Source organism: Paenibacillus sp. FSL H7-0918 (assembly GCF_038007025.1).
GTDB classification, from domain to species: domain Bacteria; phylum Bacillota; class Bacilli; order Paenibacillales; family Paenibacillaceae; genus Paenibacillus_AQ; species Paenibacillus_AQ odorifer.
Map to the genome: position 1 here is coordinate 2,878,656 of NZ_JBBOWJ010000001.1, position 230,686 is coordinate 3,109,341.

Below are 230,686 nucleotides of genomic sequence, written 5' to 3' on the forward strand. Positions count from 1 at the left end.
TGATTAGTCTTCGCCAAGTTATTCCGGTTCTCCTCAACGCCATTAGCAGTCATTTTGCTATGATCCCACGAATGACTCCCAACCGACATCTTATGCTCATTAGCATACCTAACGGCTTCCGCATTATGAGCTACCTTATTCCCAATGAATAAAAAGGTGGCAGCCACCTTATGTTCTACTAGAATATCTACGATCTCTTTCGTATACTTTGACGGTCCATCATCAAATGACAAGGCAACATAACCCTTCGGCAAACTATACAAAAATTCATTCTCGGGTAATTCATACTTTTCGTACGGTAATGTCTGTTCTTGAGGAGGGACTGAAGGTTCTGGTGTAGGCTCAGCTTGCTGGTTATGAACCGATATCGTCTGCGCTAGGGTAACGAACGGTACCGAAAGTAATGGCTCAGAGTCGGCCCCTAATACGGGTTCCTCCAGCGCTTCAGCACTATCTACGAGTTGTCCATCCATTCTCAGAGGTAACACAAATATCAAACAAGCGAACATGAGACACAGCAGTGCAACCAGTCCAATACGTTTGGTCTTCTTTCTGCTTATCCTATGCCCTGGTTCTGTAGAGGGAAGCATGGTCTGAACTACCCTCTCCTCTTCTACTTGAGGATAGTCCTGCTGCTTTAATTGAAGAAGTTGGGTTACATAATTTTCAGAACAGGCAAAATACAATGTTTCGCTGTAAGCTCTGTTCATTATAATCAGCGTGCTGTAGTAACTATTCCGAAACGGATCCCACTTCGGATACAGCGACAATCTCATTCTCCCTCCGGAAAAGGGACCTAGCGCCTTCAATTGTTCGTATGTAAATTCATCTATGGTGAGCTTGCTTCTTGCGTACCCAACATTACGGGTTAGACCTACCTCAATCTGATAACCGGCCTGTTCATGCTCAAGCGACAGTAACTCAATCATTAGAATGGTGTCCGGTTCCTTAGATGCCATGAATCCTATGTATCTCCGTTTCCATCGTTTCGATCCGTCAGACTACTGCCACTCCCAAAAGGAACCGTCATCCGATTGGTGAAATCGCTGATCATACCCGAGAGATACGCCTTTTCTTGGCGAATCGTATCGTACTTTTGTTTTAGATGTGCATTCTCAATCTCAACCCGTCCGATTTTCTCTTCCAGATCATTCATCTTTTTGAGTTTCTCTGCATGGGCTTCGTTATGTTTTTGAATCAAATTTACATATTTTTGCTGCTCCAGCTCAATGGTACTCTTCAATTCCTCAATCTCAGCTGTGAGCGTAGTTTGAAGCTCCCGGTAATCCTCCAGCACTTGATCGACCTTCAAATTTCTCTCAATCAACTTATGCTCAAGCTCGCGGACATTCTTTTCTCTTTCCTCAATAACCTTATTGAGGTTCTTCATATCCCGGTTTAAGCGCTCCACATGACTGCTGGAATGGGTTAACCGATCCTGAAGTTCATTAATATTGGTCTCCGCATGTTGTCTGGCCTGAATAATCTGCTCCACGGAGAAGATCAAATCGAGTGATTTTTTATCAAGCTGAGCTTTGCCTGTAGTAACCAATCCAGCTAAAGTCTCGTCTGAGGTCTTTTCTTCTATTTCTTCGACCTGTTCATCTAATAATTGTACCTTTTGAACCATATCCGACTTGGATTGCTTATCCACTGAATCTTTCTTTTTAAAAAAGGGGGAAATCATCGATTTTATCACCTCAATTATAAAAAAATGTCAAAAAATGTCGAGTGCCCACGAGTCTATTATAGTTTACTTATCTTGTATGTAAGTGAGCCTTTATATCTAACTTTCTGAAATGCACCTAAAGACCTATTCTCTTCTGCAAAATAAAAAAAGCACCCCTTCGGGTGCTTTGATTTCAATTGAATTTATCGGGAAATTGTTTGATCAATCCCTCGGTTAAGATATCTGCGAACATGATCATATGTTCCAGCCCTTTATCAAATGCGGCAATTTCGGCATCCCAATCCTTTTTAACTCTAGCTGTCACGTCATCAGTAATCAATTCCAGATGTTCATGAAGCATTTCCTTTAATTGTTCATAAGAATATTTGGGGTTCTGGCTACTAAGAAACTTGGCAATGTCATCAGCGTTGGCATACCACTCTTTATTGTATTTTTCCACATCGGCCTGATTTCCAGCCTTTACAGCACCTAGAACTTTTCCGGCAATAAGAATATGCTCCCGCAATAATTGAGCCAGCTTATCTCCAACTGCCTCACCGTAATACGGTTTAAAGACATCCCCTATGTCCTGTTGATTCTGTAACAGCCTTGCCAGTACCTTATCCTTGTCCTCAGAATCTGCAAAGGCGCTAACAATGTAGTTCTTTGTCCATACCACATGATCGATCCATAACTTCCTAAGATTATCCTTAAGCTCAATTACGGAGGGGGTTAAGCATTGCTTGTGGGAGCTCTTTTTCTCTTTAGCTGCTGCAGCATCGGCAATTGTAGGTGTAACACTTACAACCAGAAACATACACAATAAGGTTAGCTTCAACATCAAATACTTATTTTTCAATATGACCTATCTCCTTGTGAACAGTGATGGATTTGAATATCTTGTATATTGTGCACCTTTACTTCTATTTCATTCGCAACTATTCTCAGAACACAAAAAAGCACCATCACGTGGACGGTGCCTGGGTCTTACTTTTATCTAAACATCACTTTATCTACGTTGTATTTAGATTTCAGTTCATTAATGATATAGGTTTCGTAGATCTCTCTATGAACTGGACTTTCGATCAAACACACATCAATTCTGGTGACCTCGTCCCGATGTTGCTTGATGTCAGATACGGTGTCTTCAAAATGTTTTTTAATTCTTGGTCTTAGCTTTCTCGCTTTACCTACAAACAACAACTCATCCTGATCATTGTAGAACATAAAGATACCGCCGTAATCTCTCGGAATCAGGTGAAAGTCCGTAAATCCGTAAATATTGCTTAACTGCGGGTTAATTTGTTTAGTAATACTAACATCCGCTTTTGGAATCGTTATGTTGATCATTAGCTCACGTCCTCTTTCTATATAGGAGTAAATAGTATCATAAATCGCTAAGTAAGACCATTCAATCTGGCGCAGTCAAATAAATACAATAAAAGCAAGTTCAATTGATCTAATGGAAATATCACTAAAAATTATGGCATTATTCAAAACCTTCCTGCCCAAGGGTTGCGGTCTTAGACAGTAGAGGATTATAAATAAAATAGAGGCGTTTGCATCATGATATATAGATATTTGTCATCTAGGAGGATTTGATTCATGGCAGTAACAGACCGGCAAAAAATAGTAGATAGCGTCCCGCAAAAGGGTTTCTTCGGACATCCTAAGGGACTTTTCACCCTTTTCTTCACAGAATTTTGGGAGCGTTTCTCTTATTATGGCATGCGAGCTATCCTTGTCTACTACATGTATTATGAAGTGAGCCAAGGCGGTCTCGGATTACCTGAAGATATGGCACTTTCTATTATGTCTATCTATGGATCGCTTGTATATATGTCAGGGATCATTGGAGGCTGGCTTGCGGATCGGCTCCTCGGGACTTCGAGGGCTGTTTTCTACGGCGGTGTTTTAATCATGTTCGGGCATATACTACTGGCTATTCCAGGCAATACCACATTGTTTTTTGCTTCGATGGTTTTAATCGTACTAGGAACGGGTCTACTGAAACCCAATGTTTCAAGTATTGTCGGCGAAATTTATAGCGAGCAGGATAACCGCCGTGACGCTGCCTTCAGCATTTTTTATATGGGCATTAACCTGGGAGGATTTCTCTCCCCACTAATTGTTGGCGCAGTAGGCATGAATAATTTCCATCTAGGTTTCTCGATTGCCGCAGTCGGAATGTTTATTGGACTAGTCGTTTATATTATGACTCGCACAAAAAATCTGGGTTTGGCCGGTACGATTGTACACAACCCTATTCCTGCAGATCAGAAGAAAAAAATCTTTACTTGGATTGGTGTAGGATTAGTTGTACTTGCGATTTTGATTACGATCGGCATTCTTACCGGAGTGCTTACCTTTGAAACATTAATAAAAATAGTAGGGGTGTTAGGCTTACTTATTCCAACGATGTACTTCATTATGATGTACCGCAGTCCCAAAACAACAGCCGTTGAACGGTCAAGAATTCTCGCATACATTCCTTTATTTATCGCATCGATTATGTTCTGGGCGATTCAAGAGCAGACTTCCACAGTTCTAGCTAGTTTTGCTGATAAACGGACCCAATTGGATTTTGCAGGCTTACACATTTCTCCTGCTTGGTTCCAATCGCTTAACCCGCTGTTTATTATCACTCTTGCACCTATATTTGCCTGGTTGTGGTTAAAGCTCGGTAACCGTCAACCCTCGATTCCGCAAAAGTTCTCGCTTGGTTTATTGTTTGCCGGTTTATCCTTCTTGGTGATTCTAGTACCTGCTTATTTCGGTGGAGCTAATTCACTTGTGAATCCATTATGGCTGGTACTCAGCTATTTTATCATCGTAATCGGGGAGTTATGCTTGTCCCCTGTGGGCTTATCAGCAACGACCAAACTGGCACCGGCGGCTTTTACCGCTCAAATGATGAGTATGTGGTTCTTATCGAATGCCGCTGCTCAAGCAATTAATGCTCAAATTGTGAAGTTCTATACCCCGGATACCGAAATGATGTACTTTGGAGTAATTGGTGGAGTGGCCCTTATCCTTGCGCTTATCCTCTTCCTATTCTCTTCCAAAATTCAGAATTTCATGAAAGGGATACATTAAAGACACCCAAAGGCTGCCCGAGATCTTCTCGGCAGCCTTTTTTTAGTTTCCTATAGTTATCCAACCTCTACACCAGAAACATGGCGACAATCGTCGTGACTACCAGCCCAATCAATACAGGCTTAACATTCCGTCTTGCCAGCTCAAAAGGGCTTACTCCGCAAATAGCAGCCGCCGGAATCAATGCCCACGGAATCAGCGTGCCTCCACCCACCCAAATGGCAGCTACCTGACCCAGCGCAGTTAAAGTCGCCGCATCGGAATGTGTGGCCACCGCAAACAATTTCCCAATAGACCCGGCAAGTGAAATGCCCGAGAACCCTGAACCATCTAGGCCTGTAATGGCTCCGGTTATAGTTGCGGTCACAGCACCCACTGCACCGTTCAGAGGAACGTTATGAGCTAGAGCGACCCCTAGATCATTTACAATCCCCTGAGATGCGGCGGGCAGCACTTTGCCGAATAATTCAGCAAACGCCGAATCCCCCAGATAGAAAAAAGCGGCAATCGGTATCACAGGACCAAATACTTTGAAGCCAAACGTAAGTCCATCAATCAGATAAGTAGTTACTTGCTCCAATCCTTTATTACGATGTGCCAACAAGGTTACTACAACCAGAATGAACACCGCAGTACCACCAACTAAGGCAGTTGCGTCTCCACCCTGCAAATCGAGCAGAAACATGCCTGCTACATCGGCTAAAAACAGGATGGGAATGGCGATGGCCAGCCATTGTTTCAATGCTGGATGAATCACCGCTGGATCTTCTGCCGTATCATTCTCTGCAGATAACGCACTCACGGCACTTTTCCCGGCAATAAGACCGTCTCGCCAAGTTCCCTTCTTCTGATCTCTGCGCATCATCCAATACGCCGTTATCGTAGTCACCACGCCCATAACAATTACAAGCGGAACACTCGCCTCCATGACACTGGTCACCGGAAGTCCGGCCGCATCTGCTGTTAGTTTAGGTGCACCTTGAATAATGTAATCACCTGAGAGCGCAATCCCGTGGCCAAATAAATTCATTGCCATCGCCGCTCCAAGAGCCGGCAGTCCCACTCGAATGGCAACCGGCAGCAGCACAACCCCGATCAAGGCCACTGCGGGTGAAGGCCAGAAGAACCATGAGGTGACCATCATAATCAGACCGATCCCCCAAAAGGCTATGAACGGTGTGCGCAAAAAGCGGGTAAGTGGAGCAACCATGATTTCGTTAATCCCCGTGCGTGTTAATACCCGGCTCATGGCTACTATGATCGAAATAATCATGATCGTACCCATTAGCTCCTTGGTTGCATATACAAAAGAGTTGAATACACCTGTGACCGAACCACTGACAGTTTCTGTGGCTAACCACCCAAGTACAAAGATGCCCGCAATACAGATCATCGTTGTGTCCCGTCTCTTGATCAGAAGTGCCATTATAAATACGATAAATGCCAGATATACATAATGGAGCGCTGTTAACTGGATGCCCATCTCTGCACCACACCCTTCTCCTACTATCCGAGTGCTATATGGTATGCAGGGGTGTAGGCTAATGTTCAGTAGAAATGGGCCTAAAACAGCAAAAGAAGCCGTCCCGCGCGTAGAGAAAATCTACGTATGGGACGGCTTCTTAATGTTTCTTAATTAGAGATTATTATTTAGCTACAACTCCGCCATCAACCGGCAGCTCAACACCTGTAATGTAAGAAGCTTCATCAGAAGCCAAGAACAATACAGCTTCAGCTACTTCAGAAGCACGTCCAACACGTGGCAGCGCAGTCTGAGACATAAAGAAGCTATGCATTTTTTCGTTATTTACAAATTCAGCACTCATTGGGGTTTCGATAAATCCTGGGTGAACAGAGTTCACACGAATGTTATCTTTACCAAAGTCTACAGCTGCTGCTTTACTAAGCATACGAACTGCACCTTTTGAAGCTGTATAAGCACCAGCACCGCTGCTGCCAGTCAAACCTGCGATGGATGAAATATTAACGATGGAACCACCTTTATTGTTCTTCATTTGAGGAACAACATGCTTCATGCCAAGGAATACGCTGCTCACGTTGATGTTCATTACCTTGTTCCATTGATCAACAGTGGATTCGAGCAATTGAACCGGGAATGAGATCCCTGCATTGTTTACCAAAATGTCGATTTTCCCGAACTTGCTAATCACATCTTCTACAACCTTGATCCAGTCTTCTTCGGAAGCCACATTATGTGCATAAGCTGCTGCTTGACCACCATTTGCTTCAATTTCCTTCACAACTGCTTGTACGGCAGCCTCGTTAATATCAGTGGCTACAACTGTAGCACCTTCTTTGGACAATAAAAGGGCTTCTTCACGGCCCATGCCGCTGCCTGCACCTGTAATAATTGCTACTTTATTAGTTAGACGATTCATAATTAGGTCTCCTCTATAATCATATTGTGATATAATATTTGAGTGATGATAGTCACACTATCACTGTGATATACATCATATCATTTTTACAAAAGAACTACAACCACTCCTTGCTTAATCCAATAAACGGTGGATATAATACTAATAATTGAAAATCCCAATCAAAAAATGGAAGGGTCTAGCCCTCATGAATCCTAAAACACGATACGAAAAAGAAAGATCCGATGGTAAGCAGCAACGATTAATTACGATCCTCGAATCCGCAGAACGAGTATTATCACAAAAAGGAATCGAAAAGTCGACGATGCAAGATGTCGCAAGCGAAGCCAATATCGGGATTGCGACGTTATTTCGCTATTTTCCCAGAAAAGAAAAACTCGTAGTGGCTGTAGCCACCCGAATGCTGGAGCCTATGCTCGATCATTTTAAATACGTAGCTGACTTGCCCCTTACTTGTCTTGAACAAATCGAGAAATTATTTGATTTCTTTATTCAGGATCAAAATCATCTAAGTATTATTTTTATGGTCAATTTCGAAAGCTACGCCTCACACTCAAATGAACCTGTTGAGGATGTTCTGAGCTTCAATGCACTCAACCGCAAAATTTGGCATGAATACTCCAGGATCATTCAAAATGGGGTAGAAGACGGCTCTATTCGTGCGGGTCTCCCCGTAAAAGAGACCTTAATTACGCTCATGAATAGCTTTGCCCTCTTTTCCAGAAAACTAACGATGAAAAAAAACATTCTCCTGCTGGAATCGGATCTAGACTCCGACGATCAGCTTGAGCTGCTTAAACAAATTTTTCTGGATCATTTAAAAGCCTAAAAAGCGCCAGTTTCCTTAGGAGGGGAACTTGGCGCTTTTTCTATAGTCAAAACAAAAAGAGACATTTCCAAGGAAATTACCTCTATCCAGATTCAAGTTGCGACCTATATACTGCCTTCGTTAGCTAGTGAAATGGGCAGGTTGCGACGGGTGATTGTTGATAAAGAAAACGAGGGCTGAAATCATATTCTTTTAACGTACGATCATGCCAAATCGGTGTAGACGAGGGTGACATAGGCGGAATCAACCAGGACCAGCGCCCTGAGACTTGGCGCCCCTGCTCGTTCTCCTGTTGCTGGAATCGAACAAATTGATCTGCTGCTGTATGGTGATCCACGATGCTGACACCTGCTTGCTTGAAGGAATGCAGCACTGCGCGATTCAGCTCAAGAAGCGCCCGATCCTTCCAAAGCGTTGTGTTGCTGGAGCGATCCAGTCCCATCACATCAGCTATAGCTGGCAAAGTGTTGTATCGTCCGGTATCCCCCAAGTTACGCGAGCCGATTTCAGTCTCCATGTACCAACCGTTAAAAGGAGCAGCCGTGTACAGAATACCGCCAATTTCCAACTGCATGTCCGCGATAATGGGTACAGAATACCAACGAAGCTGAAGCTCAGCAAAACGTTCAATTTCAGGATGTGTTAACGGTACCTCCTGAATGAAGTGATCAGGAATAGGGAAAACGTAGGGATGCCCGTTGCCAATACTGATCACTAACGGCAACACATCATAATCGCCACCCGTTCCTTGCCAACCTAGTTGCTGGCACATTTTTGTGAATTCATCCGATGCCGGATCGCCTGCACGTCCGTGTTCTTCATCGCCAGGATAACCGGCATAACGAATCAATTGGTGGTTCCAGATCCGAATCCGCTGATTCGGATCTTCTCCGCTGCGGAAAACCGTGATGAGTGAACGAATACGTCCTCCGTTGTTCGCCTTTTCCAGATGTCGCAGCAACGCTTCAGCAACTTGTTCCTCAGTCTCTGCTTGGCGTTCATCGATTAGCTCAATGGATTGCCAAAAAAGACGCCCAATGCAGCGGCTATTATGGCGCCAGGCCATTCTTGCACCATGCGCTAATTCTTCCGTTGTATGTGTGTAACTGCCTGATTGGTTAATTTCCTCATGTACGGCTAGGATGCGATGATCCGTCTCGGCTTCAGACTTATCTAGTTCAGCGTAACATTGTCGAATGAAAGCTTCCGCCTGCCGGGTTAATTCTTCGATGTGCTTGCCATTCATATCCCTTATCCCCCATCTAAACCCTTGCTTAAACTCCAATCCAGTATAACATCCCTCTTCCTATGCCACATCTTTCAGGGAAAAGCGCATAAGAACAACCCGTGAAGCTTGGAGCTTCACAGGTTGTGGCAGGAACATTTAGCGCTCTGAACGTTTCCCTTGCTTATTCAATGAGGCAAGTCTGCTCTTATCCTCGGTCAACAGTTCTTCAGCCAACTCCACACCTTGAGGACCTAGCCAGTCCTGAGCTTGCTGAATCGCCTGCTCAGTATGTGCCAGGCGGTTCTCAGCCTGTGCCAAAGTCTGTTCTGTTGGATGACTAAGTGCCTGAGAGACAGAGAAATGAAGCTTGCCCAAAGAATTTTTGGCTTGAGTTACATTGTCATTCGCTTGCAGACTGGAATCGGGTTGTTTCATAAATGAAATACGCTCCCTTCTGAAATGCGCCTGTTCTCTTCTAGCATGGTTTGGGTGAAGTCATCTTATGCATTCACTATCTACTGGATAATGGATTGCATAAAGGACGTCATTTCATTACTCGCTTTATTCAGGCGCTCAATGACACCGCTGAATTCAGTGACCAATTCTGCTTGTGAGTGTGAAGAAGCAGAGATCGCTTCAATTTCTTGCTCCATTTGCTTAATGGACTTTTGAACATCACTCAGTGATTTTTCAATATTATGGGTTGCTTCTTTAGTGTTAACGGACAGTTTGCGTACTTCCGTAGCAACCACCCCAAAACCTGCCCCTTGCTCTCCTACACGCGCGGCTTCGATTGCCGCATTCAGCCCAAGCAGGTTCGTCTGCTCAGAAATCTCACGAATGAAGCCGGCAACCTTATTCACTTCTTGTGATTCTGTTACGGCTCTACGCGTATTATCTAATATTTGCTGCGAAGTAGCTGATAACTCCTGAGATTGGGCAGCTACGCTCTGCACCATCTCCATTAGATGACTGCTTATCTCATTAATCTCATCTGTGAATCCTTCAAGCTTATTCTCGTTCTCTAGTGTATAGGCAATGGCAAAAACCCCGATTACATCATCATCCGTTCCGTAGATAGGTACACATGTTGAGATTACAGGAGCTCCATAAATTTCTGCTGGGATTCGGTTAGAGCTTGCTATACCTTTCAGTCCATTTGAAAGCGACAGATCTTCAGGCGGGATAGGGTTACCCTTAACCAATCCGAGATCAATAACTTTACTTGGTGCGTAATAATGGAAGATCTCCCTGTCCGTGATTCCAATCATAATATCCTGCGAGTGAATCTTTTTGAAATAAGGTGCTGCGAGGACTAAGGCATCGATAATACTCATCTCTTCATCTCCCATATAAAAAAAATGTATATGTAGTTTTATCGTCACAATGGGTTATTAAATGAATATTGTCATAGTAGAGTAACAATCCCCACGTATGATTTGTTTATGAATACTATTAGCAGACGACAATTTCTACAGAAAAGCGCTCAAGTAACTCTAGGCCTTCTTGGAACAGCTGGTGCATCCGGTATCTATTCACATTGGATCGAACCCTACTGGCTGGAAATCAAATACGTAGATATTACACTCCCTAGACTTTCTCCAGCCTTCGATAAATTTCGTATCGTTCATTTTAGTGATTTACATCAGGGGGTATATTCCAAGCCGCAAGCTTTAACGGAGCTAGCGCAGCAAATTCAACATGTAAAGCCAGATCTGATCTGCTTCACCGGCGATTTATTAGATCATTCAGCCGATTATATTGCAGAAGCCGTAGCCTTGTGCTCTCAGTTGCGGGCTCCTTTTGGACAATTTGCAGTATTAGGCAATCATGATGCTTTTGGGACCAGAAAGGTTGTAACGAAAGGGCTAACACAATCGGGCTTCCACGTGCTCCATAATGAACATATCGTCCTAACCCAAGGTACGGACAAGCTCTATATTGCCGGAATAGATGATCCTTGGGTCGGAAAAGCAGACATCGCCCAAGCGCTGCTTCATATCCCGGAAGAGGCTTGCACAATTCTCCTGGCCCATGAACCTGATTTCGCCGATGACTTTTGTAAGCTGCCTATAGATCTGCAATTGTCTGGCCATAGCCACGGAGGCCAAGTGCGGTTTCCATTTGTCGGAGCTTTATATACCCCGCCTCACGGAAGTAAATATTCAAGTGGGTTATATCAACTGCCCAACAGCCAACTTCAGGTCTATACCACTCGCGGGATAGGAGTAACTCGTATGCCTGTTCGTTTTAATTGTCGTCCCGAGCTCACCGTAATTACTTTACATTCTTAATGCTAGTGTCTTAATCGTACAAAATGGTTAAAAAGTATATACCTTTTGCATATCTATGCAACAACACTGTAACCGTCTTTGTAATCAAATCTATTTGGGACCTAGGTATAATTGTAGGAGTGATAGAGGAAAAAATATCATATTGCAACTACATAAGCCCATCCTTGGGAAGGAGAGATTAAGTTATGAATAAAAGTATGAAATGGACCTCAGCCATCTTGGCTGCTGGAGTATTGCTTGGAGGGTCGGGACTAGTAGGAGGAACTTCAGTTCAAGCCGCAACTACCGGAGGAAATACGGTAAAACAAGCCGCACAGCAACCCTCTGTAGTGCTTAAATATAAAGGCCAGACCTTATCGCAGCAAGCGAAAATAGTAAACGGCAACACCATGATCCCTTTAACTGTACTACGGGATGCTTTTGGCCTCTCCATTAACTATAATGCAAGCACCAAAACTTATAGTGTAGGCAGCGATTCCATGAAGCTGGACATGGAGGTCTCAGATTACGGTGTTATTACAACCCTGAATGGCTATTACATTTATAGCATGACCGGCAGTCATGATGTGAAGGTCATCAACGACCGGATTTATGTTCCGTTCAAACTGTTGTCTGACTATTTAGGAGTGCAAGGCGTTTATAATCCTTCATTGAAATCACTTGATCTAAGTAAAAAAGTAATGAATGACATCAAAATTACCTCTGAAACCTTAGATAAGAGCAATAAAAATGCTAGTATCAAAGTGCAATATCCCAAAATCAGTGGCTTAACGGATGAAGTACAAACTAAGATTAATGCAATCTTCAAAAAACAAGCTGAACAATTCGTCGCAGAGAGTGAAGAACAGGCTAGCCGTAGAGATGGTACTATAGAGAATAAATATGACTTCTCTCAAACTTTTGTCGTCTCCTTTAACCGTGAAGGGGTTCTGAGCATCGTGACTGATCAATATGGCTATACTGGTGGAGCTCATGGTGGAGCCCTTCGTGAAGGATTTACCTTCTCGCTGAAAGACGGCAAACCAATTGAACTTAAGGACCTGCTGAAGGCAGAGCCAAACTACAAACAAAAATTAGATAAAATGTTGAAGGAAAGCACCAAGGAGCTAGCTTTTCCAGATACACCTGGCGGACTAACAGAAAAACCAAACTTCTACGTTTCCGAGAGTGGCCTTGCAATCTTCTACCAACAGTATGAAATTGCCCCTTATGCGGCTGGAATTCCTACGTACACCTTTAATTTCAGTTCAATATTACCAAAGGGAACTAACCCATTCGCTGCCTTCAAATAAACTTCTATTGTAAAAAAGAGCGTCACAGTCATTAGGACTGGGACGCTCTTTTGGTTTTACAGCTTAGGCTTCCAAACTTCCCGCCGGGCCGAAGAATTCATAATGAATTCTGTCTTCAGCCACCTTCCATTCCTTAAGAGCCTTATATATCGCCTTCATAAAAGGAGTCGGTCCGCAGAAATAGAATTCAGAGTTTACGTCTGTTACTTCTTGCAACCAAGCTAGATCAATATAACCTGTTTTATGGAACGTATCTCCTTCACTTGGAGTTTCATAACATACATAGGATCGTAGGGTAGGATGGGACTGCTCCAAATCCGCCACCATTTCTTTCATAGCATGCAAGCTTCCATTGATGGCTGCATGAATGTACGTTACCTCTCGTTCTGGCTGCGTAGCAATTAATGTCTCCAGCATACTTACCATAGGGGTTAGTCCAACCCCGCCACTGATAAGAACCACTGGACGATCACTATCTTTATTTAGTACGAAATCACCTGCTGGCGAGCTTACTTCCAATATAGCTCCCACTTGTACGACATCATGAAGGAAAGTAGATACGACTCCAGCCGGTTTATCCGGCCCTTCACCTTCCCGTTTAACTGTGATGCGGTAATACGACTGTCCCGGCGCACTGGACAAACTATAGTGGCGAACATGGGTGTATTCCTCTCCCTCAGGCTGAACACGAACCGTGATGTATTGACCCGGCAAGTAAGAAGCTATAGCCCCTCCATCCTCAGGAGAAAGGTAGAAGGAAGTAATAAGTTCACTTTCTTTAACCTTCTTAGTAACCACAAAGTTTCTAAATCCACTCCAACCCCCGGGAATTTCGGCAGCTTCACGATACTTCTCTGCTTCGACACCAATAAAGGCATCTGCGATCACGCCATACGCCTTTGCCCAAGCATCAATAATTTCCGGCGTCGCCGCATCGCCAAGTACTTGCCCAATAGCAGCTAACAAAGTCTCACCTACGATGGGATAATGTTCAGGTAATACGCCCAATGCCCGATGTTTCTCCGCAATCTGTTTTACCACAGGCAAAATATTTCCCAGCTGATCAATATTCATTGCCGCCGCGAGTACGGCGTTAGCAAGTGCAGTCTGCTGTTTACCTTCCCGTTGGTTGGCATGATTAAATATATTTAGTAACTCCGGATGATTTTCAAATAACATGCCATAGAAAGTAGTTGTGATGGTCTTCCCATGAACCTGCAATACGGGCACCGTTGATTTTATGATTTCAATGGTTTGTTGATCTAACATCTAAATACCCTCTTTCCTGCAATAAATTAATTCCTCTATAAAAAGCATATAGAAGCTGCACATGCCGGAGTGTGCGTTCAATCACACGGGAAATTGAAAAAATGTGAACGATTCAACAATCGCAATGATATCCATCACAATAATGCACCCGAAATCAAAAAAAACTATCCAAGCAGCCATAATAGCTTCCGGGATAGCTTTTTATCTTATTATTTTGACAGCTCCACAAAACCTTCTCCGAATACATCTCTTACATCGTGGATGGTAATAAACGCCTCTTTATCAATGGATTTGACGATTTTCTTAAGCATAGTCACTTCCTGCTTGCTAATCACAATATACAGCAGCTCTTTAGGTGTCTTGGTATAGTACCCACGGCCATATATTACTGTGACGCCTCTATCCATAATTCCATTAACCTGTTCAGCAATTTTGTCCTGCTCTTGGGATACAATCGTAACAGCCTTCTTAGGGTTCACTCCCTCAATAATAAAGTCCATTATCTTAGTGGCTACATAGAGCATCACGATCGTAAACATCAGACTTTGTACTCCAATGATGAAATACGAAGCGAACACCACAATTAAATCGACGAGCAGTAGCGCGTAACTAACATTCCAGTCCAAATATTTATGTAGAATTCTGGCGATGATGGTTGACCCTGCAGTCGTTCCACCCACTCGTATAATTAGCCCGATACCCACACCTGAGAAGATACCCCCGAATATTGCATTAATTATCAACTCATCGCTGCCAATATTCCAATTTTTCGTAAGAATCAGGAATAACGAATTGAAAAACACCGCAATAATCGTGTATACCGTCGTAGTTTTGTCTAGAAATTTGTACCCCACAATTAATAATAAAGCGTTAAGAATCAAACTAACAATACCGGGTGACCACTGATACAAATAGTAAGTAATCATAGTCAGTCCCGTGACCCCGCCTTCACCGAACTCGTTCGGAATCACAAACAAATTAACGGCCAAGGAGAATAACAAAGCTCCTACAATGATGGAAACAATATCCGAAATACGCTTTTTCATACCATGCCCCTTCTACCCTAGATCTATATCCACAAATACTAACACCGCTTTGATATAGATGCAATCCATCCGAAAGAAGTCAACAGTCTATAGATACAGTAACCAGCCACCCCGCCGCCAGTGTTCAAAATAAGATCATCCACATCAAAGGTGCCGATATACAATACTAATTGTGTGAATTCAAAACAGAAGCTCAGCGCCAGCGAGAGGAAGAAAACTCTTCGAAACAGCCTTACTTTTTGCGATAACAGCATGGGCACCAAGATCCCAAACGGAATAAAGGCCAACAAATTCCCTACTAAATTAATCGATGAAAAAGGATCTGAAAGCGACAGATCGTCCATCCCCCGGGAGATCTCCTTAAAAGGGATATAGTTGCCTCGCCGATTAAAAATCCGGTCTGGATGTTCAAACATACGTCCCGCTTGCTCCCAAAGCGATAATAAGTTCACCGGTGCACCTTTAAATAAAATAATTCGGATTAAAAAATACATATAGACGATAAATATCGCTGCCAGCAAAAGGTTTATAGCAGACTTTTTTTTCGGCTCTTTAGTCATTAATATGTAGTAACAATTATGCCATCCATGTTATCGCCTGACGTCATATATTGCCCTTCCTGTGGAATTTTGATCGTAGTGTATTTGGATACCGGAAAATAACTTACTGTATAAGCTTTGCCGTCTACTGTTGTTGAAATCTCTTTGTTCTCTTTCAAGAAATCCAAATATTGTTCTAGCACAAGCCCCTTCTCATGAATAATGGCGCTGTGCGGCAACCCTACATAACGGAAATGCCAGGGTTCATATTTTATCCCCGTAATCTCGGTTTTGTCTTTCGGATAGCGAAGAATAAAGCCGTATTTCCAGGCATTTTTTTGCAGCCATTTCCCTTCAGGCGCTTTACTCATTTCTGATTGGGACGACCCGATATCCAGAGATAATCCTAAATTATGTTCACTATATTGCGCCGGTAAAGCATAGTCCGAACCTTTTTCCTGATATAATTTCTCTTGCTCTTCAAAGTCCCTGTACCCGCTGCTAATTAAAAAATGATTCACACCCTCTTTTTCGGCAGCTTTGACCATCTTATTGAATTTATGCGCTACACTTTCAGACAAACGAATCGAGGTATCCAGCAGCCCATAACCCTGCACCAGATCCGCCTGCTCATATAAGGTCACGATATCAGATTTCACACTATCCTCATGTACCGGGTATTGTTTGTTCACCAGCAACAAATCCCCTTGATACACTTGATCTTGTGTTACTACCTCTAAACTATTGTTATTTCTAATAGATTCTTTGCGAATCTTATCATCGTATCCTAAATTACCCGTATTCGGTAAATAACGAGCCGCTGCATACCCAAGCAACAACACAACCAACGCCAAAAAGCCCCACTTCTTCATCAGCAATGTCCTCCCATTTCCTTGATAGGAATAGAATAACGAAGACACTTTAAAGAAAAAGCAGGACAAATATAAAGTTTTTCTTAAAATAAATAAATCTCACGGGCTTTACCCATTAAAAGTATATCCAACGCCCCAGATCGTCTTAATGAATTTATTCTTATTGATGTCTTCACCGAGCTTTTTGCGCAAGGTACGGATATGCACCATGACCGTGTTCCCACTCTCATAATAAGCATCGCCCCATACCTGTTGAAAAATGTTTTCCGCACTAAACACCTGCTTAGGATGGCTGACCAATAAGTGCAAAATATCAAACTCTTTTGGAGTTAGCTCAATAACCTCACCATAAAGAGTAACCGTATGCTCATCCGGTGAAATCATCAATCCCCGAACCTCTAGCACCGATTTAGGTATGGCAGCGGGCTGACTGAATTGTATGGAGCGCCGCAACTGGGAATTGACCCGGGCGACCAGCTCCATTGGGTTAAACGGTTTGGTCATATAATCATCTGCGCCCATAACCAGTCCGGTGATTTTATCAAGATCGGAAGTTTTAGCACTCAGAAAAATAATCGGCAGATGATGATGCTCCCGAATATGGCGGGTGACCTCGTAACCATCCAGCCCCGGCATCATGATATCCAGAATCGCCAAATCTATCGTTTGCGACTCAATGGCTTGTACCGCTGCCCTTCCATCGGACACTTTGAGGATATGATACCCCTCTTTTTGCAAATGCAAGGCCACCAAGTCGGCAATTTCCGCCTCATCATCCGCAATTAAAATGGTGATGCGCTTCATCTATTTTTCACTCCTATAGGTTGTGCTGTACACTCTTCATCCATTATACCCTAAACTCAAAAACCACTCCTAGAAAGAAGTGGTTTCCGATTAAATCTATGATTTATATAGTCTATTTCCTTTTATTATAGCTGTCTAACAATAGCTCTAATGAAACCCCATTTACTGTGACGCCTGAAAGATTGCAGTCTCTTATATCTACATTCGAAAGATCACAATCTACAAAGGATGTCCCGTTCAGCTGGCATCGCTCAAACTTATTGCCTTTACCGTACAAATGAATATCGTGGAAATAAGCCTCCCCTAGTTCACTATTACTAACCTCTATTTCCCACAGCCCCACTTCATTAAACTTAACAGAATGCATATTGATGTCATTAAAGGTAGTACTGCTCATATTAATATTATCGAATCCGGTCCCCTCCATATTTACATTGGAGAAGTTTGTTTTATGCATATCAATATCATCAAATTCACTCTGGCCCATAGCCACACGACGAAAATTCGTTTCAGTCATTCTTTCATCCTGAAAGACTCTCTTCTTAAATTCGTCCTGTAATTTGTTTTCACTAAGATTATTATTCACTGTACTCAACATCTCCCTTTTTAAGATCGCTCTTGATCTGCGGAGTCTACTCTCAACAGCTTCGCTGGATAAATCAAGGAAATCGGCGATTTCCCTGACCTTGTAACTGTCGATATAGTAGAGAATTGTGACTATACGGTTAGCTTCTGATAGGGTGTTTAAGGCTTTCCACACATCTTGCTGGAGTTCTTTTCTGAGCAGCTGATCTTCGGTAGATTCTGGCTGCGGAACCTCCATTTTTTGCATGAATTCGTAAGCAGTTTTCTTTTTATTTGACCTAAACCAATCCATGCATTCCCGTGCAGTAACCGCATATAACCAACTGGCGAGTTTCTCAGGCTCCTTTAAGTTAGGTAATTTGCGATAGGTTTTAACAAAAACCTCTTGGGCAATGTCTTGTGCGGTATGAAAATCACCCAATTTACCATAAGCAACCCCGTATACTGCATTGGAATATTTGCCGATAAGTACACTGAATGCATCCATGTCACCTTTACACACCTTATCTACCAGTTCTGCGTCTGTACAAGTCACTATTTTCCTCCTTAACATCAAGCTCATAACATAGACGGAAAAGAGACTCAAAAACCGTCTTTATGCCTGCAAATAATTTTTAATGGAGAGGGGATTTCAACTTTTCTTCACCGTGATAATTATAGCCTAATTATTACCTAGCTAAAACAATCTGCGAGCCGTCACCAAACGTTTCTTCCACTTGTCACTTAAGGCTTCATAATGAACGCCAAGCTCCTTGGAGTACGTATGTAGGATCTGATTATTTCCCGCGTAAATCGCCACATGCCCAATATCGAGTCCTCGTGCACTGAAGAATAACAGGTCCCCTTTGCGCAGCTCGTTAATTCCAACCTCTTTGCCCTCTTTGGCCTGATTGTAAGAGACACGTGGCAGGTCAATTGCCAACACATCCTTAAATACATGTCCTACAAAAGAAGAACAGTCAAAGGTAGATGTCTGGTCAGTAGCAGCACCAAATTCATAAGGTGTTCCCAGATATTTTTCTCCGTAAGCAAGCAGCTCGCTTCCCTGCCGCTCTACAAGAGCCGTACTAGTATAATTGCTATATTTGGGTTTAGCAGATATATAGCCACTCTTGTTATCTTGTGTTCGCACTTCTAACCATAAAGCATCTACTTCTCTAAACACATGTACCTTATCTCCTGCTGACAACATTTGCTGCACTGTTGATTGGGCTGACGAGTCTGGCAAACTTCGCAGGTTAACCCCATATAGAATTGTCGTATCGTAATCCACTGCCGAGTAGATACGAACGGCACGAGTAGTGGTATCCCACTTCACAGTGCTGCCCAAAGCTTCGCTGACAAAACGCAGTGGCATCATCGTATAACCGCCGGCAATCTGGCCGGGAACCGTTACACTTAAGGACTGGCCATTTTTATTCGCTGCCTGATCACCAATACGATAGGTCAGCACCAGGTCTCCCTTGGTTGCCTTAACGGTCTTGGTATCATTATTCCAAGTAATCTTTGCCCCCTGAGCTTCAAATAACTTGCGCATAGGGACTAGTACTGTATCGTTTACTAACAAGGGCTGAGCCCCCAATTGTAGCTGTTGATCATCCAGATAGACGGCTGTAACCGGAGTCTGAGGCGTTGTCGCCGCATAGGCCGGAGCAGTATAGAGCATAGATGTAAGTAGTAAAAGTAACATAGCTTTCTTTTGAAATTTCATGATGTCATCACCTCGTTGATTGATATGTACACCTATTGTTACTAAAAAAAGGGTGATTAGTTTTGTTACAAATTTTGGGGTAAGCATCTACCTACGGCATAAGCACCTAAAAAAAAGAGGACTACGATCACCTTTCGGTATCATAGTCCTCTTTTTAAATATGCCTCATGGAGCCGGCTAGACAGGTTCCTCAACTTCAAAAATGGAATCAATAATGATCGGAAGATTATCCCTTACAGAAACAGCACCCAATACAGAACGAGCATGAACACCCTTGTCTCCGAACACCTCAAGCATTAAATCTGAACAACCATTAAGCACTTTATGATGTTCTTCAAAAAGGGGATCTGCATTAACGAAGCCTTGAATTTTGACTACTCTTTTCACTTTGTCCAAAGAACCTAAAGCTGTCTTCAGGACGGCAAGGATTTCTATACCCGTTAAACGTGCAAAATGGTAGCCTTCCTCGGTAGTGTAATCTTGTCCCAGCTTCCCTTTGGGATGGCCCGCTGGTCCTTTTCCCGACACAAAACATAAACCATTAACAATTACGTAGTTAGCGTATTTTGCCGCCGGTTCACTAGCCTCAGGCAGAACAACTCCTAATGCTTCGAGTCTGCTCGCTATAGTGTGCTCTGTCATATCCATCTCCCCCTCCATTATCAACAGCTTCAATAATTAAGTAAGATCATAGTTACTACTTAGCTTCAACCTCTGCTTCCCATCTCGATATCTCAGAGCGAACAATGGGTGCTACTTGGGTACCCAATAGCTCAATGGCTCTCATTACATCCTTATGAGGCATTGTGCCAAGCGGCACATGCAGCATAAAACGTGTGATGCCTACTTGCTTGCGCAGGTGAATGATTTTCTCAGCAACGGTCTCTGGGTCACCTACATACAAGGCACCTTCAAATCTACGCGCCGCATCATAGCTTGCACGGGTGTATTGACCCCATCCGCGTTCCCGGCCAATAACATTCATACTAGCTTGTGTAGAAGGGAAGAACATATCGGCAGCCTGCTGATTGTCCTCTGCAATGAAGCCGTGCGAGTGCGAAGCAACGGGCAGCTTCGATACATCATGTCCCGCTTGCGCTGCAGCCTTCTTATAGAGCTTCACGAGCGGAGCAAACTGTAGCGGACTGCCGCCAATGATAGCCAGCACAAGCGGTAACCCTAGTAGACCTGCACGAATTACGGATTCTGTATTTCCTCCGCTGCCAATCCATACTGGCAATGGATTCTGCACGGGACGCGGATAAATCCCCAGATTATTAATGGCAGGACGGTGCACGCCGCTCCAGGTTATTTTTTCGGATTCCCGTATTTTGAGCAGCAAGTCCAGCTTCTCATCGAACAGCTCATCATAATGATTCAAATCATACCCAAACAGCGGGAACGATTCAATAAAAGAACCCCGGCCTGCCATGATCTCTGCGCGTCCATTCGAGATTCCATCCAGGGTAGCGAAATCCTGAAACACACGTACGGGGTCATCAGAGGAAAGTACTGTAACCGCACTGGTTAGCCGAATCCGTGTCGTCTGTGAGGCCGCCGCAGCCAGTAAAACTGCTGGAGAAGACGCCGCATAATCTTTGCGATGATGTTCGCCCACGCCAAATATATCTAAACCCACCTGATCTGCAAGCACAATCTCCTCTACAACCTCGCGCAATCGCTGCGCATGACTTATCACTTCACCCGTCTGAACATCCGGTGTTGTTTCTACGAACGTGCTTATTCCTATTTCCACTTACAAATCCCCCTTAACTATAATTTCCTCTTTAAATTGTTTGTTTGATTATAACACAAGTTAAGGTTAAAAAAGCTAGTCATTCTGTCCAACCCCAGTTTCCCGGGAAACTCATCCTTAAAATTTGCAAAACCACGCTTACAAATAGAGGATTTTGAAGGAATATGTTGAAAGACTCTTAAACAAATAGCGGTTGTCGTAGAACAAATAATCATATGGCAAACGAATAAAATTCAAGGTAACATGAAAGAACTGTTAACCGGGTGGGAGAAGGTGTCACTGAAATGAATATCATGACATGGATTGATTTGTTATTATTTTTTGTTTTGTTCGCTTTGTTCATCTACATATTTGCGTCTGTAACTATCACTAACCTACATAAAGCATACTTAGTTTTTCATTTTACTATGATGTTATGGCCCTTCTGCCAATTCGCTATCAAAACGACCGACGATCCCAAGTTTCAATTGTTTTATGTAAAGCTCGCTTTTATCGACTCGGTTCTGTTAACGATTGGCTGGCTTCTGTTCACGGTACTACTCACCGGGAATTCACATCTTCTTCGAAAAAAGAACACATTGATCCTATACATTCTCGCAGCTTTGATCTTAGTAGGGGTGATCGCCAATCCAAACGGAAGTTTTGTTCTCCCTATGAATGGCGGATATATCGAAAGATATTATGGTCCGATTTTTTGGCTGCTTATTATCTTCTTAACCACCAGCGTAATGATTTCTCTGTATATCATCTATTCAGCGCTAGTCTCAAACACTACACAGCGGATCAAAAAACAAGTTGCTCATGTGCTCAAAGGGGTGCTGGTGCTAACGGTATTTATTTTATTGGATGTTTTTCTTAATGTGGTATTGCTTAAATCTGATCCAGTTATTCCAGGGCTGACCTCTCTGGGGATCTTAATCTCGGCAATCTTTTTCGTAATTGCTATCCATCGGGATAAAATATTTGATCTCGTAACCATCGCCCATCAGGATATCATTGACACCATTACAGAAGGAATTCTTGTACTGGATGATAGTGAGACTGTAGTAGAAATCAATCGCTCGCTTTTTCCAAAAATCCATCTGCAAATCGGTGCTCACTTTGACGTGTCGACCATCGCACCCATAGAGCAAACTTCCGGAGCTTTCGATTTATTCCTTCATACATACTTGAACCAGCCCATGGAGAGGACTGAGGTTGAACTATTCTACACCTCACTCGATGCATACATTAACATTACTGCGGCGCCGATTGTGGTAGGTGGAATCAGGGTTGGACGCATTCTCACTTTTCAGGACAGAAGCGAGCTGCATCGCCTCATAGCCGAGACCAATCACCAGAACGAGACCCTGCAAGAGCGTAATGCTGCATTAACTGAAATCCAGGATGAATTATCGCAGACTAACCAAAAACTTAAGCAGATGGCCATAACGGACAGCCTAACCGGTTGTTATAATCGTCATTACTTAACGTTGCACTTAGAGCATGAGATCATAGAAAATATGAAACTCAAGCAGCCTTTTGCTATCATCCTTCTGGATATCGACTTTTTCAAAACAGTGAATGATAATTACGGCCATTTAATCGGTGATGTCGTCATTTGCAGCACGGTAGAGGTAATTAAAAAAACGTTGAGGGAGACGGATGTTCTGGCGCGTTATGGCGGAGAAGAATTTATCATTTACTTACCAAATACAGATCAAACACAAGCAAACCACTTAGCAAAACATATCAAATCTATAATAGAAGCTAATAAAGTACATGTAGAGGATGTTGCTCATTCCCTCTCGATTACTGTTAGTATGGGACTGCTGTCCATTAGTAATTTTGCAGCACAATATACAGAAAGCCTGACCAATCAACTAAATGATTTATTCGAATCAGTGGACAAAGCCTTATATCAAGCCAAAAATGCCGGACGAAATCAGATTGTTGAGATTAATAGATAACGTTTAAAATAAAGAATCAGCCTACTTCTGTTGAAGTTAAGCTGATTTTTATTTTTTAGATCTTTTTAACAAACTCGGACTTTAATTTCATAGCTCCAAAACCATCGATTTTGCAATCAATATCATGATCTCCGTCCACTAAACGGATGTTTTTCACCTTTGTTCCTATCTTCAGAACGGATGAGCTTCCTTTTACTTTAAGGTCTTTAATAATAGTTATAGCATCTCCATCATTTAAAATATTTCCGTTGGCATCTCTGACAACCTTGTTCTCTTCACTGCTTTCAGCCTCTGTGTCGAGGCTCCACTCATGCGCACATTCCGGGCAGACGAGCAAACTACCATCTTCATAAGTGTATTCTGAATTACATTTCGGGCAATTTGGCAAAGTTGACATCAAAGTGTCCTCCATTCGTTAATGTAAATCTAGTTGTGGTTCCAGTGCATAGCCTCAAAAGTATATTTCATATTTGGTAAGGTTTCCACTAGATATCAGCAGTAAGTTTGTCTAGATTTCGACAGCGGACAGTAATTCTCAAATATTGTCTTGTATATTTTTTCCTAATTCAATAAGATGGAAATGTCGAATTTTTATGTAAATACATAGGAGAGTGAGTAATGATAAGTCGCAGAAGTGTTGCATTCGCCATTATTTTGTCATTAATTACATGTGGGCTCTATACAATCTATTGGTTTATTGTTCTAACCAATGAGGTAGGCGAACTGAGTGGAGACTATACATTTACAGGAGGAAAACATTTCCTTCTAACGTTGGTTACGTGCGGGATCTGGAGCTTCATTTGGGCCTATCAGGTAGGTAAACATATTGCTGAAGCTCAAAGACAGCGCGGCCAATACCCGTCAGATAATTCAGTGCTTTATGTGATCCTGACACTCTTTGGCCTGGGTATTGTCACGTATGCCTTGGTACAATCCGATGTTAATAAACTGGTATAAGTTTACGATTTATAAAAGGACACACCCTAAACTATTTTGGGGTGTGTCCTTAAGTCTCGTCGGCGTAGTATATCTCAAAGCATGGATACCCTTAACCAATATTAGTATCCCTTGTCCATTTCATGAATGGACTGGATTGTATTGTCCCGGATGTGGAGTCACAAGAGTTATTCTTTCCTTGCTGAAGTTCGACGTTATTCAAGCGTTTAGATTTAACCCGTTGCTGTTTATTTTAGCACCTCTGTATATGTTGTATTGGATTACTAATAAGAAGCAAATCCGGCCTCTTAGCCAGGCAATTATGGCTATAATGTTGATTCTGACCGTTACATTTGGAATACTGAGGAATCTCCCGCTGTTTGAATATTTGGCCCCGACAGTAATTCGTTAACAGCAACAATTATTACAAAATAGCCTGCAGTCGCACAATTGCTTGGGCCCGATCAACCACTTCTAATTTGCTGTAAAGATTGCTAATATAATTGCGCGCCGTACCTTCCGCAATATGTAATGTATCGGCGATTTCACGGTTGTTCAGTCCCCGGATAATGAGCTGTGCCAGCTCCTCTTCCCGTTCTGTCAGACTGATACGATCCAGACCCGATCTTTGCCAGTGTTCATAGTCCTCTGTTAACCTGTTCATCCTCGATGCCAGTTTGGCTGCTACCGGAGCTGGCAGAATAAATTGCCCGGATAACGTATCATGAATCGAAGCGATCATTTTATCTGCATCCATGTCCTTCAGCATATAACCGCTTGCTCCGTAGGCCATTCCCTCTACAATATAATCAGTCTCTATAAAAGTAGTCAGAATCAGAATGAAGATGTTCGGCCGAATCTGCTTTATTCGTTTCAAGGCGCTAAGGCCATCCATAACTGGCATTTGAATATCGAGCAGCACCAGATCAGGCTGGAGTGCCTCAACCATCTCGCAAGCTTCTTCTCCATTCTTGGCAGCACCAACCACTTCCATATCATCTTCCAGATCCAAAATGGTGCGAAGTCCTTCCCGCGTCAACAATTGATCATCGGCAATTACAATTTTTATTTTACTCATGTTCTATCCACAACCCTTCGCATGGGCAGATCAATCTCCAGTAAACAGCCTTCATCCATTTCTGAATCGATGGATAAGCTGCCTCCCAGCTGCTCAACCCGTTCCTTCATCGTCCTAAGTCCAAATCCCATCACGATTGGACTCATCCCTAGCCCACAATCCTTGAGTCTAAACTGCAAGTTCGCTCCAACAGACTCCAGACTAAAATGGAACTCCACACTCTTCCCATGTCTGATCCCATTAGTTAAGCCCTCCTGCAAAGCATGATAGATTGCCTTTTTATAGGCTGTTGACATGGCTTCCGGCAGATCATAAATAACTGCATGAACAACAACGCCTGCATTGCGTTCTGTATCTCGAATCAACTGCTTCAGCATCACGGTTAGATCAGAATACCTGTCCTCTTTCAGCATATGGACAGAGCCGCGGATTTCATTCAAGCTATGCCGCACAAGATCCTGGGCCTCAGCCAGACGCTGAAAGCCGCTGTCTATCTCCTTCTTCTGAAGCAGCCGCTTGCCAGCTTCAATCTGCAGAATCGTCGATGTCAGGGTATGCCCGACAATATCATGAATCTCTTGGGCAATACGATTGCGTTCCTCAAAAACAGTAGCTTCGGCCAAAGCCGCAGATGTTTCACGCATCGAACGCTCCAGGCTACGAGTTCTTTCTACCACCTGATCCTCCAGATTTTTTTTGAGATATTGGATGCCCGAATACAGCTTGGCATTAGCGATTGAGATTGCGCATTGTGAACCAAGCAGCTTGAGCACATCGAGTCTGCTTGGAGTAAATACACCCGGCGATAGATTATTCTCCAAATAGAGCAGGCAAACCAATTTATTCTGATTCATGATGGGGAGACATAGAACCGATTTCAGTCTATTATTCCTAACGTAAGTATTACGTGTAAATATTCCTTCACTGAGTGCATCATGTAATACAACCTGTTCTTGTGTTCTTGCCGCGTAAGCTATAATCGCTGCCGGGACCAACCCCGATTCTTCCACAAGTGGAACAGATTCGATATGCTGGGCTTCTGAGGTCCCATAAGCTTCCACCATCCATTTGCCGTCATGATCAAAAATAACAGCCCCATATTCTGCCCCAGCATTGTGGAGCATGATTCGCATCAGCGTGGCCAATAATCGGCTCATCTCCATTTCGCCGGATAATGCTTGGGCAGACATTACCACAGAAAGGGAATCCACACGATCGAGCCCGGGCTCTCGTTTAATATGCAGCAAATGGCGATGCTGCTGCTCCAGGTCAGCCGCTTTAGCCTTTGCGCCCCATTGCAGATAAGCCTCATAGGCCTCAGTCATATAGATTCTTGCCAGATGCATTTTGCCATGACGAAGCCCGTATTTACCATAACATTCCGCTGCCATCGCTAAATCGTGAATATGACCGTGGATCCGAGCGTTCTCAATGGATTGCTCATACAATGCTTCAGCTTGGCGGGGATCTCGCGATAGACGAGTTAACTCAGCCTTCATTAACAGATATTTATGCTGATAATTCCCCGGACAACGCCTGGCAAGCTTTTTCATTTTCTTCAAGCATTTACGCATTTTTGCCCGATATGTACGTTGCTCTTCAGCGTTATATTCCTCATACAACTGAGCGCAGACTAAACATTCATACATGATCTGCATGGGACTGTCTAGGCCATCTTCGCGTGATTTTATAATGGCCGCTGATTTGGCCAATGCCTCACTGGCTTCTCGGTATTCCCCAAATACATAGCCCGTCAAATATTGATAGATCCAGACCATTTCTTGTATAAAATCAAAGGTGTCCCCATGAACCGACTGTGCAAAAGCAGGCTCGCTAATCTCCGCGATGGGAAAAGGATCATCTATAGAGCGATAACCTGTCAAGCGAACAAGAATGGCCGCTGCTACAATAGCCTGCTTACAATGAAGACTGTTGTTATGGCGCAGCAAATCACCGGAATGAGTAATTAATCGCTCATAGATATCGCCGAGAGGATGACCAAATTGCAAAAGGGAGGCACAGTTGATCAACACATTCTGGTTGCCCTTCCATAAGTCACCTGATTCCAGTCCTACTTTACCAGCTTTCTCGGTAAACGTATGGAGCATAGCAGGATCATAATGCCGCCAGCTATCGTAGCACATGGCGAACGCGGCTAAGGTTGTCATGTGCTGTTTCGGATAGGGTTCGGATAAGCTGAACGCCAGCATGGCCCATTTGAATGTCTCTTCATCATTACGGAAGTAATAGTATTGAAACATTGCATAACCTATAAATCCAATGGAAGCCTCCGGAGTCATCCCATAATCAAGCGTTAATTCAATCATGGTGAAGGAAGAAGCGAGCCACCCTTCTCGATTGACGTAGAAGCAAGCATTGCTTGAATGATCTAAAGTAGACATTGCGATTCTACGTGCTTCATCAGTCATTGGAGGTAAAAGAGTAAGCGATTCGAGTGAGACCTTCTTGAGTCTATGCCGCAATCGTAACCATTGAAGCGTCAATTGAGCATAACCAGGATCAAATTGATGCTTCACTTTCAGTAACGATAAGGTATGCTGGCCTAAGGAGATCACCTCTTCATGGTTATCATTACTTGCTTCCAACTGCACCTTCATTACGTAGACGTAAGCCTTATCCATATTTGTCGTAGCTTTATCAATCAACAGATGGAATAATTCATTAGCCGTATCAAAATGGGAACATAAATATTCGAGCTCCGCCCTCTCACGGAATACCCGGAAGGTCAGCCCATAATGCGCCTCCCAGCTCTGCTCCTCTAATAATGACGTTGCCTGAAGCATATATTGCAAGGCTGTCTCATGTGCGGTTGTTTGCTTCGCTTTTATCCCTGCCTGTAAGTTCAGCTCTACTAGTTGAAGCCTCTCTTCAGGGCGGTCTAACCATGTAAGTGCCTGATTCAAATGATGGACAGCTTCGAATAGAGTCGTTCCTTCACTAAGCGGGCCTCGGCCTAGCAATAACAGACCAATCCTCCAATGCAGCTCGGAACGCTCCTCTTCGGAAATAAAAGTATATGCTGCCTGATGAATGCGGTTGTGCTGGAACTTATAATGCGGATATTCCTCCCCGTTAACGGGCTGCAACAAGCGCCCATGTACAGCAACCGCCAACGCATCGTTCAATGTCTCTATCGGTGTCTCCGTAATATCAGCAAGTGTACGTAAATCAAATAGGCTGCCTATAAATGCGGCTCTGCTAAGTGCATATACCGTCTGTTCAGGAAATTGCTGCAATTTACTTGAAAGGTATGAAGCTACGTTATCGGGTACATTCAATTCAGTAATACGCTGGAGATCCCATTTCCAGCTTCGAATATTCTCATCAAATTCCACTCGCTGATCATCTATCAAATCTTGAAGGAATTGCTTAATAAATAACGGGTTTCCATCTGTCTTATGAAGCAGCACGCGCGCCAGCTCGTCCAAGTCAGCTGCCTCGTAACGCATAACATCAAGTAGCAGTTGTTTTAAATCGGTGAGTTCAAGCGCTTGTAAAGAAATTCTGCTCATCGCTACGTTGCGGTCAATCAGATGTTTTTCCAGCCTACTGAGCGGGTGCAGCCTTGTAATCTCCCGATTGCGATAGGAAAGCACGATTAGCAGATGAGTCGTTGCTGTACCCTCTATAAGCGAAGTGAGATATTGCAGCGACGTATCATCAGCCCATTGCAAATTATCCAATACCAAGATCAAAGGATGATCCTCATGAGGAAAGAGTTGAATAAATCGGCTCATGATTAATTGAAAGCGATGCTGAGCTTCCAGCGGTGGCAGTGGAGGCACGGAGGGTTGAAGGCCAATCAAGAGTTCAAGCTTAGGAACAAAATCGATCAGCAATTGACCGTAATTGTCCACTGCTTGTAGAATACGCAGCCTCCAAACCTCCACCTGCAGCTTTGTTTCCATCAGCAGCTGACTAACCAACTCTTCTATGACTTGATGCCAGATGCCATAAGGGAGTGAGGTATGTCGGGATTCGAATTTGCCTCTGGCGAAGAAACCATCCAAAGAGACTGTATTGCTAAGGGTCTCCTTCAGAAAGGTTGTTTTGCCGATACCACTCTCCCCGCTAATCCAAACCGTCTCTACGGCACCTTGTGATGCTCGTTGCAGTGCTTCTCTTAAGCTTTGTTGCTCAAGATGTCTTCCATAGAAGCGTCCTGATACCATCCAGCGCTCTGGGATATCCCAGCTTCCTAGTGGAAAAGGCTCAATATGCCCGGATTCTTCTAGACGGGATAGACATTCCTCAAGATCCGATTTAATGCCAAACGCGCTGGCATACCTCGCTTCAGGCATTTTCTCCATGCATTTACCAACAATATCAGAGACCGATAGAGGGATAGTGGGGAACCTGCGGTGCAGAGGCTCAGGTGTATCTGCAAGATGACGATATACAATATCAACAACATCATGCAGCTCAAAGGGGCGGCTGCCCGAGAGACATTCATACAGGATGATCCCCAGCGAATAAAAGTCAGAACGGTAATCCGGTTTGACTCCGGTTCGTCCCGTTTGTTCTGGAGCGATATAAGGAAGCAGAACATCGGGCCGGCCGCCTAACGGTGACAAAGGACTCGTGGTGTTTTCGGTAGAACACATTCTTATATCAATAAATTTCACTTCAAAAGTAATGGGATTGACGATTAGATGAGCGGGGGTTAGTTCATTTAGTGTTATTTTTTCACGATGAATTTGCATAAGACAATCAGCAATAGCTGTAGCGATTCGAATTAGCGCTGGAAGACCCAGTGAATTAACAGGCATACGCAGGATCTGCCCAAGGGTACTCCCCTCTATATCTTTTAAGAGAAGGACTGGTCGGTCCGCCATAATTTCCAAACTGTACGGCTCTATTGCACCACGACCGCAAAGTCGCTTAAGCATGTCATACTCATGACGAAAAGCATCGACCATGGCAGCTCCCGGATATTCTCCTATTGTTGTCTTAGCGATAACTCTTAGGCCGTCCTCTTGACGTAGGAGTCTGTATAACCTGATATCTGCGGTATTATCTATCAGATCTAAGGTTTGGTATCCTGGCAATTCAAACATCAACAGCACTCCCTAATTACAATTAGACAGAATACTCAATCTCACAAAGTAGTTAAAGCCATTATAACATCTGATCTTGCCGTTCTACTCATAAGACATTTCATATTTCGTTAATCCTATCGCGTTCGCGCACAATGCCGCCTGTGTCCGGTCAGTAACCTGCAGCTTCGCTAAAATCTGACTGACATGCTTCTTCACCGTAAATTCACTGATAAAAAGACGTGTGGCAATCACTCTATTGCAAGCACCTTGTCCAAGCTGAATCAGGACTTCCTTCTCTTTTGGTGTCAATTCATCTGTTGGACTGCTGGCGCTCATTCGCATCTTTTCTTCCATTAGACCAGGATCATAGTATTTTCTCCCTTTGTACACCAACTGGATAGCAAACAGTAATTCCTCCGGCAGTGCCTCTTTCAGAACATATCCGTCTACCAGTACTTCTTCAGCCCTCAAAAAATCCTCTCTGCTCGCAGAGGAAGTCAACAGTATGAATTTACTAACAATGCCGCGGGTACGTGCTATCTTAATGACATCCAGTCCTGATTCATCAGCAAGTTTAAGATCAATGAGGACAATGTCTGGCTTTGTCTCTTCAATCACATCAAGTGCTTCCGGACCATTCGTAGCTTCACCGGCAAATTGCATATCCGATTGCATTGCAATGACAGATGCCAGCCCTCTTCTAACTAAAGGATGATCATCTACAATGATGATTTTCACAGAAACAGCTCCCTCTAAACCGCATACATTATTTACTTCTTTGTATAAAAAGCTTCAATTGGAGTATTTATTTAAATTTGGCGCATTTCTGATTAAGTATAGTTAAAAGACTACACCGCTTATAGTGAGCGTTGTCATTTCTTTTGTCATATGACAAAATGGATATTTTTACATAAAACGCCTTCATTTAAAAACTGGCGAACCATGGTTATAGAGACCACAATCCGCCTGCTTTCTTGGGAATTTAATTATTATCAATAAAAGAAATGATTTGCACGAGATTACCTGCGACTTGGTAAGTTAACCCCAGCATGTAAGTTCCTTTCTCCTCGTTCGATAGGTCAATAGTGAACGCATCCGGATTAGCAGCCCATTCCTTCATATCAAACACAATTTCTTTAGATGTTCTAGTGTTTCTTACCCCAGCCGAATTAGGGATCACTTTGCTGCCATCGAGCCCTTTCACCAGATTGGCCACTTCAACCACAGGTCCCTTAAATTCTCCTACCTCTACCATTTGTGGGTCGGCCAATAAGCTCGTTAGTTTAGTTAATCCTTGTAATGGGGAGAAATCTGTAATTTCATTTCCAGTAATATCAAGTGTCTCTAGGTTCTTCGCGTACTGCAAACCTTCCAAGGATCTGGCTCTTCTGGTTTCGCTAGTTAACGTTGTAAGGTTATACATATCACCTAATGTTAATTCTCCAGTTACGCCCAATGTAGTCTTGATCGAAGCACTTAAATACGGATCCGCCACAGTAATCACTTGCGTAAGATCTATTTGGACCAAACCTTCGGTTGCTTGTTGCAACGCTGCTACAGCTTCGTCTACTTCACTTTGCGTAACAGAAGAGTTAGCCAACACTGTCTCTGCTATCGAGAGGCTGGACATAAATGCCGCGATGCTCTCAGGTGTGAAGCCTTCTAGAGAAATTGCTTTAGCCGCTGCAATCGCCTGTGCGAGATCTCTAGTGAATAAGTGATCTCCATTCGCAAAATGTAGTTTGGCTCCACCCCATGTAGCATGGTCAGATCCGTTGCCATTTCCCCCGTCTGTGACGACTAATTTCAGTTCTTTTGCTTCATTAATATCCAATTCGATGAATTTCTGCGGATCTCTCGAACCCATGACCCCACTATCAAATTTCTTCTCTCCATCGACAAACACCTCAAAGCTCACCGAACCAACAGAACCGTACTTTTGTCTATCTACACCTACATAGGAAGTGAAATAGTCCGCGTTTTTGTCGCTTAGATTGTATACAATCGTCGAGTTAGAGTGCGCTCCAATTCCTCTTTCATAGGACACTACCTGATTGTTCTCATCTGTTAATCTCAGCGTATTTGCACTAATAGATTTATCCTTCAAAGGTGCAGTATAGCTGTTCTGAGTAGAATTCCAGTCGTAATCCGTCAGGTACGTAAAGTCCGTCATGTCTACTACGGCTATAGTTCTAATCTTCGTGGTCTTATTTCCATCACTATCTGTTACTGTGTAAGTGATTGGATACTTTCCGGCCCGGTTGAATTTAACTTGCTCTTGGCCTGTGACCTTCACTTGAGCCGTCAAGTCACCGTCTTCCGAATCCATTGCCGAATAGCTTTCACTGATATCAATCGCTTGGCCCACTTTGGTTGAGACAGATTTAGGTATGGTAAGCTCTGGTGTATTGTTCAAGATCATAAACTTCGCATCAGCAAAATCACCGTGATCTGAAGCATTTCCGTTACCTGCATTATCTAACACCAGCTTCAATTCACTTACATCCTTAACAGGTATCCGCGCAAGCTTGGCTTCTGTACCAAATTTCATCAGTCCGCTGTTATAAACCTCTGCCCCATCGGCAAAGATTTTGAAAATTACACTGGAGTTGCTTTGCTCAGGGATATTTCTATCAACCCCTACATACGTTTCAAAATATTCATAGTTTGCACCTGCCAGATTATACACGATTTCAGAGCTGGCATGGGTTCCTAAGCCCTTAGCGAACTCTTTGACCTCGCCATTTACCAGCAGCTTAATCGGATTGTTAGAGCTAGCCTTATCTTTTCGAACCACATTATAATCCGTTTTTGCCGATTGCCAATCTATATCACTCAGGTATTTACTAGCGCTGTATACAACAATCTTTCTGGCCTGCACAGCGGAGTTCCCATTTGAGTCTGTAACTGAAAACTCGACGTTGTAAGTCCCTGTTTTGCTTGATGTGAATCCATTTGAATGCACTTCAACGGCTCCAATTAAGTTACCATCTTCCGTATCAAAAGCTGTTACATCGCTCAACACATCAAATACGCTGTTCAGCTTAACGAAGGTTGTCTCTTCCGGTACTGTAATGGTAGGTTTGCTTGAATTATTCGAGAACTTCGCATCCGCCCATACCGTATGGTCTGAAGCATTGCCATCCTTAGCATCTGTTGTAACCAGCTTCACCTCTCTTGCGCCAGTCACAGGGATTTTCACAAATTGATGTTCTGTTCCTGCCCGGAAAACATCACTCTCAAATTTCTGTTCTCCATCCACATACACTGCAAAAGTAGCCGAGGAAGGTTTCCCTTTCATGGCTTGATCAATCCCAATGTAGCTTTCAAAGAAGTCGTAACCCTTACCTTCAATATCGTAAACTACCTCAGAGTTGGCATGAACACCAATCCCTTTCGCGTACGTCGCAGCCAACCCTTGGCGAACAAGGGTTATGATTCCTCCGGAAACGGCTTTATCTTTCTTTAATTCACCCCAGCCTACAACGACTGACTTGGCATTGAGATCGGAAATATAGGCGTAGTCGCTCGTTACCGTAACCTGTGTGGTTTTCGTTTCCGTAACCCCTTCGCTTTTCACTTCATATACAATTTCGTAGTTGCCTTTTTGCGTTACATCAACGTTATTGGCTTTCAGAGAGACATCTGCAGTAATATCGTTTCCTAGATAGTTAGCCGCTTTTACATAGCTCATCGGATCAAAGGTTTGATTAAGCTTTAAAGTGAGCTGATCTTCAACAGACAAGGCTGGCTTAAAGGCTTTAACCTGTACGGGCTTCAGTGGGTTCAGCTTTTTATCATAACCGACGATCTTGTACGTATAGTTGATACTCACATCTACATTCTGATCCACAAATTGCTCAGTTCCTGTAAAACCAACTAACACATCATTTCTATACACTTCATATCCTAAAAAGTCTTGCTTAAGCTCTTTATCTATACTGAAACTTAACGTGTTCGTTCTAGCCGTGGTGTTAGGTGTGATATTAACCTTAATGGCCAGATTTTTATCCGCTATTCCAGTTCCCTCATAATTAATCACCGAGTTATTTAAATACCATAACTTTTGCGGTGCCGGATACTTGGCTACTTTCGCTTTTGTCTCAGGATTCACAGTGAAGCCATGTCTGGCAAAATAGCTGCTTAAATCTAATCCCAGTACTTCGGAGGAGAACTCCACCAAATACTGCTGCTTGGAATTGTCACCGTTGGTAAGGGTGACCTTCCGCTCCCGATATAGCTTGGTTAGCTCTGTCCAGTATCCCGGATGTGCCAGCTCCAGCTGCCAATAGGCTCCGAGTTGTGCAAATAAGCCCTGCTGATTCATAACCACTTTATTTTCTTCGAGGACATATTTATAGATATCTGATTCATACGGTATACGATTATCTATCGAATTCGCTGCGACAGACATAAACATAGACACCATATTATTAGTTACTTCGCCATATTCCCGTTCACCCATAGCCAAGCGATGCCCAATTTCGTGATTCAGTCCCCAGCCCGGATAGGCTTTATTAAAATCACCTAACATGGTTCCTACTGTTCCAAGTTGGATCCCTGTATGATCTCCCGCTGCATACATCGCACCATAAGGCTGCATCAAGCGAATATTCTCACGAATTAGCTTGGCATCATGAATCTCGCTACTGCCATCCAAGCCATAGAAGGCAAAAATGCTCTTCATCCAGGTGTCATACCCAGTTACGGTGTCCAGCGGGTTATTTCCTTGCGTAATATATTTGTTGTACGCCTCCGTCGCCGTTCCTGTGAATATAACATGATCGCTGGCCATTTCTACCACATCTATGAGTTTACGATCTTGAACATTTGGATGAGCCGCTTTATCTTCGTCCAGTCTTTGTTTGTATGTGATTAAGAAGGTTTTGAATTGTTCTGGATCCGTGGTCTTGGTCATAAAAGGAATCTTTTCTAAACCTTCGAAGCGGATCAATGGCGCTTTCCCTTGTTCCTCAGCTGTATAGGGATTTACGATATAAACGGTGCCGCCCTTAGTCACTTCATGTGCATAATAACTATTCGTAGCAAATTCAGGAACGGTTATAATGTTCTTACCTGGACGCAATTGCACACCTCTAGCCCAAACATTCCAAGCGGCCTCTTGTTGAGAAAAGACTAAAGAAGGTAGCTTATCGTTAGAAGCTGCGTCCACATAAACGTTGATCGTATCTCCAGGCATTGCAACGAGACCTGTAGGCTGGTTGTTCGTACCAAAACCAATTCTCAGGTTTTCCTGCGCATGCTTTTTCATATCTCCACGTTGTTCCGCCTCAATGATGGTGCCTTCGATTTGAACCTCGCCATTAACCAGCTTCTTAGCTAGTTCCAATGAATCTTTCAGGATTGGATAGAGGGGATGTACTTTTGCCGCTTCTTCTAATTCGTTGATTGCTTCGACGCTATTATAAGCAGGCACAACCGCACTCATCGTTCCATCTGTGAAAATACCATTTACAGCTTCGCTTACTTTATCTTCTGTATAAAATCTAAATTCAGCCGCAAAAGGTCTGTTGATATTAGCTTTTGTGAACTTAAATTTTAATCTTTTAAACTTCGTCGGTTCGAATTTAAATTCCAGAAAGTCATTGGTACTAATCGCGGTTCCGCTAGATACAAGTTGGAAGGTCTCTCCTTTACTCGTCTCTGATGCATAGATTTCAAAAGCCTCTGGGAATCCTTTGCGGTTATCTCTAGCCAAAAAAGCCACTCTGTCCAGCACTTCCGCTTGCGCTAGTTCAAACACGACTTCATTCGTGAAGCTTGCATCATTGTTTTTGTTCGTTTCCCAATGCGTAGTGGGCTGGTCATCCAGCATATATTCAGGCTTCGTACCTGGGTAGCTTCCACCGTTCACCGTTACTTTTGATACGTTTGCATTCGGCATTCTATAAGCTTGGCTATAGGCATTTTCATAGGCTGTTCCATACCCTTTTAGCTTCGAAACCTTGGCTGCCGTTGCCTCTACCTGATGGTTCTCCAAAAGGATCTTTGCATTCTCTATCTCTTCTTTAAACTGCGCATACAGTGGATGTGCCTGCACTTCATTCTCTAAAGCTGTTAATTTCTCTGCCGTATTAAAGGCAGTACTAACTTGGCTCAAGGTATCATCTGTAAATAAATTTTTCATTTTAGCAGAGACACTATCCTCTTTATAAAAAGAAAACTCAGCCGCACTCGCCCAATCTTGGTTCGCTTTTTTGAAGACAAATTTAAGTCTCTTAAAAGCCGTAGGTGCGAACTGAATCTCCACTACATCACCGGTTGAGCCTGTATATTCTCCAGAAGACACGAGCGTAAAATCAACCCCATCGGTAGTGGAACCATAGATCTCAAATTCTTGAGCAAAACCTTTACCTTTCGCACCGGATTGCCTAGCCGCGTATACCATTCTATTTAATTCAGTGGACTCATTGAAAACAAACACAACCTCATTCGTAAACGTTGAACTATTCGGTTTGCCAGTCTCCCAATGCGTGCTCATATCCCCATCCATAGCCTTAGCTATAGGCGAGCCTGAGTAGTTGCCACCGTTATTTGTGATGGATTTAATATTTGCTGGATTCATTCTAAAAACCTCATTATAGGCATTTAGAGCATCCTTGCCGTACAGCTCAAACGGAATAACCGAAGCGTTGCTTAATAAGTTAACCTTACTTTGCGCCACTGTTTTTGTTACATTTACCTTGCTTGCCTCACTTGCTAAAGCATAACCTGCCTCACTCGAAAAACTGGCCAACATGGCCGCCGATGTAGCGATCGCAATCATTTTCTTCATCTCTTCTTACCCCCAGATGTCATATGAATCTCTCCAGTGCCCAAAAATGGGCACAAAAAAAACTACCCCAAAAGAGTAGCTTGATTGCGTATAAAGTCGCCTAAAAATTAAGACTTAATTTTTATTAAACCTTAACAAGCATAAACGCCTTCAGCGTCCTATAAGGACGGCAAGCGTTTAAGCGAGAAATATAAGATATTAAGTATAGGTGTATAACTTATACTTTCTTATATTTTAACAAAAAGCGTTACACACTCTTTGGCAGCTGGCTGACAATAGTTATGATAACCTTAGTCCCTTTAGCTTTGCGTCCCTACATTTCCATAGGTTTGCCTATGAAGTTTCGAATACATTCAAAGAGTAACATAAGCCTAGATCGGATCGCATGATTAATTGGTATGAAATGAATATAGGTAATTGCAATTAGTTTTTCTTATGTGATAGATATTATTTATCGACCATCCCGGAAGAGAAGGGCATCCTTTAGGACTGTAGGTCTACTTAACTCCCCGATCCAAACAAACGCCGGAACCAATTCCACACATCGCCCGTGATGGGAATTAATCCGAAACCATGTTCGCCAACTGCGATTACACCATATGCCCATTGTCCGATAGCTATGGCACCCCCAGCGATCCTGCCTATCGCTATCGCACCAAACGCCGTATCCCCTATGGCGATGGCCCCCAACGCTTTTTCCGCGATTGCGATCGCTCCTACAGCCACGCCTGCAATCGCAATCGCTCCCACTGCGAAGCCAAGCCAGCTAAGTGCTATTGCTCCGATCGCTAACCACATTCCCAGTGATATTGCTCCTAAGGATAATACGCCCACGCTTATCGCACCTATGGAAATCAAGCCAACAGCTACATCTCCAATAGCGATTAATCCAACGGCTGTCTTCACACGGGGTTTACCTCCACGGCCATACGCTTGACCTGAGTATCGCCCTAGATTACTGCGAATACTGATGACCGGAAATGAGGGAGAAGGCCATTGATAATCAATCTCTCGTCCATCAAAGCCCCTAGAATCCGCCCAGCGCGTTACAAATTGATGCCATTTCATATCCATCCCGTCCCCCTTTTCAAATTACCTAAATTATACAACCCCGGGGGTTGGCTGTACTCAGACTCTGACCTGAAATTCATCTCATCCTCTGGACGGATATATACTCATTAGGATTACTGTTTGGGAATAGGATCAGGCTTTCCAAATAAATAGCCCTGAAACAACTGATAACCACTCTGCTTAAGCCATTCAAAGTCCTCTCTAAACTCCACACCTTCTGCTAAAGGAACGGATTGGATTTCTAAAGCTTTTTCTAAAAATTGCTTTGCTATTTTCTGTTTGTTCAGATCGCTGGACACACCCTGAACATATTTCATATCCAGCTTCATGTAATGGGGTTTAAGCTCCAATAACATCTCGATCGTGCTGAAGCCCTCACCAACATCATCTAAAGCGTATTCAAATCCCCGGTCCTTGTAATATGTCAAAATAGCTTTCAAATGAGCGAGATCATCCACTTTCTCCGTCTCAACAACTTCAAAGACAAAAAGAGAAGGATCGACGCCTAATTGATTGGCCAGTTCAACGGTTGATCTTAAGCAGAACTCTGGAGCGTAGATCGACGTTGGGATAAAATTAATAAACGTTTTTTTATTTAAGGGTGCAGCATATTTTACAGCCGTCATTCTACATAACCGGTCTAAAGCATATAAACGCCCACGATTCCGTGCCGCCGCAAAAATCTCATTAGGATAGATAAGAGATCCGTCTTCTTTTTTAAATCTGGATAGGAGCTCGTATGCAAAAATTTCTTCCCTTACGTTCACAATCGGTTGGAAGTAGCAAGTAACAAGACCCTTAGTGATAACCTCATCAATCCACTCCATATCAAGTACAGTGGGTAATTCGGATAGAGGTCTCCATGTTTGGTCATCTATACGGAATTCAACCTGCTCCGACTCCATATGGTCATTACAGAAATCTAGAAAATCCCGTACCCCAGCCTCCTTAATTGTAATCACATTTTCTTCCACCTTATGTATCGTATTACTTCTACTCAAGTGATGAATAACCTCAGGTAAAACCCTAAGATTAAGCTCACCATGAGCCTTGATTTCAAAATTCAGATCTCTTACTACACAATGATTACAAGCCACATTCATAACCCCTTTAATAATCGATTCTCTGAAAAAGATCCCGGAACGGCTCTTCTCAATCGAAATCCGTATACTCCAGTAAATACGCCGGGTCTAACACGGTGATCTGCTGATGTTGAATCTCAATAATCTTTTGCTCTTGCAGATCTTTAAGCACAAGGGTAGCCGTCTCCCTTAACGTTCCGATCATATCCGCGAACTGCTGATGGGTCAATCGAAGATCAATCCTCTGTTTGCCTTGCTCCTCTACTCCAAATCTTTGGTATAGTCTTCTCAGCGTAAAGATCGCACGCGCTTTCGCATCATGAAATTTCATTTCATGTAATAACCGATTCGATAAAAATAAACGCTCCATTTGCAGCAGCATCAATTGCTCCTTAATCAACGGGTAATCGGCAAGCATCTGCTTAAAAGGCTCATGTTTAATCTCAAATAATACAGTATCATTCATAGCCACCGCAGACAGCACTCTTATATTGGAGGGATGGATCACTTCCAGATCGCCAAAGAAATCGCCTTTTCCAAAAAGATCTACGGTATGCTCTTTCCCTTTCGTGGTAGCATACACCCTTATAATCCCCGAATAGATAATGTAGGCATGATCCCCCGGATCTGATTCTGCAAACACCAGGGTTCCCTTAGAATATGCCTTATAAGTGAATAATCCTGAGACCGCCTCGATTTTCTCCGAGGGTAAACCCTGAAAAAAGCGAGTGCCAGTCCAAAAAGAAGCTTCCATCTCATTATTCCTTTCTAACACATTCCATAGTTTTGTATGCCAACATACTGATAATAAATCATCATCCTGTTATATTCTATCGTAACGTTGTCACATAGGCTTGATGCCAATACGATTTACAAAGGAGATCCATTCATGAAATATAATTTTGACGGAAAAGGACTTATTGAAACGCCAGATGTCGTGTTTGAGAGCAATCCGCTACTAGAACTGAGCATGTACAACAATCATATTAAAGAGATTCCCGATCAGCTCTTCCTTCATGACGAATTAGAGGTACTAAATTATGCGGGCAATGAAATCGAACGCTTATCCGAGAACATCGGTCGCTTAGTTCACCTAAGAATGCTGGATTTAGGCCATAATCGGCTGAAGGTGTTGCCGGAGAGCATTGGCGGATTGCAGGGGTTGGATTCTTTTCTATACCTAAGCAATAATCAGTTCGAACAGCTGCCGGAGCAGCTCTGTAATCTCCAGAAGCTCAAGTATCTGAACGTAACAGATAATCATCTCAAGCAATTGCCTACCCGTATAGGCGAAATGAGCAGTCTGATTGAATTGCGGCTTTATTATAATCAGCTGGAACGTTTACCTGATTCGATCACACAAATAAAAGGCCTAAGAGAGATCCATCTCTATGGTAATCAACTGGTCATGTTACCAGATCATTTGGGTGCTATAGAAGAACTTCGGATAATCGATTTAAGTGATAATCGAATCACTAAGCTGCCTTCATCTATCGGTAATTTAAGCAAGTTAAGAAGACTGAACCTTAGAAAAAATAAACTGAATAAACTCCCTGAGGAAATAGGTCAATTAAACAGCCTCGTTGAGCTTGATTTAAGAGATAATAATCTGCAAAAAATCCCGGATTCGATTCTACAACTTGGACGATTAGAGAAACTGGATTTAAGATGGAATCACAGCTTGAAGGGAACAGACATTTTAGAGCAATTAGAGCAAAGAGGATGTATCGTTTATAAATAACAAAAAAAGCCTCCAATTAAAGAAGCTTTTCACTCAAATCCATAATATGCGTAACGCGATTTCTCCCCTGTTCTTTAGAAACGTAAAGCGCTTGATCAGCTTTTTCCAGAAGAGTGATGTCTGTATCAGTTGCTTCAAAGGTAGCTATGCCAATGCTTACCGTAATGCTGCCAATCTCCCAAGTGGAGCTGGCTATGAATTGTCGTAGACTCTCAGCTATAGCCGTGGCATCCGATGAATCTGTATTAGGCAGCAGAAGGATAAACTCCTCACCACCATACCTAGCTACGATATCTTCTTTACGTGATTGGGACTTCAGGATACTCGCTAATTTCTCCAGGACATAATCACCCATCTGATGACCGTAGGTGTCATTCACATTTTTAAAGTGATCAATATCTAGAATACATAATGAAAAAGGCGCCTGATCACGGTGATACGCTGCAATCTGCTCTTCCAGCTTTTCTTGCAGGAACCTTCTATTCTTTAATCCAGTAAGCTTGTCTGTAGTAGATAGCTCTACTAAAACGGCATTCATCTCCAGCAACTCAGCTTGCTTTTGCTCGATTTCCAGGTGAATTTGTTTGAGCTTTGCCAGCGCCTGATCTTTTTCCCAATACGCCTCTTCTATTTGCTTCTTCGCAGATCGTAACTCTAGCTCATAATCAATACGTTTGCCCATCTGTACGAGAATACAATCAATGACCTCTACACCTTCACATTCAAGGCGTCTACCATTTAACAAGTAAGGCACGGCTTGCCCCTTGCTGTCCTTCAAATTGATAAATAGCTCTTCTACATGTCCATTCAGATTGATAAAAGGATAGAAGTATGAATGAAAAATAAGCTTGTTGGCCGTAGACATGATAGATTCAAAATGTTTATTTACCAAATCAACCTGCTGATATCCCATCCCATCCAAAAAGGTTTGATTCACATCGAGGATCATTCCTTCATGGGTAATGGAAACATATCCGCATGGCGCATATTTTAACCGGTCATCCATTGTCTAAATATCCTTTCAACACCATAATCTTCTCCATCTCACCCAAGGTACTCATTAATCAAAGTAATGGTCTCCTGGGGATGGCTAATATGTGGATAATGGCCCTTGGCCTCCATTAACCGGAGCGTACTATTATTCATATGTCTATGTAAATATTCTCCTACTTCTATAGGAACGATACTATCATCCGAGCATTGCAATATGAGTGTAGGCACTGTCGCTTTAGGCAGATCTTCTCGATGATCCGAAAAAAATGTAACTTCCGCAAATTCTCTAGCGATAATAGGGTCGGCCGAAATAAAGCTTCGTTCCAGCTGTTTAGTCAACATCGGGTCAGGGTTATTCATCGCAAGTGGAGCCATAAAGCTAGCCCAGCCCGCGAAATTCATCTCCATCATATCCAGAAGCTCAGTAATATCACTTTTTTCAAAGCCCCCGAAATAAGCATCTCCCTCATTTAAATAACGTGGGGAAGGTCCGATCATAATCATTTTATCAAAATAATCCGGCCGCTCGATTGAAGCAAGCAAACCGATCATAGAGCTAATAGAATGACCTATAAAAATAAGATCCTTGAGTTCAAATGTTTCGATAACATCTAGTACATCCTGTACATAACCATGGAGAGTATGATATTTATCCGATGTATATGCGCTTAAATCTGAATGGCCTGAGCCTACATAATCAAATAGAACGATTCGATACTTTTTCTCAAATGATGGCGTGATAAACTGCCACATGCTTTGATCACACCCAAATCCATGCGCAAAAAGGATAGTTTTTTCTCCTGCTCCAATGACTTTTACATGATTCCGCACCATAACATCGTTCATTTCATATAACTCCTCTATAGTTAGCATTCTCTCTATTTTGCAGGGTTCCCCTGGAAATATCAAGCGTAGAAAAAACTCCGCTAGATTAATCTCTAGCGGAGTTTTATGTAGCCTCCCGTTTGGGTCATCATTTGGCAAAATGGTAGCGTGCTGGGGCACCCCTGCGTTCAATCCGATAACATTTTGCCCCAAAAAATTGGTTAGCGGACCCAGAAGACCTTAAATGCGCCATTATTCCACATTTGAATTGCTATCGGACTCCACTGCAGCTATTGGCGCGAAAACACAAAATATGGGCCGATTTATATGAAATAGCGTCTCTGGAGTCCGAATTCCTTCTCAAAAGGCTGAAAATTTGCGAATAACGTCATCTGGGTCCGTAAGACTCCTTGGATAAACTGTTGAGGCAGAGGTAGACAACCAACATTTAGAATGCAGAAGTCCAACCCGCATCAGCAGCGATGATAGCTCCGTTTACAAAACTGGAATCATCCGAAGCCAGGAATAACGCAACTTGTGCGATTTCTTCAGGTGTACCTACACGAGGGATCACAGCCTGTGTTAATTGCGTACGGCTCACGCCGAATTCATTTATATTTTTCATTGAAGCACTGATGTTTGTGGCAGTAGCTCCTGGTGCGATAGCATTACAACGAATCCCTTTGTTGGCATACATAAAAGCTGTGTTTTTCGTCAAGCCTACTACAGCATGTTTAGAGGCAGTATAAGTTGCTCCCGCATGGGCACCACTTACCCCACCTGTAGAAGCGGTATTAACGATAACCCCTTTTCCTTTTTCCAGAAAAATAGGCAGTGCTTTACGAGTGGACCGCATTACACTTTTGGTATTGATATCAAAGATAAGATCCCATCGTTCATCTGTAATATCACCAACTGGCTCAAAGCCATCCATAATCCCTGCGTTATTCACTAAAATATCTAGCGTGCCATATTCTTTTACAGCGGTATCAATCATGCTATCAATATCTCCAACCAGGGCAACATTTACTTTCAGTGCCTTAGCTACTCCACCGTTACTATTGATCCCTGCGGCTACTTGTTCAGCACCTTCTAGGTTCAGATCGGCTACAATCACTTTTGCCCCTTCTTTAGCGTACAACTCTGCGATAGATTTCCCCATACCCGATGCCGCCCCAGTAACCACTGCAACTCTGTCTCGAAGTTTCATGTTGGAAGTCTCCTTTACGTTTATCTATAATGTAAATATCAATATATAAAATCTCTTTAACGCTTAAAATTTATACTACTCAAGTTTAATCCTCTAAAATTTAACTATCAATATACAAATGAGACATTAAATGTTCATAAATATATATAACGTGGGATTCTGTTCAAATAGGATTAGAAAATAGACAGTTAGGTGGTCTTCTGTTGCTTAAAAATAATCGGAGAACTAGCAAATCGCGTAAAGAGCTTAAAAACGCATTGATATTACTCATGGAAAAAAAGAATTTCCGCACCATTACGATAACCGATATCGTTACCCTTGCCGATTTAAACCGCGGAACCTTCTATAAACATTATCAAACCAAAGAAGAACTTCTAAATGAGCTAATTGATGATGTGTTGGAGGATTTAATTAAGGCTTATAAAGAACCCTATCTTCATACCGATAAATTTATAGTTAGTGAGCTGACCACCTCGAGCATCAAGATTTTTGAACATGTGGTCTCTTACTCTAATTTTTATACCATCATTATAAATTCCAATGTTCTGCCAGGGTTCCAAAATAGGATTTGCGACCTCTTAAAGGAGCTCACCAAGCGGGACTTAGTCGCAGTTAATAACACTAATACCAATGTAAATATAGAATTGTTTTCCAGTTATACCGCCTATGCTCTATTTGGATTAATCATAGAGTGGGTAAAAGGCGGATTTAAATATACAGCTAACCATATGGCAGAGCAGCTGATTGAAATTCTGTCTTTTAATTCACATAATGTGATCATCAACACTTCAAATCAACCGATTAAACAGAATTCCATCCCTGTTAACGGCGACTAATTTATCTCAAACTAAAAAAAGCCACTCCAAAATGCTGGAGTGGCTTTTGAATGCAATTTATAGCCTAAGGTCTTCTGTTTCCACCACCACCGCCACCTGGACCTTGATTAGTGTTTGCGGTTGTTACTCCGGATTCATTTAGCCAAGTTACGCTGCTTGTAATTTCGAACGCTACTACTTTTGTTCCTCCTGTATATTCACCATCCGTATACAGTCCGTTCGCTTCACTACCAGTCGAGGTACCTCCCGAGTAGAGGGTGTAAGAACCGCCGTCCTTCAGATCCGTTGAACTAATCACCACCGTTTGATAGCTCTTCGAAGGAGCAAAGGTCAGGATCGAGTTACCTTCGCTGTCCTCTAGATGAACCAATGTTCCAGCCTCCTGGGTCTGAGGGAAAGTCATGCTGACTGCATGTTGGCTAGAGGTGTCAGACGGTGCTTGTGCCATGCCCGAACTTCCCGCAGCCACCAAAGTTCCTCCACTCTGTTCAAAGCTACCGTCGAAATCAAGTGCACCGTTACCGCTATTGGTAGGTCCATTAACAATAACCGTGCCACCCGACATTGTGATGGAGCCGTTCGAATCCAGCCCGTCACCTGAAGCATCGACCGTTAGTGTTCCTCCACTTATCGTTAGCATATTGCTAGCAGAATCGCTGAATTGATCCTGCTCCTGAGGCCCGCCGCCTACAGTCGCCTCATCGTTACCTCCTGCTACATTCACTCCATCATCAGAAGCAACCACATGAGCTTCGCCACCGGAAATCTCGATGTTTGCTCCTTCAATCCCTTCGTAGCTCTTCGTAATATCAATTTTACCACCAGATATCGCCACCAAAGCATCCGCATGGATTCCATCGTCGCCAGTTTTGATGTTGAATTCTCCATCAGCTATAGCAATGTTACTGTTGCTGTGCACTGCATCATCAGCAGAATCGATGGTAAAGGTTCCGTTGTTTACGCTAATATCTCCTCCAGCCTTCAAACCTTTAGTACTTGGTATTTCCGATTCTGTAGTTGTTGCCGTTGTTGTCGTTGTTGATGCTTCCGTTGTTGGTATCTCCGGTTTTGTTTCTGGCATCGTCTCTGGTTTGGTTTCAGATGTTGAGGTTCCTGTTGTTCCTGTTGTTCCTGTTGCTTGATCCCCTGTTCCCTGACCTCGGCCACCTCTCATGCCCATACCTTGCCCTTGATCACCTGTTTTCACTTCACCCTTCTCGTTGCCCCCACCCGTAACTAAGGTGTATGTTCCGCCATCTATTACAAGTGAAGTCTCAGCTTGAATTCCATCATTACCAGCCGTAATATCAAATGTTCCTGCTGCTATTGCTATGAAGCCTTTGTCCGTCTCAGTATCGTTGGTTGATTTCATTCCATCGCCTTCTGCCGTTATGCTGATATTTCCGTCTTGTACAGCGACAAGATCTTTACCTACAATCCCGTCATCGGCAGCCTTAATTTCAATAGTGCCACCCATAATTTTCAGATCGTCCTTGCTCGTAATTCCGTCATTATAGTTAGCGGAAACAGACAGCTTCCCGGTCCCATTAATCGTTAAATCCGCTTTACTGAAGATAGCCGCACTCGGTTCATCTGTAGTTTCATCGGCATACACGTAAGTTGCTCCATCAGATACGGAGTTCTCCGTCCCGTCTTCCAAGGTAATGATCACTTTCCCCGCTTCTTTAATATCAATTGCTGCACTATCGCTGTTCGTGATGTTCACACCGTTCAGTACCAAGTGCACAGTACCTTCATCCTGATTATTAACTACAATCTGTCCATCACTCAGCTTACCAGACAGCACATAAGTTCCTGCTGCAGTAATTGTCACTGAGCCATCCTTAGACTCAGCCCCGGTGCCGTCAACAAGCGCACTTGTTCCAGCCAAAGCAATTTCCGTCGATTGGTCAGCTGTCCAAGTTGTATTAGAATCCTCTTCATCGAACGTCACCAGATCGGATAGTTTGGCGCTTGCCAGTTGCACTCCCGTGACAGCCCCGTTCTGAGTTATCGTTGTTGCCGAGGCTGCTGTTTTACCCGCCGCTTCAGACTGTGTTGTTGTGGCATTGGTGCTGCAAGCCGACATAAGTAATGCACACAATAGCAAGATTCCTACTTTACTTCCGGTTATATATTTATCCATTTTTCATCCATCCTTTCGTTATCTTAATAGTCATTAGCAGTTGGAGTCATGGTCAGAGACAGGTCTAAATTACCGTTCCGGGTACGAATCGCATCCAAAAATTCCTTCTGGTTTACAGCCTCACCCAGCGTTACAGCGTAGACCAGTTCATATAAACTGCCAAGCTCAGTCGTTCTAATCTTTTTAAGCTCATACCCAACGTTATATTTATTGAATACTTCAGCGAAGGCTTCCTCATATCCCAGACTCTCCGGGATGGTTACCTTTAATGTTTTTTGCGACGTTGTTCTTACACCAAAGTTAGTCCGGTTAAGGATAAACATAAGGGCGCATAGGATAAGGGTGAAAAAAACTGCATATCCAAAGGAACCCACTCCACAGGCAAGTCCAGAAGCCATGGTGAACAGAACAAATGTGATATCCTTCGGATCGCCCGGCGCACTTCTAAACCGAATGATGGAGAACGCCCCGGCAAGACTGAAAGCTCTGGCAACATTACTTCCGATAAGCAAAATGATGATGGCCACAATTACGGGCAGCAGTACCATTGTTAGTGTGAAGCTTTGCGAATAGCCGCTTGCATTGGTCTTCATATAGGTGTAGCTAATGATCCCGCCAAGAGCAATAGCTATAAAAATAGTTAGCAGTGCGTTGGTAAACGTTAACTCTGTACTAGTTGCTACGGTAAATAATGAATCAAGCATAGAGGGCACTCTCCCGTTCTGTTTTACTGTTCTTCAGCATTTTTTTATATTCGTTGCCGTACTTGGAGAAGCTTGTACGGTACATTTGATGCTCTGAGAGCATTTTGGCCAGCCAGACCGGAATCGTGTTCTCAGCCTTTACTTCCATAAGCCACTGCCCCGGCTCCAGCAAGGGTTCGCCATGAACACCGTGCTCCATCTTCAGATCGTACCGGCGGCTGCGAATATTTGTATCGAATGTAATTCTTAGATCGCGATTGTTTTTACAGAACAACGCTTTTCGGTCATAAGACAGATACACCTTGGGCTGCAAATCATAGCGTGTCAGAAAATATTTGATCTCTTCAATCACCTGTTTATTCATGTAATCCTTGAATTCCGGTTCCATGCCGGTGGCGACAAAATCATAAGCCTCGTTTAATTTGAGCGACGTTCTTCTTTTATTAACAAGACCAAATACCTTCTTCTTGATTTCCAGATACACCTTCGTATCTTGATTTGGAACACCGTAAGCTCTTAAACGAAGCTTCTCTTTGTACTTGGGCTTCGCAAGACTGTTACGAATCAGGGTGTTGTGCTCCGTGTCATAATATAAGTTGGTTATGGAGTAAAACTCATGTTGCTTGTTGAAATCGTCTAGTTCCATGTATTCAAGCAATTGGTTATAAAATTTATAGTAGGCTTCGTTGTCCAACAAATATTTGTTCTCATAACGGTTGAATACCTCAATCGCCATATGTGATCAATCCTTTCTGTTTATCGTTGTCTCGTGTGCTTATGAATGTATCTTAGATCCCAAACCTTTAATGAATCTTAAATGGTTTTACAAATTATTGATTATCTTTTACATTCCCTTAACACAGGTGTAAGTCGTAACTGCGGTGAATGTTGTTCTTCCGGCCGCTGTTGTCTGCAGATTTCTTGATTTCAAACTGCTGTTCGCAGTCACTTCTATCTCAACCTTCATTAAGGTTCAATAAAGGTAATCCTGATATAATGACCTCAATAACAAATACTGGTTCTATGTAGGGGATGGCAAAACCATGAGAATATTAATAGTAGAAGACGAGCTTCATCTCGCTGAAGCCTTAACTCAAATATTAAAAAAACATAATTATTCGGTGGATGCAGTCCATGACGGCAGGTCGGGTCTGGATTACGCACTAAGTGGAATCTATGATTTGCTGCTGCTCGACATCATGCTGCCTGAGATGGATGGGGTCAGCGTCCTCAAGACGCTGCGGAAAAAGGGGATACCCACTCCCGTTATCCTGCTTACCGCAAAGGGTGAAATTACAGATATGGTCACTGGGCTGGACTATGGGGCTGACGATTATATCGCCAAACCTTTTTCCTCGGAGATCTTATTGGCAAGAATAAGGGCTGTACTAAGACGTAAAGGCGAGGTGATACCGGATGATGCTTTAAAGTTCGGGGATATTGAACTGAATACATCCAATCTGAAACTTACCGTGGGTGGCAAAGAGATCAAGCTCAATCTAAAGGAATGCGAGCTATTGGAGCTTCTGATCTTGAGGAAACAAGCTGTAACCTCCAAAGAACAAATTATTGAGAAGCTGTGGGGCTTTGATTCAGATGCTGAGCACAATAATGTAGAGGTGTATATTTCTTTTTTGAGAAAAAAACTGACCTTCTTAAATTCGACCGTACGCATTAGTACGATCAGAAACGTAGGGTATGTATTAGAGGTGACGACCTGATGTTCACGAAGCTCAGAAATCGGTTTCTTATTGTTAACTTAGTCACCATCTCGGTGATCATGCTTGTGGCCTTCATCTCCATATATGTAATTACGTACCGGGATGTCCAAAACGATATTCAGATGGATCTTCACAGAATCATGGAAAACTACAAGTCTCCCGGTGGTGACACAGGACGATTAGGCAATACCAAAGGGGGAGCCACGTTACCACGTGTGGATAATAAACGTACGGATAACGGAACACCTCCTCCAGAACGCTCAATCTCATTTATGCTGAAAATAGATACAGCGTCCAACCTTACGGGGAAAGATTCCAAATTTACTATGGACGATGAATTTTATAATACGGCTCTGCAAGAAGCACTAAGCGCCGGTAAAGATACCGGAAGGTTCACCTTGGATAGCAGCAAATGGATCTTCAACATCCAGCATACGAATGATGGGGCGATGCTTGTATTTCTGGACATCACTGCAGAGCAAAAAATCCTCACCAATCTAATCTATACCTTCTCTGTAGTTGGCTCAGTGATGCTGATTATCTTGTACTTCGCTAGCCGCTTTTTTGCTAATCGTTCAATTGCGCCGGTAAAGGAGGCTTTTGAGAAACAGAAACAATTTATTGCGGATGCTTCCCATGAGTTAAAGACGCCGTTGACTATTATTAACACCAATGCGGATGTTCTCCTGTCCAACAGTGATGACACCATTCACAATCAGTCCAAGTGGCTGCACTATATCAAGTCGGAAACAGAAAGAATGACCAGCCTGACCAATGATCTGTTGTACCTGACCGAGATGGACGATTCCAGATCGAGAATGATTTATTCGAAATTCAATCTGAGCGACGTGGTTGAAAATATCATTTTAACGATGGAAGCTGTAATCTTTGAGAAGCATATCTCCCTTGAATATGACATCGAGCCTGATCTGACAGTGCTAGGCAATAGTGAACAGATCAAACAAGTGATTATGATCCTCTTGGACAATGCTGTAAAATATTCGAACCCTAAAGGTTCAGTCACCTTATCCCTTAAAAAACAACATAATGACATGGTGTTAGCGGTCACCAATACGGGGGAGGGCATTGCGCCGGAGCACTTAGCGAGCATCTTTGACCGATTCTACCGTACAAATGCTTCCCGGGCGCGTAAACAAGGGGGATATGGCCTAGGGCTGGCGATTGCCAAATCGATTATTGAACAGCATAAGGGAAAAATTTATGCCAAAAGTTTTGTCGGCGAGTCCACCACGTTTTACGTACATCTTTCATAACTACAAGTAAAAAAGACTCAAACCCTGTTATCTCTAAGGTTTGAGTCTTTTTATTTACTTTACACTTCGCCCCAATAAATTTCGGTCTTATAATCAAAAAACACTTGCCCACCCTGGTTATTTCGTTCAAAAATATTCCGCAGCTCGGCCATCATATTCTCATAGCTTGGATCTCCGGGGACCGGAGTGTAGGAAGACGATCGAAGCCGACCGCTTAAGCCCTCCAAATCAAATACCTGCTGATTGCTAAAATGCGCTACTTGCATCTGTCCTTTCTTGAAAAAGGAACTAAGAATCTCAGGGGTAATGTTCTTATGATTAACTTGAGTGTAGTTCGTCCCGAAGGTCTGCAGCAGCTGCTCATATTCCTCCAGAAATGGGGTACCGTAAGTAAGCCGGGAGTTCCATATCAGAACCACTTTTCCACCCGGTTTTAGAATCCGCTTGAATTCCAATTGCGTTGCGTCCCTATCAAACCAATGAAACGCTTGGGCGCATACGATAAAGTCCATGGACTGATCGGATAATTCTGTATGTTCAGCAGACCCCGGCGATACAGAGAAATGGTTATCCTTTGCGAAATTCTCTTCCGCAGCTCTACGCATTTCCGGATTGGGTTCAACGGCAGTCACACGACTCCCGCGCTCCAGAAGTAATGCTGAGAAGATTCCTGTTCCTGCACCAATATCAGCAATATCACAATTGGGTTGGAGCCCAATAGTATTGTACAAATAATCAATGGCTTCTCCAGGATAGCTCGGCCGATATTTTACATACGAATCCACCCGATTAGAAAATATTTCTTTGCTATTCATCCTTCGTCTCCTCCTAGGCGCTCAGGTTCATAATCACTTAATTTACCTTGGTAAACCAAACGCAGCCGATCACTTTGGCGAAAATCATCCGGAGTAACGAGTGCGGGCAGCTTATCCCATAACTTAATGCCCGACCGCTCTAGAATTTCCGCTACAAATTGCGAACAAAAATAAGAGTTGCTGAATTCGACAGGCTCCTTCAGGGCAATGCCAATTACGCCGAGAATATTATAGAGATACTTTTGACGGCTTCGGATAAAGACTTGCAAGACCCGCTCCATTTTCTCCACTTCGCGGGCTGTAACTTGAAGTTCATATAGGACACATGTTGTATTTGGATATTTGCTGAACGTACCTGTCTTAATATCCTCCTTCACAAACCCTCCATTCAGGGGGTTGCTCGGATGCTTTCTGCCAAAGCTATACAGCTCGGAAAGCTCCCGATTAAAGGAGATCGAGGCATGATTATAGGGTGCTTTTGTATAGCCTTGAATGAGCTTCGTAAAAAGCGTCCCGGTATTCGTCAGTAATATAAAGACCGATGGATCTGCTGCCATTTACAATTTTCCCCTTATCAAGTTTGAGCGTTTCCTTCATAATAACATATGAACCCATTAATGGAATCTACTCTAGGACAAGTTGGTGATCAGTTATCGACCGCTCTTTATTAACTATAATTCTTATCTTTGCGGCCTTATCGGCCATTCACTTGATGTATGTAGTTATAGGGAAGCTACAGCCAAATAAGGATTATACGGGCATTGGCTTTCGTATCAAGACGTGGTGGGGAATGCTTTTTATCTTTTGCCTAGCTACCCTATTTAATCCCGTCGTCTCTCTGCTGTCTCTCATGGTGCTCTGCTTCTTTGCACTGAAAGAGTATTTCTCTATGATGAAATCACGAAAATCGGACCGCAGGCTATTTCTGTGGGCTTACTTATCCATCCCGTTGCAGTTCTACTGGATTTATATCGAGTGGTACGGAATGTTTATTGTCTTCATCCCGGTTTATGTATTCTTGCTCCTACCGCTGCCCAGAATGATTAATAAAGGCACGGTTGGTTTTATGCGTAGTGTCAGCTCCACCCAATGGGGGCTTATGCTGATGGTATTCGGACTTAGTCACTTGGCCTACTTTCAATTTGCTACACCGGAGTATGGGGCGGGGCTTGTGCTTTTTCTAGTAGTGCTAACGCAGCTCAATGATGTGGTCCACTATCTCGCATCACTTTATGTAGGAAAGCGGAAAATAGTTCCCACCGCCAATCCGTATTTAACTTGGGAGGGTTTCGCTTTCGCATTTGTCATCACGACAGGAGTTTCCTATCTAATCTATCCCTACCTGACGCCGCTCAACCCAATCTTCGGGTTACTGTCAGGCATGTTGATCAGCTTGAGCGGCTTCTTTGGCAGTTTAACGGTTTCCGTGTTAAAGCGGGATCTGCTAATCGGCGATGGCGATAAATTCGTGGCATTGAAGCAAAGCCATTTAAGCCGGATCGATAGCTTAACCTACACTTCACCGGTCTTTTTTCATGTCATTCGTTATTTTTTCGACTTCATGTAGATATCTGATGGGGAGGTTGAATCAGCCCTTCCATGAATGATTATGCAGTATCTTCACCATTTGTTCTTGCTGGCTGGCGAACTGCTTATATCGATGTCCGTTGGCGCCCGAGGGGTGGGGAAATCCCCATAAGCAGCGTTGTTTATCAAGCTCACCTGCGGACACAAGGAGTTGAAGTATACTTTCCACTGTTTTTCCTAAGGGAATAATTAAGGCCCGGCTCAGGATGTTCAGCTCCTCACGCAAGGAAGATAATGCCTGCGCCCTGAGGAATGAATTTGAAAGTAGCTTGGGCTGGGCCCCACTATAATTTTTCTTATCCACGAACACGGGAAAACGCAATAAAGAGCTGGTGTGCAGGATCGTCTGCTGCTGAAATAGTTCTTCACAAGAGGTTAGGTTCAAGTGTTGATGCAGTTTAAGTGTATCTAACATATGAATTAACGTGTTCCGCATGGAGCCTGCGAATCTGGCCGCTTCCTTCGCTGTCCTACATACCTCTTCATCTGACAAACCAGCTTCCAGACTTATGATCGCTTCTTGTATCGCTATGCCCATTTGTGTGAACCCGGGCGTTAACCCTATAATGATCACCTTAGCAGAAGGATTAATGTACTCATTATGGGGGGCATAATACATTTCCACCTTGCCATTACGCTCCATTAGAAGCTTATCCACCTGCAGATCCTGTTTAGTTAGCACTGTACCCTTCGGGAGTGAGAGGATCGCCGATTTATACTGTTGCAGATAGGTAGAGAGGAGCATATCATCTGCCTCACAGGTCTCTATTTGTTATCGAACCACTCACCAGTCGGCCTTCGTACCAGACCGCTTGGCGCTGCGCTCTTCGGGCAACTGCTTCAGCCGAACAGCTGGCATGCAGCAGCACAAAGCTAGCAGTGTCGCCAACCTTTGGCCATACCTGCTCGCCTTTTGGATCAAGGGGTGTTAATCCTCCTGTTATAAATCTGAGGGATTGAGATAATGCCAATTCATCATTGCAGCCGTACAACTCCGCGTAACGCCCTGCCTTCTCCAGTTGATCTCCATTTCCAAAAGGGGACCAGTGATCGGTAAGGCTATCTGTTGCCAGCTTCACTTTTACCCCTTGGCTGTGCAGCATCGGAAGTGGCATCATCATTCTTCCAATAGGCACTGTGGATGCAATAGTCATACCCAGTGATGCCATCCGTTTAGCTACCTCTTCTGCCTCTTGCTGCTGAGCTCCTGCGAACCAGAACGCATGACTGACCGTGACCTTTCCTTGCAAGCCAGCTTCTTCCGTCAGATCAGCTAACCGCGTCAGTGTTTTCTTTCCCGCTTCTTTTCCATCATGTAAATGAATATCAATGCCGGCATTACTCATCACTGCTAATTCCACCATCGTCTGAAGTGACTTCTCGATATCTCCATCCACCGTATAAGGATCTACTCCGCCTACAAAGGTTGCTCCCTCTGCCAGAGATTGTTTTACCAGCTGCACAGAATCCGAGCGCAGCAGGCCATGTTGCGGAAACGCCACAATTTCAGATGAAATTTTACCCGCGAATGCATTTAATGCTTGTACAGTCGCTTCTAATCGTTGCAAGCCGCTGACAGGCTCAATATTGCAATGGCTGCGCACATGTGTGGCACCAAACCCCTGAATAAGCGTCAGGATGCTCTCTGCTTGTTGTCTCGCCATGGGCAGCAGCTTAGGCAATAATACCTTCTCTTCCTCAATCCGTTCGAAAACACTGGACGCAGGCTTTACCGCTCTCCAAGGTCCATCGAAATATGTTTTATCTAAATGGATATGTGCTTCTTCGAAAGAAGGCAGCATCAACAACTCTTTACAGTCATATTTCGGGAGCTGGCTCTGAAGCTCGATGTCTGCTCCAACAACTTCTGAAATCTTATCCCCGTCAATACGGAGATGACAAACCTTCGTATTCGTACCCGCTACTTGCCCATCCTCAATAACATAACCTTGTTCTAATCTTATATTGGTTAACCAGTAAGAAGCATTCAACATGCTACCCCATCCTTTTCTCAACAATTTATATAGGTACGGACCGCTTTACTCTAAATGTTACCATAGCCCTTGCCATATAAAAAATGATTGAGAAATTTCAATAGCTACAGATCAATCTGACCCCGATGTTTGACTCTGGATCTAGCTTCTCTACTATAACTAACTTCCTTGTTCAGCAGTTCATCTATCCGCAGACACTTCAGACCCTTTTTATCCATTTCTTTTAAGACTTCTTCTAATCCAGTGATCATATTCAAGGGCGCTTCTTCATCTGCCCACGGTGTATCTCCGCTGTCGTGTAGAACAATGATTGAGCCTGGTTTTATTTTTTTTATTAAGGCATCCTTTAATTGCTCTGCACTCAGTGACGCTTTCCAATCTCCGACCATGACAGACCACAATACGATTCGATAAGATTCTCTCAGCAAAAAGAAATCCCCTAGATTAAGAAGCCCCCAAGGTGGGCGGTAAAAGATAGGCCGCTCTCCTGTAATTCGCTCAACAATGTCTGCGGTGCGATCTACTTGCTTCCGTCTATTGGTCCAGGGGAACTGGATCCAGTTGGGTGTATGAGTATAATTATGAATGCCGATTTGGTGCCCTTCTCTGTGCATACGCTCGATCAGTTCCGGATATTGCTGCGCCTTTTTGCCCAATACGAAGAAGGTCGCTTTTATGCCATGCTCTTTTAATAGATCTAGAAGTTCAGGTGTATAACAAGGATCCGGACCGTCATCGAACGTAAACGCAATTTCTTTCTCTGCACCTACCTCCGAGTGAACCCCCCATCCCAATATTCGGGTAAGCGCAAAAGGAACGATCATATAAAGAACAATCACATCCACTGCTAAAATTATGAAGGCCCACATTAGGAAGCCGCCTCTGTCTTACGCGGGGCAAACCGCGCTTTCAAGGACTGCTTGCTAAGCACAAGCATCATGGGAGATAACTTCTCTGTGCTGTCCTCTACACGATGTTTCCCTTCCGGATGCAGCATGCGAAGTAAAAAACGAAGGTATATCCCGAACCAGTGCCGCTGCCATTTGGACTTGATGGGGCGCTGCTCAAAACCTATTCCATGAATAATCCCCCGGTGAAGCAGTGTAATCCCGGTTAGCGCGTTTACTTTGCTTAGTTCCGGATTGCTGTCTAGATCACGACTGATCTCCTTCATAGCCTCGCGAAGCATGCGTGCCGTACGAATTCCGGCCCGATCTGCGCCAAGCGTACGTGTCAGCTGCACAATCTGGCGATTGTCCAAATGAAGCTCACCCACCCAATCTCCCGGAAGTATCCGTTGCCCATCTTGGCAGACCAAACTTTCTCCGTGATATTTCAACACTACCAACTTACATATCCCATATCTACACACGGACTGACTACGAAATTTGGTGATGACAGCAAATATGTTCTCCCACATCATCCAAAGGGATTGTGAGAATAATTTTATAAATGGAACTGAGGTTACCATCATTTTTCCTTCTTCCTGTTTAAGTTTATCTTCTAGCAAAATCCTTCACTAAACGCCGCGTATACCTGCCGATCATCTTTACCAGACTGTTTCCGAGATAAGCACCTATCCATAGAGACACTGCACCTAACAACATGAAGAAAAGTGAGATGTTGAATGTTTTATTTTCAATCCCAAATAGCGATATAGAGGACACATCTAATAAATACAGGACAGGTGACAACAAGAGAATAATAGGGGTCAAGTAAAAAAGAGTGGCACAAATGAGACTGACCATGCCGATTCCAAACTGCAACATCAACCCTAAAATCGCTCTCCAGTTATGTTCATCCAGAAACTCTGCCTTAACCCTTTCCCACAAGCTGCCTTCTTCTTGAGATCGGGTTGGGAGCGTGCGAACCGAGATATCCGTATAGACTTTAGTTCGAATTCGCTCATGCTGTAAAAAAGTCTCGGTAGAACGCAAAACATAATAAAGGATCGGGATCCCCACTAAGGTGAAGGACATCGAAACTCCAAAGGTAATGCCCACCAAATAAAAACAAAAGTAAAATAGCCCTGTGGCAAAAGTAATTAATAAGAAACAAAAATTTCTCACATGTTTCCGGATTATTTGATTCATGTTTTTCTCTCCCTCTCTGCAATAAAAAATTGTTCATAACTAAGTAACTCCTATGCTAGTGCTTTTGGTGTAAAATCGACCAGTGCCATAATGTCATATGACAAAAAAAACACCCTACTGCCTACTCCCACAAGGGAAAGCAAACAATAAGGTGCTTATCAATTTCAAATACTTCGGTCAGGATTAATCCGAAATGCTAAAAGCCTTCTCGACTGCCTCCTCACGGTTTCGTACCCCGAGCTTGGCATAGATGGTGGACGCGTAATTTCTCACCGTTCCATCGGACAGATATAGTTTAGCGGCAATAGATTTATAACGCATTCCCTTCGAGAGGCATTCTAAAATCTCCAGCTCACGCGGGGTCAGTCCATATTCATTACTCTTCTCTGTCGGTGGTGCCTCTGAAGCTGGATGCATCTCATAGTGATCAATTAATACATTCGTAATATCGGGTGTAATCATCTTTACGCCCCGATGTACAAGACGTATTCCTTCGAACAGCTCCTGCGGCTCGGTAGACTTTAACAAGTAGCCATCTGCCCCGTTTTGCAGTGCTTCGACTGCCATATCTGCTTCTTGAAAAGTAGTCAGGATCAACACTCGTACCCCTGGCCACTTTTGTTTAATAAGCTTGGTCGCTTCCGCACCGTCCATGCCCGGCATATTTAAGTCCATCAGCACCACGTGAGGTTGTTCCTGCTCGCAGAAGCTTATCGCTTGTTCACCATTCTCAGCTAACCCATTGATCACAAAATCCGGCTCCTGCTCTAGAATAATTCGCAGACTATCCCGGATATAGGGTTGATCATCTACCAGCAATAAACGAATCGTTTCCTCCTGTATCTCTTCAAGCCTTGGTAAACTGCAGGTCACTAAGGTCCCTTCCCCTGGCTTAGAGTAGAAATACACTTGTCCTTGCAAGTTGGAGGCACGCTCCTTCATCGCATTCACACCAAATCCTGCTTTTAAATCTTCAGTGCCTAATCCATTATCCTGCACATCCAGCCGAATCAGCTTCTCTTCATAATGTAAGCTGATGACAATTTCACTGGCTTGACCATGACGTACAGCGTTGGTTATCGACTCCTGCAAACATCTGTATAATGTCATTTGGGCCTGCTTAGATACTGTATACGGCTCTCCGAATGTTCTTAAGCGAATCTTAACCTTGGAGAAGGTCTGGAAATCATCCACTAATTTCTGCAGGGACTGCATTAGCGTCAATGAATCCTCCGAAGAGCCCACATGGTGCAAATATCGCCGAACATCATCCAAGCCATTGCGGGTTAACTTTAACAAGGCATCTATTTTGTGCTCCCCTTCAGAAGTATTCACCTCCGAACGTAAAGTCTCTAGCCCCATAATAATTGAAGTATAAGAATGCCCCACCGTATCATGCAGATCTTTGGATAAACGATCTCGTTCTTCCAGAAGTGTCATACGTTCAACTTGCGAGATGTACTGCTCTAAAACAGCATTTTGCTCCTGAATAATTCTGCCCTGCTTGTGATTCACCACCAGTAAATGAAAAGCGAACCCAAGCGTATACACCAAACCCATGTTAACAATCATCGATACAGCATCCATTTGTTGTGACAATCTAGATAACATAATTGGAATCAAAATGACCGTGATCGGAGCTGTCCAACGATAGGACTTCTGTGCACTATTGCTGGCGATCATAAAAGCGATAGGCAGAAAAGTTACGTACGATTCAGGAAACAAAGCAGCCAAATATAAACAAAGCCCACCCGAAAAAAGGATCTCCGCTATCAGATAATACTTGTAATGCAGCTGCAAACAAAACCAAGGCACAGAAAAAGAGACCACGCCCCAAACAAACGCGATCCAGAAAGGAATCGTAAAATCCTCCGAAAGATAACACATGGTGACCAAAAAAGAAGTAGAAAAACAAATCCGAAACAGGAGGACGAGCCAATCGTACCAGAACCACTGTTTGACCAGATTAAACAAGGCATTTCCCCCTATATACTCTGCTGACTTAATCTTTATTATAGTGTAACCCCTTAAGGGCTCACTAGTTACAAAAAGTCATGAGTTGAGATGACATTTTTACTAATGGTGTAATTAGTGTAATTAATCATTCAATGCCCTCTGAATAAGCAGCTTTTTAAATCAAAACACAGACTGTATGATAGTACATATTATTTGTCCATAAAATTGTAGTAAACCAATTGAACCAATAGGACAGCCAATTCTATAAAGTATGAACACTATCGGAGGAATAATAAACTATGTTAGCCGCACTACTTCATGGCATTGCACTGGCCTTTGGATTAATTCTTCCACTTGGCGCACAAAATGTCTTTGTATTTAACCAAGGGGCCTCGCAGCCACATTTTAAAAAAGCCATTCCCGTTATTGTTACAGCCGCTTTATGCGATACCCTGCTTATTCTATTAGCCGTATTAGGTGTTTCAGTCCTTGTGTTTGCCATCCCCGTTCTGCAGACCGCTTTATTTGCTGTAGGACTTTTATTTCTTTTGTATATGGGATGGTCTATCTGGAAAAGTACACCTACATCGTCAGCGCAAGACGCAACGCCTCTATCCTCCAAAAAACAAATCCTGTTCGCGCTGTCCGTTTCTTTATTAAATCCACATGCGATTTTGGATACTATTGGCGTCATCGGCACTAGCTCACTTAGTTACACAGGCGTAGACAAAGTTGTATTTGCTGGCGCGACTATCCTAGTGTCATGGATTTGGTTCTTTGGGCTGGCTGTAGCCGGAAAAACCGTAGGACAAATCGACTCCAGCGGCAAAATCATGCGGATTATTAATAAGATCTCCGCGATCATTATTTGGATTGTTGCTGCTTATATTGCCTTCAAGCTTTTTTAAGTGGAGGAAAAAGAATGCTGTACACCAATTTGCCGTATAATTATGTCCAATTCACACCATAATGTACTAGAATTTTGACTTACGGCGCAGAATGAGGTACATTACAATTTGGACGAACAATTAACAAACCAAAATACTATAATGTTCGCATTTAGAGGTGTAAATTATGAAAGAAGTATTCGATTATGAAGATATTCAATTAATTCCTGCAAAATGTATCGTAAACAGCCGTTCGGAGTGTGATACATCAGTCACCCTCGGTGGGCATAAATTTAGATTGCCGGTGGTACCTGCCAACATGCAAACCATCATTGATGAGAAGATCGCTATCTCCTTGGCGCAAAATGGCTATTTCTACATTATGCATCGTTTTGAACCGGAGAAACGTACGTCTTTCATCAAAGACATGCACTCCCGTGAATTAATCGCATCCATCAGCGTCGGAGTTAAAGAAGAAGAGTATGATTTCGTCGAACAATTATCCAAAGAACAGCTGGTTCCGGAATTCATTACAATTGATATTGCACACGGCCACTCCGAAGCAGTTATTCGGATGATCAAACATATTAAACAATACCTGCCTGCCAGTTTTGTTATTGCAGGAAATGTAGGAACACCTGAAGGCGTTAGAGAATTAGAAAACGCTGGAGCTGATGCTACTAAAGTTGGGATTGGACCAGGGAAAGTATGTATCACTAAGATCAAAACTGGATTCGGTACAGGCGGCTGGCAGTTAGCTGCACTACGCTTGTGTGCCAAAGCTGCAAGCAAACCAATTATTGCCGATGGAGGTATTCGCACACACGGTGATATTGCTAAATCCGTACGATTTGGCGCTTCAATGGTCATGATTGGTTCACTATTTGCCGGTCATGAGGAATCTCCGGGTGAAACCATTGAAATCGCTGGGAAGCTCTATAAAGAATACTTTGGCTCCGCTTCAGAATACCAAAAAGGTGAAAAGAAGAACGTCGAAGGTAAAAAAATTGCGGTTGAGCATAAAGGGGCTTTAGCAGAAACCCTAAGAGAAATGGAGCAGGATCTTCAATCCTCCATCTCTTATGCAGGAGGCAATAAGTTAGAGGCTATCCGTAATGTGGATTACGTTATCGTTAAGAACTCTATTTTTAATGGAGATAAAGTCTATTAATTGAACAAACAGGTGAGCAGGATGACTTAGGTCATTCTTGCTCATCTTTTTTTATGAGAACGAGTTCTGCCGGTCTACTTTGGGGTAATGGTAAGAATAAACTCCTACTAGATCACAATAGAGAGGATTATCCTTATGCGGCAAGCTATGATTATTATTAACCCCTCCTCCGGCAAAGAAGAAGCCAGCCAATATGTCAGATATGCAACAAGAGTTCTAAGTGATAAAGACTACTCCGTTACGATCAAGGAGACGGCAAAAGAACTAGACGCCACTCGTTATTCCATCGCTGCTTGTGAGGAAGGTTATGATCTGGTGATCTCCATCGGCGGGGATGGCACGCTTCACGAGACCATTAATGGTCTTATCGATCAGGAACACCACCCAAAGTTAGGTGTGGTTCCTTTAGGAACGGCTAATGATTTCGCCCGTGCATTACAAATTCCACTGAATCCCGAAATAGCCATTCAAACCCTTGCCTCCTCAAATTTAAAAACAGTAGATATCGGTCGCTTAAATGACCGCCTGTTCGGCAACGTGGTTGCTGTAGGTTCAATTGCCGGAGCATTATCCTCTGTATCCTCCGAAGATAAAACCAAACTCGGCTCATTGGCATACTTGAAAGAAGGTCTTAAACAACTTACAAGCCCTACAGCCCACCCCCTTGTCATTGACCATGATGAACAAATATGGCAAGGAGACTCCTTACTCTTTCTCGCCGTATTAACCAACTCAGTCGGCGGGTTCGAGAATCTAATACCGGATGCTGCGGTTGACGACGGTCTGCTTCATTGTTTTATTATTTTGGACCTCAGTATATTCAATACCATTACAGCCAGTATATCTTTACTGCTGGGTACCCTTAAGGATCATAAAGACGTTGTCTATTTCACAGCCCACAATGTAAGTGTAAGCTCTCCAGAAACCGTAAGAACCAATGTAGATGGCGAAGAAGGTCCAACTTTGCCTATTACGCTAAGTGTTCTCCCTCGTCATATCCAAGTCATTGTGCCAGAAGTGGACTAACAAACAAAAAGCAGTCCGGAACTCAAAAAGTTCCAGACTGCCCTTAATTTATGGATGCCCCGATCCATATCTTCCTACTAATCCAATGACTAAGAAGTTATTTCTATTCCACTACAATAAATTTTTTGCCTAATAACCACATTCCGCCGCTAATCCCTAAGAAATAAATAGGCATCGTCAGTAATGAACCATTATGAAGAGCGCTCATTCCCCACGTCGCCAAGCTAACAAGCAAATAATAGCCCAAGCTGAATATCGCACCTGCTGTTCCTACAACATCCTGAAATTGAACAAGAGCAAGACTTAGACAATTAGGTAAAGCAATCCCTGCACCCATTAATAGGACAAACAGCGTTATTAGAATACATACGATCACTATCATATCCGGCAGCGAGTCAAGACTGCTTGCGATTGTTAATAGCAAGGCTCCGCTCGCCATTACTAGACAGCCGATATGGATTATTTTTTCTGGGGCATAGAGGGTTAATAATCTTTTGGAGATCATTGCGCCTACAATCGACGCCAAAGCCACAATAATGCCGAGAAAACCATAGACTCCTGGTGAAATCTGAAAGTGTTCAATAAATATAAAAGGAGCTTCAGCATAATAGCTGAACAAGATTCCGTTAATGCCTCCAATTAGTAATCCAAACACCAATACACGTGGCAATGCGAGCATTTTTTTGACTATAGGCAGAATAGCCACCTTTTTTCTCATGGAAACATCAGTGGTTTCTGGCAGCTTCCAAAAAGCATACATAAATAACAACACACTCATCATTACTAATGTAAAGAAAACCGCTCGAAAACCAAAAGCTTGATCCACCCATCCGCCAATTAACGGACCTACTGCGGGAGTAAAAGCAATGACCGCCGAGATTTGGGCAAACATAACATGCCGTTTATTCCCGGAGACACTCTCACGAAGAATGGTTTGGGTAATAATCGAACCTGTTGCTGCTCCAAACGCTTGTATAAACCGGCTGACTAACAGCAGATGAATGGATTCTGAGTAAAAACACATCAAGCTTCCCATACCGTATACAAGAAGTCCAGCCAGCATGGAAGATCTCCGCCCGATGAAGTCAGACAACCAACCCCAGCTAAAAACTCCTAAAGCAAATCCAATAAAATATATACTTAACGTTAACTGTACAGAACTATTGGTGGCCCCAAGTGCTACTGCGATATCCGGTAAAGATGGAGTGTAAATCGTCTCACTAATTTGCGGAAAAGCCACAAGAACAATCATTAAAAGTAACGATGGTGCTGCATATTTTTTCATCTTATTTTCGCCCTCCTACAAGCTTATATCCTCGAACAACTACAAGAATATGAGCCTAGCTAGGGAAATGGGGGCATCATTATGGCAAGACGACTATAGATCATCATGTTAGAAAATCACCTTTCATTGTTATGCTTTCATTTTTTTATAGGAGGGCTTACCCGAAAGATATCGGGCAAAGATTTGAGTTTCAATTATTCAACCAAAACATCATTATACACGGTAATAGAAAAGCTCTCAAACGAATCGCTTCGCCTGAGAGCTTATTTAGGTTAGGAATTTTGTTCTGATAATCCATGTATAGTTACGCCAACAGCGCTGGATTTCTTTTTGTCCTGAGAAGCATGTAGCTTTACCATCACAAATCTTGCAAACGGCTGTATCAATATACTTTCAGCGAACAGTGCAATTAGGAAATTTCTTGGCCAATTGGCTAAGAAGTGATTAAACGTTTGAGAACTCAACCCGTTTCCGATAATGTCTCCAATAAACGTCATACAAAATGACATTCCTAGTACGGTGAATAAGATACGGAATAGGATTTTGGCGTTGAAGCTATCTGTAGGTTGTGTGAATATAGCTGTCAGCTTTTCGGCAATACGGCCAATAACAACAGGCTCAATAATCATGACAATTACCCAAATGATCGGAAACACCTTAAGAATCGTTAAGGCAACCTCACCATTAAATTCTCCAACCCCTAAAATGATATTTATTGAGGACATAAACAGTACCGTCAGTGTAGAAATGATTGCACCATATAATGCCCCCTCCTTAGCGTTTCTTGGTAATCTTGCTTCTTGATTCATGATGTTCTTCCTTTCAATATTGTCGGTAATAGTTTGGCGATAGTTTTTAAGGGAGTTGTAGATTTTTGCGTTAGGCACAACATCATCGCGCCTTCGATCGAAGCCGTCATCCACAATGCCATCTCGGAGGCTGATTCCTGCGAATAACCTTCAGTTACAAGCTTATCGCAGTAAATTCGTTCCATGTTCTCATAGAGCAAGCTACATGCCTGGCGAACAGGTTCACTCACCGTAGCCATTTCACTGACAATACTGCTAAAGGTATATCCGGTAATCGTGCCCTCGGTTTCTAAGTTGTGAATCAACTTGTCGATCATGGATTGTATAGCTTCTAACGTCGATGGATGCTTTTTAAAAATATCCTCAATATCTATCGTAATTGCTTCATTTAAGCCCTTTAAACAAGCAATTAATAGTTCTTCTTTTCCATTTGGAAAATGATGATAAAGCGCTCCTTTGGTCACATTACAGGCTTTTAAAATTTCATTCACGCCTACATTTTTATATCCTTTTTGCTGAAAAAGAAGTGTCGCCGTCTCAATCATTAGCGATTTTGTATCCACAGTAACGTACTCCCCCTAACATACCAACCGGTCTGTTTGTTATTATAGCAATATAAAAATGATTAATGTAAGTCTTTTTTTGCTTTTTTTCAAAAAATATTTCATTATTTTCATTTATAACTGAAAACAGGATATGATCTAGTAAGTCTAGAAGTTAATGTGGAGTTCAAAACATAATTGTCGTTATGAATACAAAAGAATAGGGTGTATATATGAAAAAAAACGCCTTAGTAATTATGCTGATAAGCTTGATTACTTTAATCTTTATCGCAGCTTGTAATGGTAATCAGAAAAAAGATGACTTTTTGACGCCATACCTTACTCAAGAAAATAAATCTTTTTCAATCCTAATTTTATCGGAGAACGATCGTTTTTTTGAGCAAACTAAAGAGCTTGAGGATATTTACAAGGAAAATATGACTTGTATCAGCAAAGCAGGTGTTATCAAAAAAGATTCGAAAGAGGGCGACCGCTTAAAAGAGGATTTGAAGATCAACACTTACCCTTCATATATCCTATTGGACAATAAAAAAGTGCTGCTTATAAGCGAAAATATTGAGCAGTTTAAAACAGAGTCAAAACAAATCATAGAAGAAATTCTCAACAAATAATGCATAGATATTTAAGTGCCTACAGCAAAAAGGGCTCAGTTTCCTGAGCCCGCAAATACTTACCCTACTATGTTTTTATGTCTGAAGAATTGTCCCAACACTCCACGTTTTCCAGACCCTCTATGCTATCTTTATAAAAGACAGGGTCCTTCCCTGCCCGCTTCTGGCGCTTATAATCCTGCAAGGCGGCAAAGGCCACTTTAGATAACAAAAGGATAGCGATCAAATTCACGATGACCATGAAGCCCATAAATAAATCAGCCAAGTCCCATACCAATTGAACCTTAGCTACGGAGCCAAAAATAATCATCGCCAAGACGCTGTATCTATAGAATAGTAATACTTTTTTATTGGAGTTCAAGAATTCTATATTGGTCTCACCATAATAATAATTTCCGATTAACGTACTGAAAGCAAACAACAAAATCATGATCGCTAGGGATCCAGAAGCCCACGAACCAATATGTTCGCTTAATGCCGCTTGTGTCAGCTTAATTCCATCCAGCCCTGGCTGTTTATACGCATCGGATAACAAGATAATAAAAGCAGTACTCGAACAAATAAGTAACGTGTCTGTAAGTACACCCAGCGCTTGCATCAGCCCTTGTTTCACCGGATGACTAGTTGTTGCAGTTGCCGCAGCATTCGGAGCACTACCCATTCCCGCTTCATTGGAGAATAGTCCCCGTTTCACCCCTTGCAGAATGACTGCCCCAAAAGATCCCCCTGCGATTTGTTCAAATCCAAAAGCACTTTTCACAATAAGCGCCAGAATCGCCGGTATTTCCGTAATATTAATTAACATAATAATAACAGCAGCCCCAATATAGACCCCTGCCATTACCACTACAATATATTCGGACATTCTAGCAATACGTTTAACCCCACCAAAGATAACAGCCGCAAAAGCAGCAGCAACTACAAGCCCAAGAATCACCCGATTAGTGCCAAATGAATTCTCAAAGGCCACTGTAATCGTATTGGATTGAACTGCATTAAATACAAGACCAAAGGATAACGTGATCAAAACCGCAAATACCGCGCCCATCCAACGTTTTTTCAGGCCTTGCTCCATATAATAGGCGGGACCCCCACGAAATCCAGTCTTGTCCTTCACTTTATACACCTGTGCCAGAGTACTTTCAATAAATCCAGACGCTGATCCAATAATAGCTATGACCCACATCCAAAAAACAGCCCCTGGTCCACCTATTGCGATAGCAATTGCGATCCCTGTAATATTCCCTGTCCCAACCCTTGCTGCCATACTGATACAGAAAGCCTGAAACGACGAAATGGAATCTTTTGACCTTTCATTGGACTCTTTAAGGACCCTAAACATTTCTTTAAACATGCCAAACTGAACAAACTTCGATCGAATGGTGAAATAAATTCCACAAACAATAAGCAGAACCACCAAAATTTTCGACCAAAGAAAGTCATTTGTTGTACTAATCATACTGTCTAACATTTGTTGCATGTAAATCCGCCTCTCCATTGTGTCGATACCCAGTTGCTGAACCTTAAGTTACATAGTATTTTCAAATATAACAGCCCTTATTTCAAAAGCCAACAAAAAAAATTAGCCAGCAACACCCATACCTTACACCGGTGTGAGAGCTATTTCCCCATCTTCATCTGAGCTCACAAGCTCCTTTAGATTAATCTAGGTATTATAAAAAAATGAAAAAGCATCCGGTGGAAGAAATGTATGACAACAATGTATGCGCGTATTTATATCGTGGAGAACATTTGGTTTGATTTGATTTCAGGACGAACGAGGAACGAAGCTATAACATCAGCAGCACAACTAGTGCCCTTATTAGCCGCAAAAGATATTGAAGAAATGGCTGTCCTCTATCATGAGCTAGCCAGCAAAAATAAAATCGTTCTGGCTAGTCAAATAGATAAGGATCCCACCGTTGTTTTGGACCATCCAACTATGGGATCGCTTGAGACATCCATTCCCCGGGTTATCTCGAATAATCATAGGCAGATATTTTCGAGGTATTAATTAGCCACAGCTTTAAAATATTGGTAAACCTGATTTAACTTCTTATCATGTTTCCCTTTCGGACTCTCCATATTCCCAAACTCGAAAAACTTCACTTTCTTGATGCCACAAAATTGAAATAATGCTTTTCTCATCAGCACTTTATGGGAATTATTCAGCCAATATAAAGGATAAAGGGTCGGCCCCTTCATGCTGGAAATGCAAACCACAGACTTTCCTTTCAGCAGCCCTTCGGGGATGAGGCCACCCTTTTCTCTGTAAGCGAAATTAGAAGCAAACATTTGGTCAATATAACCGAGCAACATCGCGGGAGGACGTCCCCACCAGATTGGATACACAAACACAATTTTATCGGCCTGACGAATCTGCTCCCGATACTTCTCGAGCTTGGGATCGATATGCATGTCTCTTCTACGTTTATTCTCATTAAAGACCAGCACAGGATCAAATTGCTCTTCGTAAAGATCAAGGACCTCTATCTTCGTGATCTTTTGATTCTCATTACTTCCCTGAATGACTTTATTGAAAAAAGCATAACTTAAACTTTTATGATTCGGATGTGTATAGATGACTAAAACGTTCATTGCTCCACCTCTTTAATTATCATTTGATAACAAAATGGTATCACAACCGTTATTTAGTTGTCAAATGATAATTGTATTATGATAATTATTTTGTTAAGGTTTACAATAAGAGGTGATCCTTATGGACAAACAAGCGTTTTTTCAGAAAATTGTTACCTTTACGACAGCAGTCCATGAAGTAACATTTGACTTTACCAAAGATGTTAGACCGGAAGGCATTACGCCCGTTCAATATAGTATTCTGGAATATATTGCGGTTAGCCAGCCTGTTACCCTCAGCCAAATCAGCGATTGTAAGAATATCTCTATGCCGAATACCAGCCGTGAGCTGAAGAAATTAACAGAAAAAAACCTGTGTGAGAAGCTTGATGTCGCCGAGGACCGGCGTAAGCAAATGATTCGGCTGTCTGATGCTGGACAAGCGATGATGAACGAAGCTTTTGAACGGATCGGTGAACGTTTTCTGAACCGGATTAAAGAGGTTCCCCCAGAGGAATTAGCCGAGATTAACCATGCCCTCGATATCCTGCAATCTAAGGTGTTTAACACCCAGCAATGATCCGAGAAAAAGACAGCAGAGCAGCGGTTCCCCATTAATGGGAGCACCGCTGCTCTGTGTTTTGGGTCGATGATTAGCTGACTCAAGACCGATTATTGGCTAGTTAAAGCCTAACGAAATCGAATCAGCCTCACCTTCAGCTAAATCACCGAATCGTATTCGTCCACTGAGGCTTTCGGACCCAGATGACGTTATTGGCATGTTTTTAGCCTTTTGTGCGTAGTTTCGGACTCCAGCGACGCTATTCCTATGAATCGAGTTCATATTGGGTGTTTTTTATGCCAATAGCTGCTATGCGGTCCGTTGGCATTCCAAATATGCGAAAAAGCTACATTTAAGGTCAGCTGAGTCCGAAAGACGCTTCCCTAATAATCACCTAATAGAAATAGGCACTCCTCTTAAGGAATGCCTTGATTTGATTATAAGTATTCTTAGCCAGCGAAATAGACTATTTCACCAGTCCGCTGATAAAGGTCTCAAAATTGTCAGCCAAACGTGTGATTTTGTATTTGTTATCCCGATCTACATGAATAACCTCAGGTTCGCCATCATTCCCGAACTCGCGGTAATCCAGCATCACCACTTCATTCTCAGAAGGACAATCACAGATCACCACACCAACTTCAGGATAACGTCCATTTTCAATCACAGTCCGGCTTCCTGAAGCTCCACACAGCGACTTATTCTTATCTCGTCCAATTCCGAGGATACCAGAAATCGTAATAAATTCTCCTGTTCCCGGAATCGGATAACGATTGTTATGAGGAATTCCCCCATTATGTAACTTCATCATATCCACATAGGAAGCAGGCAGCTTAAAGACCAGCTCTTCTTGTACTGAAGTAATCAATGCATCTGAAGGCGGGTCAGAAATATATTCTGAGAACGCATACTCGCTGTCATCCCAGAAATTAGTGGTATCCAACGCTATTACAGGCTTCTTAGCAGGTTTGTTTACAGGCTTTTTCGCAGCTTTTTTAGCCAATTTACGTTTGATCCAGCCCAGAAACTCCAATGTGTCTTCATCATCAGGTTCCAGCTGATCGGCAATCGTAAACGCTTTTAAAGCTTCGTCATATCTTTTCAGATAATAATAAGAAACCCCGATACGGTAATGCCAGAGCGGGTCACCTTCACCCTCATCTTCAATGCTCAAATACTGCTCTAAAGCCTCTTCATATTGCCCGAGATTATTAAGCGCCCTGCCCAAATGACTAGTTAGAACATAATCTCTTTCCTCTTCAGGAATTTCCGTGATTGCATCCACGATTTCTTGAAATTCATCTTCCTCATGCCATTCATCCAATTTTGCCAATAACTCATCACTCATCATTAATACCTCCTATTAACGATCACTCAAAATACCTATTAGAAATTATACCATTTCTAACCTATGCCCAGCCAATAACGCATGTCCTAGCCCTATCAATCAAAAAGCAACTTCCCTTTTTGCTGTGAAAAACAGACCGCAGCGTTTATCTGCGGTCTGTTTTTCGTATACAGAAAACCATTTTAATTATGGTAACTATAATTGCTGCTTTCTATCCTGCCTTTACGACTGCATCCCGTTTTCGATCCTCTGCAGGAACTCTTCAACGGCACTATAGCCAAGCTGTTTAAGGTACCAATTGTTCGCAGCCGCCTCGATCAGGCCAGCCACGTCGCGGCCAGGCTGAAGCTGAATTTCAATATGCGGAATTTGCACGCCAAGATATTCTGTGAACTGGGGTTCGATTTCGAGCTCATTATTCAAGGAATTCTCCCGCCATGGTGACAACTCGATGTCGAGTACAATTCGTGTCTCTTCCTGAAAAGCTCTACGCCCGTACTGCCGTACAACATTGATCAGACCAATACTGCGCAGCGCTAGGAATTCACGGGTCGTTTCATTATGCGTGCCGAGAAGCGTCGCCGGTCCCAGCTTCTTAAGCACAACTACATCATCGGCCACAAACCGATGGCCTCTTCTAATGAGCGTGTGAGCGGTTTCGCTTTTTCCGATCCCGGACTTGCCTCTTAATAGGACACCTATGCCAGACACGTTCACACACACTCCATGAATTGAAAGTTCTGGCGCCAGCGCCTTCACCAGATAAGTATCAATCTTTGCGATGAACTCTGACGTCGTCTCTTCCGTCCGAAGTAGTGGTATACCTTCTTGGTCGCAGAATAAAGTCAAATAGGGAATCTCCTGCTGACCCGTCGTCACAATAAAACATGGGGGATGATACTTAACGATATTGCCAATATGTAACTTGCGTTGCTCAACGCTTAGCTTTAGCAGATAATTGATTTCTTTACGGCCCAATACTTGTACTCGCTTCATGGGGAAAAAGTCGAAGTAACCCACGAACTCCAGGCCAGGTCTATGTGTCTTAGAGCGAGTGATCTCGCGGTCCATGCAGCTAGCACCCGCAAGCACTTCCAGCTTAAACGTTTCCGTAAGGCTTTGAACGGTAATCGATTTCAATGTTGTTCTCCTCCTGTGGCTACGTATTTTGAATACGTAATACGGTTACCGGGATATATTCAACGACGAATAGAATGATTCCTGCAAAAGAAATAGACAGATCATGAGATATTAACAACTATGTTCCTTCAAGAAAATTAATGAGGTATATCTCCGGTTGTGTGAGAAAATCTGCAAAACTACATAAATCCGCGTACGTCTGATGTTCCACGTCGTAACAGCCTATCAGGCCTTTTTTCTTCGGATTCCACATAAGCAGCAGATCAGAGTAATTATCTATATCGGCTGACAGACGGAGCAGCTTTTGCCGGCCGATTTTTATTTCAATGGTATCAGTTAATGTGAAAAAGTCGATATATCTAATTTCATATTCATTTTGTGTTAGCTCAAGACGCAGTTTTGTTCCAGTAAGAAAGCTAACCAATTCATCAGACAATTTATATTTTCTCAGCTCAAACTTCTTATTCTCGATATCATGAAATTCAGCCGGCTCTAACGATTTCAAAAAGTCAGCCAAAGCTGTATTCTTATTGCTCACAGCAATGGTGTAAGGGCGATCGCCATCTTTTTCCGCCAAGGTAACGTCTGCGCCACGTTCAATCAAATATTGTACCATCGCTTGATTACCCATTCTTGTGGCAACCGTTAACGGAGTGGCTTGATAAGGATAGACCATATCGGAATTGTTGTAATTAATGTCCACCCCATGATCCAATAAATAAGCAACGGTCTTAAGGTCGTGATCTGACACCGCTTTGCGTAATACAGCCCCACCATGCTGCTTAATATCTAATCCTAGCTCATGTATGAGCGGGATATTGTTTTTGTTGCCATAGTAGGCCTGCGAATATGCACCTGACTTGACCTGATTAAGCTTGTCCAGTTTGGCCCCTTGTGCTGCAATATAGCGGACGATATCTTCTTTACAATAGCGAACCGCGAGCAAAAAAGCCGGATTATTCTTCACATTCAGATTTACCCCGTGCTGTACCAGCAGCTTTATGACATCCATTCTCTCTGATATAAGCGCCAAATCTAACGGGGTTAACGTGGTATATTTGCTAAGGACGATGCCCTCTTCAATATCCCAGCCTGCTCTAATGGCAGCCTCTAATTCCGGAATATTTCCTTTGTAAATATGCATGGCCATTTGCGGCAGTTCCTCGAACTTCCCTATATCCTTCAGACGGATCATCTATTATCCACTCCTACTTCAAGTATTATGAAGAGTATAGAGAACCGTATAGTAAAAAACAATCCAAACTAAGGATGTTGTTCTAACAAATAGTCCTCATAATGTTCAGATCGGTGAGATTATTGCTGCTATTTCAAAAAATAAAAAGAAGCTCCGTAAATTCACGAAGCTCCTGTTTACAATTTATGATGGTAAGTAAAGTTGAAGCAGCCTGCTGTTGCCAGCGAGAAAGCTGGCTATATTCCTCTTTACCCTTGGATGTCCCGTCTCGCCTCTTGCTCGGCAAGAATCTCGTTATCTTCCGCGTTATCCCGCGTCACTTTCTGAACGCCAATAGCGCTATAAGAAATCAAGAGAATAACAGCTATGTAATACCCCTTTACATTTAATTCAAATGGAGCATTGTAAAGGCCAATAAAAAACATCGCATACCCGATAATCAAACCCACAAAAGCCATAATTGTGAAGGCCCCTGTGTTTCTCATCCTGTGTTTAGGGTTATCCAAACGAAATTCTTTATCCTCTGTATTGTCCCTAACCACCTTTTGCACAACGATACAGGAAATCGTAATTAACACCATACAAAGCAAATAATACCCTTTTACGTTTAGCTCCCAAGTGTCGTTGTACACTCCCAAACAGAATAGAAAAAGTCCTGCCCCCAATGCAAAATACGATGCCCCCGTAAAAGCAGCCGTGTTGCGTTTGCGATATCTCTGATTCATCTGATAATTCCTCTCCCACTACAGACTTGAATGATGATATATCCTTCTCCACTATACCGTGGAACATCGGTAAAATTCTACCATGAATCAGGTTGTTTTAGGGAATTCCAGGAATTTTTTTACTATACAAATATAAAATAACGCAAACACCGAAAGGACGGTCTCAGTCCCATACAATATAGGACGAAAACCGCCTCCCGCGATCTCTGCAACATAAATTAGAAAAATGCTACTGCCTTTCCTGATCCACCAATTGCTGCTGTGCGAGACGAATCATTTCGCGGACCATCGATCCACCAATTTTACCGCCGATCTGGCCCACCGATTCTGTGCTCAAATGACCATTTTGACCGCGCTCCAAAGGGACACCCAGTTCTTTTGCAACTTCGTATTTCACATCATCAGGCCGCTCCGGATCTACATCATACCCCTCGCGCCGCATCACTTCCGCTTTAAAAATTTGCATTCCGCGGCTGGCTCCCGGCACTGCATATTTCCTGTTCCTTCTAGACATCCTTATCCCCTCCCAAACCTGTTTTAAATAACATGCCCGGAAAGCGGAACCTCAACCCTTATTGACTTGCCCCGATTATTTCCAAGCAGGGCGCCGTTGCAACGCGGCATTCGTAGCACGCAAGGTTAAAGCCCAAAATAAAAAAGCCACAGCACTAACAGAAGCTCCAAGCCAACATACCCCGTTCCAGCCATAGTGAGAATAGATTTGAGTGGAGGCAATCGATCCGGTAGCACTTCCAATGGAGTAAAAAACCATATACCCTGCGGTGAGCCGACTACGTGCCTCCATGCGCAAGGTAAGTATTATACTTTGATTGGTGACATGCACCGCCTGCACTGCCAAATCAAGCAGAACAATACCAATGACCAATGCCAACAGCGACTGCTCCGTAAAACTGATAAACCACCATGAAATCAACAATAGAAGTAAAGCTATGCCTGTCGTTCTCTGTCCATGACCCTGATCCGCTAGCTTTCCCGCCCGTGCAGCAGCTAATGCTCCCACAATTCCCGCCAGACCAAATGCCCCAATTGCAGTATGTGAAAGTGATAACGGCGGAGCACTAAGAGGCAAGACCACAGAAGTCCACAGAATACTGAAAGCAGTAAAAATCAGCAAAGCCAGAATAGCGCGGATACGCAATACTCTCTCTTGTACAAACAACATAAACACTGAGCTAAGCAGCTGAGCGTATGACAGTGTTTTTACCTCACGTTTCACATTTGGCAACACCCTAAATAATGTACACACCATACAAAGCATTAAAGCAGCAGAAAAAAGGTATACGGAACGCCAACCTGCAAGATCTGTAAGTATTCCTGAAATGGATCGCGCAAGAAGTATTCCAATCACAATTCCACTTGTGACCATGCCTACGACTCGCCCGCGTTCGGCAGGGGCAGCCATTGTCGCCGCGAACGCAACAAGCGTCTGCGTTACAACAGCGAGTAGTCCCACTGAAGCCATACCTACGAATAGTACCGTGCTGGAAGAGGCAGTACCCACGATAATCAAAGCCACCACAGATAATAACATCTGGCCGATAATCAGGCGGCGCTGATTCAGTAAATCTCCTAGTGGCACGAGCAGTAACAGCCCTACTGCATAAAAAATCTGCGTGATAGTAATAAGAATACCAATGGTTGAATAATCAATACCAAATTCTTTCGACAAATGATCAAGCAACGGTTGAGCAAAGTAGATGTTTGCAACCGACATCCCGCAGACAACGGCAAACAAAAGTGTCATATACCGAGGCATCGAGGAAGCATGAATAGAATCAGATGGCGTATGCGTCTCTTGTGACGAAAGCTTTTCTTTAGTCCCCTGCATTTTGGACACACCCTTTCTCTGTTAAATTTAAATCGCAAACACATTTCATACTGATCAGTATGTTATTATGCTCAGTAAATTTATCTTACAATATGGCGTGTGTCAACATAAATATTTGATGCTACCGACTTTGATTTGACAATATAGACGACTAGTTCTAGTATTATAAAATACTGTTCGGTAATAAATTATTGAAATCAAATATAACGAGGGGTGTTAATAATGGCTCGAACCCGCGAATTTGACGAGGAAAAAGTATTAGAATCAGCTATGGAGCTATTTTGGGAGAAGGGATATGAGGCTACCTCATTAAGCGATTTAACTTCCAGAATGGGCATTCAACGCCCCAGTATATACTCAGCTTTTGGAGACAAAAAAGAATTGTTCGAAGCTGCGCTACGTAAATACACGATGTCCCATGCTTCCCGTGTCCGAGCCCAACTTCAAAGCAATCCATCCGTAAAAAAAGTCTTTCGTAGTTTTTTTGAAGATGTGGTGGCGGAGGAGTATGCAGGCAGTGTGAACCGAGGATGTTTTTGCATCAATACAATGGTTGAGCTAGCACCTCATGATGAGAAATTCGAGATTCTTACAAGAGAACACCAAATGTATCTATCGGTTATATTTCAAGAAACTATTGAACGCGGTATACAATCAGGTGAGCTTAAGGGTGGTGTAAATGCGAAGGCCTTGGCACAGGCACTAATCGTATCGCTAATAGGGCTTACTGTACTCTTGAAATCCCGCCCGGAGCGATCCTTTGTTGATAACGCAATAACAGTGATACTTACTTCGCTTGATTAAATTCAGAGTCTTGATTTAAGTCAATGCCCGCCATAGTACTCCTAATTACAATGAAATAAAAGTCCTTTAGGAGGCTATCTTATGGCTATCTCAGAAAAAGACCTATCGAACCAGCGTAAGTCCGCTTTTAACAGCTGGAATATCACTGATCATCATGACCCTCGCTTCATTTTTTTCATATGGCTTTGTCCATGGGACTCTTGTTGTGCAAGGCGATGCCCGTGCCACATTTATTAACATTGTATCTTCCAACAATCTTTTCAAAGGGGAAATCTTGGGCTGGATCATCATTATGATTACTGACATTCTGGTCGCCTGGGCGTTTTATGTGTTTCTAGAACCCATCAACCAAAATCTTTCATTACTTGGCGCATGGCTCCGTCTAACCTATTCCGCTATATTGGCAATCTCTATATTAACTTTGATATTTGTGCTGCTGCTCACGGGAAACACAAATGGCTTTTCCTCATTAACAATCGAACAAACTCAAGCATTTATGATGTTATTTCTGGATGCATTTCAATTCATTTGGTCTATGGGGCTGGTCGTTTTTGGCGGGCATTTGTTAATAGTGGGCTATGTGGCTTTAAAATCCGATGTCATTCCTAAAGTAATCAGCATCTTGCTGCTGCTTGCTTCAATAGGCTATATTATCATTCATCTAAGCAAAATGTTTCTCCCACAATATGAGGCAGTCATTACAACACTTAATTTTATTTTTACTATTCCTATGATTGTAGGAGAACTAGGCTTTGGGATATGGCTACTGCTTAGAGGTGGAAAAATCCCCAAAAGTGTATAACGATTTTGCTATTCATCACCGGAATGAACCCGCTTCTTAATTCTACTTAATGACTCTGGCGTAATCCCCAAATAACTGGCTAATTGATGTTGGGGGACACGGGTAAGTAAATGAGGTCTTTTTTGTAACAAGGCTTTGTAACGTTCTTCAGGATTGGAAGCAATAAAGGAAGTCAACTCATCCTGAACCTCACCCAAGTTTTCCTCTACCATTTTGCGTATCATGGTTTCCAGCTGAGCGTGTTTATGGAGCATATCCTGTTCCGCAATAAGATCACCAACCACCAATATGCTGCCTTCTAGGCAGGTTAAGGTGTACGCTGAGGGTCTACTCTCCTGATGCCGATTAAAAATCGAAACCGCTTGCTCTTCCGTATAAAAATTAGATGTGACTTCTTTGCCCGATTCATCTATCGAGGACTGCCTCACACATCCCTTTAACACAAAAAAACATTTTGAGGGAACGTCTCCTTGTCTAAGGAGTACCGTTCCCTTCTTGTATTCCTCAATAGGAATACCTTCAACAATATCCTGCTGTTCCACTTCGTTAAGAGATGTAAATTTACTCATAAACTTATACAATATGCTTTTCATTTATCTCTCCAATCTCATTGCACAACCTCATATAAAGATACCTCTAACGGCTGAATAAAGTGTGACCACTCACCTGTTGTGTACAGCAGAAGCCGATGCATCGCACGCGTACAGGCTGTATAAAAAAGCTTGCGTTCGCTTTCCCGATCATACGTCTGAGTAGAAGCATCATAAATCAGTACGGCGTCGAATTCAACCCCTTTTGCGAGATAAGCGGGAATTACTAAAATGCCCTTCTCAAAAGTGAGCGTCTCCTTCGTAATAAGCCGCAGAGCTTCGCATCCTTGTGACTTTAATTCTTCATAGGCCGCACGGCTTTCAGCTGCAGTCTTGGTAATCACGGCAATAGAGTCAAGCCCTTCAGCCATCAACGCCGCGAGATCTTCTTTAATTCTTATTGCCCGCTCTACGTCGCTACTTGCCTTCACTAGGAACGGCTTCTTACCCTCTCTTTCAAAAGGTACGATCTCCTCATTAGGCAGCAACGCCTTCGTAAACTCCACAATCTGACGAGTTGAACGATAACTTCGAATTAGACGGATCAGGCTCGTTTCATCTTCACCATAAAGCCGGATCAAAGGTGAATCCACCTCGTGCAAATTCGTTGCTTGAGGGAAAATTGCTTGGCCGAAATCGCCGAGCACAGTCATGCGCGCGCGGGGAAACAGCTGTTTGAGAAACGCGTATTGGAACGGCGAATAATCCTGGCCTTCATCGATAAACAGATGCCGAACTTCTGTGTTCATACGAGTACCCTCGACAAGTTCTTTTAAATACAGGAATGGAGTGGCATCCTCGCAAAAGAGTTCATCGCGGCTCAGTTTTTCCTTTGTTTGCTTACAAATTTCCTGCCACTGAGCAGGTACCTCAGTCTCGTTCGTCATATGCCGATAACTGGCGTCGGCACTAAACAACTGATCGTATAACCCAATCGTATCTATGAACTTGAACCGTTTGACATCGCGTCTCAGCGGTGTAAAGTGCTCCTTCACAATCATGCGGCGCAGCAGTTCTTCTTCCTGCAGACCAAAGTCAAAAACATTCTCTTCCCCTTGGTCCTGATTAGGAAAATCCCCATAGTTCTCAAGATACTGAGTCGTAAAATCAAAGACGGCTTCCTCCCGCCGATACTTCTTAAGTATCTCACTGTAGGCTTCGGCATACTGATCGGTATCGAGGTAATCGAGTTCATCTTGAACCCAGAATGCCTCCTGTTCCTGACGCTCCAGCGAAGCCAACTGACGCAGTAGCCATTCACGCAATAAAACGATGCGGTTAGCCAAACGGATGGAGCTATCATAGCTGTAAAATTGCGATTTCATCTGCTCCGCAGTAATCAACTCGCGGTCCCGAAAACGGATACTATGAAACAACATCCCTTCCTGCCCTAACCACAACGCATAGTTTTGCAAAGCATGCAGAAAAGCTTCTGAAGCTTTATACTGCATTCCAGTTAGCCGTGCTTCATACTCTGGAGAAGCTTTGGACGTCAGTACATATTCAATCTGCTCGAACGGGTCCTCTAGACGAAGCGTAGATCCAAGCCAATAATCAATATACTCCTGAAAGGTTGTTTGCTGCATATTCTCCTCGCCAAGCTCGGGAAGCACCGTAGATACATAACTGTTAAACATCGGATTAGGCGAAAAAAGAACAATCTGATCCGCTTTGAGCCTATCGCGGTGTTTATATAGCAAATAGGCTACCCGTTGCAGCGCTGCGGATGTTTTTCCGCTGCCCGCCGCCCCCTGCACAATGAGCATACGGCTACTATCGTTGCGGATAATAGCGTTCTGTTCCTTCTGAATAGTCGCCACGATGCTCTTCATTTGTGAATCCGCACCCTTACCAAGCACCTGCTGAAGTAATTCATCACCGATCGTTAAGCTCGTATCGAACACGTTCTGAAGCTGACCCTGACGGATCTGGTATTGCCGCTTCAGCATCATCGTTCCTGAGATTTGTCCTCCCGGTGTATCGTAAGTGGCGGGGCCTGGCGAATGGTCATAATACATACTTGCAATAGGTGTCCGCCAGTCATATACCAGAAAGTTTACACCTTCTGCATCGATGAAAGACGCCACCCCGATATAGATTTGCTCACTGGAGTTCAACCCATCTTCTTGAAAGTCCATTCGTCCAAAATAGGGTGACGGCAGCAGCCGTTTCATGTTTTTATAACGCAGCAGCCGTTGGCGGTGGCTACGTTCCCGTTCAGACAACAACGCTTCTTGCTGTTTTATACTGTAAAAGGTCTCCTCGAAATCCTCATGTGTGCTCGTATTGACCGTAACTTCCTCCCAAAACTGCTTGCGGATGTCCGTCACCTGTTCACGTAATCCTGTCACTTCCGGTTCCAGCTCGCCAATCTTTGATTGCAATTCTTCCGTGACCGAATCTAGCCGTTTCTGTTCTCCCTGCCAATCTTTTTCGTTTAACATTTTTACTAACACGCTCCTTTTCAAGGTTGTTATCAAGAAGCAAAAATACAAATTTGACAAACTGCCAATCCGCGTGGTATTATTAATGTATAAATAAGATGTAATAAATCTGTCTGAAATACGCAGATTAACAGTGGTCTTCTCATAATATCACGTTATTTCATTGCGCGCAAATTATATATTAAGAAGAACCGGCAGCTCATGCCGGTTCTTCTTTTTTATTCCTTTTCACAAAGAGTAGCCGTTCTCCCTAAGTATCCATTTCCCTAGCAAAAGGGTTGCTGCCTTTTGTTTCTGGTCTGCCTAACGGACCGAGGTGACTTTATTTACTGATTTTCAGCCTTTAAAGCAGACTTTCGGACTCCAGTGCAGCTATTCTTTATCCTGAACTTCATTCTAGGCGTGTTTTAGGCTAATAGCGACTATGAGGTCCGTTAGTATTCCAAAAGTGCGATAATGCTGCTATTAGGGTCAACTGTGTCCGATAGCGGCTTCACCCGCGGATGAGCCCAATTAAACAGGGAGACCTAACAGCCATTTGATGACTGTTAGGTCTCCCTTATTCTGTAGCTTATTTGTTTGCCAAGAAAGCATCGATTTGAGTTTGCAGTTCGGTTTGGATTTTATCAATGCCCGCGGATTTCAGTTGCTTGTTCAGATCTTCAAGACCTTTGTCGATATCTTTGATTACGCCGTATTCGAGCGGAATCGCATAACGGAGCATTACGTTACCAACATTGGCAATTTCCGTTTTCACTTTGCTGTTATCAAATACAAAGGTTTCCAGCGCGTAGTGATAGACATTTGCTTCCCAGCCTTTAGCCAGATCGTTTGCTTCTTGCGGGAATGCTTCATTGTCACGGTTAAGTGGCGAGTTGAAGTTCCAGTTAGAGAAGCCAGTATAGTTCGGATTCTTTTCAAGGGCTTTATATTTGTCATCGCCAACCGCTTCGTAATGTACACCGCTAAGGCCGTACATCATCAGGTCGTGCAGTTCTTTATCATTTTGCATCAGATCGAGGAACATCAAGGAACGTTCCACATTTCTGGAAGTAGCGTGGATCGAAGTACCGTTTTGGGTGGAAATCGCCACTGATTTCTTCTTGCCTTGGTTGATGTCAGCCAATGCTACTTCATAAGGGGAATTCTCTTGGCGCATCAAAGCCATAAGTGCTCCAAGTGTTCCGTTGTTGTGCGTAATCGATGCTGTTTTGCCTGCTTTAAAATCGGCCTGATGATCATTTTTACTGTTTAGAACGTTTTTCGACCATGCATTGTTATCAGCGAGATCTTTGTAATATACGAGTAGATCTTTAAACTCTTGCGTTTCATATACGTTAAATACTTGCCCTTTTTCATCCGTCAATTTGAAAGCAAACGGAAGGTCGAGATCAAACATATTCCATTCGTTTTGTTGCTTCAGCAATACACGGTCCAAATTATGATATTTCCAGTCTCCTGTTTCCGGGGTGAACGGTGTAATTCCTTTTTCGTTTTGTGCTATGGTTTTCAAGTAAGTAGCATACGCTTCTGGGCTGTTGATCTCCGGAAGATTGTATTTCTTACGCAAATCCTCGCGGTACAAAATCAGTTTTTCAACGGATTCCCCTCTGTTTTGCGGAACCATATACAGTTTGCCGTTTACCTTAGCTTGATCCCAGCTCACATCAGACATAGCTGCTAAAGTCTGCGGCATATATTTGGTAAGCAGCTCATCGGTCAATTCCAGAAATCCGCCTTTCAGCGCCTGGTCATTGTAACCAGCCCAGTTTGCCGAATAGATGAGGTCAAAATCCTCATTAGCTGCCAGCTTCAGCGGATATTTTTGTGCCCAGTCCGACCAATCCAGAAACTCGCCCTCTACAGTAGCATTGATTTTTTCTTTCAGCTTTTTATTAATCTCAGCAAAAACGCTATCATAGTCTATCGGTTTAGGGCCAACAAAAATCATTTTCAGCTTCACTTCTTTAGAGGTATCAAGGGTGTCTGAGGTAGTTGCAGGTTCTGAGGTGTTCGTAGTGTCGCTTCCTCCCTCTGACGCATTATTTGTAGCCTGTGCAGACGTATTAGCATTGTTATTGCCACCACCACATGCACTTAGAATCATTACGAAGGTTAAAACGAGCGCTAGCATCATCAATCTATTTCTCTTCAGCATCTCAAGCCTTCCCCCTTGTGTTTAATTATATTGATAAACCGAGTTTCCCCGGGTTCATCCTTTCACAGCACCAATCGTCAAACCTTGGACAAAATACCTCTGCACGAATGGATAAGCCAGCAAAATCGGGCCAGTGGCCACAACTGTCATCGCCATTTTCAAGCTCTCGGTTGGGATCGATGTCGTTACGACTGCCCCTGCACCCATCATCGCTTTGCGCATGCCATCCATATTGCCTAGCATTTTATACAAATAATATTGGAGCGGCATCAAGTTTTCATTCGATACAAACAGCAATGCATTGTACCAGTCATTCCAGTAGGCCAGCGCTAGAAACAATCCAATGGTAGCTAACGCCGGCTTGGACAGCGGCAGGATTAGACGAGCATAGATCTTAAAGTCGCCTGCGCCGTCAATTTTTGCTGATTCTACAATTGCTTCTGGAATGCTGCCCATAAAAGACTTCATAACAATGATATAAAAGACATTGAGCATCATCGGAACCACTAAGGCCATCAGCGTATCCTTCATATGAAGGTAGTTGACCATAAGCAGATACCACGGAACCAAACCGCCGCTAAACAAAGTCGTAAAGAAAAAGAAGAATGAAAATTTATTGCGCCACTTAAAATCTTTTCGGGATAGCGCATAAGCAGTCATCGAAGTCAGAAACAAGCCAAGCACCGTGCCGAGTATAGTAACTCCTATTGTCACTATATAGGCTTGAATCATCTGTTCGGGATACTTAAACAAAATGCTGTAGGCCTCAGTTGAGAAGGCAGTCGGTATAAATTGATAACCATCCGTTAGGATTTTGGATTCTTCCGTAAAGGATGAAGATACGACAAGTATAAAAGGAAAAATACATAAAACTGAGAGAAAAATCAGGGATACATAACCAATACCTGAAAATATTTTACGATCAAGTTGCTTCATATCGTTACCTCCATTATGAAAGACTTAACTCCTGATACGATTAGAACAGAGCGCGGTCTTTGTCGTATTTACGGACAGCATAGTTCACTGACATGATCGTCGCGAAGCCAAGAACGGACTGGAAAACACCAGCTGCAGCTGACATGCCGATATCATTCGAAGTAATCAGTGACCTAAATACGAAAGTGTCGATAACGTCTGTCGAGGAGAACAACAAGCCGTTGTTGCCGATCATGTTATAGAACATCCCGAAATCACCACGGAAAATGTTCCCGACTGCCAGCAGCACCAGAATAATAATCGTTGGATACAAATTCGGAATGGTTACTTTCATAATTCGCTGAAAAATATTAGCCCCATCGATTTCGGCTGCTTCATACATTTCTGTATCTATCCCCGTAATCGCGGCCAAGTACATCACCGTTCCGTATCCGAGACTTTTCCAGGCAGAAACTATAACCAGAATATACGGCCAATAGGAAGGTGTATTATAAATATCGACAGGCTGGAGTCCGATACCTCTGAGCAAAGCATTCACGGTGCCAATATCATAATTGAGCAGGTTATAAGCAATCGCTCCGACAACGACCCATGAGATAAAGTAAGGCAGGAACAACGCCGATTGTGTGATTTTGCGGAACCATTTACCACCGACCTCAAACAACATAATCGCTGCAAAAATTTGCAAACTGTTATTGACGACGATAAACGCAATGTTATATAGTGCTGTATTTCGTGTTACCCGCCAAGCATCACCTGATTCAAAGAAAAAGCGGAAGTTGTCGAGCCCGTTCCAGGCACTTCCAAAAATACCGCCCGCATAATCGTAATGCTTGAAGGCAATAATAATGCCCGCCATCGGGACATAGGCAAACAGAAGGAAAAAAGCAACCGCCGGAGCCAGCATCAGCAAGAGAACCCTATAATTCTTTAAATCGCTCCAAAATGTATGCCCTTTCATCTTTGCACCCCTCTCTTCTCTATATCTCTTATTATAAAAGGGCGAAGGCGCCTAGATAATTCAGCGAAACAACTAAACATAATACTAATTCAACGATTCGACAAAAAAAGGTTAGCCGGCAGACCAAAAACACCCGGCAGCGATTCTCCAATAACCGAAAAATCATCGCCGGGTTTTCATTTTCACCGCTTTTTTGTTAGATTTTATTTTTCTTCCGGTACTCTCCGGGCGACATGCCCATGCATTGCTTGAACTGTCTGTTGAAATAAATAATATTTTTATATCCGGCTTGTTCCGCAATCTCATACACTTTCTTAGTCGGATCTTCGAGCAGCTCACATACCCGTTTCATCCGTAATTCACTTAAAAAATCGCTGAATAAACTGTTGGTTTCAACCTTGAATAAATGACCGAGATAGTTAGGCGTAAAATCGAAATGGGCGGCCACTTCGTTCAGCGTTATTTTTTGATCTAATCTTTCTTTCACATATTCCGTGATTTCATCAATTAACTTCCGCTTTTGTCTTTGCCGTTTCAAATAAAGCAGCTCCGACAACTCAAAAAATCTTCTTCTCAGCCAAGAGAGAATATCATGCACCGTTTCAAACTGAAACAGCACAAAGGGATGATGTGAATCCCAATTCAAAATCTCGTATAGATGCTCGTTCATTTGCTGCAGATCGGCATGAAGCTTGGAGGTAATTCGAATAATGATATCGTAGATGTCATTTTTCTGGGAGAGCGGACTGTCCCCGGCAAACAGCTGCAGCAAACAATCATCAATGGTGGTAAGGTCGTAATCAAGCATCGCTTTAAGCATCCGGTCCACAATAACCTCTAAATCTGAGGCGATTTTTTCCTTCGGGCTCCATTCCGAGGCATCTTGGATGATTCTATTTTTCCCAACAATCCATTTAATACTTAAAGCAGCCTGAGCCTGCCGATAGGAATCATGCAGCTTACCCAGTTCTGTTGTGTACATCCCTCTTCCAATCGTAATTGAACAGGAAAACTCCTGATAGAATGACCGAATGAGCTCTTCCATCAAAGTGGTAAAATATTGTTCCTGAACCGCAGCAAGGATCACAAAATGATAGTCATAGGTTGTGATGACCATGCCTAAATTTTGATCTTGCGCGAACTTCCGGATAAACTGATTAGCTGTGCTGCTCCATAAACTCCGCTCTTCTTCCGTCCAAGTTTGGATTTTCCGTGCCATATCGTCGATCTCGACGATGGCAACCGCCGACGCGCCTTGTAAGTAAGACGTAAGAACGTTGTGAATATGCGTCTCTACCTGCCCCGGGGCAGTCTCATTAAACCAGCGCAGCAGCAGCTCCTGATTCACAAGCGTCAGTGTTTCCGATAAGGAAATATGCTGCTTCCTCTCCTTCTCAATCTTGGCGCAGAGTTCAGTCAGCGTCTTATTTAACTCGTCATCATCGACGGGTTTAAGCAAATAACCGGAGGCATTTAATTGAATGGCCTCTTTGGCATAGTTGAAATCCTGATGTCCGCTAATAAAAAGCAGATGGACCTCAGGGTTAATCTCCTTCGCTTTCCGGGCAAATTCCACGCCCGACATAATCGGCATGCGGATATCGGAGAGAATGATGTCAATGCGGTGCTGCTCCATCATTTTTAAAGCGGAAAAACCGCTAGTTGCCGTTCTCACGCTATGCAAAGGCAAATGATCACTGCCCGCCACCCGCCGTCTAAGCCATTCCAAATCGATCACTTCATCATCCACCAGCAGAACGTTGATCTCCATCGCCATACTATTTACTCCCCCATAACTTCCCGGATTTCCGCATTATCCACCGGTAAGATAATTTGAACGGTCGTTCCTGCCCCAAAGTAACTGCCGATATGAATGCCGAAATCATGGCCGTATCTCAGCTTGATTCGTTCCTCCACGTTTCTCAGTCCATAGCTGCTCGAATGGAATGAGCTTGAACGCATATTTCGCAGTGTCTCCGCCCGCATACCAATTCCGTTATCGATGACCTTGAGCTCGATGCGTTCACCCAGCCGTTTTCCGGTAATCCGGATCGCAATCGTCTCCCCAAACCAAGCATGCTTGAATATATTTTCTACAAATGGCTGCAAAATCAGCTTGATGATAGGAACCTGTAAAATATCAGGATCAATATCATAATAAACCTCAAACGCATCGGCATACTTTACCCTCTGAATTTCAAGGTACATCCTTACCTGCTCCAGCTCTTTTTCAAGAGAGATATAGACATGTCCTTCATTCAAGGTGAGGCGATAGAATTTAGAAAGACCTTGTACCATCTGTGTAACCTTCTCAACTTCGCCCAAATTGGCTAAGCTGCCAATGGTCGACAATGTATTGTATAAAAAATGCGGACTGATCTGAGCTTGAAGCACATCCAGTTCTGCTTGCTTTTTCTGAATCCCTTGCTCATAGACGTTCTGGATCAGGTCCTGGATACTAGTCGCCATCTGATTAAAACTATTAGCAATGTAGACAAATTCATCATTCCCGGCAAACCCAATTCTTTTATAAAAATTCCCTTCCTGAAAGGACCGGACCAAATATACGATCCGTTTAATTTTTTTGCCTGATATGCGGGCAACGAGGAAGCCGATCACCGCCATGACTAAAAAGCTGATCAAACAAACCGTGGTGATCACCTTCTGCATTCGGCTAGCATCTTTATTCAAGTAGGCATGCGGCACCCGTACCTCGATAGCATAGTCAGACAACGGAATATCTTCACTAATGATCAGATAAGCATCTTGCTTCGCATGTTCATCGACAATACCTTGTTCATAAAGCGTTAATCCACTAACCCGATCCACTAGACGAAGGTCTATACCCTGTTCAATCGGAAAGGTATCGAAATTGCCAAAAAGCTCGTCAATTCTCGCCGTGACGCGAATATAACCAATAATCGATGGGCCTCCCTTAGAAGAAACCAGCTTGCGGAAATACGAAATATTGCTTAGTTCACTGTCGCTGTCCGCCTGAAGCCACAAGCTGTCTTTGTTATTGGCAACAATCGACTTGAACCATTCCTTATCTTCAATAACCTGATCAGAAAGAATATAATAATCGCTTCTACCGATAGGTACAGACATATCATCACCGGGGATTTCAAGCATCGTCTCATTCGCGGTATAGAGCACAAGTCTCAGATTGTTCCCATACAATTGCAGAGGGGCTTTCATATAAGGAACGATATCATCCCTCATTTTGAGCATGTTTTCCAATGCATCTCCCCTAAACTGCAGAGCATTCTGAAAATTCGTATTGAGAAACAGCGAGTTAGTCATTCGTTTGATTTCATCTGTCTGATATTCGATATTGTTCCTCGTCTGCTTCAAAGCTGTCCGGACATTCGTTTCCGCCATTTCCGTTCTGGACTCTACGAGCATCGTATAAGCTATATAACCCACCAATACATCTGTCAGCAATACTAGAATGAGGTACGGTATCATCATCTTATAGGTGAACGGAATATACTTTTTACTGAATAAAAACCTCTCCATACCCATGCTCCCTTGTATCCGAGTTAATGCTAACGTTGTTTTCATCCATTCTACAATGGAATGAAAGCGGTTACTAGGTATTGTGTTTGGAAAATGGGCTTTAGAGCAACACCCTGTTTTCCAATATATTTTTCAGACTGATATGAGATTTTGAAGGTCCAAACTTTATAAGGTTGTCTTGGAATTCAGCTAACTCCTCAATCGACGCGGTTTGCACCTTTATGAGGTAATTATATTCTCCGCTAATCCGATATAAATCGGTAACTTCCATAGCATATTTGCAAAAATCCGTAATCTCTTGGCAATGTTCTGTTTTTAATAGAATAAACGTAGTTGTGCCCCGATCCAGATCTCGTAGATTAAAAGCTGTATGATACCCAGAAATGATATTCCTTTCCTCCAGCTTGATCATTCGTTCTTTAACAGAGGGTTGTGACATCGAAACCTCTTTACTGATTTGTGAAATGGACATTCGGGCATTGTACTGAAGTAATTGCATAATCTTTTTATCAATGTCATCCACAAGTTGTTCCATAGCAAGCGCCTCCTAAACTCATTTTATAAAATAAACTTATTCCACTAAAATACCTTAAATTTAATAACCATATTACTACAAAACACTTATCTTATATATATATCTCATATTTTAATACAACTATAATAAGTATATATTAAAGTTGGGAGCGATTATAAATGAGTGTAAAAGGCCTTGCACATGTAGCGATTCAAGCTAAAGACTATAAAGCAACTATTTCTTTCTATATTGACGTTTTAGGATTCAAGCTAGGTCATCATTGGAGTCTGCCATCCTTTCAGATCAAAGAAGCCTCCATGCTGATTTCACCTGACCGCAGAACCTGTATTGAGATTTTTGATAATGATGCAGTCATCGCCGCTCAAGGAAAAAAAGCCTTGTCTGATGAAAATATAGCACACGGAGCGTTATTACATCTTGCCTTCTATGTGGATAATGTAGAGGAGATGTATCAAAAAGCCCTTGCACATGGGGCAAAGGCTTTTATAGCACCGGATTCTCTGTCTCTGGGCGAACCGCCTCTTCTAATAAAAAACGCGATCATTCACAGTCCCAATGGAGAAGTTATCGAATTTCTTGAAGAGGTTGATTTTGAAATGTCCAGCAAAGTTCATGTAGAATAAACGCTAGGGAGGGTTATGAATTATAAAACATACCATTCTCAGTAAAAGGTCGCTTTTCCTCTTAATTTTTTTGATATTTCTTATAGGAGTCTACTTTTTATTCTTTGGACTTCCGTGGAAGTCTCTGGCTTTAAAAAAGCAATTTGAAGTCTATTTAGAAGATAAATATCAAATCGATTTCCAGCTGGGTAAGATGGACTTTGATTTTATACATCGCACTTATCTTTCTTATGCCCATCCAGCAAATGATCCCAGTCTGATTTTTTATGTAGGTCAAGATATTGAAAGCAAGGAAATTCAGGATCTTTATCCATATGAAGTTAATAAACGAAATGCTGGGAGAAAGTAAGAGAATTGAATCCTGCTTCTAGCAGATGAAGAAGGAATGATAGTATTGATCGTGATTCAAGTCATCGCTTGGCTCATCGCCTTCGCAGCCTTGTTATCCATGGTGTCGATTGTGCTGGTGAGCTGGAGGAACGGGATATCGCCGATGCCTACGTCAAAATCTGTACGCTCGGCTGTTGCCGTTGAGGTGAATCGGATTCCGGGATATAGCAGCATTGTGGAGGCGGGATCGGGTTGGGGAACACTTGGCATGGATGTTATTCGCCAATGTCCAGGCAAAAGGCTGACAGGCATTGAAAATTCCAGTATTCCCTTGTGGACATCCCAGCTGCTTGCTAGGTTCGGCACACGTATGCTGCGAGCAGACGAAGGCCAGAATCTGCTCCACGGAAGGCTTCGTTATGTACGTGGGGATATCTATAGCAGCTCTTACGAGCATGCGGATATTGTTCTTTGTTACTTATTTCCCGGAGCGATGAAACGGCTGGGGGACAAGTTCAAGCGTGAGCTACTGCCGGGCGCAGTGGTCATTAGCATTTGTTTTGCCCTTCCAGGCATGCAGCCTGTCCGTACCATAACATGCACGGACACACTGCGTACCAAGGTATATGTATACACTTTTTAATTCAGGATTACCCCACTACTTCTCTTCTGATAAGGTGGTAATTCCTGAATTTATTTCAGTTTATCCACTTGAAGTCCCCCCCTTTCTATTAACCTCTCCATCTTTGCCAAAAACAATGAATTGCATGGATTTTATACTACTACCGAGGTAAGTGATTTGTGTAGGAGAATGAATTTTATCCTAAATATAACTTTTTGGATGTCTTCTCCATCTAATTATACAGAGGGCCCTCAAGGAGGAAAAATCATTTGCTGGAAAACGAACTGGATATCAAAAAAGCGCAGAAAGGCGACCACGAGGCGTTTACCCGTCTTTTCAGGCAACTGGAATCCCAGTTGTACAGATTAGCCAAAACCATTCTGCTAAAAGATGAAGATTGCGCGGATGCTCTTCAGGAAACAACACTGAAGGTGTATAAAGGGTTGGCCAACCTTAAACAGCCTAAGTTTTTTAAAACCTGGGTTATACGCATCCTGATTAATGAATGCAATCAGTTACTTCGTATGCGAGAACGAACTATAGCTGTGGCGGAAATTCCCGAGGAACCGGTCGTTTCCTATGTGCATTTTGAAGATTCAGGCAACGTAGACCTGCAAAGCTTCATTAATCAGTTGGACGAATCCCTGCGGCTTGCTATCGTGCTTTTTTATTATGACGATTTATCCATTAAGCAGATTGCAGATGTGCTCGACATCTCCGAGGGAGCGGTCAGGGCACGACTTCATCGCGCACGGAGATTGTTGTCCAAACAGATACATCCTGTGCGGGAGGAGGGTCTTGCTAATGAATAATAACAATTTAGAAAAGCAGATCAGGGAGCTAGGGAAAGCTAATATACAGGAGCTTCCTCCTTTACTACGATCACGGCAGGATTCGCTTTATGCATCGCTGGCCACCATTGTCCAGGATCCTGTGGAAAAGGAAAAGCGGATATATCCAAAAATCACAGCTGCTGTGACTGCGGCGATATTGTTAAGTGTTATGCTAACGGCTATCTATCCGCCTACATTGGCCAATGCGCTCAAGCAGCTTCCCTTGATAGGCGGTATTTTTGAACGGGCAGATGATATAGGGTTACAAGCGGCCCAGCGTCTGGGACTGACTTCCCGTCTAAACAGTAGTGATACGCATGAAGGGATTACCTTGTCTGCCGAAGAGGCTGTATTTGATGGCAGCCGGTTGGCATTCTCGGTGAAGCGTGAGGGAGAAGAACTGGAAGGTAAGCTAGCTGGAGTAACGATTGGAGCGGATGGGAAGCCTTTTTTAGCGAAAGGTGCAATAACCTCTGCAGAAGTATTGATCGACGGCGCTTCCCTGGAGCAATTTTCAGATGGTCTCTGGAAAGCTATGCCGTTTCTAAGCTGGATAGAAGGTGCGGAAAGCAACACAGCTATTTTTAGACTAGTGGATTCCTCGAATTCCGGAATCTCCAACAAACCTTTTCCTGATCGATTTGTATTGACCGTAACTCTTGGCTTAAACGGTATGGATGAACCGTTTGTTCTCCAAATTCCTGCGCGGAAGGCTACGATTAATAAAATTTCCACACCTGATATACGCGCACAAGTTGGAGGATGGAGTTTGATCCTGAAAAAGCTGGAATATAGTCCATTAACGACACGCCTGTCGCTCATGCTGGAACAGGATACAGACGAAGATCATGCAGCATTGAGTTTAGTGGGCTTTGAAGTAAAGGATCAACAAGGACAGGTGCTGAAAGATATTTCACAGAAAGTCCTCTCGACTTCCAATAGGTCACTTAATGTCGATTTGCTTACTGAGCCATTTGAGAAACACCCTAATATGCTCACAATCCGTGGCTATCTTTATGAGTTTGAGAACCCACAAAGTAAGAATGGAGCATTTAAAACAGACAGTTCTGGAAACCCAGTGAAGCATTATATTGATGGTCTAGAGATAAACGTGCTAGTTAAATAAAAATTAAGGAGCTTGATAATATCATGAAAAAAATGACTAAGAAGATGTCTGTAATTTTAAGTGCTGCTGTATGCCTAGGAGCGTTGGGAATGCCAGCTTTAACTCAAGCATCCAGTGCCCAACCCGCTGTTGAAGCTTCCCTGAATACAACAAAAGTGGCCGATTCACACGATCAGCTTACTTTAAAGGGCAGTGCGCAGTTTGATGGTAACTATATTAAGATCGACCTGAGCCGTGAGGGATCGCTATTTTCAGGAATGCTCGCAGGAGTAACTTTAAATGATAAAGGTGAGCCCTATCTTGCAGAAGGTACTATTGTGGGAATAGACGCTAAGCTCACTCAACCAGGAGGCATTGATTTAAAAACACCACGCTGGATCAGTGACGGTGATGCCAACAAGGCGGTTGTTGTATTGCAGACCGGATGGTTAACTGAGCAACAAAAGGCAAACCTGGCTTCCTCTGAATTGAGTATCCATGTGAAGCTTAACGGAATCGATGAACCGTATGTACTTAAATTTTCTCTCAAGCAAGCAGGATTAGTGCGTAACATTCAGCTGCCTGCTATAAAGAAAGACAACCAATTTGAAATCAAAACCACCCGTGTTGCTGCAGGAGAGACTTCTGTGCGTATCGCTTTAGCGGTTAAAGGGGTTGCCACCCAAGCACAGGCTTTAGGATATGACATTTATGATAATCTGGGAAATGAATTAGAATTTATTGCAAGGGATTCTGTTGCAGCAACTCAAAATACGGTTTCTGAAGATTTATTGTTCGAAGCACCTAGCTCAGCGGCAGAATATCTGATTATCAGACCGTATCAAGCCGTATTTGAAAAAGGCAACACCGGGGCTTATAAAGTAGATGCCAAAGGCAATGTAGTTAAAAATTACAACAAGCAATTGGAGATCAAAATCCCTCTAAAATAATCGTTAGCGTAGCAAACATAAACATATTTATCTAGGAAAAGGGGATTACCTCTCCGGCCGAAGGCTTGAGGTAATCCCCTTCTTTCAACGGAAAGAATGTCCCGTTTTACTGGTCATTTATAGCTAAAAAGCGGATAGTAGCTGTTGTCCCCTTACCTACAGAACTACTATAATAAATTTCGCCGCCGTACTTTTCTACGATATTAAAGCAAATCATTAATCCTAGACCTGTTCCATTACTTTTTAATGAATAAAAAGGAGTCCCTAGCGACTTAACCTCAGCTTCCGACATCCCGCTTCCTTCATCAATGATTGTTATCTCAATAAAATTATTGTTCCTATTCGCCATAATAGAGACAGATTTACCAACATCCGAAGCCTCTAAAGCATTTTTTATTATATTAATAAGCAGCTGCTTAAATTCAATTTTATTAATAGAGATCATGCAGTCTTCTTCTACATAGGTAACAATTTGATTATCAGATAACATTGCGTAGGAATGGAGCAATCCTGTGACACTTTCAATAACATCCTTCACATCTACTTTTTCTAGTTTTTGTTCTCCATTTGGCTTTGAAAGGGTTAGAAATTGCGAGATAATCTGTTCTACTGTGTTCAATTCATCAATCATTAATTTAAATTTTCTTTTCATAGGATCATCAAATGAAGGATCCTCATCAAAAAACTGCAAAAAACCTCTAACCACTGTCACTGGATTTCTAATTTCATGCGCAACGGCAGCTGTTAATTGTCCAACCATCTTTAAACGCTCAGATTGCTGTAATTGTTCATAATAAAGCTGCTGTTTTTTCATCCGTTTAAATGATATTTGAAAAATGAAAAATAATAACACTTGAACCGCTATTATATTAATGAAATTCCCTAGAATATCATAATGTAAATATGTATATAGATCCCCTCTATCAATCAAGAGGATATAGCCAAATGTAATTACCATCAGTATTCCATTTATAATGAAGGAAAAATAAAACAATTTTAAATCAAAAAATAGAATAGAGAGTGCAGGAATAAGACAAATGAGGATATAGGTAGTCCAAGTTTGAGGATATAAAAAGAATAGCGTATAAAAATACGCAAATCCAAATAGAATGATAATCTTTCTAAAAGTATGTGTCTCATGCTTAGGGTAAATCCATAAACAAACCGTTAGAAACGCCACACATAAAAAATGAATGATATAACCAAAATCAATTCCATCTAACTCTAGAGTAGATAGTATTAATCCAGACATCATAAGAACGATGATCATTAACATTAATATGTAATAGGTTTTTCGATTCACCCGACTGTAGAACTCTCTCATGAATTCACCACTTTTAAATTGATTGTCGAAATAAGAATTATATCAGCTGAAATAGTAATAAACAATAACTGAAAAAACCAGTAAACTCAATACCCCATTTAATTTCTGAAACTAGTAATTATTGCTATAATTAATGTATTCACTTTAGTTCTGATATCTAAAGCATTAGGATGGTGTACCCTATGGTATTTGCATTTTTATTTATATTCGCTATGTACGCGGCAACTAACTATTACATTGCGAGAAAGATTTTTAAATGGTTACAACATATATTTTCACATATAAACGGGATCATATATGGAGTCATCTACAGCTTATGTGCGTTATCAATCATTATTAATTTACTATTGTCTTCTTCAGCTATGACGACCAATTCAAATATTGTTAATTTTATTGGTCAATTCGGGGACTATTGGATGGGTATCTACTTCTATTTGTTCTTGCTTTTGATCCTTTCAGATGTAATCTTACTAATTAGTAAATGGATCAAGGTCCTCCCTTCTCCTATACCAGCACGTGTTATTTTTCATACAAGGTCCATAGTATTAATTCTAGTCATAGGATTGGTGTCCTATGGGATTTATAATGCAAATCATTTAAAAGAAGTCACCTATCCGCTCCAAATACATAAAAACACTTCATTAGATCAGTTAAATATCGTCCTGATCAGCGACTTACATTTAGGCTACGTAAATGATGTAAAGTTTATTGAAGACGTTGTTGATCGTATTAATGGACTACAGCCGGATATAGTGTTGATGACAGGAGATATATTTAATGGTAACTACTATGCGCTCTCTAACCCTTCCAAAGGAATAGAGTTATTAAGTACTATTCAGTCAACCTATGGAGTTTATGCTTGTTTAGGTAACCATGATGCAGGACGCTCATACGATGAGATCGTGAACTTTATAGATAAGAGTAATATCAAACTTCTAAATGATGAGCATGTCGTTATTGATAATCAATTCGTTGTTGTTGGCAGAAGGGATTCATCACCGATTGGTAATCAAGGGAACCCTCGAGCAATTACTTCAGAAGTGATGAGTGACATTGATACAAATATGCCCGTTATCGTAATGGATCATCAACCAACCAATAGGATTGAATACGCAGATGACGTTGATTTGATACTTAGCGGACATACGCATCAAGGACAAGTATTCCCTGCAAATCTGATCACCAATGCTATGTTTACAGTAGATTATGGCCACTATCAGAAGAATCCTAACAGCCCTCACGTCATCGTTACATCTGGTGCAGGGACTTGGGGACCGCCATTACGAATTGGCACGAATAGTGAGATAGCACAAATCAAAGTTGATTTTAAATAGACGATAATTTTAGACTGATTAAAAAACATGGAAGAATATCCCGATAGCATACACAAGTTCGAAAAAGAGCATCGACCACATTAATGAGAAAATCCACCACCGTATGCGGTGGTGGATTTCTATGTCTGCCTATCCAACTGTAATATCAGCAAGCACCCTCATCGACTAATCATGCCGGATCTCCGTGTTAGTCCGAATACCTTCGAGACGTGCTCTTGGATCAGGCGTTATTCTTTCCCTCTTTCTTCTATTTATCGAATACAAAACAAATAATAATATAAACCATAAAGGCGTCAACAATAAGGCCGGACGAGTTTCATCAGCAAATAGCATAATTATGAGTATGATTGCAAACAAAGCTAGAACAACATAATTCACAAAGGGTGTAAACGGTGCTTTGAATTTTGATTTGGCCTGCAATTCCGGCTTCGTCTTTTTATATCGCAAATGGCAAATTAGAACGACGCCCCAAACCCAGATGAAACAAATGGCACTAATTGTTGTCACGATGCCAAAAGCCGTCTCCGGAATCAGCTTACTCAACAAAGCGCCTACAGATAAGACAAGCGTGGATATGAATAAAGCATTACTTGGTACATGATTTTTATTAAGCTTTGCAAAGTTGGCTGGAGCCTGGTCATTTCTGCTTAGATTGTATAGAATCCGGCTTGTTGAGAACATCCCGCTATTACAAGCGGACGCAGCTGAAGTTAATACAACGAAGTTAATAACCCCCGCGGCAATCGGAATCCCCACTAAACTAAATGTTTTAACAAAAGGACTTTCTGCCGGGTTTAGTTCTGTCCAAGCGTTGATGCATAATAAGGCAATAATAGCACCCACGTAGAAAAATAGAATTCGTAAAGGTATTTTATTAATCGCCGATGGGATAGTTTTTTCTGGATTGGAGGTCTCTGCTGCCGATACGCCTACCAATTCCACACCCACAAAAGCAAACACAACCATTTGAAATGAAAGCAGGAACCCTGAAATCCCGTTTGGAAATACTCCCCCATGTGCCCAAATATTACTGAGCGCAACCGTTCCGGTAGTTGTTTTGAATCCAATCACCAGTAAGACTACCCCGATAGCAATCAATGCGAGAATAGTGATTACCTTAATTAAAGCAAACCAAAATTCCAATTCGCCAAAGCTTTTTACCGTTAATAAATTGAGCCCTAATAAAATAATCAAACAAATGACTGCGGGTATCCATTGCGGGATATCAAACCAATATTGTACATAGACCCCAACAGCTATAATATCGGCCATAGCCGTCATGATCCAACAAAACCAATAGGTCCATCCAGTTACAAACGCCGCCCGCGGTCCAAGATAGTCTTCGGCAATGTCTGTAAAAGATTGATAACCTGCTTTAGACAACAGAAGTTCTCCTAATGCCCTCATCACAAAAAAAATAGCGATACCCACGATTAAATAAGCAAAAATGATGGATGGTCCTGCCAGTTGTATAGCTTTACCTGATCCTAAAAATAATCCGGTACCGATGGTTCCACCAATCGCAATGAGCTGAACATGCCGATTCTCTAAATCTCTCTTTAATTCTTGTGCTGCCATTTCAAACTCCCCCTTATGTGAAAAAATGTACAAGTAAAAATGATAACAAAAAAGAGATTGGATACGCTCCAATCTCTTAGGTCTAAGAATAATAAATAAAATACATTCCTTTACTCTGACGATGATCAGAATAACAAATGAATTATCTAGTACTCTTCTGTCCTTTTGCCTGAGATTGTGAACCCTTCGGCGCCGGGGGAATCCCCCACGGTCTCTCCAGAAGCTGCTCCTGCTATAGTGTGATCCATAGCAATCATAGCTTGCGAATTATTTAATTGTTATGCCGCTAACTTCATTTTTAATATTTTTCAATACTAATCATTGTCAAATATTTTGTCAATAACATTAATTACCGCTGGATTTAAACACATAATACGGATTTTTAATAAAAATGCGAGAAATTAATAGCCTAAACGAGGGTAAAATGCTCGTTTTTAAAAGCTTCTCCTCTAATTGCGATTTACTTTAAGACCCAAAAGATTACTATTTGGAGTACGTATTTCATTTAGCTTTTGAAAGCGTTTTATTAGAGGAGTACAGGCAGCTTGTTATGCATGGCAACTAAGTGAGGGGGAATTTATTTGAGACAAAAAACAAGCAATAGGTTTATGAGCGCACTCAAAAAAGACGGGCTTCTTTATATGATGGCACTGCCCGGCATATTAGCGCTGTTGGCCTTTTCCTACTTGCCAATGGCAGGGTCGATTTTAGTGTTTAAGGAATATCGCTTTGACGGAGGTATTTTTAACAGCCCATGGGCAGATCCCATCTTTAAAAACTTTCAATTTTTCTTTAACAATTTTGATACTGCAATGCGGGCGACATTTAATACGATAATGTTCAATATTTTATTTTTTGTATTTGGCACCATCTTCGCGGTAGCGATTGCTATTATGCTCAATGAAATTTCTAGTCGCCGATTCGTCAAAGTTAATCAAAGCATTATGTTTTTTCCGTTTTTTATGTCTTGGATGGTTATTGGCTCCATTCTAAATGCAATTTTGAATAATGAAACAGGCTTTCTAAATCAGATTATTAAAAGCATCACCGGTTCAACTTATGATTTTTATGCTACGCCGTGGATTTGGATTCCGATTCTGGTCATTGTGGTGATTTGGCAAAGTACAGGTTATAACTCCATTATTTATTTTGGTGTGTTGACTGGCTTTGATTCCTCCATGTATGAAGCCGCCGAGGTAGATGGCGCCAGTAAACTTCAGCAAATTTTTAAAATTACAATTCCTATGCTTAAACCGACCATCATTATTTTGTTTCTATTATCGGTCGGCAATATGCTGCGCGGTAACCTAAATATGATTATCGGCTTGACGAATATGAACCCGATTTTGTTACCCTTCACGGATCTGATCGATGTATTTGTTTATCGCAGCGGCGTAAGAAATGGTGAGATGGCGTTTGCGTCGGCGATTTCGTTATATCAATCTGTTTTTGGCTTCTTCCTTGTTATTATCGCTAACAAGATTACAAGCTGGTACGACAAAGATTCCACATTATTTTAAGGGGGTGTCTATTTGAAACGATCAAATGCTGATAAGTTAACTAATATAGCCTTTTATGTCTGCTCAGCAATATTTGCACTATTCTGCTTGTTCCCGATTGTTTTAGCGATTTCCGGTTCACTGTCTGATGAAATGGCGATCACTATGCAAGGTTTTTCGATTATTCCACGTCATTTCTCATTGGATACTTACCGTTATGTATTTTCCAATCTTGATTTTATGATCTTAAAAGCCTACAAGATAACATTGTTTACGACAATATTTGGCACACTACTATCGGTGTCGATAACAGCATGCTTTGCCTACGTCATTTCCGTAAAAGATTTTAAGCACCGTAATAAACTGGCGTTCTTCGCTTACTTTACTCTGCTGTTTAACAGCGGTATGTTGCCGTGGTATTTAGTGACCACACAATTTTTCGGCCTGAAGGATTCGTTGGCAGCATTGATTTTGCCTTATTCAATAAATGTATTCAATATGTATCTGCTACGTAATTTCTTCAAGTCCATCCCACATGAATTGCTGGAAAGTGCACAAATTGACGGCGCTGGTCATGGGCGGATTTTTATGCAAATGATGCTGCCGTTAGCCAAACCGGGGCTTGTTACGATCTCATTATTTTATGCACTGCAATATTGGAATGACTTCTATTTACCATTAATGCTCAATAATAATCCCGAGCTATATACGATGCAATACATCTTGTACAAAATGATGGCCAATATTCAATACCTTGCAGCCAATCCAAGTGGCACCATGGCAGGCCATGTTATTCTGCCCTCGCAAACGATTAAGATGGCAATTACCTGTATTGCGATTGGTCCGATTATCTTGCTGTATCCCTTTGTACAAAAGTACTTTGTTAAGGGCGTTACTGTTGGCGCTGTAAAAGGATAATAAGAAAAAACAATAGTAGTTAGGCCTATTTGAATTTTAGTAGGCTAAATATAAATTTGGGAGAGTGTTCTTATGGGCAAATCGAGAAAAGGGTTCACCTTACTGCTTGCATCTTTACTGCTGGCGGGACTTTTAAGCGGATGCGGCGGCAAGTCGCAAGGGGACGAAGCTGGTAGCAACAATAGCAATAATGGCAGTGGCGATCAGCCGACCAAAGCAACGTTAGTGCTTTACGGGGAGCAGTCAAAACGTATGGCTGATTTTGCGAAAAATGAGTTTCATGACAAGGTTCTGCAAGCGATTAACGTCGATGTAAGTATTCAATATTTACCGTGGACCGAGTATGCAACTGGTAAAACCGAGCTAATGCTATCATCCGGCGAAAAATTCGCCACATATACCGATACTGCATTTATGGCAAAATCCGTTGCCAAGGGCTATTATGCTGATTTGACTGAAGCTGCTGAAAAATATGCTGGCGATTTAAAAAAGAATACGGGCGGCGATGAAGCGTTTGACATCTGGAAGGTCAACGGAAAGCAATATGCATTACCTTTCGGCAATAAACCAAATGCTGGAGAAAATTATGTGATTATTGCACGAGAGGATCTGCTGCAAGAAGTCGGTATGACCGATTTGAAAACCGTTGAGGATGTTGAGCAATTTTACAAATTGGCAAAGCAAAAATATCCTGATATGATTGGCTCAGGACGCGGCTGGAGCTTGAATATCTTCAATGGCTCGATTAATTCAAACATTAATATTTATCAGCCGTATAGCTTTATTATGACCGATGGCAACAAGCCGGAAGATCCGACTGTCTACAGCTTTTATGAATCGGATGAATACAAACAAATGGCGGATATCGCCCGCAGATGGAATAAAGAAGGTCTTATCCCAAGCTACGCCTTGTCAAATCCTGCACAAGCAGATTCATCGTTTTTTGCAGGCAAAGCCTTATTCGGCATGGGTGCAAGCTATCGCGTATTTGAGTATATGGATGCCATACGCAAAGCTAACCCTAATGCGGTGTTCAAAAACTACTATTTAGGTGATCCTGCGAAAAAACCACTAATGTCACGCGGCACATATTCTACAGCGTTTGCAGTTGGGGCTAATGTAAAGGGTGCTGAACTTGAGGGTTACGTGAAGTTAATTAACTTACTGCAAAGCAGTCAAGAATGGACAGACTTTATTCTGTATGGCGTTGAAGGCAAAGATTATAACCTAACTGCTGATGGACAGATTGAGTTTATTAATCAAGATACATTGTTCGACACTTGGTTGCCTGATAACATTCATTTTACAAGATTTAGAGATTATATTACTGAAGAACAAATCAGTACGTATCAAAATTGGAACGAAGGCTCGATACTACAAAAAGATATTGGCTTCTCCTTCAACATGGAGCCCGTAAAAACGGAATACGCTCAAATGCAAGCCGTAGAACAAGAATATATACAACCCATATCACAAGGTTTTAAAGACTATGACTCCAATATTGACACTGCCTTGAAAAAGCTGCGTGATGCCGGTTTAGAAAAATTTATTGCTGAATATCAAAAACAATTTAGTGAGTTCATTTCCAGCAAAAAAGCAACTAATTAAGCTTATATGACTATCGGAATAGCCTGATTCATCAACTCACAATTAGGCTATTCCTTCATAATTTCATATAAGGAGGGAATGAAGCTATTGAAGCTGTTGAATCCAGGCAAACAATTTGTAAGTAAATATGCCAATAGATGGCGCAAAAGCTTTAAGTTCAAAGTCTATATGAACTTTTTATCCATTTCTATTATTACTGTAATTATTATCAATGTTGCGGCCTTCCAATATTTTAATGTTTATATGAAAAATCAAATTAATGACATGTTGCGAAATAAGCTGGAAAATATCAGTACCGTATACAACAGCAAACTAGATCAATACCGTCGCCTGACAGAGCTTATTAATAAAATGCCCAAATCTATTTCTTACATTTATGACTATGAAAACACCAGCGTATTGGACGCGATAGAGATAAGCAATAACTTACACCCGATTTTGAATGCGAACGAATCCGTCAACTCCATTTTCTTTTTTAATCAGGATGACATTATTTATGAACTGGATGACTACTATCTTAATCGAAATGAAAAACAAAATATTTTAAAGCAAGTACTGCAATCTAAGACGGATCGTTATCCTATTCCGATTACATTAGCAGATGGCAGCCAGCGACTCGTATTTTTTCAAACCTCGCGCACAGCCTTATACGGCACTAGTCAAAGTGGTATTATCATAGTATCCAATACGGAAACATTACGTAAGAGCATTCTTTCCAGCTATGAAGATCAGTCTGACAGTATATTAATCGTAGATAATCAAACAAGCCAAATTATAACTGAACAAAACAATAATTATCCCATAGCACCAACTACACTAAATGAAATAGCGCATGCCACAGATGGCTATAACAGCTATTCATCGAAAAATAAGGGTAAAGATGAAGATATAGTAATTTCCTATGTAAATAATGGGCATGAAGGATACAGTATCGTTTCCGTCATGGATTATCAAAGCAGTATTGAACAATTACTTAAGGCTAGAAATGCGATTATTATCTTTTCCATCTTCATTATTTTCATTGCGCTATTATTAAGTTATGTGTTCACTAATAAAGTTTACAAGCCAGTTAATCATATGCTGCTCAATATTTATACAGCCTTCAGAAACTCGGAGCAGGATGATGAAGAGGAGCAAGAACATGGAAATCATTATGATGAGATACAAACAGCATCACTGACAATATCGAAAGCGCTTTCTAAAATGAGTGCCTTGGAATCACGGCACAGCAGCAATGAATTTATAGATTTTCTTCAAAAGCGTAACTATAGTCAACAAAATGCAGACCCGCAACTGCCGCGAGAACTGAAAAGCCTGCAAGAAAAGCTAGGAGATCAAGGACATTATCGCGTTATCAGTGTAGAAGTTACTGCACCTTCTGCTCTAGATCTCGATTATAATCTCTTACTTCTTTTGCAAAATGTCGGGCAACAAATATGGAGCCAGGAAATAGATTATAAAGCCTATCCGATAAGCAGCAATCAGTTCATTCTAATTGTCAGCGAAGGACGGTCGGGTATTTTACTAAACGATCTGCAAGTTGTGGCGCAATACGCTGAACAAATGATTCATAAGCTTGCCGAGAACTATAAAGTTCATATCACTATAGGCATTTCACAAATAGCATATAACTTGCAGCAATTACCGGATTCCTATGAACAAGTCCAACATTTGATAAGAAATAAATTGTTTTGCTACAAGCAGTCGTACTTTATCTTTGACACCTTTACACCAAGTAGTCTATCCAAAGGGCAAGCGAATGAGTTGACACAGAAGATTTTGGAGCTAATTAAAAGCAACCAATTGCAAACGATCCCTCTTGAAAATATAGAAGCTTTACTTGAGCTTGTGAAAAATATTGAATATGAAGCAGGTTTAAGTTATTTAGCCAATTTGCTTGCTGATGCTGCTATGCTAGCGCATAACTCCATAGTAGAAAATAAGGAATACCGTAGCATCTATCTGGATGTCTATGTGAAGCTGCAAAGCTGCAATAATATTGATGAGCTTAGTACCCTGCTAAAAACAATGCTCGACAGTGCTTGTTTAGAGTTAAAAACTTCCCGTTCATTAACGGTGCAAAACAACATTATGAAGGCGATCGAGTATATCCATGAGCATCTTAACGATAATACGCTATCCATTGATGCCCTTGCTGAAAAATACAATATGAGCTCATCGTACTTTAGCAAACTGTTCAACAGCTTTACGCAGAAGACCTTTCCAGATTATATAAATCAATTAAGACTGCAAAGAGCCGCAGCTCTACTGGTGGAGAAGAAAGATTTCAATATTAACGACATTGCCAGCGAAGTTGGCTTTAATAGTAGTTCTTATTTTGCTGCTGCCTTTAAGAAGAAATATGGGCTGTCACCGTCGCAATACAGGATCAATTATCTTGATGTTACTGCAGAATCAGCTGGAGAATGACACATAGAACATGGCGGCGAACCATCTCCAAAAAAACCTAAAAAGGCACCCGAAGGGGCGCCTTTTAGGTTTGGAATACACGTTGTATTAGTGGCTTGTCAGCCAAGCCGCCAACTCTTCTGTCTGACTCAGAATAGCTATTGGGTCCCAGTAGCCGGAGCGATCGCTTGTCCAAAGAAATACGTGATCATTTTTGACTGCTGGCAGTGCGCCCCAGATCGGGTCGGCTTTAAGTTCATCCAGCTTTTTCGAGTCGGAGGTAAGAATAATATAGTCACCGGCATACTTTGGTAAGACCTCAGCAGAGAATGAAGCCCAGCCCGGATCGGCCATTTCGGCGGCGATATCCGCAGGAGGCTTAAATCCTAATCCATTATAGATTGGTTGTCCACCTTTGCCGAAGTCTGTTCCGACGGCCATCAAGCTGTTTTCAGACCATTCAATAATGGAAAATGTGCTATCTGCAGGCACAACCTTCAATACGCTCTCCTTGGCATTGGCCATACGGCTGTCATAGTCTGCAAGCCAGGTTTTGGCCTTATCTTCTTCACTAAGCAGCTCACCGAAATAAGCCACTTCCTCATGTACCGTTTTTAAGGAAGCGTATGGAATAACGACCGTAGGTGCGATTTTTGACATCTGCTCATTTAGCTCAGGATAGAAATCATCCATAATAATCAAATCGGGATTAAGCGACAGAATTTTCTCTACATTTCCATTTCCGTCCCCTATATTCTCAACGTCTTTCAAATACTCCTGAAAATATGGATTTTTAATATGATGTTCGGAGGTTCCGATAGGTGTAATGCCAAGCGCAATTAAGCTGCCGAGATATTCACCTGCAACAATTCTTTTGGGATGAAGGGGGATCTCCACCTCACCGTTAACCGTTTTAACGATTTTGGTCTTCGGCTGCTGTGAGGCAGCATTCTCCGTAGCACCGTTTGTACCACATGCGCTCAGTACCAAAATGAAGCTTAACAGCAATACCGATGCCAGCGTAGGCCTTGAATGTTTAAACATGAATGAATCTCCCTCTTGATCAAAATGATACTGATAATCGTTATCAATATAATCAGTATAGTCAAATGATTCAAGGGCAACAATGGAGGATTCTATGTTTGTGGCAGGACTATCTTCTAGTTTGTTCTTTCTGGAATGCAATTCTCTATAGCTAATCGGGGAAACACCCTTATACTTTTTGAACAGCCTGCCCAAATAACTAGGGTCTTGATAACCGACGCCCACTGCAATTTCCTTCAGCGTAGCATCTGTTTCCAGCAGAAGTGCCACCGCTTTTTCGATGCGCACCTTAATTAAGTAATCAATCGGGCTAAGTCCAGTACGGATTTTGAAGTAGGAAGATAAATGGGTTACGCTATAGTTCAGGCTTTCCGATAATGATTCCAGCGTAATGTTATCCGTATAATGTTCATGGATAATGTCGGCAATCCGGGCGGCCAGATCACGCTTAGTCGTATTAACCCCTTGCACCGACATTTGATGAAATAGCTCATACACAAACTGATGGAGTAAAGTGCGAACATGCAACCGCGCAAGCGGCTGCGGCTTCTCCCACTCCTTAAACATCTCGCTCACTATGCGATACAGCGCTACCGAATTGTCAGGCGTCATGCTGTACGAATGATCAAAGGATTTAGCGCCCTCGTATAGCGTAGCAATCTCTAAGGGTAGTGAGGGATGCATACTCACTTTATAATAAATGCTATAGTAATCCAGCCCCTCGCTGCCTGCGTCAATGTTGAGCACAGTTCCTTTGCCTACATGAAGCACTGTAAAGCGCTGTAAACGGTGAACTTGGCTTCCCAGGTTAACTGTAGCATTACCGTGAATCGACATAAGAAACAGCCTTGAGGGGACGTAATAGGAAGGTATAGATTCGCCAGGTCTAAGGGTCATCCGACGAATATCAACTACTTTGCAATTCGCGTGATTCCATACAGCAATAAGGTCATTGATGTCCATGATTGACTAACACCTTACATGTTTTCGTTTGAAGCCGAGCTGCGATTTATCAACTGCCTTTTGAATATTAATTGAAGCATTCAAAATCTTGCTTTTTGCACTACCGGTATGGACTTCCACCGGGCCAACTTCCTTTGCAATCTCAACCGCTTTATCATGAAGCGGCAGATAGGATACGCCCACAGTGTAGATGAAATTGTTCATTGCGTATTTCGTTCGCTCAGGAGCATCATGAATCGTATTTTTAGCAAGCTCCAACATAGCGGCCAATTTTTCTGCGGAAAATTCACTGTCCGGGCGATTTCCGAGCAGCCAGCAGTAACAGTTCCAGCCCGCCGACATTTTCAGCTCTATCTCACTGGCAATCCATTTATCAGAAACCTCTTGCGCAATATCCGTCTCCGCCAACGTTACTGCCACCACAAAGTCCGATAGCATATAGAAATAAGCGCCATCAATCCACCGCTCAAAATCCGACTCGGTCATTGCTTCAGGCTCCGCGATCACCCCGGCAAAATACATAGCGTCGTAATTTCCCGTAGCATAAAGCTGCTCGGCCAATGGTTGATTATGTTTTATTTTTCTGAAGATAGGCTTCATCTGGCCTGTGGCCACACCAAAAAGCGGTTCGTGCGCGCCATTGGATAGATATATTTTCTTGGTGCGTTCCTTGCCGAGAGCTTCAAGCTCTTGCATGACCGTTTCTAAATCCATTGTTCGCACTTCCTTTTTAGATTATTGGCTAGGGACTCAAACTTTACTTGAATATATCATAAAAGCCCTTATAAATACCTTCTTTTATACATCAAGGTAATTTGCCCCGCTATGTATTCAGCGCTATATTGGTTGCCATCCTTAATCCACCACATAATAATCCCCAGTAGTGAGGCTGCAATAATATCAACGGAGACTACCTCCTTAGTAAGGTCAATGTTCCTCGCGTTTCTTCGTTTTTCGACAGTACTTTTTAACAGGTTGGTCAAGTGTTTTTTGAAGCCTTTATGCTCAATCAATACAGCAAAAACTTTCCGGTATTCAAAAAAATAATTTAAAAAGGTGACCAGCTGCTCCTGTTCGTTGTTGCTCTTCATTTGTAATAGCGGTTCAACCTTCATGGACAGGTCATCGAAGATTTCATGTACGATCTGGCGCAATAAATCGTTAATATCCTCATAATGCAAATAAAACGTTGCGCGATTTAGTTCCGCGCGGTTGGCGATTTTTTGGACGGTCAATTGGGAAATCTCCACATTGTCGGCCAATAATGAAAAAACGGCGTTCTTAAGCATCTTTTTTGAGCGAATAGCTCGTGGGTCAACTCTTTTATGTTCAGTCATTTCATCCCTCTATTATCGTTTAAATGGCCTTTCATCAACTAATTTGCCTATTCTGTCGATTAGTCGACATTTTCAATAAAATTGCAAATAGGAATACTATTTAAATCCTGATATGATTTATTTTATTGACACTATGTCGAAAAAGCAATGAAGAGAGGACTGCAACATGCAAGAAGACATTAAGAAAATAAATAAAGGGATCTTACTAACCATCTTAATCTTTGGTTGTTTCTTATCCACACTCAATCAGACGCTTTTAAATGTCGCCTTAAGTAGTCTGATGGATGTATTTGATGTCACGGCAACAACCGTACAATGGATTTCAACAGGATTTATGTTGATCAACGGGATTTTGATTCCGATTACGGCCTATTTAATGAAACGTTTTACAACACGGCAATTATTTATAAGTGCCATGTCATTTTTATTAATCGGTTCTATAATTTGTGCAGCAGCGCCGAGCTTTAGTCTACTCTTAATCGGACGAATGATCCAAGCTGCCGGTGCTGGCATTATAATGCCGCTCATGATGAGTGTTGTGCTGGCGATCTTCCCCGTTGAAAAACGTGGCAGCGCTATGGGACTGCTTGGACTGGCGATGATATTCGCTCCTGCTATTGGGCCAACGCTGGCGGGATTTGTTGTCGAATACCACTCTTGGCGCTGGTTATTTATCGGGCTTATTCCACTTGTCCTCATTGTTATAGCGTTGGCACTCAAGTATTTAGTGAATGTATCTGAGACGTCTAAGTCGAAGCTTGATGTCATAAGTGTGCTTTTATCAACCGTCGGATTTGGCTTAATTTTATACGGCTTCAGTAGTGCAGGCAGTAAAGGCTGGGATGATGTAATCGTGATCCTGACCTTAGGGATTGGGGTCGTGGTAACAGCCGTATTCTGTCTTCGACAAATCAAATCGGATGATCCGCTGCTAAACCTGTCGGTCTTCAAAAATAAAGTGTTTACGATGACGTCTCTTATTAACGTATTAATCACGATGATGATGTACGCAGATATGATCTTATTGCCTATTTATCTGCAGAATGGCCGCGGGTTTACAGCATTTGATGCAGGACTACTATTGTTGCCGGGCGCACTCGTAAATGCGTTCATGTCACCCGTCACCGGTAAATTATACGACCGTTTCGGTGCGAAACCGCTGTTCATCATTGGTCTATTGTTTATTATTCCATCTATGTGGGCGGTAACAGATTTATCTGAATCAACTACGTATACGTATCTAATGATTCGTACCATTGGCCTGCGAATTGGATTAAGCTTCATTACTATGCCACTCAATACAGCCGGACTAAATGCGTTGCCCAAACAACTTGGCACTCATGGTACAGCTGTGAACAATACCGTTCGCCAAATTGCCGGGGCCATTGGTACTGCTGTCGTAATTACAATTTATACAGTGCAGGCAACAAGTCATGCAACTACAGTGATGCTGAACAATCCCTCCACTACTCCTGACATTCTTAAATCCCTTACATCAATTCTTGGGGCAAGTGACGCCTACTACTTCATGATGATTTTATCCATTGCCGCATTTGTTATAACCTTATTTATGCCCACGAAAAACAAGCTCATGATTGAAAAGAAAGCAAACCTAGTTAGCAAGGAAGAACCTCAGTTGTAACTAGTAATTGCAGAGTAAATGAAGAAAAGCCATTCCTTAGCGGAGTGGCTTTTGTTATGAATGGCTTGCTTTGGATCATTGGAGCACGTATTCCTACGAGCATCAATATTTTCTTATCCATATCAGTATCCCCCTCTCCGTATCAAATGTGTAGACTCTATTATAAAAACGGAAAAATATTTAAACTTTACACATAAGTTAATATATGGTATTTTAATAGTGTTTTTAAAAGGAATATTAATCCATAATAAGGAGCTGATTCCATTCATGAAATTATCTTTAAAAAAGAGATTGATGCTTGTTGGAACCTTTGTTTCAGTCTTTCTTTTTTCTTTTGTTTCCCAAGCATATGCGACTAATTTAATTGGCTACCCTACAGCTACACAAGCTAAGAATAATTGGTGCTGGGCTGCGACTAGCGTTACCATACTTCAATATTACGGAATCTCTGTAAGCCAATGTTCTTTTTATGATCATGTGAAGGGAACCTCCGGCTGTACAACAGACGAGAGTGAATCTTATGGAACTGTTCAAGAAGGCATTCATGATTATGGTGTCTCCAGTTGGAATCATACAGGAGCACTATCTTACAGCGATGTAAAAAACCAGATTGATAATGTTGGCAGTCCTATATATGTAAGCTGGAAATGGAATAGTGCTACCGGTGGCGGGCACGCAGTAGTTATCTATGGGTACGACACATATAGTGGAAATGATTGGATTCAACACATGAACCCGAGTGGGGGCACAAAAACCTCCATGTTATACACCAACGTTAAAGGTGGCTCCAGCTACGATAGAACCTGGAGATGGGGACTTCATGGCTTCAACAAATATATTTAAGGAGGGCTTCCCATTAAGAAAACGCTGCTGTTAACTGTAACTTCATTCGTTTTATTTCTGACTTTTTTCTCACCTGTATGGGCTCAGACCGTAACTGAAGATGTTGTTTCTTTTGCAAATACAGAAGGATTAACATTGATTAAAGAAGGGCTATCTAAAGATCCTGAAGGGTATGGTTACAACAATGAAGCAGAGATTAGTGAAATTACCGTAGGTCAAGGAATGCAGATTCATTTTATTGATGGCGCTAAGCTTAGGGCAGCTTCCGATAGTCTGATTGAAACGGTCACACCCCAAGACAACTGGGAGTTTCTTATTTTATCGGGCGGAATACCCAAATCTAAAATGATCATTCAAAAGGATTCAAACGGGTCCTATCAAGTTACTGAGTTTGGAGGAAATCCTAATACTTTGGCCTATGCTATTCATTCACTAGAAGCTGAGGGTGAAGTGAGTGAGCCTACACTTATCCGTGAGCGGGACGAATATATAGCTGCCTTCAAGAAAGACAATCAGGAACTAATCATCGCCCCACAACAAGCCTCATCAGCAGAAACAAAAGGACTAAGCAATATTTCGGAGCCTCAAGCACCCGGGCATTTAATTGATGTGTTACAAACGATGCAGAACGATTCTTCCGATGACGAGCAGGATGGGTCGGGAACCATTGCTTCCGCATATTATGCGGACGATAATAATCATCTAACAAGGTCTATCACCATTAGCGCCATTATTGCTCTAGTAGCGGTATTTGTGTTCTGGGCCTATCTCAGAAGACGTAAACAACCTAAATAAATGTAAAAATAAGTAGGCCGCCCTCCTTCATTGGATTGCGGCCTACTTTGATAGATAGTACCTCTAAAAAGCCTCCCTCTCCCCATATGATTAGGACATAAAGGCTGCCAAAGACCTCGTTAGCATAACACCATTTGTAATGGTATCTTGCGGCTAAACATCTCGTCCAGTACCCATGCCCCTTTTATACATTTTTTCTGCTTCAATAGGACTTTCTTTTGCTGTGATATGATACGGAATTACCCGATAAACTTGAACCGGACCACCAAATACAGCCGATCTATACTTTTCCACATGCTGCTTGGACAAGGGGCGATTATAATAACCCGGTACGTATTTATTGATCAATTCCTGAAGTACGTGTGTGGCTTCATCCAAATCTGAAATCGGTTCTGCTTGTCCAAAAATCATTACGCTCATATAAGCTGTATCCGTTTTGGCTGGTACCGGATCTGTAATAGTTCCGTATTCCTCACATACCGTAAAACATACCTCCGGATTATCACGCATGACCTGATTACGTCTTCCATCTCCAGCCCCATGAATATACAGTTTCCCTTCAGTCCATACATAATTAAGTGGCACAACATAAGGGAGGTTCCCATCAACCAACCCCAGATAACCTAATCTCGTTTGGTGAAGGAACCTTTCAATCTTCTCTTGATCTAGGCATTCCCTGGTCTTGTAACGAACCGAATTCATATCGAATCTCTCCTTTTATTTAAATTGCGGATACCAGCGTTGTTACGGTAGTATATCAATGAATGGATTGCATTAAAATATCCATAATTCGCTGTTTAGAGCAATCCATAATCAGCTTTTTATGATTGGAGTTTCTATTTGGAGGTATGTACGATGATGAAAGTAATTCGTAATGATAAGAGACCGATCTGGCAGCAATTGCTTGATCAAGCGATCCATAATATTACTAGCGGAGTCTGGGCACCAGGAGAACTACTGATTCCTACCCGCGAACTTGCGCACATCGTAGGTGTCTCCCGCTCAACTATACAGATCGTCTATGAGGAATTGTTAAGTCGGGGTTATACAGTTACCTCCCGCCGGGGAGGGACGCGAGTTAGTACATGGAAGCAAGTCGCTATATCAACGAAGGAAATAGAAACAGAGGGCCCCACACCTCCTTCACTCTCCTTGCTAGACTCAGCTGTTGATCAATTACATGACTGGTTCAGAGGTAAAGAGCCGCTAGAAGTGGATATTGATTTCAGTCCCCATGAACCCTATTTGGACGAACAATTCCAAAAAAACTGGCGGCAATCGCTGCTCCAGGCATCCGCTGAAATGGATTTATCAAGCTGGGCTTACGGTAACTGCTACGGGTACACACCATTACGTGAGCAAATACAGCGTTATTTATCACTTGAACGGGGCATACATGTCCAAACCAATCAGATTCTGTTGACCTCAGGAGCTCAGCATAGTATTGACTTAATCGCACAGTCACTTTTAGCTGATGAGGACACTGTCTCAGTAGAAGATCCAGGTTTCCCAGCTGCTTGGATGGCAATGAAATACCGCCGTATGAATGTGGTACCCGTTCCTGTTGATGAGTATGGTCTAGTGGTTGAGCATATTCACCCGCAATCCAAACTGGTCTTTGCCACCCCTTCCCACCAGTGCGCAGTAGGGGTCGTTATGTCGGAGCCCCGCCGGCAACAACTGCTGCATAAGGCCGTTCAAGAACGATTTTGGATCATTGAAGACGATTATGATAGTGAATTTCGATATCGCGGGGAGCCGCTGCCAACGCTGTTTAGTCAGGCATCTAATAATACTTTGTATCTCATGAGTTTCTCTAAAATGATTGCACCAGGCATTCGTATTTCGGCTATTGTTGGATCAGTCGAGGCAATTGCTCAGCTAGCGAAGGTGCAGGAGCTGACTTACCGTCATCTTCCGATTATGGATCAGCTAACACTAACCCACTTCATTAAAAATGGTCATTTTATGCGCCATATGCGAAGAGTCAGAAATGTGTACCGGCGAAGACACGAGGTCATGGCAAAAGCTATTATGGCTAGCGGTTTAGGGGAGCGCTTCACGCTCAGTGGAGTAGAAACTGGATTACATATGTTATTAGAAGCTGAGGAAACATTCGACGAAGAAGCTGTGACAAAGTTAGCCCTACAACATGGAATACGTGTGTACCCTCTTGGACCCTATTGTTTGGATAGCAAAAGAAAAGGATGGGTATTAGGGTTCGCAAAAGTAAATGAGGCAGCGATTGAGCAGGGCATTTATCGTCTTGCGGAGCTGATCCTATAAAATCATCTCCGCAGCACTCACAAAATTTGTTGAACAGTCCATAGACTATTTTAGATCTATGAAACCCTTGCTTCCGCGTATTATCCGGACGATAATAATCACCTAACAAGGTCTATTACCATTAGCGCCATTATTGCTCTAGCAGCGGTATTTATGATCTGGGCCTATCTCAGAAGACGTAAGCAACCTAAGTAAATGTAAAAAGAAATAGGCCGCTCTTTTCATGGAGTGCGGCCTATTTTTCTCTCATCTACGGCTCCCGAGAAATATTCAAACACTGCACTCTAATACTATTAAAAACTTACCAAGAAACTACTAAAAGGCATGTTGATTACTACTTCCGGAGACTATTTTTTATATGAAGAAATCAATCCTGGATTGGCTCAAACAGGCAATGTAGTATTTGAAATCCCAGAAGATATGACTGGCTTTCTTTTGAATGTCCAAACTGGGTTCTGGGGAACCGAACAAGGACAGATTGAATTGAAATAATACTATATGGATCGTAAACCACCCAACTGGATATTTAAAAATCAATGCAAAAGGCACTACCTTGAGGCAGTACCTTTTGCATTGTTAAGTGAAGAGATATTCAATTTAGGGGGGGAATACTCCACATCGACCCAATCAGGTCGTACATTACATAGCTTTTTCAGCCAGATCGCTAACTAAATTTCTCATCCACTTACGGGAGTAAATCCGGGCGTAGCCGAAACCAAAGCGGACAACCTCCTCCAGCGAGATTACGAGATACACAAGGTAGACAGGTTGCTTCCAAATGTATGACAGCAACAGCCCGGATGGGACACCTATCAGCCACGTTGCGGTAGACTCCATGCCGAATACGAACTTGCTGTCTCCTCCGCTGTTTAGAATACCGCCGGCTATAATCATATTGGATACTTTGACCCAAAGAAATCCAGCAAACACGATAACGATATACATGCTCATTTGCTTAGCGTCCTCGGAGATATTGAACGCAGAGACATACAGCTTCGAGCCTGCCGCAATGATAACCCCGACAATCAGAGAGATAATGATGCCTAGGCGAATGAACCTTTTCGCATGATCGAGTGCGATATCAGATTCATTCGCACCCAAACGGTTGCCAACCATTACCCCTGCTGCACTAGCCAGACCCGATAATAAACCAATGCAAAGACCCTGAAGTGGGAAGGTAATGGTCATTGCAGTCATTTCCATCGTCCCCATACGGCTATAAATGACCGCATATGCCGTTTCACCCAATACCCAAATCAATTCAGTCAGTAGCAGCGGATAGGTCGTTCCAAAAAACTTGCGAATGAGCGGTTTAGGAACGCTGAATAAGTTCTTTAACCCGACAGCTCCCGGTAAACGATACCGGTACACGGCACCAATGATCAACAAGCATTCGAAGACCCTAGAGATAAGAGTAGCAATGGCAGCGCCCTTCAGACCAAGCGCAGGAGCACCGAAATGACCGTAAATAAGTACGTAATTCAGTATAATATTCAAGCCAACTGCAATTAGACTTACATACATCGGCCATTTGGCATGGCCAGTACTGCGTAAAATCGCGGAATACATCATCGTGAGCATGACAGGCACAAAACCGATCGACATTATCTGGAGAAAGATATAACCCTCATCTATTACATTCACGTCTGTAGTGAATAGGCTCAGAAAGAGCGGCGAGTCGATAAAGACAGCCGCAGAGAACAGGAACGAGAACGCAAAGCCGATGATCAGTCCGAGACCCAGTACTTGAGAGACGCTTTTGGAATCTTTATTTCCCCAAAACTGGGCTGCATATATGGATACACCCGTCGATAAACCGGCCAAGACAACCGCGATGATCCCGTATATTTTGGTCGACATCCCCACCGAGGCAATTGCCACATCTCCCAGCTGCCCAACCATCAATTGATCCGTCAAATTAAGCAACGCCATCAGCAAGCTTTGAAGCGTAACGGGCACAGCGATTTTATACACACTTTTGTAGAAATCTTCTTTCTCTGCCATGTATCGTTCACAACCCCCATATTCTCGATTTTTCCAGAACTCATTGCCATTCGCAGTCTATGACTTAGTGTGAGGTTAGATCACCTTTTTGTAGCGCATGAGCGTGTAGTTATCTTTTGGTTGAATTTCTACAACCTTGAACTTTTTCGCAAAGTTCAATTGCTGATAACCGTCTCCATCCACTAAAGTAATGTTTGTGGAGCCGCCTATGATGATTGGAAGCTGCATTAGAATAATCTCATCGACGATATCCTGATTGAAAATATGCCAGTTTAAGAATCCGCCGCCTTCGACCAGCAGACTGGTAATCCCATAGTTCTCCTCCAACTGACGTTCAAGCTCCACAAAATCTACTTTATCCTCGCCGCAGATAAGGCACTCCTTCCCTCTTTGCCGGATCTGTTTGATTTTTTCTTCATCCCGTCCTTTCTCGGTCGTGACAATAATCGTCTTCCCTTGGTCCGAGAGTACATTGCAATCTAGCGGAATATCCAAGGTAGTTGTCGGAATGATACGAATTGGATTTTTATTTTCCTCATACCGATTAGTAAGGAAGGGATTGTCCGTCAAAATTGTATTTTTGCCGACCATAATTCCCTGCACCTTCCCCCGGAACAGATGAATAAATTCCATATCCTCACTGGAAAACAAAGAAAAAAGCTCTTTACTCGAATTACCAGCGCCCATAGTGAGCTTTCCATCAATAGAAATTTGGCTGAATATCGTTGTTTTCATTTGGCTCTCCCCATCTCTAATTAGCTTTTAAATGCGCCCCAAGAGGCTTGAATAGTCTGTTCTATTTTGTTCAATGCTTGTTCAGGATTGCTCAAGGGCAGCTCGATAAGACCCGCATTTAACGCCTCCCATACATGGATCATGAAGGGATAAGTCGGCATCGGCCGTGAGTGATCTAGAAGCGATAAAATCATCTTTTTGTTAGGCGCAGCAGAGGCAGCTAGACGGTTCAGTACCTCTTCCTGAGCCGGAATCCGCTGTACACCCAGCGTCCACATCGTTTGGCATTCGTCACTCAGCATAAAGCGCGTGAATGATAAAATATCTTCCCGCTCCTCGGACGTTAATGAATGATTAGGGTAGATCAGGCCAATAGAAGAAGACATGGATAACGATTGCCGCCCTTCGATGCTCGGAAGCTGGCAAACCGCAAGCCTATTGTTCATATGCTTATCTAGATGGTTATAAATCCACTCGCCACAAATAATGGCGCCGATCTTACCGTCAATGAACTGCTCAAGCAGTCCTGTCGAGCCGTCGAGACTAACGAGCACGCCTTGATCCATCTTGTCGCTAATAAACTGAAGTGCCTGCTTCATTTCAGAGGTGACGATATTCGGCTTTCCATTCTGTACAGGCCAGCCGCCGAAAGCTGTAAGGAACGGAATAAACCAATAGCCTTGCTGTAAGTCTGCTCCAATCGGTACGATACCTTGGGCGGATAACCTTTCTGCTGCCTCTTCGAACACGTCCCATGTCGTCGGCGCACTAGGGTAAATCGACGGGTTGTAATACACAACCAGATGATTGCCCCGCAATACCGGGATACCATACTGAACACCATTCATTTGCATCGTTGAAAGAGCACCCTCAGTCAGCGTATCGCCAAATAGCCCGCCCGGCACTTCGGAGTAAAGACCGTTCTCAACATAGGAGGACATGTCGGCAGGAACCATCGCCAGATGTGGACCTTGCTGGGTGTCCTTAATTTGGTTCAGGCGCGCAGTCAGCTCCGTAATATTCATGACTTGTGGCGTAATTTGTACCCCAAAGCGCTCAGTATACAGCTTACAAATTCCCTCCAGCACCTCAATCGAGGTATCTCCCGGACCATCAAACTCATGCCATACCACGACTTCCTTATTGTTCTTTTCCATTGCAGCCTCTCTCCCTTACCTAAATTGTCTATGACTGTTTACGAGCACTAAAGCCTGATTAGGCGCAAGCAGCAAGCAATCGAACGCCTGACCTACGCTGCTACCCGTTAAGGAACTATCCAGTGTTACCATCATTGGGCATCGGCCAGGTACGGCAACCTTCAAATCAACTTGGCAGAAAGCAGCAGCACTCAAGTTAAAGCAGCACAGCAGCGTTTCATCTCCATGCATATACCCATACAGAACAATACCTTCCGGGGATTGAGCCACGAAAAAGTTTTCCGGCTTCACTAGGTGGCGCCAATCTCTCTTGAGTTCACTTAGCTCCGCCAACAGCGGCAGCATCGGTGTAGGATTGGTCCAATTAATTTGCATGACGTTAAAAAAAGCTCGGGAAATCTCCTCTCCGTTCGTGTTATCTCCAAGACCACAGTTGAGCGGCTGCTCCTCATTCATTTCATACCCCGTCGTCACGTATGGAATTGCGTTCGGAAGAAATTGATTAAATACCGCGATCATCCGAGCAACCTCTACACCGCCACGGCTGGTGATCCGAGGAGTATCTGCTGTTTCTGCACAGGCAAACACATGTATATTCAACTCAGGCAGCTCTTCTAAGAATGAAACGAGATTCTCTTTAGTAATTTGTGTCATGACGTTCCACCCACTGCCAAGCATAATGTTATAGCCGGTGTTTGCCGCCTTCTTGTGGTTGCGATTGAACAAATCTTCGCTGATTAAGATCGCATTTGGATTCATCTCTTTAATCGTGTCAAAAATACGAGTCAACAACGGAATAGGAAGCACGTGTCCGATGTCGATGCGGAAGCCGTCAATCCCATATTTTTCGAGATTAACCCGTACTGCCTCCTCCAGAACATCCCACAGCTCCAGATTCGGCTCCTCTCCCGGGTAGTCATTGCATTTAATCGTATCAAAAAGGACATATGGCGCCTGATCCGGACTTATAAGATGTCTCACTTGCGGAGAGAAATCCTTGTAGAGGCGTAAGAACGTAATGTCTGTCCAAATCGGCTGCACATCATTTATCCAATCCGAATGCGCTGGAGCAGTCGTTATCCCCATCTCTTGCTCCACCAAAGTTAATAGCTCATCTCCAGTTTTAGCAGCTTTCTCCTTTAAGTGCTGCCAAAGAATTGGATGGAGTTCATTGGGCGGTGGCGTGAACTTCCGCAGAAATACTGCTGTCTCCTGGCTGCGGTAGACCGTCTCCAATTTGTCCGGCGTACACTCCTCAAAAAATCCAAGCTGGGGAATCGCGGGCGGCGCAAAGCCTTCTAATTCGTCCATTTTGATCCAATACACCCATTCAGGATGCTCGGTAATGAACACACTGTTTTTCGCCGTCACACGGGGAATGAAATCAACAACAGTCTTAATATCAAGTAAATGACAAGCCTCTACCAAAGCGCTGAGCTCATCGTGGATCGTAAACTCCTCCATATCATCCAATAGGCTATCGTGCAGGTTCTCGTCCAAATGGAATAACGATTGCACTGCGTAAGGGGACCCAATATCCCCCTTCAGATTCAACTTGCTGTACTGGTTAACTGGAAGCATGTACAGAATATTGATGCCCATTTTCTTTAGCAGAGGCAGAAGAATAAAGAATCTTAAAAAAGTACCCGATTCAATTTTTCCGTCATGGTTATAATCCCAAGCCGTAGAATAGCGAATAAGCGAAGAATAGATCGCGCTATCGTCCAGATTTATGCGTTCCTTAAGCAGATATCTCCACGAAAGCCTGTCCACATAATTCAAATGATCAGTCAAAAAATCATACGGGTGTACACAAATTTCACCCTCTTTTTCTAAGAGAACATTTTCATATTGGCACTCATTCCACACTGCGGGTATCCAAATTGGCTCTACCTCTTTGGCCTTTTGTGTAGACAAGTAATCTTGAATTAATCTGAATTTGCTATCATTGCTCATCAACAGTGCCACCTCTCATTGATTGTAGTCTTACGTTTAGGGAACAAAAACCGTCTTTACGGTTTCACTCCCAACCACCTTCAAAGAGTTCAATTCATAGCCGATTAACTCATCTATCGCTGCTTCATGCTGACTGAGCTTAACTTTTCTAGTTACTAGTTTCTCCATTTCAGGAGTTTCAGCGGCAAACCGCAAAGCTTCCTCGAACATGTAGCGGTATTCACCTGCTGCTATAATTTTTATTGCATGCTGCACGAATTTGGTAGGGGAAAAGGTGTAGCGATACTTCGCATTAATACCAAAAGGAACGATGCGGCCTCCACGTTCAATCCACTTTTCCGCCATTTCGAGTTGAGTGCCCACCGTATCGATAATCACATCAAACTTATGTCCCGCACAGATTTTGTCTACGGTAGCTTGATTTAATTGGGCAGGGGTTAGAGCAAAATCTGAGATCTCTTTGGCAAAAGCTAGCCGAAAGGGATTAACTTCAGTCGCTACCGTGAGCGCAGATTTCGACTTGCTCACAATTTGGCTTAACAGTCCCATTGGACCCGATCCAAGAATGAGTACCTTGTCGTCTGCTGTGACATTAGCTTCTTTGAAATTGTGCAGTACACAGGCAAGCGGCTCAATCAAAACCCCCGTCTCCCAGCTCATATGATCGGGAAGACGGTGTGCAAACGTTTGTGCAGTTGAGTAAAAAAAAGTGAATGTCCCATTTCGATTCAAACCCGCAATAGGCATCCCATTTCCATCGATGCCCGTACAGAGGTGCGGCTGTTTCTTCAAGCAAAAATAGCATTCATCACAGCTTTGATTCGGATCGATAACTACGCGGTCGCCTACCTTAACACGGTCAACGTTGCTGCCGATTTGGATTACAGTCCCTACTGCCTCATGACCACGAATGACGCCTGGAACCCCCTCCTCTTTCCCAGTTATGACTGCTAAATCTGTTCCACATACACCTGTCATCTCAATCCGGATCTTGACTTCATCCGGTGCTGCAATCTGCGGCTCTTCCCATTCGCAGAGCTCCAGCTTATGATTAGATGTCCACACCAACGCTTCCATACTCATTCCCCTTTCACTTTTTTGTTATCCATATTCGCCCAGAATATATCATAACTACCATGTAAAAGTAAGGTGAATGTTGTCGAAAAATGTTAATAATTACATTTTTTAATAAACACTCACGAGTAAGCGCTTTAATTTTCTTTCGCTTATTATGCGGAGTGCACTGTCTCAAACGGCAAGTTTAAGGGCCATCCCTTGTGGGATGACCCTTGAATACTATCGTGATCAATCGAGCTCCGCACGGGAATAAATCCCGCATCAACGTCTCCTATTTTGCAGCTTCCGCTTCCAGCCGTGCAATGACCTCTGAGCGGGCTTGATCTGTGAAGCTAAGCACCCCGTTTTCCTGAACGATCAGTCCTTCCCGTATTCGGCCATCCAGCCAATCGCTGATCCAGCCGGGAGCATACCCGCCTTGGCCGAACTCGCCGCCAAAAGCAATCATTTCTTCATATACATCCAGATATTGTTGACGGCTCGTATTTGGATAAGAGCTTGTGTATAGCCAGAACTGCACATCATACATCAGAGTAGAAAGCTCATCCGCATGAAAGGAGAAGTGTCCCTTCTCTTCAACGATTCGGGTACATACTTTACGGATCTTCTGCTCAAGCTGATCTACTTCAGACACATGGCTGCACAGCTTCGCAAGCAATGGTGAGAATTGGCCTACGGCTACTTTGCGCAAATCCTCCTCTTTATCTTCTTCAGAGGTGTCGTATTCTTCATCACTCACCAGGCCGCGTATAAACGTCTCGAAGTCTGGGGCCAGAAATGTAATCTCATAATTATCTTCCTGATCCACATGAATCACCTCGGGTTCACCGTCCTTCCCGCAATTCCGGTAATCCAGCATCACGACATCATGACCTGCCGAAGGGCAATCGCAAATTACCACGCCAATGTCAGGGTATCCCCACTCCTCAATCATAAACGGACTGCCGAGATCGCCGCAGAGTGAATAGCTTTTCTCACGTCCGATGCCCATAATGCCCGTAATCGCAATATGATCCTCAGCCCATGAGGTCGCATCCTCCGTAGGAAAACAGGTATTATAAGGCACTCCCCCATTGTGCTGCTTCATCAGACTGATATAAGAGGCAGGAAGCTTGTAACCCAGTTCTTCTTCTACAGAAGCAATCAGCTCATCCGTAGGCGGGGCCGAAACATATTCTTTTAGCGCATAATCACTATCTTTCCAAAATTCGGAGAGGTCCATCCCTTCAAAAGGAGTTGCAGTCGTCCCCGAATCATTATATTGCTCTCTGATTGCCTGTCTGGCTGCGGCGTGTTGTTCTTTGCGTAGCTTACGCTGGCTGAATTTCAGAAACATGGCCGTATTCTCATCATCCGGATCGAGGTCATGGGCAATACCCAGCACTCTCACCGCTTCCTCATATCGATTCAAATAATAGTAGGAATATCCCACACGAAAATGCCACAGATAATCATTCTGCCCTTGTTCCGCAATCTTCGCGAAGTGTTCAAGGGCTTCTTCATAACGTTCCAAATTGTTATACGCTCTTGCCAGACTGCTGACCATCTCGTAATCTCTGTCCGCTGGAGGAATCTCCATCAGAGTGTCTACAATCTTCTGGTGTTCATCATCTTCATGCCACTGTGTCAGCTGTGCGATTAGTTCTTTGTCCATGGTCTACCTCCCCAAGCTTATAATCAAGTTACTAGAATATAGAGAAATATGGTTTTCCCTATTCTACCAGATGGGATGTAGGTATTGAAAATCGATAATAGAGCCTCACAAAGATTCTTAATTATGGGTACAGCCATATCCCTGAAACCGTCATCACCGCTGGCAGTGCAGCCTCGTCAACCGCTACATTGTCATACCAGCCGCCCACTGCAAGGTTCAGCACCACATAAAATGACTCGTTAAAGGGCATAACCCCTGGCTCCAAGCAGCGCTCGGCAAAGCAATGTCCGTCTACCAGCCATCGAATCGAACTGGCGGTCCATTCCAGTGCATAATCATGGAATTCATTAATGGTTCCGCTTTCAAAATGGTGCGAGAACTCCTCGACGATTTGATGTTCCCAATCCTTTCCGTAGTGCAGTGTTCCGGATATTTGCTGAGGCAAGCGGCCTTTGGCTTCCATGATATCAATCTCGCCGGAAGCTGGCCAAGGTCCGGAAGCCTGTTCCTGCGGAAGCAACCAGATGGCAGGCCAAACCCCTTGCCCCACCGGCAGCTTTGCACGCACAACTAACTTCCCATAGCAAAAGGAAAAATGGTCCTTTGTATCCAAACGAGCCGAGGTATATGCAAAATTGCGCCCATCCTTTCCAATGGATTCACTGCGTGCGCACAGATTTAAGCCAAATTCATCGATATACAGATTGCTGGAATGATCCGTGTAATACTGCTGCTCTCCGTTGCCCCAACCTGGGTCTATGGGATTACCCTCATTATCTAACAAGTCGTTGCCAAGGCGGATATTCCATAGCTTTAAATCGGCATTTCTATCTAAGAAATTCTGTTCCCATACAGGTTTATTCATCCTTTGCACACTCCCTTCATTTAATCACAGCATACTTAATTTTTGCGGCTGGTCAAACAAATCTAAAAAAATGGGATAGGGTCGATAATCATGGGCTTTTTTTCCTATACGCTTTTTCATACGATGAAATAGAAAGGGGGCACGGAAAATGTTCCAATACAGAGCGGAACAAATGAAAGCGCTTTTTAAGCAGTGGCAATTGCAAAGCATGGTTATCCCGGGAATCATCTGGATGTTTATCTTTTGTTATATCCCTATGTTTTGGCTCATTATTGCATTTATGGACTACAGCATCGCCAAACCCTTACTAGAATCACCGTTTGTCGGGCTGAAGCATTTTCAGGATTTTTTGACGGATGAGCGTTTTTGGCGTTCGATTCGCAATACTCTGGGGATGAGCAGCATCAAGCTGGTCTTGGGTTTTCCCATTCCCATCTTGTTTGCCTTACTGCTGAATGAAATACGGAGTCTTCGTTTTAAGCGAACGGTACAAACCATTTCGTACCTGCCGCACTTTATTGCCTGGACGATTTTTGGCGGCATTGCGCTCAATTGGCTGGGCGAGGGCGGTGTGATCAATCAGTTGATGATGGCGATCGGGCTCCAGGAACGCGAAATCCTGTTTAACAGCGACCCTAAGTACTTTTGGTGGATCACCTTTTTCACCGATACGTTAAAAGAAACCGGCTGGAGCGCCATTATCTACATAGCGGCAATATCCGGCATTGATCCGGGGCTGTACGAAGCGGCTGAGCTGGATGGCGCAAACCGGCGGCAACGGATGTGGCATATCACCATTCAGAGCATACGCCCCACCATCGCTATTTTGTTCATCCTCGCTGTCAGCGGGATACTCGGCAGTAACTTTGAGCAGATCTTTATGTTGAAGAACAATATGAACATGAGGATGGCGGAAAGCCTAGACTTGTATATCTACAACATGGGGTTGGTCTCCGGGCGCCATTCCTTCTCAACAGCCGTCCTGTTCGCCCGCTCTATTGTGGCGCTAGGTTTGTTGTTTTTGGCCAATCACACATCCAAAAAACTAACCGGCGACAGCATTTTTTAGAAAGGAGAGGACAGAGGTATGGAAAGACGCAAAAGATTTCGGCAAATTGGAGTATTTGAGGTCTGCAACACCCTGCTGATGCTGGCGGTTTGCTTTTTAACACTGTACCCGATGTGGTTTGTATTCATTAACTCGCTTAACGCGCCGCAGCAGGCATCCCTGGGCACCGTCAACTGGTTTCCCAAAGAATTATCGCTGGCCAGCTATAGCGTTGTGTTCAATGATAAGACAATGATGAACGGTTTTTACATTACCACTCTGCGCACAGTGATCGGGACAGCAACGCATGTGTTGTTTACCGCCATTATTGCTTACGGAATGAGCAAGTCTAATCTAATCGGACGCAAGCTGTATCTTAAAATCGCATTGGTTACGATGCTGTTCTCAGGCGGGCTGATCCCTACATTTATTCTGATGACGAAGCTGGGATTATATGATAATTTTTGGATATTCATCATTCCCTCCATGTACACTTTTTTTAATATGGTCATTTTCATGAGCTTCTTCCGCACCATACCTGACAGCCTGGAGGAATCTGCGAAAGTAGACGGTGCTTCAGACTATGGTGTCCTGTTCAGAATCGTATTGCCCAATAGCATGGCTGTCATTGCGACTATATCGCTTTTTTCAGCCGTTTATCATTGGAATGATTATTACCAGGGGGTCATCTACATCCGTTCGCAGGAATTACTGCCACTGCAGACCATGCTGTACAAAATCATTGCGGAGAACTCTATGTCCTTCATGCAGCAGCAAGCTATGGCGCAATTCGGCGCAAGACTTCCCGGCAACTCTATTAAATTTGCATCCATGATGGTGGCCACACTGCCTATTCTGATAGTCTATCCTTTCATTCAACGCTATCTGGTCAAAGGCGTGATGATTGGCGCCATTAAGGGATAAGAGTGTGAGTGTCTAGAAACTGGTATACAAAATTCAGAAGCAGCAAAGAAAGGATGATAATGTCATGAAACGCAATCTGATTAAGCCGGGGTTGACCCTCGTTCTGGCCGCAAGCCTGATGCTAGGCATAGCCGCGTGTTCCAATTCAGCGAATAGTGAAAATAAGCCAACACCACAGCCTACAGATAGTACACAGCCGCCGCAGAGTGAAGCAAAGCTCAATCCCGATGATCCGGCATGGAAGCTGGATACCAGCCCTGTTGATTTGACCTGGTTCGTAGGTGCTAACTGGTATGCCCACACTTGGGGAGACAGCTTGACCTCCAAGTACGTAACGGAAAAAACAGGCGTAAACATCAAGCTTGAGGTACCTTCTGGTGAAGCGAATGAGCATATTACCCTAATGATGACCTCGGGCAAGCTGCCAGACTTGATATCAATGGGTTCGTGGGAAACCGCTGTCAAAAAGCTGTGGGAAGGCGATCATGTCTACGCCTTAAATGAATTAGCTGACAAGTATGACCCTTACTTCTTCAAGGTGGCGGGGGACGGTACACTGAAGTGGTATCGTCAAGAAAATGGCAATACCTATGGCGTTCCGAATGATTCATATAGCCCCAACCTGATGCATGAAACTGGCATGACGGCCGCCAACCAGACTTTCCTGGTGCGAAAAGATTTGTATGAGGAGATGGGCAGCCCGGACCTTAGCACTCCAGAGGGCTTTCTGAACGCACTGCAACTGGTAAAGGATAAGTACTCCCAATATAAAGGCCAGCCCATCAGTCCCTTTTTTGCACAAGGGAACGTCCCTTACGGGATGACCGAATATCTGCAGAACCTACTGGCCGTACCGCATGAGAAAGACGGAAAAGTATACGACCGCATTACCGATCCCGATTATATTGCCTGGCTAAAAACCTTCCGTACGGCTTACGAGCGCGGGTTGATTAATGTGGATTTCCTGGTGGATTCCGATACTCAGGTAGAGGAAAAAACAAACAACGCCCGCTATTTCATGATGGTCCGTGAGTGGACCGGTATGTCGGCTGTCAATCCTATGCTGGCTGCTAGCGGCAACCCGGACTCTTACTACATCGCAGTCGATGGGCCAAAGAACAGCAAGGGCGATAACCCTAAGTTATTCCCTGGCAACATGGACGGCTGGATGGTGACGATGATTAGCAAATCAACCGAAAACCCTGAACGAGCCATCCGCTTTTTGACCTATCTGGCCAGCGAAGAAGGCCAGCGAGATTTATTCCTTGGCAAGGAAGGCGAAACATGGGAGATGGTAGATGGCAAGCCGCAGCTGAAGCCTGAAATGGTAAAATTACTCGACACTGATATTGAGAAGCTGGAGAAAGAATACGGCATCATGGATACCTATTGGATGATGCGAAACCCTGTAATCGTCAACCAGTGGAGACCGGAGAAATCTCCTGTCATTAAGCAAATGGAAGACTTCGCCAATATGCAGGCCGATATTGATAGCGGTATCTATAAGGGCTTAGATCCACAGGGCGATTCTGATGTGTCGGTAGCCTGGTCCCGTATTTCGCAAAATTGGGAGGAAGTACTCCCTGAGCTAATTACGGCCAAGAATGAGGCTGAATTTGATAAAATCTTCGACAATTTCCTTGACCGCCGCGAGAATTACAGCTTTGGCAAGGTGATGGAATACCGCCAGGCTGAACTGGATGTGCGAAAATCCAAAATGGCAGAGTAATAATGCCCGTATTAAGATTGCTGCCGGCCACCGAAAGGGTGGCCGGTATTCCCTTTTTCGCTTCTTTTAACCATTTAACAAAACAGCCTAGTTACCTACCGGGCAGTTTGTAATATATGGTATATTACAAGGGTAGGAGGCTGCTTAAATGAAGTATCTGCTGACTAAAATGAAGAAGCTGTACCGTAATTCCCGCATCTCCCAAAAATTGTTTTTGGCCTTTAGCATGATGATTGCCATCCCTGCGATTGTGGTATCCTTTTTATTTATCCGCACACAGGAAAGTCAGCTATACAAGGACGCTATGGCTACCGGCAGCAGCCATGTCTCAAGAATTAACGAACAGCTGCGCAGCAAAATGGGCATTCTTGAGAACGCTTCCTCTACTGCGCTGAATCAAAAGGCATTTGTAGATTTTATTCACTCCAATATGCGCGGGGATGGCCTGCGTCTCGTAAAATTTAGACAAAATCAATTTGAGCAAATGCATAATATCATTCAAAGCTACGAGATGATCAGCGAGCTCAGTTTCTATGTCGATAATCCAAACCTATTTGAGATTTGGCCTGAAATCTACCATTATGACAAGTTCTGGCCGAAGGACTACTGGGTGACACTTCGGGAGGAAGGCGGTGCGGCATACCGCTTATTTGCTTTTAAAGATGGAGAGCATACGCTATCCTATTACCGGTTGGTACGTCTTCAGGGGCAACAGCAGAAACTCCCTACCATTATGGAAATCCGCGCCCAGCATAGCGTCTTTTTCAGTGACTTGCTTGAGGATAGCGGGGGGGATTTCTTTTCTGTAGTGATGGATGGAGCCGACTCTTCCCGATCGGTATACAATCCTGAGCATATTTTTTCTCAAAATGCCGGTGAAGAATTGGATAAAATTCTAGGCAGCATTCACCAGCGGTTGGATGTGCTGCAGCAGAGTAGCCCCATTAAGGTAAAGGTAGGCGACCATACTTACTACGCGTTGTATCGCTACATCGCCCCACTGAACGCCTATGTAGTGGATATTGCCTCTCATCAAGCGCTGATGAAAGGCCCACGAAGCTGGTATTTGCTCGTAGTAGCGATCACATTGTGTATATTGCTGCTGATGTTACTGCTCGTTTCACATACCACTCGGCGCATTTTCCGCCGGCTCGACAGGGTGCTGGTTTCTATGCGCAAGGTGCGGCAAGGCCAACTGGATGCGAAAATTGATACCGGCCTGGATAAAAACGAAACCGGTGACGAAATCGACGAGGTGGCCGTCAGCTACAATAATATGTTGGACGAAATCAAACATCTGATGACCCAAGTGGTAGATAAACAGCTGATCGCCAAAAATGCACAACTGCACTCGCTGCATTCGCAGATCAATTCACACTTTTTATATAACGCGCTGGAATCCATCCGTATGCTCGCGGAGGTTCAGCGACAGCCGGCTATCGCCGAAGCGTTGGTGTCTTTAGGCTCACAACTGCGATACAGTATGCAATGGCGCAGCGATACGGTTGCGCTTACCGAAGAACTTGCCAACATACACAGCTATGTCCGATTCATAAACTTTATGGAGGGTGGCAGCATTGAGTTGACGGCGGATCTCCCGCAGGAGGTACTGCGTTATACAATCCCTAAAATGTGCATGCAGCCCATCGTCGAAAATGCCATTCATCATGCAGCGCCCTCGGGCGGCAGCGTAAGTATCCAAATTACCGTATCGGTAGAAAATGACAGCCTTCTGCTAATTGAGATACGAGATGATGGCGCAGGTATTGACCCGGAAATGCTGTCCAGTCTGCAGGCTGTGCTGCGGGGCGACTCAGATTCACCGATTGTTACCAGCAAAAACGGACTGGGCTTGGAGAACGTGCATAAGCGCATACAGCTTCATTATGGTAAGGACTGCGGTCTTTGGATTGACAGTGTGCAGGGCGCCTATACTTGTGTAACCATACGTTTGCCTTGGGAAAATGTGAATCTTGGAGGATGGTAGGGCATGATCAATATTCTAATTGTGGACGATCAAAAGCACATTCGTGATGGGCTGCAGGCTATGCTGCGCCAATTTGCGCTCCAGCTGGACAATATTTACTGTGCCGTAAACGGAATTGAGGCCTTGGATATATTGAGTCAGCACAACATCCAACTGGTGATTACTGATATCAGGATGCCCGATATGGATGGACTGACGCTGATGGCGCAGAGTAAACAGAAGCACATCGAGGTAGATTATCTGATTATTAGCGGCTATAGTGATTTTGCCTATGCTCAAAAGGCCATCGAACTTGGAGCAAAGGGCTACCTGCTCAAACCTGTGAAACGTGAAGATCTGCAAACCGCAGTAGAACATGTAGCGAATGAGATAAAAACACGGCAGACGCTCTCGCGTAATATGGAGCATATCTCGCGCCGCGCCCGGGAGACAGACCGCAAGGAACTGAGTATGTTCATGCAGGGTGCAATGATTGATGAGGCGTGGGTTATCCAGACCCAGCAACAGAATCCAGAGTTGTGGAGTAATTACCGCCTGTGTCTGCTGCGGGAGGAATTATGGATTAACCAACCGGGGGCCGACAGTAGCCACAGCATGGAATCCCTTGCCTACCGTGTGTATGGCAGACGAGGGTGTATATGCCTGCAACACCGCCCGTACCTGATTCTCGCGGTTGATGCGGCCGTAGATACGGGAGCCTTCCCGGCCGCCCTCAAAGCAGGACAAATAGATGCCATTACTGCTATGACCAGCCCGCAGCAAGGATTGAAGGAGTTGCCCCGCAGCTATACACAAGTGTTGGAGCTCTATCGCCACAGTTACCTGTTTCCAGAGAAGAGCTGCATCTTGCCAACACATATTGAGCGACTGGAGCAGCAGTGGGAGCTTCCCTATGAAGAGTTATATGCCCTGTTTCAGTTAATCGGCACCAAAAACAGCGGTACAATCACCCAAGGCATTTCTATGATATTTCACAAAGATACATTGCAACGCTATCACATCCAATACACACAGCAGCTATGCCGTGCCATTGTACAGATGCTGGAGGAATCTGTACGTGTGATCCGCCCGTACATGGGGGAAGAAGCGCTGGACATCGAATGTTTACGAAATCTATTCGATTATCCGGGTATTCGCGATTATATTCAGGCGCTGCAACAACAGCTGCTTCGGCTGAACCAATTTTATTATGAATATAAGTGCAGCTATCGCAACTCGCAAGATTTAAATGAAGCCATACGCTTTATACACGAAAGCTATCATAAACCCCTGGATCTCGCGATGGTATCGAATCACGTGTCGCTTAATTATGCCTATTTTTCTAACCTGTTCAAAAAAAATATCGGCAAAGGCTTTGCAGAATACTTGCGCGATGTGCGCCTGGATAAAGCCCGGCGGCTACTGGCCGAAACCGATCATAAAATTGTAGAGGTAGCCACCATGGTAGGGTATGAAAGCTACAAAAGTTTTACACGATCCTTTCGGGATGTCATGGATATGCAGCCCACAGAATATCGGCAAATGATGCGCCGGAAGCACGACAGCGGGGAAAAGTACCGTGACACAGCGCTATAAATAATCAAAAGCCAAAAAATTGGGTTAGAACAAAAATAATTGTACCTTTTAGCTGATTATTATATTCGATAGAATAGAGATGTCCCTAAATGTAAGCGGTTTCGTTTCTTCATTATTTTATTAAAGGAGGGCAAGTATGAAACGACTTTACAATACGGAGAGTGCTTTTAAGCAGAAGGTATTTAGTTTGTTCTTAGCAGTAGTACTGTTAGCCGGGGTTGGCCTATTGCCGACTTCAAAGGTGCAGGCAGCAGGAACCACAGTTACCTCTATGTCTTACTTTTCAGCAGCAGACGGTCCTGTCATCTCAAAATCAGGGGTTGGACAAGCTAGCTATGGTTTCGTCATGCCTACATTTAATGGGGGCTCTGCCACCTGGAATGATGTTTCCGATGACGTCGGTGTAAAAGTAAAAGTTGCTGGAAACTGGGTGGATATTGACAATGCAGGCGGCTATACCTACAACCAAAATTGGGGACACTGGAGCGACGGTGGCTTGAATGGCTATTGGTTCACTCTCTCCACAACAACGGAGATTCAGCTATTCTCCAAGGCTAATGGAGTTACACTTGAGTACACCCTGGTATTTCAAAACATAAACAAAACAACCATTACTGCTATGGCCCCTACACAAGGGCCGCAGATTACAGCAGGATTTACAGGAAGTGCAGGCTTTACTTATCCTACCTTCAACAATGATCCGGCCGTTACCTATGAAGCCGTAGCTGAAGATCTGAAGGTATATGTAAAACCTGTAAGCAGCAATACATGGATTGATATTGACAATAATGCAGCCAGCGGCTGGATCTACGATAACAACTTCGGACAATTCACCGAAGGCGGCGGCGGCTACTGGTTCACCGTAACAGAGTCTATCAACGTCAAGTTAGAATCGAAAACCTCAACGGCTAACGTCGTTTATACCCTCACCTTTAATAAACCGGTAAGAAATTCATATGTCTTAACTCCTTATGAGGGAACGACCTTTACCGCAGATGCAAAAGGTGTAATAGGTGTACCGCTACCTAAGATTGATGGGGGCGCTCCAATAGGGTCTGAGCTAGGAAATTACGTATACCAAATTAACATCAACGGACAATGGGTTGCTATGAGTGATTCCAGCCAGAGCGGATTTGTATACGCCGGCAATGGCTATAACAACATGTCCGATGCCAACCAGTGGGGCTATTGGGCTGACTACATCTATGGGCTTTGGTTCCAGCCTGTCCAAGAGGATGTGCAAATCCGTATTGGCTATCCATTAAATGGACAGGCGGGCGGAAGTGTCGGCAATAATTACGTCAACTATACCTTTATCGGTAATCCAGATGCCCCACGTCCGGATGTATCCGATCATGATGACATTGCCATCGGAACACCAAACGACCCGGCGATAGAGGACATGAATCTCATTTGGCAGGATGAATTTAACGGAACAGCACTCGATACGAGCAAATGGAGCTACGAACAAGGTTATTATATTACTGACGATCCGAATAGCTGGGGCTGGGGCAACGCGGAACTGCAGCACTATACAGACAGTACACAAAATGTATTTGTACAGGACGGAAAGCTGAATATCAGAGCTTTGAACGATTCAAAATCCTTTCCACAGGACCCAAGCCGGTATGCCCAGTACTCATCCGGCAAGATTAACACCAAAGATCACTTGTCCTTCCAGTACGGCAGAGTAGATATTCGTGCTAAGCTGCCTACAGGTAACGGCGTTTGGCCAGCACTTTGGATGCTTCCGGAAGATGCCGCTTATGGAGCGTGGGCCGCATCCGGAGAAATTGATATTATGGAAGCCAAAGGACGCTTGCCCGGCACGACCAGCGGGGCCATACACTTTGGCGGACAATGGCCTGTAAACAGATATATTGCTGGTGAATATCACTTCCCTGAAGGCCAGACCTTCGCCAATGATTATCATGTGTACTCCATGATCTGGGAAGAAGATAATATGAAATGGTATGTGGACGGCAAGTTCTTCTTTAAAGTCAGTAGAGATCAATGGTATTCCGTAGCTGCACCTAACAATCCGAATGCCCCATTCGATCAACCCTTCTACATCATTATGAATCTGGCGATCGGCGGGCACTTCGACAGCGGCCAAACCCCAGATCCGTCCGATATTCCTGCAGCAATGCAAGTGGATTATGTTCGTGTCTATAAAGAAGGCAACAGCGAGAATCCGGTAAACGTACCGGTTACCGGTATTTCTCTGAATCAAACTACTGCGCAGGTGGAGGTCGGACAGACTGTGCAGTTGAACGCCAATATTGCCCCGACTAATGCAACCAATAAGCAGGTCACTTGGACCGTATCAGGTACCAGCGTCGCTTCCGTGAATCCGAACGGTCTCGTGACGGGACTCACTCCAGGCACAACAACCGTAACGGCTACAACAGCCGACGGCAATAAAACAGCCCTCTCCACCATCACTGTTGTACCGGCATCATCATCCGGTGTTATCATCGTCGGCGATGAGGTGCGGGGTCTGAAGAAAATAGGCGACGACCTGCTGTTCTATGTGAACGGCGCAACCTTTGCCGACTTACACTATAAGCTAAATAATGGTGGGCAGCTAAACGTAGCCATGACCCCGGCAGGGAACGGTAACTACACCTACCCTGTAAATCACCTGCAACACGGGGATACCATCGAGTACTCCTTCACCTATAATCCGGGACAAGGGGCCGTCGATTCCCCAACGCTCTCGTATATCCATGGGGTAACCCAAGGAACACCAGAATAAAGTAGTTGAACCCTAAGCAACTGCATGAACACAAATAGGCGAGGAGGAAGTGTTGAAGCTTCCCTCTCGCCTATTTTGTTGTTTCTACCGTGTTGCTGGTCTCCTCGGTGGAAGCTCAGCTAGCCTCATGATTATGGGCCGTCAGTTCATCACCTGACGCTTTCCGCACCTTCGCTCGCTTGCCTAAATTAACGCGTCGAAATGACCCTCCGCGTCCACCGTCGCCGTCCGGGGATCAGTCAGGCCGATGCCCTTGAGGCCTCCCTTTCCTTCATTTCCCCAAAGGGGGAGGTGATCCTGAAGCGGAGAAGCAGGCACAAAATTTACGGAGGTGCTGCTCCCGCTTTTCTGTACCAGTTGGGACTCCAGCAGCCGGATTTGCCGCTGCAGCTGCTCCCGGCGATAAGGCGTCTGCATCTCACTTCCTTGTGCCGCATTCACTTTATCCAGTTCCATCATCAGCCGGTTTCGCTGTTTCTCCAGAGAACTGACATCACTCTGTGTACCGCCGTAGGCCGCAATGGTCTGTACGGAGCTGATGCCTGATACTGTCTGTGCCGCCATGATCTTTCCCCCCGTTTCCTTGGCTCCCAATCCAAAATCAGCCAAATTTGAAAGTTCTAATCATCTTTATTACCCGGCAGGCCCCGTCATGACAACATCACAGCCTCAATTGGAAAATAATCGTCGTATAGTCTCAGTCGGGCGCTTGTTTCAACCCTACCAAAGACCCACCGAAGGCTGGCTAAAGTCCCTTCAGAGCTCCCTTACTCGTCCTTCAACCGCCGCTGATACAAAATGACAGACACTACTGTTAGCACAACCGTCCATACCAAATTAATGAGGAGTGGTTTCAATACATCGCCCGTCGTATAACCTGTATTGCTTAGACCCAGCAGATGCACAAGCTGACTGCTTGGCATGTAATCCAGCACTTTGAAGACCGGATAATCCTTCGCTAGTACTTCTCCCCACGGTGCCCCCATAAATATGAACGCCACAGGGAGTATAGATAATGAGGCTTCAAGCAACGTCTTGGAGAATAAGCCGCAGATCGTCCCGGCTGCAGTGTACAGAATAATCGAAAGAATGATTACTGCCACAAACGCCCATATATTAGCTGGCTCATAGCCAAATAATAATGTAGAAATAGCGAGAACAACAGTGGACATGACAAAGACCAAACTGCTTTTACCGATTAGTACATCCATGGTCGTAGCCGGTGTCATCATTAATGACCGTAAAGTGTTACGCTCCTTCTCTTCCGCAATCAAGCAGGCTTGTGCGAAACATGTTAGCAATACAAACGAACTATTAAAAAGAAAACCGCTGGCTCCAGGTAAAGACGCACCTGCCCTCTTGAAAATCAGAGCGATAATAATAGGAAAAATCAGCATAATGGACAGCGCGTAGTTACGTGAAAACTCTTTGTAATCCTTCACAAATATCGCCCGGGCACGTTTGTATGAGATACTCATAGTAGCTCACTTCCTGTCATTTTAATAAAGATATCACCTAGACTTGGTTCTTTCGTCTCTAACCGGTCAATTAGCCCCCGCTTCATCCAATCCGCGATTTGATCAGCCGTCCCCTCATCGATCGGGAGCTCGTAGGTTTCCCCATTGATTAAGTCCACACAAATTACGTTCTCCCGGTGCTGCCGCTTAAGTTCCTTTGGTGAGCCTATGGTTTGGATTTGTCCCTGATACAGAATCGCTACACGGTTGCATATCAATTCTGCTTCAGACATATCATGCGTAGTCAGAAAAATCGTTGTTCCTTTCTCATTTAAGTAGCGTAAGCCTTTATAAATATGTGCTGTGTTTACCGGATCCAAAGCCGAAGTTGGTTCATCCAGAAATAATAATTCCGGCTCATGGATAATCGCGCATGCCAGCATGACACGCTGACGCATCCCTTTGGATAAGAGGTTGGCTTTCTTTTTGCGCTCTCCGCTTAAGTTTACAAACTGCAGCACCTTGTCGACCGCAGATTTGGGAAGATCATATAGCTTACGATACAGCTCCAGATTTTCCTCAATACTTAACCTCTCATATAGACCACTGTTATCCGTCAAAATGCCAAAACGCATCTTCTGAGCAGACTGCTGCATCATCTCCGCTGACTGATCAAATACACTTGCCTGTCCACTTGTCGGATTTAATTGTGCCGTTAAAATCTTGATTAATGTTGTTTTGCCTGAGCCACTCGGTCCAAGGAAACCAAAAATTTCACCCTTAGGAATTGAAAAAGAAACATCTGCTAACGCATCCTTTTCTCCAAATCTCTTACGGATACGTTCTACCCGAATAACATTCATTAACTCCACATCCTTAGTGTTGATGGCTTAAACATATACAGATTACATGCTTCCTGCCATCAAAACGCGCCGAAATGTAGCTGTAAGCGCCTGAATGGTACCCTTTAAATGTTAAGAAGTGCTTTTAATTCAGACAATTTTGAACGGGATAACGGAACCACGGCATCTTGACCTGTATTTAATCGCAAGCTGTAGCTATTTTTCGTCCATGTAATAATCTCTCTTACTTTTTGCAGATTAACAATATAGGATCGGTGACACCTAAAAAAACCGAAATTTAATAATCTCTGCTCGAGCTCGGTCAGCGTCAGCGCACAGTCATAATTTTCACCGCCCACATGAACAAGGATTGACCCCTCTACACTTTCTATAAAATCAATTTCAGGCGGATTAAATAAAATCACTTTGTCATTTCTTTTGGTAGAGATCTTCTGCAAGGTTATATTGGCCTCGTCTTGTTTCTGTACTTCCTGCTTATCCTCGTCGAAGTCCCGAATATCCAATGGATGAAATCCCGATTCGTTCAACCGATAAATGGCATCACAGGAAATAAGGGCATCCTCTAAATTCGAAGTTAAAATTAAAATCTGCTTTTCTTGTGAAAGATCATCAAGAAGCCGTTTGAGTTGACGACAATCTTGCTCTTCCAAGTAAAAATAGGGTTCCTCCAGTACAAGTGTAGGCTGATGCGCAAAAAATACACGCAGCAATGTCACATACATTCTTTTCGATGAGCTTAGATCCTTGATCTTTACCTTCCGTTCTTCCTTTAAAGCAAAATAATCTATCAACGAAGCGGCACGCTCATTCCTCTCCGTTATTCTGATTAGAAAAGTGATTAGTTCCTCCACCGATAAACGCATATACTCGTTTTGCCCAGCCCGAAATAAATAATATTGGGAATGATCACCTAATTGATTCATTAAAAGCTGCTTTCGCTTCAAGTCCGTTATGATGCCAACCGATTGATTCGGTGTCATATTTAATTCGATCTTCGGTAGAAATAATTCCCCATTATAATAAATTGGTTGAAATTGCATGCCATCCTCCCGGTCAGTGCTGCTATAGGGTATACTTTTTCAATTTAGTTCCTGTTATTTCCTGCTCGATAAATACGATTTAGGTAATATTTAATGCAAATATAAGTCAAGGCATCTTCTAGTCATTTCTGCACATAAAAAAAGCCCAAGCAGCTTCTCCGCTCGGTGCAAGAGTAAATTAATTAGTAATACGGTTCAGCGCAATTTCTGTAACAGCAAGTTTTGAATAAAGACCATCCCGATAAAAGGATAGTCTTTAGGGTCACTAATTTATTTTAATTGCCTCAATACAAAGCTCGATCCTCACTTCATTTCCGACTATAATTCCACCCGTTTCCAGAGGCGAGTTGAATTTCAATCCAAATTCATTACGATCAATACTGGCTGTTGAATGAAATCCTACACGTTCCCGTCCGCGGGGGTCCTTGTTTAGTCCTTCAAAAACAGTATGAAAAGTAACAGATTGGGTTACTCCATGCAGAGTTAGATTGCCTGTAAGTTCATATTGCCGCTCACCAGCAAAGACACAGTTGGTGCTTTGAAATGCAATGGTTGGATACTTGGCAGCATGAAGGAAATCGTCGCCCCTCAAATGTTCATCTCGTTGCGCTTGGCGAGTTGTGATACTATTTGCGTCTACGGAAGCCTGAATACCCATGGTCGTTAACTCGTTGGGATCAAAACTTAAAATCGCCTGGAAACGCTCAAATACTCCTTTGATTTTATTAATCATTAAATGCGTCACCGAAAACTCGACGGAGCTGTGGTCCGGATCCACTTCCCATTTGATATTACTCATGAATAAATTCCACCTCTATAATAAGATTATGAGCAAGGTCACCCTATCTCCAAAACAATGCGCTACTCGCTATACACCTAATATACAAAAACACTACTGACAACGTTGTGTCAGTAGCGTTTTAGCATTTTTGCGGCTTCCTCGTAAATCCGATTTCAGAATGGTTCCCCATTGAATCCGTAATTCCTTTTACCCGAATATCCACCATGGCAATAAACATCGAACTGTGTGTGAACAGTCATAATCTGCAACTAGTCGAATCTTTGCAGCGATTCAAATAAACGCCTTAAGTTATTCAATAAGCTGTTTTTTTCCTCCAGAGTCCAGTCATCCAAAGCTTCATGCAAAATTCGTTCACGGGTGAGGCTAATCATTGCATTGATTTCCTCCCCGCTTTTCGTCAATTCAGACACACGAATGCGGGAATCTGCACTTGATGGATACGTATGAACCAACCCCGCGTTTTCTAACTTATCGATTTGCCGGCTAACACTCGAATAGTTTTTTCCCATCATGGCGGCCAAATCACCAACACTAGTCGGTTGGAGATGCACGATGCCCACAAAGACACGAAAGGTTGCTGCCTCCAAATTTACGCCAGCATTAGCAATCATCTTCTTATCGCGGTCTGGCCTATTGATAATGGAAACTAAATCGATCAGCGCTTTAAAAATATCGTTTTCCATTTTATTTCACCCTTACAACAGGACGAGGCATTAGCGGGGCATTCCAGGCCTCTTCAATATCTTCTAGAGCGAACTCTTTTGTGGTAATTTTTATCTTCCCCTCGGCGGCCATTTCAAAGACACCTCTAACAGCGGATAGCATATCAGCTTTGGAAACACTCTTATCTCCGCTACCTACGAGTTCGATTGTTGATGAGCGTAAAAGAGATGAAGGTAAATGAATGCTTTCTTGGCCAGATGAAGTTCCAATGCTTACAAAACGGGTTGAACGATCCGTTTTCGCCTTAGCAAGAGCTGACATGATGGCGAGTGCGCTGTCGCCCCAAAGATAATCCAATATAACATCAACACCTTCAGCAATAACTGGCATTAGGGCGTTTTCAAACATTTTTTGACCGTTGTCGGCTGTCATATCAAATGCAATGGCCTCATCAGCTTCAAGTGCTTGCAACTTTGATTCGTTGCGTCCTGTTACAATGACCTTCTTGGCCCCCAGACCCTTAGCAATCTGAACTGCTAAACTACCGGATGCACCAGTAGCGCCATTAATCAATACAGTTTGACCGGATTTAAAACCAGCTCGAAATACCAATGCAGCCCATGACGACATAGCAGGGTTGGCGATAGCGGCAGCAGTGAGATCATCAATACCATCTGGTAAACGGACAGTCAGCTTTTCGTTGACGATTGTTTGCTCAGCCAAACTACCATATGGTGCAGTAGGCAGCGCAAAGTAAACACGAGACCCATCTTTCAAAGTTCCTACACCGTCGATACCGGCTACAATTGGAAAGTTATCTTCAGAAGAATAGTGCATACCCATTGAACGGAACTTGCTAACTCGACTCAAGGCTGTGGCCGTAACGTTAATTATAACTAGCCCCTCTGTCCCAACGGGGGAATCAAAATGACCCATTACGGGAATCGTCCCCTTATCCTTTACGATTGCTGCCTTCATATTTACACCCTTCTTCCACCCCATATTATGTGCATATTGCACATAATAAAGCATAACACAAATTATGTGCAATATGCACACTTTATTTGGAATCCATATCCGAACGCAAGCCCATTAGCTTATTTCCAAAAGAAACGGCTGGTCAGGTTCCCCTGATCCAGCCATTTTTTGATTACTTTAATATTACATTATCGATTAGTACCGCCGTATCGTAGATACTATCTCCTTGATCCCAAACATGGAACCGAAGGACAATGGAGCCCTTGCCGGCAAATTGGCTTACATCAAATTGTACATACTTCCAATTCGTCATGTATGTTGTATGATCCCCGCCGTAGAAATCAATCGCTACTTTGTTCTCTTCAATCCAATAGGCCGTGGATTCATTAATCGATTCAGCCCCGATAATAACAGAATCATTACCATAGACACTGGACGTCACTGTATTGCCGCCATTTATGTGAGAAGTAATGAGGGAAGCCGTATTAATGTATACACTGGAAGTTACCGTTGCTCTGAAGGTGTCATTGAATTTGCTTCCAACGAATTCCTTAGGCTCCTCAGAAATGAAATTGTAATCGAACGATAGGGTTGTTGCACCCGCCGGAACAATGAAACTTTGCTCGATATAACTGTCTGAATTGTAGTCATATCCTCCTTGATCATTGTTTTCATACCCAAGGCCAGTGCTGATAATAGCCATGTAGTTCCCCTCTGTCGGTTTAAGCGGTCCCAGCTTGGAGATCACCCGAACATCGCCGTTTCCATTCCAGCCGGTCCAAGTTCCGTTTTCAAAGGTTCCGTTGATGACCCCTTCGGTCTTAGTGCCAATGCTGCTTCCTTTCATGAAGAATGCTGCCAACCCATCGTTTGCTCCATGGGCAGCCACTGCTGCTTGAAAGGCTTTTTCGGTTGTCATGTTGTCATCGTTTAAAGCGGTAAATACGGATTTAGCAATAGCTTGATCATATGCAAGCTTTACATAATCGGTATATCCATAATAAGTGCCAGCACCATTGTTGATGAAGGCATCTGCCATGGAATCGTTGTACGCGCTGCGGCAGCTGCCATTATATACGATGGTATCAGGTAGCATATCGTTGTACCGTGTAATAAAAGACGGTGTAATAGCATAATAACCGGATATAATAGCCAGTCGTCCCTTTTTCAAGTCCAACTCATAGGTCTTTTTGCTCTCTGTCGTTGCCTTTTCTCCTGTCAGGAACATAACTTGCGGTCCAGCGTATTTGAAATCAATGCCGTACTTATTATGGAGCTTTTGAAGCACTTTTTCATCATAGTAAGTATCTCCGTGGGTATCCAAGACCACGACGCCATACTGATTCAGCCCTTTAAAGAAATTAACGCCCGCTGCGGTGTCCTTTACTCTTTCTACAAGGAAAGGGTAACTCGACTGGTCAAAGCTGTGATATACAGCGTCATAAACAGTCGAAGATGGAAGTGTGCCGGAGAACGGAGAAATCACAGCAACTCGCTGGCTTCCTATGGTGGCCACGGTTTGTTCCACATTTTGCGTTAGCGCCTCAGCCGCCAATGCAGTACTGGACGCAGCCTCTTCTACGGTGCTGCTTAACCCTTTTGTATTCTCAGGAGCTGCGGATATCCCCCCTAGAATCCCGTTGTCCAGCAAATACCAGATGCTTCCTCCTTCACCCGAAATCCCAGCATGCTCTACTTCTGCTTGGGTTTGGAGCCAAGCCACAGTTTCTTCCTTTGCTTTTTGCAAATTACCATATGAAGTAGCCAGTTGATCAAGCTTACTCTGTGTATTATTTTCAATGATTTCCGTTTGTGCAAGCTGTTCATCCGTAAGATGCTTCATTACAGATAATTTAAAAACTGTGCTGCTCGGCACATCTCCCACAAACGCCTGCAGATTTATGTAACCCTCCGTACTTTCAGTCAATACTGCTTTGCCACTGTACAGTCCGTCTGCCTCAAGACTGTCTCCATGGGCTTCCAAACCGTCATCGTACAACGAAATGATTTGCGAAATGACTTTGCCGCTGTCATCTACTTGATAGACACTAGCGATTACCGTTCCTGGCGCATTAATCGATGAGCGGAATATAACTTCTGTTGGCTCTTCCACATAAATGGCATCTGAACTCTCCCCCTTCACCACAACCTGGAGAGCATTTGCCGGTGCCGGGGTTGCCGGTGTCGGTGTCGGTGTCGGTGCCGATGTTGGTGTTGGTGTCACTGGTGCTGGGGTTGCCGGTGCTGGGGTTGCCGATGCTGGCGTTCCCGGACCTGAGGCTCCCGGCGCCGGTGCTGTCACAGATGTCCCGCGGTCAGTTGTTGCCGGGGTGGCAGTCGGTGTTGCCTCAGGACTCTTGCCCTTATTAAGCTCTTCAGCAAGAAGCTGTTTGGATTTCTCGACATATACTGATTTATTGGTTTTGAACTCATAAGCCAGACGAGCCAGAGCCTGGCGCTCCGCATGCTCTTTCGGTTTGAATTTCAGAGTGCCGTCACTGCCTTGGACCCCGTTGATGAAACCATTTTTGAAGGCAAGGGATACTTGCGCTTTTGCCCATTCGGACACCTCTGAGATATCCGACAGCTTGCTATCAACCGGAAGCTTCTTCGCTGTTTCATCCAATTCGAAAGCTCGGATGAAAAACACGACCAGCTCCTCACGGGTGACATTTGCATTAGGACTGAAGGTGGTGGCCGATGTCCCCTCCGTAATGCCTGCCTTTACCAATGCACCTACATAACCGCGATACCAACTGTTCGCGGCAACGTCTTTAAACGGTGCGGCTTGATCAGCATTTGCTTCTAGCCCCAACGACAGGACTATGATTTTCGCCAGTTCGGCACGTGACATAGCCTTTTTCGGTTTAAAAGAGTTATCTTCATAACCTGAGATTATTCCTGCTTCAGTTAATGATTGAATCTCCTTTTGCGCATAAGAGCCTGTGATGTCTTTGAACTGCGCGGCCTCACCAAACACCATATGTGGCGTAAGAGTGCTTAATAATAGGGCAAACACAATCATCAGACTGAGTTTACGGCGTGCTGCTTGGAATAACATTATTTCTTCCCCCTTCTTACTCTAAAAATATCAATGAGTCTGTCGTCCTAGTGAGTTCCAAGGATGGCATTTTACACCATTATTCGACAACTTCTTGATTCTACAATAGGACCAGGGTAATTTACAATGTCTATTACATAAAAAAAATAGATATATTTGTAGACTGGAGATTAAATGGCATAAAAAAAAGACCATCGAGTATAAGCTTGGATTGATGGCGATTTAATATTTTATCGTATTATTCTTCACATGCACTAAGATTTTACAATGATAAGCTTAATCATGTATGCCTTATGACACTTTAGGAGGTAATATAATGAGCAAGTACGACGAAGCCATGAAGCTGCTGGAAGAACAAGCGGGTAACAAGGACGGCCTGATCTCACTATCCACCATCGCACTGGAACCGGGGGCTAATGGCAAAAGCCGTCCCTCCGCCCGCATTGTAGACGCCTATTATGAGGACGGTGCGTTCTACACCGTTACTTACGCGACCTCAGGCAAGATGCAGCAGATCGCCCAAAACCCCGAAGTCGCTGTTTGTATCATCGTCGAAAACTTTACGGCCGATGGTATCGGTGAAAACCTGGGCTGGGTATGTGACGAGAAAAACGCGGAGATGATGACAAAGCTGCGCACAATATTCGCCGGGTGGTATAACGAAGCCAATAACGACGAAGATCCTAACACATGCCTGCTGCGCATTCGCCTGACAAAGGGCCTGTGGAATGACGCCCATAAAGGGATCAGAAATGAGATTGACTTCATCAATAAGACGGCAAATTAAGTGGTCTGAGTGATAGAACAGTCAGCAAAAAAGGTTCATCGCAGCAGTCAGCCACGATGAACCTTTTCATAAGAACCAACTAAATGATAACAGCTACATTAGAACTTTATAAAACCCGTAAGGCCTGGGAATTGACTTCCCGGAAATCCCGGAAAACCTGGAAATCCCGGATTTTCACCTTCTCCACCTTCTCCACCTTCTCCGCTTCCTTCGTCAGGCAAGATAAGCTCATAAGTCACATTTTGTGCCGGCACTAAGTTCATAGCATACTCATCAATTTCCGGTGCCCCGTCTAACGCCTTCCATCCAATTCCAGTCACTCCTAATCCCCAGACAGATTTACTTGGAATCATGAATTGTACGCCGAAACGATAGGTTTCCTCATTGATTAGCTTTTCTTCTTGTGTAAATGGATCAATGTAGATAAATTTCACTTTATACACATTTCTATCATAATATAGCTGGAGCGTCCTACTGCCATCTTCACCCCGGCTAATCTTCTCTTTCTCAAAATACTCGGTAAGCTGCGCGCCAATTCGCGAAGTGAATCTGAGTACGACCTGTATGTCCCGCTGCGAATAGCTTTGCTTAATAACCTCGGCGATTTGGTCTTCCGGCAGCTCTCTTTTTGCAAAAGGCGGCCCCTGTCTCAGTTGCCTAATCCGCACGAGCTTGAATCTGCGGTAGTCCTCTCTGACCCGGCAAAAGCCTATCACATACCAATGGCCGTGGCGAAAGTCAATCCAGCTTGGCTCTACCGTTCGCTCCAGCTTTTCCATATCCCTATTGATATAGTCGAACACCAGCAGCCTGTTATCCGTGATGGCCTTGCTTATGATCCCAATGTATTCTTTATTTTCCTGCTCCATGCTGAAATGGGACATATCCAGAGTCAGCTTGTGCTTATCGGACTCCCGCTTATAGGTATGCTCAACCTTTAACATGATGTCATTAAAAGCTTCGTTCCTGCCAAACAAGCCGTGTAAATTCTTCATTCGCAAGGATACCTCGAAATGCTCGGCAAGCTCCTTGCCCGTTACCGTACCTTTACCGGAGATGATCAGCAGCATGGAGAGCAATCGGTCGACTCGCATGATTGTGTGTGACGTCGGGTAACGTCTCCTCCTCTGGGTGAAGTACGTGAATCATATATTCTCTTGCTTTAATGCATCAATAATATTCTCCTTTTTTACTTTAGCTCCGGAATAAACAACCGCAGAGCTGACAATGACAAATACACACACAATGACAGACAGAATGCTCATCCAGGGCAGGGTGAACCCATAGCTGAATTTGTTCGCAAATGCTTTATAGATCAGAAACATCACGGCGAAACTGACAGGAAGCCCATACAAGAGCGACTTGACCCCATAAAAAACACTCTCATAGTTCAGCATTTTTGCAAACCCCTTTGGCGTCGCGCCTACGGATTTCAGCATCGCGAATTCCCGTTTGCGAAGAGCCAGCCCTGTTGAGATCGTATTAAAGATGTTCGCAACAGAAATCGCAGAGATTAATACGATAAAACCGTAAGAAAAGACGTTCATCAGCAGAATCTGTTGTTCTTCTCTTATTCTGAATTGATATACATTGTAGACATTCAGATTGGTCTCATTCATCGCTTCAATTTCCTGCTGCGTTTTCACCGGTTCCGTGCTTTTCAAATGGAGGTACATCGAAGCGTTAGCCAGCTCCTCGCCGTCTGCCAGCCGATTCATGACGCGTTCCGACACGATCATATTTAACCCGCCTACGCCTACCGGGCTCATCCCCATCGGTGCCTTATCCGTCAATGCGGCAAATATCACTTTATTTGCCTTCGTTTCTTCCCCGCTCGCTTTAATAAAACTCGTTAGCTCGATATGTTGTCCGATATTCGCATATATGGACTTCGTCTGAATATATTTCCCCGTATCTATATCTTTGTAATGAATCGTATCCATCACGATTGCGGCGGGATGATCCAGATCCGTAAGCTGTTCGTAATCTGCGCCAACCGCTCTGGCATAAGCTTGCAGGCTCGAATCATTCATTGCATAGAGCTTAATTTCGTAAGGGTATTTCCCGTCTTGCAGCATACTCTTATCCTGCTTAACCTTCTCTTGCAACTCGTCGGCGATGCTTGCTGCATCGACCCAAGCGTTCCCGACTAACTCATGACTCACGTTGTATTCCGTGACGCCATCCAGAGATACAAGCGATTGCATCAACCGGTCATCTAGTCTTTCGCCATTACTGGACGACACTTCAATATCGTAATTGATGCCTTCCAGCGACAATGCCAGAGATTGTGTCAGGCCAGTCGTGAAAAACGATATCGTCAAAAACAAAACGATGCTGATGACAAGCGAAAAAAGAATAACATGATGTCTTCGTTTGTTCCTTTTTAAGTTTTTCAGCCCGATTTCTGCTTCGATTCCGAAGAGCTTACGAATGATCTTCGACGTCTTCACTGCTTTGGCCGTAAGCTTTACGTCAGTGGTTTGGCGAATCGCGTCCACGGGAGATGCCCTGGATGCTTTAACCGCCGGGAGATACGCCGAAACGAAAATCGTCAGCATCGAAACAAGACAAGTAATCAAGAGCAATAACGGCGTGACGATAAGCCTCAGCTTTTCACTAGTCCATAATGCCCCTTCAATCATTGTGTTCATGAACGAAAAGGCGATTCCGATTCCGGCAAGACCGCATAAGATGCCAATGGGAATGCTGATCAAACCAATGACGATACCTTCAAAAAATACGGAATTTCGCTTCTGCCTTTTCGTCGCCCCCACGCTCGCGAGCATCCCTAAATGGCGGGAACGTTCCGAGACGGATATCGCAAAAGCGTTATAGATGAGTCCAACCGAGCCAATTATAATAGTCCCTATAATGATTGCCGATAATGAGAACATCATGCTGGATGAGGCCCCGCTGCTGGACAAGCCATAATAACGAAGCAAATCGTTATTATATTGGACAGTGTCAATTTGGTTTTTCTCAGCCAGCTTCTCCGCATGTGCGAACAAGAACGGATTGACCCGCTGCAAGACCACCGACGCATCGACCCGATCGTCCCCCCCGATGATATGATCATCGACATAGCTAATGATCGTATAAGCCGGGGCCCAAGCCGTTTCCGACACCGGACGTTTAATGAAGCCTACCACCGTATAATCCCTAATTATGCTATGCTGTAATGTCTCGGTCAATGTGCCGTCTTTCCTGCGCAGCGGTTCCGTCTGATCTAGGGGATGAGCGCCCCCTTGTTCGAATCGGTCGCCGACGCGAAGCGTTAGACGGTCGCCGATTTCGTACTTCACTTTGCCATTTGTTGCAACAGACTCGGAGATCACAACCTCCTTGTCCGTGTGCGGAAGACGTCCCTTGCTTATTTCAATCTGAAATTGTGTGAACCCTTGCACATTATATTCCTTAATGAACAAGTACGGCTTATTGGTATTTTGTCCCCCTTCTAATGGGGCATACCCAAGGTCTCTTGTGATTGCAACCGTTTTGGTTGCAACATCGCCCTGTATCGCCGCAAGCTGTTTCTTGGTTATATCTTGATACTGAATATGCCACTCCCCTGTATCTGTGATAGTTTGTCTGATCATTAAATCCGCAAAGGAAAAAACAAGCGTAATGACAGCGGTCATCATGGATACCGAAATAATTACGCCAAAAATAGTCACAAGTGTTCGTCTCTTGTTCTGCTTCAGATGCCGGATGGTTAATGTATTGACAATATTCATCGCCTTATCACCTCGTTTTTGGCAATCCTCCCATCTTCAATCGAAATGATTCTGTCGGCTTGCAGGGCGATCCGTTCGTCATGCGTGATTACGATCAGTGTCTGATGATAGGTCTTATTCAGTATTTTCAATAAAACGACGATCTCGCTGCTATTCCTGCTGTCCAGATTCCCGGTGGGTTCGTCGGCCAGCATGATCGCAGGATTGCCGATGATCGCCCTGCCAATCGAGACACGCTGCTGCTGTCCACCGGATAGCTGATTCGGCAGATGGTTTAATCGATGCTGCAAATTCAACGTATTCACAAGATCAGCCAATTGCTTTTGATCTACCTTTTGTTGATCCAGCAAGAGCGGCAGCGTAATATTCTCTTCCACCGTCAGGACGGGAATCAGATTGAAAAACTGGTAGATCAGCCCGATTTGCCTGCGTCTGAAGATGGCCAGCTGCGTTTCGTCCAAGGTATACATATCCGTATCCTGAACATACACTTTCCCGCCAGTCGGTCGATCCACACCGCCCAGCATATGAAGGAGTGTCGATTTCCCCGATCCGGAAGGTCCGATAATTGCGACGAATTCACCTTTTTGGACCGAAAAGGAAACATCATCAAGCGCCTTCACCGCCGATTCGCCAATGCCGTATATTTCGGACAAATTTTTAATTGTTAAAATCTCCATTGCCATCCCTCCTTCCCTAGATGCTCAATTCCAGGTATATACCATCTCTCTATATCCAACATCCCAAAGGGTTTCATTCCCCTCAATGGTTATCTTAAGCTCATTAGCCCCGGTGAGATAAAGGATCCTCATATCCGGCTCATGGAGCTGATCTTCTGCAGATACAGACAGGAGCTCATGCCCGTCAACGGTAACCTTAATGCTGCCCTGAAAATCCTTATGATCAGGAATTCCATAATTCAAGCTAAGATACAGATCTCCCTTATTGCCTAGCGAATACGTATATGTTTCCTTCTTTTTACCTTCGATGCCATACACATTATATTGGGGTGTCACGTCTTGACCGCCAATCTTAAGACTGTCCTGTTTGGTTCCCGTTAATCGATTTCCGGTACTATCTTCCCATTCGTTTATCGCTACAAAAGGGGCCAACTCTTTGGTGAACACTTGATCAACTACTCCTAAGACCCCCCACACGCTGAGCATTAAGACAGCACTGGCAATTCCCGTAGCAGTGATATTTCTCCAGTAGTTTTTTGTACGGAAGCCAATCTTGTAGGCCCCGAATCCAATAGCAGCGCCCAATGAGTTCTTTATGACGTCGTTCGTGTCAAAGCTGCCGAGGAATGTTAGTGCCTGGATGGTCTCCACCACAAGAATGGACAGGATAAACCCTGTCATGAAGCGAACAAAGCTGGTGCGGTATAACAACGGAAACAGTATGCCAAAAGGTATGAAGGCTGCAATGTTTCCAATACCCACCAAGTCCATCAGTGTCGGATGTAGAAGATCGGAAAGACCCGGCACCCTAAAAAAATCGTCCGGCAAAAAAATAAAGGTGTACTGACTGGTTAGATCTACCTTATCCGCTCTGCCGAAAGCAAAAAACATAAAATAAAGAATAATCAGGGTGTAGCCTATCGTGATAAAAAAAGTAATCTTGCGATGCTGCTTCATTTGCATGGTTGTACCTCCATCGTTCATCTGATGAATATCATTTTATCTGTCCAAAATGACTTTACAGTGACATTGGAGGTGACAGTTTAGTCACTTATGGAGTGCTGTTAAATCACATGCTTATAAAATTTGATCCGAAACTCTGTACCAGTCCCGCTGTCGCTCGTTACATCAATCACGCCGTTCTGGCTTGCAATGATGCTGTGAGCCATCGCAAGCCCTATACCGATGGTTCCTTCATTAGCATTCTTTCCTTTATAAAAACGTTTGAATATATAAGGCAAATCCTCTTTCGGAATGCCCTCTCCGTTGTCAGCAATAACGATTTCCGTAAATAGCACGTTGTCGGAAAATGTGATGGTAATCGCACCGCCCTCAGGTGTATGCTCCACTCCATTCTTCAAAATATTGATAACCGCTTCAGCAGTCCAATGGAAATCGCCGTCAAAAGAGACGTTGTCATCCCCTGTGATGGAAACGGTCTGTCCCTTAATATCCATCGGAATCATAACCGGCTCCAGTGCATTTAGGATTAGGGTTTTCATGTGTATTCGATCTTTTTTGAACGGGATAGTCCCCCATCCATTTTCGCTAGCTTTAATAAAGATGAAACAAGCCAATCGATCCGTTCAAGTTGAATGTGAATATGATGAGTGAACTCCGTTCTTTTGAGTGGAGGCAGATCAGGGGCGCTTAACAGATCTGCCATGACTGTCATAGAGGTGATCGGTGTTTTGAGTTGATGTGAAATATCGGAGATGGCATCGGTCAGTTGAAGCTTATCCTGCTGCAATAGAGAACGATGCTCGGAGAGCATGCGTGTCACCTTGTAAATATCATTCTTTAAGATGCTAAGCTCACCTTCTTGATTATCGCGAGGGTCAAGGGAGGCCTGGCCGCTGCTAATCTCCCGTAAATAGATGGACAGCTTCTCTAGCTCGTAATAGTGAACTGATCGATGTCTTCGGCGAGCACCTTTCGGGCTGAAGCGGCATTATGGCAGAGAACAGTCCAATAACCCTCTTGCTGCAGCGAATATTCCAGTCCCGACGCGATCGTCTTATCATCTTCAACTAATAATATTTTCATCTGAAGTTCATCCTTATGATTGGATTGAATTGCACCTGTCTCGGATTTACTTATAGTATTCCCCAAGATTTTAGAACATTTAATGAATTCCACGACTACACAATCTCTTTATTAAAATGTCCTCTTGTGTCTGTTTCCTGATTAAAGACAGCATTATTCATAGAGCCATTTAATTTGCCTGACGCCATATTAATGACTTTCACAACCTGCTCTTTGGATTCAACTGTGAAGTTTAATCTGAGCGCCTCGATTCCTTTGATGTTTGGTAGCTCATCCAACAGATTAAGCGTCTTCCCATTAAGGAGAGTCGTTGTACAATCATTATGGGAAATGATAGGGAACGTTCCGTGCTCATCTTTTAACTCATAGCTCTTCGTTTTGCAAATTCTGCATTGATTCATTTTTTTCATCGGACAATATTTTGTAAACATCAAAGGAACCTTGCCATATACAATCATTTCCAGTGCAGGATAGCCGTCATTTTCTTCATAATAGGCATTCCTTAAATCTTCAATTTGGCTCTTATTCAATTCATAAGATAAAGTGACTCGTTTTGCACCTAATTTATATAATTCATAGCAACTAGTAGCATTAACAACATTTAGAGAATAGTCCGTAACAAACGGATTCGTTTCTCTGTAGTGATAAATTCCGCCATATCCTCCGATTAGTAGCTGCCCTTCTTTTTCCTTATAACGATTCTGATTTCTTCTAACAACATTTTCATAATAGATTTCCTTAATTCCACAGCTCACGCAAGCATCATACTGCTCCTTAGTCGTTACAGAGGCCGTAAAGTATGGTTTTTCAGGGGCAAAGCTTATTTTTTCTTTTGCTTCCAAAGCCTTGGTTCTTTTCTGCTGGCTGTTAAGCTTTAAGTCATATAAGCCCAGTACAATATCTCTTCTTGCTGCATTTAACAGTTTAGCTGGAATAAAAGCATTGCATTCCTCAAAATCCACATGATTAAGTTCGAATATCGTATCATTTAATCTTGAAAATTGCTTGATTACCTGGTCTTTTGTTGTTGGATTATTAATGGCTTCGCCTAGTATTTCCTCGCTTTCATATGAATAATGACAGCCTAAGCCCTCCGCATCTATGACAAGCTTTGAATCTGGACGTGCATATACTCTAATATCGAGGTTAAACCGCTTAAATTCTTTTTCCAGTGATAATTCTAATTCTTTGTTATAGAAATAATCCTTCGTTTTATATACTAAATCTCCCGTAGACATCTTTTCTTTGATTTTGATATAGCAGACATCCTCTGCTTTGTTGATTAATTCGCCCTCTTTATCGTACAGTTTTGCAACCGTTAAATTAACATCTTCATTGTTGTGACTGATTCGAATGGTATCGTTCTGATTTAAAGGTCGTGTAAGTGTTATTTCATACCTATCTTTAACAATCTTGCTGATTGTTCCAATTTCATAACCAAAGTGATTAGGTCTTAAAATGTTTGTAATATTTCTCCTATCTTCGTGAAACAAATATCCTTTAGTAAATGTTCGATTGAATGTTTTTTTCAGATTTTCTTTGTCTTCTTCGGTTATTTTATGATCTAAGGCCTTGCGATATTTGGATACAACATTAGCAACATACGTAGGCACTTTCATTCGGCCTTCTATTTTTAAAGAATCGATTTCTTTTAAATCCTCGATATAGTCGATTGTGTTTAAGTCCTTGGTAGATAGAATATGGTTTTTCCCTAAAGATGTACCTGTTGTCTTATCCATGAGTTCATACTCCTTACGGCATGAACCCACACATCTTCCGCGATTTGCGCTTCGATTACCCATTAATCCTGACATTAGACAGTTTCCCGAGTAAGATACACATAAAGCACCGTGAACGAAAATTTCTAAAGGTATCTCAGCTTTTCTTTTGATCTCTTTTACTTTTTCAATCTCAACCTCACGGGACAGAACAACTCTTTTGGCACCAAGTTCTTTTAATAATAAAGTTCCGTCTAAATCGTCTATTCCCATTTGAGTTGAACAATGTGCTTCCATATCAAGAAAGTTTTTAACGATATAATCGAACGCAGTCAGATCCTGGACGATAATGCCATCCACACCGATTTTATTTAATTCGTGGATCTGCTCTTTCATCTCTTCAACTTCGTTTTCAAAAACGATGGTATTCATGGCAACATAGAGTTTAACGTCCCTCAGGTGCGCATACGTAACCGCCTCTTGTAACGATTCTAGATCAAAATTAGATGAGTATGCACGCGCACCAAATTTTTGCATTCCTAAGTATATGGCATCACAACCATTAGAAATTGCAGCTTTTAAAGCTTCCATATTTCCTGCTGGAGCTAGTAATTCAGTCATTTCTTCCTCCTTATGATCCATAAATAACGGCAATGCTAGTTTGTCCAAAGGTGTTCTTAAAAGTACATCGTTAGGACTGCATGGTATTGATGAACGGTTAAAGGTCGTTTTCACGCTTTTGTTATTGCTTTTCTTAACAGCAGGTTTCCGCTTGCCGTACTGCGTCATCTCTTCTTCTTAGTCCCCTGCTTCATCCCAGTTAAGATGGATAATACGATAATAACTACTATAAATCCGATAAATGACGACATGGCCGCTCCCGTTTAAATTAATAAGATTATTAGAAAATCAAATTTCAGACTATTACCATTAATCATAAAATAAGAACTATACTTAAGCTGCAGCAAAACGCACAAGCCAATGGCTTGTGCGCTTGTTTTAAATGACCTCATTTGCTCTGAGGGACGTATCTCATAATAATTCTTTAAGTACATTTTTGGCCACGCGTATCTTCTCATCATTAGCGTCACGAAGCATACCTACAATATCCTGAATATCGCTCTCAGCTGAGGTAACCATAAACTCTTCACTCCTCATGTATAGAGAATTATTTGGCTCCTGGAGCCAAAATTGAGCAGGAATTATGGGTGCCTATCATTGCCAAGTAGCAAACATTTAATTTTACATAAGTATGAGCGAGCATCTGGCGCATTGATTAGCAGCCTTAAAAGAGCCTCCACTAAAATCGAAGTGGAGGCTCTTTTTACATTTTTGTTATTTCAATTGTATTGGCTTTCAACCGTTATGCCGTGCAGTTCAAGTCATTTAAACTAATATTGAGTTCTGTTCTCCGCTTTACCATCATTTGTGATAAGGTTCCCCCCGATTGATCTTCACCGCGCGATACACCTGCTCCACCAGCACCAGGCGCATGAGCTGATGTGGCAGCGTCATGCGCCCGAAGCTCATGCGCTGCTGCGCGCGGCGCATGACCTCGTCGGAGAGCCCGTGGCTCCCTCCGATGACGAACACGACATGGCTCGTCCCGTAGGTGCCGAGCCGGTCAATTTCTGCGGCAAGCTCTTCCGAGCTCCACAGCTTGCCGTCGATCGCGAGCGCAATGACATGCGCCTCGCTCTTAATCTGCGCGAGAATGCGTTCGCCCTCGCGTCCCTTTACCTGCACCACCTCTGCTTCGCTTAGAGAATCCGGTGCTTTTTCATCTGCCACCTCAATGACCTGAAACTTCAGGTATGGTGTCAGCCGTTTTGCATACTCCGCGATGCCATCGATCAAGTACTTTTCCTTCAATTTTCCTACGCCAATAATTTGAATAAGCATAAGTGCCTCCTGTCATAATCCTCTATAGAAATAGCAAAAGGACGCGCACTGGGCGTCCCTTGTAGTTTTAGTAAGTACCTTCTGTTCTATCACATATTCGGTGGAAAAGAAACGACAATTAAAACGGCCTACTCTTACGCATTCTCTAAATGTCCTATTTTTCATACAATCCCTGGATCTCCTGATCCCCGTATTCCTAGATTTCCTGAATCTACGATTTCCTATATTGCCTGTCCTCAGCAGGTTCAATCCATCCCTACTTACTTTCTTCCTGCTCCTCCATCACAAAATCCGGTTTCCCCCCAGCTTCATAAGCGCTCAATATAGAGTCCAGCAAGCCTGGGAAACGTGCATTAAGATCCTCAGTCCGCAGGGACAACATGCGCTGTGTTCCTTGAACTCGTGTAAAAACAACCCCTGACTCGCGCAAAGTACGGGCATGGTGAGACATGGTGGATTTTGCGATCGGGACGTTGAAGCAGTTGCAAGCCTGTTCTCCATTTAAGTGAATATCCGATACGATATGTAAGCGAATCGGATCGCTGAGTGCATACAATACGGAGGCAAGCTGAATGTCCTTGCGGTCCGGATGAAATAGTATTTTCACGGATGATTATCCCCTTTTGTCGTACGATGAATGCGAAAAAAATATTGGTGTTCCTAATTGCATTTTATATCAACGCATGCTATATTTCAATTGTTCGTAAGTAATCGAACTATTAAACAATAATAAAAGGAGTGCTTCGCACATGACTTCTGTAAATAACCTCTCCGCGAATGCGGATCATGAAGCCTCCGTTCCGGAAGCGCCTCTTCCACGAGAAGGCCTGCTGACCCTGCTGTTCAGTGTCGCTGTGGTTCTCGTCATCATGAATACGGCTATGTTCAATCTGGCGCTGCCTGATGTGACCGAAGCCTTCGGGATTACGGCTGCGTCCGCTTCTTGGATTGTCACTGGGTATTCCATTATGTTCTCGATTGCCTCAATCACGTACAGCCGGCTTTCTGATTTTCTGCCGATTCGCCGTCTGTTGGTTATAGGCTTGTTGACGCTGGGCCTCGCGGCTGTTGCCGGCTTTTTCAGCACCAACTTTATCTTCCTGCTTATCGTTCGTATTCTCCAGGCCTCAGGCGCGGGCGCAGTAATGTCCTTGTCGCTTGTCCTATTTACCCGCTATATCCCGCAAGCCCGCCGCGGCAAAGCAATGGCGACAATTATGTCAGCCGTCTCGCTGGGTCTAGGACTTGGGCCGGTCGCGGGCGGAGCCATCGTCGAATATCTCGGTTGGATTTGGTTATTCTCTGTAACGGCAGCTATTCTGCTTCTAGTGCCGCTGTTCCTTATTCTGCTGCCCAAAGAAGTACCCACCCGTGGCTCCTTTGATGTGCTTGGCGGGCTGTTCTTGGGCGTCGGCACGACCGGGCTGCTGCTGTTCCTGACCAGCGGGCTGTGGATTGCCTTGATCGCCGGAATTGTCGCCATTGCTTTATTTGTTGGCCGTATCCGCAGCACACCTGATCCATTCGTGATGCCGGAGCTTTTCCGTAACCGCTCATATCTCGTGTTGGCTCTGATCGGAGTTGCCTCCTACCTGTGCAGTTTTGCCACGTTATTCCTGCTGCCACAGATTCTGACTCACCGTTTCGGCTTCAGCGCAAGCCATGCCGGGCTTGTGATCTTTCCGGGTTCGCTGCTCGCCATCTTTGTCTCCCGCTCCGTGGGGCGAATCATTGACCGTTATGGCAATGCGGGGATTTTACGTTTTGCACCATTGCTCGTATTGACCGCTACCATCCTATTCGCTTTCTTTGCTGGGCGGTCATGGATTGCCGTCATGTTCATCTATATGATTATGAGTCTGGCCTTCACGACACTGTCCAGTAGTGTATCCAATGAAATCTCTCGGATTCTGCCTTCTTCGCAAATCGGCTCTGGGATGGGCCTGTTCCAGCTGCTGCAATTCTTTAGCGGCGCCTTCAGCGTGGCTATGGCCGCAAGCGCTCTGGAATGGCAGCGCGGACTGCCGCTTTCTGCAGCCTACTCCAATATCTACTGGGGACTCTCTATTGCAGCATTGATCGCCATCATCTCAGCTATTCTCTATCGCCGAGGCAACCGAAGTAGCTCGCTGACCGACATAGTAGATGCAGCAGATGCATAAGACCTAATCGGCTAACACATATATTATTTCATGCAAAAAAACACCCTGCGGCCCATTTCCGGAACTGCAAGGTGTTTTTAATAAATTTTAACAGTCCTTTAGACCACTAAATATTCCGCATTCTTCTCACATTCCGCACATTTGGCCGGCGGGTCCCAGTCCGAGAACTCGGTCTCCTTCAAGTCCACAATATCAGGTGCATCCTCATACTCGTCCACAAATTTGTCGATGGCTAACTCTACATGTTCTTTACATACTACATACATTCAACCAAGCATCCCTTTCTGTGCCGCTGCGGCCTAATACTCCTTCTATTGTTCTACCATACTTCCCACGAAAATGGAACTCCTATCTATCCATTCCAGCAATCTGTTCATCCATTGTCTATATTCTTGCCCTACCGAAAAAAAAGATTCCTCCCACCCCAAACGGGCAAAAGGAATCTCTTCACTTATATCTCTCTAATTTCTATAAATGTTATCTGCAAACTCTCCATCCTACCCTAGAAACTCCACTGGACGATCCAGCTCATACAATCTGCGGTAACGTGGTTCTTTTTCCATCAGCTCTGCATGGGTTCCACGCATTTCTACCGAGCCATTTTCCATAAAAATCACTTCATCCATCTGCTCCGCACCAACCAAATGATGCGTTACCCAGATCAGAGATTTACCGTCCATAGCTTCAAACATCGTCTGCAAAAGATCACGCTCCGTGCTTGGGTCCAACCCTACGGTCGGTTCGTCAAGAATGACGACAGGTGTATTTTGCAGCAAAATACGAGCTAACGCTATCCGCTGGCGCTCTCCACCGGAGAAACGTTGCCCCGCTTCACGGACAAAGGTATTGTATCCATCTGGTAACGAGGAGATCAGCGTATCCATTTTGGCTAATGCTCCAGCTTCTTTAATCGCTTGTTCGGAAGCCTTCGGATCACCCATGCGAATATTGTTCGCTACCGTAGTATCAAATAAGTGTGGGCTTTGATTTAGCACCGCTATAATAGACGGAATGTTATCGCCATAGGCAGCAGCCGCGATTCCATTAATCATAGCCGAACCTGCAGAAGGTTGGATAACCCCTTGAATAGCCTTTAACAACGTCGATTTCCCTGCCCCGCTACGGCCGATGATGGCAATTTTTTTGCCTTGTGGGATGTCGAGGCTGAGATCACGAACCGACCAATTATCCTCTGATCCATAGCGGTAACCTATATTTTCGAGCTTGATATGAGCACTTTTTATGACCTGAGGTAGAACATCGACTACAGATGCCTGTTCGGAAACTATATTCTGCTCTTCTCCGACCACTCCAGACAACCGCTCCAGCGAGTTACGGTACTGCGGGATTTTCTCCACTGCTTCGGATACTGGCAAAAAAGCATCTGCTACAGGAAAAACAACCAAGACAAACGCCGCAATCAAAGTACCTGCAATAGCACCATCCGCATACTCTCCGGCGGCCCAATATAACATCGAAAGTACACCAACCCCAACGACTGCTTGCCCGATAAACGCACGTAGACGCGCCCAGCTGCGCAGCGCTGCATCAGTTTTGGCCACTTTTTTCTCATCTGCTTCGTAGGTCTCCACGAACTGGCTTTGCCGTCCACTAATGACCCAATCGCCCATACCGAGAACGGCGTCCGTCAGCTTTTGATAGAGGCGATTACGCTCTACCTTCACTTCACGTTGACGTTTCTGGGTGAACAACAAAGATATAAGCGGCAATACCACGACCAACACCAAAATATACAAAGCCATTAATAACGCAAAACCGATATCAAAGGTGCCCAACGCAATCACTGCAACCCCGTAGATCAATAAAGCAATAACACTTGGAAATACGGTTCTCAGATATACATTTTGCAAATATTCGATGTCATCAGCTAACATCCCGAGAATATCCCCAGTACGGAAACGCGACGATAGGAACAAGGCCTGTGGCTCCAAAATATTGTACAGGCGCACACGCATTTTAGAAAGAATCCGTAAAATGGTGTCATGCCCAATCAGCCGTTCCACGTAGTGAATGACTGCCCGGCTTGTTCCGAACGTACGTACACCGACAATCGGCACGTAGATCATCAGGATATTTTCGACTGGTGTAGACGCTTTTGAGATCAGAAATCCTGAAGTATACATCAATGAAGAGGCAGTAAAAATCGTCAACGCCCCAAGCACAATAATTAGCACAAAACGCCAAAAATACGACGATACATAGGGAGCAAACCATCCTTCACGTTTCAATGGATTCCCTCCAATTGCGACCCAATCAACTCATAATACGCACCCTTGCGGGCAAGTAACTCCTGATGGGTACCGATTTCTGCCACTTGGCCTTGCTTCATTACTACAATAATGTCCATATCGAGCATCCAGTGCAGGCGATGGGTAGCCAGAAAGACCAGCTTTCCTTCAAAAAGGGGCACCATCGTCTCCTTCAGCTCATATTCCGTTTCAATATCCAGATGCGCCGTTGGCTCGTCTAGAAGCATAATCGGACGGCTGCTAAGCAGTGCCCGGGCTAATGCCACCCGTTGCTCCTGGCCACCGCTGAACGAACGGCCGCCGCCACCAATCATCTCATCTAAGCCATGCGGAAGAGTATCCACCAAACCCGATAAACCCGTAGCTTTCACTGCCGCGGCAACAGCCTCCATAGAAGCCTCAGGGTAATAAAAACGTATATTATCAGCTAACGTACCGCTAAAAATATACGGACGCTGCGGGATATACGAGGTCTGTTTTCGCCAAGCCTCATCCGTTAATGCACTAACCGTAGTACCGTTAACCGTGATACTTCCTGAAGTAGGGTGTAAGAAGCCCCCTAATATATCCACTAAAGTAGATTTACCGGCCCCGCTCTCTCCGATAATCCCAATTTTGCTAGCTCCTTTAAATTGCAGGTTCAGCGCTTCCAGCGAAGAAAGCCCTGCTTCCTCATACTTCACGCTAACGTCATTTAATGTGAGCACGCTATTCTCATGCCAAGTGAATATTTGTTCCGATGTTTTTGCTGCAGAACCGACAGATAGATCACCGTTAGGGACGATTACTTCAGCCTTCACCTCATCTTGATCTATAATGCTCTTCATTGCTTCAGCGGCTTCTTTCCCATCCAAAGTAGCATGGAAATCTGAACCTACCAATCTGACAGGCAGGAAATATTCCGGAGCCAAGATTAGAATCGTTAAGCCCGTAACCAATGTCATTTGTTCATTTACAAGCCGCAAACCAAGACTTACCGCTACAGAAGCTACTGACAGCATAGTGAAGAAATCCAGGGCGAACGATGACAAAAAGGCCACTCGCAGCGTACGCATGGTCGCCGAGCGATAACGATCGCTGACAGTAGCAATGCTGTCGCTATGACTACGACTGCGTCCTAGAAATTTTAATGTTTCTAGCCCACGTAATGAGTCTACAAAATGATTAGATAATGTGCGATACGATTTCAATTGCCGATCCATTTGCTTACGGGCCGTCATCCCAATCAAAATCATAAAAACAATAATAATCGGCATAGTTACCGTAAGAATAATCCCGCTCGTAGTGTCCATCGTAAAGACGTAAATAAGCACCAAGATCGGTGTAACAGACATCCCTACCATTCTAGGAATGATCGCTTCCAGATACGTGCGGAATTTAGTTACCCCTTCCAGCACCAGTGTAACAAGATCCCCGGTTCCACGCCCGCCCACCATTCTAGGGCCAAGCTGGAAGAGCTTGTCCATCATTTCCCTCCGCATAGTGCTGCCCGTTGCTTCCGCGAAGCGGTAAGAGACACGGCTCATCAGCATAGCACAAGCATGGCGCACAAGAAATGCAAGAAGGAACAATAGCGCAGTGCCCCATTGTTCCTTCAGAGGTTCTCCCGCAAATAGCGCAGAGATGACTTCTGCCAGCGATTTAGCCAGCAGAAGTATGGACAAGCTTTGCACCAGGGTAAGGAAGCCTACAATCAGAAAGACTGGCTTAACTCCTTTATACCCAAGCAAGTTTTTATCCATTAGTATTCAAGATGCTCCTTCTCGTGAACCCGTTTATGAAAGACAAAGTAACTCCAAATTTGATATCCCAATACGAACGGAAGGATAGTCAGTGCCACAATCGTCATTACCTTCAAAGAGTAATGGCCCGAAGCTGCATTAGTGATCGTCAAATTAAAAGCTTGATCAATTGAACTAATCATAACACGCGGGAACAATCCTACAAAGATAGAAGTTACCGAAAGCGCCATTACCGCTCCTGTCATTCCAAAAGCGTAGCCATCCTTCTTCTTCGTCATGAAGTAACCGGACAGTACAAAGGCGATAACTCCCAGGGCTACAATAATCATAAGAATCGTTCCACGTTGCTCGAAAATATCCGTCATATTATAAGTCATAATCACAAAAGCAGTAAATAAAACTGCGAGCGGGATTAGCAATTTTTGAGCCAACTTGCGAGCGCGAGCCTGTAGATCCCCCACTGTACGCAGTGTTGTGAACATGAGACCATGCACCAGGCACAGAAGGACAACAGTAAGCCCTGCTACTACAGTGTACACATTCACGATATCTGTGAACCCTGCATACATTTGCATCTCCCCATCAATAGGCAATCCTTTGATAAAGCTTGCAAATACTACTGCCAAGAGGAATGGTGGAAGGAAGCTGCCGATAAAGATACAAGCATCCCAAGTTCTTTTCCAAGCCAATGAATCACGTTTACCTCTGAATTCAAAAGCGACACCACGCGCTATCAAAGCTAATAAGGCAAATACAAAAGGAATATAGAATCCACTAAACAGCGTTGCATACCACTCAGGGAAAGCCGCAAACATTGCACCCGCAGCTGTGATAAGCCATACCTCATTCCCATCCCAGAAGGGTCCGATCGAGTTAATCAGAACACGGCGCTCTGTATCATTTTTAGCGAGAATTTGTGTTTCCATCCCTACGCCGAAATCGAAACCCTCCAGGAAGAAGAACCCTATAAACAGAACTGCAATCAGCACAAACCACAATTCATTAAGAGATATCATGGGAACCCTCCTCGTTATATGGATCATTCGAATCGCCGTGATCGTTATCCATTGCATAAGGACCTTTTTTAATCACTTTAATAAACAATCCGACCAACACTAATCCTAGAATTAAATAAATCGTTGTAAAAGAAATCACGGAGAACAGAACTTGACCACTTGTAATATTAGGCGACACACTGTCTTCCGTTGTCATCAGTCCGAATACCGTCCATGGCTGACGCCCGAATTCGGTCATAACCCAACCGGCTGTATTCGCAATCGGAGGAAGCAACAAGCCCCATAACATAAACCGCATAAACCAAGTGTTCGGACGGTCCATTTTTTTGCGCCACATTAAGTACATAGCGTACATTCCCAATACAATCATTAACGTTCCTGCTAGAACCATGATCCGGAAACTCCAGAATGTCGTACGTACAGGTGGAATATAGTCACCGGGGCCATAGGTTTGCTCATACTCCGCTTGCAGCTCAAGCATACCTTTAACTTCACCGGAAAATTTACTATATGAAAGGAAACTCAGCATATAAGGAATTTGAAATTCTCCACTACTGATTTGATTCTTTGGATCAATGTTTGCCCATACGGTCCAAGGTGCCGGGTCACCACTCTTACCCCACAGTCCTTCGGAAGCTGCCATTTTCATTGGTTGAGTTTCAACCAAATATTGCGCTTGGGCGTGACCAGCAACAGCTACACCAATAGAAGAAATAATCCCTACGATGGCTGCAATCTGAAAAGACTTCTTAAAGAAAGAAACCTCTTGTTTCTTCAATATTTTATAAGCACTAATACCAGTTACAAGAAAAGCACCTGTTGCATAAGCAGCCAGTACTGTATGTGGGAATTCAACCAGCAATTGTCCGTTCGTAATAAGCGCGAAGAAATCATTCATTTCTGCACGTCCATTATTTATCTCAAAACCCACAGGATGCTGCATAAAAGAGTTAGCCGCTAGAATCCAGAATGCAGATAACATCGTACCGAATGCTACCAGCCAGATGGACAGTAAATGTACTCGCTTGGACACCTTATCCCAGCCGAATATCCATATCCCAATAAAAGTAGACTCGAGGAAAAAGGCTGCCAATGCCTCAACTGCAAGTGGAGCCCCGAATACATCACCCACAAAACGTGAATAATCGGACCAGTTCATCCCGAACTGAAATTCCTGCAAGATTCCTGTAACTACCCCTACTGCAAAATTGATGAGGAATAGCTTTCCCCAGAACTGCGCCATTTTTTTGTACTCTTCATTACCTTTTCTAACGTACATTGTCTCCATGATTGCAATCAAGAGCGCTAGTCCGATTGATACCGGTACAAAGAAATAGTGGAATATTGTCGTCGACGCAAATTGTATACGCGACAGCATTACTGTATCCATATTTGTCCCTTCCTTCTCCCCTTTTCGTTAATTATATTCTGTCAAAAATTTAAACTTCTTTTTGTGATAAATGTCACATAAAGATAGTCATTTAACGGTGAAATTCAAATGATTTGTGACAAAGATCACAATTTGGCATAAAGAAAGCAAAAAAAATAAGACGGTTTACCCGTCTTGAGTGGTTCGTCGTTCTATTAAATGCTTGACTCATTTAGGTATTGGTTAGATGGAAATACCCTTCTTCAGCGATTTGAGATCGCCATTCGAATTAAGCAATTGGGGTAGCATCTTCGTGCTGCGAACCATTGGAGAGTCACATAGACGGCAAGAAGGCGCATGTTCAAATGCGAAATTATCCCTCATCCATCCGTTGCATCCCTCATTGGTACATGCCCAAATTGCGGTATTTTCTTCCGGTATTTCTTCCAAAGGTTTCTTCCGGTAGTTCATTGCCGTTCCTCCCATCCTGTAAGTCAATAGTGAGTAACTAGATATAAAAAGACCGTCCCAACTTTCACAAGCTGGGACGGTTTCTTCTATTATTACAGTTTTACAACGTTTTCGGCTTGTGGTCCACGGTTGCCTTGAACAACGTTGAATTCAACGCGTTGGCCTTCGTCCAAAGTTTTGAAGCCGTCGCCAGTGATTGCGCTGAAGTGAACGAATACGTCGCTTCCGCCTTCAACTTCGATAAATCCGAATCCTTTTTCTGCGTTGAACCATTTAACTGTACCTGTTTGCATGTGTGTTACCTCCACAAATTTAAATTAATATGTTCTTTTTATCTTCAAACAAAGAAAAAATTCACACATTGAAAAAGGTTGTATTACCAAATATGACAGCCCTTTTCAATGCGAGAATTAGGGACTAAATGTATGATTGATATCATATTACCACACCTGATTAGCAAAGGCAAGCAAGCATCCGAATATATCCGGTTTTGCCCTAATAAGTATTACCTTCCAATGTAAGGGTTGCCACTTAGTGTTTATTCCCTAAATAGATCCTTTTTCTGGCATAATTATCATGGTTTTAGAAAAATAGCTTTTCCAAAAACGTTACTTTTATCCGCTTTTTCAAGAAGGTACCCCCCTCGGAATCGAAGGGGTAGTCCGCTCTACTTGTCGTAACTGCTATATCATTATATACCGACTTCCAGCATATTATTCCTGTGGTTTTTCAAGAAGTTTAACTGTTGCCTGTTTGGCCTCGCCGTTTCGATAGTAAGTAATTTTCAGATCATCACCGATCTTCGTATGATTATATAAGTACTTGCGAAGAGAAAGGGTAGATATGATTGATTGATCATTAAATTTGGTAATGACATCATTGAATTGCAGTCCAGCTTCCTTCGCAGGGCCAACGGCTTCTAGAACAACTACTCCATCCTTAACACTGTTCGGCAGGTTCAATTCATTGCGTTGATCTTCTGCTAGTGGAACGTACGGATTGTTCAAATCAACTGAATATACACCCAAGTACGAACGGGCAATATGTCCTTTTTCAGCCAGCTCATTAGCGATATCTATCACATGATTCGCAGGAATTGCAAAACCCAGACCCTCTACACCCGTATCTGAAATCTTCATTGTGTTAATTCCAATGACCTTGCCATCCAGATCCACTAATGCGCCGCCACTGTTTCCTTCATTAATCGCCGCATCGGTCTGTATCACTTCTTGTTCCCAGTCATATACTCCATCCTGATTAAGGGATACGGGAACCATCCGTTCAGTATAGCTAACAATCCCCGAGGTCAATGTATCACCAAGTCCTAGCGGATTACCGATAGCAATGACCGTTTCACCTAGACGAAGCTTAGAGGAATCACCGAGCTGCGCGATGGTATCGATTCCTTTGGCATCAATAGAGAGTACCGCAATGTCGCTTACTTTATCCGTTCCAACGAGTGTTGCCTTACGAGTCTCTCCGTTCACTGTAACTACTTCGAGATTACCGGAGTCTTCGATGACATGATTATTGGTAATGATAAATGCTTTATTCCCTGTCTTTTTATAGATCACTCCTGAGCCTAGTGCAGACTCATCCAGAATGTTTAATTCTTCATTATCTTCTTTATGATTGATAATACTTACTACTGCAGGGCGAACCGTGGCAGCAGCTTGAATAATCCGGTCAAATGGATCACTACTGCTTGGGGCAACATTTCCAGTTGCTACAACCGGCTTCTGAGCAGTCTCATGACTCATCTGGCCTGTAAACATACTGAATAACAAAACTGCCACCACAGCGCTGACTAAGGAGCAAACGGCGGATATTTGCCAAGTAGATAAACCCTTACGCGATCTGCGTACAGAATGTCTACGATTAGCAAACGATCCCTTTGATGCTTCATCCCCTCTGGACCGCGAAACTTTAGTTGAATAGAAATCATCATCAAACAATCCCACCGAAAATCTCCCCCTTCTATTGCCAAGCGTTCACTGTTGGTAAGACCTGAACCTATAGCAACCACGTCCGAACCAAACCTCTGTAACCATTAGACTCCAAATATCACTAAAAAGTTTCACTTTATCCATTAACCCCACAAGAGTTTCGGTCAATCGTTAGATTATGATAATCTTTTAATATATCTTCTCTATTAGGAATATTTTGCAACTTAAAAGACTACAATAAAATAGAAGTGTCCCTAAAATTTTAGCATTGCTCATCACGCTTTTAATTGTATCACAGGCAACCTGCAATTCGGGATTTTCCTCAGCTAAAACACCTGCGAATTTTTTACAGTTTTCAGTTCTAATTACACTATATATTCACACTATTAAAGGAGGATTAATTATGAGTTCTTTTTCAACAAGTATGGATTTAGTCGAGTTTATCGGTAAGCTTGGTGACTTAAAGGATGAACACTACCACATGACCCTTGCCTTTAGCGCAATGATCGAATTGATGATTGAAAAAGGTCTAATCTCCCGCCAAGAATTAGATCGCAAGACCGCTGAACTTGATCAGCTTATGACTGGCTCAGCTTATCCCATGGCGTAGGTTGATCATAATACGTATCACACAGTCTGAACTCACTATCTTTGAAAAAACAGCCCCGATCCTCCATTGCGCCGCGTACTGACATTTTTGCCAAATCCATCATATTGTGATCCCGGCTTAGATGCGCCAAATAGGTCCGTTTGGTCCGCCCTGTAAGAATTTCGCTAAGCGCAGCTCCAGCTGCCTCATTGGAAAGGTGACCCATGTCGCCTAGGATGCGCCGTTTCGTATTCCACGGATAACGTCCCATTCTCAGCAATTCGATATCATGATTCGCCTCCAGCACCAATACATCTGCATCTGAAATTGCATCTCTTACCTTATCACTAACATAGCCCAGGTCTGTAGCTACACATAACTTCTCTTTTCCATCATAAAAATTGTAACCCACTGGCTCCGCTGCATCATGAGAAATCGCAAAGGATTCTACTCGCATACTGCCGAAATCCTTGTGCTGGCCAGACTCCATGATCATACGGTTATACTCCGGTATTTTACCAATTCCCTTCTCGATAGCTCCCCAGGTATTGGTGTTCGCATAAATCGGAAGATCGTATTTACGGGCCATGGCCCCGAGTCCCTTGATATGATCGGAATGTTCGTGTGTAACTAGAATCCCGTCTATATCATTACCCGTTAGTTCACGCATGGCCAACAGCTCATCGATCCGCTTGGCACTAAAACCTGCGTCAATCATAAGTGTTGTCTCCCCGTTTCGTACCACCGTTACATTGCCGGTAGAACCACTGGACAGTACTGTAAATGAAATCCCCATTTTCCTTACTCCTTCTACTCTGTTGTCTTAGGACTGATGATGTCCGCACTAATAGCATCCACATAATAGGCATTGCCGTTCTCCAGCATAAACCGCCACATCGGCGAAGCTACCTGACTTTCCGAGTTGAACAGCTCACCGTAATATCCCAGCTCAATCTCCTTCACTACGGAATCTGCCGGGAAATACTTCTCTATCAAACTACTAAGTGCTTGCGATGCTGGAAGCACCTTCTGTTCTTTATCGCTGCTGCTTGTCCCTATTTCAATCTTCGGCCAGCGGTAAGCTACGATTTTTTGATCACTGTTAATCAACTCTAGCCTAACACGGAACAACGACCACTGATTTTGAACCAGCGGATGAAGAACGAACTTCCCAACCTCACTTTCCTGTGAATCAAAGCGATAATTGGAAATGTCAGGAATCTTATCCTCAAGCGCCTTGCTAAGCTCTGAGAAGGAAGAATAGATCAGCTTGCTGTCTATAGGTACATCTAATTTAATTGGTGGTTCAGTCTGTTCTTCAGCAGAATAACGATAAGTAATGTTAGGAAGCTGCGGGGTAGAAGCCGGAATGGGACACAATACACGAATCCCTTTCTGCTCCATTACGGCTTGGGTCTCAGCAGACAGGGAAGTAAAATCAAGATTAGCACTAACCTGATCGCGTAAATCGACCCACAGCTGGTAACATAGCAGCAGATTCAGACCTAAAAAGGCGCAAATCAGTACATTTTTAGCTCTTCCCCAATCCATACCCGAACCTCCTAAATGTTATATGAACCACTTGCCCATTAATTCAAAGTAAGCACGCTGCCATCACTAAGTGTAACTTTCCAGACAGGTATCAGCTCCAGATGATCTTCCTTCACCTCAGGCACATAGGCAGGCGTTAAATCCTTCACTGCCGAAGTTTTACTGACCAGAGACAACCTATACTCCAGATCCGCACCTCCAGATAGCTCCACTACCTTTTTTACGGCCTTACTTTCATCTATATAGATTAGAGAACGTTCATAAGAGGATACTGTTCCCTGCTGCAGTTCCAGATTTATTACACCATACTGTAATGATGAATGGCTCATTATCGGATAGGAGCCGTACGGATAGGAGCCATAATATTGTTGAAAAGAGACCTTTCTCTCCTGTCTGCCTTCCTCTGTAGCCTCCAAACGGTAAGTCCCATTCCATCCGCCATGCTGGTTCACAAATTCTACAGCTTCCAAAGCATCCTTGGCAGGGGTACTTTCTCCAGCTGGAAGCGCCGCAGGGTCGCTATAGCTCATCCAGTTCTTACCCTGGTCCACCTGAAGGCTCCGTTTGCTGTCCGTATAAATCTCCGAGCCGTTTTTCTCCCGGATATATCTAGTGCTTCCAACATCGAAGAAAAGATTACTCTGCATTTGCTCTATGGTGTACATCCCGGAAGGCATGTCTACCTGAACCAGAGAAATCTTACTGTCTGGCACATAATAATCCCCGCTTACGGTCTTGTAAGGCGTCCAATTCTTACCGAAATCGACATGCTGCTGCACATCCTGAACCGTTAAATCCGCTTTTGCCGCTTCGTATATGATGTCGCCTCTCGTACTGAAGAAAATAGCATGGGCCTTGGAATCGTTCTTAATGTTATAGATCCAAATGCGATCGATGCTTTCTCCTTCAAAAAGGGAATCTGGCGATAACTGCATCACCCGCTGCAATAACGTTACCGGAATGCCCGCTCCGAACGAAAGCTCAATCCCAGGATTCTCATTGCGGATCTTATCCCAATCATAATCCTGTACCGAGTGCCGTTGGAAGCTTTCGAAGCCACGACCTTTTAAGCGATTCATGATCAAGCTATAGAACGTAGAGTCCGGATAAAAAAGCGTATGCTTGCCTTCCCCCATATGGATGATCATTTTGTCAGGGTATAACAGGTTCTCTACCTTCTCTTCCGGACCCATATTATCTGTCTTCACATACAGGTTCTCAGAAAGCACCGCAGAATCAGCACCAGGCAAGCGGTAGATCAAATAATAGCTTTCAACCAGGCTTCCGAGCACGAGCAAGGCTAGAATGCATGATTTGATTCGTTCCTTCACGCCTCACTCCCCCTTTGCTCGTTCAAAGGCAGGGTAAAGGTTACCTTTGAACCTTCATTTAGCTCGGATTGCAGGGAAATGGAGCCTCCATGTGCCTTCACAATTTCCCGGGCAATGGAAAGGCCAAGTCCAGTGCCTCCCATGTTCCGCGAACGTGCCTTATCCACGCGATAAAATCGTTCGAAGATCCGCTCGATATCTTTTTTCGGAATCCCTATCCCCGAATCACGTACAGAAATGGAGAGCATTCCATCCTCATTCTTCAACGCTTCCAATTCAATTGTACCGCCTTCTGGCGTATATTTCAGCGCATTGGAGACCAAATTCCCCAAGACCTGGTCGATTTGATCACGATCAAGCCACGCCGTAGTAACATCTTTGCGGACCCTTGTACTGATATCGATACGCTTTTGCCGAATTTGAAAAGAAAAACGATCCGCCACATCCTCCAGCATCTCGGTAATATCCGTCTGCTGAATTCGAAGAAGAGCTTCCTTGGAATCCAGACGGGAAAGATGCAGCAAATCCGTAACCAAACGAATCATCCGTTCCGTTTCGTTGCGAATCACCCCAACAAACCGAACCGCCAGCTGCGGATCTTCAAGTGCTCCATCATCCAGTGCTTCAACATAGCTTTTAATAGTGGTAAGTGGTGTTCTTAGCTCATGCGAAACGTTCGCCACGAACTCCCGGCGTGATTCCTCCAGATTCTCCTGTTCGGTGACATCCTGCAACACAGCAATTGTGCCGGCAATGCCCCCCTCACGACGATGAATGGGAGTAAACGTCACTCTTACGATATTAGAATCTTCTCCACCCATATGGGTCAGATGAAGCATTGCAGATTGGGCATTGCCTTTAGCCAGGGATCCGCTTTGTTCGTAATCTAAGCCCAACAGTTTATCTAGAGGAGCGCCTTCCGGCAACGGACCTTCATTTCCGAGCATCAACGCTGCCCGCCGATTCATCAGAATCACTACTCCGTTCTCATCTGTAGCCACAACACCATCACTCATGTTCGTCAGAATAGAGGTAAGCTTCTCCTTCTCCTCTTCATTCTGCGAGAGTGCTTCCCGCAATCTACCGGTCATATAATTGAACGCCTGACTGAGTTGTCCAATTTCATCATTGCCCAATACGGGCATTTTACGATTGAATCGGCCTTCAGCGACCGCCGTAGCATGCCTCGTCATTTCCTTAATAGGCTGCGTGATAGTGTGCGCCAGAATGACGCATAAAACAACCGTTAACGCTAGAGCTAACAGCAAACCTGAGATAAATACACTATTGATCCGGCCCATCGTGGCGTACAGATCCTTCATGTCAGCAGCAATATAGATTGCGCCCACTACCTTGTCCCCCGAGAGCACAGGCTTAGCCACAACCTTTTTCCGCACATTATCATCCGCAATAATATATTCCTCGTTATCACTGATGCCCTGCAAGGCCCGATTCACAACTGTCTGGGTGTTACGCTGCCCGACATAGTCATTCTGCGAGGGAACAGAAGTGGTGATGATTTTGCCGCTGGCATCCAGTACCTGAATTTCAGCCCCGTTAATGTACAGATTATTGACCATCCCGCGCAGACTTTCCACAGCCGTTTCCTCATCAGCCGTTCCAGCCTCACTACCAAATTTATCAGCAGTCAGGATGGACAACATCTCAGCACGTGCTTTAAGGTCCTTGGTGAAATTATCTGTTAACGAGTTCTTCATCGAGCTCACAAAATAAACCCCGATCAACTGCATAGCTATCAGAATCAGCAATACGTAAATAATAATAAGTTTTGCCTGAATTGTCCGGATAAAGGACCGCCACTTCATCACAGTCCTCCATTTTTAGGGCTATGCATCAAATAGCCAAGTCCACGCCGAGTATAAATATATTCGGGCTTGCTGGGGTTCTCCTCAATTTTCTCTCTTAGACGACGGATCGTCACGTCAACGGTCCGCACATCACCGAAATACTCAAATCCCCACACTGCCTGCAGCAAATGCTCCCGAGTCATCACCTTACCGGCATGTTTGATCATATAGTAGAGCAGCTCATATTCACGATGGGTCAAGTCAAGTGGCTCCCCGCCCTTATAGACCATATACATATCTGTATCTATAAACAGATCAAAATGATAAATGCCCTGCTTATTCTCTGCTGGTTCACTCGCCATCCCCTGTGGTGACGGTTTATGCTGTCTCCGCATCTGGGCTTTAACTCGGGCCAGCAATTCACGTGTACTAAAAGGTTTGGTCACATAGTCATCAGCACCAAGCTCCAGGCCAAGTACCTTATCAATCTCTCCGTCCTTGGCTGTAAGCATAATGATAGGAATGTCCAAGTGCGCAGAACGCACCTCGCGGCAGACGTCCATGCCATCTTTGCCGGGCAGCATAAGATCAAGCAGCATAAGATCGGGCCTTTTGGACAATGCCAGCTCCACTGCGCTGTTACCATCAAAAGCACAAATAACCTCGTAGCCTTCTTTTTCTAAATTAAATTTCAATATATCAGCAATAGGCTGTTCATCATCTACTACCAGAATCGTTCCCATCTGCATGTCCCAGCTTCACCTTCCTATCCTTACTTAATGATCATTCCTTTATTTTAACATACCTGTCTAACCGTCACATCCTACGAAATAAGCAATCCCCCTGCCCAGCAAAAAGAAACGGCTTTGCCGTCACTCGTAGATTAAAAAAAATAAAAACCGCCCGATTAAAATCGAGCAGTTAAAGGATTAAGTATGAATTATTGCAAGTACTTCATTGGATTTACAGCAGTGCCATTCTTCCGAATCTCAAAATGCAGATGTGTACCCGTCGAACGTCCGGTGCTGCCCATTACGCCAATCTTGCCACCCTGCTCCAAGCGTTGGCCTGTAGAAACCGAGATGCTTTTTAAATGACCATAATAGGTCTGGTATCCGTTGCGATGATCCACAATAACTACATTCCCGTATCCATTCTGCACCCCTGCAAAGATTACGGTCCCGGCATCAGAAGCTTTTATATTTCGATTGCTAGATACCATATCAATACCCTTATGGGCACGGCTCCAACGCTCACCGAAGCTACTTGTCAGGGTTGCCCCGCTTACCGGCCAACTGAACATGCCTGTTCCTTCACCAACAACCTTCGTTCCCCGATAAACAACTTCTGGCAGCGAGGTTTTTATAACGGTCTGGCCTAACCATTCTTCTTGAACAACCATGCCATTTTCCTTTGTTACCCGATACTCCATTTCTTTAAGTCCAGTTTGTCCTGGACGAACCACTTTGCTTTTGCCTGCCGCTAGCTGATCGCTCGAACGCACAACCACTTCCGGCTCAGTCACTATCTGCTCAGTCACTTTTTCCACAGTTACTACTGTAACATCTGGTTGGGGTACCTTCAGCTTCAGTGTATCTCCAATCTTCAACGTCAGCTCTTTCACGTTAGGGTTGTTACTATAAATCTCTTTTTGGGTGATTTCAAACCGTTTGGCAATCCCCGAAATCGTATCACCCTCTTGAACGGTATAAAGAAGAGGCGCCTCTTTACCTTCAGTAAGTGTCTGGACCGCTGCCTCCACATCCAACACTTTATTAGGATCTGCTTTGATAGGAACGATAGAAATATCTTCACTAATCTCTACCGACTCTACTTGCTCTGGAGCCTTCGATTTTGCAGCAGATGAGCTGGAAGCAGCTGTTCTCGTTAGCTTACTAGCCGTCGTTGCTACTTCTGCTTGTGGGACATAATGATTTTTTACCCCTTCGAGCACAGCATTAGCAGTTTCCTGATCCTTAACTATGCCAACGGCCTTGCCATCTACCATCAATTGCACGCCTACCGCATAAGCTTTCAGCATTCCATCTAGTTTAGTAAGTGTCGCCTCACTATCAACTTCTGGCTTGTATGCCTTCTGCTCTTCTATTGTTATGCCCTCTGTTTGCAGCACCATGGTTGAATTCGGATATTTCTCCTGATATTCTCGTTGTTTCTTATCGTATAGCTGGTTAAGCTGCGTCTGATCGGTAAGTCTTCCGACTTCTTCGCCCTTCACCAACACTTGATAATAGGTAACCGTGTTAGCGGCTACATACTTTTTCTCTGCTCCAACCAAAACCGTAGCTAGAAGCACAAGGCCGACAGATCCCAAAATCCAAGCACGCCGAAATCTGCGAGTACCTTTCTCTTGTTGAAAGTGTTTGGAGTCGTGATCGAAATTGTGGCTCTGTTGAACATTCGCCTCGGATTCTGCTGGATGTCCATCCTGCAGCTTGCTCATCCGACGCATGAACTTAAATCCCTTCATGAAACTCTCCCTTTCAGTCCGCTTTTACTTCCGACAAAAGCGGCCAAGCTAATTGTACGACCTCGATTATATAGATTACGTCCATGTAAATTTCTGCGTATACTAGTGCTTAATTCCTGCTTCTAATGAACCTATAAAAAGGTTGTTAAGGAGGTTACAAAAATTTAACCTCTTGAGGTCCTTGTTTACTGTACCATAGCTTAGAGAAAAATTTCAACTTTAGACATGACAAAAAACCCGCCAAATACGCGGGTTTTTTGCGCAAATATGAAATTTTAACCTTTTTCTTGTGTCTATAAAGTGACAATTATAAAAGCTATTGCGTAGATTCTGTAGTTGGTGTAAGCATTTTCATTATGCTCTCATATTCGTCTGCATCAACATATTTTGCAATTACCTGTTGCAGCTCTTTAACCTCATCTTCTGTTAATCCATCCTCCATCGCTGTTGAAATTTTTGCCATCTCATCCTGGGGTAGTTTGGACATCAAAATATTGAATATATTTACCTTCTCTTCCGATGGAAGATTATCTTTGAAGTCACTGAGTGCCTCAGGTGTCATTACTAATTGTTGGTCACCAACACTTCCACTTCCGTTATCAGTTGAACTTTCGGTTGTAACTTGCCCCATAACTGGTAAGGCATCAGTCGGAGTATTATCATCTACGGGCTCGCCCTTGCCTTTAGCTGGCGAATCCGTGCTTTTGTCGGTCTCCTTGCTAACTGTACTCCCTGTGGTTACTTCTTTATTGGCTGTATCCGAGTCAGATTTGTTATCCATGCCAATGATGCTCCGAATCATTCCTCCAAATCCCGGACCGGGAGTATTCACTTTAATATCGAAGCTAGCCAGTACCGACTGAATATAAGCATTTACAACCACGCCCGTTGTTAGAATTGAAAGAGTGCTGGCAAGTACCACAATCAGACATACGCTAAGTGCTCGCTTCACGATCTTCATCTTCATTTCTCCTCTCACCTATGTTCAAGTCTATCTGGTAGATCATGTACATGTTCTTCTATACATCCAGTATTGACTAGAACCGGCCTTGGGAAACGTCTAGGTATAAATCTAGGCCCCAAAAGAGAGAGAGATAGTCCTCAGAACAAAAAAAAGAGCCTCTAACGAGGCTCCTTAGTATAACTAGGTTTTAGATATAAATTGGCAATACTTGATTCGTCTGCTCACGGTTACGACCCACTGAGAAGATAGCAATCGGAATACCTGTAAGCTCAGATACACGTTCAACATATCTGCGTGTATTTGCTGGAAGATCATCCAACGTTTTTGCAGAAGTAATATCTTCGCTCCAGCCTGGAAGTTCCTCATATACCGCTTCACATTCTGCCAGCATTTTGAGGCTAGCAGGGTAATGAGTAATTACCTCACCACGGTATTTGTAGCCTGTGCAGATCTTCACAGTCTCAAGTCCGCTAAGTACATCCAGCGAGTTAAGAGATAGCCCTGTGATTCCACTTACACGACGAGCGTGACTCACAACTACACTGTCGAACCAGCCTACACGGCGTGCACGTCCGGTAACTGTGCCATATTCATGACCTGTTTCACGGATATAATCACCTGTTGCATCATTCAGCTCTGTAGGGAACGGGCCATCTCCAACACGAGTGGTATAGGCTTTTGCAACCCCAATAACCTGTTTGATTTTGGACGGTCCCACACCAGAACCTATGCACACCCCACCGGCAGATGGGTTGGATGAAGTAACAAACGGATACGTGCCTTGATCGATATCAAGCATTACTCCTTGCGCACCTTCAAACAACACTTTGCGATCCGCATCAATGGCATCATTAAGAATAACAGAGGTGTCTGTTACATAATTACGCAGCACTTCTGCATATTCCAGGTATTGAGTCAGAATCTCTTCTACGTTAAGAGCTTCGGCACCATAGACCTGCGTAATCACTTGGTTCTTCTCTTGCATCAAGGGGCGGAGTCTCAGTTCGAATTCCTCAGCGTCCATCAAGTCAGCAATACGGATACCGTTGCGTGCTGCCTTATCCATATAACAAGGACCGATACCTTTACGTGTAGTACCAATCTTGTTCGGACCCTTACGGTCTTCTTCGAGAGCATCCAGGACCATATGGTATGGCATAATGACATGAGCACGATCACTGATCACTAAGTTCTTAGTATCAAAACCGTTCTCATGAATATAATTAATTTCTTGGATCAAGGCAGCCGGATTAATAACCATTCCGTTACCAATTACACAAGTTTTCTCTTTATAAAATACACCCGAAGGGATCAAGCTGAGCTTAAACTTCTCACCGTCAATCAGAATCGTGTGACCGGCATTATTGCCCCCTTGATAACGGGCGACCACATCTGCACTTTCCGCTAGAAAGTCAGTGATTTTCCCTTTACCTTCGTCTCCCCATTGTGTTCCCACGACGACTACCGTTGACATGTTCATTCCTCCGTAGGTGCTACTTAGCACCATTATTTTTCATAATATGGACCCTATACGTCATTCTTATGTACGTGGCCCTCCGGACGCCAAGCAGATTTAACCCGCTAAAGGACAATTCTCAGTGTAACAGCGGTTTTTTTCAAAGTCAAATAAAACGAACGATTACACAAAGAAATGTGCAATCGTTCGGGAATTATACATGTCAGGTTTAACCAGCAAATGGTTCCGCATGTGCTCGCTCGTAGTTAACGAACTTGTTGAAATTTTTAAGAAAGACCAGTTCTACCGTGCCTACGGGACCATTACGCTGTTTAGCTATAATGATCTCAATAATATTCTTCTTCTCCGTATCCGCATTGTAATAATCATCACGATACAGAAACGCAACAATATCGGCATCCTGCTCGATAGAACCCGATTCACGCAAGTCACTCATCATTGGACGTTTATCCTGGCGCTGCTCTACACCCCGGCTTAACTGCGACAGGGCAATAACCGGCACATCCAGCTCACGGGCAATCTGCTTCAGTGTACGAGATATATCCGATACTTCCTGCTGACGGTTCTCTCCGCCTTTACCGCGGCCCTGAATGAGCTGCAAGTAGTCGATGACGATCATGCCAAGTCCTTTTTCCTTCTTCAGTCTCCGGCACTTTGCACGAATATCGGTTACCGTGATACCTGGTGTATCGTCGATATAAATCTCCGCTTCAGATAGAGACTGAATACCCATCGTCAGCTTGGACCAATCATCATCACTCTTGAAGTCACCGGTACGCATAATATTGGCATCTAAGTTGGCTTCAGCACAAATCATCCGCTGTACCAGCTGTGGCGCTGACATTTCCAGACTGAATATCGCAACAGTTTCTTTAGCGCGTACTGCCACGTTCTGTGCAATATTCAGGGCGAATGCAGTCTTACCAACAGATGGACGAGCCGCAACAATGATCAGATCGTTACGTTGGAATCCGTTAGTCATATGATCTAAATCCACAAATCCGGTTGGGATACCTGAGGTACCCCCCTTATTTTGATGAAGCAACTCAACCTTGTCGAACACTTCCATCAAGACATCGCGGATCGCAATAAATCCACTGCCGCTCCGCCGGTTGGAGATTTCAAGAATGCGCCGCTCTGCATCACTCAGCATATCGGCTACATCTTCACCGCCAGTATAACCTTCGCTCACAATTTGCGTGGCTGTGCGAATCAAACGGCGCAGCATGGCTTTCTCTTCGATAATCTGGGCGTAGTATTCTACGTTAGCAGCAGTAGGCACGGCATGCGCCAGCTTAGCTAAGTAGCTAACCCCACCAATATCTTCAAGCTCTCCTTTGTCCTGCAGTCTGGACGTAAGTGTAACAAGATCAATCGGCTGGCTCTCTTCTCCGAGCTGCACCATCGCCTCAAAAATCATTTGATGCGCTTTATCGTAGAAGTCTTCGGTATTCACCCGTTCCATTGCAGTAATGAGCGCTTCATCCTGCAACAGAACCGCACCAATTACCGCCTGCTCGGCTTCAAGATTCTGCGGGGGAACCCGATCGAAAAAGAGATCTCCACCCATGTTACTCCTCCGTTACCTCAACCTTAAGTGTGGCCTTTACTTCAGTATGCAATTTTACGCTTACTTGAAATACTCCTATATGGCGAATTGGCTCACCTAATTCAATCTTGCGCTTATCAATAGTAATTCCTTTGGTGGAAGCCAGTGTCTCAGCAATCTGTTTGCTTGTAATAGCACCGAATAAACGTCCGCCTTCACCTGATTTTGCTTTCATTGTCAGTGTTAGCTCGTCAAGCTTCTTACCCAATTGCTGTGCTTCTTCTTTTTCGTTATCTTTACGGCGTTGTTCAGCAGCCGCTTGATTCTCCAGCGTCTTCACGTTACCTTCCGTTGCCGGACGAACCAATCCACGTGGCAATAAGAAGTTAGAAGCATAACCTTCGGATACCTCTTTAACCTGACCTTTTTTACCTTGACCCTTAACATCTTTTATGAATATGACCTTCATTCGAATAACCCCTCTTTCGATTCGATTTCAGCCAGCACCTGCAGTAATCTGGCTTCTGCTTCTTTACATGTTCCTTCAAGCTGTACCGCGGCATTGGACAGATGCCCTCCGCCGCCTAATTTCTCCATCACGACCTGTACATTCATACGTCCTAGTGATCGGGCACTAATGCCAATCAGGCCGTCAGGCCGCTCGCTGATGACGAATGAAGCGACTACGTTGGTCATCCCAAGCAGCGTGTCCGCAGTCTGAGCAATAAGAAGCTGCGGAATTTTCATGCCTGGTGCCGTAACTACAAGCGCGATTTGGTCATACACCATCCGCGCATGTTTGATAATTTCGGCTTTGGAAATATACTCCTGTAAATCCTCCTTGAGCATGCGCTGAATAAGTACGGTATCGGCACCATTCCGGCGCAGGAAGCCTGCGGCCTCAAAGGTACGCGACCCCGTATGAAGCGCAAAATGCTTCGTATCCACCGTGATCCCCGCTAACAACATTGTAGCATCCAGCGGACTGATCTTTACCTTCTCATGAATATACTGAAGCAGCTCTGTCACCAGCTCACAAGTCGATGAAGCGTATGGCTCCAAATACACCAATACAGCATCGTTAATGAACTCTTCACCTCTGCGGTGATGATCCACCACTACAATTCTGCTGGCATATTGCACTAGCCGCGGCTCCATCGTCATAGACGCCTTATGTGTATCCACAACAATTAGCAGGGTATGCTCTGTCATGATCTGTAGGGATTGCTCCGTTGTGATGAATGACTTATACAATTCATCGTCCTTACGAATCTGCTCCATCATGTTAGTTATCGATGGATTAGGAGTCTCCATCACAATGCTAGCCTCTACATTATACATCTGCGCAGCCCTTAACAGGCCGATTGCAGCACCCACAGCGTCGATATCCGGTGTCCGATGACCGAGGATCAGCACACGATCGCTCTCCTGCATCAGATCCCGCAAAGCATGCGCAATGACCCGCGCCCGCACTCGGGTACGCTTCTCAGCAGCATTACTCTTGCCACCGTAGAAGGATAACCGTTGGCCTGCTTTTACAGCCGCCTGATCACCACCTCGGCCAAGCGCCATATCTAGACTGGATTGGGCCAATGCCCCTAATTCACTTGCAGAGTCTGCGCCAAAGGCCAGACCAATACTCAGTGTCATGGGTACCTTAAGATCAGCAGTCATTTCTCTGACTTCATCTAGAATCACGAAGCGGCTCTCTTCCAACGCTTGCAGGCTACGATGATTAAGCAGCATTAGATAACGTTCCGAGGACAACCGCCGCAGATAAACCTCAAACTGCTTACTCCATTCAGTGATTTCACTCGTCACCTTAGCAATCAGCGAGGTTCGCTGTTGATCATCCATCCCTTGAGCAGATTCATCCAGGTTATCCATCATCACTATGCCGATCGCCAGCTTCTCATCCTCATACCGCTCACGTAACACCACAAGCTCAGTGATATCATACAAGTAAAGAATACGCTCACTCGGAATAATGACAGCTTGATAAAATCGTTCATCCACGGTGATCTCAAGACGGGTGTCATGGAGCACACCTTCTTTGGCGACCTCCCGCTTACCCGCTGCAGCACCTGTGAAAAAAGACTGCATATCAGGCAATAATTCTTGCAGTGATTCCCCGACTAAAGACTTACGTGCGAAAATATCGCCGGCATAGCGGTTATTCCATTCCACCGTTCGATCCTCGCTAAACAGAATGATTCCAAGCGGCAGCATGCTGACTGCTTCGCCCTCTACCCGCTTAATGCGGAAAGATAGTCCATTAATATATTCCACCAGATTACGGCGGAACGAGATCTCCGCTTTCAACATATAGAAGCATAAAGTACCTGAGAGAAACAGGCCGGCGACCCCAAGCGCCCAGTTATAAACACTGACAATTATAATAAGGACCAACAGCAGCATGAACGCCCATACGGTATGATAGCCGTGCCAGCGTCTTTGCAGAAATTTAGGCATGAACTCTCACCCTATCGTTTCGATTTGGTCACATACTCCCGCAGTGGGAACGCAAGATCAATAATACCAATAATGCGCAGCGGCGGCAGTAAAATAACCGGTATCGCTAACAAAACGGCAGACATCTTGTTCCATTTGCGTTCATGCGCCAGGAAGAAGAAAAATCCGATGGCCTGAATCATAAAGCCAATTCGCAGCAGTGGCAGAAGATTGGCAGAAATCATGAGGATGAAATTGTTCTCCGACCCTGAGAAGAAGAGCTGTAGAACAACACCAATCAGATAGTACCAAATAAACGATCTCGAAAGTCTCCATTCACGTGCAGGCTTCATCTTAGGCACTGCATAATTCATACTGTTCAGAATCGGGCGGGCAATAGAATGCGTAATCACAGCAATCATGAAGGAGCTTACGATTAGAGTCATAGGGATCATTTGGACCGTCATATGACTTATCTTGTTTACATCCTCAGTTGAAAATCCAATATCAGTGAGCAGAGGATTAGTAGTTCCGAGCTCAGACAGAGGTGAATTAACCATTTGCAATACATCGTTCACATAGGTAGACAGATCAAAATTAAATAATGCCGTACCCAGCAGCAAAAGCAGCAGGAACTGTGCAAGAATCGTAACCGTACCTGCGATCACAGTAGACATGGCCGGGGCATGTCTTTTATACCAGCGCCCCATAACCAGAGCCGGTATTAAGAAATACGCAGCTATCAACAGATAAATTGGTGTAATCAAGCCTACAATCAGCAACACCGGCAATACATGCAGCACAAATTGTCTCGTGTTCAGGGTAGTAAACAACACTACTGCCGGAACAATCATAAAAAGGGTAGTGATGATGAGGAGTGGAGTCGTTAAACTAAGCAGCAAAAGTAAGTATGCTACGCTCCAAGCCACAGATGACCAGCGAAATTTCAACAGTATTCACCTCTTACGCATATGTTCTTCTAAAGCAGATATATCTTGGTACCAATCTTCCAGTTGATGCCCTTCCTGCTTGTGCTTTCTAAGCTTCTCCAGTAGCAAGTCATCTAAAGAACGATAAGGAATCCCTAGTCTGCGGCCCAAAATATAAGAGCTCATAATCAAGCTAGCCAGACTGTCACCGACACGGGTAGTACTGCCTTCCCATAACGCTTTAAATAACCTTGAAACTTGATCAATCACTTCGGTTTTCAGCCATTCAATTACCTTGGCGCGCTTGGCTACATCCAGATCCTTCGGCACATTGGACACGTCTCTCTACCTCCGGCAAAAAGCTTTATTCTCCATTATAGCATAAAAAATTCGGTGTCACACTGGACGCCCCGCGCCCCTTAAGTATGCTTCAATCCATGCTGACTATGCCTCTTTTGGGAGAGGAGCTTTCTTTAAAAAAGACCCGCATTCCGTTATCGCCGGAAATACAGGCCTTGTTCCGATAGCTTCTATAACCGCGAATACACTGGGACTATAATGATTCCTGTGATTGTCTTGTTACAAATTTCTCGCAATATTCTATGACTTGACTCCGGCGAACAATTCCAATAAACCGGTTCATATCATCGACCACAGGTACAAAGTTCTGCACCTTAGCCAAATTAATCAGATCTTCCATATCCGCATCAATTGAGACCGGCTTGTTATTCATACGTAATGGAACGTCCTTCAGCAAAAATTTTGAAGCGTTCTCAAACGAAACCTTACCCTCCGACTCTTTCATGTACCAGAGCAGATCACCTTCCGTTACCGTGCCGGCATACTCTCCATTACGGTTAAGAATCGGGACTGCTGTATAGCGGTGAAACTCCATCCTCTCAAGCGTTTGGCGCAGCGTAGAATCGAGCGTTACGCAGGCCACCTCCTGTTTCGGAAGTAAAAAAAATGCAATATTCATCTCTTGATCCTCCTCAAAGAGTTCCGAAGGAATTACGGTTCTTTAACTTCCTTTTACTGCCATGCCAATGTGATTATACGTAGCAGCTAAATAATAGTTCCAACTCATTATAACATGAAGACAGTAAGCAGCAGCCATGAGAATGTTTATGGCTGCTGCAATTTATTTATATGAGTTTAGCTTTCCAATTAGAATTACTGCGTAACTGCTGTTGCTTTGGGCTCGAGTGCATTACTTGCTTTTCCCGGCTCAATCAGTTGATCTACAGGTGTTCCTGCATTCATCCAATTATCAATCAGCGCCTTAGCTTCGCGCAAGTCCTCTTCATCAACGATATCATAATAAAGTCCGTCAATACGTTTTCCTTCGCCCATTACCGTAAAGCTTGAGATATCCATATCTTTGCCGCCCATAAATTTCTTGGCCAGACTAATAATCATTGAAGGCTCAATATCGGTCTTGAAATTATCGCCCATAATATCCAGCAGCTTAGGAATATTGCCGATTTGGCTGATCGATAACATTTTATTAGCTACGACATCAATAAAAACCTGTTGGCGTTTGGTCCGGTTAAAGTCACTATCTTCACGGTAGCGTGTATAGTTGAGTGCTTCTTGACCGTTATAATTCGACTTTCCACCCTCGATCGTAAACTTTTCATGGTCCTTACCCTTGTTTACAATGTCCTTCTTGATTGGCAGCGGAACGCCTCCAATAGCATCAACGGCATCCTTGAGCCCTTGAAAGTTAATGGTGGCATAATACTGAATATCATGCTCCAGCAGTGCTTCCAGAGTATCCTTAGCCATTTGCTGCCCACCAAAAGCATAAGCATGGGTAATCTTATCTTTTTTATTATCGTTATGCCCAATAATCTCGGTATACGTATCACGTGGAATAGAAATAAGCAGAATTTTGTAATCCTCAGGGCGAACAACAGCATACATCATAGTGTCTGAACGTGCGGTTTCATTGTCGCGTTGATCAGTCCCGAGCAGCATCAGCGAGAATGGATCGCTTTTGTATACAACCGGCTCTGGCTTAACCTTATTCTCATCCTTAAGTGGCTGGTAAGATTCTTCTTTCAGCTTGCTTTCTACCCGATCGGACAAAAAGAGGTCAAAGGCTAATACGGCCAAAGAATTCCGAAACAGAAAGCCTCCCGCTATAACAACGACGAGAACAATTAGCGCAATGTATCTTTTCTTTATTTTTTTCATCTTTGATTCCTTCTTTATTGTAGAATAATTACAAATACCATATATTTACAATGCCTCCTGATCGTTCTCAGGCAGTCATGGTTTTATTTCTCACGGCGGCGAATTTACTGTCCCTTATTCCATTATCTTATTGTCCCCCCTTTCAGGAAATTCGGGTCATTCTAAATTATAGAAAAAAGTTTTTTTGCGTTTCTAAAATAATATGGGATAAAACAATATTTCTATTGTAATCACTAAATGGATAAAAAGAAACAACAAATACCGACATGAATAGGGAAAAAGCACCATACCAAGTAATAATTACTGGTATGATGCTCCAAATTTAACTTCGAATTCCAAGGGCATGTATAATATGTTTTACCCGTTCTCCATAATGTAAACCGCGGAAAAACCCATAATCGAACAATTTAGCAGCACCCTCAAATCGGCTGCCATAGGTCTCTGCCCCCATAACGACCGCAATAAGCCGGTGCCCCTCTCGCTGGGCTGATCCCGCAATACAATATCCCGTCTGGCTATCATATCCAGTCTTCAACCCATCTGCCCCATCGTATGCGTAAGCGCCGCCCATACCTGGAAGCATAAGGTTGCTATTACTAACATATAACCCTTTATCCTTTAATTGCATCTGAGTACGACCGGAAATATTCAGTACATCAGGATGATTATGGATTAGCGCAGCTGCCAATTTGGCTGTATCCCTCGCTGTCATCATCGTCTGGCCACCGATATGCGTAGGCTGACGAATGATACCAAGATCCTTGCTCGACAATCCAGAGGCGTTGGTAAATACCGTATTAGGAGATAAACCTAAACTACGTGCTCTATCATTCATCATAAGTACAAAAGAATCCTCTGATCCTGCCATATATTCTGCCAATGCAACTGCAGCATCATTAGCAGAATAGATGGTAATGCCTTCGAATAGCTCCCTTACTGTATAGAAATCTCCTCGTTTTAATGAGAGACTCATACCTCCCATTTGACTGGCGTAAGCACTAATAGGGACTCTATCCTCCCACCTAAGGGTTCCAGAGGTTATGTGATCCAGCACAATCATTTCAGTCATTAATTTAGACACACTGGCCGGTGGCATAGGCACATCGCCGTTTATATTGACCCATATGTCTCCACTATCCATATCTAGCAGCACTGCTGAACCCGCGTCAATATCCGGTTTAAAGCCCAGCTCGATAGGCCTCCACACCGTAATTAAGACAACGACTATCAAAGCTGCACCAGCCCATATCAATATCCGTCTCTTCATCGTTGTCATCCTCCATAATATATATGACGAATGAAACAGCAATTTGATTTCACTTTTTGCGTAATTTTTTTTATTTTTTTTAATTTAGTCCTTTATCCACCATTTATTAGGCTCAATTATGGAGCCCAAAGAATCAACACGCACACCTTGTAGACGTTTATTAACAGCAGTAATGCTTTCTCTTTCCGCAAAAAAGATCATTGGAACCTCTTCATTCACTAGCTTCTGCCATTCATAATAGATTTGTTGTCGATAATCTCTATCATATGCCTTCATACTTGTGCCATCGCGAATCAATTCTTCATTCCGCTCCGAGGACCAACGTGGGTAGTTCCACAAATCATTCTCCCTCCAGAGACCTGAAGGATCAGGATCATTAGCTAATCCCCATACCCCGTTAAACAACTCAATGGACGGATCATCAGCCTCTACTGCTTCATAGAAGGTGTTGAGCTCTTTTAACGCCCCACCATTAAGCTGCACATCGAGTCCCACATTTCGCCAATCCTCCAGAATAGCAGCAGTTCGTAACTCCGCTGAATGACTGCCTAGCATAGAATCATAATGAATAACTAACTTTTCTCCTTTTTGATCCTCACGCAGCCCATCTCCATCAACATCTACAAAACCAGCCTCATCAAGCAGCTGCTTCGCTTTTTCCGGATCATAGGGATACGTATTAATCTGACTGTCAGGGATCTTCGCCCAGCTTGCACTGGAAACCGGAGTTTCTATAGGCTTGCCTAACCCATGAGAAAATGATTGAATGATCCCCTCCCGATCAAGTGCATAATACATCGCCTGACGTAATCTTTTATCCGCAAATTTAGGGTTATCCATTACGATTTTTTCAGCTTCACTATCCCAATACCCAAATTTAAACCCTATATACTCATAAGCAAGCTCATTTGATTGTAAAATATTAATATTATCGAGTTCGCTCAGCTTTTCATAAGTATCTCGTGGGGCATTCTCTATATCAATTACGCCTTGTTCAAACAGGCTGATGATTTCCTTGTCATCAAATACCTTATACAACACACCATCCAATAAAGCCTTACCTTTATAGTATTGATCAAAGCGCTTCATCTCGACCCGCTGGCCAGGTTCAATAAGGCTCACCTCAAAGGGGCCAATCCCAATCGGATTTTTTCGCATCTGATCACTCTCAGGCATATCCTTAACAGCGACTCCAGTATAATATTTTTTATTCATCGGATACGGCCATAGATTATCAATCGTATTAACGCGGGCAGCTGTCATTGTTATTTTCAAAGTATAAGGATCTATAACCTTAAGGCCTGTTATATTCTTCGCCTCACCCTTATGATAGGCTTCTGCACCTTGAATCATTTCCACACTATAATAACGCGATCCGGTGTATTCTGGACTAGCAATAGTCTCCATCGCAAATTTCCAGTCCTCTACGGTCAGTTCATCTCCATTATGCCAACGGATTCCCGGTTTAATTTTAAAGGTAAATATTCTATGATCCTCGGACTCCTGCCAAGTGGCGATATTAGGAACCGTTGATAAATCATCATCTATCGTAAACATGGCCTCAGTAATAAACTCCAGCACATGAAAGTCATCTTCACCTTCATAAAAAGCAGGCTCAAAGAAGCCCATAAACGGCGATGAGTATCCATAAGTAACTACTCCGCCAGTCTGTGGCTTTTCGACCACCTCATTGTGATGTAAAGATAATGAATTACTGCTGGTACCTGCTCTGCTGCATGCTGACAATACAGTAGTCATCACGAGCATTGTTAACAAGAACCCGCATATCTTCTTATTCTTCATGTGTTCCTTCCCTTCTCTAGTTGAACGTATATCTACATATAAGCTATGGAATAAATATTTACTGTAACAAAGTTTTAGAATGGTTACAATAACTTCTAAGCTTTAGGCCTATACTCCTGCTTGAATTTACGCATATTTCATAGTATTTATAAAAAAAGAGGGACCTACCTCATAGGCAGATCCTTTTATTACATTATTCTTCATCCTTATGCGTAATTCTCAGGCCTTCGACATGCTTACGCTGCATCAATTTCCGCTTTTTACGGGTATCCTTGCTCTCAAAAATTATATCAAAGTCATATTCCTCAGGATACAGCTCATCTTTGGATAGATATGGCTTTAAACGTTTATGATTAATCCGCATTTTTTGCTTCTGGATCATCACTCCGACCATTCCTAAGTGATCTCTTTTCTCATAAACAATGCCTATCCGCCCTAGTGAAGTTACAAGAACGGCATCACCAATTTCATATTGGGTCTGCTTCTCCTTATCGCTCAGTGATTCCGCAGACTTTTCTTTTTTTTCAAAATCCTCTATAACAGGTGCAGTCTTGCCTTTCTCTCCCTCTTTGCTAAAAAGACTTGCCCATGCCGACCCATCACCTTTCTGCAGCCTTTGCTGCTGCGCCTCAACGATCTCCCACGATCGCTTGATAACGTTATCCTGGATACCCAGCTTTTTGGCAATTTGCAGAGCGTAACTCTCCCCCGCTTCTCCGATAGTCAGATGATACAACGGCTGCAGCGTTTCTTTGTCGAATTCCATTCGTGCATTTTGAAAACCGGCTGTCGCAGCGGCAAAGGCTTTTAGCTCATTAAAATGGGTTGTGACGATAATATTGGCCCCTTTACGGCTCAGCTCTTCCAGAATGGCGATTGAGAGGGCGATTCCTTCACCAGGGTCTGTACCTGCCGCCAGCTCGTCAATGAGCAGCAGCACCCCTTTAGAGGCATCTCTCAGCATTCCCTCAATACTCTTCATTTGTGCCGAAAATGTACTCAGTGATTGGGCCAAACTTTGTCCGTCTCCGATTACACTGATCACATCCGTAAAAACCGTAAACTCACTGCCCTCCTCGACCGGAATCAACAACCCGGATTGAGCCATGAGGGTAAGCAGCCCGAGGGTCTTGAGCACCACCGTTTTCCCGCCTGTATTTGGACCTGTAATGATTAGGGACTTATATCCCTTCCCTATCTCCAGGCTAATTGGAATCATGCCCTGCAGCATGGGATGTCTGCCTCCGTTCATCCTTAGAAAACCCCTATCATTTAGAGTAACCTCAGATGCTCCCAGCGTTCGTGCATATTTTGCTTTGGCAAAAATAAAATCATAGGTACCTGTAACCTCGATATTTAGGCGCAGTGCAGTTTGTTCCTGTTCTACCATGCTGGTCAGCATACTGAGGATCACAGCTTCTTCACGCGCCTCTTCTCCTAATAACAGATCCAGTTCAATCTGCATGGAGGCGATCTCATCTGGTTCGATGAACACCGTCTGTCCACTTGTGGATTGATCAAGTACCGATCCCTTTATTTGCTTATGATACTCCCGCTTTACGGGGATAACGTAACGTCCACCACGCTGACTATAAATATTCTCTTGCAAAATCGATTGATGGCGCGACATGATCCCGTCAATTTTTTTATGAAGACGTTCTTTAGCTACGCCAATCCGTTTACGAACCCGCTCTAACCCCTTACTAGCTCCATCATCAATCGCCCCAAAGCGGATACAACGATCAATTGCTTCCCGCACATGATTTAATTCCAGCAGCGAGGAAGCATAAGCAGCAATCCGGGGAGCACTTTGCTCTTTAGAAGCCATATATTTGCGCAATTGACTACAGCTCTTTAGAAATGTAGCCACTGCAGTGAAGTCTTGCTCACTGTACAAATATCCAGTCCCCATTAGTGACATGATCCACTCAATCCCCTCCAATGAAGGAATCGGTACACTGGACCCCCGCTCGAGCAGTTCTTTAGCTTCAGACGTTTCCTCCATCGCTCTTTGAATCGAAGGTAAATAGGTCATAGGCATAAGCTCTTCTACAGTTTTCTTTCCTACATAAGATACCGCATGACGGCTAAGCTCGGTTTTAATAATTTCGTATTCCAACGTGTTTAGACTTTGTAAATTCACAGCAAATCCTCCTTATTGATTAACTTTTTTTGGAACTAAATCTCCCTAACGCAAAAAGGACAAAGAATGCCACTATGGCAGTCCTTGCCCTTCTTTTTATGCTATTGTTCTCTGGCGTTTTAAGGTCCCCATAAAAGCCAGGGTGGCCGAAAAACAAAAAAACCGTGCTCTAAGAGCACGGTTAATTACAAAGAGAACAATAGCCGTAAAGAGGCCATATGACGCTTCGTGTGTTCTTAACTAAATCATCCACCGTTAGGAACAACAGACCTCTGCGCGAAACGAACTCAAATAGAGCACGTAAACGCCAAAAGACGAGCCTGCTAAAGCCTTCCTAATCCAGTGTTATGAAATTGCTAGTTAAGAACGGTCACCAACATCAATATTTCCCCTTTTGTTATAGGATAGCTGTAATTTAACACATTCCAGATGGAACGTCAACGTAATCCACACGCTGGTTTTTCACAACAAAAAAGCAGCCGGTTTCCCGACTGCTTCTATAAAACGTCCTATTCCGTTGTGTAAGGAAGCAACGCGATTTGACGCGAGCGTTTTACAGCAATGGTAAGAGCGCGTTGGTATTTTGCACTTGTACCTGTTACACGACGTGGCAAAATCTTTCCACGTTCGCTGATGAACTTCTTAAGAAGTTCAGTATCTTTATAATCAATGTGAGTAATCTTGTTCACAGTGAAAAAGCAAACTTTTTTACGCTTGTTGCGTCCACCACGACGTGCTGGTCTTTTGTCGTTGTCAGCGCCTTCTCTTGGTTTAAAAGCCATATTCTTTTCAGTCCTTCCTAATTAAAATGGCAAATCATCATCCGATATATCAATCGGTTTACCATCGCCCGAAAAAGGATCTTGAGTATTGTTGTTACGCGAGAAATTATTGTTGTTATTTCCGCGTCCAGCGTTACCACCGCCACCATATGCTGGCTCTTCAGGCATACTACTTGCACCACTTGAAGTATTTCCACCTTCACGGCTTTGTGAAGATTCCAGGAAACGAACATTATCAGCAATAACTTCAGTTACGTATACACGTTTACCTTCGTTATTCTCATAGTTCCGCACTTGGATGCGTCCTTCCACTGCTGTCAGACGACCTTTGCGCAAATAATTGGCACAGGTTTCTGCTAGCTGTCTCCAGGTAACAACCGGGATGAAGTCTGCCTCACGTTCACCGTTCTGGCCCGTAAAGTTACGATCTACGGCAAGCGTAAATTGAGTTACGGCAACACCAGCGGGAGTATAACGAAGTTCCGGGTCACGGGTCAACCGTCCGATCAAAATGATACGGTTCAACAATTCTGGTCCCCTCCTTTAGAGCGATTCATTACAAAGCTTGTCAAGATCTTAAGCAACGTCGTTCGTAATGAGATAACGAATAACTTCGTCAGAAATCTTCATAAGACGTTCTAATTCAGTAACTACTGCAGGTTCTGCATTGAAGTTAACCAAAACATAAACGCCATCACGGAATTTCTTGATCTCATACGCAAGACGGCGTTTACCTTGCACTTCGTGCTTTGTAATTTCCCCGCCATTGGAGATGATGCCTTGGAATTTATCGACTGCTGCTTGAACAGCTTCTTGTTCAATGTCAGGACGAATAATGTACATCACTTCATATTTGCGCATAATTTTCACCTCCTTATGGTCTGAGGCCCCTAATCACGTCAGGAGCAAGGAACGAGCACAAACATAGACTCGCACCTGATTAATATACCAAAACGAGCAGCAGAGTGCAAGCAATATTAATACCGGACAACCTTCCACCCTCTTTTTACATGAAAAAAACCCTACCTGCGCACAATAATCGGTGAATTCATCTGCACTTAAGGAAGGAGCGATAATGATGGGCGAAAAGACAGAATATGAAAAAGGCGACAAGGCCCCCAATCCAGGCATGTATACAGAGGTAGGTGAAGCGCGAAGCTTCCATACCGAAATTCAGAATCCACAGCATATTAAAATGGAAAAAGGAGACACCTTCCCCGAGACCAGTAACAAAAATCGGAAGTGGAAAAAGGTTGAAAAAGCACGTGTACATTAAATAAAAATAAATGTGTATAAAAAAAACGACATTACACATACTATACTCAGGCAGTACAAAAGAGAGGTGTGGTTCCGTTGGCCGTCGTAGACGAACACAATCACAGGATATCTGATTCAGCATCTATTGTTAGCTGGGAATAGTAGTGGGTTATTGTCTAAAAAGCAGTAACCTCAGCAACGCCTAAATCACTTTAGTCGCTATATACAGAGAAATTCCAACATCATTGATGTACTGCCTCTTGAAGAAGGACCCGAAAGGGCCCTTCTTTTTGCATGTTATGATCTTTTGCAAACAGCTCAGTGGACACAAAAAAACCTCCGTTACAGGAACGAAGGATTCATTAAAATGTTATATTATGCTGAAGTGGCGGAGAGGGTGGGATTCGAACCCACGCACGCTGTGACACGCCTAACTGATTTCGAGTCAGCCCCCTTGGGCCTCTTGGGTACCTCTCCGCAGCAAAAATAATTGTATCATGCAGACATGCCATTTGCAAGCTTAATTATTGTCTGTATTTCCCTCTGCAGAACGCAGTACCTTCTTCATATTCTTCTCGAATTTCGCCCGGGGAATCAGAACACTATGCTGACATCCTGTACACTTAATGCGGATATCCATCCCCATACGAATGATCTCCATCTCATTAGAACCGCAAGGGTGCTGTTTCTTCATCTGTACAATATCTCCAAGCTGAAAAACTTTACGTTCCACTACCCTTCCCCCTTTTTCCCCTCTTGTGTAGCTGCGATTTGGCGTCTTGATCCAGTGTCAGGCGTATCCGATACTTCCTGCTCATTTTCTGTTTTTTCCAGTTCAATTTCAGCCTTTGCTTCTTCTTCTTCTGCCTTCAAACGCGCTTCCTCTTCGGCTTGAGCAGCTTGGGCCTGCTCTAGACTGCTTAGTTTCTCTAGTGCCTGCTTAATATCATTCTGAATCTGTCTCTCCGCAACCTCTTTTGCATTAGGTAAACAGCTAGCCGCTATACGAATTACATATTCCGAAGTACTCATGGACTGTATACCGAGCACATTAGGATAAGCAAGAACATTAGAGTTACGCTCTTCTATTCCTTTTAGCGCTTCTCCAATCAAACCTAGCGTGGCCTCCAAGCTCCGCTCCATTTTTACAGGAACATCAACTACAGCCAATGCATTCGAGAGAGAATAATTGGTTACGTTCGTGATTAATCCATTCGGGATAATAAATACTTCTCCCGTTGTGCTTAACAGTCTGGTTGTTCGCAGTCCGATTAATTCTACCGTTCCTTTATAGGTCCCCGTTTGAATTACATCACCCACTGCAAATTGATCCTCTAAAATAATAAAGAAACCTGTAATAACATCCTTCACCAAACTTTGTGCCCCAAAACCCACTGCTAGACCAAGCACACCCGCTCCAGCCAACAATGGTGCCAAATCGAAGTGGAACTCAGAAAGCACGAGCATGATCATCACAAAATTACAGATAACTGTCACTACATTTTTCATCAATTCCCCAACCGTAGTAAACCTTCGTGTGTTGGACAGAAGTCTGCCACCGGTTTTACGCTCAAGCGAACGATCAATAATATTAGAAACAATTTTAATAATAACCCGGGTTAAGAGAAAAATAACAAGAATCCGTAGACCCGCAAATAATACATCCGCCCACATATCAGCATCGGTAAACCAATTCCACACCTTATCTTTAAAGCGAATGGCATCTTTTAATGTATCCGCACCGGGTGTATCAGCCTCCAGTATCCACATATTCATCGCATGTACTCCTCCCTACCCCTAAATCAGTATGTAGTTCTCGTTGTGTTTTCCGTAGATGCCGCGTATTTCTATTTCTTGCTCAACTATAATTCTTTTTACCTCTTCCAGCGCATTTTGAAAAAACTGAATTGAAATTGCACAGCCTGCGGTGATCTCCTTCGGAGTTGGAAATATATCAATTTCTATTTCAGCATACTCAAGCAGCATTTCAGCACGAAGCGCCTGCTGGGTGGAGTCAAACGCTATTAACATCTCATCCTGCATATACGTCAAGCCTCTCCATAGGTTTATCGTCCTATCTCTTGCTGCTGGAGTATAAAACCCCTCTTCTATCCATATACTAGATACCAACAAATAGAATCACCCTTAGAAAGGAAGATGGTATGAACTCCTCATCCAAGGCTACAGCAGCGCAAGAAACGTCCTGTTTAAAAATATCACATACAGATCCCGATATCTATTCCGCAATTACTCATCGGCTACTTTTTCACTTTTCACGCACGCGTCCAGAGACTCAAATTATCGTCATCTGTGTAGGCACTGATCGCTCCACCGGAGATTCTCTCGGTCCTCTTGTTGGTACTGCATTATCCCGTTTTCATAGTCCATTGTTTCATTTATACGGTACCCTTGAAGAACCGGTTCATGCCGTCAATCTTGAAGAGACTTTGTCTCTAATTAATGAAAAATATAATAACCCGTTTGTCATCGGAATAGATGCCTGCTTAGGTCACTCTACTAGTGTTGGCTGCATCCAAGTCGTTGAAGGTCCCCTCAGACCAGGGGCTGGCGTAAATAAACAATTGCCGCCGGTTGGAGATATCCATTTGACTGGAATCGTTAATGTCGGCGGCTTTATGGAGTATTTCGTATTGCAGAATACACGGCTAAGTCTAGTCATGCGATTATCTGATATTATCGCTACAAGTCTATATTCTGCTTTAAAACAATGGAACCTGCATGCTACTTCTGCTGCAACGCGAGAGTTATAACTTCTTTTTCTTCAGGCGATAAGGCATATTGTGATTCCCCATTTTGCATAGGCTTGGAGTAAATATATGAGTTCTCACGATTATGAAGGCTGGTTAATACAATGCCACTGCTATTATCATCCAGAATAGCCACCGAGAAGCTCAAATCATTACCACGTTCACCGAAGGCATTATAACGCTTCAGAGCGATATTTGACTTCATGCCGCGGATTTTGACTTGGGTAGCTTCTATCAACGCTTTTTGCTCACGTTGTTCTTCTTCCAGCATGTCGCTTTGGTTCTTCAGATCAACCAGAAGGCCTTCCAGATCCTCCACACCGCTTCCTGCCATCATGGCCTCATATTTGCGCCGTATAGTCCGCAGCTTAGCTCCCTGGGCGATTACAGTCACTATCAACACTAGCATAATTACTACGAAACCAAACACAAACCACTGCAACTGTTCATTAATTAATTGATTCATTTCAGACATGAATGGACCATCCTTTTTATTTATCTGCTGCGGGCATCAGCCATATAACTCATCCATAGCAGCTAGCATTCTGCTTATATTATGCTCTGTTGTATCTACGCCTACACTCGCCCGAACAGCACCACTTTCTAGTGTATCAACAGCCTTATGTGCCAGTGGGGTACAATGCATACCCGCTCTGACGGCTATTTTATACTCACGATCTAGACGGTGGGCTATATTCGCCGATTCTTCCCCATCCACTACAAACGACACAATTCCAGTTCTCGGAGCCCCTAATGTGGGCCCTAACAGTTTAATGTTTGGAATATGGGACAAGCCCTCCATCAGCAGTTGAGTCAGCTTCCACTCTCTTTCGTGGATAACGTTTGTCCCTATCGATTTTACCTTTTGAACACCGGCTAGTAAACCAGCAATTCCTACCGCATTTTGCGTTCCCGCTTCATACCGATCTGGGCGAACAGAGGGTTGTTCACTATTCTCAGATTGACTGCCTGTCCCTCCATGCATTAAGGGCTCGAGATCCAATTCAGGTGATATATAGAGCCCACCAGTCCCTTGTGGTCCAAGCAATCCTTTATGCCCAGGAAAAGCTAATAAGTCAATATTCATCTTTTTCACATCAATATCAAGCGAGCCTGCACTTTGAGCAGCATCCACTAGAAATATAGCACCCTTTGCTTTAGCTAGATCTCCGATTTCACCAATGGGAAGTATACTACCTAATAAGTTGGAGCTATGATTACAAATTACCATTTTAGTGATTGGTCGAAACGCCTTGTCCAATTCGTTCAAATCCAATTGCCCTTCTCGATCCACCTTCAGATAATCAACACTTATCCCTAGTGACTTACGTAAATATTCCAAAGGTCTCCGCACAGAATTGTGTTCAGTCATTGTAGAGATTACATGATCCCCTGCTTTGAGCGTACCTCTAATCGCCATATTTAATGCCATCGTAGTGTTTTGGGTAAACGCTATGTCTTGTGCATTAGAAACCCCAAACAACTCCGCCAGCAAACTCCGGGCTCTCACCAACACCCGTCCGCTTCCCATGGCCAACGAATAATTCCCTCTGCCAGCATTTGCTCCCGACTGCAAAGCATTCATCATCGCAGCTGCCACCTCTGGAGGTTTAGGCCAGGACGTAGCCGCATGATCCAAATATACGAAGTCTTCCATAACCCCGCTCCTCGTCTCATACTCTTTTTCATTAAGAAGAAACAACGTTGTCGCCCTTTATTGATAATAACCTTATTTGTAGAAAATATAAGAATAATATTCAGCTGCACTTTATACATCCTTATATTTTGAAAAAACATACCCCTACTCATCCGATTACGGATAGCTCAGGATATGTTCTTGGCATAGATACCCATTTAGTTACCCAATAATTCTAACAATCTTTCTAAGTCCTGCGCACTGTAGTAATTCAGTTCAATCTTCCCTTTTTCCTTACCTTGTTTTATCTTAACCGTTGTTTTAAACCGTTCACGTAATACTTCCTCTACATTATCAATATAGGGATCACGTTTAACAACTTTAATCTTTGTACCGTTCGTTGGCTTTCGATCCAGATTTTTCACTGTTTCTTCAAGCTCTCTTACGCTCCATTGCTGTTCCACGCATTGTTCAGCCAATTGTTTAATAACTTCCGGATCTTTCAGGGCAACAATAGCTCGTGCATGTCCCATAGACATTGTTCCACGTGAAACATATTCTTTTACTTCTTCCGGTAAAGTAAGCAATCTTAGGAAGTTAGCGATGTGTGATCTGGACTTTCCAACTTTAAGTGATAGCTCTTCTTGTGTGAGTGAAAATTGATCCATCAAACCTTGATAAGCAACTGCGATTTCCATTGCATTTAAATTTTCACGTTGCAAGTTCTCAATCAGGGCGATCTCCATGACCTGTTGATCACTTAGATTTCTTACGACTGCTGGAATCGTAGGTTTACCACAATATTGCGATGCCCGGAATCTGCGTTCACCGGCAATGATTTCATACCCCTTCAAAACACTCCGTACAATGATCGGTTGAATCACGCCATGTTGTCTGATGGACTCAGCCAATTCCTGGATTGCTTCTTCATTGAAATCCTTGCGTGGTTGATAAGGGTTAGCCCGTAATTGAGCTAATGGGATTTCTACTACCTTATCATCTTCATTAATAGATAAAGAAGGAATCAGAGCATCCAGACCTTTTCCTAAACGTTTACTCATAAGAAATCACTTCCTTTGCCAACTCTAAATACACTTCTGCTCCCTTTGAGCGAGGATCATAAGTAATAATGGATTGTCCATGAGACGGCGCCTCACTTAAGCGGACATTCCGAGGAATGATAGTTCTGTAAACTTTTTCCTGAAAATACTTTTTAACCTCTTCGATGACTTGGATCCCTAGATTCGTACGGGCATCCAACATGGTTAATAGTACTCCCTCTATTTTTAAATGCGGATTAAGATTTTTTTGTACTAGACGCACGGTGTTTAAAAGCTGACTCAACCCTTCGAGCGCATAATATTCACATTGAATCGGAATGATTACCGAATCAGCAGCTGTAAGGGAATTGATCGTCAAAATCCCAAGGGATGGAGGACAATCAATGATGATATAGTCATAATTATTTTTAACCGCATTTAGGGCTTTTTTCAATTTCAACTCTCTGGAAATCGTTGATACTAATTCGATCTCCGCCCCCGCTAATTGAATGGTTGCCGGGATGATGTGCAGTCCTTCATTTTGAGTTTCAAGTATCGTTTCTAGAGGATTTACTTCATTAATGAGAATGTCATATATACAATTCGCTACGTCCGCCTTGTTGATGCCAACGCCGCTGGTAGTGTTACCTTGAGGATCGATATCAACTAGAAGCACTCTTTTTCCTAATGTAGCCATACCGGCACCTAGGTTCACAGAGGATGTTGTTTTACCGACACCGCCTTTTTGATTTGCTATGGCAATAATCTTGGACACTAATTTCACCTCGAATAGTTAGGAAGAATCTTCTCGTAGATCGCAAGTACAAACGGCCAAACTATGTTACTTTATATGAGCTAAAACTCTAAAATGCAGGACTGAGCAATACATCCTGGTTTAAGTCACACAAAAGGCGGCCAATCACTTTAAGGCCGCCTTCAGCTTTTGAAACAATTTATCTTTTGGGGATCTGGATTACAATCTCGTAATGGTCACCACGGTCATTTTCTGACGTTTTGATTTCCATACCTGAGCCTGACACCATATCAATAGATTGACGAATTGTATTAAGAGCTAGACGAACATCCTTGGTATAGGAGACCCGTTTTGACTTTTTAGTTTGCGAAACTTGTTTATAGAAAGCAATACGAGCTTCCGTCTGTTTAACATTTAATCCTTTTGCAATAATCTCTGCCAAAACTTTTAATTGCATTTCCACACTATCCAGTGATAAGAGTGAACGCGCATGTCTTTCGGAAATCTGACGTTCCATCAACGCTGTCTTAACCTCTTCAGGTAAGTGGAGTAAACGAATCTTATTCGCAATAGTCGACTGACTCTTGCCTAAGCGTTGTGCTAAGCTTTCTTGTGTTAATTGATGAAGATCAATTAACTTCTGATAAGCGACAGCTTCTTCTATGGAGGTCAAACCTTCACGCTGTAGATTTTCTATGAGCGCAATAGATGCAGCCTGAGAATCATTGAACTCACGGACAATAGCAGGGATCGTCTCTAAACCAAGCTTTTTAACTGCCCGCCAGCGCCGTTCACCTGCGATGATCTCATATATGGAATCTCGCATACGTACAACAATAGGCTGAATGACACCATGAGTTTTAATTGTCTGACATAACTCATCAATTTTGTCATCATCGAATATAGTCCGTGGTTGGTAAGGACTGCTAACGACCTCATGAACTGGTATTTGTTTGATTTCTTCTCCGCTGCTCCGCTCGTTAAACCCAAATAGCTTGGTAAATTGTTCTTTCATTCCGTTCATAACCACCTAATTTCGTTATAGTACGATCTTCTTGACCTTCTTCACGGAAAGCATATCGTACAGCAATCTAAAACATTCTGATATTATGGAATTACCTGTAATGAACAGGCATCATAATCTCTCCTTCTTTCGAACAAGAGTACAGAGAAGGAGTTATATACAAAATTAAAGTCTACTATGCTATTCTATCACTTTTCTCCACATAATCATATTCTCCGTAAAGACCTATTTTTCCTGCATTTTTACAGGTGCAACAACCAAATCAGCTTATAAATCTAATTTTCATCTAATTTGATATTTATCGATTTTTGTTATCATCATCTTCATAAAAAAAGAGCATCCCCTTTGTTCAAAGAGAATGCTCCTAAAGGAACTTTGAGTATCGGCAATGTTTCACGTGAAACATTATTTCATCAATGGCATTTTGGCAGGAATTCCCGCTTTTCTTGGGTATTTAGCTGGTGTTGCTCCTGTCTTCCGGATCATAACAATATGTCGATCCGACTCCTCCACTGGTAAGCTGAACGACTCCACTTTGCTGAGTTCAGCACGAAGCTCTTTTAAGCTGTACTTAGCTTCGCTTAATTCCTCTGAAGGATCGCTGCCCTTCATTGCAGCGAACACCCCATCTTTGCGTGTGAAGGGAAGACAAAATTCATTCAACAAAGACAGTCTTGCTACCGCACGTGCTGTAACCAAATCATAGGCATCACGATGAGTGAACTTGCGCGCGACATCCTCTGCCCGCCCATGGATCAATTGTACATCGGTTAATCCCAATGTCGTACTTACATGCTGCAGAAATGAAATTCGTTTATTGAGCGAATCAACAATCGTTAGTTTCAAATGAGGAAAACATATTTTAAGTGGGATTCCTGGAAACCCAGCTCCTGAACCGATATCTGCGAGAGTGGTGATCTCGTTAATATCAAGGAAAAAAGCTAATGAAATAGAATCATAGAAATGCTTCGTATATACCTGCTCTCGCTCAGTTATACCCGTGAGATTCATTTTTTCATTCCAGGTTACGAGTTCCTTATAATACAGATCAAATTGTGCTAACTGTTCTGCTGTAAGGGATATGCCTCGTTCCTGTAATAGTTGTGTGAATTGAACTTCCGTATTATCCATAGCTTATCCTTTCGCCGCGGTTACCCGGTTGTAATGCTCAAGATATACAAGAAGAATGGAAATATCAGCAGGTGTAACTCCCGCAATCCGAGAAGCCTGCCCGATAGAGATCGGGTGAATCTTAGTCAGCTTCTGCCGCGCTTCCATCGCTAATCCATGGATTTCATTATAATTAATGTCATCTGGAATTTTTTTCTTCTCCATCTTTTGCAGGCGCTCCACATGTTGAAGTTGTTTTTCTATATATCCGGCATATTTAATTTGGATTTCTACTTGCTCCTTCATTTCTGCATCCAGCATCTCTGGTGATGGTGATACTTGATCAACAAAACTATATACAAGCTCTGGGCGCCGCATCAGAACAAGCAAATTACTGCCATCTACAATAGGTGCCGATTCATATTGCGCTAGTACTTGGTTTACATCAACAGGTTTAACCTTTGTTTCTTGCAGACGAACAATTTCACGCTCCACCCGTTCTTTCTTATCTGTGAAGTTATCGAAACGCTCCTGTGTGATCAAACCAATGTCGTAACCGATAGGTGTAAGTCTTAGATCTGCATTGTCATGGCGAAGCAACAAACGATATTCTGCACGTGAAGTAAGCAGACGGTAAGGTTCATTCGTTCCCTTAGTCACGAGATCATCAATGAGTACACCAATGTATCCCTGTGAACGATCTAGGATTACGGGTTCTTTGTCTTGCACTTTGCGTGCTGCATTAATTCCAGCCATAACCCCTTGGCCTGCTGCTTCCTCATAACCGGAAGTGCCATTGATTTGTCCAGCAGTGAACAGACCTGGAAGACGTTTGGTTTCAAGAGATGGCCATAGCTGTGTAGGAACCATTGCATCATATTCAATAGCATAGCCGTTACGCATCATCTCTACCTTTTCCATACCAGGAATGGAACGTAAGATAGCTAGCTGTACATCCTCAGGAAGACTAGTGGACAGACCTTGTACATAGTATTCCGATGTATTTTTTCCCTCTGGCTCTAAAAAGATCTGATGCTTAGATTTATCACTGAATCTTACGACCTTATCTTCTATAGAAGGGCAATAACGTGGGCCAGTTCCTTCGATAATACCTGTGAACATCGGCGCACGATGAAGGTTATCATTAATAATCTGATGAGTAACCTCAGAGGTATACGTTAACCAACAAGGAAGCTGTTCGTTATCGGATGATTTCGTTTCGAACGAAAAGAATTTCGGTTCATCGTCCCCTGGTTGAATTTCTGTCTTAGAGAAATCGATCGTATCACGATGTACACGTGGTGGAGTACCTGTTTTAAAACGAACCAATTCAAACCCAAGCTCCCGTAAGTTCTCAGAAAGCTTCACGGATGGCTGTTGATTGTTAGGTCCACTTTCATATGTTAGCTCACCCATAATCACTTTACCACGCAGGTAAGTACCTGTTGTCAGGATAACAGTCTTACTATGGTATTCGGTTCCGGTCTTCGTAACTACACCTACACAACGTCCATCCTCAACGATTAAACGCTCAACCATCCCTTGACGAAGTGTCAAATTAGGCGTTTTCTCCATAGTTTCCTTCATTGTATGTTGATAAAGGAATTTATCAGCTTGTGCACGTAAAGCATGTACAGCTGGTCCTTTACCTGTATTCAGCATACGCAGTTGAATGAATGTCTTATCTATATTGCGGCCCATTTCTCCGCCAAGCGCATCAATTTCACGCACTACATGTCCTTTGGCAGGTCCGCCTATGGACGGATTGCAGGGCATGAATGCAACCATATCCAGGTTAATTGTGATCATTAACGTACTGCAACCCATCCGGGCTGCAGCCAGTGCTGCTTCACAGCCAGCATGACCAGCGCCAATGACGATAACGTCATAGTTGCCTCCATCATAACTCATGTCCTGTTTCCCCCTTGAAATTATATTAAATCGTGAATCTTATTTTCCTAAACAAAATTGTGAGAATATTTGGTCTAACAAAGAGTCAGCTGCAGTATCGCCAATTATTTCCCCAAGCTGTTCCCATGCGAGCCGTACATCGATTTGAATCATATCAATCGGTATATACTGTTCTGCAGCATCGTATGCATCTTGAAGTGATTTATAGGCTTTTTTGAGCAGGGCTATATGTCTCACATTACTCACATATGTCAAGTCACCCGATTCCAGCTTTCCACCAAAAAAGAGTGTCGAAATGGCATCTTCAAGTTTGTCTAGACCTTCCTCTTCCAGAACGGACATCGGTACAATGTTAGACTCTTCAAAAAATGAGAGCAACTTATCCTTATCCAGTTTGGGCGGTAAGTCCATTTTATTCATGATTACTAGGCACTGTCTACCGTGGATTTGTTCCATCAATGCCAATTCATCCTCATGCAGCTCTTCATTAGCATTCAGCACAAGTAGAATCAGGTCGGCGTCACTAACTGCCGCTTTGGAGCGCTCCACCCCAATTTTCTCAACAACATCCATCGTTTCACGAATTCCCGCTGTATCGAGCAGCTTAAGCGGTATATTATTTATCGTTATAAATTCTTCTATTACATCACGTGTTGTTCCTGGAATATCTGTTACAATCGCTTTGTTATCACGCGCTAATGCGTTTAGCAATGATGATTTACCAACGTTCGGACGTCCGACAATAGCTGTCGTAATCCCTTCACGAAGTATTTTTCCTTCATTAGATGTCTTAAGCAGCTTTGTTATTCCCTCCATAACCTCACTGCTTTTATCTTTAATAAATTCAGCTGTCATGGATTCTACATCATGTTCTGGATAATCTATATTCACTTCAATATGAGCCAGCATCTCAATAAGTGTATGGCGTAAAGCATGAATTCGATCCGATAAGGATCCGCTAACCTGTTTTAAAGCTACAGAAAAAGCCCGGTCAGACTTAGAGCGAATCAGATCAATAACAGCCTCAGCCTGCGATAAATCGATACGTCCGCCCAAGAAAGCACGCTTGGTGAACTCCCCCGGCTCGGCTAACCTTATCTCCTGCTGCAGAAGTAAATCCATCACTCTTCTTACAGAAATTACACCGCCATGAGCACTGATCTCTACTACATCCTCTGTCGTAAAAGAACGTGGTCCTTTCATAACGGTTACCAACACTTCTTCCATCTTCTCTCCGTTATCAGGACTGACGATATGTCCGTAATGAACGGTATGCGATTCCGCTTCAGTTAATGGAACTCGGCTACGAAATAATGGTGCCACTTGGGAAATAGCCTGTGGGCCACTTACCCGAATAATAGCAATTCCTCCCTCGCCTAATGCCGTCGATACGGCAGCAATGGTGTCACTAAGCATGCTGTTTTTCACCCCAAAACTTATATTTTTTGAATAGAAACGTTCTTTTATTTTTAAAAAAACAATGACCCCTTACATTGGTCAAGGAGTCATTGCATCCATATAGTCTTTACTTCAAGGTTATAACGACGCGGCGATTTGGCTCTTCGCCTTTACTGAGGGTACTCACTTGCCGGTGATCCTGTAACCTGGAGTGGATAATCTTGCGCTCCTGAGGAGACATTGGCTCCAATACAACCTCTTTACGAGTGCGAATTACACGTCCGGCTAAACGATCAGCCAGCTCTTCAAGCGTTTTTTTACGGCGCTCACGGAAGTTCTCTGCATCTAACACAAGCCGTATAAAACTGTCGGAATAACGGTTAGCTACAATATTAGCCAAATACTGTAGAGCATCGAGAGTTTGTCCTCTTCTGCCAATTAACAGTCCCAAATCTGGACCGGAAATTTGCAGAATCGTGGATTCCTTGGTGTGGACGATTTCTACCTCCACTTCGAGCCCCATGCTCTTAGCGACATCCACAATGAAATGAACGGCTTCTTGGTAAGCTTCCTCCACCGGTTGTCCGGAATCTTGGCGTGGCACACCGCCGATGGCCTCCTGTTTGCTCTCTCTTGCTGACTGTTGAGGCAGTGACGGAGCACTCGCCGCTGATGCCGGTGCGGCTTCGGCTATCAAGGTTAGTTCAACCTTGGCACCTTTCGCACCGATCAATCCCAGGAATCCTCTTGATGGCTGCTCAAGTACGTTGACCGTTACCCGGTCCTTTTGAACTCCAAGCTGGGTTAGTCCCCGTTCTACAGCTTCTTCAATGGTTTTCCCTGTTGCGACGACTTTGCTCATTTTGACTTTTTGGCTCCCTTCGATGACTTGTTGCCGCCTTTGCTCTTCGGAGCAGGACTGGAGTCATCTGTACTTTTTACAGCACTTGCGATTGCCAATTTGTGTTTATCGTTGTTGCGGTATAAGAAGTAGTTCTGAATAATAGTGTAAAGGTTACTGTACACCCAGTATAGTGGCAAGGCTGCAGGGAAATTGTACGACATCACGAAGATCAGAACTGGATAGATCATCATCATGAACTGCATTGGCCCTTGTTGTTGCACTGGGTTCATTTTGGTCATCATTCTAGTTTGAATAAATGTTGTTAATGCTGCTAGCACTGGTAAGATAAACAGATGATCCGGTTTACCTAGCTCCAGCCACAAGAAGGTATGCTCCCGTAGATGTGGATTATAGTAGATCGAGTTGTAGAGAGCGATAAAGATAGGCATTTGTACGATCAGCGGTAAACAACCCGCCATTGGGTTAACCTTATTTTCTTGGAACAAACGCATTGTTTCTTGCTGCACCTTTTCAGGTGTGTCTTTATATTTTTTCTGGATCTTTTGGAGTTCCGGTTGAATGGCTTGCATTGCACGCGAGCTCTTCACCTGTTTAATAGTAAGCGGAAGAATCAACGTGCGGACAATAATAACCATCACAAGTACGGCTAAACCATATTCTCCGTTAAACCAATCTGCAAACTTGTCCAAGGCAATGGCGAAATAATACACTACATTACTTTGCCAGAAGCCTCCATTCTTCAAATCCTCCGTAGTGTGCGTGACAGCAGTCGACGGAGCGCATCCCGACAGAACAGCTAACGACAACACCATTACCGTGATGAGGAGAAACCATTTTCCTCGTCTAGTCTTCATTAGAGACACTTCAAAACCCCTCTCTTAAACATTCCATTCCACCGTAAATCATACCATAATTATGAATACAAATAAACAAGCCTCTTAAGCACCCTTTATTTGCGGGAAGCCTTGAGTAGCTTGGCTTTACGAAGCACATGCAGCACACTTTTTTCGAGCTCTGCATACTCCATGGAAAGCGCTCCTTTTCTTACGATAAACACCATGTCTAAGCCACCTGCAATCTCAGGTTCATGGTGACGGACGATTTCCTTAACTAATCTTCTCATACGGTTACGGACAACCGCGTTTCCGACCTTTTTGCTAACAGACACACCTACTCTAAATCGCTCTACCTCTTTTTTGCCAAACCAATACACTACAAATTGATGATTCGCAAATGACTTCCCATGGCGGTATACACGACTGAAGTCGGCACGGTTTCGTAAACGTAACTTTTTGTGCACGGGAATCTCCTTCATAAAAATCCGGTTTAAGTGTCCCTCCGAATTTTTTCTTCTAATAGTATAGGCATTTGCAAGCAGCCATAAACGACCACATTTGCTGTGCTGAAATTAAGCTTCTATATATAGTAGGAAAAATAATTTCAACTTCTCACAAAATATTTCTCAATATACGTTAAATAGCCCCGCAAAGTGTAGCTAGCGCATTAAGCGAGATCCTAGACTTTTGCAGAGCAATAATAATAAAAAGCAGTAAAAAAAGACCACCGCAGTGGTCCCTTAGTGGCCTAACTTACGCACTCAAAACTTTTCTGCCTTTCAAGCGGCGAGCTGCCAGCACTTTACGGCCGTTTTTCGTGCTCATTCTTTTACGGAAACCGTGAACCTTACTACGTTTGCTCACATTTGGTCTAAATGTCGGTCTCATAATTGCACCTCCCTTACAGGAACTTAATTACTGTCATATAAGCAGAAACGGACTAAGCCGTCCTTATAGTAGGGACAGTATCTACAAGAATTATCATTTTTATATATCGAGACATATCCTTACAGAAAACACCTTTATATATTTAAACATATTTTATGAGCAAAAGTCAACCTAGTAACCGGCTTGTTCCTCCCCCTCAAGCTCAGGTGTTTATCCACAACTCTCCCCAGGAAAAAAGTAATCCACAAGATATGACAGTTATCCACCTGTGATCAAAAAATAAAGTCGACTACTCACAGTTGAGCACAACCTGTGTATAAAATTATCGAACCTTTGGCGTAAAGTGTCGAACCGTAAACAAATTATCAACAATATGTAGTGGTGTTCCTAATAATTGTACACAAGTGCTTGAATTTGTGGATAAAATAGCCCTGCTCATTGAAAAACAAGGGGCGTTTTGCTATGATGGTATTACTTTTGAATGTGAATAGATTTGTTTGTTCTCTTAATTATCAACAAGCTGTGGATAAAGTTGTGAACAAATCAAATTTATCCATATTTTTTTGTCTCTTCATATTGCCTACTGGGGATAAATATCAGCACCAACCTATTTTCTTCGACATTTCCACTTCATGGCTGATGCCACATTTGGAAGATTTAAAGGAGTGACAGTCTGTGGACAGCCATACTTCCGAATTATGGCAGCAAATTTTATCGATTATTCAAACCAAATTAAGCAAGCCGAGCTTTGATACCTGGTTTAAGGCTACTAAAGCGATAACCTTCAACTCCCAGGTTCTCATTATCTCGGCACCTACAACGTTTGCAGTAGAATGGCTGGAAAGTCGTTACACCAAACTGGTAGGAGCAACCGTCTACGAAGTCACAGGGAAACAAGTGGATGTAAAATTCGTGATTGAAGAAAGCAAGCCACCTGAGCTTGTGGTTCAACAATCCGCTCCGACTCCCGTAGTATCAAGAGAAGAAGCACAAACGCATCTGCTCAATCCAAAGTACACTTTTGACACCTTTGTAATCGGCTCTGGGAACCGCTTTGCGCATGCAGCCTCACTGGCAGTAGCCGAAGCACCAGCCAAAGCATACAATCCCTTGTTTTTATACGGTGGTGTAGGTCTGGGCAAAACCCATTTGATGCACGCAATTGGGCACTATGTCCTGGAACATAACCCAAATAACAAGGTAATTTACATCTCGTCTGAGAAATTCACGAATGAATTTATCAATTCGATCCGTGATAACCGCGGTGAAAGCTTCCGTAACAAGTATCGTAATGTTGACATTTTGCTTATCGACGACATTCAATTCCTCGCTGGAAAAGAGTCTACACAGGAGGAGTTTTTCCATACTTTCAATGCGCTCCACGAAGAACGCAAGCAAATTATCATCTCCAGCGACCGACCACCAAAGGAAATTCCCACACTGGAAGAACGGCTGCGTTCCCGGTTCGAATGGGGCTTGATTACGGATATTCAACCACCAGATCTGGAGACCCGGATTGCGATTTTACGCAAAAAGGCTAAGGCAGAGAACCTTGATATCCCTAATGAGGCCATGATGTATATTGCCAACCAGATTGACACCAATATTCGTGAGCTTGAGGGTGCATTAATCCGGGTAGTGGCTTATTCTTCGCTTACCAACCAGGATGTAACCACTCATTTGGCAGCTGAAGCGCTCAAGGATATTATTCCTTCCAGTCGTCCCAAGATGATCACCATCGCTGATATTCAGCAAAAAGTCGGAGAATACTACAATTTGCGCCTTGAAGACTTCAAAGCACGCAAAAGAACCAAAGCCGTAGCGTTTCCACGTCAAATCGCAATGTATCTATCCCGTGAACTAACGGATTATTCGCTGCCTAAGATTGGTGAGGCTTTCGGAGGACGTGACCATACGACCGTAATTCATGCGCACGATAAAATTACACAGGCATTAAAGGTCGATCAGGAGTTGTACAAAGTGGTAAATAATCTTGCGGAGAAAATTAAAAATCCTTCCTAAGAGGAACAAAGAGCCTATACACAATCTATACACATGTGGGTAGGCTTAATTTTATGCTGTTTGGTGGGGTTATCCACATATTCGTCGCCCCTACTACTAATACTATTAAATAACTATAATAATTCATCATGTAAAGACGCGTAATTAACAGACTCAAATCCATCGAAATTCCCAATTTTTCAGCTAGGAGTGAAATCATGAAAATAAGCATTCTTAAAAATGAGCTCAACGAATCCATTCAACACGTATCCAAAGCTATATCCAGCAGAACAACAATCCCTATTTTGACCGGTATTAAACTGGAAGTTAGCCATCAAGGCGTCACATTAACTGCAAGTGATACCGATATTTCTATTCAATCGTTTATTCCAGCAGAGAATGACAGCCACACCATCGTGAAGATAGATCAGCCAGGAAGTGTTGTCCTTCCCGCTAAATTTTTTGTCGAGATTATTAAGAAGCTGCCCTCCAAAGAAATCCACATGGAAGTAAAAGAAGGATTCCAAACGTACATTTCTTCCGGATCCACTGAGATTCAGATGGTAGGTTTAGACCCTGAAGAATTCCCAGTGTTACCGAGCATTGAAGAGAATGACACGATCTCTCTACCAGGTGATTTGCTGAAAAATATGATTAAACAAACAGCCTTTTCTATTTCTACCCAAGAGACAACTCCGATATTAACGGGTATACTATGGAATCTGAGCGACAATGAGTTTAAGTTTACAGCGACTGACCGTCACCGCTTGGCAACAAGAGCTGCTAAACTTGAAGGCACGGAAAATGTCAATTTCGGAAATATTGTTATTGCCGGTAAAACCCTTAATGAGCTCAGCAAAATTATCCCTGACCAAAATATGCTGGTTGATATTGTCGTTGCGGATAATCAAGTTCTCTTCAAAATCGACAAAGTACTGTTTTATTCACGGATCCTAGATGGGATTTATCCTGATACTTCTAGAATTATTCCAACAACCTACAAAACAGAACTAACTTTAGATACAAAAAAATTAAGCGAATCGATTGATCGTGCTTATTTGCTGTCCCGGGAAGAAAAAACAAATATTGTTCGTATGCAGACGCTTGATCAAGGCGGTATTGAAATTTCTTCAAGCTCATCAGAGCTGGGTAAGGTTCGCGAGGAACTTGAAGTCATTGATTTCAAAGGTGAACCTCTCAAAATATCTTTCAACTCGAAATATATGCTTGATGTATTAAAGGTCATAGAGAGTGAGCAGCTCGTTATTGCATTTACAGGGATGATGAGTCCGATCATTTTGAAACCACTTGACCAAACCAATAGCTTGTATATCATTTTGCCTTACCGTACAACAAATTAATGCCAACATTCATGAACATGTGGATAAGTGGCTGAAAGGATAAAAACCATGAAAAAAATACTTATCCACAGTGGATACATTAAGCTGGACCAATTTTTGAAACTCGCAGATTGTGTATCCACAGGTGGAATGGCCAAAGCTTTATTGCAGGAAGGTCACGTATTGGTCAACGGAGAGGTAGAGGAACGGCGCGGCAGAAAACTTTATCCGGGTGACAAAATCGAAGTGCAGGATAACGGTACCTTTGAGGTTGAAGGCGGAGGAGTAAAAGAGTAGTACGCTAGGGGAGGAACCATTTCGTGTTTGTTAAAAATATCGGTCTGCAGCATTATCGGAATTACGGGCTGCTGCGTCTGGAGAGCCTGGGCGATGTGAATCTGATTCTGGGTCAGAACGCCCAAGGCAAAACAAACCTCATGGAGGCATTGTTCGTCCTGGCGATGACCAAAAGCCACCGCACCTCTAAGGACCGCGAACTTATCTCCTTCGATGCCCCCGGAGATGCAGCTCAGATCGTTGCCGAGGTGGAACGCAAGTATGGCGATCTCAAGCTGGAGCTCACCCTATCTGCCAAAGGTAAAAAAGCCAAGATCAATGGTTTGGAGCAGCGGCGCCTTAGTGAGTTTGTTGGATCTCTGAATGTGGTCATGTTTGCACCGGAAGATTTAGAGATTGTAAAAGGGACCCCTGGTATCAGACGGCGTTTTCTTGATATGGAGATCGGCCAAGTCCAGCCTAGTTATCTATTTCACCTACAGCAGTATCAAAAAATTCTCTTGCAAAGAGGTAATCTCTTAAAGCAATTATGGGGAAAAGAGGCTGCAGGGAAAGAGCTTCTGGAAATCTGGGATGCTCAACTTGTAGAGCATGGTGTTAAAATCGTCAAAAAAAGGAAACAATTCATAAAGAAGCTGCAAATATGGGCTGAAAGCATTCACCGGGGGATTACGAACGGCGGAGAAGAACTGAAATTGCTCTATGTCCCCTCTTTCGGCGATCGGGATGAGGAAGATGAAGCTGTCTTATTAGACAATTTTATGTTAAAGTTATCACAAACGAGAGAACAAGAAATCAGGCGCGGCATGACGCTGACGGGTCCCCATCGGGATGACCTGTCCTTTTTTATCAACGGAAGGGAAGCTCAGGTCTACGGTTCTCAAGGACAGCAGCGTACCACGGCTTTATCGCTTAAGCTGGCGGAAATCGAGCTGATCCATGAGGAAATCGGAGAATATCCTGTGCTGCTTCTTGATGATGTTTTATCCGAGCTTGATCCTTACCGCCAGACCCAGCTTATTGAAACCTTTCAAAGCAAGGTACAGACATTCATTACCGCTACCGGAATTGAGGGTCTGAATGCCGATAAATTAAAGGGCGCCAGCCTATTTCATGTTCATGATGGAAAAGTTGAGTTATAAAAGAGCGGAGGACGATCATGTATATTCATTTGGGCGGGGAGAAGATCATTAGGTCTTCGGAGTTAATTGCTATATTTGATATTTCGATTGAGAAATCTTCCAAGGTATCTAAGCAATTCGTTATTCACTCTGAGCAGGATAAGAAGCTTGAGCGGATTGGCGAAGAGGAAGCAAAATCTATTGTCGTAACTAAAAATATCGTGTATTACTCCCCCATCTCCTCCTCCACTCTTAAAAAAAGAGCCAAAATTTTGCTCGAAATATAACTTGCATTGGGTAACAAAGAGATAATCAGAAAGAAGTAGGTGAAGGCATGTCAATGAATCAACCGACATATGATGAGAGCCAGATTCAGGTACTGGAAGGGCTGGAAGCGGTTCGGAAACGTCCGGGCATGTATATTGGTTCGACTAGTTCTAAAGGTCTCCATCACTTGGTATGGGAGGTCGTCGATAATAGTATCGATGAGGCACTCGCAGGTTATTGTGACCGGATTCAAGTGATTATACATGAGGATAACGCGATCACTGTTATCGATAATGGACGTGGCATACCTGTAGGTGAGAATGTAAAGCTTAAGAAGTCGACGCTTGAAGTCGTAATGACCGTGCTGCATGCAGGCGGTAAATTCGGCGGTGGCGGATATAAAGTTTCCGGTGGTTTGCATGGTGTGGGTATCTCTGTAGTGAATGCCTTGTCTGAAAAGGTCCTTGTTAAGGTCAAACGTGACGGTCATATCTACCAACAGGAATATAGACGTGGTGCACCGCAGTATGATATCAAAATCGTTGGCGATTCAGATGAGACAGGAACGACTACAACCTTTCATCCGGATCCTGAAATATTTACGGAAACCACAGTTTTTGAATATTCGACACTGCTTACTCGTATTCGGGAGCTGGCTTTTCTTAACAAAGGAATCGAGCTTTCACTTCATGATGAGCGGACGGATGTCACCAACGTGTTCAAATACGAGGGTGGTATCGTTGAATATGTGAAATATTTGAATGAGAAAAAAGAAGCACTACATGAGGATCCGATCTACGTGGAAGGCTCACGCGATATGATCCAAGTTGAAGTGGCTCTCCAATATAACGATTCGTATACTGAGAACATCTACTCTTTTGCGAATAATATTAATACGCATGAGGGCGGAACGCATGAATCCGGCTTTAAAAGTGCGCTGACCCGTATCATCAACGATTATGCTCGTAAAGCGGGAGTACTGAAGGATAGCAATTCGAATCTGACTGGTGATGACGTACGTGAAGGATTGACAGCCATTATTTCTGTCAAAATTCCAGATCCACAATTCGAAGGTCAAACGAAAACTAAGCTCGGAAATAGTGAAGTGCGGGGTATCGTAGAATCACTGTTCGGAGAGAAATTACAAGAGTTCCTGGAAGAAAACCCAGCAGTGTCACGTCGCGTTCTTGAGAAATCACTTTCCGCTTCACGCGCGCGAGAAGCTGCTCGTAAGGCACGTGAGTTAACCCGTCGGAAGAGTGCGCTTGAAGTCAGTGCTCTGCCTGGTAAACTCGCCGACTGTTCATCCAAGGATGCCTCGATCAGCGAACTATACATCGTCGAAGGTGACTCAGCGGGTGGATCGGCTAAGCAAGGACGGGATCGCCATTTCCAAGCGATTCTACCGTTGCGTGGTAAGATCCTAAACGTTGAAAAAGCTCGCCTTGACCGTATTTTATCTAACGCGGAGATCCGCGCCATCATTACGGCTTTGGGCACAGGGATCAGCGATGACTTTGACTTATCGAAGGCTCGCTACCATAAAGTCGTTATTATGACCGATGCCGACGTCGATGGAGCCCATATTAGAACGCTATTATTAACGTTCTTCTATCGTTACATGCGGAAGCTAGTAGACGCGGGTTATATCTATATTGCACAGCCTCCTCTCTTTAAGATTGAGCGCAATAAGGTTATCCGCTACGCAGGCAGCGAGAAGGAACGCGATGATATTATCGCTTCTTTTGGAGAAAATGCTAAGGTTAACGTCCAACGTTACAAAGGTTTGGGAGAGATGAATGCAACCCAACTTTGGGACACAACGATGGACCCTGAGACCCGTATGATGCTCCAGGTTACGATTGAAGATGCGATGCTGGCAGATAGTATTTTTGATACACTTATGGGTGACAATGTTGAACCAAGACGTGACTTTATCCATGAGCATGCCAAGAACGTTAGATACCTTGATGTGTAAAAACAATATTTAATACAACCTCCGGCTTCTATTCCTAACGGAATGAGAACGCTGGAGGTTCTTTGATTTCAAGCTTCTTTTTAGGCTCTTGTAGATTGTTTATTGCGTGTCGAATAAGGGGATTTTCTTGCTTTTACACGTCCATAGGCTACGGCATAGCGATGTATTTTACGATAGATTGATTTATCAGGAAATAATTTGAATACAGCAATGGACGGAAGAGTGTTGACTTCCAGCAGCCACATATCCAGATGTTGATCCATGGCAATATCCAGACCAATCTCTTTGATTCCTGGATAGGCAGATTGAAGCTGTGTCGCGATTTGTATACCCAAAGCTTTTAAGTGATTGGTCGTAACTAGGACTTCAGAGGGCGGCATATAATTTTTTAGCAGAGTACTTACGGAAAGGATACTGCCTCCACTGTGATAATTGGTGACGATTTTTTGAGGGGCAGCTACTCTTCCAAGCATTCCTGTTGTTTCCCATACTCCTGATGGAGTCTTTTGGGTAAGAACCCGAAGATCAAAAGGGCGGTCTTGATGACGCAGAAGGTCAATCCCTTTTTGAATCAAATAGGTTCGATTCTGAATTCGTTTCTGTAAGTTCTCATACAGCTCTTCTGGTGAGAAAAACACTTCCGCAGTCTTCCCATATCTTAAAATATACAAGATCTGTTCTTCAGGCTCTTCTTTATTAACGTTATCGAGGTCGGTACCGTGTTCAGCTTTCTGTTTGCTAGTGCTAAGAGTTACAGTACGCTGCTCAGCTCTCATTACACCGATACCATAACTTCCTCGATCTGGCTTAATATAGACCATTGTATATAACGCAAGCATCTCCTTAAGAGCATTGACATCGAATTTACGGGTATCAGGCACATATTGCAATAGAGAGTGATTTTGAAGGATGACTTTCGTTTTAGCCCATTTGCTTGGGACGCGTTGAATCTTCATTATCTTCCTCCTTATGAGTTTTGTGCAGGAATAGGTCCTTTGGGTTCCTTGTTGTAAAAAATGCAGTGGCAGCATAATCTTTGACAGCTGAAAATCAGGACAAGCTACCTAAACAATGGTATAATATAAGGATATGGGGTTATGCCTTATCGAACGATATTAGGATAATAAAACCGTGTTTCTTGTCTTTACAGTCTATGTAGTAAAGATATTTGCGGAAAGGGCAAATACCCTGATAAGCGCAAAAAGAAATCAATATTAGAAGATAAAAGGCTATCATGTTTAATTGTGCTACTTTTGTGAAAGTAATATAATTAAGGGTAGCGGTTTTTTAACTGAAGGAGGTCCAGCAACTCATGGCTGAACAAAATAACCCACAAGTCAAAGATCGGGACATTGGCGTGGAAATGCGTGAATCCTTTATGGATTACGCAATGAGCATCATTGTTAGCCGGGCTTTGCCAGATGTGCGGGACGGACTCAAGCCGGTTCACCGACGCATTTTGTTTGCGATGTCGGAGCTTGGAATGTCTGCGGATAAGCCTCATAAGAAATCTGCAAGAATCGTCGGTGAGGTTATCGGTAAGTACCACCCTCACGGTGACTCAGCTGTCTATGAAACAATGGTACGGATGGCTCAGGATTTCTCGATGCGCTATATGCTTGTAGACGGTCACGGGAACTTTGGTTCGATTGATGGTGATATGGCCGCGGCGATGCGGTACACAGAAGCCCGTCTCTCCAAGATTGCAGGCGAAATGCTTCGTGATTTGAACAAAGAGACAGTTGACTTCGCACCCAACTATGATGGTGAAGAGAATGAGCCGGTTGTATTGCCAGCTCGTTATCCGAATCTGCTCGTAAATGGGGTATCGGGTATTGCCGTAGGTATGGCTACTAATATTCCACCGCATAACCTTGGTGAAGTTATCGATGGTGTGCAGGCGATGATTAAGAATCCTGATATCACGCCAATGGAATTGATGGAGTTTATCCAAGGTCCGGATTTCCCTACGGCTGGATATATTTTGGGTCGTGAGGGCATTCGTCAGGCTTATCGTACGGGGCGTGGTTCAGTAACCATGCGTGCGAAGGCAACGATCGAAGAGAACAACGGCAAGGCTCGCATCATTGTGCATGAGCTTCCATACCAGGTTAACAAAGCAAGATTGGTTGAAAAAATCGCAGAATTAGTACGTGAGAAACGGATCGAAGGTATAACGGATCTTCGAGATGAGTCTGACCGTAACGGTATGCGTGTAGTTGTTGAGATGAGACGCGATGTTAATCCAAATGTAGTATTAAACAATCTATATAAACATACTTCTATGCAATCCACATTTGGGATCAACATGCTTGCCATCGTAAATAACGAGCCGAAAATTCTTAATCTGCGTGATGTACTTTATCATTATTTGCAGCACCAGATTGAAGTTATTCGTCGTCGTACTATATTTGATCTTAAAAAAGCTGAAGCACGCGCTCATATTTTAGAAGGTCTGCGCATTGCGCTTGATCATCTGGATGAAGTGATTGCGTTAATCCGTGCTTCACGGACAACTGATATAGCCCGCGAAGGATTAATGAGCACCTTTAGCCTCAGTTTAGAGCAGGCTCAGGCTATCCTCGATATGCGGATGCAACGTCTGACCGGTCTGGAACGGGAAAAGATCGAGAATGAATATAACGAATTGATCGTTAAAATTGCAGAGTACCGTGAAATTCTGGCTAACGAGCATCTTGTACTGGAAATCATCAGCAACGAGTTGCAGGATATCCGCGATAGATATTCTGATGAACGCCGGACAGAGATTACGGTTGGTGAAGAAAGTATCCTGGATGAAGACCTTATTCCACGTGAAGAGGTTGTTATCACTATTACACATACAGGATATATCAAACGTCTACCTGTCAGCACCTACCGCAGTCAGAAGCGCGGAGGTCGCGGAGTCATGGGGATGGACACCAAGGACCAGGATTTCGTGGAGCATCTCTTCGTGAGTAACTCTCATAACTATCTGATGTTCTTTACCGATAAGGGTAAAGTTTACCGGATTAAAGCTTATGAGATCCCAGAATTGGGCCGTACAGCCCGGGGGACGCCAATCATCAACCTGATTCAAATCGAACAAGGTGAGAAGATTAGTGCGGTAATCCAAGTGGAAGATGGCGATAGCGACAAATATTTATTCTTTGCTACCCGCGAGGGTATCGTGAAGAAGACGCCTCTTGGGGATTATAACAACATCCGTAAAGGCGGTCTTATTGCTATTAATCTTCGTGAAGAAGATTCCCTAATCGAGGTTAAGCTGACTGATGGACAGCAAAATCTCATTATCGGTACAGCTCGCGGAATGTCGATCACGTTCTCAGAGAATGATGTGCGTTCTATGGGACGTAGCGCGACTGGCGTTAAGGGCATTACGCTTGACGGTAATGACCATGTCATTGGTATGGACTGTGTCGATAAGGAGCTTGAGGTTCTGATTGTTACTACCAAGGGCTATGGTAAACGCACACCAGCCGGTGATTATCGTTCCCAGACTCGTGGCGGTAAAGGGATCAAGACCATTAATCTCACCGATAAGAATGGTCCTGTAGTGGGTCTTAAGGTCGTTAAGAAGGATGAAGACTTAATGATTATTACGACTAGCGGTACCCTGATTCGTACCAGCATGGATGGAATTTCTACTATGGGCCGTTATGCTCAAGGGGTTAAGCTGATTAACATCCGTGAGGATGACGCAGTAGCTACCTTGTGTAGAGCTGACAAGAACGAAGAGGATGAATCTGAGGAAGTGGAAGGTCTGGAAGGCTTGGAAGGGCAAGAAGGCCTGGATGGGCAAGATACAGTCGAGGAATCTGGCGATATTGATCAGCCTGAGATCCTGACTGAGGACGAAGACACTGACTTAGAATAGGTTGAATTCAAAAAAGAGCAAGGGCTTCTATTACAGAAGTTCTTGCTCTTTTTGTTGCTTTTTGAATGACCGATGCTTCAAAAAATAAAATAAATATTTTGAAAGAATAGTTTTCACTGCACTAGTGTCTTCCATTTATCCGTACTATAATTAGCCAATAGAATCCTATAAAGTACTAATTTCTCAGAAATTATCTGTCTTATCAATGTGAGGTAATGCTGGGTGTACGGCTTATAGAAATTAAGGGGCTGAGTATATGCCAAATATATTGGTTGGAGAAGTTAAAGCAGGCTCAAAGATAATAAAGGATGTAATTACACCTTTAGGGGGGACTTTATTCACTAAGGGAAAAATATTGCTCCCTCGTGATCTAGATATTTTACAGGCTTTTTTGATTGGGCAAGTGGAAATCGAAGGTGACCAAGGTGAGGCCAGTTCGGATGGAGCCAAGACAACAGCTAAGCAAGCTTCCCCTAAAGCTGGAGCCATTATCAACGAATCGATGTTGGCCAAGACTAATTCTCCTCTACATGATGAATACGATAAAATGCTCACTCTTATTAAGAACAGCTATCGATCGGTAACGGCAGCTTCACTTCCTATTTTTGAGCTTCGCAGTCAGTTAGAGACACTAATAGGTTATTTGAAGGATTATCATGTCTTGAAGTTTACACCGCGCACTTTAAAGTATGAGGATTACAACTATCACAATGCTGTGTTGTCCGCGTTGACATCCTATAAAATTGCTCAGTGGTGTGGGTACCCACAAAAGGATTGGATGCAGATTGCTTTTGCAGGATTATTACATGATATCGGCAATGCAAAAGTAGACAGCTCACTTTTACAGAAACCGGAGTCACTTAACAATAGTGAAATAGAAGAGGTTCGCCGACACACTACATATGGTTATCAATTATTACGCAATGTTACAGCGATTAATGAAGGGGTAAGACTTGCCGCCTTGCAGCATCATGAGAAGATTGATGGCTCTGGTTACCCATTGAAGCTGGACGGCAGTCAGATTCATTTCTACGCTAAAGTAGTCGCAGTAGCAGATATATTCCATGCTATGACCTTAGAAAGAGCCTACAGAAGAGCACAGTCTCCTTATTTGGTACTAGAGCAGATTCTGACAGAAAGCTTCGGTAAGCTTGACCCAGTGATTGTGCAGACGTTTATACAGAAGAGTACTGATCTCTTTAATGGCACTAGAATCAAATTAAGTGATGGCCGTCATGGGGAGATTATCTTCACAGATCGCGCAAACCCTACACGTCCGATGGTTAAAATAGAGGAAACAATAGTTAACTTGATGTTGGAACGTGAATTGTATATTCAAGAGATCATTGCTTAGGGCGTAGGTACAAGGGAATAAGGCTGTGCTAGCCATTATATATCGCAGTATTGAGGCTTATGGCAGCACAGTCTCTCATTTATCTATTATATTTCAAAAAAAGACTTGCAATGCATCTCCATACATGATATATTCTAAGTCCGGCCAAGAAATTCACATGCCGAGCTCGAAAAAGAAGTTAAAAAAGAGCTTGACATTAAATAGCCGAACATGATATAGTATAAGAGTTGCTGCTGAGACATTAAACGGCGCCAACGAGAACTTGATCTTTGAAAACTGAACAACGAGTGAGTAGGAAATCACGCAAGTGAAATCCAAATTAGAGAATTAATTTTCTCGTCAGATGTTTCAAAATGAGCATATCGCTCTTTTCAATACTAATTGGAGAGTTTGATCCTGGCTCAGGACGAACGCTGGCGGCGTGCCTAATACATGCAAGTCGAGCGGAGTTATTTTGAAAGCTTGCTTTCAAAATAACTTAGCGGCGGACGGGTGAGTAACACGTAGGCAACCTGCCCTTCAGACTGGGATAACTACCGGAAACGGTAGCTAATACCGGATAATTTCTTTTTTCTCCTGAGAGAAGAATGAAAGACGGAGCAATCTGTCACTGAGGGATGGGCCTGCGGCGCATTAGCTAGTTGGTGGGGTAACGGCCCACCAAGGCGACGATGCGTAGCCGACCTGAGAGGGTGAACGGCCACACTGGGACTGAGACACGGCCCAGACTCCTACGGGAGGCAGCAGTAGGGAATCTTCCGCAATGGGCGAAAGCCTGACGGAGCAACGCCGCGTGAGTGATGAAGGTTTTCGGATCGTAAAGCTCTGTTGCCAGGGAAGAACGTCCGGTAGAGTAACTGCTACCGGAGTGACGGTACCTGAGAAGAAAGCCCCGGCTAACTACGTGCCAGCAGCCGCGGTAATACGTAGGGGGCAAGCGTTGTCCGGAATTATTGGGCGTAAAGCGCGCGCAGGCGGCTATTTAAGTCTGGTGTTTAAACCTTGGGCTCAACCTGAGGTCGCACTGGAAACTGGGTGGCTTGAGTACAGAAGAGGAAAGTGGAATTCCACGTGTAGCGGTGAAATGCGTAGATATGTGGAGGAACACCAGTGGCGAAGGCGACTTTCTGGGCTGTAACTGACGCTGAGGCGCGAAAGCGTGGGGAGCAAACAGGATTAGATACCCTGGTAGTCCACGCCGTAAACGATGAGTGCTAGGTGTTAGGGGTTTCGATACCCTTGGTGCCGAAGTTAACACAGTAAGCACTCCGCCTGGGGAGTACGGTCGCAAGACTGAAACTCAAAGGAATTGACGGGGACCCGCACAAGCAGTGGAGTATGTGGTTTAATTCGAAGCAACGCGAAGAACCTTACCAGGTCTTGACATCCCTCTGAATCTGCTAGAGATAGCAGCGGCCTTCGGGACAGAGGAGACAGGTGGTGCATGGTTGTCGTCAGCTCGTGTCGTGAGATGTTGGGTTAAGTCCCGCAACGAGCGCAACCCTTAACTTTAGTTGCCAGCAGGTAATGCTGGGCACTCTAGAGTGACTGCCGGTGACAAACCGGAGGAAGGTGGGGATGACGTCAAATCATCATGCCCCTTATGACCTGGGCTACACACGTACTACAATGGCCGGTACAACGGGAAGCGAAGCCGCGAGGTGGAGCCAATCCCATCAAAGCCGGTCTCAGTTCGGATTGCAGGCTGCAACTCGCCTGCATGAAGTCGGAATTGCTAGTAATCGCGGATCAGCATGCCGCGGTGAATACGTTCCCGGGTCTTGTACACACCGCCCGTCACACCACGAGAGTTTACAACACCCGAAGTCGGTGGGGTAACCCGCAAGGGAGCCAGCCGCCGAAGGTGGGGTAGATGATTGGGGTGAAGTCGTAACAAGGTAGCCGTATCGGAAGGTGCGGCTGGATCACCTCCTTTCTATGGAGAATCGTTCTCTGCAATGAGGACATTCAAATCGGAAGTTTAACTTCCAAAACTCAGGTTTAGGCCTGTTACTCACTCGTTGCTCAGTTTTGAGAGTTTAAGCTCTCAAGTAAGACTTGATCCTTGAAAACTGGATACCGAAACGAATTTGCGTTTTAGAACATCTTTTAGCAACTTGTGCAAACAAGTAAATGTTATTAGTGAGATGATTCCAAAGAGAATGTCATCGTATGATATTTTCCTGCGGAAGAATCAAGGTTAAGCTAATAAGAGCACACGGAGGATGCCTAGGCGCCAGGAGCCGACGAAGGACGTGGCGAACAACGAAACTGCCTCGGGGAGCTGTAAGCAAGCTTTGATCCGGGGGTGTCCGAATGGGGAAACCCAGCTGTGGTAATTCGCAGTTACTCATTTCTGAATACATAGGAAATGTAGAGGCAGACCAGGGGAACTGAAACATCTAAGTACCCTGAGGAAGAGAAAACAATAGTGATTCCGTCAGTAGCGGCGAGCGAACGCGGAACAGCCTAAACCTAAGAGCTTGCTCTTAGGGGTTGTGGGACGTCTCACATGGAGTTACAAAGGAATATGGTAGGTGAAGAGGTCTGGAAAGGCCCGCGATAGAGGTAAAAGCCCTGTAACCTAAACTGTGTTCTCTCCGAGACGGATCCCGAGTAGTGCGGGGCACGTGAAACCCCGTATGAATCCAGCAGGACCATCTGCTAAGGCTAAATACTACCTGGCGACCGATAGTGAAACAGTACCGTGAGGGAAAGGTGAAAAGCACCCCGGAAGGGGAGTGAAATAGAACCTGAAACCGTGTGCTTACAAAAAGTCAGAGCCCTATTAATGGGTGATGGCGTGCCTTTTGTAGAATGAACCGGCGAGTTACGTTTAACATGCAAGGTTAAGCCGAGAAGGTGGAGCCGCAGCGAAAGCGAGTCTGAATAGGGCGAATTAGTATGTGGACGTAGACCCGAAACCGTGTGATCTACCCCTGTCCAGGGTGAAGGTGCGGTAACACGCACTGGAGGCCCGAACCCACGTACGTTGAAAAGTGCGGGGATGAGGTGGGGGTAGCGGAGAAATTCCAATCGAACTCGGAGATAGCTGGTTCTCCCCGAAATAGCTTTAGGGCTAGCCTCGGTATAAGAGTAGTGGAGGTAGAGCACTGATTGGGTGCGGGGTCCGCAAGGATTACCAAGCTCAGTCAAACTCCGAATGCCATATACTTATTGCCGGGAGTCAGACAGTGAGTGCTAAGATCCATTGTCAAAAGGGAAACAGCCCAGACCATCAGCTAAGGTCCCCAAGTGTGTGTTAAGTGGGAAAGGATGTGGAGTTGCACAGACAACCAGGATGTTGGCTTAGAAGCAGCCACCATTGAAAGAGTGCGTAATAGCTCACTGGTCGAGTGACTCTGCGCCGAAAATGTAACGGGGCTAAACACACCACCGAAGCTATGGCTAGATACGTATGTATCTGGGGTAGGGGAGCGTTGTGTAGGGGTTGAAGGTGTACTGAAAAGAGCGCTGGACACTACACAAGTGAGAATGCCGGTATGAGTAACGAAAAGATCAGTGAGAATCTGATCCGCCGAAAGCCCAAGGTTTCCTGAGGAAGGCTCGTCCGCTCAGGGTAAGTCGGGACCTAAGGCGAGGCCGAAAGGCGTAGTCGAAGGACAACAGTTTGAAATTACTGTACCACCGTAATCCGCTATGAGCGATGGGGTGACGCAGGAGGGTAGTGACGCGGACTGATGGATGTCCGTCTAAGCAGTGAGGCTGATGTGTAGGCAAATCCGCACATCATTAAGGCTGGGCTGTGATGGGGAGCGAAAATTGTAGTAGCGAAGGTCATGATCTCACACTGCCAAGAAAAGCCTCTAGCCAGGAGAAGGTGCCCGTACCGCAAACCGACACAGGTAGGCGAGAAGAGAATTCTAAGGCGCGCGGAAGAACTCTCGTTAAGGAACTCGGCAAAATGACCCCGTAACTTCGGGAGAAGGGGTGCCCCGGTAGTGTGAATAGCACGAGGGGGCCGCAGTGAAAAGGCCCAAGCGACTGTTTAGCAAAAACACAGGTCTGTGCGAAGCCGCAAGGCGAAGTATACGGGCTGACGCCTGCCCGGTGCTGGAAGGTTAAGGGGAGTGGTTAGGGGTAACCCGAAGCTATGAACCGAAGCCCCAGTAAACGGCGGCCGTAACTATAACGGTCCTAAGGTAGCGAAATTCCTTGTCAGGTAAATTCTGACCCGCACGAATGGCGTAACGACTTGGGCGCTGTCTCAACGAGAGATCCGGTGAAATTTTAATACCTGTGAAGATGCAGGTTACCCGCGACAAGACGGAAAGACCCCATGGAGCTTTACTGCAGCTTGATATTGAATTTGGGTACGATCTGTACAGGATAGGTGGGAGCCGTAGAAATCGGAGCGCAAGCTTCGGTGGAGGCGCCGTTGGGATACCACCCTGATCGTATCTAGGTTCTAACCTAGTGCCCTTATCGGGTACGGGGACCGTGTCAGGCGGGCAGTTTGACTGGGGCGGTCGCCTCCTAAAGAGTAACGGAGGCGTTCCAAGGTTCCCTCAGAATGGTTGGAAATCATTCGCAGAGTGCAAAGGCATAAGGGAGCTTGACTGCGAGACCTACAAGTCGAGCAGGGACGAAAGTCGGACTTAGTGATCCGGTGGTACCGCATGGAAGGGCCATCGCTCAACGGATAAAAGCTACCCTGGGGATAACAGGCTTATCTCCCCCAAGAGTCCACATCGACGGGGAGGTTTGGCACCTCGATGTCGGCTCATCGCATCCTGGGGCTGAAGTAGGTCCCAAGGGTTGGGCTGTTCGCCCATTAAAGCGGTACGCGAGCTGGGTTCAGAACGTCGTGAGACAGTTCGGTCCCTATCTGTCGTGGGCGCAGGAAATTTGAGAGGAGCTGTCCTTAGTACGAGAGGACCGGGATGGACGTACCGCTGGTGCACCAGTTGTTCCGCCAGGAGCATGGCTGGGTAGCTACGTACGGACGGGATAAGCGCTGAAAGCATCTAAGCGTGAAGCCCCCCTCAAGATGAGATTTCCCAATTAGTAAGACCCCTTGAAGACGACGAGGTAGATAGGTTGGAGGTGGAAGTGCAGCAATGCATGGAGCTGACCAATACTAATCGGTCGAGGGCTTATCCTATACTTAAAATGCAGATTTGTTTCGGATTCAGTTTTCAGGCATCAAGCCTGTAACACGCTTAGAAATTCATTGTCACTTCTGGTGATGAACCGAATTTCACGCGGCAGCGTCTGTTTCACAGACGCATGTTTGGTGGCGATAGCGGAGGGGTTCCACGCGTACCCATCCCGAACACGACCGTTAAGCCCTCCAGCGCCGATGGTACTTGGACCGAAGGGTCCTGGGAGAGTAGGACGTTGCCAAGCACACAAGACCACTGTTGAGTAATCGACAGTGGTCTTTTTGTTATGTATATTTACTTAAGGATTGTTGCAAATTAAATTATGTTTGACAGACTAGAGTGTTTAACCCATAATACAATTCATACTAAACATATAAGAATTATAGGGGGAGCGAATTATGTCGTACTTTAGTGTATCTATTAAGAAACCGATTCTGTTGGGGGCAATAGCAGTTTTGCTATTGATGTTAATTGCAGGGTGCTCGGGGTCTAATAATAAGGCTGATTCAAATAAAGAGGCACAGGAAAGTGCGAGTCCGGCAACTCAAAGTCCTCAAACTGCAGAACCTGCAACGGGAGGGACTTTCGTCTATGGACGACCTGCTTCTGTAACTTCGCTGGATTTGCATAATCAGATTACGTCCAACAATGCTTTTGCAATCGACAAAGTTTTTGAATCATTAGTCGCTTTTGACAGCAAAGGTGAAATTGTAGATTGGCTTGCTAAGTCACATAATATCAGTGAAGATGGTCTGACGTATACATTCGAGCTTCGTGATGGTTTGAAGTTTTCCAATGGTACGGATGTGACCGCAGAAGATGCTGTATTCTCTCTTGAGCGGCACTTGAAGGTAGGCGGCCCGCTTGCAATATCCGCAAAGGTCGACACAATCAAAGCGCAAGATAACAAAACGCTTGTTATTACACTTAAAGAGCCTTATACACCATTTATCTCGGAGCTATCTAATTTCTCAAATGGTATCCTTCCTAACAATTTCGGGGGAGTATCCGAAGAGGAATTCTTCAAGAAACCAATCGGTACGGGACCTTTTGTTGTTGAAACATGGGACACTGCTGGTGATCTGACCTTCACTAAGAATACATTCTACTGGCAAGAAGGTAAACCCTATATTGATAAGCTCGTTTATAAGCTGATTGAAGATGACAGCCAAGCGATTAACCAGCTGAAGGCTGGAGAAGTTAATGCTATTGAATCTTTGGCTCTGCAAAATGCCAATGAGATTAAAGATGGGGCTGACACTAAAGTAGTTACTAACGGTAGTTGGGTGACAGAGCAATTGTTCTTTAATACGTTGGATGAACATTTTTCTGATGTGCATGTCCGTCGCGCTCTGGCGCTGGCGCTTGATCGTGAGGGCTTGACCAAGGCGTTAACCTTTGGTTATGCACAAACAGCAAACTCATTGCTGCCAACAACGATTCCTTATAACGCAAATGATACAATCAAAGCACTGAACTTTAATATCGAAGCAGCCAAGGAGGAGCTTGCCAAATCTGCCTTCCCTAATGGCTTCACTACCAAATTACTTGTAGCATCCGGTAATAGCACAAGAGCTCAAGAGGCACAAATTATTCAGGCAGCGGGCCAAACGATCGGGATTAAGATTGAGATTGAATCGATTGAACTTGCCACTTTCCGTGAACGTTTCTTCGCATATGATTTTGCGGCAATGCTGAACAGTGGCCAAGCGGATTCCCCTGAAGCGAACTCAATTATTGCTTTCCAGACCGATCCGGAAGGCTTCAGCAAATCATATTGGACGCATTATACAAATGATGAAGTAACGAAGCTTCTATATGAGGGACAAAAAACTGCGGATGGAGATGAACGTGCACAAATCTATACTAAGCTGCTGCAGACCCTTGCTGATGAAGTTCCTTATATTCCGCTTTACTATCCAGATGTTTTAAAAGGTATTCGTTCTTCAGTTGACGGTCTCGTTGTTCTACCAAACGGCAGTGCCCGTTTCGAAGATGTCCGCATCAGCCAATGATGAATCTTAAGCAGGTGTTAAATCAACCGAAAGGAAGCAAGGGTTCTTACAACTGGCTTGTGATATCTCTTATAAAAGCATTGGCAGTGATCTTCTGCGTAATGATAGCAGTCTTTTTCATCATACGAATCGTGCCGGGAGATCCAGCAAAAATGATTTTGGGAGAATACAGCACCCCTGAGGCGCTCAAGAGTATGCATCATACTCTTGGGCTGGACCTCCCTTTATGGGAGCAATTCATCCGATTTGTGAAGACGCTGTTTACTCAAGGAGATACTGGAAACTCCATTATTATGGGGACATCAACAAGAGAGTTGATTACACAACGGGCCCCTGTTACTTTGCTGCTCATCGTGATGGCTTGTGTGTTGGCGATTTTTGTATCCCTTCTGCTCGCTACGGTAGCCGCTACGCATAAGGATAAACTGCTGGACCATTTGATACGTATTTTTCCTACAATTACTCTAGGTATGCCAATCTTCTGGGTTGGCTTACTTTTAATTTTGCTCTTTAGTGTCCGGCTTGGCTGGTTCCCTGTTGGGGGAGTAAGTGAAGGGTGGGTCGGAACCTTGCATAGTCTTGCACTTCCAGCAATCACTGTTGCTTTTTCACAGGTTCCTACGCTTGTTCGTTCATTAAGAGCGCAGATGCTTGAAGTGTTAGAATCGGATTTTGTAGTCACCCTTAAGGCTGCGGGCATACCAAACAGGGTTATTTTATTTAAACATGTGCTGCGCAACTCTGCTCTTCCTACGTTAATGCTGCTGGGTGTGAATATTTCTTATTTAATCGGAGGCACCTTGGTCGTTGAGCAGGTATTTGGAATTAAGGGAATTGGCAGCTTATTGTTCACTTCAATTTCGAAACGGGACTTTCCGGTTATTCAAGGAATAGCACTTTACTGTGCGCTATCTGTTGTGATCATCAGTCTCTTGATTGAAATCATTTCCTGGTGGCTTGATCCCAGAACGAAAGGAAAACAATGAAAACTATAAGACTAGACTCGCGATTGTATGAAGACGGTAAGATAACAAGCGGCTTAAAGCGAATATGGAATACCCCATCACTTCTAGTGGGAATTATTATGTTTGCAGCTCTTATTCTCTTGACTGTGTTTATACCTTATATAAGTCCTTATGACCCCTCTGAGCAAAATTTGAGTGCCTTTTTACAGCCTCCGTCAGCCGAACATTGGTTGGGAACTGATCAATTAGGGCGTGATCTGTTTACCAGACTGGTTTATGCAGCGAGGACTGATTTGAAAATCATGGTCTTGGCAGAAATCATTCCCTCTTGCACAGGTGTATTTCTAGGAATGCTGGCAGGATATTACGGCAAATGGATCGATACAGTTATTACGCTGTTGTCAGATACATTCATCGCCTTTCCTTTTTATCTGATCGTTATTATCGTGGCTTTTGCAAGTGGAGCAGGAGAACGAGGCATTTATATTACTTTTATTTTTGTAGGATGGATTGTCTTTGCCCGTGTCGTCAGAGGTCTTAGTGCTTCTTTTCGTAATCAGGAATGGGTGGCGTCCGCTCAAACCTTAGGGCTACCAGGAGTGAAAATTATTTTGCGTCATCTCCTGCCGAATGTACTTCCGCAAGCCGTGGTCGTCCTTATGACAGATATGATTGGATTGCTTGTTGCCATTGTTACGCTCGGGTATCTTGGTATCGGCATTACACCGCCAACTCCTGACTGGGGGACAATGATTTCAGATGGACAGCCCTTCATCACTACAGCTTGGTGGCTCTCGGCCGTTCCGGGATTTGCAGTGGTGTATACGGGGATAGCTTTGTCGCTCCTAGGTGATGGTTTGGCAGACATATGGAGGAAAAAATAATGTCTATACAACCCATTTTAGAAATAGAGGCGCTATCGCTGGCAGCTAAGTCAAATGAGAGATTGGTCAATAATGTTAGTTTTTCGCTGAGTAAAGGGGAGAGTCTGGGATTAGTAGGTGAATCGGGATCAGGAAAATCGCTTACGCTGCGTGCAATTTTAGGCTTGCTTCCAAATGGTGTTGAACAGACTGGTGGCACCATTAAAAGTGACGTAAGCAGTGCGATGGTATTTCAAGATCCAAGAGGTGCGCTTGATCCGCTCTGTACGGTTGTCAAACAACTGGCTGAAGTTGTGTATTACAGACAGAAAGTAAGCCGTAAGACTTCGCGGGTAATTGCACTGGAACTGCTCGAAAGGCTTGGTCTCCCCGATTCATTGAAGAAAAAGGACCGGTATCCGAGTCAGCTGTCAGGCGGTCAGTGTCAACGGGTAGTCATCGCTCTGGCACTGGCGTGTAAGCCAGGCATACTTCTCTGTGATGAGCCGACAACGGCACTTGACGTCACGGTTCAACGGCAAATTATTGAGACGATCACGAGCCTCCAGCATGAGCTCAGTTTTGCCATGGTATTTGTTACGCATAACCTAGCGATTGCAGCAAACTTGTGTTCACGGCTATGTGTAATGAAACAGGGGCAGATTGTTGAGCAGGGCAATACTCTTGATATTTTGCAAAATCCGAAAGACCCTTACACACAGATGCTGATTGATTCGGTGCTTCCTTTGCCAGAGCTTGAAGGGAGTAGAGACTCATGCAATTAGCCTTGCAAATAAAAGATTTAACTGTTCATTATGGCGGCTTTACTGCACTGGATCGTATCAATCTGAATCTTGAGCAGCACACCACCCTTGGGCTTGTTGGAGAATCCGGATCAGGGAAATCTACGCTGGCGCGAGTAATTGCTGGACTGATTGCCCCAAATGAGGGACAGATTCTGTTGGGTACCCAAGAATTAAAAAAGAAAAGAAGCCGTGAGCAGCACAAAACAATCCAGATGATTTTCCAAAATCCAGATGCTTCGCTAAATCCTAAACATTCGATTAGGCAAATTCTTTCCGAGCCCTTATTGTTTCATAAAATAGTGGGGCGTACAGATGTTGAACAAAGATGCAAAGAGCTTTTGAATCAAGTTCATTTAGGACAAAAGGCGTTAGACAAATTCCCGCATGAATTTTCCGGCGGGCAGCGTCAACGGATAGCGATCGCTCGTGCATTAAGTGTTGAGCCAAACATCCTGATCGCGGATGAACCTACAAGTGCGTTGGATGTATCTGTGCAGCTTAGTGTGCTGGAACTGTTCAATACGCTGAAGGCTGAGCTTAATCTCACCATGCTTTTTATTTCTCATGATCTAGGAGTAATCAATGCAATTAGCGATACGGTAGCAGTTATGCGGCAAGGAAAGCTCGTGGAGCAGAGTCCGCGGGATCAATTCTTCATCCGTCCTAAACATGAATACAGTTATGAGCTGTTGTCGGCGGTTCCGAAAATGCCAAAATAAAGTACATCAGGAGGTTTTTTTATGAACCGAGAACATAAAGGATACGTGCCACTTTCACTGGCTGAGTACAATAAGCTAACACATTTAATTTCCAAAGTCTTGTTTACTGAGCACCCTCCAGTTATCATTCCGGCTGAGGCAATCCTTGGAATCGAGGCGGTAGCCGCCGGAATAGCTGCACCTGGTCGAACCATTGTAAATATAGTAACAGGTCCTTATGGAAGTTTATTTGGAAAATGGCTTGAGCGGGGTGGAGCAACGGTTGTTGAAGTAAAGGTTCCTTTTGATGAAGTGGTCACTAGCGACCAAGTTGCTTCCGCGATTAAGGAGTTTAAACCTTGTGCCCTTTCTTTTGTTCAAGCTGAAGTGGTTACTGGAGGCTCTAATCCTGCTAAAGAAATATTTGAAATTGCAAAAGAATTCAATCTAATTACTGTGTCGGACTCCGTATCTGCGGTTGGGGGAGAGGCCCTGCTGGTGGATGAATGGTCCGTTGATTTTGCAGTTATAGGTGCGCAAAAAGCCTTAGCTGGACCCAACGGTGTTAGTGCCGTAAGTATTTCTCCACGTGGCTGGGAATTTCTTGAGTCGAATGAAAATGCTCCACGCAATTCTATTTTATCCTTGCTGGAGCTGAAACCATCACTTGGAGACGCCGCGCCATTGCGGGTTGCCCCAAACATTCCTACGCTGGAGGCTAGAGCCTTGACTCAAGCTTTGACACGAATTGAAGAAGAAGGATTGGATCAAGTAATCAAACGCCATGAGCGAGCCGCAGCAGCTGCTGTAGCTGGTATTAAATCCTTGGGGCTTGAGCCTTGGCAAAAGGACAGCAGACATTATTCTACGCTGACTACAACGGTGCGGATTTCTGGAAAGCAAGAGTTGCGGATTGAGCAGCCTATAGGCATTGTGGCTCCCGGAGACGGAGAATTATTTGGCCATCTTCTACGGATCAACCATTTTGGAACGAATGCTGAGCGGCAAAGTGTGGAGAAGGCTATATCCACGCTTGCCGAACTGTTGAAACAAGACCCTGTTCAGGCATTAGCAGCTGTTCGGCTGGCATGGGGGGAATGAAGATGATTCATAAGCATCCAGAGCTGCAAACGTTCAATGACATTTTTATAGCAGGGATCGAAGGCAGACGTTTTGATGTCGTGATAAAGGATGGGCGTTTTTCATCCATTACTGAAGCGGATCCGCATCAAGTAGAGTCAAATCTTGCAGGAACAGATCTGTGGCTAAGTCCGGGTATTATTGATCTTCATACGCATTTAGCTTGGACAGATTTTGACCACTCTGATCAATTGAAGCGCGATGCCAACGAGATCGAAATTATGCAGGCACAAGCTTTTGAAGCTACTCTTAGAACGGGTGTAACGACTGCCCGTGATGCAGGTGGGATTCTGCCGAGCACAGTGCAGCATCTTGTTCAGCAATATCAGCATCCATTAAGAGTGCAGACCAGTAGCGATATGATTGGAGCAGCAGATGCCCGTGGTCTCAAGCATTTAGAACAACGCATGGCGGAAATCTTTGCTACAGGAGCGGGTTGGATAAAAATCATGGCCACAGGCGGGCTTGGAGCACCTACCGAGAAAGTCGTTGACCCGATCTTTTCCGAAGAAGAGTTCTCGTTCATTGTTCGTAATGCACATGCCCATGATAAGAAGGTACTGGTTCATACCTGGGGCGGAGTGACGATAGACTGGTCCATCCAGGCCGGCGTGGAATCAATAGAGCATGGGATGTTTCTAACTGAGGATCAGGCAGGAAGACTTGCTAACTCGAGGGTAGCGTTTGTACCCACCACATCAATTTATCGTATTGCTGCAGACCCAAAAGGCGTTCTAGCGTTGAACCCGATCATTTGCGACCGAGCTGCCCGCGCTGCCGAATGTCATTCCAAGGCCATTCATTATGCAAAAAGAGAAGGCGTTCGTATTGGATTCGGTACAGATTATGCCACACCTGCACTACATGGCTATAACCTTCAAGAACTGGATACATTGATTGATTATGGCTTAACTCGGAGAGAAGCGTGGCAGGCTGCGACTAAAAGTGCTGCAGATATTCTGGGGAGCGGTAACGAGCTGGGAAAAATTGCAGAAGGTTTTATTGCAGATGCTGTTGTTTTCAAAGCGGATCCATATGAAGCGCACAATGCGGAGGCACTTCGAAGCAATATCATTGCCGTAATTACTGGAGCGAAGGAAGCGGAATTAATCTAGAATCGTCTAAGCTTCTTCTAAAAAACAACTGTTATCTTCTGCAGTTGTTTTTTTACTTTCTAGATAATTAGATGATAAGGGGAGGTAGTTATTATAATACGATAATACATAGATGATGTTTTATGCTTTTGATTTTATATAAAAAACTCTTGCAATGCATCTCCATACATGATATATTCTAAGTCCGGCCAAGAAATTCACATGCCGAGCTCGAAAAAGAAGTTAAAAAAGAGCTTGACATTAAATAGCCGAACATGATATAGTATAAGAGTTGCTGCTGAGACATTAAACGGCGCCAACGAGAACTTGATCTTTGAAAACTGAACAACGAGTGAGTAGGAAATCACGCAAGTGAAATCCAAATTAGAGAATTAATTTTCTCGTCAGATGTTTCAAAATGAGCATATCGCTCTTTTCAATACTAATTGGAGAGTTTGATCCTGGCTCAGGACGAACGCTGGCGGCGTGCCTAATACATGCAAGTCGAGCGGAGTTATTTTGAAAGCTTGCTTTCAAAATAACTTAGCGGCGGACGGGTGAGTAACACGTAGGCAACCTGCCCTTCAGACTGGGATAACTACCGGAAACGGTAGCTAATACCGGATAATTTCTTTTTTCTCCTGAGAGAAGAATGAAAGACGGAGCAATCTGTCACTGAGGGATGGGCCTGCGGCGCATTAGCTAGTTGGTGGGGTAACGGCCCACCAAGGCGACGATGCGTAGCCGACCTGAGAGGGTGAACGGCCACACTGGGACTGAGACACGGCCCAGACTCCTACGGGAGGCAGCAGTAGGGAATCTTCCGCAATGGGCGAAAGCCTGACGGAGCAACGCCGCGTGAGTGATGAAGGTTTTCGGATCGTAAAGCTCTGTTGCCAGGGAAGAACGTCCGGTAGAGTAACTGCTACCGGAGTGACGGTACCTGAGAAGAAAGCCCCGGCTAACTACGTGCCAGCAGCCGCGGTAATACGTAGGGGGCAAGCGTTGTCCGGAATTATTGGGCGTAAAGCGCGCGCAGGCGGCTATTTAAGTCTGGTGTTTAAACCTTGGGCTCAACCTGAGGTCGCACTGGAAACTGGGTGGCTTGAGTACAGAAGAGGAAAGTGGAATTCCACGTGTAGCGGTGAAATGCGTAGATATGTGGAGGAACACCAGTGGCGAAGGCGACTTTCTGGGCTGTAACTGACGCTGAGGCGCGAAAGCGTGGGGAGCAAACAGGATTAGATACCCTGGTAGTCCACGCCGTAAACGATGAGTGCTAGGTGTTAGGGGTTTCGATACCCTTGGTGCCGAAGTTAACACAGTAAGCACTCCGCCTGGGGAGTACGGTCGCAAGACTGAAACTCAAAGGAATTGACGGGGACCCGCACAAGCAGTGGAGTATGTGGTTTAATTCGAAGCAACGCGAAGAACCTTACCAGGTCTTGACATCCCTCTGAATCTGCTAGAGATAGCAGCGGCCTTCGGGACAGAGGAGACAGGTGGTGCATGGTTGTCGTCAGCTCGTGTCGTGAGATGTTGGGTTAAGTCCCGCAACGAGCGCAACCCTTAACTTTAGTTGCCAGCAGGTAATGCTGGGCACTCTAGAGTGACTGCCGGTGACAAACCGGAGGAAGGTGGGGATGACGTCAAATCATCATGCCCCTTATGACCTGGGCTACACACGTACTACAATGGCCGGTACAACGGGAAGCGAAGCCGCGAGGTGGAGCCAATCCCATCAAAGCCGGTCTCAGTTCGGATTGCAGGCTGCAACTCGCCTGCATGAAGTCGGAATTGCTAGTAATCGCGGATCAGCATGCCGCGGTGAATACGTTCCCGGGTCTTGTACACACCGCCCGTCACACCACGAGAGTTTACAACACCCGAAGTCGGTGGGGTAACCCGCAAGGGAGCCAGCCGCCGAAGGTGGGGTAGATGATTGGGGTGAAGTCGTAACAAGGTAGCCGTATCGGAAGGTGCGGCTGGATCACCTCCTTTCTATGGAGAATCGTTCTCTGCAATGAGAACATTCAAATCGGAAGCTAAGCTTCCAAAACTCAGGTTTAGGCCTGTTACTCACTCGTTGCTCAGTTTTGAGAGTTTAAGCTCTCAAGTAAGACTTGATCCTTGAAAACTGGATACCGAAACGAATTTGCGTTTTAGAACATCTTTTAGCAACTTGTGCAAACAAGTAAATGTTATTAGTGAGATTTTTCTTCGGAAGAATCAAGGTTAAGCTAATAAGAGCACACGGAGGATGCCTAGGCGCCAGGAGCCGACGAAGGACGTGGCGAACAACGAAACTGCCTCGGGGAGCTGTAAGCAAGCTTTGATCCGGGGGTGTCCGAATGGGGAAACCCAGCTGTGGTAATTCGCAGTTACTCATTTCTGAATACATAGGAAATGTAGAGGCAGACCAGGGGAACTGAAACATCTAAGTACCCTGAGGAAGAGAAAACAATAGTGATTCCGTCAGTAGCGGCGAGCGAACGCGGAACAGCCTAAACCTAAGAGCTTGCTCTTAGGGGTTGTGGGACGTCTCACATGGAGTTACAAAGGAATATGGTAGGTGAAGAGGTCTGGAAAGGCCCGCGATAGAGGTAAAAGCCCTGTAACCTAAACTGTGTTCTCTCCGAGACGGATCCCGAGTAGTGCGGGGCACGTGAAACCCCGTATGAATCCAGCAGGACCATCTGCTAAGGCTAAATACTACCTGGCGACCGATAGTGAAACAGTACCGTGAGGGAAAGGTGAAAAGCACCCCGGAAGGGGAGTGAAATAGAACCTGAAACCGTGTGCTTACAAAAAGTCAGAGCCCTATTAATGGGTGATGGCGTGCCTTTTGTAGAATGAACCGGCGAGTTACGTTTAACATGCAAGGTTAAGCCGAGAAGGTGGAGCCGCAGCGAAAGCGAGTCTGAATAGGGCGAATTAGTATGTGGACGTAGACCCGAAACCGTGTGATCTACCCCTGTCCAGGGTGAAGGTGCGGTAACACGCACTGGAGGCCCGAACCCACGTACGTTGAAAAGTGCGGGGATGAGGTGGGGGTAGCGGAGAAATTCCAATCGAACTCGGAGATAGCTGGTTCTCCCCGAAATAGCTTTAGGGCTAGCCTCGGTATAAGAGTAGTGGAGGTAGAGCACTGATTGGGTGCGGGGTCCGCAAGGATTACCAAGCTCAGTCAAACTCCGAATGCCATATACTTATTGCCGGGAGTCAGACAGTGAGTGCTAAGATCCATTGTCAAAAGGGAAACAGCCCAGACCATCAGCTAAGGTCCCCAAGTGTGTGTTAAGTGGGAAAGGATGTGGAGTTGCACAGACAACCAGGATGTTGGCTTAGAAGCAGCCACCATTGAAAGAGTGCGTAATAGCTCACTGGTCGAGTGACTCTGCGCCGAAAATGTAACGGGGCTAAACACACCACCGAAGCTATGGCTAGATACGTATGTATCTGGGGTAGGGGAGCGTTGTGTAGGGGTTGAAGGTGTACTGAAAAGAGCGCTGGACACTACACAAGTGAGAATGCCGGTATGAGTAACGAAAAGATCAGTGAGAATCTGATCCGCCGAAAGCCCAAGGTTTCCTGAGGAAGGCTCGTCCGCTCAGGGTAAGTCGGGACCTAAGGCGAGGCCGAAAGGCGTAGTCGAAGGACAACAGTTTGAAATTACTGTACCACCGTAATCCGCTATGAGCGATGGGGTGACGCAGGAGGGTAGTGACGCGGACTGATGGATGTCCGTCTAAGCAGTGAGGCTGATGTGTAGGCAAATCCGCACATCATTAAGGCTGGGCTGTGATGGGGAGCGAAAATTGTAGTAGCGAAGGTCATGATCTCACACTGCCAAGAAAAGCCTCTAGCCAGGAGAAGGTGCCCGTACCGCAAACCGACACAGGTAGGCGAGAAGAGAATTCTAAGGCGCGCGGAAGAACTCTCGTTAAGGAACTCGGCAAAATGACCCCGTAACTTCGGGAGAAGGGGTGCCCCGGTAGTGTGAATAGCACGAGGGGGCCGCAGTGAAAAGGCCCAAGCGACTGTTTAGCAAAAACACAGGTCTGTGCGAAGCCGCAAGGCGAAGTATACGGGCTGACGCCTGCCCGGTGCTGGAAGGTTAAGGGGAGTGGTTAGGGGTAACCCGAAGCTATGAACCGAAGCCCCAGTAAACGGCGGCCGTAACTATAACGGTCCTAAGGTAGCGAAATTCCTTGTCAGGTAAATTCTGACCCGCACGAATGGCGTAACGACTTGGGCGCTGTCTCAACGAGAGATCCGGTGAAATTTTAATACCTGTGAAGATGCAGGTTACCCGCGACAAGACGGAAAGACCCCATGGAGCTTTACTGCAGCTTGATATTGAATTTGGGTACGATCTGTACAGGATAGGTGGGAGCCGTAGAAATCGGAGCGCAAGCTTCGGTGGAGGCGCCGTTGGGATACCACCCTGATCGTATCTAGGTTCTAACCTAGTACCCTTACCGGGTACGGGGACCGTGTCAGGCGGGCAGTTTGACTGGGGCGGTCGCCTCCTAAAGAGTAACGGAGGCGTTCCAAGGTTCCCTCAGAATGGTTGGAAATCATTCGCAGAGTGCAAAGGCATAAGGGAGCTTGACTGCGAGACCTACAAGTCGAGCAGGGACGAAAGTCGGACTTAGTGATCCGGTGGTACCGCATGGAAGGGCCATCGCTCAACGGATAAAAGCTACCCTGGGGATAACAGGCTTATCTCCCCCAAGAGTCCACATCGACGGGGAGGTTTGGCACCTCGATGTCGGCTCATCGCATCCTGGGGCTGAAGTAGGTCCCAAGGGTTGGGCTGTTCGCCCATTAAAGCGGTACGCGAGCTGGGTTCAGAACGTCGTGAGACAGTTCGGTCCCTATCTGTCGTGGGCGCAGGAAATTTGAGAGGAGCTGTCCTTAGTACGAGAGGACCGGGATGGACGTACCG

At 43.8% G+C, this 230,686-nt stretch carries 194 protein-coding genes, 1 tRNA gene, 5 rRNA genes, 3 pseudogenes and 2 riboswitches (2 of these 205 only partly in view); of the genes and pseudogenes, 67 read left to right on the top strand and 136 right to left on the bottom strand.

Translation table 11 applies throughout. From position 1 onward, the window contains the following. The 4 genes from MHI15_RS12985 to MHI15_RS13000 all read right to left on the bottom strand — a co-directional run. Positions 1-959, bottom strand: the 5' portion of a protein-coding gene (locus tag MHI15_RS12985; RefSeq protein ID WP_076124117.1) for a polysaccharide deacetylase family protein. The gene continues 295 nt to the left of window position 1, outside the view; 959 of the gene's 1,254 nt are visible here — the first part of the coding sequence; the start codon lies at positions 957-959; the stop codon falls past the left edge of the window. Between the two features lie 5 nt (positions 960-964). Beyond that, positions 965-1,654: a hypothetical protein gene (locus MHI15_RS12990; protein ID WP_239498760.1), complete on the bottom strand. Its 690-nt coding sequence runs from the start codon at positions 1,652-1,654 to the stop codon at positions 965-967. 208 nt (positions 1,655-1,862) lie between these two features. Next, positions 1,863-2,528 (bottom strand): glycosyltransferase, encoded by a 666-nt coding sequence (locus MHI15_RS12995; RefSeq protein ID WP_175617270.1) that lies wholly within the window; start codon positions 2,526-2,528, stop codon positions 1,863-1,865. 134 nt (positions 2,529-2,662) lie between these two features. Continuing rightward, the gene (locus tag MHI15_RS13000; protein ID WP_036682230.1) at positions 2,663-3,019 is read right to left on the bottom strand and encodes a nucleotide excision repair endonuclease; all 357 of its coding nucleotides are present in this window, start codon (positions 3,017-3,019) and stop codon (positions 2,663-2,665) included. 255 nt (positions 3,020-3,274) lie between these two features. Between MHI15_RS13000 and MHI15_RS13005 the strand changes: the two genes are divergently transcribed. After that, positions 3,275-4,765 (top strand): peptide MFS transporter, encoded by a 1,491-nt coding sequence (locus MHI15_RS13005; protein ID WP_076191619.1) that lies wholly within the window; start codon positions 3,275-3,277, stop codon positions 4,763-4,765. A 67-nt stretch (positions 4,766-4,832) separates the two neighbouring features. Here the strand turns inward: MHI15_RS13005 and MHI15_RS13010 are convergent, their stop codons facing one another. Both MHI15_RS13010 and MHI15_RS13015 read right to left on the bottom strand, forming a co-directional pair. Beyond that, a complete protein-coding gene (locus tag MHI15_RS13010; protein WP_076278256.1) occupies positions 4,833-6,248 on the bottom strand; it encodes a hypothetical protein in 1,416 nt (471 codons plus the stop codon). Positions 6,249-6,411: 163 nt separating this feature from the next. Continuing rightward, positions 6,412-7,164 (bottom strand): SDR family NAD(P)-dependent oxidoreductase, encoded by a 753-nt coding sequence (locus tag MHI15_RS13015; RefSeq protein WP_038573803.1) that lies wholly within the window; start codon positions 7,162-7,164, stop codon positions 6,412-6,414. Between the two features lie 187 nt (positions 7,165-7,351). Between MHI15_RS13015 and MHI15_RS13020 the strand changes: the two genes are divergently transcribed. Beyond that, positions 7,352-7,993: a TetR/AcrR family transcriptional regulator gene (locus tag MHI15_RS13020; RefSeq protein ID WP_076124124.1), complete on the top strand. Its 642-nt coding sequence runs from the start codon at positions 7,352-7,354 to the stop codon at positions 7,991-7,993. 124 nt (positions 7,994-8,117) lie between these two features. Here the strand turns inward: MHI15_RS13020 and MHI15_RS13025 are convergent, their stop codons facing one another. The 3 genes from MHI15_RS13025 to MHI15_RS13035 all read right to left on the bottom strand — a co-directional run bounded on the left by MHI15_RS13025 (position 8,118) and on the right by MHI15_RS13035 (position 10,558). Beyond that, positions 8,118-9,239, bottom strand: a complete 1,122-nt coding sequence (locus MHI15_RS13025) for a nitric oxide synthase oxygenase (RefSeq protein ID WP_076307563.1) — start codon at positions 9,237-9,239, stop codon at positions 8,118-8,120. Positions 9,240-9,377: 138 nt separating this feature from the next. Beyond that, positions 9,378-9,656 (bottom strand): hypothetical protein, encoded by a 279-nt coding sequence (locus MHI15_RS13030; RefSeq protein ID WP_038573810.1) that lies wholly within the window; start codon positions 9,654-9,656, stop codon positions 9,378-9,380. Between the two features lie 80 nt (positions 9,657-9,736). Further along, positions 9,737-10,558, bottom strand: coding sequence for a methyl-accepting chemotaxis protein (locus MHI15_RS13035; RefSeq protein ID WP_036682244.1), 822 nt, complete (start codon positions 10,556-10,558; stop codon positions 9,737-9,739). Between the two features lie 108 nt (positions 10,559-10,666). Between MHI15_RS13035 and MHI15_RS13040 the strand changes: the two genes are divergently transcribed. Together MHI15_RS13040 and MHI15_RS13045 are read left to right on the top strand one after the other, a co-directional pair. Beyond that, positions 10,667-11,515, top strand: coding sequence for a metallophosphoesterase (locus MHI15_RS13040; protein ID WP_076301503.1), 849 nt, complete (start codon positions 10,667-10,669; stop codon positions 11,513-11,515). A gap of 185 nt (positions 11,516-11,700) precedes the next feature. Beyond that, entirely contained in the window at positions 11,701-12,807 is a 1,107-nt protein-coding gene (locus tag MHI15_RS13045; protein ID WP_076301504.1) for a PdaC/SigV domain-containing protein, read from the top strand. Between the two features lie 63 nt (positions 12,808-12,870). Here MHI15_RS13045 and hmpA read toward each other — a convergent pair whose 3' ends face one another. The 9 genes from hmpA to MHI15_RS13090 form a co-directional block, all read right to left on the bottom strand. After that, positions 12,871-14,076, bottom strand: coding sequence for an NO-inducible flavohemoprotein (gene hmpA / locus MHI15_RS13050; RefSeq protein ID WP_076181862.1), 1,206 nt, complete (start codon positions 14,074-14,076; stop codon positions 12,871-12,873). 209 nt (positions 14,077-14,285) lie between these two features. Further along, positions 14,286-15,122, bottom strand: coding sequence for a YitT family protein (locus tag MHI15_RS13055; protein ID WP_036682251.1), 837 nt, complete (start codon positions 15,120-15,122; stop codon positions 14,286-14,288). 38 nt (positions 15,123-15,160) lie between these two features. Next, positions 15,161-15,682 (bottom strand): VanZ family protein, encoded by a 522-nt coding sequence (locus MHI15_RS13060; protein ID WP_076124132.1) that lies wholly within the window; start codon positions 15,680-15,682, stop codon positions 15,161-15,163. Further along, positions 15,682-16,533 carry a M15 family metallopeptidase gene (locus tag MHI15_RS13065; RefSeq protein ID WP_076124134.1) on the bottom strand — a complete coding sequence of 284 codons (852 nt, stop codon included), beginning with the start codon at positions 16,531-16,533 and terminating at the stop codon, positions 15,682-15,684. Before MHI15_RS13065 ends, MHI15_RS13060 begins: the two co-directional genes overlap by 1 nt. 108 nt (positions 16,534-16,641) lie before the next feature. Further along, positions 16,642-17,337, bottom strand: a complete 696-nt coding sequence (locus tag MHI15_RS13070; protein WP_076124136.1) for a response regulator transcription factor — start codon at positions 17,335-17,337, stop codon at positions 16,642-16,644. Positions 17,338-17,449: 112 nt separating this feature from the next. Then, positions 17,450-18,457, bottom strand: a complete 1,008-nt coding sequence (locus MHI15_RS13075) for a sigma-70 family RNA polymerase sigma factor (protein WP_076307566.1) — start codon at positions 18,455-18,457, stop codon at positions 17,450-17,452. 141 nt (positions 18,458-18,598) lie between these two features. Continuing rightward, positions 18,599-19,633 (bottom strand): C40 family peptidase, encoded by a 1,035-nt coding sequence (locus MHI15_RS13080; RefSeq protein ID WP_076124139.1) that lies wholly within the window; start codon positions 19,631-19,633, stop codon positions 18,599-18,601. 177 nt (positions 19,634-19,810) lie between these two features. Beyond that, positions 19,811-20,275 carry a RidA family protein gene (locus MHI15_RS13085; RefSeq protein WP_076132951.1) on the bottom strand — a complete coding sequence of 155 codons (465 nt, stop codon included), beginning with the start codon at positions 20,273-20,275 and terminating at the stop codon, positions 19,811-19,813. 55 nt (positions 20,276-20,330) lie between these two features. Then, positions 20,331-21,389 carry an LLM class flavin-dependent oxidoreductase gene (locus MHI15_RS13090; protein ID WP_076278251.1) on the bottom strand — a complete coding sequence of 353 codons (1,059 nt, stop codon included), beginning with the start codon at positions 21,387-21,389 and terminating at the stop codon, positions 20,331-20,333. 284 nt (positions 21,390-21,673) lie between these two features. Between MHI15_RS13090 and MHI15_RS13095 the strand changes: the two genes are divergently transcribed. Further along, positions 21,674-23,338 (top strand): histidine kinase N-terminal 7TM domain-containing diguanylate cyclase, encoded by a 1,665-nt coding sequence (locus MHI15_RS13095; RefSeq protein ID WP_076124145.1) that lies wholly within the window; start codon positions 21,674-21,676, stop codon positions 23,336-23,338. Between the two features lie 55 nt (positions 23,339-23,393). Here the strand turns inward: MHI15_RS13095 and MHI15_RS13100 are convergent, their stop codons facing one another. Then, on the bottom strand, positions 23,394-23,735 hold the full coding sequence (locus tag MHI15_RS13100; RefSeq protein WP_036682263.1) for a zinc ribbon domain-containing protein YjdM: 342 nt from the start codon (positions 23,733-23,735) through the stop codon (positions 23,394-23,396). Between the two features lie 221 nt (positions 23,736-23,956). Here MHI15_RS13100 and MHI15_RS13105 point away from each other — a divergent pair, with 221 nt between their 5' ends. Then, positions 23,957-24,295 carry a DUF4234 domain-containing protein gene (locus MHI15_RS13105; RefSeq protein ID WP_051491231.1) on the top strand — a complete coding sequence of 113 codons (339 nt, stop codon included), beginning with the start codon at positions 23,957-23,959 and terminating at the stop codon, positions 24,293-24,295. After that, positions 24,276-24,686 carry a DUF2752 domain-containing protein gene (locus MHI15_RS13110; RefSeq protein ID WP_076124149.1) on the top strand — a complete coding sequence of 137 codons (411 nt, stop codon included), beginning with the start codon at positions 24,276-24,278 and terminating at the stop codon, positions 24,684-24,686. Before MHI15_RS13105 ends, MHI15_RS13110 begins: the two co-directional genes overlap by 20 nt. A gap of 12 nt (positions 24,687-24,698) precedes the next feature. On the opposite strand, the gene MHI15_RS13115 is transcribed toward MHI15_RS13110, so the two are convergent. The 7 genes from MHI15_RS13115 to MHI15_RS13145 form a co-directional block, all read right to left on the bottom strand. Further along, entirely contained in the window at positions 24,699-25,352 is a 654-nt protein-coding gene (locus MHI15_RS13115) for a response regulator transcription factor (protein ID WP_036682266.1), read from the bottom strand. After that, positions 25,349-30,430, bottom strand: coding sequence for an AAA family ATPase (locus MHI15_RS13120; protein ID WP_340397558.1), 5,082 nt, complete (start codon positions 30,428-30,430; stop codon positions 25,349-25,351). The genes MHI15_RS13115 and MHI15_RS13120 overlap by 4 nt, the downstream gene beginning before the upstream one ends. An 84-nt stretch (positions 30,431-30,514) precedes the next feature. Then, positions 30,515-31,150 carry a response regulator gene (locus MHI15_RS13125; protein ID WP_076124152.1) on the bottom strand — a complete coding sequence of 212 codons (636 nt, stop codon included), beginning with the start codon at positions 31,148-31,150 and terminating at the stop codon, positions 30,515-30,517. A 244-nt stretch (positions 31,151-31,394) separates the two neighbouring features. Beyond that, positions 31,395-37,208, bottom strand: a complete 5,814-nt coding sequence (locus MHI15_RS13130; RefSeq protein WP_341164476.1) for an NPCBM/NEW2 domain-containing protein — start codon at positions 37,206-37,208, stop codon at positions 31,395-31,397. A gap of 257 nt (positions 37,209-37,465) precedes the next feature. Continuing rightward, positions 37,466-37,552, bottom strand: a riboswitch (cyclic di-GMP riboswitch). Positions 37,553-37,709: 157 nt separating this feature from the next. After that, positions 37,710-38,276, bottom strand: coding sequence for a hypothetical protein (locus MHI15_RS13135; RefSeq protein WP_076124374.1), 567 nt, complete (start codon positions 38,274-38,276; stop codon positions 37,710-37,712). Positions 38,277-38,392: 116 nt separating this feature from the next. Then, entirely contained in the window at positions 38,393-39,241 is an 849-nt protein-coding gene (locus MHI15_RS13140; RefSeq protein WP_305953541.1) for an EAL domain-containing protein, read from the bottom strand. Positions 39,242-39,431: 190 nt separating this feature from the next. After that, positions 39,432-40,115 carry a Crp/Fnr family transcriptional regulator gene (locus MHI15_RS13145; protein WP_341164477.1) on the bottom strand — a complete coding sequence of 228 codons (684 nt, stop codon included), beginning with the start codon at positions 40,113-40,115 and terminating at the stop codon, positions 39,432-39,434. Positions 40,116-40,250: 135 nt separating this feature from the next. Between MHI15_RS13145 and MHI15_RS13150 the strand changes: the two genes are divergently transcribed. Beyond that, on the top strand, positions 40,251-41,102 hold the full coding sequence (locus tag MHI15_RS13150) for a leucine-rich repeat domain-containing protein (protein WP_076278247.1): 852 nt from the start codon (positions 40,251-40,253) through the stop codon (positions 41,100-41,102). Positions 41,103-41,118: 16 nt separating this feature from the next. Here the strand turns inward: MHI15_RS13150 and MHI15_RS13155 are convergent, their stop codons facing one another. From MHI15_RS13155 to MHI15_RS13165, 3 genes are all read right to left on the bottom strand, one after another. Continuing rightward, a complete protein-coding gene (locus tag MHI15_RS13155; RefSeq protein ID WP_076124160.1) occupies positions 41,119-42,108 on the bottom strand; it encodes a sensor domain-containing diguanylate cyclase in 990 nt (329 codons plus the stop codon). 38 nt (positions 42,109-42,146) lie between these two features. Beyond that, positions 42,147-42,941, bottom strand: coding sequence for an alpha/beta fold hydrolase (locus MHI15_RS13160; protein ID WP_076124162.1), 795 nt, complete (start codon positions 42,939-42,941; stop codon positions 42,147-42,149). Between the two features lie 427 nt (positions 42,942-43,368). Further along, positions 43,369-44,130, bottom strand: coding sequence for an SDR family oxidoreductase (locus MHI15_RS13165; RefSeq protein WP_076278246.1), 762 nt, complete (start codon positions 44,128-44,130; stop codon positions 43,369-43,371). 269 nt (positions 44,131-44,399) lie between these two features. Here MHI15_RS13165 and MHI15_RS13170 point away from each other — a divergent pair, with 269 nt between their 5' ends. Beyond that, positions 44,400-44,966 carry a TetR/AcrR family transcriptional regulator gene (locus MHI15_RS13170; RefSeq protein WP_063829811.1) on the top strand — a complete coding sequence of 189 codons (567 nt, stop codon included), beginning with the start codon at positions 44,400-44,402 and terminating at the stop codon, positions 44,964-44,966. 64 nt (positions 44,967-45,030) lie between these two features. Here the strand turns inward: MHI15_RS13170 and MHI15_RS13175 are convergent, their stop codons facing one another. Genes MHI15_RS13175 through MHI15_RS13185 form a run of 3 tightly spaced genes read right to left on the bottom strand, consistent with a single transcriptional unit; the run spans position 45,031 to position 48,552 of the window. Next, entirely contained in the window at positions 45,031-47,112 is a 2,082-nt protein-coding gene (locus tag MHI15_RS13175) for a carbohydrate-binding domain-containing protein (RefSeq protein ID WP_341164478.1), read from the bottom strand. A gap of 23 nt (positions 47,113-47,135) precedes the next feature. Next, positions 47,136-47,816 (bottom strand): DUF4956 domain-containing protein, encoded by a 681-nt coding sequence (locus MHI15_RS13180; RefSeq protein ID WP_076124168.1) that lies wholly within the window; start codon positions 47,814-47,816, stop codon positions 47,136-47,138. Beyond that, positions 47,809-48,552, bottom strand: coding sequence for a polyphosphate polymerase domain-containing protein (locus MHI15_RS13185; protein WP_076105108.1), 744 nt, complete (start codon positions 48,550-48,552; stop codon positions 47,809-47,811). Before MHI15_RS13185 ends, MHI15_RS13180 begins: the two co-directional genes overlap by 8 nt. A gap of 307 nt (positions 48,553-48,859) precedes the next feature. Here MHI15_RS13185 and MHI15_RS13190 point away from each other — a divergent pair, with 307 nt between their 5' ends. Both MHI15_RS13190 and MHI15_RS13195 read left to right on the top strand, forming a co-directional pair. Next, positions 48,860-49,537 carry a response regulator transcription factor gene (locus MHI15_RS13190; RefSeq protein ID WP_076099753.1) on the top strand — a complete coding sequence of 226 codons (678 nt, stop codon included), beginning with the start codon at positions 48,860-48,862 and terminating at the stop codon, positions 49,535-49,537. Further along, complete coding sequence (locus tag MHI15_RS13195) at positions 49,537-50,811, top strand: sensor histidine kinase (protein WP_076124170.1); 1,275 nt, start codon at positions 49,537-49,539, stop codon at positions 50,809-50,811. Before MHI15_RS13190 ends, MHI15_RS13195 begins: the two co-directional genes overlap by 1 nt. Before the next feature lie 59 nt (positions 50,812-50,870). Here MHI15_RS13195 and MHI15_RS13200 read toward each other — a convergent pair whose 3' ends face one another. Beyond that, positions 50,871-51,626 carry a class I SAM-dependent methyltransferase gene (locus MHI15_RS13200; RefSeq protein WP_076278243.1) on the bottom strand — a complete coding sequence of 252 codons (756 nt, stop codon included), beginning with the start codon at positions 51,624-51,626 and terminating at the stop codon, positions 50,871-50,873. Then, on the bottom strand, positions 51,623-52,183 hold the full coding sequence (locus MHI15_RS13205) for a hypothetical protein (protein WP_076124175.1): 561 nt from the start codon (positions 52,181-52,183) through the stop codon (positions 51,623-51,625). The genes MHI15_RS13200 and MHI15_RS13205 overlap by 4 nt, the downstream gene beginning before the upstream one ends. A gap of 95 nt (positions 52,184-52,278) precedes the next feature. On the opposite strand from MHI15_RS13205, the gene MHI15_RS13210 reads away from it, so the two are divergent. After that, positions 52,279-53,193: a phosphatidate cytidylyltransferase gene (locus MHI15_RS13210; protein ID WP_076132799.1), complete on the top strand. Its 915-nt coding sequence runs from the start codon at positions 52,279-52,281 to the stop codon at positions 53,191-53,193. 21 nt (positions 53,194-53,214) lie between these two features. On the opposite strand, the gene MHI15_RS13215 is transcribed toward MHI15_RS13210, so the two are convergent. From MHI15_RS13215 to MHI15_RS13240, 6 genes are all read right to left on the bottom strand, one after another. Then, complete coding sequence (locus tag MHI15_RS13215; RefSeq protein ID WP_254848693.1) at positions 53,215-53,895, bottom strand: uracil-DNA glycosylase family protein; 681 nt, start codon at positions 53,893-53,895, stop codon at positions 53,215-53,217. 73 nt (positions 53,896-53,968) lie between these two features. Continuing rightward, the gene (locus MHI15_RS13220) at positions 53,969-55,207 is read right to left on the bottom strand and encodes an amidohydrolase (RefSeq protein WP_076191571.1); all 1,239 of its coding nucleotides are present in this window, start codon (positions 55,205-55,207) and stop codon (positions 53,969-53,971) included. A 104-nt stretch (positions 55,208-55,311) separates the two neighbouring features. Beyond that, positions 55,312-56,076 carry a polysaccharide deacetylase family protein gene (locus MHI15_RS13225; protein ID WP_076124183.1) on the bottom strand — a complete coding sequence of 255 codons (765 nt, stop codon included), beginning with the start codon at positions 56,074-56,076 and terminating at the stop codon, positions 55,312-55,314. Then, positions 56,076-56,681 (bottom strand): YkoP family protein, encoded by a 606-nt coding sequence (locus tag MHI15_RS13230; RefSeq protein WP_254848692.1) that lies wholly within the window; start codon positions 56,679-56,681, stop codon positions 56,076-56,078. The genes MHI15_RS13225 and MHI15_RS13230 overlap by 1 nt, the downstream gene beginning before the upstream one ends. Positions 56,682-56,703: 22 nt before the next feature. Next, entirely contained in the window at positions 56,704-57,300 is a 597-nt protein-coding gene (locus MHI15_RS13235) for a sensor domain-containing protein (protein ID WP_076124185.1), read from the bottom strand. A 183-nt stretch (positions 57,301-57,483) separates the two neighbouring features. After that, positions 57,484-59,274: a helix-turn-helix transcriptional regulator gene (locus MHI15_RS13240; protein WP_076124187.1), complete on the bottom strand. Its 1,791-nt coding sequence runs from the start codon at positions 59,272-59,274 to the stop codon at positions 57,484-57,486. Between the two features lie 281 nt (positions 59,275-59,555). On the opposite strand from MHI15_RS13240, the gene MHI15_RS13245 reads away from it, so the two are divergent. From MHI15_RS13245 to MHI15_RS13255, 3 genes are all read left to right on the top strand, one after another. Then, positions 59,556-60,164: a LysE/ArgO family amino acid transporter gene (locus tag MHI15_RS13245; protein WP_076124191.1), complete on the top strand. Its 609-nt coding sequence runs from the start codon at positions 59,556-59,558 to the stop codon at positions 60,162-60,164. A gap of 166 nt (positions 60,165-60,330) precedes the next feature. Continuing rightward, positions 60,331-61,314 carry a GMP reductase gene (gene guaC, locus MHI15_RS13250; protein ID WP_036682307.1) on the top strand — a complete coding sequence of 328 codons (984 nt, stop codon included), beginning with the start codon at positions 60,331-60,333 and terminating at the stop codon, positions 61,312-61,314. A 135-nt stretch (positions 61,315-61,449) separates the two neighbouring features. Beyond that, positions 61,450-62,340 carry a diacylglycerol/lipid kinase family protein gene (locus MHI15_RS13255; RefSeq protein WP_076124193.1) on the top strand — a complete coding sequence of 297 codons (891 nt, stop codon included), beginning with the start codon at positions 61,450-61,452 and terminating at the stop codon, positions 62,338-62,340. Positions 62,341-62,443: 103 nt separating this feature from the next. Here the strand turns inward: MHI15_RS13255 and MHI15_RS13260 are convergent, their stop codons facing one another. The 3 genes from MHI15_RS13260 to MHI15_RS13270 form a co-directional block, all read right to left on the bottom strand. Then, the gene (locus MHI15_RS13260; protein WP_076124195.1) at positions 62,444-63,625 is read right to left on the bottom strand and encodes a multidrug effflux MFS transporter; all 1,182 of its coding nucleotides are present in this window, start codon (positions 63,623-63,625) and stop codon (positions 62,444-62,446) included. A gap of 272 nt (positions 63,626-63,897) precedes the next feature. Then, positions 63,898-64,434: a DUF2798 domain-containing protein gene (locus tag MHI15_RS13265; RefSeq protein WP_076124197.1), complete on the bottom strand. Its 537-nt coding sequence runs from the start codon at positions 64,432-64,434 to the stop codon at positions 63,898-63,900. Beyond that, a complete protein-coding gene (locus MHI15_RS13270) occupies positions 64,431-64,997 on the bottom strand; it encodes a TetR/AcrR family transcriptional regulator (protein WP_076124199.1) in 567 nt (188 codons plus the stop codon). The genes MHI15_RS13265 and MHI15_RS13270 overlap by 4 nt, the downstream gene beginning before the upstream one ends. A gap of 212 nt (positions 64,998-65,209) precedes the next feature. Between MHI15_RS13270 and MHI15_RS13275 the strand changes: the two genes are divergently transcribed. Next, positions 65,210-65,608, top strand: a complete 399-nt coding sequence (locus MHI15_RS13275) for a hypothetical protein (protein WP_076124201.1) — start codon at positions 65,210-65,212, stop codon at positions 65,606-65,608. A 67-nt stretch (positions 65,609-65,675) separates the two neighbouring features. Here the strand turns inward: MHI15_RS13275 and MHI15_RS13280 are convergent, their stop codons facing one another. Beyond that, on the bottom strand, positions 65,676-67,088 hold the full coding sequence (locus MHI15_RS13280) for an alanine/glycine:cation symporter family protein (protein ID WP_340921294.1): 1,413 nt from the start codon (positions 67,086-67,088) through the stop codon (positions 65,676-65,678). Positions 67,089-67,319: 231 nt separating this feature from the next. On the opposite strand from MHI15_RS13280, the gene MHI15_RS13285 reads away from it, so the two are divergent. Then, complete coding sequence (locus MHI15_RS13285) at positions 67,320-67,622, top strand: hypothetical protein (RefSeq protein ID WP_076124203.1); 303 nt, start codon at positions 67,320-67,322, stop codon at positions 67,620-67,622. Here the strand turns inward: MHI15_RS13285 and MHI15_RS13290 are convergent. After that, a complete protein-coding gene (locus MHI15_RS13290; protein ID WP_076124205.1) occupies positions 67,619-68,206 on the bottom strand; it encodes an NAD(P)H-dependent oxidoreductase in 588 nt (195 codons plus the stop codon). The genes MHI15_RS13285 and MHI15_RS13290 overlap by 4 nt on opposite strands. A gap of 121 nt (positions 68,207-68,327) precedes the next feature. Here MHI15_RS13290 and MHI15_RS13295 point away from each other — a divergent pair, with 121 nt between their 5' ends. Beyond that, on the top strand, positions 68,328-68,765 hold the full coding sequence (locus MHI15_RS13295; RefSeq protein WP_076124207.1) for a MarR family winged helix-turn-helix transcriptional regulator: 438 nt from the start codon (positions 68,328-68,330) through the stop codon (positions 68,763-68,765). Positions 68,766-69,213: 448 nt separating this feature from the next. Here the strand turns inward: MHI15_RS13295 and MHI15_RS13300 are convergent, their stop codons facing one another. From MHI15_RS13300 to MHI15_RS13330, 7 genes and pseudogenes are all read right to left on the bottom strand, one after another. Continuing rightward, complete coding sequence (locus tag MHI15_RS13300; RefSeq protein WP_076124209.1) at positions 69,214-70,095, bottom strand: SMI1/KNR4 family protein; 882 nt, start codon at positions 70,093-70,095, stop codon at positions 69,214-69,216. A gap of 222 nt (positions 70,096-70,317) precedes the next feature. Next, positions 70,318-71,235, bottom strand: coding sequence for an HPr(Ser) kinase/phosphatase (hprK, locus tag MHI15_RS13305; protein ID WP_076124211.1), 918 nt, complete (start codon positions 71,233-71,235; stop codon positions 70,318-70,320). A 118-nt stretch (positions 71,236-71,353) separates the two neighbouring features. Continuing rightward, the gene (locus tag MHI15_RS13310; RefSeq protein WP_076124213.1) at positions 71,354-72,430 is read right to left on the bottom strand and encodes an ankyrin repeat domain-containing protein; all 1,077 of its coding nucleotides are present in this window, start codon (positions 72,428-72,430) and stop codon (positions 71,354-71,356) included. A 248-nt stretch (positions 72,431-72,678) separates the two neighbouring features. Next, a complete protein-coding gene (locus MHI15_RS13315; protein WP_305953524.1) occupies positions 72,679-72,915 on the bottom strand; it encodes a YiaA/YiaB family inner membrane protein in 237 nt (78 codons plus the stop codon). Between the two features lie 57 nt (positions 72,916-72,972). Next, a pseudogene (locus MHI15_RS13320) lies at positions 72,973-73,155 on the bottom strand (YiaA/YiaB family inner membrane protein); the annotation flags it as partial. A gap of 229 nt (positions 73,156-73,384) precedes the next feature. Next, positions 73,385-73,669 carry an alpha/beta-type small acid-soluble spore protein gene (locus tag MHI15_RS13325; RefSeq protein WP_076179251.1) on the bottom strand — a complete coding sequence of 95 codons (285 nt, stop codon included), beginning with the start codon at positions 73,667-73,669 and terminating at the stop codon, positions 73,385-73,387. A 75-nt stretch (positions 73,670-73,744) separates the two neighbouring features. Further along, a complete protein-coding gene (locus MHI15_RS13330; RefSeq protein WP_076124378.1) occupies positions 73,745-74,932 on the bottom strand; it encodes an MFS transporter in 1,188 nt (395 codons plus the stop codon). 294 nt (positions 74,933-75,226) lie between these two features. On the opposite strand from MHI15_RS13330, the gene MHI15_RS13335 reads away from it, so the two are divergent. Both MHI15_RS13335 and MHI15_RS13340 read left to right on the top strand, forming a co-directional pair. Then, a complete protein-coding gene (locus tag MHI15_RS13335; RefSeq protein WP_076307578.1) occupies positions 75,227-75,808 on the top strand; it encodes a TetR/AcrR family transcriptional regulator in 582 nt (193 codons plus the stop codon). Positions 75,809-75,962: 154 nt separating this feature from the next. Beyond that, positions 75,963-76,610, top strand: coding sequence for a DUF4386 domain-containing protein (locus MHI15_RS13340; protein WP_341164479.1), 648 nt, complete (start codon positions 75,963-75,965; stop codon positions 76,608-76,610). 8 nt (positions 76,611-76,618) lie between these two features. On the opposite strand, the gene MHI15_RS13345 is transcribed toward MHI15_RS13340, so the two are convergent. The 8 genes from MHI15_RS13345 to MHI15_RS13380 all read right to left on the bottom strand — a co-directional run bounded on the left by MHI15_RS13345 (position 76,619) and on the right by MHI15_RS13380 (position 87,753). Beyond that, positions 76,619-77,203, bottom strand: coding sequence for a Crp/Fnr family transcriptional regulator (locus tag MHI15_RS13345; protein WP_076124219.1), 585 nt, complete (start codon positions 77,201-77,203; stop codon positions 76,619-76,621). A 14-nt stretch (positions 77,204-77,217) separates the two neighbouring features. Next, on the bottom strand, positions 77,218-79,644 hold the full coding sequence (gene helD / locus MHI15_RS13350; RefSeq protein ID WP_341164480.1) for an RNA polymerase recycling motor HelD: 2,427 nt from the start codon (positions 79,642-79,644) through the stop codon (positions 77,218-77,220). A gap of 571 nt (positions 79,645-80,215) precedes the next feature. Next, positions 80,216-81,802 carry an ABC transporter substrate-binding protein gene (locus MHI15_RS13355; RefSeq protein ID WP_076132834.1) on the bottom strand — a complete coding sequence of 529 codons (1,587 nt, stop codon included), beginning with the start codon at positions 81,800-81,802 and terminating at the stop codon, positions 80,216-80,218. Between the two features lie 54 nt (positions 81,803-81,856). Further along, entirely contained in the window at positions 81,857-82,738 is an 882-nt protein-coding gene (locus MHI15_RS13360; protein ID WP_076124225.1) for a carbohydrate ABC transporter permease, read from the bottom strand. Between the two features lie 40 nt (positions 82,739-82,778). Further along, positions 82,779-83,699, bottom strand: coding sequence for an ABC transporter permease (locus MHI15_RS13365; RefSeq protein ID WP_036682339.1), 921 nt, complete (start codon positions 83,697-83,699; stop codon positions 82,779-82,781). A gap of 196 nt (positions 83,700-83,895) precedes the next feature. Continuing rightward, complete coding sequence (locus MHI15_RS13370) at positions 83,896-85,476, bottom strand: response regulator (protein ID WP_305953987.1); 1,581 nt, start codon at positions 85,474-85,476, stop codon at positions 83,896-83,898. Positions 85,477-85,481: 5 nt separating this feature from the next. After that, positions 85,482-87,218, bottom strand: coding sequence for a sensor histidine kinase (locus MHI15_RS13375; protein WP_076191558.1), 1,737 nt, complete (start codon positions 87,216-87,218; stop codon positions 85,482-85,484). Between the two features lie 100 nt (positions 87,219-87,318). After that, entirely contained in the window at positions 87,319-87,753 is a 435-nt protein-coding gene (locus MHI15_RS13380) for an Lrp/AsnC family transcriptional regulator (protein WP_076191556.1), read from the bottom strand. A 158-nt stretch (positions 87,754-87,911) separates the two neighbouring features. Between MHI15_RS13380 and MHI15_RS13385 the strand changes: the two genes are divergently transcribed. From MHI15_RS13385 to MHI15_RS13410, 6 genes are all read left to right on the top strand, one after another. After that, positions 87,912-88,376 carry a VOC family protein gene (locus MHI15_RS13385; protein ID WP_076191553.1) on the top strand — a complete coding sequence of 155 codons (465 nt, stop codon included), beginning with the start codon at positions 87,912-87,914 and terminating at the stop codon, positions 88,374-88,376. A gap of 193 nt (positions 88,377-88,569) precedes the next feature. Beyond that, positions 88,570-88,725 (top strand): hypothetical protein, encoded by a 156-nt coding sequence (locus MHI15_RS13390; protein WP_341164481.1) that lies wholly within the window; start codon positions 88,570-88,572, stop codon positions 88,723-88,725. 36 nt (positions 88,726-88,761) lie between these two features. Further along, the gene (locus MHI15_RS13395) at positions 88,762-89,349 is read left to right on the top strand and encodes a class I SAM-dependent methyltransferase (RefSeq protein WP_076191549.1); all 588 of its coding nucleotides are present in this window, start codon (positions 88,762-88,764) and stop codon (positions 89,347-89,349) included. A 248-nt stretch (positions 89,350-89,597) separates the two neighbouring features. Next, positions 89,598-90,140: a sigma-70 family RNA polymerase sigma factor gene (locus MHI15_RS13400; RefSeq protein WP_232061486.1), complete on the top strand. Its 543-nt coding sequence runs from the start codon at positions 89,598-89,600 to the stop codon at positions 90,138-90,140. Beyond that, positions 90,133-91,287 (top strand): DUF4179 domain-containing protein, encoded by a 1,155-nt coding sequence (locus tag MHI15_RS13405; protein WP_076191547.1) that lies wholly within the window; start codon positions 90,133-90,135, stop codon positions 91,285-91,287. The genes MHI15_RS13400 and MHI15_RS13405 overlap by 8 nt, the downstream gene beginning before the upstream one ends. Before the next feature lie 23 nt (positions 91,288-91,310). Continuing rightward, entirely contained in the window at positions 91,311-92,216 is a 906-nt protein-coding gene (locus MHI15_RS13410) for a DUF5643 domain-containing protein (RefSeq protein ID WP_076124237.1), read from the top strand. Between the two features lie 106 nt (positions 92,217-92,322). Here MHI15_RS13410 and MHI15_RS13415 read toward each other — a convergent pair whose 3' ends face one another. Then, complete coding sequence (locus MHI15_RS13415) at positions 92,323-93,486, bottom strand: sensor histidine kinase (protein WP_248548897.1); 1,164 nt, start codon at positions 93,484-93,486, stop codon at positions 92,323-92,325. A 236-nt stretch (positions 93,487-93,722) separates the two neighbouring features. Between MHI15_RS13415 and MHI15_RS13420 the strand changes: the two genes are divergently transcribed. Further along, entirely contained in the window at positions 93,723-94,874 is a 1,152-nt protein-coding gene (locus MHI15_RS13420; RefSeq protein WP_076191544.1) for a metallophosphoesterase, read from the top strand. A 165-nt stretch (positions 94,875-95,039) separates the two neighbouring features. On the opposite strand, the gene MHI15_RS13425 is transcribed toward MHI15_RS13420, so the two are convergent. Next, the gene (locus MHI15_RS13425) at positions 95,040-96,452 is read right to left on the bottom strand and encodes an amino acid permease (protein ID WP_076191542.1); all 1,413 of its coding nucleotides are present in this window, start codon (positions 96,450-96,452) and stop codon (positions 95,040-95,042) included. A gap of 147 nt (positions 96,453-96,599) precedes the next feature. Then, positions 96,600-96,682, bottom strand: a riboswitch (glycine riboswitch). A gap of 351 nt (positions 96,683-97,033) precedes the next feature. Between MHI15_RS13425 and MHI15_RS13430 the strand changes: the two genes are divergently transcribed. The 4 genes from MHI15_RS13430 to MHI15_RS13445 all read left to right on the top strand — a co-directional run bounded on the left by MHI15_RS13430 (position 97,034) and on the right by MHI15_RS13445 (position 102,907). After that, entirely contained in the window at positions 97,034-97,972 is a 939-nt protein-coding gene (locus MHI15_RS13430) for an ABC transporter permease subunit (protein ID WP_139331004.1), read from the top strand. 12 nt (positions 97,973-97,984) lie between these two features. Then, positions 97,985-98,869 (top strand): carbohydrate ABC transporter permease, encoded by an 885-nt coding sequence (locus MHI15_RS13435; RefSeq protein WP_076278228.1) that lies wholly within the window; start codon positions 97,985-97,987, stop codon positions 98,867-98,869. A 72-nt stretch (positions 98,870-98,941) separates the two neighbouring features. Beyond that, positions 98,942-100,477 (top strand): DUF3502 domain-containing protein, encoded by a 1,536-nt coding sequence (locus MHI15_RS13440; protein WP_076282202.1) that lies wholly within the window; start codon positions 98,942-98,944, stop codon positions 100,475-100,477. Between the two features lie 78 nt (positions 100,478-100,555). Then, entirely contained in the window at positions 100,556-102,907 is a 2,352-nt protein-coding gene (locus MHI15_RS13445) for an AraC family transcriptional regulator (protein WP_341164482.1), read from the top strand. Positions 102,908-102,994: 87 nt separating this feature from the next. Here the strand turns inward: MHI15_RS13445 and MHI15_RS13450 are convergent, their stop codons facing one another. The 3 genes from MHI15_RS13450 to MHI15_RS13460 all read right to left on the bottom strand — a co-directional run bounded on the left by MHI15_RS13450 (position 102,995) and on the right by MHI15_RS13460 (position 106,230). After that, on the bottom strand, positions 102,995-104,893 hold the full coding sequence (locus tag MHI15_RS13450) for an AraC family transcriptional regulator (RefSeq protein ID WP_312147358.1): 1,899 nt from the start codon (positions 104,891-104,893) through the stop codon (positions 102,995-102,997). A 6-nt stretch (positions 104,894-104,899) separates the two neighbouring features. Then, positions 104,900-105,607 (bottom strand): DNA alkylation repair protein, encoded by a 708-nt coding sequence (locus tag MHI15_RS13455; protein ID WP_341164483.1) that lies wholly within the window; start codon positions 105,605-105,607, stop codon positions 104,900-104,902. A gap of 68 nt (positions 105,608-105,675) precedes the next feature. Then, a complete protein-coding gene (locus MHI15_RS13460; protein WP_076124245.1) occupies positions 105,676-106,230 on the bottom strand; it encodes a TetR/AcrR family transcriptional regulator in 555 nt (184 codons plus the stop codon). A 166-nt stretch (positions 106,231-106,396) separates the two neighbouring features. On the opposite strand from MHI15_RS13460, the gene MHI15_RS13465 reads away from it, so the two are divergent. The 3 genes from MHI15_RS13465 (at position 106,397) to MHI15_RS13475 (ending at position 109,510) form a co-directional block, all read left to right on the top strand. Then, entirely contained in the window at positions 106,397-107,872 is a 1,476-nt protein-coding gene (locus MHI15_RS13465; RefSeq protein ID WP_076124247.1) for a DHA2 family efflux MFS transporter permease subunit, read from the top strand. A 267-nt stretch (positions 107,873-108,139) separates the two neighbouring features. Then, a complete protein-coding gene (locus tag MHI15_RS13470; RefSeq protein WP_076124249.1) occupies positions 108,140-108,715 on the top strand; it encodes a C39 family peptidase in 576 nt (191 codons plus the stop codon). A gap of 135 nt (positions 108,716-108,850) precedes the next feature. Beyond that, positions 108,851-109,510: a hypothetical protein gene (locus MHI15_RS13475; RefSeq protein ID WP_076124251.1), complete on the top strand. Its 660-nt coding sequence runs from the start codon at positions 108,851-108,853 to the stop codon at positions 109,508-109,510. A 153-nt stretch (positions 109,511-109,663) separates the two neighbouring features. On the opposite strand, the gene MHI15_RS13480 is transcribed toward MHI15_RS13475, so the two are convergent. Further along, a complete protein-coding gene (locus MHI15_RS13480) occupies positions 109,664-110,212 on the bottom strand; it encodes a pyridoxamine 5'-phosphate oxidase family protein (RefSeq protein ID WP_036682364.1) in 549 nt (182 codons plus the stop codon). A gap of 153 nt (positions 110,213-110,365) precedes the next feature. Between MHI15_RS13480 and pdxR the strand changes: the two genes are divergently transcribed. Beyond that, a complete protein-coding gene (pdxR, locus tag MHI15_RS13485; protein WP_341164484.1) occupies positions 110,366-111,796 on the top strand; it encodes a MocR-like pyridoxine biosynthesis transcription factor PdxR in 1,431 nt (476 codons plus the stop codon). Positions 111,797-112,120: 324 nt separating this feature from the next. Beyond that, positions 112,121-112,288 carry a DUF4352 domain-containing protein gene (locus MHI15_RS13490; RefSeq protein ID WP_340011646.1) on the top strand — a complete coding sequence of 56 codons (168 nt, stop codon included), beginning with the start codon at positions 112,121-112,123 and terminating at the stop codon, positions 112,286-112,288. A 147-nt stretch (positions 112,289-112,435) separates the two neighbouring features. Here MHI15_RS13490 and MHI15_RS13495 read toward each other — a convergent pair whose 3' ends face one another. The 7 genes from MHI15_RS13495 to MHI15_RS13525 all read right to left on the bottom strand — a co-directional run bounded on the left by MHI15_RS13495 (position 112,436) and on the right by MHI15_RS13525 (position 121,244). Beyond that, positions 112,436-113,800 (bottom strand): MATE family efflux transporter, encoded by a 1,365-nt coding sequence (locus MHI15_RS13495; protein WP_341164485.1) that lies wholly within the window; start codon positions 113,798-113,800, stop codon positions 112,436-112,438. Positions 113,801-113,875: 75 nt separating this feature from the next. After that, positions 113,876-114,535, bottom strand: coding sequence for a RibD family protein (locus MHI15_RS13500; protein WP_076191531.1), 660 nt, complete (start codon positions 114,533-114,535; stop codon positions 113,876-113,878). A gap of 20 nt (positions 114,536-114,555) precedes the next feature. After that, positions 114,556-115,692: a sugar ABC transporter substrate-binding protein gene (locus MHI15_RS13505; RefSeq protein WP_076124259.1), complete on the bottom strand. Its 1,137-nt coding sequence runs from the start codon at positions 115,690-115,692 to the stop codon at positions 114,556-114,558. 15 nt (positions 115,693-115,707) lie between these two features. Next, a complete protein-coding gene (locus tag MHI15_RS13510) occupies positions 115,708-117,648 on the bottom strand; it encodes an alpha-amylase (protein WP_341164486.1) in 1,941 nt (646 codons plus the stop codon). 36 nt (positions 117,649-117,684) lie between these two features. After that, on the bottom strand, positions 117,685-118,725 hold the full coding sequence (locus tag MHI15_RS13515; protein WP_076124261.1) for a zinc-dependent alcohol dehydrogenase: 1,041 nt from the start codon (positions 118,723-118,725) through the stop codon (positions 117,685-117,687). Between the two features lie 271 nt (positions 118,726-118,996). After that, positions 118,997-120,379, bottom strand: coding sequence for an SMI1/KNR4 family protein (locus MHI15_RS13520; RefSeq protein WP_076278218.1), 1,383 nt, complete (start codon positions 120,377-120,379; stop codon positions 118,997-118,999). A gap of 121 nt (positions 120,380-120,500) precedes the next feature. After that, a complete protein-coding gene (locus tag MHI15_RS13525) occupies positions 120,501-121,244 on the bottom strand; it encodes a glycoside hydrolase family 16 protein (RefSeq protein WP_341164487.1) in 744 nt (247 codons plus the stop codon). Between the two features lie 148 nt (positions 121,245-121,392). Here MHI15_RS13525 and MHI15_RS13530 point away from each other — a divergent pair, with 148 nt between their 5' ends. From MHI15_RS13530 to MHI15_RS13555, 6 genes are all read left to right on the top strand, one after another. Continuing rightward, on the top strand, positions 121,393-122,313 hold the full coding sequence (locus MHI15_RS13530) for an ABC transporter permease (protein WP_076310515.1): 921 nt from the start codon (positions 121,393-121,395) through the stop codon (positions 122,311-122,313). An 18-nt stretch (positions 122,314-122,331) separates the two neighbouring features. Further along, positions 122,332-123,216 carry a carbohydrate ABC transporter permease gene (locus tag MHI15_RS13535; RefSeq protein WP_038573901.1) on the top strand — a complete coding sequence of 295 codons (885 nt, stop codon included), beginning with the start codon at positions 122,332-122,334 and terminating at the stop codon, positions 123,214-123,216. Positions 123,217-123,280: 64 nt separating this feature from the next. Further along, positions 123,281-124,945, top strand: a complete 1,665-nt coding sequence (locus MHI15_RS13540) for an extracellular solute-binding protein (protein WP_076305860.1) — start codon at positions 123,281-123,283, stop codon at positions 124,943-124,945. Positions 124,946-125,093: 148 nt separating this feature from the next. Further along, entirely contained in the window at positions 125,094-126,932 is a 1,839-nt protein-coding gene (locus MHI15_RS13545) for a sensor histidine kinase (protein ID WP_341164488.1), read from the top strand. Positions 126,933-126,935: 3 nt separating this feature from the next. Beyond that, positions 126,936-128,507, top strand: coding sequence for a response regulator transcription factor (locus tag MHI15_RS13550; protein WP_076310513.1), 1,572 nt, complete (start codon positions 126,936-126,938; stop codon positions 128,505-128,507). 136 nt (positions 128,508-128,643) lie between these two features. Continuing rightward, entirely contained in the window at positions 128,644-131,265 is a 2,622-nt protein-coding gene (locus MHI15_RS13555) for a family 16 glycosylhydrolase (protein WP_076310512.1), read from the top strand. A 183-nt stretch (positions 131,266-131,448) separates the two neighbouring features. Here the strand turns inward: MHI15_RS13555 and MHI15_RS13560 are convergent, their stop codons facing one another. The 8 genes from MHI15_RS13560 to MHI15_RS13595 all read right to left on the bottom strand — a co-directional run bounded on the left by MHI15_RS13560 (position 131,449) and on the right by MHI15_RS13595 (position 140,129). After that, entirely contained in the window at positions 131,449-131,829 is a 381-nt protein-coding gene (locus MHI15_RS13560; protein ID WP_038573907.1) for a FlxA-like family protein, read from the bottom strand. 203 nt (positions 131,830-132,032) lie between these two features. Continuing rightward, positions 132,033-132,743 (bottom strand): ABC transporter permease, encoded by a 711-nt coding sequence (locus tag MHI15_RS13565; protein ID WP_076218792.1) that lies wholly within the window; start codon positions 132,741-132,743, stop codon positions 132,033-132,035. After that, positions 132,740-133,585, bottom strand: coding sequence for an ABC transporter ATP-binding protein (locus tag MHI15_RS13570; protein ID WP_076303510.1), 846 nt, complete (start codon positions 133,583-133,585; stop codon positions 132,740-132,742). The genes MHI15_RS13565 and MHI15_RS13570 overlap by 4 nt, the downstream gene beginning before the upstream one ends. Positions 133,586-133,689: 104 nt before the next feature. Continuing rightward, positions 133,690-134,625: a LytTR family transcriptional regulator DNA-binding domain-containing protein gene (locus MHI15_RS13575; RefSeq protein WP_341088116.1), complete on the bottom strand. Its 936-nt coding sequence runs from the start codon at positions 134,623-134,625 to the stop codon at positions 133,690-133,692. 265 nt (positions 134,626-134,890) lie between these two features. After that, positions 134,891-135,424: a YceI family protein gene (locus MHI15_RS13580; RefSeq protein WP_076181754.1), complete on the bottom strand. Its 534-nt coding sequence runs from the start codon at positions 135,422-135,424 to the stop codon at positions 134,891-134,893. A gap of 251 nt (positions 135,425-135,675) precedes the next feature. Continuing rightward, positions 135,676-136,110: a MarR family winged helix-turn-helix transcriptional regulator gene (locus tag MHI15_RS13585; RefSeq protein WP_036682401.1), complete on the bottom strand. Its 435-nt coding sequence runs from the start codon at positions 136,108-136,110 to the stop codon at positions 135,676-135,678. A gap of 1 nt (position 136,111) precedes the next feature. Further along, positions 136,112-137,068, bottom strand: a complete 957-nt coding sequence (locus tag MHI15_RS13590; RefSeq protein WP_076124288.1) for a quinone oxidoreductase family protein — start codon at positions 137,066-137,068, stop codon at positions 136,112-136,114. Positions 137,069-137,240: 172 nt separating this feature from the next. Next, positions 137,241-140,129: an S-layer homology domain-containing protein gene (locus MHI15_RS13595; protein ID WP_341164489.1), complete on the bottom strand. Its 2,889-nt coding sequence runs from the start codon at positions 140,127-140,129 to the stop codon at positions 137,241-137,243. 316 nt (positions 140,130-140,445) lie between these two features. On the opposite strand from MHI15_RS13595, the gene MHI15_RS13600 reads away from it, so the two are divergent. Next, positions 140,446-140,916: a pyridoxamine 5'-phosphate oxidase family protein gene (locus MHI15_RS13600; protein ID WP_076191502.1), complete on the top strand. Its 471-nt coding sequence runs from the start codon at positions 140,446-140,448 to the stop codon at positions 140,914-140,916. A gap of 98 nt (positions 140,917-141,014) precedes the next feature. Here MHI15_RS13600 and MHI15_RS13605 read toward each other — a convergent pair whose 3' ends face one another. The 9 genes and pseudogenes from MHI15_RS13605 to MHI15_RS13645 all read right to left on the bottom strand — a co-directional run bounded on the left by MHI15_RS13605 (position 141,015) and on the right by MHI15_RS13645 (position 151,606). Then, the gene (locus MHI15_RS13605) at positions 141,015-142,010 is read right to left on the bottom strand and encodes a helix-turn-helix transcriptional regulator (RefSeq protein ID WP_341164490.1); all 996 of its coding nucleotides are present in this window, start codon (positions 142,008-142,010) and stop codon (positions 141,015-141,017) included. A gap of 51 nt (positions 142,011-142,061) precedes the next feature. Continuing rightward, entirely contained in the window at positions 142,062-144,653 is a 2,592-nt protein-coding gene (locus tag MHI15_RS13610; protein WP_341164491.1) for an FtsX-like permease family protein, read from the bottom strand. Further along, positions 144,650-145,333 (bottom strand): ABC transporter ATP-binding protein, encoded by a 684-nt coding sequence (locus tag MHI15_RS13615; protein WP_341164492.1) that lies wholly within the window; start codon positions 145,331-145,333, stop codon positions 144,650-144,652. Before MHI15_RS13615 ends, MHI15_RS13610 begins: the two co-directional genes overlap by 4 nt. 24 nt (positions 145,334-145,357) lie before the next feature. Then, on the bottom strand, positions 145,358-146,296 hold the full coding sequence (locus MHI15_RS13620; RefSeq protein ID WP_341164493.1) for a VanZ family protein: 939 nt from the start codon (positions 146,294-146,296) through the stop codon (positions 145,358-145,360). A 101-nt stretch (positions 146,297-146,397) separates the two neighbouring features. Continuing rightward, positions 146,398-147,236: pseudogene (locus MHI15_RS13625) on the bottom strand (sensor histidine kinase); the annotation flags it as partial. After that, a pseudogene (locus MHI15_RS13630) lies at positions 147,233-147,379 on the bottom strand (DNA-binding response regulator); the annotation flags it as partial. The pseudogenes MHI15_RS13625 and MHI15_RS13630, both read right to left, overlap by 4 nt. Positions 147,380-147,474: 95 nt before the next feature. Further along, on the bottom strand, positions 147,475-149,886 hold the full coding sequence (locus MHI15_RS13635; protein ID WP_341164494.1) for a U32 family peptidase: 2,412 nt from the start codon (positions 149,884-149,886) through the stop codon (positions 147,475-147,477). Between the two features lie 633 nt (positions 149,887-150,519). Beyond that, positions 150,520-150,999, bottom strand: a complete 480-nt coding sequence (gene rlmH / locus MHI15_RS13640; protein WP_036677839.1) for a 23S rRNA (pseudouridine(1915)-N(3))-methyltransferase RlmH — start codon at positions 150,997-150,999, stop codon at positions 150,520-150,522. Positions 151,000-151,255: 256 nt separating this feature from the next. Continuing rightward, positions 151,256-151,606 (bottom strand): ArsR/SmtB family transcription factor, encoded by a 351-nt coding sequence (locus MHI15_RS13645; RefSeq protein WP_076124295.1) that lies wholly within the window; start codon positions 151,604-151,606, stop codon positions 151,256-151,258. 142 nt (positions 151,607-151,748) lie between these two features. Between MHI15_RS13645 and MHI15_RS13650 the strand changes: the two genes are divergently transcribed. Continuing rightward, positions 151,749-153,161, top strand: coding sequence for an MFS transporter (locus MHI15_RS13650; RefSeq protein WP_038573941.1), 1,413 nt, complete (start codon positions 151,749-151,751; stop codon positions 153,159-153,161). 98 nt (positions 153,162-153,259) lie between these two features. Here the strand turns inward: MHI15_RS13650 and MHI15_RS13655 are convergent, their stop codons facing one another. The 8 genes from MHI15_RS13655 to MHI15_RS13690 form a co-directional block, all read right to left on the bottom strand. Beyond that, a complete protein-coding gene (locus tag MHI15_RS13655) occupies positions 153,260-153,427 on the bottom strand; it encodes a CxxH/CxxC protein (protein ID WP_063829780.1) in 168 nt (55 codons plus the stop codon). Between the two features lie 231 nt (positions 153,428-153,658). Continuing rightward, positions 153,659-155,410 (bottom strand): thiol reductant ABC exporter subunit CydC, encoded by a 1,752-nt coding sequence (gene cydC / locus MHI15_RS13660; RefSeq protein WP_076305870.1) that lies wholly within the window; start codon positions 155,408-155,410, stop codon positions 153,659-153,661. Then, positions 155,407-157,173, bottom strand: coding sequence for a thiol reductant ABC exporter subunit CydD (cydD, locus tag MHI15_RS13665; protein WP_076282217.1), 1,767 nt, complete (start codon positions 157,171-157,173; stop codon positions 155,407-155,409). Before cydD ends, cydC begins: the two co-directional genes overlap by 4 nt. Beyond that, positions 157,173-158,189 carry a cytochrome d ubiquinol oxidase subunit II gene (gene cydB / locus MHI15_RS13670; protein ID WP_076278208.1) on the bottom strand — a complete coding sequence of 339 codons (1,017 nt, stop codon included), beginning with the start codon at positions 158,187-158,189 and terminating at the stop codon, positions 157,173-157,175. The genes cydD and cydB overlap by 1 nt, the downstream gene beginning before the upstream one ends. Continuing rightward, positions 158,176-159,579, bottom strand: coding sequence for a cytochrome ubiquinol oxidase subunit I (locus MHI15_RS13675; RefSeq protein WP_076181720.1), 1,404 nt, complete (start codon positions 159,577-159,579; stop codon positions 158,176-158,178). Before MHI15_RS13675 ends, cydB begins: the two co-directional genes overlap by 14 nt. 222 nt (positions 159,580-159,801) lie before the next feature. Further along, positions 159,802-160,029, bottom strand: a complete 228-nt coding sequence (locus tag MHI15_RS13680) for a cold-shock protein (RefSeq protein WP_036677829.1) — start codon at positions 160,027-160,029, stop codon at positions 159,802-159,804. A gap of 92 nt (positions 160,030-160,121) precedes the next feature. Continuing rightward, positions 160,122-160,322, bottom strand: coding sequence for a cold-shock protein (locus tag MHI15_RS13685; RefSeq protein ID WP_019914582.1), 201 nt, complete (start codon positions 160,320-160,322; stop codon positions 160,122-160,124). A gap of 420 nt (positions 160,323-160,742) precedes the next feature. Next, positions 160,743-161,990, bottom strand: a complete 1,248-nt coding sequence (locus MHI15_RS13690; RefSeq protein ID WP_076124305.1) for a S1C family serine protease — start codon at positions 161,988-161,990, stop codon at positions 160,743-160,745. Positions 161,991-162,378: 388 nt separating this feature from the next. On the opposite strand from MHI15_RS13690, the gene MHI15_RS13695 reads away from it, so the two are divergent. Further along, positions 162,379-162,585 carry a hypothetical protein gene (locus tag MHI15_RS13695; RefSeq protein WP_036677826.1) on the top strand — a complete coding sequence of 69 codons (207 nt, stop codon included), beginning with the start codon at positions 162,379-162,381 and terminating at the stop codon, positions 162,583-162,585. Here the strand turns inward: MHI15_RS13695 and MHI15_RS13700 are convergent. The 21 genes from MHI15_RS13700 to rpsF all read right to left on the bottom strand — a co-directional run bounded on the left by MHI15_RS13700 (position 162,554) and on the right by rpsF (position 186,167). After that, positions 162,554-163,360, bottom strand: a complete 807-nt coding sequence (locus MHI15_RS13700; protein ID WP_036677825.1) for an MBL fold metallo-hydrolase — start codon at positions 163,358-163,360, stop codon at positions 162,554-162,556. The two genes, MHI15_RS13695 and MHI15_RS13700, sit on opposite strands and share 32 nt — an antisense overlap. Before the next feature lie 14 nt (positions 163,361-163,374). After that, positions 163,375-164,115, bottom strand: coding sequence for a two-component system regulatory protein YycI (yycI, locus tag MHI15_RS13705; protein ID WP_036677823.1), 741 nt, complete (start codon positions 164,113-164,115; stop codon positions 163,375-163,377). Positions 164,116-164,153: 38 nt separating this feature from the next. After that, positions 164,154-165,446 (bottom strand): YycH family regulatory protein, encoded by a 1,293-nt coding sequence (locus MHI15_RS13710; RefSeq protein ID WP_076124306.1) that lies wholly within the window; start codon positions 165,444-165,446, stop codon positions 164,154-164,156. Next, complete coding sequence (gene walK / locus MHI15_RS13715; protein WP_036677817.1) at positions 165,443-167,272, bottom strand: cell wall metabolism sensor histidine kinase WalK; 1,830 nt, start codon at positions 167,270-167,272, stop codon at positions 165,443-165,445. Before walK ends, MHI15_RS13710 begins: the two co-directional genes overlap by 4 nt. After that, positions 167,272-168,003 (bottom strand): response regulator YycF, encoded by a 732-nt coding sequence (gene yycF / locus MHI15_RS13720; protein WP_076124308.1) that lies wholly within the window; start codon positions 168,001-168,003, stop codon positions 167,272-167,274. Before yycF ends, walK begins: the two co-directional genes overlap by 1 nt. 191 nt (positions 168,004-168,194) lie before the next feature. Continuing rightward, positions 168,195-169,742, bottom strand: a complete 1,548-nt coding sequence (locus MHI15_RS13725) for a M23 family metallopeptidase (protein ID WP_076303499.1) — start codon at positions 169,740-169,742, stop codon at positions 168,195-168,197. Between the two features lie 316 nt (positions 169,743-170,058). Continuing rightward, complete coding sequence (locus MHI15_RS13730) at positions 170,059-170,703, bottom strand: hypothetical protein (protein WP_339189048.1); 645 nt, start codon at positions 170,701-170,703, stop codon at positions 170,059-170,061. A gap of 190 nt (positions 170,704-170,893) precedes the next feature. Continuing rightward, positions 170,894-172,180, bottom strand: a complete 1,287-nt coding sequence (locus MHI15_RS13735; RefSeq protein ID WP_076105178.1) for an adenylosuccinate synthase — start codon at positions 172,178-172,180, stop codon at positions 170,894-170,896. Positions 172,181-172,391: 211 nt separating this feature from the next. Next, the gene (gene dnaB, locus MHI15_RS13740; RefSeq protein WP_036677807.1) at positions 172,392-173,753 is read right to left on the bottom strand and encodes a replicative DNA helicase; all 1,362 of its coding nucleotides are present in this window, start codon (positions 173,751-173,753) and stop codon (positions 172,392-172,394) included. Between the two features lies 1 nt (position 173,754). Beyond that, positions 173,755-174,201: a 50S ribosomal protein L9 gene (gene rplI, locus MHI15_RS13745; protein WP_036677804.1), complete on the bottom strand. Its 447-nt coding sequence runs from the start codon at positions 174,199-174,201 to the stop codon at positions 173,755-173,757. After that, entirely contained in the window at positions 174,198-176,204 is a 2,007-nt protein-coding gene (locus MHI15_RS13750) for a DHH family phosphoesterase (RefSeq protein ID WP_076124313.1), read from the bottom strand. Before MHI15_RS13750 ends, rplI begins: the two co-directional genes overlap by 4 nt. An 11-nt stretch (positions 176,205-176,215) precedes the next feature. Next, positions 176,216-177,133: a DUF2232 domain-containing protein gene (locus tag MHI15_RS13755; protein WP_076124314.1), complete on the bottom strand. Its 918-nt coding sequence runs from the start codon at positions 177,131-177,133 to the stop codon at positions 176,216-176,218. Positions 177,134-177,139: 6 nt separating this feature from the next. Next, complete coding sequence (locus MHI15_RS13760) at positions 177,140-177,442, bottom strand: MazG-like family protein (protein WP_170914153.1); 303 nt, start codon at positions 177,440-177,442, stop codon at positions 177,140-177,142. A gap of 223 nt (positions 177,443-177,665) precedes the next feature. Further along, complete coding sequence (locus tag MHI15_RS13765; RefSeq protein ID WP_036677795.1) at positions 177,666-178,091, bottom strand: CBS domain-containing protein; 426 nt, start codon at positions 178,089-178,091, stop codon at positions 177,666-177,668. Between the two features lie 194 nt (positions 178,092-178,285). Further along, positions 178,286-179,311 (bottom strand): LCP family protein, encoded by a 1,026-nt coding sequence (locus MHI15_RS13770; RefSeq protein WP_076099795.1) that lies wholly within the window; start codon positions 179,309-179,311, stop codon positions 178,286-178,288. 322 nt (positions 179,312-179,633) lie between these two features. Then, on the bottom strand, positions 179,634-180,578 hold the full coding sequence (locus MHI15_RS13775; RefSeq protein WP_036677789.1) for a D-alanyl-D-alanine carboxypeptidase family protein: 945 nt from the start codon (positions 180,576-180,578) through the stop codon (positions 179,634-179,636). A gap of 84 nt (positions 180,579-180,662) precedes the next feature. Beyond that, the gene (gene opp4A / locus MHI15_RS13780; RefSeq protein WP_076278205.1) at positions 180,663-182,381 is read right to left on the bottom strand and encodes an oligopeptide ABC transporter substrate-binding protein; all 1,719 of its coding nucleotides are present in this window, start codon (positions 182,379-182,381) and stop codon (positions 180,663-180,665) included. Positions 182,382-182,574: 193 nt separating this feature from the next. Then, entirely contained in the window at positions 182,575-184,524 is a 1,950-nt protein-coding gene (locus tag MHI15_RS13785) for an endonuclease MutS2 (protein WP_341164495.1), read from the bottom strand. A gap of 509 nt (positions 184,525-185,033) precedes the next feature. Then, complete coding sequence (gene rpsR / locus MHI15_RS13790) at positions 185,034-185,306, bottom strand: 30S ribosomal protein S18 (protein ID WP_036651767.1); 273 nt, start codon at positions 185,304-185,306, stop codon at positions 185,034-185,036. Between the two features lie 21 nt (positions 185,307-185,327). Beyond that, positions 185,328-185,834: a single-stranded DNA-binding protein gene (ssb, locus tag MHI15_RS13795; RefSeq protein ID WP_036677780.1), complete on the bottom strand. Its 507-nt coding sequence runs from the start codon at positions 185,832-185,834 to the stop codon at positions 185,328-185,330. A 48-nt stretch (positions 185,835-185,882) separates the two neighbouring features. Then, positions 185,883-186,167: a 30S ribosomal protein S6 gene (gene rpsF, locus MHI15_RS13800; RefSeq protein ID WP_036677776.1), complete on the bottom strand. Its 285-nt coding sequence runs from the start codon at positions 186,165-186,167 to the stop codon at positions 185,883-185,885. A 217-nt stretch (positions 186,168-186,384) separates the two neighbouring features. Between rpsF and MHI15_RS13805 the strand changes: the two genes are divergently transcribed. Next, positions 186,385-186,582, top strand: a complete 198-nt coding sequence (locus MHI15_RS13805; protein WP_036677774.1) for a YjzC family protein — start codon at positions 186,385-186,387, stop codon at positions 186,580-186,582. A 367-nt stretch (positions 186,583-186,949) separates the two neighbouring features. On the opposite strand, the gene MHI15_RS13810 is transcribed toward MHI15_RS13805, so the two are convergent. The 4 genes from MHI15_RS13810 to MHI15_RS13825 form a co-directional block, all read right to left on the bottom strand. Continuing rightward, a tRNA-Ser gene (locus MHI15_RS13810) sits at positions 186,950-187,040 on the bottom strand. A gap of 43 nt (positions 187,041-187,083) precedes the next feature. Next, positions 187,084-187,296, bottom strand: a complete 213-nt coding sequence (locus MHI15_RS13815) for a DUF951 domain-containing protein (RefSeq protein ID WP_036677772.1) — start codon at positions 187,294-187,296, stop codon at positions 187,084-187,086. Next, complete coding sequence (locus MHI15_RS13820) at positions 187,296-188,339, bottom strand: mechanosensitive ion channel family protein (protein ID WP_076282220.1); 1,044 nt, start codon at positions 188,337-188,339, stop codon at positions 187,296-187,298. The genes MHI15_RS13815 and MHI15_RS13820 overlap by 1 nt, the downstream gene beginning before the upstream one ends. Before the next feature lie 21 nt (positions 188,340-188,360). Then, positions 188,361-188,606 carry a DUF3343 domain-containing protein gene (locus MHI15_RS13825; RefSeq protein WP_076124321.1) on the bottom strand — a complete coding sequence of 82 codons (246 nt, stop codon included), beginning with the start codon at positions 188,604-188,606 and terminating at the stop codon, positions 188,361-188,363. Positions 188,607-188,725: 119 nt separating this feature from the next. On the opposite strand from MHI15_RS13825, the gene yyaC reads away from it, so the two are divergent. Continuing rightward, positions 188,726-189,334, top strand: coding sequence for a spore protease YyaC (yyaC, locus tag MHI15_RS13830; RefSeq protein WP_036677770.1), 609 nt, complete (start codon positions 188,726-188,728; stop codon positions 189,332-189,334). On the opposite strand, the gene MHI15_RS13835 is transcribed toward yyaC, so the two are convergent. The 12 genes from MHI15_RS13835 to rpmH form a co-directional block, all read right to left on the bottom strand. After that, entirely contained in the window at positions 189,306-189,806 is a 501-nt protein-coding gene (locus MHI15_RS13835; protein ID WP_036677768.1) for a DUF4446 family protein, read from the bottom strand. The genes yyaC and MHI15_RS13835 overlap by 29 nt on opposite strands. Positions 189,807-189,842: 36 nt before the next feature. Then, positions 189,843-190,988, bottom strand: a complete 1,146-nt coding sequence (locus tag MHI15_RS13840) for an aminotransferase class V-fold PLP-dependent enzyme (RefSeq protein WP_340011686.1) — start codon at positions 190,986-190,988, stop codon at positions 189,843-189,845. Positions 190,989-191,185: 197 nt separating this feature from the next. Next, on the bottom strand, positions 191,186-192,028 hold the full coding sequence (locus MHI15_RS13845; RefSeq protein ID WP_036677764.1) for a ParB/RepB/Spo0J family partition protein: 843 nt from the start codon (positions 192,026-192,028) through the stop codon (positions 191,186-191,188). Then, on the bottom strand, positions 192,021-192,782 hold the full coding sequence (locus MHI15_RS13850) for a ParA family protein (RefSeq protein WP_036677762.1): 762 nt from the start codon (positions 192,780-192,782) through the stop codon (positions 192,021-192,023). The genes MHI15_RS13845 and MHI15_RS13850 overlap by 8 nt, the downstream gene beginning before the upstream one ends. Positions 192,783-192,960: 178 nt before the next feature. Next, positions 192,961-193,776 (bottom strand): nucleoid occlusion protein, encoded by an 816-nt coding sequence (noc, locus tag MHI15_RS13855; protein ID WP_036677760.1) that lies wholly within the window; start codon positions 193,774-193,776, stop codon positions 192,961-192,963. Positions 193,777-194,190: 414 nt separating this feature from the next. Beyond that, positions 194,191-194,916 carry a 16S rRNA (guanine(527)-N(7))-methyltransferase RsmG gene (gene rsmG / locus MHI15_RS13860; protein ID WP_076303495.1) on the bottom strand — a complete coding sequence of 242 codons (726 nt, stop codon included), beginning with the start codon at positions 194,914-194,916 and terminating at the stop codon, positions 194,191-194,193. Between the two features lie 3 nt (positions 194,917-194,919). Next, the gene (gene mnmG, locus MHI15_RS13865; RefSeq protein ID WP_036677754.1) at positions 194,920-196,806 is read right to left on the bottom strand and encodes a tRNA uridine-5-carboxymethylaminomethyl(34) synthesis enzyme MnmG; all 1,887 of its coding nucleotides are present in this window, start codon (positions 196,804-196,806) and stop codon (positions 194,920-194,922) included. Between the two features lie 39 nt (positions 196,807-196,845). Further along, positions 196,846-198,222: a tRNA uridine-5-carboxymethylaminomethyl(34) synthesis GTPase MnmE gene (gene mnmE / locus MHI15_RS13870; RefSeq protein WP_076124328.1), complete on the bottom strand. Its 1,377-nt coding sequence runs from the start codon at positions 198,220-198,222 to the stop codon at positions 196,846-196,848. Positions 198,223-198,331: 109 nt separating this feature from the next. Then, the gene (gene jag, locus MHI15_RS13875) at positions 198,332-199,066 is read right to left on the bottom strand and encodes an RNA-binding cell elongation regulator Jag/EloR (protein WP_036677749.1); all 735 of its coding nucleotides are present in this window, start codon (positions 199,064-199,066) and stop codon (positions 198,332-198,334) included. Further along, positions 199,063-199,932: a YidC/Oxa1 family membrane protein insertase gene (locus MHI15_RS13880; protein ID WP_036677747.1), complete on the bottom strand. Its 870-nt coding sequence runs from the start codon at positions 199,930-199,932 to the stop codon at positions 199,063-199,065. The genes jag and MHI15_RS13880 overlap by 4 nt, the downstream gene beginning before the upstream one ends. Before the next feature lie 86 nt (positions 199,933-200,018). Beyond that, positions 200,019-200,369 (bottom strand): ribonuclease P protein component, encoded by a 351-nt coding sequence (gene rnpA, locus MHI15_RS13885; RefSeq protein WP_036677842.1) that lies wholly within the window; start codon positions 200,367-200,369, stop codon positions 200,019-200,021. Positions 200,370-200,658: 289 nt separating this feature from the next. Then, positions 200,659-200,793: a 50S ribosomal protein L34 gene (rpmH, locus tag MHI15_RS13890; protein WP_036677745.1), complete on the bottom strand. Its 135-nt coding sequence runs from the start codon at positions 200,791-200,793 to the stop codon at positions 200,659-200,661. 675 nt (positions 200,794-201,468) lie between these two features. Between rpmH and dnaA the strand changes: the two genes are divergently transcribed. From dnaA to gyrB, 6 genes are all read left to right on the top strand, one after another. After that, the gene (gene dnaA, locus MHI15_RS13895; RefSeq protein ID WP_036677741.1) at positions 201,469-202,815 is read left to right on the top strand and encodes a chromosomal replication initiator protein DnaA; all 1,347 of its coding nucleotides are present in this window, start codon (positions 201,469-201,471) and stop codon (positions 202,813-202,815) included. Positions 202,816-203,012: 197 nt separating this feature from the next. Next, entirely contained in the window at positions 203,013-204,155 is a 1,143-nt protein-coding gene (gene dnaN / locus MHI15_RS13900; protein WP_036677739.1) for a DNA polymerase III subunit beta, read from the top strand. A 48-nt stretch (positions 204,156-204,203) separates the two neighbouring features. Further along, positions 204,204-204,431 (top strand): S4 domain-containing protein YaaA, encoded by a 228-nt coding sequence (gene yaaA / locus MHI15_RS13905; protein WP_036677736.1) that lies wholly within the window; start codon positions 204,204-204,206, stop codon positions 204,429-204,431. Positions 204,432-204,454: 23 nt separating this feature from the next. Continuing rightward, positions 204,455-205,573: a DNA replication/repair protein RecF gene (recF, locus tag MHI15_RS13910; RefSeq protein ID WP_036677733.1), complete on the top strand. Its 1,119-nt coding sequence runs from the start codon at positions 204,455-204,457 to the stop codon at positions 205,571-205,573. 17 nt (positions 205,574-205,590) lie between these two features. Continuing rightward, complete coding sequence (gene remB, locus MHI15_RS13915; protein ID WP_036677731.1) at positions 205,591-205,839, top strand: extracellular matrix regulator RemB; 249 nt, start codon at positions 205,591-205,593, stop codon at positions 205,837-205,839. Between the two features lie 47 nt (positions 205,840-205,886). Then, positions 205,887-207,797 (top strand): DNA topoisomerase (ATP-hydrolyzing) subunit B, encoded by a 1,911-nt coding sequence (gene gyrB, locus MHI15_RS13920; protein WP_036677726.1) that lies wholly within the window; start codon positions 205,887-205,889, stop codon positions 207,795-207,797. An 80-nt stretch (positions 207,798-207,877) separates the two neighbouring features. Here gyrB and MHI15_RS13925 read toward each other — a convergent pair whose 3' ends face one another. Further along, positions 207,878-208,753: a YheC/YheD family protein gene (locus MHI15_RS13925; RefSeq protein ID WP_076124332.1), complete on the bottom strand. Its 876-nt coding sequence runs from the start codon at positions 208,751-208,753 to the stop codon at positions 207,878-207,880. A 356-nt stretch (positions 208,754-209,109) separates the two neighbouring features. Here MHI15_RS13925 and gyrA point away from each other — a divergent pair, with 356 nt between their 5' ends. From gyrA to MHI15_RS13995, 14 genes are all read left to right on the top strand, one after another. Continuing rightward, positions 209,110-211,674, top strand: a complete 2,565-nt coding sequence (gyrA, locus tag MHI15_RS13930; RefSeq protein WP_036677722.1) for a DNA gyrase subunit A — start codon at positions 209,110-209,112, stop codon at positions 211,672-211,674. A gap of 256 nt (positions 211,675-211,930) precedes the next feature. Then, positions 211,931-213,028, top strand: a complete 1,098-nt coding sequence (locus MHI15_RS13935) for an HD-GYP domain-containing protein (RefSeq protein WP_076124333.1) — start codon at positions 211,931-211,933, stop codon at positions 213,026-213,028. Between the two features lie 378 nt (positions 213,029-213,406). Beyond that, positions 213,407-214,964: ribosomal RNA gene (locus MHI15_RS13940) — 16S ribosomal RNA — on the top strand. 262 nt (positions 214,965-215,226) lie between these two features. Further along, a 23S ribosomal RNA gene (locus MHI15_RS13945) occupies positions 215,227-218,153 on the top strand. 128 nt (positions 218,154-218,281) lie between these two features. After that, positions 218,282-218,398: ribosomal RNA gene (rrf, locus tag MHI15_RS13950) — 5S ribosomal RNA — on the top strand. Together the 16S, 23S and 5S rRNA genes form the textbook arrangement of a ribosomal RNA operon. Positions 218,399-218,552: 154 nt before the next feature. Beyond that, positions 218,553-220,169 carry an ABC transporter substrate-binding protein gene (locus MHI15_RS13955; RefSeq protein ID WP_076130912.1) on the top strand — a complete coding sequence of 539 codons (1,617 nt, stop codon included), beginning with the start codon at positions 218,553-218,555 and terminating at the stop codon, positions 220,167-220,169. Further along, positions 220,166-221,155: an ABC transporter permease gene (locus tag MHI15_RS13960; protein WP_076130914.1), complete on the top strand. Its 990-nt coding sequence runs from the start codon at positions 220,166-220,168 to the stop codon at positions 221,153-221,155. The genes MHI15_RS13955 and MHI15_RS13960 overlap by 4 nt, the downstream gene beginning before the upstream one ends. After that, positions 221,152-222,018, top strand: a complete 867-nt coding sequence (locus MHI15_RS13965) for an ABC transporter permease (protein WP_341164496.1) — start codon at positions 221,152-221,154, stop codon at positions 222,016-222,018. Before MHI15_RS13960 ends, MHI15_RS13965 begins: the two co-directional genes overlap by 4 nt. Then, positions 222,018-222,782, top strand: coding sequence for an ABC transporter ATP-binding protein (locus tag MHI15_RS13970; protein WP_076130917.1), 765 nt, complete (start codon positions 222,018-222,020; stop codon positions 222,780-222,782). The genes MHI15_RS13965 and MHI15_RS13970 overlap by 1 nt, the downstream gene beginning before the upstream one ends. Further along, positions 222,773-223,522, top strand: coding sequence for an ABC transporter ATP-binding protein (locus tag MHI15_RS13975; RefSeq protein WP_076130919.1), 750 nt, complete (start codon positions 222,773-222,775; stop codon positions 223,520-223,522). Before MHI15_RS13970 ends, MHI15_RS13975 begins: the two co-directional genes overlap by 10 nt. 21 nt (positions 223,523-223,543) lie before the next feature. Continuing rightward, positions 223,544-224,602, top strand: coding sequence for an aminotransferase class V-fold PLP-dependent enzyme (locus MHI15_RS13980; protein WP_076130920.1), 1,059 nt, complete (start codon positions 223,544-223,546; stop codon positions 224,600-224,602). A gap of 2 nt (positions 224,603-224,604) precedes the next feature. After that, the gene (locus MHI15_RS13985) at positions 224,605-225,756 is read left to right on the top strand and encodes an amidohydrolase family protein (RefSeq protein ID WP_341164497.1); all 1,152 of its coding nucleotides are present in this window, start codon (positions 224,605-224,607) and stop codon (positions 225,754-225,756) included. A 422-nt stretch (positions 225,757-226,178) separates the two neighbouring features. Then, positions 226,179-227,736 (top strand): 16S ribosomal RNA (locus MHI15_RS13990). Between the two features lie 232 nt (positions 227,737-227,968). Further along, positions 227,969-230,686: ribosomal RNA gene (locus MHI15_RS13995) — 23S ribosomal RNA — on the top strand; it runs 209 nt beyond the window's last position.

Excerpts from the sequence above, each read along its gene's own strand:
- MHI15_RS13955 (WP_076130912.1), top strand. The coding sequence starts at position 218,553 with ATGTCGTACTTTAGTGTATCTATTAAGAAACCGATTCTGTTGGGGGCA.
- MHI15_RS13190 (WP_076099753.1), top strand. The coding sequence starts at position 48,860 with ATGAGAATATTAATAGTAGAAGACGAGCTTCATCTCGCTGAAGCCTTA.
- MHI15_RS13230 (WP_254848692.1), bottom strand. The coding sequence starts at position 56,681 with ATGATGGTAACCTCAGTTCCATTTATAAAATTATTCTCACAATCCCTT.
- MHI15_RS13395 (WP_076191549.1), top strand. The coding sequence starts at position 88,762 with ATGATAGTATTGATCGTGATTCAAGTCATCGCTTGGCTCATCGCCTTC.
- MHI15_RS13970 (WP_076130917.1), top strand. The coding sequence starts at position 222,018 with ATGTCTATACAACCCATTTTAGAAATAGAGGCGCTATCGCTGGCAGCT.
- MHI15_RS13115 (WP_036682266.1), bottom strand. The coding sequence starts at position 25,352 with ATGAGTAAAATAAAAATTGTAATTGCCGATGATCAATTGTTGACGCGG.
- MHI15_RS13750 (WP_076124313.1), bottom strand. The coding sequence starts at position 176,204 with ATGCCTAAATTTCTGCAAAGACGCTGGCACGGCTATCATACCGTATGG.
- helD (WP_341164480.1), bottom strand. The coding sequence starts at position 79,644 with ATGTTAAACGAAAAAGATTGGCAGGGAGAACAGAAACGGCTAGATTCG.
- MHI15_RS13675 (WP_076181720.1), bottom strand. The coding sequence starts at position 159,579 with ATGGATACAGTAATGCTGTCGCGTATACAATTTGCGTCGACGACAATA.
- MHI15_RS13070 (WP_076124136.1), bottom strand. The coding sequence starts at position 17,337 with ATGAAGCGCATCACCATTTTAATTGCGGATGATGAGGCGGAAATTGCC.
- MHI15_RS13835 (WP_036677768.1), bottom strand. The coding sequence starts at position 189,806 with ATGTCTGAAATGAATCAATTAATTAATGAACAGTTGCAGTGGTTTGTG.
- cydB (WP_076278208.1), bottom strand. The coding sequence starts at position 158,189 with ATGATATCTCTTAATGAATTGTGGTTTGTGCTGATTGCAGTTCTGTTT.
- MHI15_RS13580 (WP_076181754.1), bottom strand. The coding sequence starts at position 135,424 with ATGAGTAATATCAAATGGGAAGTGGATCCGGACCACAGCTCCGTCGAG.
- MHI15_RS13370 (WP_305953987.1), bottom strand. The coding sequence starts at position 85,476 with ATGGCGATGGAGATCAACGTTCTGCTGGTGGATGATGAAGTGATCGAT.
- rpsF (WP_036677776.1), bottom strand. The coding sequence starts at position 186,167 with ATGCGCAAATATGAAGTGATGTACATTATTCGTCCTGACATTGAACAA.
- MHI15_RS13375 (WP_076191558.1), bottom strand. The coding sequence starts at position 87,218 with ATGGAGAGGTTTTTATTCAGTAAAAAGTATATTCCGTTCACCTATAAG.
- MHI15_RS13595 (WP_341164489.1), bottom strand. The coding sequence starts at position 140,129 with ATGTTATTCCAAGCAGCACGCCGTAAACTCAGTCTGATGATTGTGTTT.
- MHI15_RS13245 (WP_076124191.1), top strand. The coding sequence starts at position 59,556 with ATGTTAGCCGCACTACTTCATGGCATTGCACTGGCCTTTGGATTAATT.
- MHI15_RS13470 (WP_076124249.1), top strand. The coding sequence starts at position 108,140 with ATGAAATTATCTTTAAAAAAGAGATTGATGCTTGTTGGAACCTTTGTT.
- MHI15_RS13685 (WP_019914582.1), bottom strand. The coding sequence starts at position 160,322 with ATGCAAACAGGTACAGTTAAATGGTTCAACGCAGAAAAAGGATTCGGA.
- MHI15_RS13155 (WP_076124160.1), bottom strand. The coding sequence starts at position 42,108 with ATGGATGACCGGTTAAAATATGCGCCATGCGGATATGTTTCCATTACC.
- dnaB (WP_036677807.1), bottom strand. The coding sequence starts at position 173,753 with ATGGGTGGAGATCTCTTTTTCGATCGGGTTCCCCCGCAGAATCTTGAA.
- MHI15_RS13325 (WP_076179251.1), bottom strand. The coding sequence starts at position 73,669 with ATGTCTAGAAGGAACAGGAAATATGCAGTGCCGGGAGCCAGCCGCGGA.
- MHI15_RS13510 (WP_341164486.1), bottom strand. The coding sequence starts at position 117,648 with ATGAGCAATGATAGCAAATTCAGATTAATTCAAGATTACTTGTCTACA.
- MHI15_RS13220 (WP_076191571.1), bottom strand. The coding sequence starts at position 55,207 with ATGTTGAATGCTTCTTACTGGTTAACCAATATAAGATTAGAACAAGGT.
- MHI15_RS13165 (WP_076278246.1), bottom strand. The coding sequence starts at position 44,130 with ATGAAACTTCGAGACAGAGTTGCAGTGGTTACTGGGGCGGCATCGGGT.
- MHI15_RS13775 (WP_036677789.1), bottom strand. The coding sequence starts at position 180,578 with ATGAAGAGACGGATATTGATATGGGCTGGTGCAGCTTTGATAGTCGTT.
- MHI15_RS13525 (WP_341164487.1), bottom strand. The coding sequence starts at position 121,244 with ATGAATAAACCTGTATGGGAACAGAATTTCTTAGATAGAAATGCCGAT.
- MHI15_RS13535 (WP_038573901.1), top strand. The coding sequence starts at position 122,332 with ATGGAAAGACGCAAAAGATTTCGGCAAATTGGAGTATTTGAGGTCTGC.
- rsmG (WP_076303495.1), bottom strand. The coding sequence starts at position 194,916 with ATGGATAATACGGAAGTTCAATTCACACAACTATTACAGGAACGAGGC.
- remB (WP_036677731.1), top strand. The coding sequence starts at position 205,591 with ATGTATATTCATTTGGGCGGGGAGAAGATCATTAGGTCTTCGGAGTTA.
- MHI15_RS13260 (WP_076124195.1), bottom strand. The coding sequence starts at position 63,625 with ATGAAAAAATATGCAGCACCATCGTTACTTTTAATGATTGTTCTTGTG.
- MHI15_RS13030 (WP_038573810.1), bottom strand. The coding sequence starts at position 9,656 with ATGAAACAACCCGATTCCAGTCTGCAAGCGAATGACAATGTAACTCAA.
- MHI15_RS13355 (WP_076132834.1), bottom strand. The coding sequence starts at position 81,802 with ATGCTGAAGAGAAATAGATTGATGATGCTAGCGCTCGTTTTAACCTTC.
- MHI15_RS13405 (WP_076191547.1), top strand. The coding sequence starts at position 90,133 with ATGAATAATAACAATTTAGAAAAGCAGATCAGGGAGCTAGGGAAAGCT.
- MHI15_RS13280 (WP_340921294.1), bottom strand. The coding sequence starts at position 67,088 with ATGCAACAAATGTTAGACAGTATGATTAGTACAACAAATGACTTTCTT.
- MHI15_RS13590 (WP_076124288.1), bottom strand. The coding sequence starts at position 137,068 with ATGAAGGCAGCAATCGTAAAGGATAAGGGGACGATTCCCGTAATGGGT.
- MHI15_RS13385 (WP_076191553.1), top strand. The coding sequence starts at position 87,912 with ATGAGTGTAAAAGGCCTTGCACATGTAGCGATTCAAGCTAAAGACTAT.
- MHI15_RS13605 (WP_341164490.1), bottom strand. The coding sequence starts at position 142,010 with ATGCGAGTCGACCGATTGCTCTCCATGCTGCTGATCATCTCCGGTAAA.
- MHI15_RS13765 (WP_036677795.1), bottom strand. The coding sequence starts at position 178,091 with ATGAATATTGCATTTTTTTTACTTCCGAAACAGGAGGTGGCCTGCGTA.
- MHI15_RS13530 (WP_076310515.1), top strand. The coding sequence starts at position 121,393 with ATGTTCCAATACAGAGCGGAACAAATGAAAGCGCTTTTTAAGCAGTGG.
- MHI15_RS13975 (WP_076130919.1), top strand. The coding sequence starts at position 222,773 with ATGCAATTAGCCTTGCAAATAAAAGATTTAACTGTTCATTATGGCGGC.
- MHI15_RS13055 (WP_036682251.1), bottom strand. The coding sequence starts at position 15,122 with ATGAAAAAGCGTATTTCGGATATTGTTTCCATCATTGTAGGAGCTTTG.
- MHI15_RS13130 (WP_341164476.1), bottom strand. The coding sequence starts at position 37,208 with ATGAAGAAAATGATTGCGATCGCTACATCGGCGGCCATGTTGGCCAGT.
- MHI15_RS13100 (WP_036682263.1), bottom strand. The coding sequence starts at position 23,735 with ATGTCAACTTTGCCAAATTGCCCGAAATGTAATTCAGAATACACTTAT.
- MHI15_RS13085 (WP_076132951.1), bottom strand. The coding sequence starts at position 20,275 with ATGACAGAGCACACTATAGCGAGCAGACTCGAAGCATTAGGAGTTGTT.
- MHI15_RS13200 (WP_076278243.1), bottom strand. The coding sequence starts at position 51,626 with ATGAATAGCAAAGAAATATTTTCTAATCGGGTGGATTCGTATGTAAAA.
- MHI15_RS13570 (WP_076303510.1), bottom strand. The coding sequence starts at position 133,585 with ATGAATGTTATTCGGGTAGAACGTATCCGTAAGAGATTTGGAGAAAAG.
- MHI15_RS13500 (WP_076191531.1), bottom strand. The coding sequence starts at position 114,535 with ATGAAAACAACGATATTCAGCCAAATTTCTATTGATGGAAAGCTCACT.
- MHI15_RS13380 (WP_076191556.1), bottom strand. The coding sequence starts at position 87,753 with ATGGAACAACTTGTGGATGACATTGATAAAAAGATTATGCAATTACTT.
- MHI15_RS13490 (WP_340011646.1), top strand. The coding sequence starts at position 112,121 with ATGTTGATTACTACTTCCGGAGACTATTTTTTATATGAAGAAATCAAT.
- MHI15_RS13195 (WP_076124170.1), top strand. The coding sequence starts at position 49,537 with ATGTTCACGAAGCTCAGAAATCGGTTTCTTATTGTTAACTTAGTCACC.
- MHI15_RS13695 (WP_036677826.1), top strand. The coding sequence starts at position 162,379 with ATGAGTTCTTTTTCAACAAGTATGGATTTAGTCGAGTTTATCGGTAAG.
- rpsR (WP_036651767.1), bottom strand. The coding sequence starts at position 185,306 with ATGGCTTTTAAACCAAGAGAAGGCGCTGACAACGACAAAAGACCAGCA.
- MHI15_RS13565 (WP_076218792.1), bottom strand. The coding sequence starts at position 132,743 with ATGAGTATCTCATACAAACGTGCCCGGGCGATATTTGTGAAGGATTAC.
- MHI15_RS13300 (WP_076124209.1), bottom strand. The coding sequence starts at position 70,095 with ATGAGTGATGAGTTATTGGCAAAATTGGATGAATGGCATGAGGAAGAT.
- MHI15_RS13985 (WP_341164497.1), top strand. The coding sequence starts at position 224,605 with ATGATTCATAAGCATCCAGAGCTGCAAACGTTCAATGACATTTTTATA.
- yyaC (WP_036677770.1), top strand. The coding sequence starts at position 188,726 with ATGAACTCCTCATCCAAGGCTACAGCAGCGCAAGAAACGTCCTGTTTA.
- gyrB (WP_036677726.1), top strand. The coding sequence starts at position 205,887 with ATGTCAATGAATCAACCGACATATGATGAGAGCCAGATTCAGGTACTG.
- MHI15_RS13415 (WP_248548897.1), bottom strand. The coding sequence starts at position 93,486 with ATGATCATCGTTCTTATGATGTCTGGATTAATACTATCTACTCTAGAG.
- MHI15_RS13480 (WP_036682364.1), bottom strand. The coding sequence starts at position 110,212 with ATGAATTCGGTTCGTTACAAGACCAGGGAATGCCTAGATCAAGAGAAG.
- MHI15_RS13390 (WP_341164481.1), top strand. The coding sequence starts at position 88,570 with ATGGACTTTGATTTTATACATCGCACTTATCTTTCTTATGCCCATCCA.
- MHI15_RS13340 (WP_341164479.1), top strand. The coding sequence starts at position 75,963 with ATGACCCTCGCTTCATTTTTTTCATATGGCTTTGTCCATGGGACTCTT.
- MHI15_RS13180 (WP_076124168.1), bottom strand. The coding sequence starts at position 47,816 with ATGCTTGATTCATTATTTACCGTAGCAACTAGTACAGAGTTAACGTTT.
- MHI15_RS13025 (WP_076307563.1), bottom strand. The coding sequence starts at position 9,239 with ATGAATGGCAAGCACATCGAAGAATTAACCCGGCAGGCGGAAGCTTTC.
- jag (WP_036677749.1), bottom strand. The coding sequence starts at position 199,066 with ATGAGCAAAGTCGTCGCAACAGGGAAAACCATTGAAGAAGCTGTAGAA.
- yycI (WP_036677823.1), bottom strand. The coding sequence starts at position 164,115 with ATGGATTGGGGAAGAGCTAAAAATGTACTGATTTGCGCCTTTTTAGGT.
- opp4A (WP_076278205.1), bottom strand. The coding sequence starts at position 182,381 with ATGAAGAATAAGAAGATATGCGGGTTCTTGTTAACAATGCTCGTGATG.
- MHI15_RS13335 (WP_076307578.1), top strand. The coding sequence starts at position 75,227 with ATGGCTCGAACCCGCGAATTTGACGAGGAAAAAGTATTAGAATCAGCT.
- MHI15_RS13345 (WP_076124219.1), bottom strand. The coding sequence starts at position 77,203 with ATGAAAAGCATATTGTATAAGTTTATGAGTAAATTTACATCTCTTAAC.
- pdxR (WP_341164484.1), top strand. The coding sequence starts at position 110,366 with ATGATGAAAGTAATTCGTAATGATAAGAGACCGATCTGGCAGCAATTG.
- MHI15_RS13650 (WP_038573941.1), top strand. The coding sequence starts at position 151,749 with ATGACTTCTGTAAATAACCTCTCCGCGAATGCGGATCATGAAGCCTCC.
- yaaA (WP_036677736.1), top strand. The coding sequence starts at position 204,204 with ATGAAAAAAATACTTATCCACAGTGGATACATTAAGCTGGACCAATTT.
- MHI15_RS13170 (WP_063829811.1), top strand. The coding sequence starts at position 44,400 with ATGGAAAAAAAGAATTTCCGCACCATTACGATAACCGATATCGTTACC.
- MHI15_RS13980 (WP_076130920.1), top strand. The coding sequence starts at position 223,544 with ATGAACCGAGAACATAAAGGATACGTGCCACTTTCACTGGCTGAGTAC.
- MHI15_RS13965 (WP_341164496.1), top strand. The coding sequence starts at position 221,152 with ATGAAAACTATAAGACTAGACTCGCGATTGTATGAAGACGGTAAGATA.
- gyrA (WP_036677722.1), top strand. The coding sequence starts at position 209,110 with ATGGCTGAACAAAATAACCCACAAGTCAAAGATCGGGACATTGGCGTG.
- MHI15_RS13000 (WP_036682230.1), bottom strand. The coding sequence starts at position 3,019 with ATGATCAACATAACGATTCCAAAAGCGGATGTTAGTATTACTAAACAA.
- walK (WP_036677817.1), bottom strand. The coding sequence starts at position 167,272 with ATGAAGTGGCGGTCCTTTATCCGGACAATTCAGGCAAAACTTATTATT.
- MHI15_RS13770 (WP_076099795.1), bottom strand. The coding sequence starts at position 179,311 with ATGAAAAAAATAAAGAAAAGATACATTGCGCTAATTGTTCTCGTCGTT.
- MHI15_RS13700 (WP_036677825.1), bottom strand. The coding sequence starts at position 163,360 with ATGGGGATTTCATTTACAGTACTGTCCAGTGGTTCTACCGGCAATGTA.
- MHI15_RS13925 (WP_076124332.1), bottom strand. The coding sequence starts at position 208,753 with ATGAAGATTCAACGCGTCCCAAGCAAATGGGCTAAAACGAAAGTCATC.
- MHI15_RS13365 (WP_036682339.1), bottom strand. The coding sequence starts at position 83,699 with ATGAAAGGGCATACATTTTGGAGCGATTTAAAGAATTATAGGGTTCTC.
- MHI15_RS13655 (WP_063829780.1), bottom strand. The coding sequence starts at position 153,427 with ATGTATGTAGTATGTAAAGAACATGTAGAGTTAGCCATCGACAAATTT.
- MHI15_RS13450 (WP_312147358.1), bottom strand. The coding sequence starts at position 104,893 with ATGGACATCAATGACCTTATTGCTGTATGGAATCACGCGAATTGCAAA.
- MHI15_RS13295 (WP_076124207.1), top strand. The coding sequence starts at position 68,328 with ATGGACAAACAAGCGTTTTTTCAGAAAATTGTTACCTTTACGACAGCA.
- MHI15_RS13360 (WP_076124225.1), bottom strand. The coding sequence starts at position 82,738 with ATGAAGCAACTTGATCGTAAAATATTTTCAGGTATTGGTTATGTATCC.
- MHI15_RS13150 (WP_076278247.1), top strand. The coding sequence starts at position 40,251 with ATGAAATATAATTTTGACGGAAAAGGACTTATTGAAACGCCAGATGTC.
- MHI15_RS13455 (WP_341164483.1), bottom strand. The coding sequence starts at position 105,607 with ATGGATTTAGAAACGGTCATGCAAGAGCTTGAAGCTCTCGGCAAGGAA.
- MHI15_RS13725 (WP_076303499.1), bottom strand. The coding sequence starts at position 169,742 with ATGAAGGGATTTAAGTTCATGCGTCGGATGAGCAAGCTGCAGGATGGA.
- MHI15_RS13460 (WP_076124245.1), bottom strand. The coding sequence starts at position 106,230 with ATGACTGAACATAAAAGAGTTGACCCACGAGCTATTCGCTCAAAAAAG.
- rpmH (WP_036677745.1), bottom strand. The coding sequence starts at position 200,793 with ATGAGACCGACATTTAGACCAAATGTGAGCAAACGTAGTAAGGTTCAC.
- MHI15_RS13575 (WP_341088116.1), bottom strand. The coding sequence starts at position 134,625 with ATGCAATTTCAACCAATTTATTATAATGGGGAATTATTTCTACCGAAG.
- MHI15_RS13620 (WP_341164493.1), bottom strand. The coding sequence starts at position 146,296 with ATGCAAATGAAGCAGCATCGCAAGATTACTTTTTTTATCACGATAGGC.
- MHI15_RS13035 (WP_036682244.1), bottom strand. The coding sequence starts at position 10,558 with ATGAGTATTATCGATGCCTTAGTCCTCGCAGCACCTTATTTCAAAAAG.
- MHI15_RS13285 (WP_076124203.1), top strand. The coding sequence starts at position 67,320 with ATGACAACAATGTATGCGCGTATTTATATCGTGGAGAACATTTGGTTT.
- MHI15_RS13290 (WP_076124205.1), bottom strand. The coding sequence starts at position 68,206 with ATGAACGTTTTAGTCATCTATACACATCCGAATCATAAAAGTTTAAGT.
- MHI15_RS13465 (WP_076124247.1), top strand. The coding sequence starts at position 106,397 with ATGCAAGAAGACATTAAGAAAATAAATAAAGGGATCTTACTAACCATC.
- MHI15_RS13310 (WP_076124213.1), bottom strand. The coding sequence starts at position 72,430 with ATGATCCGTCTGAAGGATATAGGGAAGTTCGAGGAACTGCCGCAAATG.
- MHI15_RS13545 (WP_341164488.1), top strand. The coding sequence starts at position 125,094 with ATGAAGTATCTGCTGACTAAAATGAAGAAGCTGTACCGTAATTCCCGC.
- MHI15_RS13505 (WP_076124259.1), bottom strand. The coding sequence starts at position 115,692 with ATGGAAAAGAACAATAAGGAAGTCGTGGTATGGCATGAGTTTGATGGT.
- MHI15_RS13935 (WP_076124333.1), top strand. The coding sequence starts at position 211,931 with ATGCCAAATATATTGGTTGGAGAAGTTAAAGCAGGCTCAAAGATAATA.
- MHI15_RS13520 (WP_076278218.1), bottom strand. The coding sequence starts at position 120,379 with ATGGACAAAGAACTAATCGCACAGCTGACACAGTGGCATGAAGATGAT.
- MHI15_RS13135 (WP_076124374.1), bottom strand. The coding sequence starts at position 38,276 with ATGAAATGGCATCAATTTGTAACGCGCTGGGCGGATTCTAGGGGCTTT.
- MHI15_RS13255 (WP_076124193.1), top strand. The coding sequence starts at position 61,450 with ATGCGGCAAGCTATGATTATTATTAACCCCTCCTCCGGCAAAGAAGAA.
- MHI15_RS13275 (WP_076124201.1), top strand. The coding sequence starts at position 65,210 with ATGAAAAAAAACGCCTTAGTAATTATGCTGATAAGCTTGATTACTTTA.
- MHI15_RS13015 (WP_038573803.1), bottom strand. The coding sequence starts at position 7,164 with ATGAATCGTCTAACTAATAAAGTAGCAATTATTACAGGTGCAGGCAGC.
- MHI15_RS13060 (WP_076124132.1), bottom strand. The coding sequence starts at position 15,682 with ATGACTAAAGAGCCGAAAAAAAAGTCTGCTATAAACCTTTTGCTGGCA.
- MHI15_RS13225 (WP_076124183.1), bottom strand. The coding sequence starts at position 56,076 with ATGTGGGCCTTCATAATTTTAGCAGTGGATGTGATTGTTCTTTATATG.
- MHI15_RS13680 (WP_036677829.1), bottom strand. The coding sequence starts at position 160,029 with ATGAACTACCGGAAGAAACCTTTGGAAGAAATACCGGAAGAAAATACC.
- MHI15_RS13440 (WP_076282202.1), top strand. The coding sequence starts at position 98,942 with ATGGGCAAATCGAGAAAAGGGTTCACCTTACTGCTTGCATCTTTACTG.
- MHI15_RS13960 (WP_076130914.1), top strand. The coding sequence starts at position 220,166 with ATGATGAATCTTAAGCAGGTGTTAAATCAACCGAAAGGAAGCAAGGGT.
- MHI15_RS13840 (WP_340011686.1), bottom strand. The coding sequence starts at position 190,988 with ATGGAAGACTTCGTATATTTGGATCATGCGGCTACGTCCTGGCCTAAA.
- MHI15_RS13555 (WP_076310512.1), top strand. The coding sequence starts at position 128,644 with ATGAAACGACTTTACAATACGGAGAGTGCTTTTAAGCAGAAGGTATTT.
- MHI15_RS13445 (WP_341164482.1), top strand. The coding sequence starts at position 100,556 with ATGAAGCTATTGAAGCTGTTGAATCCAGGCAAACAATTTGTAAGTAAA.
- MHI15_RS13185 (WP_076105108.1), bottom strand. The coding sequence starts at position 48,552 with ATGGCGATTGAGGTATTCAACCGTTATGAGAACAAATATTTGTTGGAC.
- MHI15_RS13825 (WP_076124321.1), bottom strand. The coding sequence starts at position 188,606 with ATGCAGGATGAGATGTTAATAGCGTTTGACTCCACCCAGCAGGCGCTT.
- rplI (WP_036677804.1), bottom strand. The coding sequence starts at position 174,201 with ATGAAGGTCATATTCATAAAAGATGTTAAGGGTCAAGGTAAAAAAGGT.
- MHI15_RS13540 (WP_076305860.1), top strand. The coding sequence starts at position 123,281 with ATGAAACGCAATCTGATTAAGCCGGGGTTGACCCTCGTTCTGGCCGCA.
- MHI15_RS13585 (WP_036682401.1), bottom strand. The coding sequence starts at position 136,110 with ATGGAAAACGATATTTTTAAAGCGCTGATCGATTTAGTTTCCATTATC.
- mnmG (WP_036677754.1), bottom strand. The coding sequence starts at position 196,806 with ATGAGTTATGATGGAGGCAACTATGACGTTATCGTCATTGGCGCTGGT.
- MHI15_RS13560 (WP_038573907.1), bottom strand. The coding sequence starts at position 131,829 with ATGGCGGCACAGACAGTATCAGGCATCAGCTCCGTACAGACCATTGCG.
- guaC (WP_036682307.1), top strand. The coding sequence starts at position 60,331 with ATGAAAGAAGTATTCGATTATGAAGATATTCAATTAATTCCTGCAAAA.
- MHI15_RS13080 (WP_076124139.1), bottom strand. The coding sequence starts at position 19,633 with ATGAAATTTCAAAAGAAAGCTATGTTACTTTTACTACTTACATCTATG.
- MHI15_RS13095 (WP_076124145.1), top strand. The coding sequence starts at position 21,674 with ATGAATATCATGACATGGATTGATTTGTTATTATTTTTTGTTTTGTTC.
- MHI15_RS13010 (WP_076278256.1), bottom strand. The coding sequence starts at position 6,248 with ATGGGCATCCAGTTAACAGCGCTCCATTATGTATATCTGGCATTTATC.
- hmpA (WP_076181862.1), bottom strand. The coding sequence starts at position 14,076 with ATGTTAGATCAACAAACCATTGAAATCATAAAATCAACGGTGCCCGTA.
- MHI15_RS13610 (WP_341164491.1), bottom strand. The coding sequence starts at position 144,653 with ATGAATATTGTCAATACATTAACCATCCGGCATCTGAAGCAGAACAAG.
- MHI15_RS13425 (WP_076191542.1), bottom strand. The coding sequence starts at position 96,452 with ATGGCAGCACAAGAATTAAAGAGAGATTTAGAGAATCGGCATGTTCAG.
- yycF (WP_076124308.1), bottom strand. The coding sequence starts at position 168,003 with ATGCAGATGGGAACGATTCTGGTAGTAGATGATGAACAGCCTATTGCT.
- MHI15_RS13040 (WP_076301503.1), top strand. The coding sequence starts at position 10,667 with ATGAATACTATTAGCAGACGACAATTTCTACAGAAAAGCGCTCAAGTA.
- MHI15_RS13600 (WP_076191502.1), top strand. The coding sequence starts at position 140,446 with ATGAGCAAGTACGACGAAGCCATGAAGCTGCTGGAAGAACAAGCGGGT.
- MHI15_RS13420 (WP_076191544.1), top strand. The coding sequence starts at position 93,723 with ATGGTATTTGCATTTTTATTTATATTCGCTATGTACGCGGCAACTAAC.
- MHI15_RS13265 (WP_076124197.1), bottom strand. The coding sequence starts at position 64,434 with ATGAATCAAGAAGCAAGATTACCAAGAAACGCTAAGGAGGGGGCATTA.
- mnmE (WP_076124328.1), bottom strand. The coding sequence starts at position 198,222 with ATGCTTAGTGACACCATTGCTGCCGTATCGACGGCATTAGGCGAGGGA.
- MHI15_RS13145 (WP_341164477.1), bottom strand. The coding sequence starts at position 40,115 with ATGGAAGCTTCTTTTTGGACTGGCACTCGCTTTTTTCAGGGTTTACCC.
- MHI15_RS13515 (WP_076124261.1), bottom strand. The coding sequence starts at position 118,725 with ATGGAAGCGTTGGTGTGGACATCTAATCATAAGCTGGAGCTCTGCGAA.
- MHI15_RS13410 (WP_076124237.1), top strand. The coding sequence starts at position 91,311 with ATGAAAAAAATGACTAAGAAGATGTCTGTAATTTTAAGTGCTGCTGTA.
- MHI15_RS13120 (WP_340397558.1), bottom strand. The coding sequence starts at position 30,430 with ATGTTTGAATTGCCAGGATACCAAACCTTAGATCTGATAGATAATACC.
- MHI15_RS13495 (WP_341164485.1), bottom strand. The coding sequence starts at position 113,800 with ATGGCAGAGAAAGAAGATTTCTACAAAAGTGTGTATAAAATCGCTGTG.
- MHI15_RS13805 (WP_036677774.1), top strand. The coding sequence starts at position 186,385 with ATGGGCGAAAAGACAGAATATGAAAAAGGCGACAAGGCCCCCAATCCA.
- MHI15_RS13550 (WP_076310513.1), top strand. The coding sequence starts at position 126,936 with ATGATCAATATTCTAATTGTGGACGATCAAAAGCACATTCGTGATGGG.
- MHI15_RS13845 (WP_036677764.1), bottom strand. The coding sequence starts at position 192,028 with ATGAGTAAACGTTTAGGAAAAGGTCTGGATGCTCTGATTCCTTCTTTA.
- MHI15_RS13020 (WP_076124124.1), top strand. The coding sequence starts at position 7,352 with ATGAATCCTAAAACACGATACGAAAAAGAAAGATCCGATGGTAAGCAG.
- cydD (WP_076282217.1), bottom strand. The coding sequence starts at position 157,173 with ATGGATAAAAACTTGCTTGGGTATAAAGGAGTTAAGCCAGTCTTTCTG.
- MHI15_RS13160 (WP_076124162.1), bottom strand. The coding sequence starts at position 42,941 with ATGAACGATGTTATGGTGCGGAATCATGTAAAAGTCATTGGAGCAGGA.
- MHI15_RS13330 (WP_076124378.1), bottom strand. The coding sequence starts at position 74,932 with ATGCCTCGGTATATGACACTTTTGTTTGCCGTTGTCTGCGGGATGTCG.
- MHI15_RS13235 (WP_076124185.1), bottom strand. The coding sequence starts at position 57,300 with ATGAATCAAATAATCCGGAAACATGTGAGAAATTTTTGTTTCTTATTA.
- MHI15_RS13105 (WP_051491231.1), top strand. The coding sequence starts at position 23,957 with ATGATAAGTCGCAGAAGTGTTGCATTCGCCATTATTTTGTCATTAATT.
- MHI15_RS13315 (WP_305953524.1), bottom strand. The coding sequence starts at position 72,915 with ATGAGAAACACAGGGGCCTTCACAATTATGGCTTTTGTGGGTTTGATT.
- MHI15_RS13820 (WP_076282220.1), bottom strand. The coding sequence starts at position 188,339 with ATGAATATGTGGATACTGGAGGCTGATACACCCGGTGCGGATACATTA.
- MHI15_RS13065 (WP_076124134.1), bottom strand. The coding sequence starts at position 16,533 with ATGAAGAAGTGGGGCTTTTTGGCGTTGGTTGTGTTGTTGCTTGGGTAT.
- noc (WP_036677760.1), bottom strand. The coding sequence starts at position 193,776 with ATGAAAGAACAATTTACCAAGCTATTTGGGTTTAACGAGCGGAGCAGC.
- rlmH (WP_036677839.1), bottom strand. The coding sequence starts at position 150,999 with ATGCTTATTCAAATTATTGGCGTAGGAAAATTGAAGGAAAAGTACTTG.
- MHI15_RS13005 (WP_076191619.1), top strand. The coding sequence starts at position 3,275 with ATGGCAGTAACAGACCGGCAAAAAATAGTAGATAGCGTCCCGCAAAAG.
- MHI15_RS13110 (WP_076124149.1), top strand. The coding sequence starts at position 24,276 with ATGTTAATAAACTGGTATAAGTTTACGATTTATAAAAGGACACACCCT.
- MHI15_RS13205 (WP_076124175.1), bottom strand. The coding sequence starts at position 52,183 with ATGGCAGCAGATCCATCGGTCTTTATATTACTGACGAATACCGGGACG.
- MHI15_RS13730 (WP_339189048.1), bottom strand. The coding sequence starts at position 170,703 with ATGAAGATCGTGAAGCGAGCACTTAGCGTATGTCTGATTGTGGTACTT.
- MHI15_RS13635 (WP_341164494.1), bottom strand. The coding sequence starts at position 149,886 with ATGACGCAGTACGGCAAGCGGAAACCTGCTGTTAAGAAAAGCAATAAC.
- MHI15_RS13735 (WP_076105178.1), bottom strand. The coding sequence starts at position 172,180 with ATGTCAACGGTAGTCGTCGTGGGAACACAATGGGGAGACGAAGGTAAA.
- MHI15_RS13045 (WP_076301504.1), top strand. The coding sequence starts at position 11,701 with ATGAATAAAAGTATGAAATGGACCTCAGCCATCTTGGCTGCTGGAGTA.
- dnaN (WP_036677739.1), top strand. The coding sequence starts at position 203,013 with ATGAAAATAAGCATTCTTAAAAATGAGCTCAACGAATCCATTCAACAC.
- MHI15_RS13175 (WP_341164478.1), bottom strand. The coding sequence starts at position 47,112 with ATGGATAAATATATAACCGGAAGTAAAGTAGGAATCTTGCTATTGTGT.
- MHI15_RS13615 (WP_341164492.1), bottom strand. The coding sequence starts at position 145,333 with ATGGAGATTTTAACAATTAAAAATTTGTCCGAAATATACGGCATTGGC.